The following is a 230,686-nucleotide window of genomic DNA, read 5'->3' on the forward strand; positions in this document are numbered from 1 at the left end:
CATCTCTTCCGGCGAACGCCCATGAACCGCGAGTCTCGGTGGCTCACCTCGCAGGCGGCTGAGCCGTACCTCGGAGTTTGCTCAGAGTCGAGTTGAAGGGTTCTTCGAGCTTCGCCTGACGCGACGTGGAGGTAGCGGCGGTTCCATAAGCCGGCGTGGGCCGGGGGGCCCCCCCCCCCCCTACCCCGACCGCCCGGGGGGGGCCGCCCCCCCCCCCCCCCCCCCCCCCCCACCGGGCGTTGCGGTGTTTAGGGCCTGTTTCGAAATCCTTGCCGGGCTGCGCCGGGCCCAGACGACGACCGGCGGCGCCGGATCGCCGCCTGGACTCCGGCTCGCCTCGACAATCCTTTTGAAACAGGCCCTAGTTGACGGAGATGACCTCGTGGAAGAACTGCTGCGCCGGGCCGATGTCTACGGGCCCGAACGGGTCGAAGTTCGAGTTCAGGGCCGAGTTGCCGTTGTTTGGCGCCTGCACCAGATAACCGGTGGTGGTGGACTGGAACAGCAGGCTGCCGTCGCCGTAGTGGTACAGCCAGAGCTGCTGTGACGGGCCGGCCGTGGTGGCGTTGGCGATGAGCGGCGAGGTGGGGGTCGTCGGGACGGTGACGTAGCGCCTGTTGGAGTGAGACCGCAGCGCGACGGCGTCGTCGCCGAGGTCGAGCATGTCGAACTTCTCCAGGTGCGTGACCGCGGTGGCGCTGGCGATCAGTGGGTTGGCACCGTTGTTCGGCGCGGTGACGATCTTGCTGTTGACGACCGCGCGCAGCGCGACGACCGCCGCCGGTGAGGCCCAGATGAACTTCTCTGCCTGGCCGATCGTGCTGGCGCTGGCGACCAGCGGCGAGGCGCCGCCGTTCGGCGCGGTGACGTACTTGCCGTTTACCTTGGCGATCAGGCTGACCGTGCCGTCACCGTTCATGACCGGCAGGAACCGCTCGGCGTCGGTGATGGTGGTGGCGCTGGCGACCAGCGAGCCGGTGCCGCCCGAGGTGGCGCTGACGTGCTTGCCGTTCACCCAGGACGCGAACGCGTAGTAGCCGCCTCCGGCGGGCACCGACGTGAACTTCTCCGAGTCGCCGATCTCCGTCAAGGGCTTGTTGGCGGTCAGCGGCTGGGTGCCGTTGGACCCCACCGAGACGTTCTTGCCGTTGGTCAGTGAACGCAGGCCGGTGACGAACGGCACGACCACGGTGCCGATGCGCAGCATCACGTCAGACGTGCCGGTCACGGCCGTGTTGCGGACGACCCGCCGGGTGCCGCCGAACACGATGACGTTTCGCACCTGCGTGGGCGACCAGGTCGGGTTGGCCGAGAGGAGGAGCGCGGCGGCGCCGGCAACGTGCGGGCTGGCCATCGACGTACCGCTGTACCTGTCGATCGCCGTGTCGCTGGAGGCCACGGAGGACGGGATGTTGTTGCCCGGTGCGTGGATGTCGACGCAGGATCCGTAGTTGGAGAAGGACGCGCGGAAGTCGACCTCGTCCGTGGCGCCCACGGTGATCGCGTTCGGCGTACGGGCCGGCGACCCCCCGCAGGCGTCCATGTCTTCGTTTCCGGCGGCGACGGCGTAGGAGACACCGGAGTTGATGGAGGCCTCCACCGCGGCGTCGAGTGCGCTGCTGGGGCTACCGCCCAGGCTCATGTTGGCGACCGCCGGCTTCACCGCGTTCGCGGTGACCCAGTCGACGCCGCCGAGGACGCCTGCCAGTGTGCCGCTGCCGACGCAGTCGAGGACCCGCACGGCCACCAGCTGGACGCCCTTGGCCACGCCGTAGTTGGTGCCGCCGATGGTGCCGGCGACGTGCGTGCCGTGGCCGTCACAGTCGCTCGCGACGGCGTCGCCGTCGACGAAGTCGTAGCCGTAGCTGGCCCGCCCGCCGAACTCCTGGTGCGTGATCCTGATGCCGCTGTCGATGACGTACGCGTGCACGTTGCTCGCCGTGTTCGGGTACACGAAGCGCTTGTTGAGCGGCGCGAAGATCTGGTCCAGCCGGTCCAGGCCCCACGACGGCGGGTTTACCTGGGTGTCGCTCTTGGACACCTTGCGGTTTTGCTCGACGTAAGCCACATCGGCGCTGGTGGCAAGCTTCTTGGCCTGCGCCTCGCTCATCCGCGCCGCGAAGCCGCGGATGGAGCGGCTGTAGGTGTGCGAAACGGCACCGCCGAACTGCCTCGTGAGCGCCTTGGCACTGGCGTCGACCTTGGCGGCGCCGGCCTTGCTGTCCTTCAGCACGACGATGTAGCTGTCCTTGATGGCGCTCTTGTCGGTGGCGCCGAGGATGCTCGGCACCTTCTCCCCGTCGGGCGGGCCCGCGAATGCGGCTCCTGGGCTGGAGATGGTCGCGGCCGTCGCCATGGCGGCGAGCGCGATTCCGGCCATGGCCGAGCGACCAACTCGGCGAAGTTGGGACACTTCAGACTCCCCGTTTCGAAAACCATCGTCCACGGTGGACAAGGGTGCGTCGCCTGCCCCGGCGGGCAAAGACGCAAACCATCTTCGTGGATTTAATTCCTTCGAGGGTCACCCGTTCGGACCATTTGCTTCGAGTGAGTCACCGCCGGCTCAATCGCCGGTTTTTCAGACGTGAGACTTCGCAGGCGACTCGCGACTACCGCGGTCTGCGCCGTGTTGCTCCTTACCGGCGAACCATCCTTGTCAGCCGCAAGCGGTACCTATCACCACCTCGGCGCAGGAACTGTCGGTGATTGGACAGGAGTGCTGGGACGGCTCACCGTACGCGATACCGGTGTCCGCGCCGGTACGTACGACTTCGTCGCCGCCCGCTTCATGGCCAAGCGCGAATCGGACGGACGTACGTCGTGGTTGGAAGCCGGTTGGGCGGAAACGGGATGGTCCGGCGACGGGCGCCAGCGGGTGTACACGTATGACACCAACCGCAAGGCGTGGAGCTTTTACAACCAGTACGAGCTCGCGGATGGCGACCAGATATGGATTTCCATACACACCACGCGAGACGGCGTATGGGAGGCGTGGCTCTGGTGGCGGGACGGCTGGCACCTGCTGACCAGCCAGCGTCTGGGGGCGCCCCGGGCACATCTGGAGCAGTACGTCGAGGTGCACATCGACGGCGAGGGGACGATCCAGGTGCCGCGGATCGCGGTCGACAACGTGCAGGTGCGCGACGGCGACGCGACGCGGTACTGGCGGGAGAGCGACGTACGCACCGCTTCGGGCGGCAGCACGGACGGTTACTGCCTCGACTGGGCGATCCGCTTCGACACCTGGACCGCGGGCACCTGCTGAGCGGCGGCTACAGGCCGCCGTACGAGTGGAGGCCGGTGAAGAAGATGTTGACGCCGAAGAGGTTCATCAGCATGGTGAGCCAGCCGATCACCGCGATCCAGGTCGCGGTCGTGCGCTTGACGCTCGGCGTCGCGCGCGCGTGCAGGTAGCCGGCGTAGACGATCCAGGAGATGAACGCCCACACCTCTTTGGGGTCCCAGCCCCAGTAACGGCCCCACGCGGCCTCGGCCCAGATCGGGCCGGCGATCAGCGCGCCGAAGGTCCAGATCGGAAACGCGAACGCGTGCAGCCGGAACGTCAGCCGGTCGAGGCTGGCCGCTTCGGGCACGCGCGGGCCGAGCGAGTACGGGAAGCTGCGCTTGCCCCGGTCGTAGCCGCTGCGGATGAGAAACATGGCGGCCGGCACGAAGCCGAGCAGGAAGATGCCGGAGGAGAGCACGGCCGCCGACACGTGCACGACGAACCAGGCCGACTTGAGCGCGGGCACCAGCGGCGCGACGTCGGTGTAGAGCACCATGCCGGCGAGGCCGAGCAGCAGCACCATGGCGGTCGCGACGAACAGCCCCAGGTGGCGGATCGCCGGCCGGCGGGAGAGGACGACGAGCCAGGCCGCGCTGCCCACGAACGTCACCGAGAGCACGAACTCGTACATGTTGCCCCACGGCATGCGCTCCGCCGCGATACCGCGGGTGACGAGCGTACCGAGGTGCAGGAGCGCGGCCAGGGCGGTCACCGCGACGGCCGCCTTGCCGGCCAGGGCCGCACGGCCGCGCCCGGACGGAGCCGCCTCCTCGACCACCGGCGGCGGCGCGTCCGCCGCGGCGGTGGATCCGGCACCGACGGCGACGAGCTCGCGGGCCGGCCGCGTGGCGGCGCGGCCGATGTGGCTGCGGTTGCCGAACGCGTACTCGGCGGCGTGGCAGACCATCGCCGCGACGTACGACAGGATCGCGACGACCAGGAGCTGATCGGACAGTGCGGACATCAGCGCTTCTTCTCCACAGACTCGATGATCTGCTTGAACTCCTCCGCGAAGCCGGAGTAGTCGGTGCGCGGCAGCCCACCGGCCTCCACCAAACTACTACCTGACGTAGTGACGCGGAAGAAGACCCTCCGGCGCCTGCCGGTCAGCGACAGCAGCAGCCCGAGCAGGCCGACCGCCGCACCGCCAAGCGCGATCTTCTCGCCCGGGTCGTAGCGGACGGAGAGGGTCGCGTACTGCCGCGTCCCGAGGAACTCCACCGAGCTGCCGTCGTCGAGCGTCATCTTCTCGCCGACCCGCAGCAGCGTCGCCTCGCCCACCCGCTTGAGCCGGCCGCTGTCCACCTGCCGCTGGTCGAGGCGGTAGACCGAGCCCGGGATGCCGGCGTCGAGCCCGAGGTTGCCCCGGTACGCGAAGAGCATCAGGGCCGGCGAGCGCTCCGCGGGAAAGACCGAGCGGGTGTACGGCGGCTGGTCCGGCGCCGTCGGCAGGTAGAGCCCTTCGAACGCGACCTGCGCATTCGGGTCGCGGGCGCCGCCGGCCTTGGGGTCGACGTTGGCGTCCGGGAACGCGGCCACACCCTCGCTGGTCAGCATGCCGTCGACGGTCAGGAACGGAGCGACCGTGGTCTGCGCCTGCCCGTACCGGTCCGTGTAGCGGATCACCGGCGCGTACCCGTGGCCGAGCAGGTACACGTTGGCGCCGTCGAGCCGGAGCGGGGAGTTGACCGAGAAGTCGCGCGCCGGCCCGTCGTCCACGCGGACGGTCGCCTTGAAGGACGACGGCTGCCCGCTCGCCAGGAAGTCGGCCTTGAAGTCGGTCAGCTCCAGGCAGAAGCGGGGCAGGTCGGCCGCGTCGACCCGGGGGCCGAGCCCGGACTCGTCGAACTGCTGGAGCGTGTTGCAGAACGCCGTGTCGGGGCCGGCGACGAGCAGCCGGTTGCCGTGCCAGCCGTACCAGGATCCGAAGCCCACCCCGGCCAGCACCGCGAGCAGCGCGAAGTGGAAGAGCAGGTTGCCGGTCTCCTTCAGGTACCCCTTTTCGGCCGAGACCGTGTCACCGCGGACCGCGACCCGCCAGCGGCGCTTGCGCAGCGCGGCGCCGATCTCCTCGACCCCACCGACGGGGTCCTCGACGGTCGCGTGCTGCGGCAGGCGGTCGAGGCGGGCCGGCGCGTTCGGCGGTGCGCTGCGCATCGCCCGCCAGTGGTCGGCCAGGCGCGGCACCACGCAGCCGACCAGCGAGGTGAACAGCAGCAGGTAGATCGCGGAGAACCAGACCGAGGCGAACACCTCGAACATGCCCAGCCGGTCGAGGATCGGGGCGAGGTCGGGGTGCTCGACGAAGTACCGGTCGACGTCGTCGGCGTTGACGCCGCGCTGCGGCAGCACCGAGCCGGGGATCGCCGCGACCGCGAGCAGGAAGAGCAGCATCAGCGCGGTACGCATGCTGGTCAGCTGCCGCCAGGAGTTGCGCAGCAGGGCGAGCACCGGGTTGGTCCGCCGCGGGCTCGGTGCCGCGGTCGAGGTGCGGTCCTCGGTCACGACCACGCGGGGCCCCCGGGGAGACGTGGAGCGAAGCGGAGCGTCTGCTTGGGGTGCATTAGATGCTCACCTCCCCGACGCCGACCGTCGTCTGGAGCCAGATGAGAAAGCTCTGCCAGCCGCCGGTGACCAGCGCGAGCCCGACCACGATCAGCAGCGCCCCGCCGGCCCGGGTGACCCACCGGCTGTTGCGCCGGATCGCCTTGAAGACGCCGAGCAGCCGGCGGAAACCCAGCCCGAACGCGACGAACGGCAGGCCGAGCCCGAGGCAGTACGCGACCGCGAGCACCACGGCCCGGTCGGTCTTGCCGCTGACCGACGCCATGGTCAGCACCGCGCCGAGCGTCGGGCCGACGCATGGCACCCAGGAGAGCGCGAAGACCGCGCCGAAGACCGGCGCGCCGAGCAGCCCCGCGTTGGGCAGCCGGTGGATCCGGAACTCGCGCTGCATCCCGGGTACGAGACCGAGGAACGCCAGCCCGAGCAGGATGATCAGCGCACCGCCGATGATCTCCAGGGTGCGCCGGTTGCCGAGCAGCGCACCGGTGGCGCTGGTGAACAGGACGGCGGTCAGCGTGAAGACGACCGTGAAGCCGGCGATGAACAACGAGGTGCCGGCGAGCACCCGGCGCATCCGTTCGGTGCCCGCGTCGAGCTCGGCTCCGGAGAGCCCGGTGACGTACGACAGGTAGCCCGGCACCAGCGGGAGCACGCAGGGCGAGAGGAAGCTGACCAGTCCGGCGAGCGCGGCGGCACCGATCGCCAGCGCGAGCGGTCCCCCGTCGGCCAGCTGGCGAAACGTCTCGCCCATGTCAGCTCGCCTCGGCCGCCAGGCGGGCCACGACCGGCTCGAACTCGGCCGCCGTGATGGACGTCCGGATCACCACCGCGATCCGCCCCTCCCGGTCGAGCACGATCGTCGCTGGGATGCTGTTGGGCGGGATCTCGAAGTCGAGGGCGAGCTTGCTGGACGGGTCGAGCACGCTCGGGTACGACACCTTGCCGCTGTGGAACGCCTTGGCCTTGTCGCGGTCGTCCCGTACGTTGATGCCGAGGAAGCGCACGCCCTGGTCCTTCGTGGCCTGGTACACCTGCTCAAGGTCGTCGATCTCGGCCCGGCAGGGCGCGCACCACGAACCCCAGAAGTTGACCACCACGACCTGCCCGCGGTCCTGGCTCAGCTCGTACCGGCCGCCCTCGAGCAGCTCGCCGGAGAGCGGTGGGGCGGCCGGACGCTTTTCGGGCGCGCACTCGATCACCTTCGACGACGTGGGCTGGCAGTCGTCGCTCGCGCCGCCGCACGCGGTGAGCGCGGCGGCGAGGATGGCGGCGGCGAGGAGCGCGGCGCGGAAACGCATCAGGCGCCTTTGGCCGTCCGGGCGCCCGGGGACATCGCGACCAGGTGTGCGGCCGGCTCGGAGTAGCCGATGCCGACGATCTTCGTGTCTTCGAAGTGGAACGAGGTGAGGCTGGCCAGGCTGCACTGGCGGCGCCGCGGGTCGTGCCAGAGCCGCTTGCGCTCGACGTACCGCCGGAGGATCCACACCGGCAGCTGGTGCGAGACGCAGACCGCCTCGTGCCCCTCGGCCGCCACCCGCGCGGCGTGCAGCGCGGCAAACATCCGCTCGGCGATCTGCTTGTACGGCTCGCCCCAGGACGGGGTCACCGGGTCGCGCAGCACCCACCAGTTGCGCGGGTCACGAAAGGAGCCGTCGCCCGGCCCGACCTTCCTGCCCTCGAACCAGTTGGCGCTCTCGATCAGCCGCGCGTCGGTCGCCACCGGCAGCTTGAACTGCGCCGCGATCGGCTCGGCCGTCTCCTGGGCACGCTCCAGCGGGCTGGCCACCACGTGCGTGATGTCGCGCTCGGCGAGGGCCTGCGCCGCCGCCTTGGCCATCTGCCCGCCCAGCTCGGAGAGGCGGAAGCCGGGCAGCCGCCCGTACAAGATCTTCTCTGGGTTGTGCACTTCCCCGTGCCGCAGCACGTGCACCACCGTGGTGCTGCCTGTCATGCCCCGCTCCCCGTCGCCGCCGCGGCCGCCGCTGCCACGGGCAGGGCCGTCGATATCACTTCCAGCGCGTCGTCGCCGATCGCGGTGGATACGAACCATGCTTCGAACGCGCTGGGCGGCAGGTAGACACCGCCGTCCAGCATCGCGTGGAAGAACGCCTTGAACGCGGCCACGTCCTGGGTCCGAGCGCTGTCGTAGTCGAACACGGAGTCGCCGGTGAAGAAGATCGAAAACATGTTGCCCGCGTACGCGAGCTGGTGCGGGACCCCGGCCTTGCCGAGCGCCTCGCTGGCGAGCCCGCCCACGACGGCGGCCGTCTCGTCCAGTCGGCGGTAGGTCTCCGCGCCGGCGAGGCGCAGGCTGGCCAGCCCGGCGGCGCAGGCGAGCGGGTTTCCGGAGAGCGTGCCGGCCTGGTAGACCGGGCCGGCGGGGGCGAGGCGAGACATGATCTCCGTGCGCCCGCCGAAGGCCGCGGCGGGCAGGCCACCCCCCATGACCTTCCCGAACGTGTACAGGTCGGCGTCGATCGGCTCAAGCTCGGCCCAGCCGCCGCGGGCCACCCGGAAGCCGGTCATGACCTCGTCTACGATGAGCAGCGCGCCGTACCGGTGGGCGATCTCGGCGAGCGCCTTGTTGAACCCGTCGCGGGGCGGCACCACGCCCATGTTGCCCGCCGCCGCCTCGGTGATCACGGCCGCGATCTGCTCGCCCCCGGCGAAGGCGGCCTCCACCGCGGCCACGTCGTTGTACGGCAGCACGATCGTCTCGCTCGCGGCCGCGCCGGTGACGCCTGGCGAGTCGGGCAGCCCGAGCGTGGCCACGCCCGAGCCGGCGGCGGCGAGCAGCGCGTCGACGTGCCCGTGGTAGCAGCCGGCGAACTTGACGACCTTGGCCCGGCCGGTGAAGCCGCGGGCCAGCCGGATCGCCGACATGGTCGCCTCGGTGCCGGAGTTGACCAGGCGCACCTGCTCGATCTGGGTGCGCCGGACGATCTCCTCGGCAAGCTCGACCTCGCCCGGCGTGGGCGTGCCGAAGCTGGTGCCCCGCGCGGCGGCGGCCTGCACGGCGGCGACCACCTCGGGGTGGGCATGGCCGTGGATCAGCGGGCCCCACGAGCAGACAAGGTCGACGTAGCGGCGGTCGTCGGCGTCGAACAACCACGGACCGTCACCACGGACCATGAAACGGGGCGTGCCGCCGACCGCACGGAACGCACGTACGGGCGAGTTGACCCCGCCCGGCACGATGGCGCGGGCCCGGTCGAAGAGGGCGTCGGATCTCGGCGTGTCACTCACGGTCCAGCCATTCTGACAGCGTTACCTGACACGGGGGCAAAGCACCCCAGGCAGCGACCTTCCACCGGGCGCCTCGCTCTAGATCACGATAGGCTGATGGGGTGGAACGTCCGGAGTTGTCCATCGCGGTGCTACGTGAACCCGACGAGACTGTGCTCAAGCTCGCGGGCGAAATCGACATGCTCACCGCGGCCCGGCTCTCCCGCGTCGTCAACGAGGTCCTGACCGACGCGCCGGTCCGCATCGTCCTAGACATGGCCGGCATCACGTTCTGTGACTCCCAGGGCCTCGGCACGATCGTGGTCCTGACCAAGAAGGCGAGTCACTCACAGAGCGTGTTGTTGCTCACCAACGTGGGTGACTTCCTGCAACGCGTACTCGACATCACCGGCCTCCGCTCAGCCCTCACCGTCCGCTGACCGCCAGCCAGCCCAGCGGGCCAGCGGGCCGCTCTAGGGCCTGTTTCAAAAGGATTGTCGAGGCGAGCCGGAGTCCAGGCGGCGATCCGGCAAGTCGGGCGCAAGGTCGCATACCGGTGTTGTATGCGGCCTTACGCCCGGCGCCGCCGGTCGTCGTCTGGACCCGGCGCAGCCCGGCGAGGATTTTCGAAACAGGCCCTAGGCACGGGCGAGGCGGTCGAGGATCCAGGCGGCGACGAACGCCTCTTCCTTCCAGGCGTCGTACCGGCCGCTCGGGCCGCCGTGGCCCGCGCCCATCTCGGTCTTGAGCAGATACTGGCCGGACGGTGCCGTCGCCCGCAGCCGCGCGATCCACTTCGCCGGCTCGTGGTAGAGCACGCGCGTGTCGTTGAGGCTGGTCACGGCGAGGATCGCCGGGTAGTCCACAGCCGACACGTTCTCGTACGGGGTGTACGACTTCATGTACGCGTACACCTCGGGGTCGTCGAGCGGGTTGCCCCACTCCTCCCACTCGGTCACGGTCAGCGGCAGCGACGGGTCGAGGATCGAGTTGAGCGCGTCGACGAAGGGGACCTGTGCCACCACGCCGGCGAACGCGTCCGGTGCCAGGTTGGCCACCGCGCCCATCAGCAGGCCACCGGCCGAGCCGCCCCGGGCCACGAGCCGGTCGGTGGCGGTCCAGCCCGCCTTGACCAGGTGCCGCGCGCAGGCCACGAAGTCGGTGAACGTGTTCTTCTTGGCCAGCATCTTGCCCTCTTCGTACCACCGCCGGCCGAGCTCGCCACCGCCCCGGATGTGCGCGACCGCGAAGATCACGCCACGGTCCAGCAGGGACAGCCGGGGGATTGAGAACCAGGGGTCCATGCTCGCCTCGTACGAGCCGTAGCCGTAGATGACCGCCGGCGCGGTGCCGTCCTTAGGCGTGCCGGCGCGGCAGACCAGCGAGATCGGCACCCGGGTGCCGTCGTCGGCGAGCGCCCAGTCGCGGTGCTGCTCGTACGCCGCCGGGTCGAAGTCGCCGAGCACCGGCTTCTGCTTGCGCAGCTGCATCGTGCGGGTGACCAGGTCGTAGTCGTAGACCGAGTCGGGCGTGACGAACGACGCGTAGTGCAGCCGCACGGTCGACGTGGCGTACTCCGGGTTGGACTCCAGGCCGACGCTGTAGATCGGCTCGGGAAAGTCGATGTCGTACGTGTTCGTGGAACCCACCGGCAGCACGCGCAGCCCGGTCAGCCCGTCCTTGCGCAGCGAGACCACCAGGTGGTTGGCGAACGCGTCGACCCCCTCCAGCCGGGTCCCCGGCGTGTGCGGGATCAGCGTGGCCCAGTCGCCCGGCGCGTCGGCCGAGGTGTACGCCAGCTCGAAGTCCTCGGCGCCGTCGTTGTGCAGGATCAGGAAGCGGTGGCCGTGGTGCTCCACCGTGTACTCGACGCCCTGCCGGCGCGGCGCGATGATCGCCGGCTCGCCGGTCGGGTTGGCGGCCGGGATCACCCGCACCTCGCTGGTGACCTTGCTGTGCGCCTCGATCACGACGAACTTCTCCGAGCGGGTCAGCTCGACCCCGACCCAGAAGCGCTCGTCGGTCTCCTCGTAGACGATCGCGTCGTCGGCGGCCGCGCTGCCCACGGCGTGCCGCCACACCCGGTACGGCCGCCACGCCTCGTCGACGGTCAGGTAGAAGAGCGTCGAGCCGTCGGCGGACCAGGCGCTGCCGTAGAACGTGTCGGGCACCTCGTCGGCCAGCACCTCGCCGCTGCCGAGGTCCTTGACCCGCAGCGTGAAGCGCTCGTCGCCGGCGAAGTCGGTGGAGTAGGCCAGCCACCGCCCGTCGGGGCTCACGTCGAACGTGCCGAGCGCGAAGAAGTCGTGCCCCTCGGCGAGCGCGTTGCCGTCGAGCAGCACCTCCTCGCCGTCCAGTGGCGTACCGTCCGCAGTGGAGGGTGGCTCGGTCTCGCCGTCGCGCACGGCCCGGCGGCACTGGATGCCGTACTGCTGGCCCTCGACCGTCCGGGTGTAGTACCAGTGGTCGCCCTTGCGCGTCGGGACCGAGAGGTCGGTCTCCTTGGTGCGCCGCTTGGTCTCCTCGAAGAGGGTGTCGCGCAGGCCGGCGAGGTGCGACGTGGCCGCCTCGGTGAAGGCGTTCTCCGCCTTGAGGTACGCGATCGTGTCCGGGTCGTCCTTGTCGGCGAGCCACGCGTACTCGTCCACGACGGTGTCGCCGTGGTGGGTGCGTTCGGCGGGGACGCGCTTGGCGACCGGCGGGGTCGCGGCGGTTTCGGTCGTCACGTACGACCACGTTACCGGGAGTCATGGGGGCTGGCGCCGGCACGGCAGGTCTTCGTACACTTGTTCGATGACGACGCGCGGGGCCCTCTTCCGGAGCCTCGTCGACATCTGCGGCATGCGCTTCGCGCGCCTGGCCGGTCCGGCCGACACGGTCGGCGGCACGCCGGCCAGCTGGGTCGCCGCACCGCCCACGATCGACGGCGTCGCGGCCATCGTGCGCCTCGCCGGCGAGCACGACCTGGCGGTGGTGGCCCGCGGCGCCGCCACCAAGCTCGACTGGGGTGCCCCGCCGGCCCGCGCCGACCTGCTGCTCGACACCGGTCGCCTCGCCGGCGTGTGGCACCACGCGCCCACCGAGGGCGTCGCCGAGATCGGGGCGGGCACACCCCTGCGGGCTGCGCGGTCGGCGCTCGCCCGCAGCGGTTGGCGACTGGCGCTCGACACCCCTTCGATCGGCGCGACGGTCGGCGGGGTCATCGCCGCCGACGAGGCCGGCCCGCTGGCCCACCGCTACGGCTCGGTCGCCGACCAGCTCGCCGGCGTCAGCTATGTGAGCGCCACCGGCATCCTCACCCACTCCGGCGGCCGGGCCGCTGAGGGCACACCCGACCGGGGCGTGGGGCGGCTGCTCTGCGGGTCGTCCGGGGCGCTGGGCGTGATCGTCTCGGCCACCGTCAAGGTGCTCTCCGAGCCGGCCTCCCGGGCCTGGGTGCGGCGCTCGGTCTGGACCCCCTTGGAGCTGTATGACCTGGTCCGCGCCGTGCTCCGCAGCCGCGTCCAGGCGACCGCCGTCGAGCTCGACCTCCCGGCCAGCCGGCCCGTGCTCGTGCCCCGGCAGCGGGCGCCGCGCGGCCCCGGCACGCTCGCGGTGCTGGTCGAAGGGGAGCCCGGCGAGGTGCTGGAGCGCTCCACCAAGGTCGCCGACCTGCTCGGCGGCGACGCCTCGATCCGTTCCGAGCCGCCGGCCTGGTGGGGGCGATACCCGTTCGGTCCCGACGACGTCGCGTTGCGGGTCGTCGTCCCCTCGGCCGACCTGCACGCCGCCATCTACGCGATCCGCGACGCGGCGGGCGCGGCCGTGCCGGTGCGCGGTTCGGCCGGCACCGGCGTGATCCACGCGTCGCTCCCCGGCAGCGCGCACCCCGACCGGGTCGCCGCCGTGCTGGAGGCGGTGCGCAGCGTGCTGCTCGCCCGCGCCGGCTCCTGCGTGGTCGTCTCCGCCCCGCCCGCGATCCGCGACGCGGTCGACCTGTGGGGCCCGGTGGCCAGCCCGGATCTCGTGCGCCGGGTCAAGGAGCGCTTCGATCCGGCGGGCCGGCTCGCCCCCGGCAGATTTTTCGGAGCCTGAGCGTCGATTCGCGTGCGCCCCGTTCGACGCGTTGGTAAGCCAATGGTGGCTACGAACGAGACAGAGGAGTCCAGACCATGCGATTCATGCTGCTTCTCAAGGGCGACCCGCCGACGCCGGAGGGTGGCGACAGCGCCGCCATCACCCAGCCGCCCGGGGAGCTCATCAGCGCGATGATGAAGTTCAACGAGGACCTGGCCAAGGCCGGCGTCCTGCTCGCCGCCGAGGGGCTCTACCCGAGCGCGGCCGGCGCCCGCGTGATCTACAAGGATGGCAAGCGGAGCGTGGTCGACGGGCCGTTCGCCGAGGCCAAGGAGCTGATCGCCGGCTTCTACCTGATCCAGGTGCGGTCGAAGGAGGAGGCCATCGAGTGGGCCTCCCGCTGCCCGGTCGAGGTCGCCGTCCCGCCGGGTGTCGAGGCGGTGATCGAGGTGCGCCAGGTCGGCGAGACCGACGAGCTGGTCAACGTCACCGACGAGCAGCGCGAGCAGTATCGCCAGCTCAGGGAGCAGATCTCCGGCCTCTGAGGATCAGTTCTCGGGATCGTTTCGCAGTACGAGGATGGCGATGTCGTCGCGGGGTTCCTCGGGTGAAAACCCCATCGTGGCCGTCCGGATCCGGGCGGCCACGACGTCGGCGGAGTAGCCGGCGAGCGGCGCGGCCGTGTCGCGCAGCCGCTCCGGGCCAAAGAGCTCGCGGCCGCGGCGCCGCTCGGTCACGCCGTCGGTGTAGAAGACGAGCGCGTCGCCGGGGCTGAGCGGCACGGTGGCGACCGGCGTGGCGATCGAGTCGAGCAGGCCGAGGGCGGTGCCACCGGTACCCACGAACGACGCCCGCCCGTCCGCGCGGACCAGGACCGGCCGGTCGTGGCCGGCCAGGTGGAGTGAGACGTCGAGCTGGTCGCCGTCGCCGCGGGCGACCGCGGCGAGCGCCAGCGTGCAGTACCGCCCGCCGCCCCGCTCGACGAGCGTGTCGTTGAGCCGGACGAGCGCCTCGGGCAGCGGCTTGCCGTCGCGGACGAGCACCCGGATCACGTCGCGAACCAGGCCGGTGACCGCCGCCGCCTGCACGCCCTTGCCGGATACGTCGCCGACCACCACGAGCCACCGCTCGTCGGGGAGCGGCACGACGTCGTAGAAGTCGCCGCCCACCTCCGCGGCGTCGCCGGTCGGCACGTACTCGGCGGCGAAGCCGATGCCCTTGACCACCGGCAGTACCGGCGGCAGCAGCGACTGCTGGAGCGTGTGCGCGACCCGGCGGCGCTCCTCGTGGATGCGGGCGTTGTCGACCGCGAGCGCGGCGCGGCGGGCGACGTCTTCGAGGATGGCGATCTCCTCGGCGTCGTGCCGGTGCCGCTGGTGCCGCCCGACCGACAGCGTGCCGAGGCGCTGCCCGCGCGCGACGAGCGGTACGGCGAAGCCCTCCAGCGGCGCACCGAGCGGCACCTGTGAGCCGGTGCGTGAGGCCTCCCGGAGCCGGGTGATCGGCGCGTCCGGCCCGCTCTCCTGAAACAGCGCGTGCACCTGAGGCAGCGACGACTCGTCGGCGTGGGTGGCGGCGGCCAGCTGGAGCCGGCCCCACTCGTCGGTGGTGTGCACCGCGCACCACAGCCCGAGCCGGGGCACCACGAGCTGGGGGATGAGGGCGAGCGTCAGGTTGACGTCGAGCGACTGGGCGAGCAGCTCGCTCGCCTCGGCGAGGAACGTCAGCCAGGTCTGGCGGCGCAGGTCGGCGCGGCGCAGCCGGTCGTTTTCCAGGTGCAGCGCGAGGCGCTCGGCGGCCAGCCCGGCCAGCGGCCCCGCGTACCCGGAGGGCGCGACGTCGAGCTCCAGCTCTCCCGAGTACGGCCGGTTGACGTTGAGCGGCACCCGCAGCAGCTCGGCGCCGGCCCGGGGCTGCCGGCCGTACCGGGCCAGGAGCTGCGACCCGCTCCCCTCGCCCCGGTCGAGGCGTACGGCACCGCCGGCAGCACCCACCAGCTCGGACACGCGGGCCAGCAGGTGGCCGGCGAAGTCGGCGAGCGCGTCTTCGGCGTGCGGCTCGGGTGCGATCTGCAGCAGCGCGGTGATCGCGCCAGCGGTCGGCGCGGGTGCCTCGGGGAGCGAGCCGGCGGGGGGCACGGTCTTACGGTCGAGCCGGAACCACACGCCCTTGCCCGTCGGCAGGTGGGTGGTGCCCCACCGGCTGGCGAAGTGGTCGACGAGCAGCAGGCCGCGCCCGCGTTCCGATACGTCCGAGATGTCTATTTCCGTGTTACGTGGACCAGCCGTCAGGCTCTCCGCCGTGCTGGCCTCGTAGTCCGTCACCGTCACCATCAGCCCGGTCGGGCCCGCGATGACCTCGATGTCCAGCTCCGTGCCGGCGTGCACCACGGCGTTGGTGGAGAGCTCGGTGGTCAGCAGTAGGGCCTCGTTGAGCAGTTCGTCCAGGTGGGCCTCGGCCAGCACGGACCGCACCACCGCCCGGGCCGCCGCCGGCGTACGCCGGTCAGCGGGCAGCCGGACGCGGCGGACGTGCTCCGCCGCCGGGGGCGCTCCGCTGACCTCCGCTGACACGCTTGCATCCTCTACCGCGCGACCGGATTCATCCAAGCCGTGTCTTCCGGCGCTCCGTCGCTCGGCGCTCATCCGCCGTCGTGGTTAAGGCCCGTAGCCTCGCAACTCCCGCTTATGTCTTCCGGCGCTCCGTCGCTCGGCGCTCATCCGCCGTCGTGGTTAAGGCCCGTAGCCTCGCAACTCCCGCTTATGTCTTCCGGCGCTCCGTCGCTCGGCGCTCATCCGCCGTCGTGTGGTTAAGGCACGTGGCCTCGCTCGGGCGCTCGTCCGCGGTCGTGGCTAAGGGCCGTAGCCTGGGCGACTCCCGGTCGGGCACTCGCATCTGCCGGACACCACGCGCCATGATGTGGGGAACCACCCAAGGTGAGCGAGGATTGCATGACCACGGCAAAGCAGGTGAGTACCCGGCCCGCGTCGGACGAGGCCGCCGTTCTCAATGAGCTGGCCGACGCGCTGCGGCGGGTGCGCCGCGGTGATCTGAAGGTGCGCCTACCGCGCCGGGCCGGAGTGGCCGGCGAGGTGGCTGACGCGTTCAACGACGTGGTGGCTCTCCAAGAGCGACAAAACCTGGAGGTACGGAAAATCAGCCGGATCGTCGGGCGGGACGGCCGGCTCACCGAGCGCTTGGACGAGGAGGGCGTCGACGGCGCCTGGGCCGATCACGCCCGGGCCATCAACTCGCTCATCGACGACCTGGGGCGCCCGACCACCGAGATCTCCCGGGTCATCGTGGCGGTCGCTGACGGCGACCTCTCCCAGCACATGGCGCTGGAGATCGACGGCCGGCCGCTGCGCGGCGAGTTCCTCCGCATTGGACGCACGGTCAACACGATGGTGGACCAGCTCTCGTCGTTCGCCGACGAGGTGACCCGGGTGGCGCGCGAGGTCGGCACGGACGGCGCGTTGGGCGGCCAGGCCGACGTGCGCGGCGTCGCCGGCACCTGGCGCGACCTGACCGACTCGGTCAACACCATGGCCTCCAACCTCACCAGCCAGGTGCGGTCGATCTCGCAGGTGACCACCGCGATCGCCCGCGGCGACCTCTCCCAGAAGATCACGGTGTCGGCCAAGGGCGAGGTCGCCGAGCTGGCCCACACGATCAACTCGCTCACCGACACGCTGCGGACCTTCGCCGAGCAGGTGACCCGGGTGGCCCGCGAAGTGGGCACCGAGGGCAAGCTCGGTGGTCAGGCCAAGGTGCCCAACGTGGCGGGCATCTGGAAGGACCTCACCGACAACGTCAACTCGATGGCCTCCAACCTGACCGCCCAGGTGCGAAACATCGCGCAGGTCTCCACGGCGGTGGCCAAGGGCGACCTGTCGCAGACCATCACGGTGGCCGCCCAGGGCGAGATCCTGGAGCTGAAGAACACCATGAACACGATGGTCGACCAGCTCTCCTCGTTCGCCGAGGAAGTGACCCGTGTGGCCCGCGAGGTGGGCACCGAGGGCAAGCTCGGCGGTCAGGCCCAGGTGCGCGGCGTCGCGGGCACCTGGCGTGACCTGACCGAGAGCGTCAACCAGCTCGCCGGAAACCTCACCGCCCAGGTGCGAAACATCGCGCAGGTCTCGACCGCGGTGGCCAAGGGCGACCTGTCGCAGAAGATCACAGTGGACGCTCGCGGCGAGATTCTCGAACTCAAGAGCACCGTGAACACGATGGTCGACCAGCTCTCCTCGTTCGCCGACGAGGTCACCCGGGTCGCCCGCGAGGTGGGCACCGAGGGCAAGCTCGGCGGTCAGGCCCAGGTGAAGGGCGTGCTGGGCACCTGGCGCGACCTCACCGACAACGTCAACTCGATGGCCTCCAACCTCACGTCCCAGGTGCGAAACATCGCGAGCGTCACCACCGCGGTCGCCAAGGGCGACCTGTCGCAGAAGATCACAGTGGACGCTCGCGGCGAGATCCTCGAACTCAAGAGCACCGTGAACACGATGGTCGACCAGCTCTCCTCGTTCGCCGACGAGGTCACCCGGGTGGCCCGCGAGGTGGGCACCGAGGGCAAGCTCGGCGGTCAGGCCCAGGTGCGGGGCGTGGCCGGTACGTGGCGTGACCTGACGGACAACGTCAACTTCATGGCCTCCAACCTCACATCTCAGGTGCGAAACATCGCCCAGGTCTCCACCGCCGTGGCCCGCGGCGACCTCTCCCAGAAGATCACCGTGGACGCGCAGGGTGAGATCTGGGAGCTGAAGAACACCATGAACACGATGGTCGACCAGCTCTCCTCGTTCGCGGAGGAGGTCACCCGGGTGGCCCGCGAGGTGGGCACCGAGGGCAAGCTCGGCGGTCAGGCCCAGGTACGGGGCGTGGCCGGTACATGGCGTGACCTGACGGACAACGTCAACTTCATGGCCTCCAACCTCACCGCCCAGGTGCGAAACATCGCGAGCGTCACCACCGCGGTCGCCAAGGGCGACCTCTCGCAAAAGATCACGGTGGACGCCGAGGGCGAGATCCTGGAGCTGAAGCAGACCGTCAACACGATGGTCGACCAGCTCTCCTCGTTCGCCGAGGAGGTCACCCGGGTCGGCCGCGAGGTGGGTATCGAGGGCAAGCTGGGCGGCCTGGCCCGGGTGAAGGGCGTCTCGGGTACCTGGCGCGACCTCACCGAAAACGTCAACCAGCTCGCCGCGACGCTCACCACCCAGCTCCGGGCGATCGCGCAGGTCTCCACATCGGTGACCAAGGGCGACCTGACCCAGCGGATCACGGTCGAGGCGCAGGGCGAGGTCGCCGAGCTCAAGGACAACATCAACCAGATGATCGTGGCGCTGCGGGAGACCACCCGCAAGAACGCCGAGCAGAGCTGGCTCGACTCCAACCTGGCCCGGATCGGCGGTCTGCTCCAGGGCCAGCGCGACCTCGGCGAGGTCTGCCGGATGCTGATGGGCGAGGTCACCCCGCTGGTCGAGGCTCAGCTCGGCGCGTTCTTCCTGGTCGACAACGACGAGGCCACGACGCGGCTGCGCCTCGCGGCCTCGTACGGCTACGTCACGCGTACCAATGAAGTGGTCTTTGGCCCCGGTGAAGGGCTGATCGGCCAGGCGGCGGTCTCCCGCCGCATGATCCGGGTGAGCACGGACGCCAGCGGCGCGCTGACCCTGCGATCGGGGCTGCTGACCACGAAGCCCCGCGACGTGGTGGTGCTGCCGATCCTCTTCGAGGGCGAGATGCTCGGCGTGATCGAGTTCGCCTCGGTCAACGCCTTCAACGACCTGCACATCTCGTTCCTGGAGCGGCTCGTCTCCACGATCGGCATCGCGCTCAACACCATCCAGGCCAACCGGCGTACCGAGGAGCTGCTCTCCCAGTCGCAGCGGCTGGCGCACGAGCTGCAGGCGCAGTCGGAGGAGCTGCAGCGCACCAACGCCGAGCTGGAAGACAAGGCACAGCTGCTCTCCGAGCAGAAGGCCAACATCGAGACGAAGAACCGGGAGATCGAGCTGGCCCGGATCGGCCTGGAGGAGAAGGCGCAGCAGCTCACGCGCGCCTCGGCGTACAAGTCGGAGTTCCTCGCCAACATGAGCCACGAGCTGCGTACCCCGCTCAACTCGCTGCTGCTGCTGGCCCGGCTGCTCGCCGACAACCCGGAGCACAACCTGACCGACAAGCAGATCGAGTTCGCCCGCACCATCCACAGTGCTGGGTCCGACCTGCTCTCGCTGATCGACGACATCCTCGACGTCGCCAAGATCGAGGCCGGCCGGATGGACGTCGAGCCCACCGAGGTCAACGTCCAGGACATCCGGGCGTACGTCGAGCAGGCGTTCACGCCGCAGGCCGAGGAGAAGGGCCTCGACTTCACGGTGAGCGTCGACACCGGCATACCGGCCGCCGTGATCACGGACGCCCAGCGGCTCCAGCAGATCCTGCGCAACCTGCTGTCGAACGCGGTGAAGTTCACCGACAGCGGCTCGGTCACGCTGACCATCGAGCCGGCGGGACCGGAGGAGCAGGCGGCGTCGGCGCGGCCGCTGGTCGCGTTCACGGTCGCCGACAGCGGCATCGGGATCTCGGAAGACAAGTTCGACCTCATCTTCGAGGCGTTCCAGCAGGCCGACGGCACGACCAGCCGGCGGTACGGCGGCACCGGCCTCGGCCTGTCGATCAGCCGCGACCTGGCCCGGCTGCTCGGCGGCACGATCACGGTCTCGTCGACGCCGGGCAGCGGCTCGACGTTCACGCTGCTCCTGCCGGACGTGCTGATGCCGGACTCGGTGCAGACGCCGCTGCCGCTCTCGCTGCCAGTGACCAAGTCCAACCTGCCCGCCCTGCCGGCGCTGGCCGACCTGCCGATGCTGCGGCAGCCGCCGGAGGGCGAGCGGCCGGCCTCGCCCGCCGCGCGCCAGCTCGACGGCGCCACAGTGCTGATCATCGATGACGATGTGCGCAACGTCTTCGCCCTGACCAGTGCACTGGAGCTGCACGGCATGACCGTTCTCTACTCGGACAACGGGGTCGATGGCGTACGGTTGCTGGCGGAGCACCCGGAGGTGGACATCGTGCTGATGGACGCGATGATGCCCGACCAGGACGGCTACGAGACGACGCGCGCCATCCGCCGCAACCACCGCTTCGCCGAACTGCCCGTCGTCTTCCTCACCGCCAAGGCGATGCCCGGCGACCAGGAGTCGGCGATCGGCGCGGGTGCGAGCGACTACATCACCAAGCCCGTCGACCTCGACGAGCTGATCGAGATGATGGCCGCCTGGGTCAACGGCGGCGGCCGGGAAGTAAGCGCATGAGTGAGCGGGGCACCCGGCACCCGCGCACGACGACGGTGAGCGAGCGAGCAAAGGAAGGCTCTGCCTGATGGGTGTCGCCAAGGCACTGCTGGTCGACGACCGGCGCGACAACCTGGTCGCGCTCGAAGCCATCCTCCAGGGCCTGCCGGTGCATACGGTCGCGGTGGAAAGCGGCGAGGCCGCGCTCAAGCAGCTGCTCGTCGACGACTTCGCGGTGATCCTGCTCGACGCGCAGATGCCCGATATGGACGGCTTCGAGACCGCCAGCCACATCAAGCGGCGCGAGCGCACCCGCCACGTCCCGATCATCTTCCTGACCGCCGCCGACCGCGACGCCCAACTGGCCCTGCGCGGGTACTCGGTCGGCGCGGTCGACTACCTGACCAAGCCGTTCGACCCGTGGGTGCTGCGCGCCAAGGTGTCCGTCTTCGTCGACCTCTGGATCAAGACGCAGCAGCTACAGGCCCAGTCCGAAGTGGTCCGCGAGCGGGAAGCGCAGTGGCGGGTCCTGACCGAGGCCGTCGACGAGGCCACCGCGCTACTGCGCTCGACCGACCCGGACGCCCGCGACCGCGCGGTAACACTTTTGGAACAGGCCCGCTGGGGCTGAGCCCTTGATCAAAGCTCCCCCCAAGTCGTTAGAGCAGCTTGGGGGGAGCTTCGATCATCGAGAACGCGAGTCATGATCGAAGCTCCGTTCACGTCGCCCCTGTCAACACGTGACTTTGTAAGACGGCTCGCTCCACTCTCTGGTCCGCAGATTCGCTGGTCAGGGCCGTTGGGGTCGCAGGCCCCTCACCGTAGGACTTGACCACGGTGAGGGGGTCTCAGACGAGCCGATGCGCTGACCAACTGCACGTCGCGGTACCCCGCGCGGGTTCGTGCCGATTGGGCCGCCGTCCCCGTTGCCCTTGATCCTCGTTGGGCGTGTGTGATCACAAGCGCGATAGGCACGGCCGGATTTTCGACCCTTGGGCCTCTAGGCACGTCGGCCTATCGGGGGGACAATGACCAGTCTTACCTCTAGAAGATCCGGAGTTACGATGGTCTCGTACGACAGGTTCAAGTACGCCTTGTCGAACCTAGACGGTCGCCAGTGGCGACTCTTCGAGATCCTCGCAAATACATTCCTGTCCGAAGAATTCCCGAACCTGCGGCCTTTGGCCGGCGCCGCAGGTGACGATGGCATGGATGCCAGCCTGTTTCAGGCAACTGACGATCCCGCAACGGTCCTTCAGTATTCTGTCCGGAGGGACTGGTCGAATAAGATCATCGAGACATGCGACAGGCTCCAAGAGACTCAGCCTGATACGAACGTCTTGGTTTATGCGACGAATCAGGAGATTGGCGCTGGCGGCAACACTCTGAAGAAGTCGATTCGATCAAAGTATCGAATCTTTCTGGATATTCGCGACCGAGAGTGGTTTCTAACTCAAAGAAATGCCTCAGCGAAGGTCACTGAGGAGGCAGAGGAATTCTGCGAAAAAGTCGCCGATCCGCAACTCTTCGGCAAGTCGAGCATTGATCGACAAGCCAAGGCGCTGAGCGACCTCGAAGCCAAAGCAGCGTTCGTCTACCTTGGCCTTCAATGGGCCGATGATATGCGCGAAAAGGGGCTGACCAAGCTCTGCTTTGAAGCCCTCGTCCGTTCTGTTCTTCGCGAGACCACTTCCGAGGAGAGACTTGGCCGGTCGCAGATCCGCGAACAGATTGCGAAGCTACTACCTGCCCACCACCGTGGGACTCTGGATGTTCAGGTGGACGGTGCTCTCGCTCGGCTCTCCAAAGTTTACATCCGTCACTGGAAGAAGCCTGACGAATTCTGCCTCACATGGCAGGAGCGGGTGAGATTGGCGGAACGGTTAGCGCAAGTGGCATCGCTTGACGATGCATTAACTGCGGAGTTGAAGCGTACGATAAATGTCACGGCCAGCGAGATGGGGATTGACGAGTCGACCCTTCCCAGGCAGACCGTCGACATAACCCGAAAAGTGGTCGAGAAAGTCCTTCTCGACCGTGGAGAGTTCTTCGCCAGCGCGGTAACTCGCGAAAATGCAGGGAGCTTCGTCAGTTTCGAAGACATTGAAGCAGTCGTCTTCCAAGAGATAGCACAGAATCGCGTGGCTCGGGGACTCGATCCTCGTCTGCTTGTCGCTTCCGTTCAGTCGATTTTCCTTAACTCCACGGAAGAGGTGCGAAAGTGCCTGCGAAGCCTTGCTGACACCTATACGCTCTTCGCCTTCATGCGGGAAACGCCAGACGTCCAGTCGGCAGTAGTCAAGATCTTCTCTGACGGAGATATCTGGCTCGACACCAACGTCGTACTTCCGTTGTTGGCCGAGACGTTAATAGATGAGCCCGCACGTTCGCACACGTTTCTCATTCGGGCAGCAGTAGAGTGCGGCCTGCGCCTCTTTGTCACCGATGGGGTTCTAGAGGAAGTCGCAACACATATCAACCGGTGCCGAAGCTATGCATGGTCCTTGGGCCAGGAAGGCGCCAAGGGAAGTCCTCCGTTTCTCTTGAACGCCTATTCGCTGTCAGGCCGTGACATGGGCGGCTTTCTCCAGTGGCTCGAAAACTTTGCGGGGACGAGACGTCTAGAAGACGATGTTGCGGACTATCTACTTGACGAACATCATATCGATGTGCAAGACCTTTCCGCAGAAGCCGATCGAGCCGAGCAGGAACTGCGTGCGGCAGTCGGAGAACTCTGGCATCAGGTTCGAGAGGCACGAGACAAGCGGAACGAAAAGCTCGGTGTTCCGCCGATGGATCCTGTGACTCGGTCGAAGCTCGTAGCCCATGACGTAACAAACTATGTTGGCGTCATTGTTCGTCGCCAGGATCGCAACGAGCGTCGAGGGGCGTTCGGCTATCGTAGCTGGTGGCTAACCCTGGACCGCTCTGCCTTGCGAATGCATAACGATCTAAAGGCATATCTGCGGGATCGCCCACCCGCCTCACCAGCGATCAGTCCGGACTTTATGTTGCACTATCTAGCGGTAGGGCCGGTACGAGCCCGCATCTCGCGGCGGACAGAGGAGACGCTCCCCCTCATGATGAATATGTCCGTGTTGGACGCTGTGCCGCGCGATCTTCTCGATTTGGCCGACTCTTTGCGTATAGAACTAGCCGGTCTGCCACCGAACGTCATTTCCAGAAAGATCCGAGACACCCTAGATGAGGCTCGCTTTATCCTGGGCCCGAATGCTATTGGCGGTGACGCGAAGTTGACGGACGAGGTCAAAGCCCGACTTATTTCGCAGGCCAAGGGCCGGTAGGGGCCTGGGAGGATGTTGACGCCACATAGACCCTGTTATGCGCGGCCATTCGGCGGCGGCTGAGGCCACGTTGCTGGCGCTTGAATCGGGCAAATGAAGGCTCGCCAGGCGTCCAGCGCAGGTAAAAGGGACCAGGAAACCCCTCCACCGCTCAACCCCGGCTGTCAACCAGCTTCTACAGCTCGCGAGAGGTCGGTGCATGGGTTTATCGACGCGCTCACCATGGCTTGGCCCATCGGGATGATCCCGCATTCGTGGCGATGAAGCCGGCGTTCGGCTCCGTTCAGTGGTGGGTGGGGCCGCCGGGGAGGGCGGCCAGTTCGGACCAGACCTTGTCGTCCACAGGTATGCCGTCGCGGACGCGGGCGGCGCGGGTGGCCGCCTCCGCCTCGCCGGGTACGGCCGTTGGGGCGGCGGCCGCCGCGAGCAGGGCGCAGAGGCGCTCGGCGTGCCGGCGAAACTCGTCCACCGGTCGAAACGCGGCCACGTCGATCGCGACGATGACGGTGCCGCCGGCCGGCTCAGCGCCGCCGAGCAGGCCGCCGACGAGCTGGATCACGAAGGCCAACCCGGCTTCGGCCGGGATCTCGGCGACCAGGGGCGGGCGGCCGGCGGCGCGGGGGGCTGCCCAGGCCAGCGGGCGCGGGTGGCACATCGCCACGCCGACCGCGCCCTCCGCCGCGAGGGTCCGCACGTACCCGGTGAGCCGGCCCACGTCGCCGCAGTTGCCGACCGTGGCGCTGGCCACGCCGTACTGCCGGGCCAGCCGCCGCACGTGCTCGACCGCGACCCGGGCGGCCAGCTCGCCGAACCCGCTGCGCCCGTCCACCACGGCCGCCGCGGCGCGTACGCCGCCGAGTCGGGGGATCGCCTTGGGGTCCATCGTGCCCGTACTGATCATTTGGAGGTACGTCACGAGGCGGCGGACACCGTACTCTTCATGGCCGGCGAGCTCGGCCTCGACCAGCGAAGCGGCCACGACGTCCGCGGCAGTTCGCGGAGCGCCGGCCGCGAGCAGCACTTTCGTGGCGATCGCGACGAGGTCGTGGGCGTGGACCACCGTCATGCATCCCTCCGGGCAGCCGCGTTCCACCGGACGGAACACACATCCATAGAGCTGTGTCACATTATGGACGTCGGCGCGGAAGCCCGTAAACCCGGACAGGTCACGATATGGCGGCTATCAACAGTTGTGGATCGACGTTGCCGCCGGAGACCACGGCGACCGTACGCCCGGCCGGCAGCTCCCCGGCGTGGAAGAGGCGCGCGGCCGTGGTCACGGCGCCCGTCGGCTCGACCACCAGCCGCCCTTCGCGCACGATCCGGGTCATCGCCGCGCGGATCTCGTCCTCCGTCACGGTGACGATGCGGTCGAGCCGCTCGCGCAGGTGGGCGAAGGTCAGCTCGGAGAGGTTGACCCGTACGCCGTCGGCCACCGTGCGATAGGTCAGCTCGGTCGGCCAGGCCACCAGCTCGCCCTTGGCAAGCGACTCCTGGGCGTCGGCGGCCAGCTCCGGCTCGACGCCGACCACCTTCGCGTGCGGCAGCAGCGCGGTGATCGCGGTCGCCACACCGGAGGCGAGACCACCCCCGCCGACCGGTACCAGCACCACGTCGACGTCCGCCAGGTCCTCGGCGATCTCCAGCCCGACCGTGCCCTGGCCGGCGATGACGTCCCGGTGGTCGTACGGGGGGATCAGCGCCAGCCCGTCCTTCTCGGCCCGCTCCCGCGCCACGTCCAGCCGCTCCGGCGGGGGCACCAGCACCACCTCGGCGCCGAGGGCGCGTACCTGCTCGACCTTGACCGCCGGCGCGACGTCCGGGATCACGACCACGCAGGGCGCGCCGGCGCGACGGGCGGCGTACGCGAGGGCCTGTCCATGGTTCCCGGATGAGTGCGTGATCACCCCGCGGACCCGCTGCGCGTCACTGAGCCGGGCCACGGCGTTGGTCGCGCCGCGGAGCTTGAACGATCCGACCGGCTGCAGGCTCTCGGGCTTGAGCCAGAGCCCGTCGTCCCAGCGGGCGGGCAGGAGCGGCGTGCGGAGGACCACGCCGGCGACGTTGCGGGCGGCGGCGCGGACGTCGTCGAGGGAGATCAGCTGCATGGGCTCAAGGGTGCCTTATCACGAAGCTGACCTCGGCAGACCGGACAAAAGCCTAGAATCACCCAATGGAAGAACCATCGGACGGCGAGTCGGGTCGCGGCGCGCGGGTGGCCGTGTTCATCGGCGCCGCGATCGTGCTCGTCTCGCTGTGCTGCTGCGCGGGGGCGGTGGCGGCGGTGGTGACCTGGGGCGACGACGCGTACCGCCGGCTCACCCACGACCGGGGTGACACGGTGGACGTCGGCCAGGCCGGGCGGGACGGGGCGTTCGAGTTCACGGTGAGCCGGATCGACTGCGGGGTCGACCAGATCGGCGACTCGTTCGTCAACCAGACCGCGGTCGGGCAGTTCTGCCTCGCCGAGCTGACCATCCGCAACGTGGGCAAGCGCCCGGCGACGTTCGCCGACGCGCTCCAGCAGGCGTACGGGCCGGAAGGCGACCGCTACGCGCCGGACAGCGCGGCCGGGATCCTGGCCAACTCCGAGCAGCAGCTCTTCCAGAACCAGATCAACCCAGGCAACCTGATCACGGGCGTCGTCGTGTACGACATACCACGCGACAGCCACATCGCCGAGATGGAGTTGCACGAGTCGGAACACACGGCCGGCCTCCGGGTGACGACCTGACCGGTGGTTCCGCGCCCCTCTCCTGCGCGCACACCGCTGGTGGAGTACCTTCGTCCCCGTACGGGAGGTAGCGAATGAAGCACCCCAAGAAAACGCTCCGCTCCGCTCCACGTTTCCCCGGGGGCCCCGCATGTCCTTGACGGTGAGCACGGTCCAGCACGGCGACACGGTCGTCGTGGCGGTTGCGGGTGAGCTCGACATGGGCACGGCGCCGCAGCTGCAGGACCAGATCACAGACCTGATCGACAAGGGGCGCAGCCGGCTGGTCTTCGACCTGGCCGACCTCTCCTTCTGCGACTCCACCGGCCTGTCCGTCTTCGTCCGCGCGAAGAACAGCTGCGACGAGGCGGGCGGCATCTTCCGGCTCGCCGCGCCACAGCGGGGTGTGCTGCGGATCCTCGAGGTCAGCGGCCTGGTCGAGGTGCTGGAGACCTACCCCACGGTCGAGGAGGCGCGGACGGCGGGCGCCGCCACACCCGCCGCCGACTGACCTCTCAGCTGACCTTGAGACGCTCGGCGTCCGCCGCCACGTCGTCCTCCTGCTCCTGCGAGGCCCGCTCCGCGCGCACCCGCGCGTGGTAGCGCTCGACCTCCTGGTCGATCCGCTCCGGAGACCATCCCAGCACGCCGGCCATCAGCTCCGCGGCGGGGCGCGCGGCCGCGACGCCACGGTCGAAAACCTCGATCGAGATCCGGGTACGGCGGGTGAGCACGTCCTCCAGGCGGAGCGCTCCCTCGTGACTCGCCGCGTACACGACCTCGGCGCGCAGGTAGTCGTCCGCCCCCTCCAGCGGCTCACCGAGCTTGTGGTCCGCGTCGACCAGGTCGAGGACCTCGTCGACCAGCGTGCCGTACCGGCTTAGCAGGTGCTCGACCCGCGCCACGTGCAGGCCGTGCCGGGCGGCGAGCGTGCGGCGCTGGTTCCAGCGGGCGGCGAAGCCGTCGGCGCCGGCGAGCGGGATCCGGTCGGTGACCGAGGGCGCACCGCTGGAGCCGATACCCATGCCGTCGACCGCGGCGTCCACCGCATCCGCCGCCATCACCCGGTACGTGGTGAACTTGCCCCCGGCCACCACCACGAGCCCCGGCGACGGGCTGCCCACCACGTGCTCGCGAGACAGCTTGGAGGTCGACTCCGACTCGCCGGCCAGCAGCGGGCGGAGCCCCGCGTACACGCCCTGCACGTCCTCCCGGGTGACCGGGGTGACCAGCACGCGGTTGACGTGTTCCAGCAGGTAGTCGATGTCTTTGCGGGTCGCCGCCGGATGCGCCTTGTCGAGGCGCCAGTCGGTGTCGGTGGTCCCGATGATCCAGTGCCGTCCCCACGGGATCACGAAGAGCACGCTCGTCTCCGTGCGGAGGATCAGCCCGGTCGAGGAGCGGATCCGGTCCCGCGGCACCACCAGGTGGATGCCCTTGGACGCCCGTACGTGGAACTGCCCCCGCTCGCCCACCAGCGCCTGCGTGTCGTCGGTCCACACGCCGGTCGCGTTGATCACCTGGCGGGCGCGCACCTCGATCTCGCGCCCGCTCTCCTCGTCGTGCACCCGCACGCCGGCGATCCGGTCCCCCTCGCGGAGGAAGCCGGCGACGCGGGCCCGGGACGCGGCGTACGCGCCGTAGCCGGCCGCGGTCCGCACGAGAAACTCGGTGAACCGCGCGTCGTCCACCTGCGCGTCGTAGTACCGCAACGCCCCGACGAGCGCGTCCTTGCGCAGGCCGGGCGCCACCCGCAGCGCGCCCCGGCGGGTCAGGTGGCGGTGCCGGGGCAGGCCGCGCGAGCTGCCGCTGGAGAAGCCCAGCGTGTCGTAGAGCAGCACACCGGTGCCCGCGTACACACGCTCCCAGGCGTGGTGCTGCAACGGATAGAGGAACGGGACCGGCCGCACCAGGTGCGGGGCGAGGCGTTGCAGGAGCAGGCCCCGCTCCCGCAACGCCTCCCGCACCAGCCCGAAGTCGAGCATCTCCAGGTAGCGCAGGCCACCGTGGATCAGCTTGCTGGATCGGCTGGACGTGCCGCTGGCCCAGTCGCGCGCTTCGAGGAGCCCGACGGAGAGGCCGCGGGTGACGGCGTCGAGCGCGGCGCCCGCGCCGACCACACCGCCACCCACCACCACGATGTCCAGCTCGCGCCCGTCGCCCATCGCGTCGAGCGCCCGCGTACGGGCCGGTGGCGAGAGAGCCAGACTCATACGTCCACCCAGTCGAGCGTCCGCTGCACCGCTTTCTTCCACCTGGCGTACCCCTCCTCGCGCCGCTCCTCCGACCAGGTCGGCGACCAGCGCTCACTCTCGTTCCAGTTCTGGCGCAGCTCGTCGGTCGACTTCCAGAAGCCGGTCGCGAGCCCCGCCGCGTACGCGGCGCCGAGGGCGGTCGTCTCGGCCACCACCGGGCGGCTCACCGGTACGCCGAGGATGTCGGCCTGCAGCTGCATGCAGAGCCGGTTGGCGGTGACACCACCGTCCACTTTGAGCACGTCGAGGTGTACGCCGGAGTCCTGCTCCATGGCGACCGCGACGTCGCGGCTCTGGTAGCAGATCGCTTCCAGGGTCGCGCGGGCCAGGTGCGCGTTCGTGTTGTACCGGGACAGGCCGACGATCGCGCCGCGCGCGTCGGAACGCCAGTACGGTGCGAACAGCCCGGAGAAGGCGGGTACGAAGTAGACGCCCCCGCTGTCCTCGACCTGCGCGGCGAGCGCCTCGCTCTGCGCCGCCCCGCTGATGATGCCGAGCTGGTCGCGCAGCCACTGCACGGCCGAGCCGGTCACCGCGATCGAGCCCTCCAGCGCGTACACGGCGGGTGCGTCGCCGAGCTTGTAGCAGACGGTGGTGAGCAGGCCGGACTTCGAACGCACGATCGAGGTACCGGTGTTGAGGAGCATGAAGTTGCCGGTGCCGTACGTGTTCTTCGCCTCGCCCTCGGCGAAGCAGACCTGGCCCACCGTCGCCGCCTGCTGGTCGCCGAGGTCCGCGGTGAGCGGCACCTCGCCGCCGAGCGGGCCGCCCGGGAGCGTGACCCCGTACCGGCTGGGGTCGGAGGACGGGCGGATCTGCGGGAGCATCGCCCGCGGGATGTCGAAGAACGAGAGCAGCTCGTCGTCCCAGTCGAGCGTCTCCAGGTTCATCAGCATGGTGCGGCTGGCGTTGGTGACGTCGGTGATGTGCACGCCGCCGTTTACCCCGCCGGTCAGGTTCCACAGCAGCCAGGTGTCGGTGTTGCCGAAGATCGCCTCGCCGCTCTCCGCCGCGGCGCGTACCCCGTCGACGTTCTCCAGAATCCATTGGATCTTGCCGCCGGAGAAGTAGGTGGCCGGCGGCAGGCCGGCCTTCTGCCGGATCACGTCGCCCCGCCCGTCGCGGTCGAGCGCCGCGGCGATCTGGTCGGTACGCGTGTCCTGCCACACGATCGCGTTGTAGTAGGGGCGGCCGGTGCGCCGGTTCCAGACGACGGCCGTCTCGCGCTGGTTGGTGATGCCGAGGGCGGCCAGGTCGGCGGCTTGCAGCCCGCGCTCGTTCATGGCGGTGCGGATGACGGCGTTCGTGCGTTCCCAGATCTCCACCGGGTTGTGCTCGACCCATCCGGCCTTCGGGAGGATCTGCTCGTGCTCCAGTTGGTGGCGGCCCACCTCGTTGCCGCCATGGTCAAAGATCATGAATCTCGTGCTCGTGGTGCCCTGGTCCACCGCGCCGACGAAGTCAGCCATCACTCTCTCTCCTTAATGTCCGGCCTTGACGGTCTCCGCCTGGGTTGGTATCGGCACCCGGCCCGGCTCCGCCGGCCCCTCCTTGGGCAGGAAGCGGCCGATGAGCAGCTGGTACAGGCCCGCACCGCCGAGTCCGCCGAGGAGCGGCCCGACGATCGGTACCCAGAAGTAGAGGTCGTTGTTCTGGTCACGGAAGGCTGTGCCGTACCCCGTGAGGAAGGATGCCAGCCGCGGCCCGAAGTCACGGGCGGGGTTGATCGCGTAGCCGGCGTTGGTCCCCCAGGCCATGCCGATGCCGACCACCAGCAGGCCGATGACGACCGGGGCGAGGTTGGCGGCGGGCGTGTTCTGCCGCAGGTCGGTGAGGGCGAGGATCACGAAGAGCAGGATCGCGGTACCGATGATCTGGTCGCGGAAGCCGCCCCACATGTCGACCGGGAGGGCGCCGTTGCCGGGGAGGGTGGAGAAGACGCCCTGCGACTTGATGGTGTGGCCGGGGTCGAACGCGCCCAGCACCTCCGTGTAGTTCCAGCGCACGACCATCGCGGCGACGAACGCGCCGAGCGTCTGGGCCAGCATGTACGGCAGGACCTTGCGCCACTCGAAGCCCTTGAAGACCGCGAGGGCGAGGGTCACGGCCGGGTTGAGGTGGGCGCCGCTGATCCGGGCTGCGACGTAGACGCCGAGCGTGACGCCGAGGCCCCACGCCCACGCGATGCTGTCGTGGTCACCGATGCCGCCCGCGACGACCTGGGCCACCACCCCCACCCCGAAGAGGATGAGGATCATGGTGCCCGCGAACTCCGCCGCCAGCTCGCCGAGGAGTCCCGGGAGTCTCATGCGCTGTGACATGTTTCCTCCTCGTACCCGGGATATTACGAAGCGCAACGGTAGGAGGGCCTTAACGTCGGGTCAACGAACCCTGGTCGGCATTGTCGAACACTGTTGCTCCAGGCAGAACGGAGTTAGCATGCGGCGGTGCCCGGACAGGTACAGTCCATCGCTCGTGCCGCCGCCATCCTCCGGCTGCTCGCCGGGGGCTCGGGCCGGCTCGGGTTGCTCGAGATCGCCCGCGCGCTGGACCTGCCGAAGGGCACCGCGCACGGCATCGTCCGCACCCTCCATGACGTGGGTTTCGTCGAGCAGGACAAGACCTCCGGGAAGTACCAGCTCGGAGCGGCGCTGCTGCACCTCGGCACCAGCTACCTCGACGTCAACGAGCTGCGCTCCCGCTCGATCAACTGGGCCGACCCGCTGGCCGCCCGCAGCGGCGAAGCGGTGCGGATCGGCACGCTGCTGGACAGCAAGGTGCTGGTGGTGCACCACGTCTTCCGCCCCGACGACACCCTCCAGACGCTCGACGTGGGCGCGCTGCTGCCGCCGCACGCCACGGCGCTGGGCAAGGTACTGCTCGCGTACAACGCCCGGGGTGGGCTCGGGGACCTCGTCCCGTACACCCGGCGCACGCTTGCCTCCCCGCGCGTCCTCACGCGGGCGCTGGCCGCGATCCGGGAGGCGGGCTGGGGGTCCGACATCGAGGAGATGACCGTCGGCGTGGCCGGCATCGCCGCGCCCATCAGGGGGTACGGCGGGCTGGTGGTCGGCGCCATCGGCATCTCCGGACCGGTCGAGCGGGTCTGCGACGCGCACGGCCAGCCCCGGATCACCCTCGTGACACACGTACGCGAGGCGGCCCGTGCCGTGTCCCGTGACCTTGGCGGTCGGGGCCAATGAGCGAGCGAGCTGGCGCGGCAGCGTCTCCCCTCCCGGCCCCGAAACCCCGGCTTCGTCGGCAGGGCCGCTCGGTCCAGACGTCGCCTTCAGCGCCGCACGAGCGAGCGAAGCAGGAGACGCTGTGAACGGTCGCTACGTCATCTCCATCGACCAGGGCACCACGTCCACGCGGTGCATCGTCTTCGACCACCGGGGCCAGCTCGTCTCGGTCGACCAGCGGGAACACGCCCAGCACTTCCCGCGCCCCGGCTGGGTCGAGCACGACGCCATGGAGATCTGGCGCAACGTGGAGAAGGTGGTGCCGCGCGCGCTCACCCGTGCCGGCATCGACGCCAGCCAGATCGCCGCGATCGGCATCGCCAACCAGCGCGAGACCACCGTGGTGTGGGACCGCCGCACCGGGGTACCGGTGGCGCCCGCGATCGTCTGGCAGGACACCCGCACCGACGCGCTGGTCGAGGAGCTGGCCCGCGCCCCCGGTGCCGAGGAGGTGCAGCGGCGGTGCGGGCTGCCGCTGACCACGTACTTCACCGGGCCCAAGCTGCGCTGGCTGCTCGACAACACCCCCGGCCTGCGCAAACGTGCCGAGCGCGGCGACGTCCTCTTCGGCACGATGGAGAGCTGGCTGATCTGGAAGCTCACCGGCGAGCACCTGACCGACGTCACGAACGCCAGTCGCACGATGCTGATGGACCTCTCGTCGCTCTCGTGGCACCCGGACTCGCTGGACTTCTTCGGCATCCCGCCCGCGGTCCTCCCCGAGATCCGCTCGTCCGCGGGCGTCTTCGGCACGCTGCGCACGGTCCTGCCCGGCGTACGGCTCGCGGCCGCGCTCGGCGACCAGCAGGCCGCGCTATTCGGGCAGACCTGCTTCACCGCGGGCGAGGCCAAGTGCACGTACGGCACGGGCAGCTTCCTGCTGCTCAACACCGGCACCGGCCCGGTCCGCTCGCAGCACGGCCTGCTCACCACGGTCGGCTATCGGATCGAGGGAGAGCCCGCCGTGTACGCGCTCGAGGGGTCGATCGCCATCACCGGCTCGCTCGTGCAGTGGTTTCGGGACGGGCTCGGCATCATCAGCACCGCGCCGGAGATCGAGACGCTCGCCCGTACGGTCGACGACAACGGTGGCTGCTACATCGTGCCCGCCTTCTCCGGCCTCTTCGCGCCGCACTGGCGGAGCGAGGCGCGCGGCGTGATCGTGGGGCTGACGTCGTACATCACCAAGGGCCACCTGGCGCGCGCGGTGCTGGAGGCGACCGGCTGGCAGACCCGCGAGGTGGTCGACGCCATGAACGCCGACTCCGGCCTGATGCTGCGCACGCTGAAGGTCGACGGCGGCATGACCTCCGACAACCTGCTGATGCAGTTTCTCGCCGACGTGCTCGACGTACCGGTCGTCCGCCCGATGGTGGCCGAAACGGTGTCACTGGGCGCGGCGTACGCCGCCGGGCTCGCGGTCGGCTACTGGCCCGACCTGGAGGGGCTACGGCGCAACTGGCACCGTGCGGCCCAGTGGCTGCCCAATGTGGACCCGCAGTGGCGCAAGACCGAGTACGACAACTGGCAGCGCGCCGTAGAACGCACCTTTGACTGGATCCAGCCTCACTGAGATTGCCGCGCCGCGGCGGCGATCCCTTCCACGCTGGCGACCGGAAGCATCGCGGCGAAGTCCCACGTCTCGTCGTCATGCCCGACCATGACGGTGGCGATCTCACCATCGGCGGCCCAGTGCACGCGCACGCCCGCCGCCTCCCCGACATGCAGGCTGCGGCGGCTCGCCCAGTCCGCCTCACGAATGCCTTCGAGCGTCACAAGGTCGGCGGCCGTCGCACGGAGGTTGAGCTCCCACTCCGGCGCCTGCAACTTCACCGCTACGAACCCATCCGCCCTGCGCTCGATCGTCACATCCACCACGCGGATCATGCTGCCAGGCCCCGTCACGCCCACCACCCCCGGTGCCGCAGCGCCTCCTCACTCGGTCTTCGTGACCGACTCGGCGGTCACCGAGCCCTCGGCGTCCGTGCCGCCTTCCACGCTGACCTTGTCGCCGGCCTTGAGGTCCTTGAGCTTGCCCGGCACGCTCACCGACGTGTCGCCGTCGGTCCGGATGGTGACCACCTCACCCGACTCCGTCTCGACGTAGACGGTGGTGCCGTCGACGAGCTTGACCGTGCCGGTGGTGGCGTCGGTGCCGGCACCGCCCTGGAAGCCTTGCCCGCCCTGGGGCCCGCCCTGGGTGCCCTGCCCGCCCTGGGTGCCCTGCCCGCCCTGCGCGTAGCCGCCGGGGAAGCCGCCCTGGCCACGGAAGCCGCCGCTCGCCGGGCCGGCCGCCGCCGGCGTCTCGCCGTAGGCCTTCTGCACCTCGATGCCCGCCACGAAGCCGCCGACCAGCAGCAGCGCCAGGCCGAGGGCGACGGTCCACCTATTCCACCAGCGCCGGCCCGCCGCCGCGGCCAGCTCGATGTCCAGTGTCGTGGCGGCGTCGGGTGTGCCGGCGTCCGTGCTGGCCGCGTCTACTGTGGACCGTGTCAACGAAGGCTCCCGGGTCACTCGTAGCGGAGGGCGTCGATGGGGCGCAGGCCGGCCGCTCGGTTGGCGGGCACGCTGCCGAAGAAGAGGCCGATCGCGACGGAGACGCACAGTGCGAGCGCGATCGAGCTGGGCACGATCACCGGCTTTACGCCCACGATCGTGAAGTTGCTGCCGATGAGCGCCGCGGCCACGCCCAAGCCGCCGCCGAGCAGGCTCAGCATCGTCGCCTCGGCGAGGAACTGGGTCAGGATCACCCGCCGGGGCGCGCCCAGCGCCTTGCGGATGCCGATCTCGCGGGTCCGCTCGGTCACCGTGACCAGCATGATGTTGGTGATGCCGATGCCGCCGACCAGCAGGCTGATGCCGGCCACCGCGCCGAGCAGCGTGGTGAACGTGTCGGCGGTCTCGGTCTGCGTCTCCAGCAGCTGCGACGCGTTTTGTATCCGGTAGGGCTGGCTCGTCGAACTGCCGGTCGTCTCGATCCGCTGGGACAGGATGAGGGAGACCTCCGACTGGGCGTCGGCGACCTTCTCCGGCGAGCGGGCCTCGACGATGATCGAGCTGAACGGGCCGTATCCGGTGAGCGCCTGCCGCACGGCGGTGAGCGGCGCGATCGCCACGTCGTTGGCGTCCATGAAGCCGGAGGCGCTGCTCTTCTCGTCGAGCACGCCCACCACCGTGAAGAGCGCGCCGCTCACGGTGATCTCCTTGCCGATCGGGTCGACGCCGGGAAACAGCTCCTCGGCGACCGTCTGCCCGATCACGACCACGCGGCGGCCCTGCGTCAGGTCGTCTTCGGTGAACGCCGAACCGGTACCCACCGGAGAGTTGGACGCGCCGAAGTAGCTCGGGGTGCTGCCGACGAACTGCTGCACCGAGTGGTCGGTGCCCTGGTAGGTGAGCGTCGCCTGGGTGCTGGCGACCGGTGACACCGAGGTCACGTCGGGCGCGAGCACGGGGTCGTCGAGCGCCTCGGCCACCTCGGCGGTCAGCACGCTGCTGCCGCCGACGCCCTGCACGGTCAGGGTCTTGGTGCCCAGCGCCTCGATCCGCTCGGCCACCTCGCGCGCCGAACCGTTGCCGACCGCGACGAGCAGGATCACGGCGGCCACACCGATCAGGATGCCGAGCATGGTGAGGCCGGAGCGGAGCTTGTTTGCGCCGATGCCACGCACGGCGAACCGCAGCACCTCGAAGACGCTCATGCCCGTCCTCGCTTCGCCGCGGTCCGGCGCGGGGCCCCAGGTGCGCTGTGCCGGTCGCTCCATGTCACAGCGGGCCCGCCCGCGTGCTCGCTCATGTCAGCACCCGCTCCTGCTGGACGTCGGAGGCGATCTGGCCGTCGAAGAGCCGGATCAGGCGGCTGGCCCGCGCGGCCACGTCTACCTCGTGTGTGATGAGCAGGATCGTGCGGCCGGCGGCGTGCAGGTCGTCGAGGATGCCGAGAATGTCCTCCGTGGACCGGCTGTCGAGGTTGCCCGTGGGCTCGTCGGCGAGGAGCAGCGCGGGCTCGGTCACCAGGGCCCGGGCCACCGCGACCCGCTGCTGCTGGCCGCCGGAGAGCTGGTTGGGATCGTGGTCGGCCCGCTCGGCGAGCCCGACCATGTCGAGCGCGACCCGGGCCCGGCGCCGGCGCTCGGCCGACTTCACCCCCGCATACGCCAGGGGAAGCTCCACGTTGGCCAGTGCGCTCGTGCGCGGGATCAGGTTGAACGACTGGAAGACGAAGCCGATCCGCCGGTTGCGCACCAGGGCGAGCTGGCGATCGTTGAGCCGGCTGACGTCGACACCGTCGAGCAGATACCGCCCGGCGGAGGGGATGTCGAGGCACCCGAGGATGTTCATCAACGTGGACTTGCCGGAGCCGGACGAACCCATGATCGCGACATACTCACCGCGCTGGACGGTCAGCGAGACTCCGCGCAGGGCGTGCACGATGGCGGCGCCTTCGCCGTAGACCTTTGTGACACCGCGGACGTCGAGGACGGTCACCGGCCACCCCCGGGCCGTGCGCCGCCACCCTGTAGTCCACCACCGCCAGGGAACCCACCACCACCAGGGAAGCCGCCACCACCTGGGAGCGTGCCCTGGTTGGAAGACGTGGAGGGCATATTGATCACCACCTGCTCGCCGACCGTGAGACCCGACTTGATCTCGGTGGTGCTGTCACCCTCGAGCCCGATCTCCACCGCGCGGGCCACCTGCTGGCCGCCCTCCAGGACGGTCACGGTGTGGCGGGTGCCGACGCTGGTGAGGGCCGCCGAGTTGACGTAGACCACGTCGTCGGCCTGCCCGACGGTCACCGACACCTCGACGCTCTGCCCGGCGCGCACCCCGTCAGGGACCTGGTCGAGCGTGAACGTCACCCCATATGTCACGACGTTGTTTTCCGAGGTCGCGTTGGGATCGACGGCAGCGAGCCTGGCCGTGGCCTCGGTGCCGGGCAGCGCATTCCACGTGACGGTGCCGGCCTGCCCGCTCTTGAGCTTGGTGGCGTCGGCCTCGGCGACCGACGCCGAGACCTCCAGCCTGGTGAGATCCTCGATCTGGATGAAGCCCGAGGAGTCGGAGCCCGAGCTGCCACCGCTGCTCCCGCCACCACTCGACCCGTTGCTGCCACTCGACCCGTTGCTGCCCGAGGCCGAGCTGCCGACCGTGCCGTTGACCGCGGTCACCGTGCCGGCCATCGGCGCCTTGAGCGTCGTGCCCGCGACGGCGTCTTCGGCCTCCGAGACGTCGATCTCGGCCTGGTCGACCTCGGCCTGCGCGTCTGACGTATCGCTGTCGGCCTCTTCCGCGCGGTCGAGCGCGGCCTGCGCGGCGTCGAGAGTGGCCTCGGCGGCGTCGAGCTGCCGCTGCGCCGCTCGGTCGTCCACTATGGCCAGCACCTGGCCCTTGGTCACCTTGTCACCAACCTGCACGCGGATCTCGGTGACCGTGCCGGAGGTCTCGAACGAGGCGCTCGCCGTCGATGCGCTCCGCACGGTGCCGGACGCGGAGACCGTGGCGGTGACCGTGCCCTGGGCGACCGGGACGGTGCGGCTGCCGCCGGTGCCCGACTCGGCGGCCTCGGCCGTGGCAAACGACGCATACGCCCACGTGGCGGCGCCGGCGACGGCCAGCGCGAGCACAACGTTGACGAGCAGGGCCGGGGACAGGCCCAACCTCGGGAGTGAGCGGCGCATGCGCGAAAGCTTGGAGGAGGCGGCTCGGAGCCAGCCCCGTGCTACCTCAAAGCTGACTGGGAACCCGTCGGCAGCAGCACCCGGAACGCGGATCCCTGCCCCGGCTCCGTCTCCAGCTCCACCCGGCCGCCGTGGCTGCTCACGATCGCCGCCACGATCGACAGGCCCAGCCCGGAACCGCCGTTGCGCCGGGCGCGGCTCGGATCGGCCCGGTAGAGCCGCTCGAAGATGCGCCCCGCGTGCTCGGCCGGCACACCCGGCCCGTTGTCGGCCACCTCCAGCACCGCGATCGGCACCCGCCGGGGCAGGTCGTCACCGACGGCGGCGGACGTCGAGCGATGCGGCCGGTATCCGCCCAGCCGCCCCACCCGCACGGTGATGTCGGCCTGCGGCGGCGTGTGCTGGAGCGCGTTGGCGACGAGGTTCGTGGCGACCTGGCGGAGGCGGTGCTCGTCGCCGAGCACGGTCACCGGCTCGAACCCGCACTGATCACCGCCGAAGCTGGCGAGCCGCACCGGCCGGTCGGGCCGCCGGGCGTACGCGTCGCGGATCGTGTCGGCGGCGATCGCGAGCAGGTCGACCGGCCGCCGCTGCGGCTCGCGCTGGCGATCCAGCCGGGCAAGCAGGAGCAGGTCTTCGACCAGCAAGCCCATCCGGGCGGCCTCCGCCTCGATGCGGGACATCGTCTCGTCCAGCAGCGGGCCAGACGGGGCGCCGCCGCGACGGTACAGCTCGGCGAAGCCGCGGATCGACGTGAGCGGGGTGCGCAGCTCGTGCGACGCGTCCGCCACGAACTGCCGGATCCGCTGCTCGGAAGCCGTCCGGGCGGCGACCTCCGACTCGATCCGGTCGAGCATCGAGTTGAGCGCGATGCCCAGCCGGCCCGACTCGGTGTGCGGGTCGGCGTCGTCGACCCGGCGGGTCAGGTCGCCTGCGGTGATCTCGGTCGAGGTGGTCTCCATGCGGGTGAGCGGGCGCAGGCCGATCCGCACCACCGACGCCGCGACCAGCCCGAGCAGGAGCAGCACGACGAACATCACGACCAAGTCGATCGCCAGCAGCAGATCGGCGGTGGCCTCGACCTGCCGCAGCGAGATGGCCGCGACCGCCACACCCCCGTCCGGGCGCTCGACCACCACCACCCTCCAGTAGTCTTCGCCGTCGACGGAATCCACCGTGTACGGCTCGCCACCGGACCGATCGAGCAGATCTTCGAACGAACCCACCTCGGGCGGCGACACCTCGACCGCGTCGTTCGGCGTGGGCTGCCACTGGTTGCCCTGCGCGTCGAAGACCAGCATCGTCCGGTACAGGTCGAACCTGCCGCGCGGGAACCCGTCGTTGGTGCGCCCCCAGGCCGGCGGCCGGGGATCAGCCGCGACGTGGCTCATCCCGGTGAGCTGGTTGTCGATCTGGTCGGTCAGGTATTGCTTCAGGAGCAGGATGCCGGCCGCGTTGGACACGACGAGGGCGACCGCGGTCAGCGCGGCCACCACCACGACGAGGCGGGACCGGAGCGTCCAGTGCCGCCACTTGGGCAGCCTCATTCGTCCGGGGCCCGGGGCAGGCGCAGCGCGTAACCCACGCCGCGCACGGTGTGGATCAGTGGCGGCTCCCAGCAGTCGATCTTTTTGCGCAGGTAGTACACGTACGACTCGACGATCCGGCCGTCGCCGCCGAAGTCGTAGCTCCACACCCGGTCGAGGATCTGTGCCTTGCTCACCACGCGCCCGGCGTTGACCAGCAGGTAGCGAAGCAGGTTGAACTCGGTCGGCGACAGGTCGACCAGCCGCCCGCCGCGGCGCACCTCGTGCGCGTCCTCGTCGAGCTCCAGGTCGGCGTAGCGCAGGACGCCGGCGTCACCTTCGCCATCCGGCTCGATGCGGCTGCGGCGCAGGATCGCCCGGATGCGGAGCACGACCTCTTCCAGGCTGAACGGCTTGGTCACGTAGTCGTCGGCGCCGACGGTCAGCCCGGAGATGCGGTCTTCGACCGCGTCGCGCGCGGTCAGGAACAGCACCGGAACGCCCGGACCCGAGCCAGCCCGCAGCCGCTGCGCCACCTGGAACCCGTCGAGGTCAGGCAGCATCACGTCGAGCACCACGAGGTCGGGCTCGAACTCCACGGCCGTCGCCAACGCCTCGTGCCCGCCGCTCGCCACGCGCACCTCGAAGTCGATGAGCCGCAGCGTCGCTGAGAGCAGGGCACAGATATTAGGCTCGTCGTCCACGACGAGCACCCGGGTCAGACGGCCAGCCACGTCACCCTTCTACGGGAACTGCCTCAGAGTTCGCTGGGAACTTCCTAGGCACCAGCTATGACGATCTCATCGCCCTCGATGAGTCCACTCTTGATCTCGGTGAACTGGTCGCCGCGCAGGCCGACCTCCACCGTGCGGGTCTCGTCGCCGGCCGCTGTCCGGACCACGACCGTCCCCTCGGCCCGCACCGCTGTCGAAGGCACCCGCAGCACGCCGGTGACCTCGCTCGTCTTGACCCGGACGCCCGCGCTCTGGCCGACGAGAAGCTCCGCCGGCACCTCCTCGAACGCGAGCACCGCGCCGTATCGCACCATGTTGCCATCGGCGGTGCCCACCGGGCTGACCCGCACGACCCGGGCGGCGAACTCCTCGCCCGGCCGGTTGGCCAGCGTCACGGTCGCGCTCAGGCCCACCTCGAGGTGACCGGCGTCGGCCTCGGGGAAGTCGGCCGCCACCTGCATGCCGGCCACGTCGGCCAGCGAGACGAACGTGCTCCCCGCGCTCACGTCGGCACCCACGGCGCCGGCCACCGAGAGCACCTTGCCGGCGATGGGCGCCGTGATCTTTGTCCCGGCCAGCTGGTCCTGCGCCTCCGCGAGAGCGAGCTCGGCGCTCGTCACCCGCTGCTGGGCGGTGAAGACCGGGTCGCCGCCCCGGGCCGCGCCGGGGCACGCGGAACTCGTCCCACCACCCGGCGCCTGGCCGCCGCCCGGCGCCGACCCGCCGCTCGGGCTCGACGGTGCCCCGGAGCGCGACGGCTGGGTGGACGGTGGCTGGGCGGTGCGGGACGGCGACGGGGACGCGGAGGGCTGGGCGCTCGGCGAAGGGGACGGCGTCGGGGTGGGCGCGGGTGTCGTGCCTCCGCTCGCCAGTAGCGCGACCGGCGCGGCCTGGACGGTGACGGTGCCGGAGACGGCGCAGGTGCTCGCCCCACCGTCGGCCGCCGCCTCCGCCTCGTCGAGCGCCTGCTCGGCCTCGTCGAGCGCGTCCTGGGCGTCGTCGACCCGCTCCTGCGCGTCGGTGGCGTCGATCTCGGCGAGCACCTGACCGGTCCGCACCTGGTCGCCGGCGCGCACGCTGACCGACGTCACGGTGCCGGCGGCGGCGAAGCCGAGCGTCCGCGTCTGCGCGGGCTCCAGCGAGCCGGTCGTCGCGACCGCCGTGGAGACGTCACCCCGGTCGACCCGTGCCGTGCTGGTCTGCGCGGAGGGCGCCGGCTCGCCGGCGGTCAACGCATACGCACCCGCGGAGGTGAGCACGACGACCAGCACGACGAGGCCGCCCACGACAAGCCGGGTGCGGCCACGCCATCTCTTCCGGCGAACGCCCATGAACCGCGAGTCTCGGTGGCTCACCTCGCAGGCGGCTGAGCCGTACCTCGGAGTTTGCTCAGAGTCGATTTGAAGGGTTCTTCGAGCTTCGCCTGACGCGACGTGGAGGTAGCGGCGGTTCCATAAGCCGGCGTGCCGCGGAGTCCCCCAAGCCCCGCGGCACGACCAAGGATGGAGGACCTGTGTCTCTGCGCACGCGTTGGACCCTCGCGCTGGCGGCCGGATCGGCGGCGCTGCTCCTCGCCGCCGCGTGCGGTTCGGACAGCGGTTCCGGTGACTCCGGCGAGGGCGCGGACGGCGCACCGGGCGCCTCGGCATACCTGGAGTGCCTTCGCGACCAGGGCATCGACATCGCCGACACGATGCCGTCCGGACGCCCGAGCGGCTTCCCGTCGGGGCGCCCGACCGCGTTTCCGTCCGGCCGCCCCACCGCTTTCCCGTCCGGCCGCCCATCGGGTGAGCCGGGCGGACGGATGGGCGGCTTCCGGCCGGAGGGCGTCGACGACGCGACCTGGCAGAAGGCGCAGGAGGCGTGCGCGTCGCTGCGGCCGAGCGGCGGACCGGGCGCCGGACCGGGTGGCGGGGGCAACCGCGAGGCCGGCGCCGCCTATCGCAATTGCCTGGCCGACCGCGGCGTCGACCTGGGCACCAACCCGAGCACCACCGACCCCAAGGTCAAGGAGGCCATAGAGGCGTGCGCCGTCCTCCGCCCGAGCGCCTCACCCACGCCCTGAGCTGACGCCACGGAGGCGCCCGTGCGACCCAGGACATCCTGCGCCAAGCGTCATAGCGGCGCCCGAGCGCCTCAGCCACGCCTTGAGACGAGAGCCACCCCTTGAGACGAGAGCCACGTCTTGAGACGAGAGCCACGTCTTGAGACGAGCGGGACCTTGGGAGGGCGGGCGCGCCCAGGCCCGGCCGCCTTAGCTCCCCGAGCCGGGGGCGGTCCAGAGCGAAAGGCGGCGGGGCGGGGCCAGAGCGACAAGCGGCCGGGGGCGGGCCAGAGCGACAAGCAGCCCGGGGCGGGCCGAAGCGGCAAGCAGCCGAAGGCGGGCCGGAGCGACGAGCGTCAGTCCTCGACGAAGCGGGGGCGGGCGACCGCCAGGCCGGCCACGGTCTGGACCAGCGCCGCGGCGATGAGGAAGCCGATCGGCAGGTCCCAGCCGCCGGTGACCTCATAGAGCGTGCCGACCACGAGCGGGCCGAGCGCGGCGATCAGGTAGCCGAGGCTCTGGGTGAAGGCGGACAGCGCCACCGTCCCCTCCGCTGTCCTCGCCCGCAGCCCGATCGCCACCAGCGCGAGCGGAAACGCGCCCTGGCCTATCGCGAGCAGCACCACCCAGGCGGCGGCACCGCCGTGCGGGGCGAGAGCGAGGCCGACGTACGAGGCGATCATCATGGCGGACAGCGCCAGCACCAGCGGCCGGAGGTTGCGCAGCCGCACCGCGAGCGCGGGCATCACGAGCGCCACCGGGATGCCGACCGCGGTCACGCCGGCGAGCAGCAGGCCGGCCGCCTGGGGGCGGTAGCCGGAGTCGCGAAAGAGCTGGGCCAGCCAGCCCATCGTGGCGTACCCGCTGAGCGCCTGCGTCCCGAAGTAGATGCCCATCGCCCAGCCCACCCGGGTACGGGCGGGGCGCACCCGGCCAGCCAGCGGCGGGACGGCCGGGTGGGCGGAGGTCCGGCGGAGGACGGCGGGCAGCCAGGGAAGTACGGCGATCACGGCCAGCACGGACCAGGCGCCGAGCCCGGCCCGCCAGGAGCCGAAGGCGTCGGCGATCGGCACGGCGGAGGCGGCGGCCACCGACGCACCGGCGGTCAGCGAGACCGTGTACGCCCCGGTGATCAGCCCGGTGCGCTGCGGGAAGTGCTGCCGGACCAGCAGCGGGAGCAGGATGTTGGCGACCGCGATGCCGGCCAGGGCCACCGCGCTCGTGGCGATGAAGACGGCCGTGGAGCCGGTGGCGACCCGCACCACCTCGCCCGCGAGCAGCGCGACCATCGCGGCGACCACGACGCGGCCGGGCGAAAAGCGGCGGACCAGCCACGGCGCCACCGCTCCGAAGGCGGCGAACGCGATCGTCGGCATCGTCGTCACCACGCCGGCCATCGCGCCGGACAGGTGCAGGCCGGTGCGCACCTCCTCCAGGAGGGCGCCGAGGCTCGTGATGGCGATGCGCAGGTTGAGTGCGACGAGCAGGATGCCGGCGAGGACGAGGGCGGTGCCCCGGGTGCGGGCGGACGAAGCGGTGTCGGCGGCGGAAACAGGAGCGGTCAGTGTCGATGCTGGCGGAGCCACGCCCACCATCCTAAAATCATGGGATGATTTATGGTCGGGTGTTGTAACCGATGCCACTCGCCACAGCTCAAGAGGTGGGAGCGGCCCGCCGGCCCACGCTGGTGCGCCAGGTGATCGACTCGCTCCGCGAGCAGGTCGCCAGCGGCGAGTGGCCGGTGGGCAGCCGCATCCCGACCGAGCCGCAGTTGGTCGAGGCGCTCGGCGTCGGGCGCAATACGGTCCGCGAGGCGGTGCGCGCGCTGGTGCACGCGGGAGTGCTGGAGTGCCGGCAGGGCTCAGGCACCTACGTGGTCTCGGCCGACGAGATGACCGGTGCGGTGAGCCGCCGGCTGGCCGGTGCGCAGGCCGCCGAGGCGGTCGAGGTGCGCCGTGCGTTCGAGGTCGAGGCGGCCCGGCTAGCGGCGATGCGGCGTACCAGGGAAGACATGGCGGCGCTCGACGGCGCGCTCGCCGACCGCGAGGCCGCGTGGCGATCAGGCCGCGTCGATGATTTTGTCGAGGCCGACGCCGTGCTGCACACGGTGATCGTCGCGGCCGCACACAATGCGATGCTGGCCGAGCTCTACGCCTCCTTCGGGGCGGCGATGCTGCGCGCCTCGATCGCCACGGGCGTCGGTGACGAGTTGCGCCCCGAGGATCACGTCGACCACCACCGCCTGATCGACGCGATCCGGGCTGGAGATCCCGCGCGGGCGGCCGCCGAGGCCGGGGCATTTCTGGAGGTATGACGCCAAGACCACTACGGTGCTGGGCATGCTCAAGGGTTTCAAAGACTTCATCATGCGCGGCAACGTGGTCGACCTGGCGGTCGGCATCGTGATCGGCGCCGCGTTCACGGCGGTCGTGAATCAGCTGACCAAGTCGTTCCTCGAACCGTTCATCCAGCTACTCGGCGGCGGCCGGGAGCTTTCCGGCAAATGGACCATCCGCGACACCATCTTCGACTGGTCCGCATTCATCAACGCGGTCATCACCTTCCTGCTCACCGCCGCGGCGCTCTACTTCTTCATCGTCCTGCCGATGAACAGGCTCGCCGAGCGCCGCCGCCGCGGCGAGGAGCCCCCGCCGGCCGCCCCCAGCGAGGAGGTCAAGCTCCTCACCGAGATCCGCGACGCGCTCCTCGCCGGGCGCGTTCCCGAGCAGCAGCGCGGCGCCCTCGACAACCTCGTCAACAGAGATCGACCCGGCCAGCGATAGTCGAACATCTGTTCTATACAGTGCCCGGATGGAACAACGAAAGCACTGGTGGAACGGCAAATGGGGGCGGCTCGCGCGCCGGGATGTGTACCTGCGCGCCGACGCCGACCAGTGGTTCGTGGAGCAGCGCGCGGGCGGGGCCGAGGGAGTGTCCCGCTACTACGAGTACGACAGCGAGGACGAGGCGTACGAAGCCGTCCGCGCGCTCCTCAGTGGTCCGGACGAGTGGCGTTCACTAGATGGCAGCACTATCTAGATAGCTGTGCTACCTTCTCCGGCGTGGACGGCCCGGACGGAGTGGATCAGGACCGGCGGGGGCAGTGGCTGCGCGGCGTGCTCGACGTCTGCGTGCTCGCCCTGCTGGCCCGCCACGAGTCGTACGGGTACGAGCTCACCCAGGCACTCGACCGGGCGGGCCTCGGCCAGATCCAGGGCGGCACCCTCTACCCCGTCCTCCTGCGGCTACAGCGCACCGGCCTCGTCGCGGCGCACTGGCGCGACGGCGAGGGCGGCCCCGCGCGCAAGTACTACCGGCTCACCCCGTCCGGCGAGGAGGCGGTGCGGCGGCTGTCGAGGCAGTGGCGCGCGTTCGCCGGCCGGGTGGACGACCTGCTCTTGGAAGAGGTGACCAGTCCATGACGGACGAGAGGTGGCTGCACGCGCTCGGCCAGGAGCTCGCCCGGCACCGGCTCACGCCGGACCTGACCCACCACGTGGTCGCCGAGGCCGCCGCGCACCTGCGCGACAGCGGGCAGCCGGCCCTGCGGGCGTTCGGGACGCCGCAGGGATACGCGGCCGCCGTCGTGGAGAGCCTGGCCAGCCAGCACCGCCCACCCCGGCGCCCGCCGGGCCGCGTGCGGCTGCGGGCCAGCCAGATCACCAAGAGGTACGGGCGCCGCACCGTCCTGGGGCCCACCGACCTGACCGTCCGCGCGGGCGAGGTGGCCGCGATCGTGGGGGCGAATGGTTGCGGGAAAAGCACGTTCCTGCGCATCTGCGCCGGATTGCTGTCGCCCGACTCCGGCGAGGTGGTGGTCGACGGGGTGCTGGGCTACTGCCCACAGAACGGTGGCACCTACGACTTCCTGCTGCCCGAGGAGCACTTCGTACTCGTCGGTGCCGGCCGTGGCCTCGACCGCGCCCGCTCCCGGCGGCTGGGGCGCTCGGGCGCGGCCACCCTCCAGTGGGAGCCGGCCCGCGACACCCAGGCCCGCCACCTGTCCGGCGGCACCCGGCAAAAACTCAACCTCGTGATGGCCGCGCTCGGCGACCCGGACGTGCTGCTGCTCGACGAGCCCTACCAGGGCTTCGACCGCGGTGCCTACCTCGACTTCTGGCAGCACGTGTGGCGCTGGCGCGACGAAGGGCGGGCGATCGTCGTGGTCACCCACCTGCTCAACCAACTCGACCAGGTCGACCAGGTGCTCGACCTGACGCCCGGTACGCGGGAGGCCGCCGCATGAAGCTCCTGACCGTCGCCGAGATGGCGCTGCGCGAGCTGTCCCGCCGCCGCGGCGTACTCGTGCTGCTCCTGGCCCTGCCCCTGGTCTGCTATCTGGTCCGGCACGACCAGGTCGGCCAGTCGATCCGCTTCCTGCTGCTCGGGCTCGCCTGGGCGGTGAGCACCACGGCCCTCTTCGCCAGCGGCACGAGCCGCCACATCGAGCCGCGGCTGCGCCTGTCCGGATACCGCAGCCACCATCTCTACCTCGGCCGGCTGGTCGCGATGTGGCTGCTGGGGCTGGCCGTCTCCACGCCGTTCTTCGCGCTGATCGCCGTCGACCACGCCGGCGAGGTACGGCTCGGCGCGCTGGCCGCCGCGATGGTGCTGGCGGTGACGGTCGCCGCCCCGTTCGGCCTGCTGATCGGCGCGGTCGTCCCCCGCGAGCTGGAGGGCGCGCTGATCCTGCTGGTGACGATCAGCCTGCAGATGATGATCGATCCGGCCGACTCCCTCACCCGCCTGACGCCGTTCTGGTCCAGCCGCGAGATCGGCACGTACGCGATCGACTACACCGGCCCGGAGTACCTGGTCCGCGGCCTGACCCACGGCATCGTGGTAACCCTGCTGGCGACCGCGCTGGTGGCCGTCCTGTCCACGATCCGTTTGCGGACCAGACCCCATCTGCGGTACGCACCCCGTTAGGGAGCCCGCCTCCCGCCGCCGGTGATCGAAGCTCCCTTGAAGTCGCTAGAACGACTGGCGGGAGCTTTGATCACAGGCAGTCGCCCCGACCAGAGGAGGTGCCGCGGTGGCCGAGCACGATCGCCGCACTGATCGGCTGCGCCGGCGATGGGATCGGATGTCCGGGTCGTACGACGGCGGCATGACCCGCGCGGACCGGCGCTTGTTCGGCGACACCCGGCAGTGGGTGTGCGGCCAGGCCACCGGCGACGTGCTGGAGGTCGCGATCGGCACCGGCCTCAACCTGCCGCACTACCCGGCGGACGCGCGGCTGACCGGCGTCGAGTTCAGCCCCGGCATGCTCGCGCTCGCCCAGCGCCGCGCCGCCGCCCTCGGCCGCGCGGTCGACCTGCGGGAGGGCGACGCGCAGGCACTCGACCTGCCGGACGCCGCGTACGACACGGTGGTCTGCACGTTCTCCCTCTGCGCCATCCCCGACGACCGCAAGGCGCTGGCCGAGATGGACCGCGTCCTGCGCCCGGGCGGCCTGCTCCTGCTGGCCGACCACGTCGCGGCCGGCCCGTGGCCGCTGCGCGCGGCGCAGTGGCTGGCCGAGCTGGTGAGCGTGCCGCTGGCCGGCGAGTACTGGCGCCGCCGCCCGATCCGCCACGTCGAGGCGATGGGCTTCACCGTGGAACGCCACGACCGCTTCCGTATGGGCATCATCGAGCGCCTGGCGGCCAGGAAACCCAACATCACGGATTAACACTCACCGGCTGACTACCTGAAGCGTCGATGGCTGGGCGGCTTGGATACTCGGCGAGCTGATTCGCTACCTCGAACATCCTCGTTCCGGCGCCTTGGGGTTCAGTGACATGGGTCCGGCCTGGGTCAGCGTCCGCGACGGCGTGATGGCGGGTACGGTCCGCGGGAGACACGACTGTCGCGGAGGTGGCCGGCCGCTTCGACGCCCTGATGCGGTACGCCTGCCTGCGCCTCGGACGGCGGCTCGGTGCGGAGGTCACGCCCGCTCTCAGCCGGCGCGATGTGGCGGAGCCAACCCTGCGGACGCAAGCATTGGTCAGCCAATTGAGCACGACCGGCACGTTGACCGGGGGAATCAAGATCCCTGGCGCCGTTGGCGCCATGCAGGTAACCGCAGATCTTCGTGCGGCACGGGTCATTTGTCATGTGGATGTGGATGCGCCAAAGAGTGGAAAGCCGACCACGCGGGTCAACTGGCTGGTACGCCAACTGAAGGACGCACCGGAGACAACGCGCCTCGAGGCGTTCGTCATACACGGACGCGGCGACGGCACGGCCGGGCTCCTGCGCCAGGTTCGGGTGGACCCGAGCACTCTGATCAACGATCCGACCAAGGAGCCACTCCCGAAGACATCCAGCCCGTAGAGCCGGTGTCGCCCAGTCTCGTCTCCACGGCGATTTCGTCTCAGGACGGCGTGACCACCGATTCCCCGGCTGTTGAGCAGAGAAAGGCAGACGAAGAGCAACCGCCCGCCGAGCCGGTGCGTGTCGGAGCCGCCGCACAAAGCGAAGACAGCAGCCAATAGAGGGGTCGACGCGTTGCTCCGGACGTTGGCCGGGCGGTCCCGCACCACCCTGACCATGCCCCGTCTGTGCGTGCAGCTCCAGAGCCCCGCGCACACACGTCCCGGGTCCGGCGGCGACACGTAAAACCCGCGCGGACCCGGCAGCGAAGGCCGGGGAACTCGGCGAGCGCAAGCGAGCCGCCGGCCGTAGCGGTGCCCGCGGGAGCAAACGGTCCGCAGCCGCCGTGGACCGGGGCAAATCTGTCTGAAGAAGCGTTGTGACCCGACGCCAAAGCGCTAGGCGCGCAAGGCGGGGAGGGTGATGGTGAACGTCGTGCCCACGCCCAACTGGCTCGCGACCGTGATCGTGCCGCCGTGGTCGGTGACGATCTGGCGGGCGATCGACAGGCCGAGCCCGCTCCCGCCCGTACGCCGTCCGCGTGCCGAATCGGCCCGCCAGAAGCGGTCGAACACGTAAGGCAGTGACGCCGGCGCGATGCCGGTACCCGTGTCGGCCACGCGCACGACGACGGCCGGGCCGTCCACCGCGCTCGACAGTGTCACGCTCCCGCCCGCCGTCGTCGCGCGGAGGGCGTTGGTGACGAGGTTGCCCAGCACCTGCCGGAGGCGATCCGGGTCGGCGTACACCTGGGCCGGACCAGGCGTCGCGACCACCAGGCGCACGCCGGCGGACTCGGCGACCGCGTGGTGGGCGGCGCGGGTGGTTTCCAGCACCTCGGCCAGGTCGATGACCGTGCGGTGGTAGGCCAGCGTGCCCGCCTCGGCCAGCGCCAGGTCCTGCAGGTCGTTGACGATGCGCTGCTGGAGCACCGCCTCCTCGTGCAGCGACGCGAAGAGCTCGGAGCCCGGCTCGATCACGCCGTCCTTGAGCGCCTCCAGGTAGCCGCGGAGGTTGGCCAGCGGCGTACGCAGCTCGTGCGCCACGTCCGCGACCAGCCGGCGCTGCCGCTCCTCGCCGCGCTGGAGGGAGTCGGCCATGCGGTTGAACGAGCGGCCCAGTTCGGCCACCTCGTCGCTGCCCACCACCGCGACCCGGCTGGTGAGGTCGCCGCGCCCGAGCCGCCCGGCGGCCTCGGTGAGGCTGCCGATCGGGCGGAGCACGCGGCGGCTGAGCACGGCGGTGCCGGCCAGCGCCAGGAGCGCCACACCGGCCGCCGCGGCGAGGATCGGGCCAGGTGAGATGGGGGTCTGCGGCTCGCCGGCGAAGCCGAGCGTCACCCGCAGCGGCTCCGGGGCAACGTCGCTGATCAGGTCGGTGAACGCCTGCGAGAGGCAGAGCGTAAGCGGCCCGCCGGTGACCCCCGCCGCCTTGCAGGCGGAGATCCGCTGCTGCGTGAACTCCACCTCCTGCCGCGACTCCACCGCCAGTTCCTGGCACATGGCCACCTGGGCGGGGTCGCCGCCCCGGTCCTGAAACGTGGGCACGCCGAACGCGCCGTCGACCTTGAGGACCACGTGCCCGCGGCGGCTGAGGCAGGCCGCGAACCGCACACCCGTGCGGTAGTTGCTCACCGACCTGGTCGTGGCGGCGAACGGCTCCTGCACCTCGGAAAGAGCGATCTTGGGACGCGGGTCGACGAGGCTGACGGAGGTGCCGAGCTGCCGGGCCGTGACCCCCTGCAGCGTGTCGGTGTCGGAGATCACGATGCCCGACTCGGTCGCCACGTGGATCCGTTCCCCGGTGCTGAGGCCGAGGTCGTTGACGACGCCGGCGACGCCCTCCCAGGTGCCGTGCGTCTCCCCGTACTCGAGGATCTCGGTCGTGACCTGGTCGACCACCGCGCGGTCGGCGGTCTCCGAGTCGGTGATCTGCTGCGACGCCTGCCGGAGCACGATCCAGGCGGTAGCGCCCACGGCGGTGACGGCCACGAGCGTGACCAGCACCAGCACGCGGACGCGGAAGCTCACGACTCAGCCAGGCGGTAGCCGCGGCCGTAGACGGTCTGCACGTAGCGCGGTTCGGCGGCGTCTTCTTCGATCTTGCGGCGGAGGTTCATGACGTGCGCGTCGACCGTGCGCTCCAGGACATAGTGGTCGAAGCCGAACGCCCGGTCGATGATCTGCGCCCGGGTGAACGCCCGCCCCGGCTCGGCCGCCAGCACCTCCAGGATCCCGAACTCCTTCGCGGTCAGCACGATCGGCCGGCCGCCCACCCGTACCTCGAATCGTCCTGGATCGATCTCCAGATCGCCCACCTTGAGGATGGCCTGGTTACCCGCGGTGACCGCGCCCGCACGGCGCAGCAGCGCGCGGACGCGCGCGGCGAGCTCGCGCGGGCTGTACGGCTTGGTGATGTAGTCGTCCGCCCCCACGTCGAGGCCGAGGAGCATGTCGTCCTCGGTGGTACGGGCGGTGAGCAGGAGGATCGGCACCTCTGACTCGCTGCGCAGGATGCGGCACACGTCGAGGCCGTCCACCTGCGGCATCATGACGTCGAGCACGACGAGGTCGGGGCGGCGCGTGCGGGCCTGCTCCAGCGCGGTGCGCCCGTCGCCGACGACCAGCACGCTGTGGCCCTCCCGCTCCAGGTAGACCCGGATGAGGTTGGCCTGCTTGGGGTCGTCCTCCGCGACCAGTATTCGCGCGCTCATGGCACTCCATACTGCCTGGTACCACGATGAAGATGCTGTGAAGAACGGCAGGCAGACAGCTTCTTCAATGGTTCTTCACGGCCGCCTCCTTACGGTGCCCGCATGGGACGCGATCAGGAGGAACGCTGGCGACGCGCAGCCCGCCGCCGGATCCGCGAAACACTCGCGCTACGCCGGGCCGTCGCGGCGGTCGCGGTGCGCCGGGCCGTCCCGGCGGTCGCGGAGGAGGACCAGCGGCGTGCGGCGTAAGAACCGCGCGCTGGCCTACGTCGCAGTCAGCGCGGTCGCCGTCGTGGCCGGGCTGGCATTCGCCGCCGGCGGCTTCGCGATTCACCAAAAATCATCATCTGGTACGCCTTCCACCTGGTCCGGAGCCCCGACACTCCCACCCGCCACCACCGTCGAGCCGGCACCGGCGCCAAAGCCCACGACGGCTCCGCCGACGTTCCCCCAGCACGGCGAGGGTACGTTCCGCCGGGCGACCGGCTCGGCCAAGCGCGTCGGCAGCGGCACGGTGCTGCGCTACCGCGTCGAGGTCGAGCGGGGGCTGGAGCAGCAGCCGGGCGAGTTCGCGAAGTGGGTGGACCGCGTCCTCGCCGACCCGCGCGGGTGGACGGCCGGTGGGCAGTGGGCGTTCCAGCGGCCGGCGGGCGGCTCGGTGGACTTCGTCGTCAAGCTGGCCAGCCCCGACACCGTCGACCAGATCTGCGGCCAGTACGGCCTGGACACCGGCGGCGAGGTCTCCTGCCGCGGCCAGGAGAACGTCGTCATCAACGTGAAACGGTGGGTCCTGGCCATCCCGGCGTACCAGGGTGACGTCGACATGTACCGCCATCTTGTGGTCAACCACGAGGTGGGACACTTCCTCGGCCACAGCCATGTGACCTGCCCCGGCAAGGGACGGCCGGCTCCTGTCATGCAGCAGCAGATCTACGGCATGGGCGGCTGCGTACCCAACGGGTGGCCGTATCCCCGCGGGCGCAAGACATAGACGGCGAGACCCGGTGCGGAGGGGCGCAGGCGTCCGCGGGACGGGGCCTAGCCGGGCCGGCTGGTTGCGCCTATGCTGCGGAACCGTGTCTAGCGTCGGCGGGGGGCCGGGCGCGGGCCCGCGAGGGCTCGGCGCCCGTATTGTCGCTATCCCACTTAGATGGCTCGGCCTGAGCGCCGGCGCCACCGCACTCGCGGCGTCGGGCCTCTTCGGGGGCTTGGAGCACGCCGAAAAGCCCGCGCTGCCACCGGTCAAGGTCGACGAGGTCAGCAAAGGCGAGCCCTGGAACGTCACGGTCACCGGCGGCCGCCTGGTGGGTGACGGCCTCCCCGGCGTCCACCTGGACAACCCGGCCAACCGCTGGGTGGTGGTGCTCGCCACGATCGAGGTCACCGCGCCGGAGAGCCGCGATGACATGGACGAGATCATCGATGTCACCGGGGTAGAGGGCCTGGTCGACGACCCCAACCTGAAGGGCCTCGACCCCCAGTACGTGCTCAGCATGCGCGACGGTACGCCGGTCCGCTACCTGCAGCCGTCGATGCCGGAAAAGCTCGCCTTCTTCTGGGAGCAGGAGAGCACGGCCGCGGTACCCACCGAGATGACCGTGACCATCAACAAGAAGACCTACCGCGTGAGCACCCTCGACGGGCACAAGGCCTGGTTCGACCCGGAGCCCCGCGCCGAGCTCACCGTGCCCATCGAAGACAGGCGCGGCAAGTGACCACCCCACCAGAGCAACCCACCCACGACCAGCCGGCCAACGGCTGGCCCACCGCGCCAGCCCCACCCTCCCCGAGCGCGCCCGGCCCACCGGGTGGCGCCTGGTCTCCCGGTCCGGCCTCGCCGTCATCTGGCCCGGTCCCGCCGTTCTCTGGTGCGGTCCCGCCGGTCCCGTCTTCCGGTGCGGCCCCGTCATCTGGCCCGGTCCCGTCATCTTTTGGTGGGGTCCCGCCGGCCGGCGGGACCCCACCCGGCGCGCCGTCTCCAGCAGTCGGCTGGCCCAGCCCCGCGCCGCCACCCCCGCACGCCGCCTGGCCGCGCCCGGCGCAGCCTCCCGCCGCCGGCCGCCCCGGCGCCGCGCCACCACCTCCCGGGTGGCCGGGCTCCGCCCCACCTGCGCCCGCCGGCTGGTCCGGCTCTGCCCCACATTCGCCAGCCGCCCAGCCCGGACCTGCGGTGCCATCGCCACCCCCCGGTGGGTGGCCTGCCTCTGCGGCGCCCCCGCCACCCACTGGATGGCCCACTCCGGCCGCACCACCGCCGGCCGGACAGCCCACCTCCGCGGTGCCGCCGCCCACTGGGTGGCCCGCCCCGGCCGCGCCACCGCCGGCTGGATGGGCTGCCTCTGCGGCGCCGCCGCACGGCGGGCGGCCAGGTCCTGTCCACCCGCCTCCGTCCGCTGGTCCATCGGGACCGGTTGCGCCACCCGCGCCCGGATCGGCCGTGTCCCCGCCCGGCGGGTGGCCAAGCCCCGCCCCGCCGCATCCACCCACGGGACCGCCTGGTCACGCTCCACCCCCACCGCCCGCCGGATGGCCCGCCTCCCCGGCGCCGGTCCCGCCCGGTGGTTGGCCCGCTCCGGCCCCGCCCGGTGGTTGGCCCGCCTCGGCAGCGCCACCCTCGCCCGCTGGATGGCCCGCTCCGCCCTCGCCCGCACAGTCGGGCGGATGGCCCGCTACCGGTGGTCCGCCCTACGCTGGTCCACCTGCTCCTGATGGCCAGCCTGTCCCCAGCGGCCAGCCTTCCGACGGTGGCCAGCCTGTCCCCGGTGGTTCACCCGCATCCGCTGCCCGTCCTACACCCGGTGGCCTTCCCGCACCCGGTGGCCTTCCTGCCGGTGGCCTGCCGGCGTCGGCTGCTCCGGCCGCCGCCGGTGGTCCGATGGCGGCCGGTTGGCCCGGGCCGATCCCGCCGGGCAACCCGGTTCCACCGGCCGGCGCCTTCCCGCCCGGCACCTCCGCGCCCGGCACATTCCCGCCCGGTGCGGTGCCTCCGGGAGGCGCGTTTCCGCCAGGTGGGCTGCCGCCCACACCCGCCGGATCGGTTCCGCCCTCCGGCCAGTTCCCAGCGAGCAGCCCGGTTTCCCCCATGGGCTCGACCTCGCCTGCGAGCGCCGTCCCGCCTGGCACGGCCTCTCCGGGCGGTGCCCTCCCACCCGGCGGCCAGGTCCCACCCGTCCAGGCTCCGGCCGGCAGCCAGGCGTCGCCAGGCGGTTCGATTACGCCGCCCGCCGCCGCTGTGCCGGTAGGTGCTGGGGCGGCGCAGGGTGGGACAGCGGCGCGGGAGGATGCGGGCGTGCCGGGCGGTGCCGCAGCGGTTGCCCTGGAGGAGATCCGGAGTCATCGGGCGCCACCGGGGCGGGTCGAGCGGGTCGGGAGCCGGGCGCGGGTTGGGATGTTGCTCATCGCCGCCCTCGCGGTGGGCGGTGTGGTCGCCAACTGGCGGCCGATCGGCGGCGACCGCGCGGATATCCGCGAGCGGCCCTACATCGCGGTCGGCGAGGTGGGTGAGAGCGTCTCGGCGCGCTCCTTCGAGGCGCAGCTCGTCAGCGTGCGGGGTGCGCGCCTGCTCGGGGTAAGCAGCAAGGGCTACGAGACCGGGGGCGTGTGGATCCTGGTCCGCGTACGGGTCACCGCCTTCACCGAGAAGACCACCGTGGGGTACGCGGCGCTCATCGACGATCGGGATCGCGAGTTTCTGGTCAGCAACCGGTTCACGCAGCTGTTCGCGGACGGGGCGCGGAGCTTCCAGCCGGGGATTCCGGTCGAGGGGGAAATCGCGTTCGAGGTGCCGCGCGATGTGGCCACCTCGATGCGACTGCGGTTGGCGGCTCCGGTGATCGACCAGCGGATGGACGGCATGGCCGAGATCGAGCTGCCCAAGGTGGATACGACCACAGTGGACAGATGGGCCACGCAGCAGGAAGCGGTCATCATGGAGAAGCCGAAGGTGGTGTCATGACGCAGCCACCGCCGTCTCCGTGGGCGCCACCAGACTCCGCCTGGCCCGGTCAGGACGAAGCCCGGCCACGGCATCAAGAGGCTCAGGCACGGCACGACGAAGCTCAGCCACGGCATGACGAGGCTCGGCCGCGGCAGAACGAAGCTCCGCCGCCGCAGCCGGAGGGGTTGGCGGCGCGGGCGCGCGACACTGATACGGCCGTCATCCCGGCCGTCGAGCCCGATACGGCGGCGATCCAGGTCGACCCCAGCCAGGCGGAGACCGCGGCGCATCCGCACGTGACCGATCGCGCCGGCCACTCGACGGGGTCGCAGTGGGACGAGCCGAGCTCGGATGAGCGGCCGGCACCGCCGCTGGGTCCGAAGCCGCCGGTCATGCTCAAGCCGATGCCGCGCCCACCCCGCACGCAAGCGGACGGCTACGGGCAAGCCGCGGGCGGCTACGGGCAAGCGGGTGGCTATCTGAACACCGGGCCGCACCAGCCGCCTTCACCGCCGCCGGTGGCACCACGGTCGCCCGTCACCAACGCCACGGCGCACACCACGCAGCAGTCGCACCTCCCGCCGCCACCGAAGCCGGTCGTGCCGCCACCGCCACCACGGCTCGTCGTGCCGCCACTGCCGTCGTCCCCACAACCCGCCATGCCGCCACCGCCACCGCCACCGTCGGCGTCGGCGTCGGCGCAGGTCGCTATGCCACCCCGGGTCGCTGAGCAGCCACACGCCGGGTCAATGCCGTCCTGGGACAGGACAGACAGCACGGACCGGACGCAGGAGACGCCCTCGCCGTGGAGCGGACCCCACGCGCCCAACCCCACGCACCCGGCACAGGCACACGCACCGGCACCGCAAACGCCGGTGAGCCACCCGACGCCGGCGCACCCGCCCGCGCCCCAGACGCCGGCGGTCTACGCAGCCTCACCCCAACCGGCGGCGCCCCAGGACCCCACGCCCCAAGCCCGAGCGGCGCTCGCACCCACAGCCCTACAAGCACCCCCGCCCCAAACGCAGGCTCCGCGTCAAGCGCCAACCCCGCAACCAATCGCGCCCCAGGCCCCGTCGCCGCAAGCATTTGCGGGTCAAGGGCCAGCCCCGCAAGCGCCCGCGCCCCAAGGACCAGCCCGACAAGCGCTCGCGCCCCAGACGCCGGCTCCGCAGGCGCTCGCGCCCCAATGGCCAGCCCCGCAAGCACCCGCGCCCCAGACGCCGGCGCTCGCGCCCCAAGCGCCGACCCCGCAATCACCCGCAGCCCACGGACGGGCAACCCTCCCACCCACGGCCCCCACACCCGGGAACCAGACGACGACCCCCACACCCGGGAACCAGACAACGGTCTCCGCACCTGGAGCCCAGACACCCGGCCACACCGCATCGGGAGCGGCTGGGGCGGCCCACGCAGCGGTGGCTCAATTCCAGATGGCTCCGGCCGCGACGCTGAGCCCGCCGGCCGTAGCGGCACCGCCGCCGGTGAGCCAGCCGTCGCAGATTCCGCCGCCGCACGGGGCGGCCGGGGTCCCGATGGTCGGACCGTTCCCGGGCCAGCCCGTGCCCGCGCAGGGCTTCCCGATGCCCGGGCAGCCGGCGCCGCCGCCACCCGCCGGACCCAAGACCAGGGGGTGGTGGCGGCGCAACATCTGGGGGCTGGTCGCGCTCCTGCCGGTCCTCGCGCTCGCCCTCGCGCCCAGCGTCAAGGATGGGCTCGACCTCTACAACCGGCACCCGCACGAGGCGGTCCTGCCCAGCGCGGACGGCTGGACCTCGTACTCCGACGCGCGCATGCGGCTCGTCAGCTTCGGGCCGGCGACCGACCTCAAGACGTACGGCGGGGAGCCCTTCCAGCCGCCGGGCAAGACCAAGGCGTGGAAGGCGACCATCGAGGTCGAGGCGGCCGACAAGGAGTCGGTCATCGGGTGCAACCTCGCGCTCGAAGACGCCGAGGGACGGCTCTTCGGCGCCAAGCCCGACGAGCTGTCGGGCGCCCGCACGCCCTTCCCCTCGTGCACCCCGGAGGATGACGAGGCGCCGTCACCGTGGCAGGTGGAGATGTACTTCGTGACGCCGGACTCGGCCCGACCCGCTGCCGTACGCGTCACCAGCGGCCTGCACCTCCCGCACTACGCCCGGCTGGCCACGTCCTGAGCGCCCTCTTCCGGAGCGTCCTCGGAAGCGGAGTCGGAAGTGGGCGCGGGCTGTAGCCGAAGCACCCGGTCGACCGCTGCGGCGAGCAGGCAGGCGAGCAGCACCACGCCCAGGGCGTCGTTGAAGACGGAGAGCGGCCCGGACAGCGGCATCCACACTTCCTGCAGGTCACGCGGACCGATCAGGAACCGCTCGACCTCCCACAGCCAGTCGTTCGCGGTCTGCGCGATCAGGAACGAGATGCAGAAGAACAGCATCGGCGCCAAGCCGGCCCGCGCGAGCGTGCGCACCCCGTGCACCAGCGGCATGAACCGGTCGCGCACGTCGGAGCTCATGTTGGCACCCACCACGCGTACGGGCTTGGGCAGCGCGTTCCACCGTTTGCTGGCCCGTTGCAGCAGCTCGGAGCCGGAGGGGGCGGGCGGCGCGAGCTTGTGCCCGTACACGACGGCGCCGACGGCGAGCCACGCCAGCGGTACCACGATCACGGTGTCAGCCGACGCGATCGCGGTGACCAGCCACTCGCCGGCACCGCGCATGGCGTTCGTCAGCGGGCCGAGCGCTTCGACGAACCCGTTCCACACGTCGAGCAGCCACTGCACCACCTTGCGGCCGAGCACCCAGTCGGTCACCGGACCACGGGCCTGGTTGAGGGCGACCATCGAGACGATGATCCAGATGACCTCGACGTAGGCACCGAGGATGCCCAGCACCGGCCACCGGCGGCCAGGACGGAGGGTGTTGAGCAGCCAGCGCAGCACCAGCGCCACCACGACCACCGTGATCAGCGTCAGCGACGTGTCGAACGGCAGCCGCTGGTCGAGCTCCCGGCCCATCAGGCCCGGCTCGTCAAAGACCCGCGCGTCGTTGAAGGCGGCGTCCGCCCAGACCTCGTAGACGTAGTCGGACACATCCTGCTGGAGGTAGCCCCACGAGGCGTACACCGCGAGGAACGGGATGAGCGCGCTGGCCAGGTGGTCCATCAGTGTGGGCGGCCGGCTGGGCGCATCGCCGGCCCCGTCCGGCCGCGGATCGGCGGTCGCCGCCGCCAGCCAGGGCAGCGACGGCCGCACCACGCGCAGCATCAGGACCAGCGAGACGAGCGTGGAGACCGGGCCGAGGATGATGACCATCGCGCCGAGCACGCCGTTGAGCTTGCTCGCCTGCACGGCGCCGATCATGATGAACGCCTTCGCGGCCGCCCCGGCGAAGTAGAGCGCGAAGAGCACCGGCCAGTGGCGCCACAGCAGCCGAACCGCCGACCACAGCACGGCGGCCGTCTCGACGACGGCGCTCGTGAGCGTGCGGTAGCGACGCGGCCGCGGCGGCAACAGCGGCGGCGCCGCCACTCCCCCCGTGGCGGTCACGGGGCACAGGCTAGCCCAGCCGCCCCAAACCGGATACCCCCTGCTCAACCACTGGTCGGGTGTGTACGCCGCCAGTACTGCCGCTTTGACTCCTCGCGCACGACGACGCCCAGCTTGCCAAGCTCGGCCCGCAGCTCGGCGACGTCGGTCTTGTCCCCCTTCTCCAGCGCCTTCGCCCGCGCCTTGAGCAGCGCGTCGGCGCTCCCCGGCAGCTCCGGGTCGTCCGGCACCCACCGGCGGAACTCGTCGCGGTACGGGTCGCCGGCCGCGGCCCAGGGGTACCCGTGCGCGAGGAACCCGTCCCGGAGCCGCTCGGCGCCGAGGTCGAAACCCTCCCGGGCCAGCTCCTCGGTATCCCGCCCGAGCAGTACCAGCTGCTTGCCGTCGACGAAGACCGCCCGTACCACGGATCGGTTGATCTCCTGGGTGTTGTCGCCACGACGGAGGGTGACGTCGCCGTCGGTGATCCGCACGACGAGCGTCTCCATCGCCCCGATGAACGCGAGCACAAGCCCCACGACAGCGCCCGCCGCGAGGCTGACGATCGTGGCCAGCGGCTCGTTGTCGGCGACCGAGGCGAGCAGCTCGACCGCCCCCTTGAACGGTATCCAGGGCAGCTCGGCCAGCCATCCGGCGAGCGCCTGCAGCAGCCACCCCACCCCGGCGCCGGCGAGCGGCAGGCCCAGCCACATCAGGCCCACCGCCCACGCCGGTTCGGAGACCACCGTCTCGTGCCGCCGGTAAACCGCGTCCATCATGCGCCCAGCCTGCCCAGTTGCCGGGCGCACGCGCGTCAATCCGCGGTCGCGAGGACGTTCGACTTTGGTCTACCGGGGGAGCCGGCCAGCGCCGGCTACCCTGCGGAGCCAGCCAGCGCCGGCTACCCCCGGGGCCGGCCGGGCGCGCCGGCCCCGGGGTTGACAAACCAGCTCCGCGGCAAGCTCAGCTCACCGAGCAGGCCGAGCCATTCAGGGTGAACGCCGTCGGGCGGGCGTTGGTCCCCGTCCAGCTGGCGATGAAGCCGAACGTCACGGCCGCGTTGGGCGCGATCGTGACGTTCCATGCCTCGTTCCGGGCGGTGACCGTGGCACCGGTCTGGGTCCGCGTCGCGCCCCAGATCTGGGAGATCTGCTGGCCGTTCGCGAACGACCACACCAGGCTCCAGCCGTTGACCGCCTGGCTGCCGGTGTTGGTGATCTTCACGTCACCCTGGAAGCCGCCGCCCCATTGCCCGGTGATCGCGTACGTCACCGCGCAGGAACCAACCGGCGCCGACGAGGTCGGGGGTGCCGACGTCGGGGGTACCGAGGTCGGAGGTGCGGAGGTAGGGGGCGTAGACGTGGGCGGCGCGGACGTGGGCGGGGTCGTCGGGGTGCCGCCGGTGCGGTCGGCGTAGAGGATGCCCCGCCCGTTGGTACCCAGGTAGACCCGCCCGTAGATGCGCGGGTCGCCGGCGAGCGCCTCGCCCATGTTGCCGTACTGGTGGGCGTTGTCGTTGATCCGCAGCCAGGTGCCGGCGGTGTCGTCGGACCGGTACACGCCCTTGACCCCGTCCACGGTGCCGACCAGGAAGAGCGCCTGGTACGACTGGCCCGGCGCGGCCTTCCCGAACGCGACGTTGACCGCCTCGGTGACGTTCGAGATCTTGGCGAAGCTGGTGCCCGAGTTGGTCGACCGGAAGAGGCCGGTGCTGCCGGCCAGCCAGATGTCGCCCTCGCGCCCCGGCACGGCCTTGAACTTCACGCCGCTCGCCGGCAGCCCGGTGGCGGCCGCGGTAAACGACTGCCCGCCGTTCGTGCTCACGTAGAAGGTGCCGTTGCTGACGCCGTAGAACTTGTTCGGGTTGACCCGGTCGGACTCGACGACCGCGTTCGCCGGGATGCCGGACGACGCCGACCAGCTGTTGCCGTACCCGACCGAGTAGTGCACCTGGATGCCGGAGTCGCCCGGCGCCCACACGAAGCGGCTCCCGTTGGCCGCCGCCGCCACCGTGCCGCCGGAGTTGATCCCGCCCGGCTCGGTGCCCTGGAACCAGTTGGCCCCGCCGTCGGTCGAGAACGCGACGTGGCTGTCGTTGGGGCGGTCGGAGTCGGTGAAGTTGCCGGACCGCACCATGATGCTCGGGTTGGTCTCGGCGTAGTCGAGGCTCGTCGTGCTCGTGAAGTACGGCTGCTGGAACATCATCGGCGGTACGGCGTCGAGGTTCATGTGCCGGAAGCCGCCGATGTCACCGAGGCCACTCACCAGCGGGGCGCCGGAAGGCGGGCTGATCAGGTCGAGCACCGCCGTCTCTTCCAGCCCGCGAACCATCGGGCGGATGGTCACCGTGCCGCCGGTGTCCCAGTTCTTGAGGTTGGTCGCGCCGTAGATCGTGGCGCCGGTGCCGTACATGAAGCGGTTGCCGTCGAACGGGTCGATCTCGACCGACTCGTTCATCCAGCCCAGCTTCGGGGTCTCCTCCGGCGGCTGCGGGTTGGCGCCGAGCGACAGCCACGGCACCGAGGTGATGTCCATCGTGTACCGCTTGGAGCGGTTGGGGTATGACGTCCAGTCCCAGATCCGGGTCCAGGTCGCGCCCCCGTCGGTGCTGCGGAAGAAGATCGCGTCCGGCCACCAGGAGATCTGGGTCGCCACCATGATGGTGTTCGGGTTGGTGCGGTCGATGGTGAGCCCGCTGTACCCGAAGTAGTCGTCCGCGCTGCTCGACGGGATCGGGCTGATCTGCGTCCACGCGCCGGTGGCGGTGTTGTACTTCCACACGTCACCCTTGGCGCCGTCGTACGGGCCGCCCGTGTCGCTGGTGGCGATGTAGAGGAAGCCGCCGGTCGTGTCGAGGACACCCTTGTGCGCGATGTACCCGGTGGGCTGGCCGGCCACGCGCTCCCACGAAGTGCCGCCGTTGGTCGTGCGGTAGACGGTGTTCTCCTTGTCCGCGACGCCGACGTAGATGGTCTGCGTCGCGTTGCCGGAGGTGCCCGACCGCTTGTCGAACGTCACCCAGACGATGCCCTGGTTGTCGCCGAGGTACGCGTCACCGGGGGACTGCACGTAGTTGCCGGGGTTCGGGAAGTTGGTGACCTTCGACCAGGTCGCGCCGTAGTCGGTGCTGCGCCACAGGCCGTTGCCGCTGGGCGCGCCGAGGTACAGGACGCTGTTGCGGTTGGGGTCGACGGCCAGCCGCTCGCCCATGCCGCGGCCGGGCATGTTGCCGCCGAGCTTGAACGGCAGCGCCGTGGTCTGCCAGGTGTTGCCCTTGTCGGTGGAGCGCAGGATCGCGCCGTTGTTGGGGTCCCAGTCGTTCGTGTACATGCCGGCCGCCACGTACACCCGGTTGGTCTGCACCGGGTCGGTGGCGAGGCTGACCACGCCGTTGTATCCCCAGCGGTCCCAGCCCACCCAGTCGAGCATCGGGACCCACGACTGCCCGGCCTGGTCCCACCGGTACGCGCCGCCGATGTCGGTGCGCGCGTAGATGAGGTTGCGCTCGGTCGGGTTGAAGACGATACCCGGAACGAAACCGCCGCCGTCGATCCGCACGTTCTTCCAGTTGTACGGGTCGGACGCGGCGGCCGACGCGGGCGTCGACGTACTCACGGCCACCTGGGTCACCACGGCCACCACGCCGGCGGCGAGCACCGAGGCGAGAGCGCCGGCAATGCTTCTGCGCATGTAGAGCTCCTAGAGATGAAGCGAGCGCTGTCCTGAGGCAAGCGACATCCGCACGCGTGGCGTGCGACCGTCAGAAAGGGAAGCTGCCCAGGCTTCCGCCGGCTCCGTCGCAGAGATTCACACAGCGGACAGATGGCTGTCAATAGTTGGGCGTGTAAACTAACAGGCTCCGGGAGTTCACGGCACGCGCAGGATCTGGCGGGCCGCCTGCACCAGCGCCATCACCTCCGCCGACGCCCGCTCCGGCGCCCAGACCAGGCCGTACGTCATCCGCAGGTCGCTGGCGTCGATCGGGACGAAGCGCACATCCGGCCGGCGTACCGTCTCGGCGAGCAGGTGCGGCGCGGCCAGCAGGCCGCGTCCGGCCGCGACCAGGTCGAGGGCCGCCGGCAGGTCGTCCAGGTCGCCCACGACGGCGGGCGAGCGCAGGCGGGGCGCGAGCGCGTGCCACACACTGCCCGGCGGCCGCGAGCGCGGCAGCAGCACCGCGGGCAACTGCTCGATCACCAGGCGGTTCGCGGTCGCCAGCCGGCTCCGCGCCGGCACGGCCAGGTGCGTCACGGGTACGTGGAACCGCGCGGTCATCGCCACCCCGGCCGGAAACGGCGTGCTCATGAACGCGGCCGCGGCACCGCCCTGCGCGAGGTCGGCGGTCGCCGCACCCCAGCCGGCGCGGCGCAGCTCGACGTCGATCGCCGGCGACCGGTCCGCCAGCCGGCGTACCACCCGGGCGGCGAGCGCGCCGACGAGCGGGCAATAAGCGAGCCTGATGGGCCGCCCAGCGGGCTCGGCGAGCCGGGCCGCCTCAGCGGCGAACGCGGCGGCGTGCTCCAGCATCGCCTCGGCGTACGGCAGGAGCACCTTGCCCGCGTCGGAGAGCGCCACCTCACGGCTGGTCCGGTCGAACAGGCGCAGCCCCAGCGTGCGTTCGAGGCGCGCGACGGCCTGGCTGACCGCCGGCTGGGTCATGCCCAGCGCGGCCGCGGCCCGGGAGAAGCTCAGGTGCTCGGCCACCCGCACGAAGCAGGCGATCTCGCGTTGCGGCGGTCCCGGTTCCACACCCCAGTATGGCCAGACGCTCGATAAGCAGCAGTTATGGACCACCCGCCGGGCCCGCGCCGCGGGCAGGATCGCCCCGTGCTGACGCATTCGACAATCCTCGGGTACCCACGGATCGGACCGCGCCGCGAGCTGAAGCGGGCCTTGGAGGCGTACTGGGACGGGCGGCTCGACCGCGACGGGCTCGACCGGGTCGGCGCCGACCTGCGGGCCGGCACCTGGCGCCGGCTGGCCGCGCTCGGGCTGCGCGCGCTGCCCTCCAACACCTTCTCCGAGTACGACCACGTGCTGGACACCGCGGTCCTGCTGGACGCCGTGCCGGAGCGCTACCGGGCGGCCGCCGACCCGTACTTCGCGATGGCCCGGGGCGCCGACGGCCTGCCGCCGCTGCGGATGACGAAGTGGTTCGACACCAACTACCACTACCTGGTACCGGAGATCGGCGCCCGCACACCGCTGCGGCTCGCCGGCGACAAGCCCATCCGGGAGGTACGCGAGGCGCGGGCGCTCGGCCACGAGACCCGGCCGGTGCTGGTGGGCCCGGTCACGTTCCTGCTGCTGTCCGAGCCCGCTGCCGGGGACCCGCCGCCGCTGACCCGGCTCGACGACGCGCTGACCGCGTACGCGGACCTGCTCGCCGCCCTGGCCGCCGAGGGGGTCGAGTGGGTGCAGCTCGACGAGCCGGCACTGGTCACCGGCGCCGGCGTGGCGCAGGCGCGGCGGGCGTACGAGTGGCTGGGCGCGCTCTCCGACCGGCCTAAGCTGCTGGTCGCCTCGTACTTCGGCGAGCCGGGCGAGGCGCTGCCGGCGCTCGCCGCCACCGGCATCGAGGCGATCGGCGTGGACCTCGTCCGCGGCGGCCCGGTCGACCCGGCCGCGCTGGGCGGCAAGACGCTCGTGGCCGGCGTGGTCTCCGGGCGGGACGTGTGGCGCACCGACCTCGGCGCCGCCCTGTACGAGCTCTCCCGCTACCCCGGCGTGGTGGTGAGCACCTCCTGCTCGCTGCTGCACGTGCCGTACGACCTGGACGCCGAGACCGGCCTCGACCCGGCGCTGCGCGAGCGGCTCGCCTTCGCCGACCAGAAAGTGGCCGAGGTGGTGGCGCTCGCCGATCGGCTGGCGCGGGGCGCTCGCGGACGCGCGCCGTCTCCCCGCCCCGCCGGGCGGCCGGCTGAGTCCACTCTGGAGGGTCGGGCGCCGTACCCGGAGCGCTCCGTCCAGGTTGGACTGCCGCCGCTGCCGGTCACGACGATCGGGTCGTTTCCGCAGACCGGTGAGCTGCGCGCCGCCCGGGCCGCGCTGGCCGCCGGGACGCTGGACCAGCGGGGGTACGAGCGGCTGATCGAGGCGGAGATCGAGCGGGTGATCCGGCTGCAGGAGCGGCTCGGCGTCGACGTGCTCGTACACGGCGAGCCGGAGCGCAACGACATGGTGCAGTACTTCGCGGAGCACCTCGACGGCTTCGCCACCACCCGGCACGGCTGGGTGCAGTCGTACGGCTCCCGCTGCACCCGACCGCCGATCATCCACGGCGACGTACGCCGTACCGCGCCGATCACCGTGCGCTGGACCCGCTTCGCCCAGTCGCTCACCGAGCGGCCGGTCAAGGGCATGCTCACCGGGCCGGTGACGATCGTGGCCTGGTCGTTCGTGCGGCGGGACATCCCGCTGCGCGAGGTGGTGGTGCAGGTCGCCGAGGCGGTCCGCGCGGAGGTGCGCGACCTGGCCGCCGCCGGTACGTCGATCATCCAGGTGGACGAGCCGGCGCTGCGCGAGCTGCTCCCGCTGCGCCGCGAGCGGCAGGACGAGTATCTACAGTGGGCGGTCGCGGCGTACCGGCACGCCACCTCCAGCGCCGGCGACCACACGCAGATCCACACCCACCTGTGCTACTCGAACGCCAGCGAGGTGATCGCCGCCATCGACGGGCTGGACGCCGACGTCACCACGATCGAGTCGGCCCGCTCCGGTGGGCGCATCCTCGGCGAGCTGGACGGCTTCGGCCGCGGCCTCGGCCCCGGCGTGTACGACATCCACTCGCCCCGGGTGCCCAGCGCCGAGGAGGTGGGTGACCTGCTCGACGCCGTACTCAAGGTGGTGCCGGTGGAACGGGTCTGGGTCAACCCGGACTGCGGCCTCAAGACGCGGACGTACCCGCAGGTGGAGGCGGCCCTCGCCAACCTGGTGACGGCCGCCCGCGAGCGCCGCCCCTCCCCGTGATCGAAGCTCCCTTCAAGCCGCTCTTACGACTTGAAGGGAGCTTCGATCACGGGAAACTAGCCGAGCGTGGCCACGCCGTCGATGAGGCGGTCGACGTCGGAGCGGTCGTTGTAGTGGACCAGGCCGGCCCGGACCGCGCTGCCCGCCTCCCGGATGCCGAGCGCCGCGGTCACCTCCCACGCGTAGTTGTGCCCGTCCCACACGTTCACCCGCCGCTCGGCGAGGTGGGTGGCGACCTCGCGCGGAGTACGCCCCGCGACGGTGAAGTACGCCGTCGCGGTGCGCCGGGCCGCCTTGCCGTACACGGTCACGTGCGGCATCGCCTCCAGCCCGGTCAGGAGCGCGGCGAAGAGCTCCAGCTCGTACGCCTCGGCGGCGGCCAGCGAGGTGAGCAGCCGTTTCCGCCGGGTGCCGGTGGCGGTCGGGTCGAGCCCGGCCAGGTGGTCGACCGCCGCCACCACGCCGGCGAGGTCGGCGAAGGGCGAGGTGCCGGTCTCGAACCGCCCCGGCACCTCGTCGGACGAGGAGGCCAGCTTGTCCGGGATCAGCGCGTCGAGCCGGTCCGGGTCGGCGACCACCGCGCCGATGTGCGGACCCGACCACTTGTACGCGCTGGTGGCGTAGAAGTCGGCGCCGAGCGCGGCCGCGTCGGTGGGGCCGTGCGCGCTCGCGTGCACCCCGTCGACGTACGTGACCGCCCCGGCCGCCCGCGCCTTCGCCGTGATCGCCGCCACGTCCGGCCGGGTGCCGAGCACGTTGCTCGCCGCGGTTACCGCCACCAGCCGGGTGCGCTCGCCGATCAGCGTGTCGTACTGCTCCACGCCGAGCTCGCCGGTCGCCACGTCCACCTCGGCCCAGCGCACGGTCGCGCCGGCCCGGGCCGCCACCTGCACCCACGGCCGCACGTTGGCGTCGTGGTCGAGCCGGGAGAGCACCACCTCGTCGCCCTCACGCCACTGCTTGGCCAGCGCATACGCCAGCCGGTACGTGAGCGTGGTCATGTTGGGCCCGAGGATCACGCCCTCCGGCCGGCCGCCGACCAGGTCGGCGACCGCGGCCCGGGCCCCGGCGACGATCGCGTCGGAGCGGTGGCTGGCCGGGAAGGCCCCGCCCACGTTGCCGATCCCCCGCCGGTACGCGCTGGCGATCGCCGCGATCACCGCCTCGGGCACCTGGGTGCCGGCGGCACCGTCGAGGTAGGCGTATCCGTCGGAGAGGGCGGGATAGGTCGCGCGGACGGCGCTCACGTCGTAGGCCATGACCCCAGTCTCTCCCAGGCAAGATCTACTTACGCACGACCCGGTAGCCCAGGTGCGTGACGCCCGACCCCTGGGTAAGCGAGATCGGCCCCTCCAGCGTCACCGGCGCGTCCTTGATCTGGCCGAGCAGCGGGATGCCGGAGCCGAGGAAGACCGGTACGAGGTCGACGTGCACCTCGTCGAGCAGGCCGGCGTCGAAGCACTGGCGGGCGATCTCGCCGCCGTTGACGCCGACGTCCTTGTCGCCGGCGATCTCCTTGGCCCGGGCGATCGCGTCCTCGATGCCGGTGGTGACGAAGACGAAATTCTCGTCGTCCTCCGGCCGGTCGTCCGGGCGCTGGTGGGTGAGTACCACGGTGGTCTTGTCCATCGGGTGCCGGCCGTCCCACGCGTTGGTCATGTCGTAGAGGCGGCGGCCGCAGACGAGCACGCCGACCCGGTCCTGCAGCGCGTGGAGGTGCTCGGCGCTGGCGGCGGAGACCTTGAACGTCATGCCCGGGTCGCCGGTGGGGAACTCGGTGTCGCCCGCACCGTACCAGGCGAAAAGGTGCTCGAAGCCACCATGGTTGGCGTCGGCGATGAAGCCGTCGAGGGACATCGTCGCGCCGGTCGTGACCTTGCTCATCGTTCCACTCCTTGGTTGTCTGAGGTCCTTCTACCAACGCGTCGAACACCTCGCGGCGGGATCGACACAGGCTCTCAAGATTTATTGGATGGCGGGTTCCGGGGCTGCGGCCGGTTGCGCCGACGGGTTTAAATCGACCGATGTGGACTAGAAGGCTCACGGCAGTTCTCGGCGCGGCCGTCCTGGCCCTCGTCGCGCACGCCGCCCCAGCCAACGCCATCGCCAACGGTGAGGAAGTGCCGATCGGCAAATACCGCTTCTCGGTCAAGCTGACCATGACCGGCATCCCGACCCCCGACGGCGGGCGCCGCAATAGCGCCTGTTCCGGCTCGCTGATCGCGCCCCAGTGGGTGCTCACCGCCGGGCACTGCTTCCGCGACGCCAACGGGGTCCGGGTGGAGCGGCCGGTGGCCGACCTCACCACCGCGACGATCGGCCGCACCGACCTCGAGGGGACCGGCGGGCACGTCGCCACGGTGACCGACGTACGGCAGTCCCCGACGAACGACGTGGCGCTGGCAAAGATCGACAAGCGGATCACGGACATCCGGCCACTCCTGCTGAACCGCGCCACGCCGCAGGTCGGCGACGTGCTGCGACTCACCGGCTACGGCTCGATCACCAGCCAAAACCCGACCCCGTCGACCCGGTTGCACACCGGCCAGCTCCAGATCACCACCGTCGACGCGACCACGCTCGGCATGACCGGCTACGCGCCGCAGCGGGACACCACCCCGTGCCCGTACGACTCGGGTGGCCCGTTCTTCTACCAGCCCTTCCGCGGCTGGCCGACCCTGGTGGCGGTCGTCAGCAACGGGCCGAGCTGCCCGCACGTCCTGGACGAGACCACCGCACGGATCGACGTCATCGTCCCCTGGATCCAGAGCGCCATCGGGTACCACTACTAGGCAAGCCCACGGATCATCCGTTTAGTGGATCACTCGACCGCCGGCCGGAGCTTAGGCTAACCTAAGTTCTGGCCGGCGAAGGGTGGGGGTCCGTGGGGTTCGCGTCGAGGGTGCGTGAGGTCACCCGTTCAGACCACGCCGCCGCCCAGGGCATGGCCTACTTCGACGCCCTGCTCGGCGGCCGCCTCGACCGCGCCGGATACACGGCGCTGGCCGCCCAGCTCTTCTTCGTGTACGAGACGCTGGAGGAAGCCTCCGGCCAGATGCGGTCCGACCCGGTCGCGGGGCCGTTCGTCGCCGACGAGCTAGCCCGGCTCCCCGCGCTCGTCGCCGACCTCACCCACCTGATCGGCCCCGACTGGCCCGCGCACGTGTCGGCCAGCACACCCACCTCCGAGTACCGGGCCCGCCTCCGCGAGGTGGCGTTCACCTGGCCGGCCGGGTTCGTCGCGCACCACTACACGCGCTACATGGGCGACCTGTCCGGCGGGCAGGTCATGCGCCGCGCCCTCAAGCGCGAGTACGGCCTGGACGGCCCCGGCACCCGCTTCTACGAGTTCCCCGGCGTGGAGCCGCGCGTGTTCAAGCAGCACTACCGGCACCTGCTCGACACCGCACCGTGGGACGCGGTCGAGCAGGACCGCTTCCTCGACGAGGTGGCGACCGCGTACCGGCTCAACACCGCGATGCTCGACGACCTCGGTAAGGTGGTCGCGTGACTGCCCCGTTCACCCCGGACGTGGTCGAGGCGATCCAGCGCCACATGAATGGCGACCACGCCGACGACTGCCGCGTGATCGTGCAGGGCCTCGGCGGCCAGCCGGGCGCCACGGCCGCCGCCATGTCCGGCATGGACGCCGAGGGCATGGACTTTCTCGCCACTGTGGACGGTGCGCCGGTCCCGGTGCGGGTCCCGTTCACCGAGCGGCTCACCGAGCGCCGGCAGGTGCGCGCCGAGGCGGCCCGGATGTACCGCGAGGCCTGCGCCAGCCTCGGCGTCGAGCCGCGCCCCGACGCCCGCTGACCCCGTCACTCGCCGTTAGCGCCGATCCGGCCGTTCGGGTGGTGGCTCAGCCGGCCCGCTCGACGGCGGCCAGGTGAGCCCGGATGGCCGCGGTGGTGGTTTCCTCGTCGTCGGTGCGGTCGAGGTCGATGTCGGTGAGGATGTCCAGGGCGTTCTGCCAGTGTTCGTGGGCTTGTTCGTGTCGGCCCCGGGTGTGGTGGGCGTGGGCGAGCCCGTCGTGGGCGCGGGCCTGATCGACGGGTTGTCCCAGCTCGTTCGCGAGGACGAGAGCCTGCTGGTGATGGGCGATGGCCGCCTCCGGGTCGCCGGTGGTGTGCGACAGCCGGCCCAGGCCCTGCCGGGCCTCGAACTCGTAGTTGCGGTCGCCGGCCTTGCGGGCCAGATCGAGGAGCTGCAGGTAGCTCTGGGTGGCCTGCTCGTGCCGGCGCTGCCGGCGCTGGACCTGGCTGAGGCCGGTCAGCGCGGACAGCTCACCAACGCGTTGGCCGGTGGTCCAGGCGACCCGCAGCGCCTCCTGGAAGTGGTCGGCGGCCTGTGAGTACCGGCCCTGCCGCTGGTGGACGTGGCCGAGGCCGGTCAGTGCGTTCAGCTCACCAAGCCGGTGACCGGTGGCCCGGGCGATGCGCAACGCCTGCCCGAAGTGGTCGGCGGCCTGGGCCGGCTGGCCCTGCATCCAGTGCAGCCGGCCGAGGCCGGTCAGCGCCTCCAGTTCGCCAGAGCGGTGGTCGGTGTCCCGGGCGATCCGCAGCGCCTGTTGGTAGTAGTCGGCGGCCTGTGAGTACCGGCCCTGCCGCCAGTGGATGTGGCCGAGACCGGTCAGCGCCTCCAGCACCCCGGCGTGGCGGTCGGTGACCCGGGCGATCCGCAGCGCTTGTTCGAGGTGGTCGGTGGCCTGCGTGAACCGGCCCAGCAGCCGGTGGATCTGGCCGAGGTAGGCACGGGCGTCCAGTTCACCGGCGTGGTCGCCGGTGGCGCGGGCGGTGGTCAGGGCTTGGTGGTGGAGGGTCTCGGCGTCGTGATAGAGGCCGCGGGAGCGCAGGTGCCAGTGCAGGATGGTCGACAGGTGCAGGACGTGCTCCGACTGGCGGTACTCGGCGGTGTACGCGGCGACGGCCAGCAGGTTGGTCAGCTCGTTGTCCAGCCAGACGAGTGCGGCTGGCGGGTCGTGGACGTCGGGGCCGGGCGTGCTGGCTGGTGGTACCTCCGGCCGGTGTTCGCGCTCGTAGGGGTAAGCGGCGTCCACCGCGAGCGCGGCGGTGTGCCGGTAGTAGTCGAGCAGGCGGTTCGACGCGGCGTGCCTGGCGGGCCGGGTCTGGTCGCGGGCGGCGGTCCGCGCGGCGTGGGCGCGGATCAGGTCGTGAAACCGGTAGCGACCGGGCCGGAGCTCTTGCAGCAGGTGCACTTCGAGGAGCTGGTCGAGCATCCGCCCCGCGTGCGGCAGGGTGGAGTCGAGGAGGGCGGCGGTGGCATACACGTCGATGTCGGGGCCGGGGTGCATGCCCAACCGCCGGTACGCGTGCTGCTGGTGCGGGGTCAGATGCTGGTAGGACAGGTCCAGGGTGGCGGTGACGCTGCGCTGGCCGGCCTCCAGCTCGCCGAGCCGGCTCCGCTGGTCCCGTAGTCGCCGCACCAGATGGACCAGGGGCCAGGCGGGGTGGGATCGCAGCCGGGCGGCCGCGATGCGGATCGCCAGCGGCAGCCGGCCGCAGAGCTCGACAAGCTCGGCCACCAGGTCGGGTGGCTCGTGGCCGAGCCGGCCGTCGCCGGCGGTCTGGACGAACAGGTCGGCCGCATCCGGAGCGGGCAGGGTGTCGAGCGTCAGCGTCTGGGTGCGGTCGAGCCCGGCCAGCCGGCGCCGGCTGGTGATCAGCACCAGGCAACCCGCGCTGCCGGGCAACAGTGGCGCTACCTGGGCTTCGGTCGCGGCGTCGTCGAGCAGGACCAGCATCCTGCGGTCGGCGAGCCGGGTGCGGTACAGCGCGGCCCGATCTTCCAGGTTGGCCGGGATCTGCGGCCCGGGAACGCCGAGGGCGCGCAGCAGATGGTCGAGCGCCTGCGCCGGCTCGCGGGGCGCCATGCCCGGCGTGTGGCCGTGCAGATCGACAAACAGCTGCCCGTCCGGGTAGCGGTCGGCGATCCGGTGCGCCAGGTGGACGGCGAGGGCGGTCTTGCCGATCCCGGCCATCCCGTCGATCGCGCTGATCACCACCGTGGACGCGTCATGCGACCGGTCCAGCGTGGCCACCTCACGGATGCGGCCGGTGAACATCGGTGGTGGCGCCGGCAGTTGCCGTACCCGCCGGGGAGTGTGCGTGGCGGCAGCGGCCGGCGGGGCCAGGGTGGGGTCGGCGGTCAGGATCCGCTGGTGCAGCCGCTGCAGGGCCTGGCCGGGGCGGACCGCGAGCTCCTGGTCGAGCAGCCGGTAGACGCGTTGGTAGGCGTCGAGCGCGTCACCCTGCCGCCCGGCCTGGTAGAGCGCGAGCATGAGGTGTGCCCAGAGCCGCTCCCGCAGCGGGTGCCGCGCGGTGAGCTCGGCCAGCTCGGCGGCGAGCAACGCTGGCTGATCCAGGTCGAGCCGGGCCTGGACGCTGTCTTCCAGCACCATCATGCGCAGCTCTTCGAGCCGTTCGATCTCCGGCTGGAGCGCGGCCGGCACCGGCAGGTCTTCCAGCACCGGGCCGCGCCACTGGGCGAGGGCCTGGGCCAAGCGCTCGGCGGCGAGTGGGTGGTGCCCCTCGGCGAGCGCCTGACGGCCCTGGCCGGCCAGCTCGTCGAAGACCGCGGCGTCCAGCTCCTGCGGCCCGGCCCGGAGCTGGTACCCGTCGGGCTCCCGCTGTAAGCGGGGCGGGTCGGCTGGCTCGTTCGCCTGCAGCAGGCGCCGCAGGTCGCTGATGTACGAGTGCAGGTTGGCCCGGGCCGACGACGGCGCCGCCTCGGGCCACAGCAGGTCGAGCAGCGACTCGGTGGACACGGCAGTATTGGCCCGCAGCAGCAGCACGGCCAGCAGCAACCGCTGCTTGCGCCGCAGCGGCACCAGCAGCCGCCCCGCGCGGTCCCTGATCTCCAGGGTGCCCAGCACCCGAAACTCCATGACGCCCCGCCCTGTCATGTAGTTACGCGGCCCATGCTAGCGCTCCGGCCGGGCTCGCGCCGCCCGCGCGATCTACACAGCGGTGTATGGCGGGCCGTGTAACAGACGGCGGCAGTGTCGTTCTCGTGCCGTACCGGCCGTTCCCCGTGCGGGATCCACATTGGAGGCCAGCGTGAAAACGAAACCACGCCGCGTGGTCGGGACCGTGCTGTCGGAACACCGCACCTCGATGGGCATCGTCCGGTACCGCTGGTGGGAGGGCTCGATCACCGTGGAGCTGCTCCTCACGGACGAGCCGACCGCGATCCTGGCGGTGGTACCCGGCAATGACCGGGCCCGCCGCCCAGCAGTTGACTGACGGGGGTTTTCGTGACCGAGTTCGACTACGTCGTCGTAGGTGCGGGATCGGCGGGATGTGTGCTGGCCAATCGCCTCTCCGCGGATCCCGGGACCAGTGTGCTGCTGGTGGAGGCGGGCGACTGGGACACCAACCCGCTCATCGCCATGCCCAAGGGATACGGTGAGTTGCTGGGCGATCCGGCCACCGTGTGGCTCTACCCCACCCGCCCGTTCGGGCCGTCACAGCGGGCCGAGTACTGGGTGCGGGGCAAGACGCTCGGCGGCTCGAGCGCGATCAACGGCATGGTGTACAACCGCGGCAACCGCGCCGACTACGACACCCTCGAACGGCTCGGCAACCCGGGGTGGGGCTGGGACGACATGCTCCCGGTCTTCAAGACGATCGAGGACAACGAGCTCGGCGCCAGCGACGTACGCGGTGCGGGCGGCCCGCTGCACGTCTCGATCGTCGACCGGGCCGACCCGTTGATGGAGGATGTGATCACCGCCGGTGGCACGCTCGGCTGGCGGCGGGCGCGCGACGTCAACGCCACCGATGCCGAGCGCATCGGCTACACGCTGGCGACCATCCGCGACGGCCAGCGGTGCAGCGCGGCCAACGCGTTCCTGCACCCGGCCATGCACCGCCCCAACCTCACCGTCGCGCTGCTGACGACCGTCGACAAGGTGGTACTCGACGGCGACCGGGCGGTCGGCGTACGCGGGCGACGCAACGGGCAGGCCGTCGAGATCCGGGCCAGCCGGGAGGTGATCCTCGCCGCCGGTGCCCTCGCCAGCCCCAAGATCCTCCAGCTCTCCGGCATCGGCCCCGCGGAGACCCTGCGGTCCGCGGGCATCGACGTCGTGGTGGACAGCCCGAACGTCGGCGCCCGCCTGCGCGAACACCGCGTCTTCCTGATGCGGTTTCGGCTCACCGAAGACCTCGGGGAGAACCGGCTGCTCAGCACCGAGAGCGGCCGGGAGCAGGCGGCGGCGCAGTACCAGGCGACCCGCTCCGGGCCACTGGCGGCGCCCCCATCCGACGTGATCGGCTTCTTCAAGACCCGTCCAGACCTCGACCGCCCCGACGCCCAGTTCCAGATCGCACCGTTCTCCGTCGAGCCGCCCGAACCCGGCACGCCACTGCGGATGGAACGCGAGCCGGGCATGATGTGCGTCGCCTTCATCCTGCGGCCGGACAGCGAGGGCAGCCTCCGGGTCACCTCGAACGACCCGGACGCACCGGTGGACATCGAAGCCAACTACTTCGCCACCGAACACGACCGCACCACGGCGGTCGGCGTCTTCCGCGGCATGCGCCGCCTGTTCGCCACGCCGCCGCTCGCCGAACGGATCAAGCACGAAACGGCACCGGGCCAGGACGTGCGTACCGACCAGGAGATCATCGACGCCGGCCTGTCCATGGGCGGCTGCGGCTACCACACCATCGGCACCTGCGCGATGGGCCCGAACGACGATGACGTCGTCGACCCGCGACTGCGGGTGCGCGGAGTGACAAACCTGCGCGTCGTGGACGCCTCGGTGCTGCCGATCATGATCTCCGGCAACCTCAACGGCCCCGTATCCGCACTGGCCTGGCGGGCAGCCGACCTCATCGCCCAGGACGCGTGAGCGACCAACCAGGACCGAGTGGGCTTGCCCCACCGCTTGGTGGGGGTGTAGGGCGATGCGGCCGGCGCGCCGACCACGATGGCGCACCGAAATGCACCGCGAAACGTAACCAGCACATTGAGATGTAACCGCGCCAGGGCCATCTGCCAGCACGTCCGCTCCACCGGCACCGGCGGCCGGGTCATCGAGGCCCTCACCAGCGGCATCCCCACCATCGCCCACGAACTAACAACCCATGCCCTACCTCGAAACCGCACTCGGCCTCACCAGACCCAACATCCGCAAGGCCCTCCGCAGCCTGCGCGATTTGGGTCTCGTGCACAAAGACGGCGGCAAAGGGCGCCCAACCACCTACCGGCACACCGCCACCAGCCGGTAGAGCACCCGCGAACCGCGTCTGCCCCGCGTCTCCGGTTGACCGTCGCGGGGCCTTCGCGGTCAGAAGAGGGTGAGCTGACCCGGCATCGGGCCGGGCCGGCGCGGACGCGGTGGGCGGACAGCCGCGCGCACCCATGCCGGTGCGTCCGTGACCTCGTCCGGGGAAACGCCTCCGGTCAGTGCCCACAACGACGGGCCGAGCAGGATGCCCCGCCCGGCAAGCGCGCGTCGCATCCTGGAAATGTCGAGCGGAAGCCTGATCCCTTCGAGATCGGGCACCGGAAGGTCGGTACGCATCCGCATCAAGCGGCGGTTGCGCACCACGACCTCGCGCGCGGCGGGTTCGGCCAACCGCTCCGCCGCCCGTGCGCCCACGGCCGCGCTCACCTCGGCCTCCCGCCCACCGTCCAGGGCGGCCCACGCCGCATCGACCGTCCCGAACGCGGCGAGCAGGTCGGCCGCGGTCGCCGGTCCGTAGCCGGGCACCCCGGGAAGGTTGTCGGACGGATCGCCGCGCAGCGCGGCGAAGTCCCGGTACTGCCACGCCTCGACCCCGCACACGACCGGCAGGGAGGCGGCCCGCACCAGCACCGCGGCGTCGCGCCCACCGTTGCGGACCCGCAACACCGAGGTGCTCGCGTCAAGCAGCGCGAAGGCATCGCGGTCGCTGGTGACCAGGACCGTACGCCAGCCGGCGTCTCGAGCCTTCGCCGCGCCGCTGGCGAGAACGTCGTCGGCCTCGTAGCCAGCCGGGACGAACACCGGCAGCCCAGCCGCGCGCAGCAGGTCCGGCGCGGCGGCCAACTGCTCCTGCAGATCCGCTGGCTTGGCCGGCCGATGCGCTTTGTACCCGGCGTAGTCGTCCGCCCTCGTTGACGACACTGGACAGTCGAAGCCGACGAGCACGGCGTCCGGACGCAGCCGGGCCGCCGCATGGGCGACATGCGTGACCAGACCCTTGAGCGCCCACACCGCCCGACCCTCACCGTCGCGCAACTCCCCTGTGGCCGCGGCATGGTACGCGCGGTGTAGCAGGCTGTTGCCGTCGATGACCAGCAGCAGCGGCTCCGGGGGCCTCACGCCACCAGCGTAAAGCGGCGGGTCGACGCGGGGTACCTGCGTGCGCGGCCGGTCCAGGCGTCGCTCCGCGCCGCCGCGATCCTGGTCGATGTCCACCTGACCCGCGAACGGCCAGCGATTCCGGCACCGCGCGGATCGCCGCCGACGGCTGCGCGCACTGCCCGAAGCGCAGACCGTCGCCCGAGCGCTGAGCGGCGTCGAGCCTCAGTCCGATCCGGAAACCGCGACCCGCCGCCCCAGCTTCGCAATCTTGCTCTGGAGTTGGTCGGCGCCCGAGGGGTCCACCTCGCCCAGTACGTCCAGCGCGCGCTGCCAGGCCTGGCGGGCCGCGTCGGTTTCGCCGGTCGCGTGCAGGGCGTCGCCGAGGTCGTTCAGCACGCTCACCTCGCCGTCCCAGTCGCTGATCTCCCGGGCCAGGCGCGCGGCGCGCTCGTAGCAGGCGATGGCCTCGCGGCCGAGACCGAGCTGGTGGTGTGCGTAGCCCAGGCTGTGCCAGGTGGCCAACTCTCCCAGGCGGTTGCCGAGCCGCTGGTGCAGGGCGAGTGCTCGTTCACAGCAGGTGATGCAGCGACGATGGTCGCCGGCTCGGGTGTGTCCCCACCCGATCGCGTTGAGGGCCAGGGCCTGGCCGGCCAGGTGATCCGCCGCCAGGTACAGGTCGAGCGCGCGCTCGGCGTGGGTGATCGCCTCCTGATGCCGCTCCTGGGCGACGAGCAGGTCGCTCAGGACCCGATGACCCACGGCCTGGCTGACCGGGTCGTTCCACCGGGCGGAGACGTCGATGCCCCGCCGCACGTAGCTTTCCGCCTCGTCGTACCGGCGCAACCTGGTCAGCCCGATGCCGAGAAGGCGCAGCGCGTGGAACTGGCCGGTCGAGTCCGCCAACCGGTCGGCGGCCCCCAGCGCGACCCGCCCGATCGCGGCGAGCTCCGACCACTGCCTGCGCCGCTGCAGAAACGTCGCCAGGACCCAGGCCAGCTGCCAGGCGTGCCGGTCGAACCCCGCGTCGGCCGCGAGGTCGGCGGCGGCGACCAACACCGGGTACTCGATCTCGAACCAGCTCATCGCCTGGCTTTCGCCGGCGAACTCCTCGACCACGACCGTCTCGATGCGGGGGACGAGGGTGATCGGGTCGCGGTTCGGGTACAGCAGCCGGTCGGCCGCGTAGGCACTGTGCAGGTAGTAGTCGAACATCCGGCGCAGAGCCGCTCGCCGGTCTGTTTCGGCCTCCTGACCGCCGGCGAGCTCTCCGGCGTAGGCGTGCAGCAGGTCATGCAGCGCGAACCGCCCCGGCGTGTGTTCGGTGAGCAGACTGGACAGGTCGAGCTCGATCAGCGTCTCGCGGACCCGGGCCGCCGAGTCACCGGCGAGGCTCGCCGCCACCGCCGCCGAGAACTCCGGCCGAGGGTGCAGGCCGACCAGCCGGAACAGGCGGGCCGAGGGCGTGGTGAGCGCGGCGTACGACAGCGCGAACACCGAACGCAACCGGCCGGTCGGGTCGCCGGCGTCGAGCACCGTCAGCCGCTGCCCGGCCTGGCGAAGCTCGCCGGCGATCTCCGCCAGGCGGAAGCCGGTCTGCTGGGCCCGGGCCGCGGCGATGTTCAGCGCCAGTGGCAGCCGGGCGGAGGCCGTGACGATCTGCTCCACCGCCCCGGGCTCGGCCGAGACGCGGTTCTTCCCGAGCCTTTTGCCGAGCAGGTCACGGGCGTCCGCGGGCGACATCACGTCGAGGCTCAGCGGGTGGGCGCCGTCGGCCGCGACGAGGGATGTCAGCCGGTTGCGGCTGGTCACCACGGCGGGGGCCGAAGGAGTACCCGGCAGCAGCGGACGGACCTGGTCGGCGTCGCGGGCGTTGTCCAGGAGCACGAGAATCCGCTTGCCGGCCAGCATGCTGCGGTACAGGGCGGTGCGGGCGTCGAGGCTCGGTGGGATCCGGTCCGGCGGCATACCGAGTGCGACCAGCAACGCGTACACCGCCGCGGTCGGGGCTATCGCCCGCCGGCCCGGGTCAAAGCCGCGGAGGTTGATGTAGAGCTGCCCGTCGGGGAACCGGTCGGCGACCCGATGGGCCCAGTACACGGCCAACGCCGTCTTGCCCACGCCGGCGGTCCCTCCGATCGCCCAGATGATCACGGCGTTCGCGGTTGCGGCGTCGTCGAGAAGTCCGTCCAGCTCGGCGAGCTCGGCGATCCGACCGGCGAAGTGCCGCGTCGCGGCGGGCAGCTGCCGCGGTACCGCCGCCTGCGGCGCATCGCGGCCGACGGTGCGGACCGGATCGGCCGGCGCCGGCCGCTGCCGCGGTGCCTGTTGCAGCGCGTACTCCACCATGGTGTAGCGGGGTCGCCAGAACTGCTCGATTCCGGTGGCCAGCGAAAGTTGGTCCAGCCGGTCCTGGTCCTGCGCGTACTGCCGGCAGGCATCGACGATCCCGCGGACCACGTCCCAGTCGGGCAGCTGTCCGATCTTGCCGTTGAGGATCGAACCGATCTGGCTCTTGCCCAACCGCAACCGCGCCGCCAGGCTGCGCAGGCTCGGACCTCCTGCCCGCAATCGCAGCAGCCGTAGGTCCTCGCACAGCTGCCGCAGCAGTTGCCGGCCATCGTCAGCAGACACGCACAGTCCCTTCGTTGTCCGGCGCTGTCCAGCGCACCGGACAGCGATCATGTCGCCACCTGCCGCCTTGGTCACGGCTGTCCATACCTGTCCGCGCCAAGCGCCGCCAAAATTATCGACCGACAACGATGCCCGCAAGAAGCCTGCGGCACCCTGACGCGTCACGGTCGGCACCACGGCGTCGTGGTGCACGGCCACCCGCTACCCCGACACCGTCGACCCCTCGAGGAGCCACGTGAACAGGATCGCGCGAAGATGCATTGCGGCGGTTGCATGCGCCGTGCTCGCCGGTACACCAGCGCCGGCCACGGCCGGGCCGCCCGTGGGGCCGTCGGCGGCTCCAGCGGTCGGCGTCCCCTCGGCCGACATGATGTCCGCGATGCAACGCGACCTGAACCTCACCGCCGACGAGGTTCAGGTCCGGCTGGCCAAGGAGGACGACGCCGCCCGCGTCGAGCAGAAGGTGCGCGTCGAACTCGGCGCCGGCTTCGGCGGCGCCTGGCTGACCGCCCACGACCAGCAGTTGGTCGTGGGCATCACCGACGCCGGCGCCGCCGACCGGGTCCGCGCACTGGGCGCCCAGCCCCGGGTGGTGGCGCGCAGTGAGCGGCAGCTGGACACCGCCAAGGCCCGGCTGGACCTGAGCAAGGCGCCGGCCGGCGTCGCCGGCTGGTACGTCGATGTCACCACCAACACCGTTGTCGTGCTGGCGGCTGCCTCGGCCATGGCCGACGCCGCCGGCTTCGTGGCCGGCAGCGGCGCCGACCCCGGGGCGGTCCGCATCCAGGCCTCCACCGAACAGCCGCGACCGCTCTACGACCTGCGCGGCGGCGACGCCTATTACCCCGGCAGCACCCGATGCTCGATCGGGTTCTCCGTCACCGGCGGGTTCGTCACCGCCGGACACTGCGGCGGCGTGGGCACCAGCACCGCCGGCGTCAACGGGGTTGCGCAGGGCACAGTGGCCGGTTCCACCTTCCCCGGCGTCGACTACGGCTGGGTGGCGGTCAACGCCAACTGGACCCCCACCCCGCAGGTCAACGCCTCGGGTGGCACGCCCGTCGAGGGTTCGCAGGAGGCGGCCGTCGGCGCCTCGGTGTGCCGGTCCGGGTCCACCACCGGCACGCGCTGCGGCACCATCCAGGCCAAGAACGCCACCGTCAACTACATCCAAGGAACGGTGCAGGGTCTGACCCGCACGAACGCCTGCGCCGAAGGTGGTGACTCCGGCGGATCCTGGCTGTCCGGGCTGCAGGCCCAGGGCGTCACCTCCGGCGGTTCCGGCAACTGCACCAACGGCGGAACCACCTACTTCCAGCCGCTGCTGCCCATCCTGGCCGCCTACGGCCTGACGCTGACCGTCGCCAACGCGGCTCCGTACACCGTGATCCGGTCCGTGACGTCCCAGGGCCAGGGCAACACTCGCGAGGCCGCGGTCAGCAACGGCATCGCGGCCAACAGGGTCGCGCTCCGTACCGCCGGCATCAACTGCAACCCCTACGACTCATCGACGTCCTCGCATGTATGGACCGCTCCGGACGGCTCTTGGCACGTCTACAACGTGACCACCAAGGGGTACTGCACGAACTGACCCATAGGAGGATCGTGTGCTAGCACGAAGGAAGGTACTACCCACCCTGTTCGTCGCGGTGGCCGCGCTACTGTCGGCGCCCGGCACCGCCGAGGCGGCCGCGGCCCCGGCGGCATCGACGGATCAGATCGCGGCGGCGGTCACCCGGATCGTCGGCAACAAGTACAGCGCCGCCGATCTCGCGCTGGTGAAGACCCGGCCCGAGATCGCGCGTCACGTACCGGCGCCGGACGGGCTCACGATCTCCGTCAAAGCCGACGGTTACACGTTGGCGCAGGACAAGGGGGCACCGGCCGCCGCGGGTGGCGCGGCGCTTCTGGCCGAGAACTGCGCCGGCGCCATCGACGTCGGCCTCCGGCAAAAATCGCTGCTCGGAAACGTCATCTGGGCTTACATACACCACGTCGAGGCGTGCACCGACAATGTCAACGTCACCCGGTTTGTCGTGCGCCGCGACATGACGAGGACGGACGGCACCATCGAGATCCTCGAACAGACACAGGACGTGGCGGGTGCCACGCCGCGCGCGTGGACCACATCGATGTTTCAGCGGCACCTGAAGCAGTGCCTGTCGCCCCTCATCCCATGCACCAACTGGTACCCGTGGATCCGGATCACACTGTACGCCGACCACACCTACACCCCCGAGGGAAGCATTACCACGTAACCACACCCGGCACGGCCGTACACCGTCCTGCCCCGCTCCGATTGGGGGCGGGGCAGGACGGGATGTGCTCATATCGAGCGCCCCGGTCGCGGCGCGCAACTTGGATATTGCGATACGTCGATTCTTGTCACCCAGACCACGGCCAGCCGCGCCGCGGCGCCGTGCAACAACCGGGAGGTAGCGATGCGTCTGTTCCCACTCCGCTCTAACGCCGCTGTCATCGCGGCGGCCACGGCCGTCGTGGTGGCCGCGACCGGCGCGCCGGCGCCGGCGGCGCCACCTCAAGGGACCGTGCGTCACGTTGCCGGTGAGGCGATCAAGGACAGCTACATCGTGGTCCTCAAAGAGGGCACGGTGACCCGATCGGCAACCGGGTCGACGGCGCTGCGGCTGGCCGGGACGCACCGCGGCCGCGTCGGTCACGTGTATTCGGCCGCGTTCCAGGGCTTCGAGGTCTCGTTGAGCGAAGCCGACGCGCGACGGCTCGCCGCTGACCCTGCCGTCGACTTCGTCGAACAGAACGCCATCGTGTCGTTGCAGGACACCCAGTCCGTTCCGCCGAACGGCGGCCTGGACCGCATCGACCAGCCCAACTGGCCGCTTGACGGCGCATATACCTTCCCGACGAGGGCGTCCGGCATCCGGGTGTACGTCATCGACAGCGGAATCCGGGCCAGCCACACCGAGTTCGCGGGCCGGGTCGCCGCCGGCGCCGACTTCAGCGGCAGCGGGTCGACGGACGACTGCCTCGGACACGGCACACACGTGGCCGGCATCGCCGGCGGCACCACCTTCGGCGTGGCCAAGGGTGTCACACTCGTGCCCGTACGGGTCTTCGGCTGCGCCAACAGCGCCAGCAACGCCACCATCGCCGCAGGCGTCGACTGGGTCACGGCCGACCACGACCCGGGCGAGTACGCCATCGCGAACATGAGCCTCGGCGGGCCAGCCAACTCGGTGGTCAGCCTGGCGGTGGAGCGCTCGATCAACGACGGCGTCGTCTACAGCGTCGCCGCGGGGAACGCCAGCGCCGACGCCTGCGGGTTCTCACCGGCCAACATGCGTAACGCCATCGTGGTCGGCGCGACGGCGTTCAACGGCTCCGACAACCGCGCGACGTTCTCCAACTTCGGCGGTTGTGTCGACGTGTTCGCGCCCGGCCAGAACATCCTCTCCGCCTGGAACACCTCGGACACAGCGAGCATGCCGCTGGACGGCACGTCGATGGCGACCCCGTTCGCGACCGGAATCGCCGCGTTGATCTGGTCGATGCACCCGTCGCACACCGCCGCGCAAATCACCGCCGACGTGTCCCATGTCGCGACGCACGGGGTGATCCCGGGATACACCGCCGGACCGAACCGTCACGTGTTCGTCCCGACAATCATCATCAGCGGGCTGCGCGAGATCAACGGCCTCGGCGGAATGAGCGTCACGAACTCCCTGGCCGCCGCCGGTGGAACCGCGCCCTACACCTGGTCGGCGACCGGTCTTCCGCCGGCCATCACGATCAACCCGAGCACCGGAACGCTGAGCGGAAGGCTGAGCGTCGGCACCTATACGGTAACCGTTACCGCGACCGACGCCGCTGGCCGAACCGGCCGCGCGACCGCCACCTGGTACGCCGACCGGCTGTGACCCGCATCCGCCGACGTGGGCGCGCGCTGCTGAATCCACGAAGCGTAGCGCCAGTGCTCAGGCACTGGCGCTACGCCGGACGGCTCAGGCCACCTGTGGAAGTAGTCGCCCTCATCGATCGTCATCGGTGACTACGCGGAGATCCTGGCGTTGCGGCACCAGATCGCGCTGCTGCAACGCCAGCTCGTAGCCGCCAACCGCACGCCCGATGAGGAAAGTCCGCAACCAAGCACGGTCGAGGAGCCGGACGCCATCCGGCGCCGACGGGTAAAACCGCAGGTCAGAGCAGTAGGAAGCGACGCAGGAAAACCCGCAAGTGACGAGCGTATCCAACGAGTAACCGCACTCCGCGCCGGACAGGGCCACGTGAGAAGGCGCAGGTCAGAAGGGTGGGCCGCCGGGGACTCGAACCCCGAACCTAAGGATTAAAAGTCCTCAGCTCTGCCAATTGAGCTAGCGGCCCGTCGGGATCAAGGTTACCGGAGGCCTCGCCGCCGCGGCCTGCGGCTTACGGCTGCCTGGAGGCTCACCGTTGCGGACCAGCGTGTACCGCTCCCAGTCACGACCCGAACGGCCGATCCAGGCCGGGCCACCAGGTCCATAGGGGCGTTGGACGCGGTGCGCCTCAGACGCTGCCAGCAATGATGCCGATCACGTCGTCGATCTCCACTGTGCTCAGGCCGGTGCCGGCCGTCGAGGGTGAGTGGAGGGTGTTGTTCCAACTGGTGGCGATGCCGGTCCACGGGTCGCGGTCCGGCGCGAAGATCAGCAGGCGTTTCGCGCCGGTGTCCATGACCGCGGACGGGCTCCGGCCCTGTCCCCATCGCGCGGCGAGCGCGTCCAGGTCTTCGGGCATGCCGGCCGGGTAGGCGGTGGCCTCCCGGCCCACGCCCAAGGGGTGAGCGGACGCGTCCGTGAACAGGACGATCACGTGCCGGCGCCGCTCCGGCTCGCGGTCCCAGTCCGAGTCGATGGCGAGGGCGAGCGCCTCCAGGCCGGACTCCGGCTCGTCACCGCCACCCGACGCGCGCAGCCCCGAGACGAACCGCCGGAACGCGTCCACTTCGGCCGGGAGCCGCCAGAATCCACCGACCTGCACCGGGTCGACCCGGTCGGCCTTGAAGTCGCGAAACGCCACGACCCTGATGCGCAGGCTGCCCACTGGCTTTTCCTTCAGCGCCATCGCCTTCGCCAGGCGGACGTGGAAGGTAAGCGCGCCGCGCTTCACCGTCTCGATGATCGACGTCATGCTGGACGTCACGTCGATGCAGAGCACCAGGTCAACGGCGTATCCGCCGTCCTGAAACTCCACCTCCTCCAGCGTCCCGTCATCGAACGGCTCGTCGTGCTTCTTGGTGCGACGGGACCTGAACACGCGACCTCCAGGGTTGATCGACGCCTCCCGACATTGTTCAACCCGCCCGCCACAGCGGACCGGCCCGCCAGGTGAGGATCGAGATCGTGGTCCTTAGGTGTCCCGCAGGGGGCACTGGAATACCACGATCACCGGCGCTCGGGTCTTCGGGAGTCCCTAGAGCTTCTGTGCTGCCAGGCGTTCGCGGCGGTTGGCGGCCACGCTCGTCACCGTCACCGTGCCGAGGGTGGCGAGGATGACGCCGAGCGACAGCAGCGTCGGCACCTCCGGGACCTGGTCCCAGACGCCATGCGCCCAGTGCAGGACGAGCTTGACCCCGATGAACGCGAGGATCAGCCCGAGGCCGTAGTTGAGGTGGCGCAGGCGGGCGAGGACGTTGCGCAGCACGAAGTACAGCGCGCGCAGGCCCAGCAGCGCGAACGCGTTGGTGACGAAGACGAGGTACGGATCCTCGGTCACGCCGTAGACGGCGGGGACCGAGTCGACCGCGAAGACCACGTCGGTCATGAACACCGCCGCGACGACGAGTGCCATCGGCGTCAGCGCGCGGCGGCCGCCGATCCGGGTGGTCAGCCGGGAGCCCTGGTAGTCGGGGGTGACCGGCATCAGCCGGCGCAGCAGCCGCACCGCGCGCATGCGGTCGATGTCGATCTGGTGCTCCTCGCCGCGGAGCGCGTCCCGGACCACCTTGACGGCGGTCACCAGCAGTACGGCGCCGAAGAGCAGGAAGGCCCAGGCACCGCTGGCGATCACCGCGGCGCCGGCGGCGATGAAGATGCCGCGCAGCACGAGGGCGCCGGCGATGCCGTACAGCAGGACCCGCTGGGCGAGCGCCGGCGGCACCGCGAACGACGCCAGCAGCAGCATGAACACGAACAGGTTGTCGACCGACAGGGACTTTTCCACCACGTATCCGGTGAAGAACTCCACGGCCGGCGTGCCGCCGTAGGCCCACCAGACGATAGCGCCGAAGATCACCGGCAGGGCCAGGTAGAAGACCGTCCAGCCGACTGCCTCGCGCATCGGCACCTCGTGCGGGCGGCGCGTCACCGCGAAGTCGAGCGCCAGCAACACGAGCAGGACCGCGATGGTCACCGACCACAGCAACGGCGACCCGATCGACTCCAACACCTCGCCAGATCCTTCCTCGGACACACGACAACGTCCGAGGTCTCCCTCACCCGCTGAGGTGCCGGCGGGTGCTCGTCCCGGGGGCGTGTGACATGGCCCGTACTGACCGGAACGATCTTGGCGAGGTACTCCCCTCGTGGACAGGATATGGGCGGAACCTGAGCGTTCGCTGGGAATCAACGAGATTTGCTAATACGCGGGCCCGCCCCTCTGAGGAGAGGCGGGCCCGCATCGGCTTTGGATGGTCAAATGATGGACATGTGCACGTGGTCCTTGTGGTCCTGCGGCCCGCTGTAGCTCTTCCACCCGGTGGCGGGGAACCAGATCTGCCGGAACCAGATGACGTAGAGGATGCCCAGCCGGTCGGCGTTGCGCACCAGGAACGCGGTCAGGTTGTTGCCGTACAGGCGCATGTCGTCGTTGTGCGCGTTGGAGAAGCCGCTGCTCTGCAGTGACCAGTCACACGCCCGGCCCTTCGGATGCTCGAACGGGCCGCCGGAGCGGAAACACCCGACGAACCGCTTGAAGCCGGCCTTGCGGACCTCCGTGTACGCGTTGAACGTCCGGGGTGTGATGCACCCGGAGGTGGTCGGGTCGTCGACGCTGCACGACTCGTCCGGCCACGAGCCGTCCGAGTTGCGCGGCGCGGCCTTGGCCACGGGCGAGGAGGCGGAGACGAAGCCGCCGGTCAGCTTGGTGCCGCCGACCAGGGCGAGCGCCTTTTCCGCCTCGGTCTTCTGCCGGGCGATGATCGCCAACTGCTTCTGCTCCTCGGCGACCTCGGAGTCCAGCGCCTTCTTGGCCTGCGCGGCTCTCTCGCGGGCGGCGTTGAGCTCGGCGAGCTTGCGGTCGTTGACCATGTTGAGCTCGGTCAGCATGGACGCCTTCTCCACGAACTGGTCCCGCGAGGCGGTGTCGAGCAGCGCCGACACGGCCGTGAGCTTGCCCGTCCGGTACGAGGTCGCGGCCATCTCGCCGATCTGCGGCGCGAGCTCGGCCAGCTTCTCGTTCGCCTTGCGGACCTCCAGGTTGAGCTGGAGCTGCTTGGCGCGCGACTTGTTGAGCGCGGCCTTCGCCTGGGCGTGGCGCTTGCCGGTGGCGGTGAGCACGTCACCGAGCAGTGCGGGGCCGCTCTCGTCCGGTGTGGACGGGGCGCCCGGCTTGGCCATCGCGCCCGTCGGCGCGGCGAGGAAGAGGGTCGCGGCAGCGACCGCCGCGAGGGCGAGGATGCACCACCGTCGGACTGGTGCCGTCATTCCGTCCCTTCCATCCGTGCAATGGGGTGGCCGGCGGCCAGCTTACCGAACCGGCCGGGCAGCCAGACGCACAAAGAATCCGTTACAGCACAACGACTTTCAGTAACCGCCCCCATGCAGTGAGATATCGAAGAGAGATCACGGAGACGGCTATTGGTCAGATCGGGGCTGTGACCAGCGTCACAAGCACCTGAACCGGTTCGTCGGCGATTGCCGCGAGACCGCCCCCCGATATTCTTGACTGAGTCCAGAAAAGTGATCCACAATCTGACGGTGCAGGCGCTGACCACCGCGCGCCACGTGAGGCGTTTCGAGACATCAGGACTGTCTACCACGACCGTCGGCGACCGATTTATGACCCAGCGACTGATCTGATCCGGTCCCGGAGACGTCCGGGACCGGCACCGTTTCCGAGCGCAAGGAGAGCAACGTGGGAACCGAGAACAACGGCGGGCGCCCGACCCGGGCCACGTCCAACCGGGACTGGTGGCCAAACCAGCTCGACGTGAGCGTGCTGCACCAGAACTCCTCCAAGGGCGACCCGATGGGCACGGCGTTCGACTACGCCGAGGAGTTCAAGAGCCTCGACCTCGCGGCCGTCAAGGCGGACATCAACGAGGTGATGACCACCTCGCAAGCCTGGTGGCCGGCCGACTACGGGCACTACGGTCCGCTCTTCATCCGGATGGCCTGGCACAGCGCCGGCACGTACCGCATCACCGACGGGCGCGGTGGTGGCGGCGCCGGCGAGCAGCGCTTCGCCCCGCTGAACAGCTGGCCGGACAACGGCAACCTGGACAAGGCGCGGCGCCTGCTGTGGCCGGTCAAGAAGAAGTACGGCAAGAAGCTCTCCTGGGCCGACCTGATGATCCTCGCCGGCAACTGCGCCCTGGAGTCGATGGGCTTCAAGACGTTCGGCTTCGCCGGCGGCCGCGAGGACGTCTGGGAGCCGGAGCAGATCAACTGGGGCAACGAGGAGACCTGGCTGGGTGACGAGCGTTACAGCGGCGACCGCCAGCTCGCCAACCCGCTCGCGGCCGTCCAGATGGGCCTGATCTACGTCAACCCCGAGGGCCCGAACGGCAACCCCGACGCGCTCGCCGCGGCTCGGGACATCCGGGAGACGTTCCGGCGGATGGCCATGAACGACGAGGAGACGGTCGCGCTCATCGCCGGCGGTCACACGTTCGGCAAGGCCCACGGTGCCGGCCCGGCCGACAAGGTCGGCGCCGAGCCGGAGGCCGCCCCGATCGACGAGATGGGCCTGGGCTGGAAGAACGCGCACGGCACCGGCAAGGGCGGCGACACCATCACCAGCGGCCTCGAGGGCGCGTGGACGCCGACGCCAGTGACCTGGGACAACAGCTTCTTCGAGACGCTGTTCAGCTTCGAGTGGCAGCAGACCACCAGCCCGGCCGGCGCAAAGCAGTGGACGCCGACCGACCCGGCCGCCGGGGAGCTGGTGCCGGACGCGCACGACCCGGCGAAGCGGCACGCGCCGATGATGCTCACCACGGACCTCGCGCTCCGCGTCGACCCGATCTACGAGCAGATCTCGCGCCGGTTCTACGAAAACCCGCAGGAGTTCGCCGACGCCTTCGCCAAGGCCTGGTTCAAGCTCACCCACCGCGACATGGGACCGATCGCGCGGTACCTCGGCCCGGAGGTCCCGGCCGAGCCGCAGATCTGGCAGGACCCGGTCCCGCCGGTGAGCCACGAGCTGATCGGGGTGGAGGACATCGCCGCGCTCAAGGCGTCGATCCTCACCTCCGGGCTCACCGTCGCCGAACTGGTCTCGACCGCCTGGGCGTCGGCCTCGACGTTCCGCGGCACCGACAAGCGCGGTGGCGCCAACGGCGCCCGCATCCGCCTCGCCCCGCAGAACGCGTGGGAGGTCAACGACCCGGCCCAGCTACGCCGGGTGCTGGGCACCCTGGAGGGCATCCAGCAGCAGTTCAACGCCGCGGGCGGGAGCAAGCAGGTGTCGCTCGCCGACCTGATCGTGCTCGCCGGTGGCGCGGCCGTCGAGCGCGCGGCGAAGAACGCCGGGTACGACGTGGAGGTCCCCTTCACGCCGGGCCGCACCGACGCCACGCAGGAGCAGACCGACGTGGAGTCGTTCGCGGTGCTGGAGCCGACTCACGACGGCTTCCGCAACTACCAGGGCAAGGGGCACGTCTGGCCGACCGAGAAGCTGCTCGTCGACCGGGCACAGCTGCTCACGCTGACCGCCCCGGAGTTGACCGTACTGCTGGGCGGCCTGCGGGTGCTGAACGCGAACACCCAGCAGTCGCAGCACGGCGTGTTCACGAAGCGGCCGGAGGTCCTGACCAACGACTTCTTCGTCAACCTGCTCGACTTCGACACCAAGTGGAGCGCCACCTCGGAGGCGGAGGAGACCTTCGAGGGGCGCGACGTCACCACGGGCGAGCTGAAGTGGACCGGCACCCGCGCGGACCTCGTCTTCGGCTCGAACTCCATCCTCCGCGCGCTGGCCGAGGTGTACGCCAGCGACGACGCGCGGGAGAAGTTCGTAGCTGACTTCGTCGCCGCGTGGGTCAAGGTCATGGAGCTCGACCGGTTCGACCTCCACAACTGATCCGACCTCTCCAAGTGGGCACCGTGCGAGCCCGCGGGCGGGGAGCTGAGCAACGCGGGCGCGGTCCCTGGGTGGACCGCGCCCGCGAGACCGCGGGTCAGAAGCCGAGTGCCGACCGGCCGCCGACCACCGGGATGTGCACCTCGCTGTCGCCGGTCGCGACGCGCAGGCGGGTGCCGCCGAGCGGGAGGAGCGTGTACTCCTGGTCGGTGGAGAAGACCACCACGCCGATCCGGTGGCCGGCCGGGAAGACGTAGTCCTTGGGCTGCATCGTCCAGCGGTAGTCGTACAGCCGGCCGGTGCGTACCGGTTCGCTCCGGCCGGCGCCCTTGCGGTTTTGCGGATCCATCCAGCCGCGGGTGACCACGAACGGCGCGGCGGTCGAGCCGGCCGGGCCGTAGTCGACGAGGTAGGCGGTCAGGTTGGCGTCCGGCTTGTTGTCGATCGCCATCCGCAGCCGCATCTCCGGCCGCCCGGAGAGCCGTACGTCGCGGGTGAGCGGCGGTGACGTGTACGCGAGGCGGTTGGGGCTGGCCACGTCCGGGTTGGCGACCAGGTCGTCCGGGTGGATCGTCCGGCCCTCGTCCACAAAGGACTGCTGCGCGTGGCCCCAGGTCCGGCCGGTGGTCAGCGCGCCGGGCGCGGCCAGCCGTACGGCGACGTCGCGGGCGCCGGGGTCGGGCCAGTTCCGGTACGTCGTGTAGGCGCCGTTCTCCCGCTGGACGACGGCGGTCGGCTCGCTCATGACGCCGTTGCGCACGCCCCACAGCCAGTAGTCGAACCAGCGGTTTTCGGTCTGCTTGTACGTCCAGGTCTGGCCGTTGGGCAGCGTGACCGGCGTGCTGCTCGGGCTGCTGTGGCCGCCCTGGTGCAGCCAGATCCTGCGCGGCACGTGCGACTTGGCGAGCTGGTCCCACCAGCCGGCGAAGTGCTCGGTCTTGACGTTCCAGTCGTTGAGCCCGTGCACGACCAGGACGCTGGCCTTGACCCGGCGCGCGTCCAGGTAGTCGCGCTCCGCCCAGAACCGCGAGTAGTCGCCCGTCACCCGGTCCTGCTTGGCGGTGATGGCGGCCATCTCGTCGGCGCAGTCGCCCTCGGAGCGGGCCTGCCCCGCCGTGAACTTGGCGAGCACGTCGAGGTCTTCACCCTGGTACGTGCCGGGCGCGACGACCAGCCCGTTGGCCCGGTAGTAGTCGTACCAGCTGCTGATCGCGGCGACCGGGACGATCGTCTTGAGGCCCTCGACGCCGGTCGTGGCGACCTGGTTGGGGAGCGTGCCGTTGTACGAGGCGCCGGTCATGCCGACCGCACCGGTGGTCCAGCCGGCCGTGACCCGGGCGCCGCTGGCGTCGTACCCCTTGGCGCGCCCGTTGAGCCAGTCGACGACCGCCTTGGTGCCGAGCGTCTCGGCGGCGTCGCCGCTGGTGGAGCAGCCGTCGGAGTCGGCGGTCCCGACGCTCTGGCCGAGCACGACCGCGTACCCGCGGGGGACGTAGTAGTCGTCGAGCGAGCCGGGCAGGTTGGCCTTGGCCGCCGCGCGCCGTACGGCGGCGCCGGCCGAACGCGCGGCGCTGTGGCGGTCGAGCCCGTTCTGCGGCAGGTCGTCCACCTCCACGCTGTAGTAAGGCACTTCGCCCCAGACGTCCTTGCGGTACGGGCTGTGCTCGAAGATGACCGGCACCTTGAAGCCGGCGGTGGCGGTCTCCCGGGGCCGGGAGATGTCGATCGCCACCCGGTCGGTCCGCCCGTCGTGGTTGGTGTCGAGCGGGGTCTCCACATAGACCCGTTCCTCGATCGCGTCGGCGAGGGAGAAGACCGGCTGGGTCATCCCGTTTTCGACCACGATGGTCGGCGGCGGGTCGGCCGGCGCGGCCGCGACGGTGGCGGGTGCGGCCAGCACGAGCCCGCCCGTGACGGCGGCGCTGGCGAGAAGCAGGTGTCGAGCTTGAGGCATAGGAGTCCCCCAGGGAAACGTCCACTCGTGATGGAGCCTCAAGAACATATCGACAGATGTACGCGGTGGTCCACCTCTCGCCCACGGACGCCGGGACCCGCGGCCGGCGTGGTGGCCGCGGGTCAGTCCGGCATCGACACGCCGCCTACGGTGGGTCCATGACGAGCTCGGCCGTCATCGGCAGCTCGCGTATCCGGCGGCCGGTCGCGTGAAACACCGCGTTCGCGATCGCCGCGGCGACGCCGACCTGGCCGATCTCACCGACCCCCTTGGCACCGAGCGGGCCGACCACCTCGTCGTCCACCTCGATCAGGTCGATGGTCACGTCCGGCGCGTCGGCGTTCACGGGCACCAGGTAGTCGCCCAGGCTGGTGGCGCTCCACCGGCCCTGCCGCGGGTCCATCCGGTTTCCCTCCAGCAGGGCCTGGCCCATCCCCCACAGCATCCCGCCGATGAGCTGGCTGCGGGCGGTCTTGGGGTTGAGCACCCGGCCAGGCGCGAACGCGCCGCCCAGCCGCCGCACCCGGACCAGCCCGAACTCGGGGTCGACGGCCACCTCGGCGAACTGGGCGCCGAAGGTCAGCAGGCCGTGCGGAGTATCCGGCGGCGGTGGGGTCCAACTGCCCAGCGCCTCCGCGTCTTCGAGGTGGTGGCGCCCCATCACCTCGCCGTACGTCTCGCCCACCTCCGGCCGCGAGCGCAGCCGCATCCGTCCATCGTGGACCTCCACATCGGACGGCTCGGCGCCGTGCAGCGGGGAGCCGCTGTCCGCGACCGCCATCGCGACGAGCTGGTCGCGCAGGGCGGTGGCGGCGTTGTGCACGGCGGCACTGACCATCATCGCGCCGGACGAGCCGACCGCGGCGGAGGTGTTGGGCAGGTCGGTGTCGCCGGCCTCGAAGCGGACCGCCTCCATCGGCAGTCCCAGCCCGTCGGCGGCGACCTGCGTCATCACGGTGGTGACGCCGGTGCCGAACTCCTGCGTACCGGTCTGCACGACCGCGTCGCCGCCGGCGTAGATCCGGGCCCGGGCGCGCTGGGTGGGCATGATGAACGCGACCGGGTACGCGGCCGCCGCCATCCCGGTGCCGATCAGCCAGTCGCCTTCGCGCCGCATCCGGGGGCGCGGGTCGCGCCGGGCCCAGCCGAACGACGACGCCGCGACCCGCAGGCACTCGGCGAGCCCGTCGCTGGACCACGGGTTGCCCCGCGGGTCGGTCTCGGCGTGGCAGCGCAGCCGGAGCTCGACCGGGTCCACGCCGAGCTCGTACGCGAGCTGGTCCATCGCGGTCTCCAGTACGAACACGCCGACCGACTCGCCCGGCCCGCGGGTGAACGTCGGCGTCATCGTGTTTCCGGTGACCAGCCGGTGTACGCCCTCGGTGTTCGGGCACGCGTACACCTGCGTGGTCGTGGCGGTCGCCGGCTCGGCCCAGTCGTCGAAGGGCGAGGCGAGCGACAGCTTGTGGTGGCGCAGCGCGATCAGCGTGCCGTCCCGCTTGGCGCCGAGCGACATCGCCTGCTCCTGCTCCTCGCGGTGGCCGGTCGACGTAAACGCCTGCGGCCGGGTCAGGGCCAGCCGTACCGGGCGGCCGACCTGCCGGGCCGCCATCGCCGCCAGCGTCACGTGCGGCCAGGTCATCGCCTTGCTCCCGAACCCGCCGCCGACGAAGTGGGTGACCACCCGTACGTCCGAGACGTGCAGGCCCAGCAGGTGGGCGACGGTGAGCTGGGTCGCCCGGATGCCCATCGTGGAGTCGTAGAGCGTGAGCCGGTCACCGTCCCAGTCGGCGGTGGTCGCGGAGGTCTCGATCGCGTTGTGGTGGTTGGCCGCGAAGTGGTACGACACGTCGACCCGCACGTCGGCGTCCGCGAGGCCGGCGTCGACGTCACCGCGCGACATGCGGGCCGGCATGAGGCCACCGAAGAGCGTCGGCGGCTCGTACGCCGAGTCGCGCCCCTCGTCGAGCGTGGTGACCGCGGGCGTCCGCGCGTAGTCCACGCGGACCAGGGACGCGGCGTGCTGGGCGCGCTCGAGGCTGTCCGCCACGACGACCGCGACCGGCTGGCCGGCGTAGTGCACCGCGTCGTCCTGCATGGGAAAGAAGCTCTCGCCGGGCGCGGCGGCGCCGACCAGCGACGGCAGCAGGTGCGGTGGCTCGGCGACGCGCGGCAGGTCTTCGTGGGTGAGCACGGCCAGGACGCCGCCGGCGGCGAGCGCCCGGCCGGTGTCGATCCGGCGGATGCGTCCACTGGGGATGGTCGCGCCGACGATCGTCGCGTACGCGAGGTCCGGCAGCACGATCTCCGCCGTGTACCGGGCGGCGCCGGTCACCTTGGCGGGCCCGTCGACCCGGTCCACCGGCATGCCGACAACTGAAAACGCTTGCTGGGCCCCATTCCGACGAGCTGCATGTGACGTGCTCATGAGGCGCGCTCCAGTACGCGGGCGATCGTCCGCTCGGCCAGCGGCACCTTGAACGCGTTGTACCGGCGCACGTCGGCGCCGCTCAGCTCGGCGGCGGCCGCCCGCTCGTACGACTCCCGGGTCGCCGGCGCGTCCATCAGCTCCGCCTCGGCGATCCGGGCCCGCCACGGCTTGGTGCCGACACCGCCGAGCGCGAGCCGTACGTCCCGCACGACCCCTTCCGAGACCGTCAGCGCCGCCGCGACCGAGACCAGCGCGAACTCGTACGACTGGCGGTCGCGGACCTTGACGTAGGTGGAGCGGGCCGCGATCACCTCTCCCGGCAGGTCGACCGCCACGATCAGCTCGCCCTGGGCCAGCGGGTGCTCCCGCTGCGGCGCGTCGCCGGGCAGCACGAAGAAGTCGTCGATCGCGATCGCCCGCGAGCCGCCCGGCCCGATCACGTGCACCAGCGCGTCGAGCGCGACGAGCGCCACGGCCAGGTCGGACGGGTGGGTCGCGATGCAGTGCGGGCTGGTACCGAGCACGGCGTGGCCGCGGTTGATGCCGTCGATCGCGGCGCAACCCGTACCCGGGTGGCGCTTGTTGCACGGCGAGATCCCGTCGCGGAAGTAGCCGCACCGCACCCGCTGGCACAGGTTGCCGCCGATCGTCGCCATGTTGCGCAGCTGCTCCGACGCGCCGAGCAGCAGCGCCTGCGACACGGCCGGGTAGCGGGCCATCACGCGGTCGTCGCGGGCCACGTCGCTCATCCGGGACAGCGCGCCCAGCCGCAGGCCGCCGCCGGGCAGCTCCTCCACCTCGCGGTACGGCAGTTCGTTGATGTCGACCAGCAGGTCGTGCCGGTGTACGCCGATCCGTAGCAGGTCCACCTCGGTGGTGCCGCCGGCCAGGAACGCGGCGGCCGGGTCGCGTTCCACCATCGCTACCGCCGTCGCCGCGTCGTGCGGCCGGGCGTAGCTAAGCGGTCGCATCCCGGACCTCCCGGATCGCCGCGCGGATGTTCGGGTACGCGGCGCAGCGGCAGATGTTGCCGCTCATGTACTCGGCGATGTCGGCGTCGGTGCCGGCGTTTCCTTCCGCGATCAGCGCGACCGCCGACATGATCTGTCCGGGTGTGCAGTATCCGCACTGGAACGCGTCGTGCTTGATGAACGCCTTCTGCATCGGGTGGAGCCCGGCGCCGTCCGAGAGTCCCTCGATGGTGGTGACGTCGTGCCCCTCGCAGGAGAGCGCGAGGGTGAGGCAGGACAGCACCCGCCGGCCATCCACCCACACCGTGCAGGCGCCGCAGGTGCCCTGGTCACAGCCTTTCTTGGTACCGGTGAGATCGAGGTGTTCGCGAAGCGTGTCGAGCAGGCTCACCCGCGGCTCGACCGCGACGAGGTACGTCGCGCCGTTGACGGTGAGCGCGGCCGGCGCACTCCCCGGCCCGCGGGACGCCGCGCGGCTGTCGGCCGAGACGGCCACGGAGATCTCCAGATCCATCGCCAGAGTGTCGAATGCGGGCGCTTCCGTGGACTTCGGTCAGATGACCTTCGCGGTGACTTAAATTGGCATGCGGTGGTGGTACGGGGGACCCAGGCGGGTGCCGCGTTGCTGGGGCGCGACGACGAGATCGAAGCCATCGCGACCGTGCTCGGCGGCGGCGCCCTCCTACTGACCGGCGCGGCCGGCAGCGGACGATCGGCACTGCTCGAGGCGGCGGCCGAGCGGGCGACCGCGTCCGGGGTCCGGGTGCTGCGCGGTGCCGGCAGCGACTTCGAGGCCGACCTGCCGTACGCCGGGCTCAACCAACTGCTGTGGCCGCTGCGGGCCGGCGTCGACGGGCTCGGCTCGGCACACCGCGACGCGCTGCGGTCGGCGATGGGGCTGGACACCGGACCCGCGGACGACCGGCTCGTCGTCGCCACCGCGACGCTGACGCTGCTGACCCGCGCCGCGCCGGTGCTGCTGCTCGTCGACGACCTGCACCGGGTCGATCCGGCCAGCGCGACCGTCGTGGGCTTCCTGGCCCGCCGGCTCGACGGCAGCGGCGCCGCCCTGCTCGCCGCGACCGACGCCGCCGGTGACCTGCCCGGGATCGGCGCGCTGGCCATCGGCCCGCTGGCTGAGAGCGCGGCGTCGGCGCTGCTCACGGCCCGGTTTCCCGACCTGGCCGGGCCGGTACTCCGGCGCCTGCTCGCCGCCGCGCAGGGCAGCCCGCTGGCGCTGCACGAGCTGCCGGCCGCGCTGACCGCCGCACAGCGCACCGGCTCCCGCGACCTGCCCGACCCGCTGCCGCTCGGCCCGCGCCTCACCGCGCTGTACGGCACCCGCCTCGACCCGCTGCCCGCGCCGACCCGCCGTCTGCTGCTGCTCGTCGCGCTCGACGGTCCGGCCGGGCCCGCCGTCGCCGCCGACCTGGCCGACCTGGAGCGGACCGACCTGGTCGCGATCGACGCCGGCCGGGTCCGGTTTCGCGATCCGCTGGCCCGTTCCGCCGTCGTCGCGCTCGCCCGGCCCGGCGAGCGGCGGGCCGCGCACCGGGTGCTGGCCGAGAGCGCCGACCATCCCGAACGCCGCGCGTGGCACCTGGCCAGGGCGACGCTCGGCCCGGACGAGCGGGTGGCCGGGCTGCTCATGCGGGCCGCGCACACCCACCGGCGGCGCGGCGACGCGGCCGGCGCGTTCGCGGCGATGGTCCGGGCGGCCGACCTCAGCCCGCGCGGCGCCGACCGGAGCCGGCGGCTGGCCGAGGCCGCGTCGGTACGGGCCGACGTCGACCTACGCGGCGTGTCCCGGCTGCTCGGCGACGCCCGGCACGCCGACCCGGGCCGGCGCGGCTCGGTGCCGGCGGCGGTGGCCTCCGCGCACCTCGTACTCAACGACGAGGGCGACGTGGACACCGCCCATCGACTCCTGGTCGGCGCGCTCGACGACCGCGACCCGGCACACATCGACGCGCTGCAGGCGCTGCTGACCGTCTGCGCGCTCGGTGGCCGGGACGAGCTGTGGGCACCGTTTCGCGCCGCGGTCGGCCGGCTCCGCCCGGGACCGCCGACGCTGCTGGCCCTGGGCGCCTCGCTCGTCGCCGACCCGGCCCGCGCGACCCCTGGCGACCTGGCGCTCCTCGACGACCTGATCGGACGGCTGCACGACGAGATCGACCCGGCGCGGGTCGTGGCGGTGGGCTGGGCGGCCCTCTTCACCGACCGGATGCCCGCCTGCCGCGAGGCCCACCGCCGGGTCGTACGCGACGGGCGGCGCGGCGGCGCGGTCATCGCCGTGGTCCGCGCACTGGTCAACCTCTGCCTGGACAGCGTACGCACCGGCCGCTGGGACGAGGCGACCCGGCTGGCCGCGGAAGGGCAGGCGCTCTGCGCGGCCCACGGTTACCAGACGCTGCGGTGGCCGCTGCGGTTCGGCGCGGCGCTGGTCGCGGCCGGGCAGGGCGACCAGGCCACGACGCAGGACCTCGCCGGCCGGATGCTCCGCTGGGCGGCGGCGCACGGCGCGCACTCGATGAGCCGGGCGGCACACCACGCGCTGGCCGTCGCGGCGCTGGGGCGCGGTGACGCCGAGGAGGCGTACCGGCACGCGATCGAGGTGAGCCCGCCGGGCACGCTCGCCGCCAACGCACCGCTGGCGCTCTGGTCGGCCGCTGACCTGGTCGAGGCCGCTACGCGTACCGGCCGGGAGGCCGAGGCCGCCGCGCACGCCGCCGCGCTGGAACGGGTGGCGGCGCTCTCGCCACGGCTCGGCCTCGTGGCGGCAGCGGCCACGGCGACCGTCGACCCGTCCGGCGAGCGCTTCGTGGCGGCCGTCCGGGTGCCGGGCGCGGAGCGGTGGCCGTTCGACCTGGCCCGGGTGCGCCTGTCGTACGGCGAGTGGCTGCGCCGCCACCACGCCACGTCGGCCGCCCGGGAACAGCTGGCCGCGGCGCGGCAGGTGTTCGAGCAGCTGGGCGCCGCGCCCTGGACCGCGCGGGCCGAGGCCGAGCTGCGCGCGGCCGGTGCCACGCCCGCGGCCGGGACGGCCGTGCTGACCCCGCAGGAACGGGAGATCGCGCTGCTCGCCGCGACCGGCCTGACCAACAAGGAGATCGGGCAGCGGCTGCACCTCTCGCACCGCACGGTCGGCGCCCACCTGTACCGGGTCTTTCCCAAGCTGGGCATCGGATCCCGGGCGGCGCTTCGGGACGCGTTATCCCTCGAAGGGATGACAACCGGGGCAGACGGCCCGGCACCATTCGCGCATCAGTAAATTTCGGACCTACCGGTTCAATACACCTTCCGCCATCGGTGTTCGCTGTGCCGACCCAGAACGGTGGAAGGAGCCTGCGTGTACGTCCCAAAACAAGCACTGGCCTGGCTTTTCGTGGTCGGTGCCGGGCTGTTCGGGTGGTGGTTGTGGTGGTCCGACCACCAGGGCCGCGAGCCGGTCTCGGCCGCCGCCGAGCAGCCCGCCGCACCCGAGCCGGTCACGCTCCGGCTCACGATCGTGACGCCCGACGGTGAGACGACCAAGGAAGTCACGGCGGCTCCGGCCCAGCACGACGGCGAGCCGGGCGGCGGGGCGGCCGACACCGTTCACCAGGATCTGAAGGTGCTCGCCCACGACGGCGCGATCGTCTACGTCGGCGACGACGGCAAGCTCACCGCGAACACCGGCGACGCGCAGTCGAGCGGCGCGGTCACGATCGACTCGGAGGGCTCGACGCTCCAGACCGGGCAGAGCGCCGTGACGGGCACCGTCCGCGACGAGGACAGCGAGGTGACCAACGAGTTCACGCCGCACCTCGGCGACCGGGCGGTGGCGATCGCCGGGTACGAGAACCACTCGGTCAACGTCGCCGGCAACGACCAGATCGTCACGTACGACGACTCGAACGTGTACCTCAACCGCAACGGCCAGGTCATGGGAAACACCGGCGACACCGACTCGAGCGGGTTGAACGCCCTCTTCGTGGTCCGCTCGTTCGTGCGCTCCGGCGACTCGGCGGACGCCCCGCCCGGCCAGGAGGAGCCCGAGGAACCCGACGAACCGGACGAGGAGCAGGCCGCCAGCACGCTCGCCTCGACCGGCTCCGCCGCGGTGACCGACGACGACGGCGGTACGACGGCCAGCGGCCGCGACCCGCTCGTGATCGGCGGCGACGGCTACGACGACCTCGGCATCCGGTCGAGCGGCAACCGCAACATCGTCACCTACGACGACTCCAACGTCGTCGTGGGCGGTACCGGTCCGGCGATGACCCAGATCGGTGACTCCGACACCGGAGGCGCCGTGGTGATGGCCGCCATCGACTCCCACGTCGAGGCCGGCAACGCCTTCTGAACGCGCTACGCCCTGGCCGGACGACCTCCGGCCAGGGCGGTCGGAGTAACACCGGCGGGCGCTCCCGCGCTTGTCCGGATGGCATCAATGTCACACGGGGAGGCTTCGAAATGGCGGTAGGCGGCGGCATCGGCGAAGGACCGGAGCCCCCGAACGTCGTCACCCGGCTCGATGTCGGGGCGGACGGCGACGCCGGAGCCCTGACCGTGGAGCTGGTCGAGGTTGGCCCGGCGAACCCGCGTACGCCCGGGCGGCACCGGATGCCGGCCACGCTGCCCGCCTGGCTGCCGGACCCGGCGATCGTTCAGGCGTGGCTACGGCGATGGTGGATCAGCGTGGTGTCGGCCGTCCTGATCCTGGTCACGGCGGTGACCGTCGCGGTGGTGTTCCTCACCCGGGACGCGGATCGGCCGGCGGCACCGGATCCGGCCGGGGCCGTACCGGCGGCGACCGATCCCGGCCCTGAGTCCACCGAGCCGGCGCCCGCCCCGACGAGCGCCGCACCGGCCAGCCCGAGCGGGCCCGCCGCCTCCCGTACGCCGGCGGCGGGCCCCATCGAGCGGATCGCCGCCGTCGCGGTGACCGCTCAGCAGCTGATCGAGAGCGGCGACCTGGACGAGCGGGCCGGCCGGGAAATCCTGCGTACGCTCGCCACGATCACCACCTCGGTACGCAACGGGCGGATCGAGCGGGCCGTCGACCGGCTCCGCGACCTGGACGAGCGCCTCGGCGAGCTGCGCGAGGACGGCAAGCTCAGCCGCTCCGGCTTCGCCGCGCTCGACGTGATCCAGCCGATCATCGCCTCGCTCGCCTGACACCGCTTGCCGGGCGACGGGCGCCTCGCTCGGCTGTCGCCCCGAGTTCGTGAGGCGTTTGCGCAGGTCTGGCAGCGTGGGGCGGGTGCTGATCAAGCTACCCGCGCCCGACGTCCTGGCGAGCCGGTGGGGCGCCCTCGCCGCGGCGATGACCGCCGCCGGATACGACGACGTGTACTGGTTCGACGCGGACGGCGCGCACTACGACGACCACGGCGGCAACTGGGCCCGGCTGATCCTGGTCGAGGGCGGCCGGGCGGTGCTGTTCGGGTTCGACCACGAGTACAGCGACACGACCACCGCCGACCCACCCATCGACCTGCTGGCCGGCGCGCCGGCGTGGCTGCCCTGGCCGCGGCTGCTCCCGCACGCCGACGAGGACATGCTCGGCGCGGTGTACTGGTACGAAGGCGGGAGCTGGCACCGGGTCGGCTACCCGGACGGCCTCCACGACGGCCTGCGTTCCACGATCGGCTGGCTCTTCGAGGACGGCGCCGCGATCGTGGCCGAGCTCCGCAGCGTGGTGAGCGAGTGGGGCGGCCACGACATCGACGGCGAGCGGGAGGCGGCGGAGGTCACCGCCGCGGCCGACCGCCTGGTCGCCGCCGCGACGGCCCGAACCGTGGACGCCGCCGCGCTGGAGGGCCTGCTCGGCCGCCTCCGCGAGCGCCCGGTGGACCTCGCGGCGGGTGTCGCGATGGCCGCCCGCGCCGGCCTGACCGCCGGTTCGACCGCTCCGGTCACGCCCGCCGCGACGGAGGCCCCGCAACGGCGGGTACGGCTGCTGAGCGACCGCGAGCACAACCGTCTGGTGTGGACGGCGATGCGCGAGTCCGGCGAGTTCGACCGCCCGACCCCGGGCGAGAGCGCCGAGCTGGCCGCGCTCGTCGCCTGGACCCGTGGCCGCGCGCCGGGGCACGACGGCCGGTGCACGCTCCTCTTCGAGGTGCTGGACACCTCGGCCCGCCAGGTGCCCGGCGAGGTCCCACCCGGCGAGCGGCCGGGCGACGACAACTGGACCGCGTTTCACGAGGCCACCGAGCTGGTCCGGCGGCTGCGCGAGGCGGAGGCGCACCCCGAGCGCGGGCACTGGATCTACCTGCGCCTGGCGACCACCGCCACCGGGTACGAGGTCGAACGCCGCTACGACTCGTGGCCGCCCTGGATCCCGGACGACGGGATCAGCGGCCCGTGGCTGGACCACCTGCGCCAGGAGCTGGGCCGGCGGGCGCCCGGGTACCGTCCACACTGGACCACGCTGCTCGCGCCGGAGGTCGTCTACACCGGGTCGCCCGCCTCACGGTAGGGCGAGCACGGCGGCCCGGCCCCCGGTGACCCAGCGCGGCCCCAGCACGGCGAGCCCGTCCGCGATCGCGGCGGCCCGCAGGCTGCCCGACCGGGCGCCGGGCACGATCCGCGCCGGGCCGGCGCCGAGCTCGACCGGTGCCAGCCGCACCCCGTCCGGGTACGGGCGCGCGGCACCCACGACCGGGAGCGTGGCCGGTGCCGGCAGCGGGCTGGCGGCCAGGGCGGCCACCAGCGGTTCGAGCAGGGTCAACCCGGCGACCAGGCCGGCGAACGGGTTGCCGGGCAGCCCCACCACCCAGCGGCCGGCGGCGGTCACCGCTAGCACCTGCGGGTGGCCGGGGCGGCAGCGGACCCCGTTCACGAGCCAGCGCGCGCCGAGCTCGGCCAGCACCGAGGTCAGGTGATCGGCGGCGCCGGCGGAGGACGAGCCGGTCACCACGACCACGTCGGCGTCCGCGCTGTCGATCGCGCTTCGCAGCAGCCGGGCGTCGTCGCGCAGGTACTCGTGCGCCAGCGGCCCGCCGCCGGCCCGCTCGACGAGGGCGGCCACGATCGGGCTCAGCGCGTCGCGCACCTGCCCCGGGCCGGGTACCCCGCGGGTCACCACCTCGTCGCCGGTGACCAGTACCGCGACCGCCGGCCGGCGGTGCACGGTCAGCTCGTCGATGCCGGCCTGCGCCGCCGCGCCGAGCACCGCGGCCGTGGCGGTCCGCCCGGCGGGTACCAGCTCGTCGCCGGGGCGGGCGTCCTCACCGGCCCGGCGGATGTGGTCCTTGACCTCGCGCGCGCCGCTCACCGTGTCGCCGTCGACCCGGCAGACCTCGTACGGCAGTACCGCCTCGGCCGTGTCCGGCACGATCGCACCGGTGCCGATCTCGACCGCCACACCCGGGGCCAGCGTGCCCGCCCAGCCGGGCCGGCCGGCCAGCACCCGACCGGCGATCCGCCACGGGCCGCACCCGGCGACCGCGTAGCCGTCCATCGCCGCGGTGTCGAAGGCGGGCGACGCGGCGAGCGCCCGTACCGGCGCGGCGAGGATCCGCCCAGCGGCCGACGAGAGTGGGACCCGCTCGGTGCCCAGCGCCGCCGCGGTCGCGGCCACCGCCCGCGCCCGGGCCCATGGCATCCCGCGCACGCTCTGGATCGTAGGCTCCGCCCGGGTCCGATGCGCACGGACCCGGGCAGCCCTACGGTCAGTAGCGGTAGTGGTCGGCCTTGTACGGCCCCTCGACGTCGACGCCGAGGTACTCCGCCTGCTTCTTCGTGAGCGTCGTCAGCCGCACGCCGAGCGCGTCGAGGTGCAGCCGGGCCACCTTCTCGTCCAGGTGCTTCGGCAGCGTGTAGACCTTCGTCTCGTACTCGCCGGGCTTGGTGAACAGCTCGATCTGGGCCATGGTCTGGTTGGTGAACGAGTTGGACATCACGAAGCTCGGGTGACCTGTCGCGTTGCCCAGGTTCATCAGGCGGCCCTCGGAGAGCACGAGGATCGCGTGCCCGTCCGGGAAGAGCCACTCGTGCACCTGCGGCTTGACCTCGGTCTTCACGACGCCCGGCACCCGCGCCAGCCCGGCCATGTCGATCTCGGTGTCGAAGTGGCCGACGTTGGCGACGATCGCGTTGTGCTTCATCCGGGCCATCTGCTCGGCCATGATGATGTCGGTGCCGCCGGTCGTGGTGATGAAGATGTCGCCCTGCTCGATCACGTCCTCGAGCAGCACGACCTGCAGCCCCTCCATCGCGGCCTGCAGCGCGCAGATCGGGTCGATCTCGGTGACCACGACCCGTGCGCCCTGGCCGCGCAGCGACTCCACCGCGCCCTTGCCGACGTCGCCGAAGCCGCAGACCACCGCGAGCTTGCCGCCGAGCATCACGTCGGTGGCGCGGTTGAGGCCGTCGACCAGCGAGTGGCGGATGCCGTACTTGTTGTCGAACTTCGACTTCGTCACCGAGTCGTTGACGTTGATGGCGGGGAAGAGCAGCCGGCCGTCGCGGGCCAGCCGGTAGAGCCGGGCAACGCCGTTCGTGGTCTCCTCGGAGACGCCCCGGATGCCCGCCGCGAGCCGGGTGAACCGCTTGGCGTCGGCCGCGAAGCTGCCCCGCAGCGACTCCAGGATCAGCCGGTACTCCTCGTGGTCGTCCGCCTGGGCCTCCGGCACCGCGCCGGCCGTCTCGAACTCCACGCCCTTGTGCACCAGCAGCGTGACGTCACCGCCATCGTCGACGATCATGTTTGGCCCCTGGCCGTCGCCGAAGTCGAACAGCTGCATCGTGCACCACCAGTACTCCTCCAGCGTCTCGCCCTTCCAGGCGAACACCGGGGTGCCCGACGGCGCGTCGACCGTCCCCTCCGGGCCGACGACGACCGCGGCGGCCGCCTCGTCCTGGGTGGAGAAGATGTTGCAGGAGACCCAGCGCACCTGGGCACCGAGCGCCACCAGCGTCTCGATCAGCACCGCAGTCTGGATGGTCATGTGCAGCGAGCCGGCGACCCGCGCGCCGCGCAGCGGCTGCTGGTCGGCGAACTCCCGCCGGATCGCCATCAGGCCCGGCATCTCCTGCTCGGCGAGGCGCATCTGGTGCCGGCCGAAGTCGGCCAGCGAGAGGTCGCGAACAGCGAACTCGACACCGTTGAGCTTTTGGGTGGACAACGACATAGGAAGAGGACACCTCCTCTGTAGGAGGCGCCCTTCAAACCTGGCAACCATGTCGAGCGTGGCGGGCCCCGAAGGCCCGTTGCAGCGCCTCTCGACCGGTGCTACGCCGTGTCGGCGTCCCACCCACCATAACCCGGAAACCCTCGACGCCTCTACCGCACGGGTGCCGCCTCCTGCGCGGCGGGCAGCGGCTCGCCGGCCTCGACGAGGCGGTGACGGAGCTTCTCGCCCTCGACGTCCACATTGGGCAGGATCCGGTCGAGCCAGCGGGGCAGCCACCACGCGGAGCGGCCGAGCAGCGTCATCACCGCGGGGACGATCGTCATCCGGACGACGAACGCGTCGAAGAGGATCGCCACCGCGAGCGCGAAGCCGATCGACTTGATCAGTGACTCGTGGGACAGGATGAAGCCGGCGAAAACACTGATCATGATGATGGCGGCCGCGGTCACCACTCGCGCGCCGTGGCCGAAGCCGGCGACCACCGCGTCGGTCGGCCGGGCGCCGTGCACGTACTCCTCGCGCATGCGGGTGACCAGGAAGACCTGGTAGTCCATGGCGAGCCCGAAGACGATACCCACCAGCAGCACGGGCAGCAGCGACATGATCGGCGCGGTCTCCTCGACGCCGAACAGGCCGGCCAGCCAGCCCCACTGGAACACCGCCACGACCGCGCCGAACGTGGCCACCACCGAGAGCAGGAAGCCGAGCGTGGCCTTGAGCGGTACGACGATCGACCGGAACACGAGCGCCAGCAGCACGAACGCGAGGCCGACCACCACCGCGAGGTACGGCACGAGCGCGCTGCCCATCCGGTCGGAGACATCGATGTTCATGGCGGTCTGGCCGGTGACGGAGAGGTCACCGCTCAGCCTGCCGTCCGTCTCGCGGATCGCGGTGACGAGGTCCTCGGTGGCGGCGCTGCTCGGCGCGCTGCCCGGGATCACGGTGAGCAGCGCGGTGTCGCCGGCCTGGTTGAGCACCGGCGGTACGACGGCGGCCACGTCCGGCAGGGCCTGGATGGCACCGGCGGCCTCCTCGGCCGCGCCCTTCGCGTCCGGCGCGTCGACGACGACCGTGAGCGGACCGTTGAAACCCGGGCCGAAGCCCTGGCTGAGCAGGTCGTACGCCTTGCGCTGGGTGGTGTCGGGCGCGGCGGTGCCGTCGTCCGGCAGGCCGAGGCGCAGGCTCAGCGCGGGGATCGCGATCACACCCAGGGCGAGCACCGCGGCCGCCAGCACCGCCGCCGGGCGCCGGGTGACGAAGCGGGCCCATCGGGTACCGGCGGTGGGTTTGCCGTTTCCGGCGGTCTCCGGGTCGCGTCCGCGCCGTCCGATGATCCGCCGCCCGGCGAAGCCGAGCAGCGCGGGCAGCAGGGTCAGCGCGATCAGCACGGCGACGACCACCGTGGACGCGGCGGCGAGGCCCATCTCGGTGAGCAACGGGATGTTCACCACGGCGAGCGCGGCCAGCGCGATCACCACGGTCAGGCCGGCGAAGACCACGGCGGAGCCGGCCGTCCCCACCGCGCGGCCCGCGGCCTCCTCACCCTCGCGACCGATGGCCAGCTCGTGCCGGTACCGGGAGACGATGAACAGCGCGTAGTCGATGGCGACCGCCAGGCCGAGCATCAGCGCGAGGATCGACGTCGTCGACGCCATCTCCGTGAAGCCGCTGACGATCATGATGCCGGAGATGCCGATACCGATCCCGATGATCGCGGTCAGCAGTGGCAGCCCCGCCGCGACCAGCGACCCGAACGTGATCACCAGTACCAGCGCGGCGATCACGATGCCGAGTACCTCGGTCGCCGAGGTCTCGACCGGTGGCTGGAGCGCGTCGCCGCCCATCTCGACGGTCAGCCCGGCCGACCGGGCCGGCTCGGCGGCGGCGCTCAGCGCGTCGCGCGAGGCGTCGGTGATGTCCATGCCCTGCACGGTGTACGTCACCTGGCTGTACGCCACCGTCCCGGCCGGGTTGACGCCACCAGCCTGGTACGGGTCGGTGGCCGCGCCCACCTGCGGCGCCACCTTCAGCGCCGCGACCGCCTGCTCGATCGCGGCGCGGTTGGCCGGGTCGGCGAGCGTCTCACCGGCCGGCGCGGCGAACACCACCCGCGCGGTCGCGCCACCCGCTCCCGCCTGCGGAAACCTCTCACCGAGCAGGTCGATCGCCTGCTGCGACTCGGTACCTGGGACGGTGAACGAGGTGGAGGTCTGCCCGGAGAGCGTGAGCGCGCCAGTGCCGAACGCGGCCAGCACCGCCAGCCACAGCACCAGGACGAGCCGCCGGCGCCGATACGAGAACCGGGCCAACCGGTACAGATAGGTAGCCATGGGATACTTCTCCCTGTATCGAGGGCGTGCTGTGTCGACCCAGCCACCGGTCGGCGGCGGGGCTCGTGGGCTCTGTATGGGTGCTAGCGGAGCGGCTCGCGCAGCCCCGCGGCGAGCTGGTCGAAGGCCTCGGTCAGCAGGTCGGCGAGGCTGCGGCCGGTCTTGTCGCCGCGCGAGACCTCGATCGTGGCGATCAGTGCCGCGTGCAGGCTCGCGGTGAGCAGGCGCGGGTACAGGTCGCGGTCGGGGTCGGTGCCGGAGCGCTCGGCGAGCGCCTCGATGACACTGCGCCCCACCTCTTCCTTGAGCGCGTCGTTGCGCCTGGACAGCGTCGGGCTGTTGTCCATCAGCCGCATCCGGGTGGCGAGATCGTCGATGCTGTCGACGCTGGTGGCGATCATCTCGTCGGCGACGTGCCGCATCGCCTCCATCGCCGACTCCCGCGCCGGCCGGGCCCGGATCGCGGCCACGACCTCCCGCACGAAGTCCCACATCGCCGCCAGGATGGCCTCTTCCTTGTTGGCGAAGTAGTTGTGGAACGTCCGCGGCGACACCCCGGCCGCGTCGGCGATCGCCTCGGCGGTCACGTGCTCCACGCCGCGCTCCTGCGCCAGCCGGATCGCGGCGTCGGTCAGCGCCGCGCGGGTCGCCGCCTTCTTCCGCTCGCGCAGCCCGGGATCGTTCACTCCTCAGAAGCTAGCAAACTTGCCGAGAGCCAGCAAAGTTGCTGACGCTCGGCAAGTTTGTGTGGTCGCCCACAGCGAGTCAGGCGGGGTACGAGCCGTTCATCAGGCCGTTGAGGTACTTCTCCACGTTCGTGTAGCCGGTGCGGTCGAAGTCGCCCGTGGCGTCGGCGGCCGAACCCGGGTCGAGGCCGTACCGGGCCTCCCAGGCGTCGGGCATGCCGTCCCGATCACGGTCGGCTGGGGCGGTGCCGCCGGCGATCGTGCCGTACCCGCTGTTGCCCAGGCCCGTGGCGGTCTGCGACGCCCACAGGTTGCCCGCGGTGCCGAGCGAGCGGACGTCGGCGAGCACGAGGTTGTCGACCTGGTCGCGGGGCTGGGCGCCGGCGCGGGCGAGCACCTCGGCGTACGCGGCGGAGGCGCTCAGCGTCGGGATGCCCGCGGTGGTGCTCGACCACGGGCTGGCCAGCGCGGTCGCGCCGGCGCCGAGGTTGAGCGTGCCGCCGTTGAGCTGGCCGTCGCGGTTGCTGTCGATCACGTTGCCGCTGTTGAAGACCTGCTGGTTGCGCATCTGGTAGTACGCGTTCGAGGAGTTGGTGGTGCGCGGGCCGGTGATGAAGTAGTTGCCTACGACGTCGTGCAGGAAGTGGCCGCTGGAGTTTCCGGCCGTGTACGCCGCCTGGTAGTTGTAGACGACGTTGTTGATGTACTGGGTGTTGCCCTTGGCCAGCGGGCACCGGTTGTGCGAGTTGGCCCAGAGGTTGCGGTACCAGGTGAACGGGCCGGTCTCGGTGTGCGCGGCGAACTGCTGGCCGATCGGGTTCGCGTTGATCGAGTACTGCATGGTGATGTCGCGGGCCCGCACCGCGCCGATGTTGTTCCACTGGGCGAACTCGACCGACACGTGATCGAAGATCATGTTGCTCGCGTCGAGCCAGTTGAGCCCGTTGTTCTCGTCGTTCGGGTCGAGGTCGCCCTGCCGGAAGCGGAAGTCGCGGACGATCACGTTGGTCGCGCTGTTGAACGAGACCTCGCCGCCCATCACCCCGATGCCGCCGCCCGGGGCGGTCTGGCCGGCGATCGTGATATTGCTCTTGACCAGCACGGTCGAGGTGAGCCGGATGTAGCCGCCGACGTCGAAGACGACGATGCGGTTGGCGGTGCCCACCGCGTCGCGGAACGAGCCCGCGCCGGAGTCGTTCAGGTTGGTCACGTGGTAGATCGCGCCGCCGCGCCCACCAGTCGCGCCCGCGCCCACACCGACGGCGCCGGGGAACGCGGTGACCGGATCCGCAGCCGCGGCACTTTGCGCGGGCGTGACTGCGAGCAGTACGGCGCCGATCAGTACGAGCTGTCGTTTCATCGGACCCTCCACACGGGAATCGATCCTCCACAAGGGAAGATGCCGGCCTTCCCCCCGTGGGAAAGGGGAAGGCCGGCAGGCTGGGTCAGTTACCGATGCTCGCCTGCGGTCCGGCGTACTGGCGCAGCAGCGCGGGCACGTCGGCGGCGGCGTGGAGCGTGTACGAGTAGAAGCTGGACGGGTTGAACGCGGAGCCCTTCGAGGTCACCTTGCCGGAGTCCCACGGGCTGTTGACGGTGATGTTGCCGCGGGCCACGAGCTCGCCGGCCTCCACGTAGTACGGGTTGCGGCTGTTTTCGAAGTAGCTGTTTTCGATGACACCCTTGGTAAGGCCGCGGATGTAGTTGCCGTACGACGAGGTGTTCTGGACGTAGTTGTTGTAGAGGTGGCAGTAGGCGATGTTGTCCGCGCTGGGGTTGCGGGTGCGGGTGTTTTGCAGCCAGTTGTGGTGGATGGTGATTCGCGCGGTGACGTTGTCGGTCCAGCCGATGCCGAAGGTCTTGTTGTTGTCGACCAGGTGGTTCCAGGACACGGTGAGGTTGGTGGTGTCCTTGCGGCTGTCGATGAGGCCGTCGTTCATCCGGGAGAGCCGGTTGTGGTCGATCCAGATCCGGTTCGCGGTGTCCAGCTGGATCGCGTCGTAGTCGTACGCGTCGTCGCCCGGGTCGTCGTCGGGCATGAGCGTGTCGCGGATGGTCAGGTTTCGGATGATGACGTTGCTGACGCCGGTGCCGAGGAAGAAGCCGCCGCCGACGATCTGCCCGCTGGTGCCGACGCCGATGATCGTCTTGTTGGAGGCGACCCGCAGCTCCGTCCCCTTAGGACTGATGTTGATGGTGCCGGAGACTCGGATCACGTACGAGCCGCTCGCGGTAACGTACTGGTTGAGCTGCGACTGGTTGGTGACGGTCACGGTCTGCCCACCGGCGCCACCCGTGACGCCCTGGGCAAAGCCGTCCGGCACGTTCGAGTACGGCACGCCGCCCGGCGGTGGTGTGGTCGGGTTGCCGCCGACCTGGTTGAAGAGCCACTGCATCCGGGCCACGTCCGAACAGGTCTCCTGCACGATCGGGTTGCCACCCGCCGTCGAACCGTCCCGGTCGCTCACGCAGAGCCCGCTCGCGGCGCTGGCGATGGTGTATTTGCCGGAGGCGGCACCGGACGCCGCGAAGGACCACCGCTGGTTGACCTTCGTCCCGTCACCACAGCCCCACTGCTGCAGCTGCACACCCGAGCTGGTCGAGCCGGACGGAAGGTCCGCACAGCGGGTGCTGTTCACGTTCACCAACGTGAACCCACCAGCCGACGACGAAACCACCCGCCACTGCTGCCGGGTCGAACCAGCACTACACGACGCCTGCTGGAGCAGGGCACCGTTGTCCGCCGAGCCACCCGCCACCTCCAGGCATTTACCCGAAGCCCCCACGGCCAGCGTGTAGACGCCACCGTTGGCCGGGCTCGCGGCGTTCGCGGGGAGCACCGACACCGCCACGATCGCGGCCGGCACGGTCAGGGCGACCGCGGCGAGGGTCACCAGTTTCCGTTTCATCTTCGTCCTTCCTCGGGAGGGAGCGTTCACATCGGGTTCCAGCCGTCGGAGCCGGCGAGGTACCGCTGCGGCGTGTAGTTGGCGGCCTGGGAGTCGGAGAGCTGCGGGCGGTTGGCGTTGGTGCCGGCACCCGAGCCGGTGTTCCGGTACTCGAGGAAGCGCGCGTTCTGCCAGACGTTGCCGGACATGTCCGTCCAGGGCTGCGCGGTGCGGATGGTCGCGCTGAGCGTGGACTCCCGGTACAGCACCTGCGCGTCCGGGCGCCACGGGCGGCCGAGCTGGGTGACGTTGTTGGCTGCCCCGCTGATGCTCGAACGGTAGAAGAGGAAGCCGTACGTCTTGGTGGCGGCGGTGCTGGCCGCGGTGATCGGGCCACCGGTGGAGCGCTTCTCGTAGATGGAGCAGTTGTCGAAGACGATCGTGCCGCCGCCGAAGATGAAGTCGACGGTGCCCTCCACATAGGAGTCGGCGACGTAGGCGCGGGTGGCGTCGTTTACCAGGAACGTGTCCTGGTCGCCCAGGAGCCGTACGTTGTCGAGGACCGCGCGGTCCGCGTTGAGGTTCAGCGCGACGGCCTGGTGGCCGCTGCTGGCCGAGTTCTCGTCGAAGTCGTTCGAGATGGTCAGGTTGGTCGCGACGAAGTCACGGCCGTCCACAAAGGCCGTTGCGCTGCCGGACGTGCCGTGCGTACCGGCTGAGTTGTTGTAGACGATGACCACGTTGGACGGTCCGGAGCCGAGCCCTTGCAGGGTGACGAGCGGCTTGTTGGACGGCACCCGGATCACCTCGCGGTAGGTGCCGGCCTTGATGGTGATGACCCGGCGGGTCGAGTTGTTCGCCGGTACGGCGTCGATGGCCGCCTGCACCGTGCGGTACGTGCCGGTGCCGTCGGACGCCACGGTCGGGGTGCCCGATGGCGGCGGCGTGGTCGGGTTGGGGTTGCCGCCGACCTGGTTGAAGAGCCACTGCATCCGGGCCACGTCCGAACAGGTCTCCTGCACGATCGGGTTGCCACCCGCGGTCGAGCCGTCCCGGTCGCTGACGCAGAGGCCGCTCGCGGCGCTCGTGATCCGGTACTTGCCGGAGGCGGCACTCGACGCCGCGAAGGACCACCGCTGGTTGACCTTCGTCCCGTCACCACAGCCCCACTGCTGGAGCTGCACACCCGAGCTGGTCGAGCCGGACGGAAGGTCCGCACAGCGGGTACTGTTCACGTTCACCAGGTTGAAGCCACCAGCCGACGACGAAACCACCCGCCACTGCTGCCGGGTCGAACCAGCACTACACGACGCCTGCTGGAGCAGCGCGCCGTTGTCCGCCGAGCCACCCGCCACCTCCAGGCACTTACCCGAAGCCCCCACGGCCAGCGTGTAGACGCCACCGTTCGCGGGAGTCGCGGCGCTGGCCGGCAGCACCGATACCGCGACGATCACGGTCGGCACCGCCAAGCCGATCACGGCGGCGCCGAGCGTAAGTCGGTTGGACATTCGCATCCTTTCTTCGCACGGGAACGGCCTCACGCGCGCGAAGGGGTGCGGTGGCGTCGGCCGTCCTCGAAATGGCTGCGTGTTTGACCGTCGCTAGCCCGGACAGGCGACGAGACTGCGGACCGGCGGTTGCCCAGCCACCGATCACAGTCGATGCGTAGATGAGACTATGCCACGCCCGATCGTTAAGTCAATCGATGAAACAAACCCCCTGTGCTGCGCTTCTGTACCACTTCCGGGGACGCCGCACGGCGGCGTCTGGGCCTGGCGCGGCCCGGCAAGGAAACCGATACAGACCCTGGACGATCTATTCCAACGGGTCCGGCAGCGGCCACTCGTGGGCCGAACCCCGCGGCAGCGGGCGGTAGACCGCCCCTTTCAAGGACGCCGGGCCTCGGGGCCACAAGGCCCCCGTGGTGACGGTCGCGCCGCCGGCCCTGGGGCCGGCGTGGGTTGTGAAGCGCGGAGGGTGCGGCCGCGGGAACGCACCCCGCGCAACGGTCTGGACCACGACGGAGATCGCGGTAGCTCCATAAATGGGTCTTTAGCGCCTGGAGGGCTGGTGGAGCAGCCAGGTCGCGGGGTGCTGGCGGATCTGGTCGATCGAGGTGAGGGCGGCGCCGATGACCGCCGCGTCGGGGCCGAGGAGCGCCGGGCGGACGGTGATCGGGGCCCAGCCGGTGGTGAGGACCCGCTGGTTGATCTCGGCCTGCGCGTTGGCGGTGAGCCACGACGTCAGCAGGGCGTAGCTGCCGCCGAGCAGCACCGTGTCGATGTCGAGGATGTTGAGCACGCCGGACAGCGCGATGCCGAGGGTGGTGCTGGCGGTGTCGAGCGCGGCGAGGGTGGCCGGCTCCCCCGCGTCGGCGCGGGTGAGGATGGCGGCGTCGGGCGTGACGTCGACCGGGGCCGGCTGGTCGCCGAGGATGGCCTCCAGGCTCGCGTAGGTGTGCAGGCAGCCGCGCGCGCCACACGGGCACGGCTTGCCGTCGGGGTAGACGGTGACGTGTCCCAACTCGCCGCTCCAGCCGCGCATGCCGCGCAGCAACTCTCCATCTAGGACGATGCCGGCGCCGATGCCGAGACCGCCGGAGACGTAGACGAAGCCGCCCCGGGCGTCGCCGCCCGCGTACAGCTCGCCGAGCGCGGCCAGGTTGGCCTCGTTTTCCACCGTCACCGGCAGGTCGAGGTGGCGGGTGGCGTCGCGGAGCAGGGCGCCGGCGTCCACGTCGCGCCAGCCGAGCGCGGGCGCGGTGCGCACCACGCCGGCGTCCACCGGCCCGGGTACCGCGAGCGTCGCCGTCACGACGGTGAGGCGCTCCGCGGCGATGGCCTCGATCGCGGCATCGGCCATCCGCGCGAGGTCGGCCAGCACGGCGCCGGCGGTGCGGCCGGCGTACGGCGACGGCGCGAAGGCCAGGTGGCGCACGTTTCCGGTCAGGTCGACGGCGCAGGCGGCCAGGCCGTCGGCGCGGATGTCGAGGCCGAGCCCCGCGGGCCCCCGGTCGGAGAGCGTGAGCCCCACCCGGGGCCGGCCGGCGCGCCCGTCGTGGGCGATGCCGGTCTCGGTGATGAGCTGGCCGGCGAGGAGGTCTTCGACGATCCGGGTGATGGTGGGCCGGGTCAGGCCGGTGGCCGCCGCCAGCTCGGTGCGGGAGATGGGGTGGGTCGCCGCGAGGATGTGCCGGAAGACGAGTTCGAGGTTGATGGTGCGCAGGCTCTCCTGCCGCACCGGCGCCTCGCGCTGCCGCGGGCTGCTCGGCCGGATCGACGTACGGTCGGTCATGGCGCCTGCCGGACCGCGCCGGCGAGAGCGGCGGCCGCGGCCGCGGTGAGCGGGCCGTCCACGACGGCGGTGACGAGGCTCCGCTCGATCGTCTCGTCCGGGCCGAGCACGAGCGGTTCGTCCCAGGCGAGCGAGGAGCCGACCCCGACGTAGTCGCGGGCCCGCACGAACCACCGGTCGCGGGCGGTGGCCTCGTCCCCGGGTACGAACAGGACGGTCCACCGGTCGCCGCCGGTGACCGCGAGCCAGGCCGCTGTGCCGCCGTGCACCGATCGCACGCCGGTGCCGGCCGGGCTGAGGATCTGGGCGCTCTCCACCGGGGCGGCGCGCCAGAAGAAGCCGCCGTACCCCGCGCCGGGACGCCCCAGTGCGGCCGGGCTGCGAAACGGCAGCGGCGCGCCGGTCGCGTTGGTGAGCCGGGTGTGGATGGCCAGCGCCCAAGCGGTGTCGGTGACCGGGCGGCAGGTGATCGTGCGCTGCTCGTGCAGCACCGGGTTGCCGTGCGCGTCCGCCCACCGCAGCGCGTGCGCGAGCTCGTCGCCGGTGTGCCGCAGCCACCGCTGGTGCCGCTGCACGCCGTGATTGTCGAGCCAGGCCGGGCCGTGACCGGCGACGAACGTGCGCCCGCCCCAGAAGTTGTGCCCACCCACGTCGGGCACGGCGATGCTGATGCCGAACTGGTGGCGGTGCGAGTCGGGGCCGGCGTCGGTGACGGTGGTGCCGGCGAGCGTACGCACGGGGTGCAGGTAGGGGCGCGGGGACATGGCGAGCGGCAGGTCGGGGCGCCACACGTACTCGGCGACGTCGCGCCCCCGCACGCGCAGGGTGGCGGTGCCGTGCGGCTGGTCGGCCAGCGCCGGCGGCCGTACGCCGGGACCCGCCATCGTCACCTCGCCGTCTCTCGTCGCCAGGCCCGCGCCCTGTCCCGGCCGCCGTGGCGCCCGGACGGCGGGGACGGACCGGCGGCTGGCGGTCACGGCGGCCACCCGTCGTGGAGCGCCGCGACCTCACCGGCGATGCCGGCGACCTCGCGCGAGCGGAGCCGGCCGTCGGCCACGACCGTGATGATACGGCGACGCAGCGCGCTGCCCGAGCCGACGACCAGCGGCTGGTCCCAGGCGAGCGCGGAACCCACGCCGGCGTAGTCGCGGCTGCGGACGAACCAGAGGTCGGCCTGGCCCGGCACGAAGATCAACGTCCACGGATCGGTGTCCGCGCCGCTGAGCGCCAGCCAGGCGGTCCGCTGCCCGTGCAGCCGCCGCTCGCCGGTGCGGTCCGGGCCGAGCACGTGTATCCGCCGGTCGCCGCGGCGCGCCCGCCAGAAGAAGCCGCCGTACCCGGCGCCGGGGCGGCCGTTGGTGGCCGGGCTGGCGAAGGCGAGCGGCTCGCCGGTCACGTTGGTGAGCTCGAAGCCGAAGTCGAGCGCCCACGCGCGGTCGTTCACCGGAAGGGCGGCGATGCGGCGCCGCTCGCGCACCAGGTCGGTGCCGGCCGGACCGATCCAGCGAAGCTCGTGGTGGACGCTGCTGGCGTCGCGGGTCGTCCAGCGGTGGTGTCGCTGGGTGCCGTGGTTGGGCAGGTGCACCGGCCCGCGCCCGGGTACGAACGTGCGCCCGCCCCAGAAGTTGGCCCCGCCGACGTCCGCGACCGCGACGCTCACGCCGAGGTGGTGCAGGTGGTCGGCGGGCATCGACTCGGTGACCTCGGTGCCGCCGAGCGTGCGGACCGGGTGGAGGAAGGGGCGAGGCGAGACGGTCTCCGGGAGGCGGGGCTGCCAGGCGTACTCGGCGACCGGGCGCTCGCCCAGTCGCAGGCTGACCGTCTGCGCCGTCATGCCGCCGGTCCCGTTACGCCCAGCCGGCTCACCTCGACCGCACCCCCCGTACCGCTGGCGAAGAGCCCTAGTGTGGCGCCGACCCAGTGCCCGGCCGTGGCCGGAAACGGCGGTCCGATCGGGCGCGGCGGCTCGCCGGCGAGGAACTGGCACCGGCCGTCGGGGGTCACCTCGACGCCGACGGATTCCTCTGTGGACATCGGGGGCGCGGCGTCCCGCTCCGGCTCGCCTTCGCCGGCCACCCGATGGACGAGCCGCACGCCGGCGGCGCTGTGTTCGAGCCCGATCCAGGCGTAGCTGCGGCCGAGGATCGTGAGGCCGGCCCGCGCTCCCGGGGTCGTGCCAATCAGGCGGAGCGTGGTCGTGGCGCGGAAGTGCTCGGCGGGGAGCCGCTGGCCGAGCAGGTTGGGCAGGCGCCGCAGGTCGCCGTCCGGATCGGTGGGGAGGCAGGCGAGCCGGAGCCCGCCGCCCGGCTGGAAGCTCCACCACTCCGGCCGCGGGTTGGCCGCCCACGCCCACTGCGGTCCGAGGTCAGGCCCGGTGAAGTCGTCAGCCGCGGCGGGTGCCGCCGGCCTTCCGGGTCCTGCCGCCGGCTTCCGGTGCGACGGGACCGGCTGGCCGGGCGGTGAGCCGATCGACGGCCAGCCGTCCGCCCACCGCATGGGTTGCAGGTGCACGACCCGGCCGAACGCTCCCTTGTCCTGGAAGTGCAGGAACCAGTCCGCCCCGTCCACAGTGGTCACCCAGGCGCCCTGGTGCGGGCCGTTGACCGGGGTGTCGCCCTGGGCCAGCACGATCCGGTCCTCGTACGGGCCGAAGACGTGCCGGGACCGGAAGGCCGACTGCCAGCCGTCGGTGACGCCACCGGCGGGCGCGAAGATCCAGTACCAGCCGTCGTGGGTGTAGAACTTGGGCCCCTCCAGCGTGCGGTAGCCGGGGAGCGCGTCGCCGTCGACGATGTGCCGGCCGCCGTCCAGCAGCGCGCTGCCGTCCGGGCTCATCCGGTGGCAGGTGAGCTTGTTGTTGAACCCGGCGCGGCTCTTGGCCCAGGCGTGCACCAGGTACGCCGACCCGTCGACGTCCCACAGTGGACACGGGTCGATCAGCCCCCGGCCGCCCTTGAGCAGGTGTGGCCGGCTCCACGGTCCGGCGGGGTCGGTGGCGGTGATGACGAAGATGCCCCGATCCGGGTCGGGATACACGATCCAGAACCGGCCGTCGTGGTGACGGAGCGCCGGCGCCCACACGCCGCACCCGTGCCGCGGGGTGTCGAACTCCTCCTCCGGCTCCAGCCGCGGCAGCCCGTGGCCGACGATCGACCAGTTGACCAGGTCGCGGCTGTGCAGGATGGGCAGTCCGGGTACCCGGTGAAAGCTGGACGCGACGAGGTAGAAGTCGGCGCCGACCCGGATCACGTCCGGGTCGGACCAGTCCGCGTGCAGCACCGGGTTGCGGTAGGTGCCGTCGCCGTTGTCGGCGCTCCTCATTTGAGTCCCGTGGTGGCGATGCCCTTGACCAGGTACTTCTGGCCGGCGATAAAGAACCCGACGACCGGCGCCAGCGACAGGAACGACATCGCGAACATCTGCCCCCACTGCGACTGCCCCTCCGAGTCCATAAACTGCCGCAGCGCCAGCGGCACGGTGTAGAGCTCCGAGTCGGTCAGGTAGATCAGCGGCGCGAAGAACTCGTTCCAGACCGAGATGAACGTGAAGATGGCCGTGGTCGCGAACGCCGGCAGGCAGAGCGGCATGATCACGCTCCAGAACGTGCGGAACGGCCCGCAGCCGTCGATCCGGGCGGCGTCGTCCAGCTCGTGCGGCAGCGAGCGCATGAACTGGACCATCAGGAAGATGTAGAACGCGTTGGTGGCGAGGAAGTTCGGCACCAGCAGCGGGTAGTACGTGTTGATCCAGTCGAGCTTGGCAAACACGATGTACTGCGGCACCAGCAGCACGTGTCCGGGGAGCATCATCGTGCCGAGCATCAGCGCGAAGAAGAGCTTGCGGCCGGTGAAGTTGAGCCGGGCGAAGCCGTACGCCGCGAGGGAGCAGGAGACCAGGTTGCCGATGATGCTCAGCACCACGATGACGAACGAGTTGACGAAGTACAGGCTGAACGGGTGCTCCAGCGCGGTCCAGCCATCGGGGTAGTTGCTCAGGTCCCACGCCGCCGGCCAGAGCGCGAGGTCGGTGAAGATCGTCTTGCTGGGCTTGAGTGAGCTGGAGACCATCCACAGCAACGGATACATCATGACCGCTCCGATGAGGCAGAGCATGATGTGGCGGGCAAACCGGGATCTGAGCAGCGACATGGCGAGACCTCAGTTGTCGTAGAAGACCCAGTACTTGGCGGCCAGGAAGTTGAGCGCGGTGAACGCGGCGATGATGACCAGCAGCATCCACGCCATGGCCGACGCGTAGCCCATGTTGAACTGCGAAAACCCCTGCTGGTACAGGTAGAGGTTGTAGAACATCGTGGAGTCGGCCGGGCCACCCGTGCCGCTGCTCAGCACGAAGCCCTGGGTGAACGTCTGGAACGACGAGATCAGCGACTGGATCAGGTTGAAGAAGATGATCGGGCTGAGCAGCGGCAGGGTGATCGACCGAAACTGGTGCCACTTCGAGGCGCCGTCGACGGCCGCCGCCTCGTAGTACATCGCCGGGATCTGCCGCAGCCCGGCCAGGAAAATCACCATCGGCGAGCCGAACGTCCAGATGTGCAGCACGATCAGCGTCGTGAGCGCGTAGTCGGGATCGGACGTCCACGCTGGACCGTCGATGCCAAACCAGCCGAGAAACGCGTTGACGACGCCGTCGAGGCCGAAGATGTAGCGCCACAGCAGCACTACCGCGACGCTCCCGCCGAGCAGCGAGGGCAGGTAGAAGACCGCCCGGTAGATCGGCAGGCCGCGTACGCCCCGGTTGAGCAGCATCGCCACGCCCAGCGCCACGACGAGCGACAGCGGCACCGACACGAACGTGTAGATGAACGTGACCTTCAGCGACTGCCGCAGCAGCGGGTCGTCGAGCATCTCCCGGAAGTTGCCCAGGCCGATCCACTGTGGAGCGTTCAGCAGGTTGTAGTCGGTGAAGGCGAGGTAGAGCGAGGCGAAGAACGGGATGACCGTGAAGAGCATCCCGATGAACCAGGGCAGCAGGAAGAGGTATCCGGCCCGGTCCTTGCGCGGCTTGACCCGCCGCGGTGGTGGCGCGGGCGGCGCGGACGCTCCGGCGGGGAGCGTGACCCGGGTCGTGGTGGTCACTTGCCCAGGGCTTTCCGCCCCGTGTCGAGAAACGTCTTCGCGGCCTGCTGGGGCGTCTGCCGCTTGAACTCGACCTCGGCGGCGATCGACTCCAGGCTGGAGGCGATCTTGCTGGATCCGGGCGGGTACGTGTACGAGCGCGGCAGCTTCTCCTTCTGGAGCCCGGCCAGGTATTCGGTGGCGACCTGGTCGTCCTTCTCCAGGCTCGGCTTGATCTCCTGCGCCACCGACGTGTTGGCCGGCACGCCCCGGGTGGTGCCGGTGGCCTTCGACGCCTCGACGTCGTTGGCGAGGAAGTCGAGCAGCGCCAGCGCCTCGTCGCGGTGCTTCGTGGCGGCCGCGACCGACCAGAGGTGCGGGCAGTCAACCGACTGTCCCCGCCGCACGGCCTGCGTCTCCCCCGGGATGCGCAGCAGGGCCAGGTTGCCACCGGCCGCCGCGTTGTACGCCAGGAAGTTGTTGGTCGGGATGATCTGCGACGCGATCGAGCCCTTGGCCAGGTAGGACTGCTCGGCCGAGGCGCCCACCTTTTCGATGAAGCCGGCCGGCGGGAAGCCGCCCTCGGCCCGCATCGCCTCGACCATCTCAAACCACTCGACCACAGTGGACTCACTCACGCCGAGCGCGCCGTCGGCGGTGTAGAAGTCCTCCCCGTGCTGCCGGGTGAAGACGATGAAGTTGGCCAGCGTGAACGCCTCGAAGTTGGTCCCGTACACCTTCCGCCCGCTGGCCTGGGTGACCTGCCGCGCGAAAGACGCCAGGTCGGCCCAGCTCCACGTGTCACCGTCCGGGATGGACACCCCATACTTCTCGGTCAGGGTCCGGTTGACGACGAAGCCGATCGCGTTGAGCCCGGCCGGCACGCCGTACGTCTTGTCGCCGACCGCCGCTAGCGTCCGGGCGCTCTCGCTCAGGCCGGAGAGGTCTACGGCGCCGGAGTGCTGGCCGAGGTCGAGCAGCGTGCCGCGGTCGGCATACTCGCGGAGGCTGTCCATCCGCATCGCCATCACGTCCGGCGGGTCGCCGGCCGCGAAGCGGGTGGCCAGCTTGTCCTTGTACGGCCCGCTGTCCTGATATTCGATCTTGACGGTGATGCCCTCGTGCTTGCGCTGGAAGATGTCGAGCGCGGCCTGCGTCTTCTCGGCGCGCTTGGCGTCGCCCCACCAGACCATGTTGAGCTGGACCGCACCGCCGGCAGGCTCGTCGTCACCGCCGCCGAACCCCCGGCCGCACGCGGCGAGGCCCAGCCCGAGGCCGGCGAGGCCGGTCATCCTCAGCACATCTCGCCGGTTGGGGGTGTTTCTTACCGGCTCTCCGGTCATGGGCATATCCCTTCACGAGGCATGGCGAACCAGGCGCCGCGGCGCGGGCGGTATGGACGTGGGGCTCGGGCCGCGCGTCAGCGGCCCCGCACCGGGCCGGGCAGACGCCCCGGTTGGGGATGGAGAAAGAGTTAAACCGCTCGATGTACGGTACGGTCGGACATCGGTTTACGTCAACCCATGAAACAAACCACTTTCCCGGCCCACCTCAGCCGTGGACCGCATGCGCGGGTCCCCGGGGAAACGTGGAGCGTTCTGTTGGGGCGCATTCCCGCGGGCACCGCTACGGCCGGCGGCTCGCAGGGCTCGGCGAGTGCCCCGGCCTCCGCTTCCGGCTCCGCGACACAAGCCCACCCCGCCCGCTGGCTGCCGGGCGCACGCACAGTCTCCGGCTCCCCGCAGGGGCCGGGGTGAGAGTGCGGACCGCGGCGGGTGAGGCCGCGGGAGCAACGGTCCGGACCACCGCGGACATCGCGGTAGCCCGAATGCTCTCCTAGGGCGCCGCAGTGATCGTGGTATTCCAGTCGAGATCGCCCCGATCCACACGGCCCCCACCCCCGACGGCGATCAAGGGGCGGGCGGACCTCGCCCCCGAGTTCACGGATCCGTCCCAGCAGATCGTGGTACGGATCCGCCCACCCGAGGGCACCTGCGTACCACGATCTCGACCACCCGCGCGCCCGCCTGGGCCGGGCGACGGCCTGACGCTCGCCGAGCGTGCCCGGCTCACAGCGTTGATCGAATTGGCGTTAGTGCGCCGCTGTGATCGCGGCCGTTAGGTCGGTGGGGGCCTCGACCGGCAGGAAGTGGCCGACGCCGTCGAGGTGGCGCAGGCGCAGGTCGGCGAAGAAGGTGTCGAGCCGGTCGGACCACTCGCGCGGGAAGAGCGGGTCGTGCTCCGGCCACAGCACGCTCGTCGGCGTGGCGAGCCGGTCGGCCGGATCCGGCGCCCGCTCGCTCAGCGACCGGGCCACCGCGCCGGCGCCGGCCCGGTACCACCCGATGGAGGCGACGAACGCGCCCGGCGGCGAGTACGCGGCCACGAGGTGGTCCAGGTGCTCCTCGGCGGGCACGAAGTCCGGGCCGGACCAGTGGGTCCAGAAGTGCCGCAGGTAGGCCCGCACCGCCTCCGGGCGCCCGTCGACGAGCTGCTCGGCCAGCGGTAGCTGGTGAAACGGCTGGTACCAGAACTCGCGCTGGGCGCCGGCGCTGAGGATCCGCTCGCCGATCCCTGGCAGCGGCGGCGAGACGACCAGGGCCCGTACCAGCTCCGGGCGGGTGGCCGCCACCCGCTGGGCGATGCGGCTGCCGATGTCGTAGCCGGCGAGCACCGGCCGCTCCAGCCGCAGCTCCTCGATCAGCCCCACGACGCTGCGCGCCTGGGCGTCCACACTGTACGCCTCGGCCGGGTCGGCCACGTGCTTGTCGGACTCGCCGAAGCCGCGCAGGTCGGGCACCACCACGTCGGCCGAGGCCGCGAGCGCGGGCGTGACGAGCCGGTAGTCGGTGCGGTCGCCGGGCCACCCGTGCAGCAGCACGACCGCCGGCCCGCTGCCGGAGCGCTCGTACGCCAACCGAAACCCGTCCACCGGAGCACTGCGATCGACCACGAGACGAGAGTATGTCGGGGGTCGCCGCTAGGTTCGCCGGAATGATCGGGCGGCGGTACTGGGTCTGGCTCGCGGGCGTCACGCTCTCCCTGCTCGGTACCCAGCTGCTCGGGTTCGCGATGACCTGGACGGCGGCGGCCCAGGGCGGTGTCCGTCATGCTGTCGCGTCCTGCTGGCCCAGAGCCTGCCGCTGCTGGCGACCAACAACCTCCTCGGTGCGGCCGTCGACGCCACCGGGGCGCCACCGGTACTGGCCGGCTGCGCCGCGGTGGCGGCGGTGACCGGGATCGCCGGCCTCTGCTCGCCCGCGCTCAGGGCTGCGGGCCGCGCACGAAGCGCCAGGTCTTGCTGTCGAAGAGCACGCAGATACTCGGCGACATGACGATCACCCGGAGCGTGCCGTCCCGGCGGTCGTAGTCGATGCCCTGCACCTCGAACGTGCCGCCGCAGCCGCTCTGCAGCGGAAGCTGGCGCAGCGCGGTGACCGTGCCGGCCACGTCCACACCGGACAGTGCGGCCGCGAGGTCGATCTGCAGCAGCGGCTTGGTGATGCCGAGGAGCGTGCCGGCCGGGTCGTCCGACGAGCAGAGCAGGCGGGTGGCGCTGGCGAAGTCGCACCCCTGGACGTCGCGCACCGGGCGGTCGAGGCGGATCGCGGAGGCGTACGGCAGGTTGGTCGAAGGGGACGTGGCCGGGTTGAGGCCCGGTGCGGGGAAGACCAGCAGGCGGCTCATCGTGCCCCACTCGCCGGTGACCATCCACCGGCCGTCCGGCGAGATGGCCGCGAACGAGTTGTTGAGCGCCTCGCCCGGCTCCAGCGCGTGCACGTACTCGGACCAGGCCCCGCCCGGCGCCTGCACGCGATACATCTTGGCGCTGCCGGAGTCCCGCTGGTACGGCTCGATGTAGTAGCCGCTGAGCGCGTCGGGGTCGCCGACGTGGTTCCAGCCGCGGCTGGAGACGCCGACCGGGATCGTACCGATTCCGGTGTACCGGTTGGGCTGGCCGGCCGGCACCTCGACCGACGCGAGCCCCTGGCTCTCGGTCAGCGGGTCGGCGCGGTCGGACCCGACGGTCACCCAGTTGTCCACGGCGGCCGAGGCGGGCGCGCCCGCCAGCAGTACGCCCAGCAGCGGGCCGAGCACGAGCGGTGCCTTCCAGCGGTTTCGCATCGCCACTCCACACCTGAGACGGAATATGCGAGACATATTCACGTAGCCGTATGGCGGAAGGATAGACGAGAGTCGAACCGGACCGAAAGGTGCGCTGGCCGGCCCGCGCGGGTGGGAGACTGTGGCGTGCCCAGCTCGATCATCCTGACCGGCGCGACGACCGGCATCGGCCGGGCCACCGCGCTCGCGCTCGCCGGCCGCGCCGGCCATCTCATCCTGCACGGCCTGGAGCCGGAGTCGCAGGTCACCGACCTGCTGGGGGCGGTGCGGGCGGCGCTGCCACCGGGCGGCTCACTGTCGTACTTCGCCGCCGACTTCAGCGCCCTCGTCGAGGCGGAGCGGCTGGTCTCGGACGTCCGTGGCGTGACCGACCGGGTCGACCTGCTCGTCAACAACGCCGCCCGCCCGGGGCCGCCGACCCGTACGGTCGCCGACACCGGGGTCGAGGTCACGTTCCAGACCAACTACCTGGCGCCGGTCGTCCTCACCAGCGGGCTGCTCGACCTGATGACGGCCGGCCGGATCGTCAACGTCGCCTCGGCCACGCACCTGTCCTCGTCGCTGCACCTCGACGACCTCACGCTGGCCCGGCACGGATACACGCCGTCGAGCGCGTACGCGCACTCGAAGCTCGCCCTCGTCACGTACACCTGCTGGCTGGCCGCGCACCGGCCGAGCCCGACCGTCGACGTCGTCAGCGTGCATCCAGGAATCATCGCCACCCGCCTGCTGCACGCGATGTTCGCGGTCGGCGGCGAACCGCCCGAGCACGCCGCGGCCACCATCGAGTACGTCGCCTCGCTCCACGGCGACAACGGCACCTACTACGACGAGCGCCAGCCCGCGCCGCCCAACCCCGAGGCCACCGACCCGGCGACGCAGGACCGCCTGCACGCGGTCACCGTCGACCTGCTCGCGTACTGAACGATCAGGACCGGAAACCTCACCAGCGGGAGGGCGGCGGGGGTGGTACGACCGGTGGGCGGTCGTCGCAGGTGATGGTGTTGGGCAGCATCCACGGGGCGAACCACGGCCCGGTGACGCCGCCGCCGTCGTTGCCGCCCAGGTCGGTCACGCCGAACTCGGAGCCGGCCGGGGTGAAGTGGAACGAGCCGCAGTTGTTGATGCCGACCGCGCCGACGTTGCGGGCGTCCACGTTTTCGAACGAGGCGCCGCCGGCGACCCGGGCGCTCACCACCGACGTACCCGTGCCGTCGACCCTGATGTCCGCGAACTTCACGCCGCTGATCGAGTACAGGTCCTTCACACCCCACTCGCTGACCAGCATGATCGCGTTGTACGTGCTGTCAAGGTAGTGGTCGCCGGTCACCTGGATGTCCGCTTCGATCGACTTGTCGAGCGCGTACAGCCAGATGGCGCCGAGGCCGATGTTCCAGTTCAGCTCGTACGTGCCGGCGCGTACCACGGTGTTGTCGGTGATGGCCAGCTTTCCGGCGAACGCCTCGGCGCCGAAGCGCGAGCCGGCGTGGATGCCGCTCCCCTCCCGGATCGGGTCGGCGACCAGGTTGTTCGACACGGTGTTGTCGGTGCCGCCGTAGATGGCGATGCCGTTCGCCAGCGTGGGCGTCTGCACGGTGTTGTGGTCGAAGGTGTTGCCCGCGTTCGCCGTGGCCTCGGACCACATCGCCAAGCCGTCGTCGCCGGTGTTGCGGATGAAGTTGTCGGAGACCACGGAGTCGGTGACGCCGGTGTGGAAGTTGAGCGCGTCGGCGATCTGGTCGACGATCACGTTGTTGGTGATCCGGGTGTTGGTCATCGGCCCGTCAAACCACATGCCGACCTTGGTGTGGCGGATGTAGAGACCGTCTACAGTGGAGTCGCTCAGCGCGCCGCCGACGCCGTTGACCTGGTCGGTGTCGATCCGCTCGCGCACGTCGCCCTCGATCGCGAAGCCGGACAGGTGCACGTTGCCGCTGCCGCCGTCCTGGACGTACCTGCCGTAGAAACCCACGCCGGTGTGCACCGAGAGGTCCGGTGCCGGCTCGGGGAGCGCGACCTCCTTGCCCTTGATGATCGTGTACCAGCTGCCCGCTCCCTCGATCGTCACGTTGTCGACGATGATGTGGCGGTTGACCTGGTACGTGCCCGGCGGGATGTAGACCTTGAGCCGGGCCCGCTTGGCGAACGCGATCGCCCGGTCGAAGGCGTCGGACGACTCGCGGCGGCCGGTCGGGTCGGCGCCGAAGGCCAGCACGTTCGCCGCGATCAGCCGTACGTGCGGCGGCGCGACGAGCTGCGAGTCGAGCAGGTCGATGACGGTCCAGGCGGCGTCGCCGCGGGCCGGCGCGGTGAGCCGCACCCGGTCGCCGGCCTTGTACGTCCGGCCGAGCAGAAACCGCTGCTCGTCGTAGAAATGCATCGGGCGGAACGGCTTGGTGATCGTCGGCGTGGGCGTGGTGGCCGCCGGCACGCACGAGCACTCGGTGATCCACCAGTCGGGGTGCAGCAGGTCGGCGTTGGGGTCGTTCGTGAACGGGTACTGGTTGTAGAGCCACGCGTACTGCGACGTGAGCGTCATCGTCTTACTGCTCTTCCCGTTGACCGTGACGTCGAGCGGCGCGGTGATGCCACCCCCGCCGGGCGCGTCCGGGATGCTGTAGCGCACGTTGATGGCGTTGGCCGCGGCCGGCAGCGTGAACTCGACGTACTGGCCGGGGGTCAGCTTCACCGCACGGCGGCCGGATGCCTCGGCCGGCAGCGTGTACGGCGTGCGGTCGGGGCCGATGACCACGCCGTTGGTCCGGGCGTTTTCGGCCTCCTGCTCCAGGAAGTCGACGCGGGCGCCACGGCCGGCGACGAGCGAGGGGGCGAGGGCGGCCCGGGTCACCACGGGGGCCGCGACGGTCCGGGCGCTTGCGCTGGCCGGTATGGCCCACGCGGTCGCAGCCAAGGTCAAGACAACGGGGAGTGCCAGCATGCGTCTGTGGGTCATCAGCACGGGCTCGATTCTGCGAGTTCGGAGAGTTTCGATCACGTTAAATCCCGGCGCAGAATCCCGCAAGAAGTCGTCTGGACAATGCAAGAACCGTACGGGCGGCCGGAGTGAGGCACGCCGGCCGCCCGGGACGGCACTACGGGATCGGGTACTCCGCGATGTACACGGGGACGCCGATCTTGGTGGTGTCGGCCGCCTCGCCCACGCCGTTGACGACGTGGTCGATCGTGCCGGCGCTGAGGTTGACGGTCATGATGTGGTGCAGCTTGACGCCCGGCCGCTCCGGCACCTCGAAGCCGTTCTCGGTGTGGATGGACGGGTTGTTCTGGTTGAAGACGTAGACGCCCGCGCCGTACAGCGTGTGGCTGCGCACCTTGGCGCCGACCTTGTAGCCGGCGTACCCCTCGACACCGCCGTTCATCCAGTCGGCCTGCGTCGGCGGGTCGTACGGCAGCTCGTTCTGGTAGAGGACCACCGTGCCGCGCTCGCCGTTCCACACCGTGTTGTACCGCTGGAAGTGCTCGACGAAGAGCCCGGTGGCGGTCACGTCGTCACCGTTGATCACGGCGCCGTACCGGCCGGTGTTGGTGTTCCACCGCTCGGTGTCGGTAAAGCCCTCGACGCCGTGGTCGCCGCGCCACACCCAGGTGTGGTCGATGAGCACGTTGTCGCTGTTGACCTCCAGCGCGATGTTGGTCTTGCCGACGTGCGGCCCGCCGACCCGGAAGTACACGTCGTTGAGCGTGGTCGGGTTGCTCGGCGAGCTGAAGCCGAGGCCGTGCTTCTGGCCGACCCGCAGCAGCACCGGCGACTCCTTGAGCCCGGCGTCGATGGTGACCCCGGCGACGATCACGCCGGGCACGTCCGCGATGTCGAGCGGGGTGGAGCCGTTGACCGCGGTGAGCGTGGCGTGGCCGAGGCCGAGGACGACCGTGTTGGGGCGCCAGACCTCGATGCTGCGGGCGATGTCGTACACGCCCGGGGTGAGCAGCAGGTGCTTGCCGAGCGCGAGCGCCAGGTTGATCTTCAGGACCGAGTCGCCCGGCTTCGCGACGTAGAAGTCGGAGAGCGGGATCGTGCGGCCCGGCGTCAAGCCGTTCGCCCAGGTGACGCCGCTGGTGTTGCGGTGCGCCGAGGGCACGCGGACCTGGTACCTGCCCTTCGCGTCGACGAAGAGGAACGGCTTCTCCCGGCTCAGCGGGGTGGTCTCGAGCGTCGTGTACGGCGGGCTCGGGAACGCCGAGTCGTCCGGCGCGCCGGTGACGCCCGCGAAGACCTGGTTCCACACGCCGTTCGACCAGCCGGCGACTTCACTGTTGCGGGTCAGCCACTGCTGCTGCGAGCCGTTGGTGGTGGCGGGCAGTCGGGAGTCGGCGATGAAGCCGCCGCTGGCGTACTGCGGGCCGGCCGTGCAGTAGTCCATCAGCGACAGCGTGCCGCCGGTGATGTTCATGCGGCGCAGCGAGACCGCCTGGGAGACGGCCCAGAAGTTCGCCGACGCCCGGCAGCCGTCCTGGCCCAGGGCGTTGATGTTGATCGAGAGGTTGGAGAGGGTACGCCAGAAGTTGACCAGCGCGAGGCAGTTGCTCGTGCCGCCCTCCTCCAGGCAGCGGTTGTAGACCTCGACCTTGCCGTTGATCACGACGTCGGTGGGCGAGGCGCCGAGGCCGGCGATCTCGGTGTAGTAACCGACCTTGATTTGCAGTGGCTGCTCGGCCGTGCCGTACGTGCCGGGCTTGAACAGGAACGTGTACCGGTTGGTGCCCATCTCGCTGCCGACCTGGGCGGCGTGCGTGGCGTCGAGCGCCGCCTGGATCTGGCCGACGGGCATGCTCGGGTCGAAGACCGTGACGTTCGGCCCGAAGATCGACGCCGGGGTGGCGTGCGGCGGTGCGGCGACGGCGGCGGTCCCGGTCGCGGCGGTGACCGTCGCCAGTACGAGAGCGAGCGTGAGTGCCCGTCTCAGGTGCCTCTTCATGCGGTTTCGTCCTCTCCGCCGTGGCCCTAGTGAGAGCGCTCTCCCGCTGGGCCACTTCGTTCACGTCGTGGAATAAGGGGACGAGGATGTTTCTACCGCGTGAATCGACGAAGCGCCATGCCCGTACGGACGCTGATTTCCGTACGGGCAGGCGGCTTTCCATACGGCGCAAACCGTAAGGCGGGCTCAGACCGTGATGACCACCTTCGCCCGCGCGTGCTCGACCTCCAGGTAGCGGATCGCCTCGGGCACCTGGGCGAGCGGGAACGTCCGGTCGAGGGCCGGCAGGACCTTGCCCGCCTCGATCAGCTCGCGCAGCGTCGCGAGCTGCTCCGCTTTCGGCGACATGCCCATCAGGGACGTCAGCCGGTGGCGGACGAACCGCGACGCGACCTGCGCCTTGATCTGCAGGCCCATCGGGCCGGTGACGTGCGGGCGACCGTTGCGCGACACGCCACCACCGGAGAGCAGGAGCAGGCCGGTGGGGGTCAGCGCCCGCCGGAGGTCGGCCAGCGAGCGGTTGGCGACCAGGTCGAAGACCATGTCGTACCGCTGCCCGTCGCGGCTGAAGTCCTCGCGGGTGTAGTCGAGCACGTGGTCCGCGCCAAGCGACCGCACCAGCTCGACGTTGCGGGTGCTGCACACGCCGGTCACCTCCGCGCCGAACGCCTTGGCGATCTGCACGGCGAACGTCCCCACGCCACCCGACGCGCCGTTGACGAGCAGCCGCTGGCCGGTGGTGACCCGCCCGACGTCGCGCAGCCCGACGAGCGCGGTGCAGCCGGCCAGTGGTACGGCGGCCGCCTGCTCGAACGTCAGGTTGACCGGCTTGTGTTCGAGCTGGCCGTCCGGCACGCAGACGTACTCCGCGAACGCACCGTCCAGGTCGCCCGCGTCGCCGTACACCTCGTCGCCCGGGCGGAACCTGGTCACGCCACCGCCAACCGCCTCCACCCGGCCCGCCACGTCGCTGCCCCGGATCTGCCGCTTGGGTCCGCTCAACCCGAAGACCGAGGGCATCGCCAGGCGGGCGAGGTAGGGGTCGCCGCGCATGACGTGCCAGTCCCGCGCGTTGACCGCCGCAGCGTGTACGCGTACGAGCACCTCGCCGGCGGCGGGTGCGGGTTTGTCCACCTCGCGGAGCACGAGGCCGTCGGATGAGCCGTACCTGTCCTGGACGATCGCCTTCATGACATCGATGGTGGCGAGCTGGGGCGCCGCTTTCATCGGCACATGGGCCGCGACTCGGGCGGCCCAAGGTGCGGTCTGCCGACCGTACTTTAGGACGACTCGCCGCGACCCCTTCACTATTTCGATTATCGTCTATTTACGAGTTTGGTACGCCGGTGCCAACAACCCGCTGACGGTGTGACCCCGTCCTGAGTGGACGTGCCGCTTTTCCATATGACGAAAGAAGAATCTGTTGACGTCAATTGCTCACTACAACCCGCGTCTCTTCCTGGGTTATCGTCCACTTTCGTACTGCGTGGGACTGTAGTCGGCGGCGGAGAGAACCGGGTGCGGCCCTGCGGGACAAAGGAGGGTCCTGCCCATGACCCTGAAACGTGCGGCGGCCGTGGCGGCGACCGTCGCGGTCACCCAGTGCCTGACTGTCAACATCCTCGTCGGAGCGCTAACCGGCGGCGAGGTCCCGACCATCGTCAACCTGTTTACCGTCGCGGCGGCATCCGTCTCCGTCGTCGTCGCGGTACAGGCCGAATTCCACTACCGGACTCAGGACCGACTGCGGGCGATGAACGACCTCCTCGTCGCCCGCCTCTCCGAAATCGAGGAACGCACCACCGACCACCACGCCGGGTTCGTGGAAGGCCTTCTGCTCACCCACGGACATGACAGCACTGTCCGGCCACTAACGTCACCGGGCAACGGACGCCGCCCCCATTGAGGGTGTCAGGGCCGCCGGGCCGCGGCCCTGACACCGCGCACGGACCGGGATACCGCCGGCGGATGCCCTCCCCGCCTGGGTGATCAGGCCGCGTCGGCGACCAGCTCCTTGACCGGGCCGACCTCGACGCCCTCTTCCTCGGCCGGCGGCGTGACGTCGAGCGGGTGGGCCAGCTCGTCCTTGGGCATCCTGGCCAGCACGATGCCGAGCACGGCGACAACGGTGGGCACCAGGCCGGCGAGCGCGAACGTGAGGCCCAGCCCGATGCCGCCGCTGACCGGGCCGGCGAGCGCCATCGACACCGGCATGAAGACCAGCGAGACGAAGAAGTCGAGGCTGGAGACGCGGCCCAGCATGTGCGGCGGCACCCGGCGCTGCAGCAGCGTGCCCCAGATGACCATCGGCGCGGAGAAGCAGACACCGACCACGAACACGGCCGCGGCGATCACCCACACGTCGGCGAACAGGCCGATCAGCACGAGCGGGAGGCAGCCGAGACCCCAGAAGAGGTTCATGACCGTGAGGTAGCGGCGGGGCATCTTGAACGTCGCCATGCCGAGCGACCCGATCGCACCGCCGATGCCGAACGCCGCCATCACGATCGCGTGGTCGCCGGGGCCACCGCCGGCCCGGTCCTTGATGACGAACGGGATCAGCACCTCGACCGGACCCATGATGAGGAGGATCAGCACCGAGGCGAAGAGCAGCGTGGCCAGCAGCCACGGGGTGCGCGCCATGTAGACGAAGCCGTCCTTGAGGTCGACCACCGCCGCGCGGACCGGGTGAGCCGGCTCGGCCGACTTGTCGCGGCGCAGCGGCACCGGGCGCACGAACAGCAGGAACGCGACACCGAGCGCCTCCAGCACGGCCACCACGGCGATCGCCGCGCCGGGCGAGGAGGCCGCGATCAACGCGCTGGCCAGCGCCGGGCCGGCCGCCTGCATGATGGTCGGCCGTAGCATGCCCTCGACGCCGTTGGCGGCCATCAGGTCTTCCGCCGGCAGGATCGACGGGAGCAGCGCGGAGTACGCCGGGTAGGTGAAGCCGTTGCCGAGGCCGATCACGCCGGCGACCACGACCAGGTGCCACAGGTGCAGCAGGTCGCCCACCGCCAGCGCGGCGACGACGGCGATCGCGCCCGTGCGCGCCACGGAGACCGCGAGCAGGATCCGGCGCTGCGGCACCCGGTCGGCCAGCACGCCGCCGAGCAGCGTGGTGGCCACCATGCCACCGGCCGCCGCGGCCGACACGAGCGACAGCTCGGTGGGGCCACCGCCAAGCGCGATGACCTGCCAGACCAGCGCGATCAGCCAGACCCCGGCGGCGAAGAGGGACATCGTGACCGAACCGGCGAGCAACCGGTACTGCCCGCGGCGGAACGGGCGCAGCGGCCCCCGCAGCCAACGCGATCCGCTTGTGGCGGCGACCTCGCTCATCGTCCTAACCCCCGTGTGGTGTGTGCACCTCTAGGGACTATGACGGGTGGCACCGACAAAAGTCATCGAAACTACGGACGGGTGGCCGGCGACGGGCACGGTGAGCGCCCGCCGCCGGTCACCCTGGTCGCCGTTCCCGGGAGGAGGAGCCAGCGGCAGAGGAGGGGGCCTCCGGCGCGGGCGTACCACGAGAAGAGCGACCTCGCCCGCCAGCCCGACGCCGGTCATACCGGAGACCGGCGCGCCGGGCTGGACGGGAGGTCGAACGCCGTGGTGGGCACGCTGCCAGGGTTGGTGCCGGCCGTCGTGCCGGCCGAGCGGGCGCCACCGCCCCGACCACGGCCGATAGCCGCCCCGGCCAATGTGCCCCCATTGTGGATTCCTCCCACGTGCCCACCAGGCGCTTCCGAGAGACGATGCCAACAGACCCGGTACAGCCGGCGCGACCGGTCGATCGGGCGGAGGCGGCGAGCGAACGGTGTAACGGGCGCCGACGTCTGGACACATTTCTCGTTCACTGCCCGATATCGGTAACACGGTGGCGGACACCTTGCGCGTACCCCACTCAAGCAAGCGCCCGCGACCCTGGTCAGCATCCCGCGAGACGGGTGTAACCTGCTGGCTCTGCGGGGTTCGACGACGGATGTGAGAGACCACACGGACCGGCGCGACAGGAATCGAGGCTTTGGACGACGAGGAACTCGCGGATGCCCTCGCCGACGCGGTGCGGGGAGACTCCGCGGCCTTCGCCAGCCTGTGGCGGGCGCAGCAGCCGGCGCTGCTGCGCTACCTGCGGGTGATCGTAGGCGACGGGGCCGAGGACGTGGCGTCCGAGACGTGGCTCCAGACGGCGCGGGCCCTGCGCGGCTTCACCGGTACCCCGGCGGGGTTTCGGGTGTGGCTCTTCACGATCGCCCGCAACCGGGCGATCGACGAGCGGCGGCGCGCCCGGCGCCGGCCGGAGGAGCCTCGTGACCTGACCGGACGCGAGCTGCCCGGCACCCATCCCGACGTGGCCAACGAGGTGATCCAGCGATCCGAGACCGACTGGGCGCTGGGCGTGATCGCCTCGCTACCGAAGGAGCAGGCCGAGGTCGTGACGCTCCGGGTCGTGGCCGGGCTCGACGTCGCGCAGACCGCCCAGGTGCTGGGCAAACGCCCCGGCGCGGTACGGATCGCGGCGATGCGCGGCCTGCGCCGGCTCGCCGAGCACGGCGAGGTGCGGGCACGCCGCGCCGGGTCGCCGGCACCGCTGGACCTCCAGTCGCCGCGTACGGAGGGGGTGTAACGCCATGCCGCTGTGGGACGCACTCTCAAATGTCATGCGCGGGTCACGAAGGAACCGGGTCCGGCCGGACGAGGCGGAGCGACTGCTCGCCACCGGCCGCGATCCCACGCCCCCGGAGCTCGACCGCCTGCTCGCCGCGGCCACCGCGCCACCGCGGCCGCAGGAGCTGACCGGGCTGGAGGCGGCCCTCACCGCGTTCGAGGAGGCCGGCCGGGACGAACGACCGGCCCAGGCGCCAGCGCCGCCCCGGCTGCGGATGCTCCGGCCGCTGGCCGCCGCGGCGGCCGTCTCGGTGCTGCTCGTGGGTGGCGTCGCGGTGGCTGCCGAGACCGGCTACCTGCCCGGTACCGACCCGCCGCCGGCCCGCGAGAGCCTCGCGCCCCGCGACGCACCACCGTCCTCCGCGCCGGCGCCCGCGAGCCCGAGCGCCGCGAGCCGGCCGGCGACCCGCCCGCCGAGCCCCAGCGCGAGCCCGTCGGCGGCCGCACCGGCGGTGGTCAAGCTCTGCCGCACCTGGGAGGACCGGCACCGGAAGGGTAAGCCGATGAAGCTCGAGGAACTGCGCGAGCTCGCCCGCGAAGCCGGCGGCGAAGACCGGATACCCGCGTTCTGCGCGCCGCTGCTCCGGCCGCACGGCAAGCCGCCGGTGACGCCCGGTCCGCCGACCGCGACGGACCATCCGGGCAAGGGAAAGGGCCCCAAGAACGACGGTGGCCCGGCTGGGTAGGCCGGGCCACCACCGCCGTGCGCGGGCTAGCCGCCGGTGATCTGGAACTGTGAACCCGGTTCCACCACGATGTTTCCGGCCGCCGAGTTGGTGATGGTGACGTTGGTCAGCGTCGCGCTGCCCCGGGCGCTGCCCTGCGCCAGGATGCCGGCACCGTTGTTGGACTTGTCGATCCGCACATTCGTGATCGCCACGCCCGGCATGTTGCCGCCGCCGCCCTTGAACTGGATGCCGTCGTACGTGGAATCCACGATGTCGCTGTCGCGGATGACGACGCCGGTGATGTCCCGTCCCGGGGCGAAGAGCGTGATCGCGCCAAACTTCTGCTGCTCGCCCCAGAAGACGCCGCCGCATCGGAAGAGCCCGTTGTTGGCGAGCAACGTCGTTCCGGAGAACGGCTGCGGGCTGTGATCGGTCGCCAGCATGATGCCCGGGTAGTTCATCGTGTCGTAGATCAGGTTGTTTTCCGCGGTGTTTCCATAGCCGCCGTAGATGGCGATACCGTTCGCCCGCCACGGAAGCTGGATGGTGTTGTTGGTGAAGTGGTTGTCGTGCCCGATGTCCGTCGCGACGTCACGGACGTAGGTGCTCGCCCATACCGCCAGGGAATCGTCGCCGGTGGTACGGAACGACGAGTTGAAGACCCGCGAGTTCCGGGTGCTGTTGGCGAAGTTGATGCCGTCGGCGTACGTGTTGCGGATCCGCATTCCGGTGAACTCGACGCCGTCGCCCGGATTCCAGTACGCGGGGGTGTCCGAGTAGTCACGGCCGACCCAGGCGCCGACGTTGACGTGCTCGATCCAGACGTTGCTGATCCGCGTGTTCTTGCCCAACCGGCCGTTGATCCCATGGCCCCGGTTGGCCCGGTTGGTGGTCATGCCAAAGATGGCCAGGTCGGATATCTGGGTGTTGTCGTCGATGTCGAAGCCGACGTTCCCCTCGTGCGGGTGGTTGATGTTGCCGACGACGTTCTGTGGCTCGGTGTTGGTGTAGAGCTTGGTGTGCCACATGCCCGCGCCGCGGATCACGGCGTTGCGGATGCCCTTCTGGTTGTACCCTCCCCGGGTCGGGTCCGGCGAGAGGATCTTCTGCTCCTGCCGCCACTCACCGGCCGGGATCCAGACGCAGCTGATGACGCCGTTCTCGTCGTCGGTCACGGCCCGCTGGATCGCCGCGCTGTCGTCGATGCCGTCGTTGGCGACCGCACCGTACTGGGTGATCGACGTGCAGCCGCTGGGCTGGGACAGCGCCGGCGCCACCTGCTCCAGGTCGATCAGGTCGATGATGTAGAACTGCGCGCCGTCGTTCGCGTCCCGCTGGAGCTTGAACCGCGTACCCGGCGGATAGCTCTGGCCGAGCAGCGCGTTCGACTCGTCGAAGAGGCGGCGGGCGTTGGCCTGCGGCGAGTTCGAGAGCCCCTCGGTGTCGTCGGTCGTGCCGTACAGCCAACTGTTGCGGGACGACAGCGTGATCTTCCGGGAGAAGGTGCCGTTGATGTACAGGCTGATCGTGGCCTCGATGCCACCGCCACCCGCGGAGTCCGGGATGGAGTTGCGCACCACGATCGAGTTGGCCTGGTTGGTCGAGGTGAACTCGACGTACTGTCCCGTGCTGTTCAGCCGCACCGACTGGCGTCCCGAAGACTCGGTGGCGAAGTTGGTGTGCCCGAACGTGCGCAGCGGGTCGGCCACCAGCAGCGTGCCCTGGTAGTCGGCGGCCTCCGCCTCGTACTCGGTGTACGGCACGGCGGCGCCCCGCCCGACCACGATCGAGCGGGCGAGCGAGTTGTTGTTCTCGTTCGTCTCGGTGACCGCACCGGTCGCGTCGGCGGTGGCCGTGATGGTGGCGCCACCGCTGGTCGCGGTCCAGCTGCCGCTGATCGCCACGTTGACGGTCGCGCCGGCGGCGATCGAGGCGGTGTTGGTGTTGAGCGTCGTGCCGCCCACCACCACCCGGGTCACCGTGGTCGCGCCGGTCGCGCTGGTGCCGCGGTTGTTGACCGCCACCGTGAACGTGACGGCGGCACCGACCGCCGGGTTCGCCGGATTGGGGGTGATGCTGGTGACCTGCAGGTCCGGGCCGGGCGCCGGCGCCACCACCAGCGGTGACGAGGCGGTGAAGCTGTTGTTGGCGTCGCTCTGCTCGACGACCTGGTCTGCCGGGTCGGCCGTCGCGGTGAGGCTGTAGCTGCCCATCGGCCGCGGGCCGGCGTTGAACGTGACGGTCGCCGCCGCGCCGGCGGCGAGACCCGCGACCGGCACCGTGCCGGCCACCGCGCCGCCGAGGCTGAAGTTGAGCGTGGTCGCCGCCGCGGCCGCCGTACCCGAGTTGCGGACCGTGGCCGAGAGGGTGATCGCGGTCGCCTCGTTCGGCGCGGCCGGGCTCCAGCTCGCCGCGGTCACGACCAGGTCAGGATTGGGCGCCGGGGTGCCGATGACCTGTATCTCGGCGACCTGCCCGCCGGGTGCGCCGCTGTTGGCGGTGAAGCGCAGCCGCACGTCCGCGGTGCGGCCGGTGACCGGGATCGTCACCGAGTTCTGGTTGACGGACGGGCTGAAGCTGTACGTCCCGCTCGCCTTCAGCGACGTGTACGCGCTCGCGCCCTGGTCCCGCCCGAGGATCTCGAAGGTCTGGGTGCGCGCGCCCCACACCGAGTCCGGGTTGAGCTTGACCGTGACCGAGGAGATGTCGGCGTTGGCGCCGAGCTTGACGGTCAGCGTCGCCGGGAAGCCGGCGGACTCCCAGTAGGTGGCGAGGTTGCCGTCGTTTGCGTTGGGCGCCACGAACGTGTGCACGTGTGACGACTCCTCGACCGGCTTGCCCGCGGCGAGGTCGGTGCCGCCCGGCGGGGTGTCGCCGCCGGCCGTGCCGTACACCTCGAACTCGCTGACCTGCCCGGCCGGCCACCCGGTGTTCGCCGTGATGTCGACCCGCACGTACCGGACGCTCGCCGCGGTGAAGTCGATGGTGACCGCGTTGCCGCTCGCCGGGTTGAACACCCGGCCGGCCGACGCGGAGAGGGTGCTGAAGCCGGTGCCGTTGGTGCTCCCCTGCACGCTCAGCGTCTGGGTGCGGGTCTCCCAGCCGCTCGGCAGCTTGAGCACGACCTGGTCGATGCTGGTGCTGCTGCCGAGGTCGACCTGCACCCACTGGGGCAGCGCGTTGTTGGGGCTCTCCCAGTAGCTGCCCTGGTTGCCGTCGGTGGCGTTGCCCGCCGTGTAGGGCGAGTTGGACCCGCTGGCCGACGCGGTGCGCCCCGCGGCCAGGTTGGGCCCGCCGGCCGCCGAGGCGGGGCTGGGCGCGAGCCCGCCGACGACGAGGCCCACGGCGAGAAGCCCGCCGATCAGCTGCATCCGTCTCATGGCGTCCCCTTGGGCTGTCTCATGGTGTCCTCCTGTGCTGGTGAACAGAGGTGGAGCGCCGCTGGTCCGGGACAGCCGTGCGGCATGACGGTGTGATTTAGCGCGAGCTTCTGACAGCTTCTTGCACGCATGAATCTACTTCTTGCGAGCTAGGTGTCTAAGGTTTCAGATATGTCACTGGTTCGTCAACAGTCCGCCGCCACATCGATCCGCACGCCGGTCGATGCCTCGGAGAGCCCCCAGCGGCACCGCTGGGCCGCCACCTCGCGGCCCGGATCCGGTCGGCGGCGCCCGCCGCGCGCTCGGCGGAGCGGCACGCCAGGACCGCGGTCGCGCCCCGCGCGGCCAGCACCCGGGCGGTCGCGAACCCCAGCCCGGTGTTGCCGCCGGTCACCACCGCGACCCGACCGCCTTTGATCCGACACTTCTGCCTCGGTCCAGCGCCGTGCCATCAGGCACCTCCTGATATAAAATCCGGGATGAACGTCCCGCTTTTCCAGGACTATTCGGGACGGCTATCCCGCTTGGCGATGGAGGAGTGCGTGGCCAGAGAGCTCCGTGCCGATGCCCGGCGCAACCGGGCCCGGGTGCTGGCGGTCGCCGCCGAGGTCTTCGCCGCTGAGGGGCTCGGGGTGCCGATCCACGAGATCGCGCGCCGCGCGGGCGTGGGCACGGGCACGGTCAGCCGGCACTTCCCGACCAAGGAGGCGCTGTACGAGGCGATCCTGCTGGAGCGGATGGAGCGGCTCACCGCCGAGGCCGACGCGATGGCCGCGAGCGAGGAGCCGGGCGAGGCGTTCTTCCGGTTCTTCGCCACGCTGGTGCACGAGGGCGCGACCAACCGCGGCCTCGCCGAGGCGCTGGCCGGCGCCGGCTACGACCTGGACACGGCCGGCGTCGAGGCCGGCCACGACATCTCGGGCCGGCTCCGCACGCTGCTCGCCATGGCCCAGCAGGCCGGCTCGGTCCGCTCCGATGTGGAGTACGCCGACGTGAAGGCGCTGATGGTCGGCTGCCAGGCACACCCCGGCGGCGGCACCGACAAGGCCGCGTTGGACCGCATCATCTCGATCGTCTGCTCCGGCCTCCGCACCCCCTGAGCTGAAGGATCAATCCCAATTGAGCTACCGCGACGTCCGTCGTGGCCCGGACCGTTGCGCGTGGTCCCCGGGGAAACGTGGAGCGCAGCGGAGCGTCTTCTTGGGGTGCGTTCCCGCAGCCTCGCCCTCCGCGCGTCACGGCCCAGCGCCTCCGCCCTTGGCAGGCCTGAGCCACGGTCAACGTGGCAAAGGTGTCTTCCGGATGAAGCGCTTCTGCCAGGGGGTCTCCACCGCGTGCTTGTCGTAGTGGGAGCGGGTCCAGGCGACCGCCGCCTCCGGTGGGACGCCGTCCAGCACGGCCAGGTAGGCGAGCGCGGTGCCGGTGCGGCCGCGGCCGCCGCTGCAGGCGATCTCGACCCGCTCGCCGGCCGCCCGCTCCCATGCCTCGCGGAGTGTGGCGCGGGCCTGGTCGGGGTCGCGGGGCAGCCACAGGTCGGGCCAGCGGACCCACCGGCTCTCCCACGGCACGGGTGGCGGCGGGCGGCCCTGGAGGTACAGGCCGAGGGTCGGCTCCGGGCCGGGCGGCAGCGGACGGCGCAGCGCCCGCCCGCGGACGAGCCGGCCGGAAGGCAGTCGCACCACACCCGGCGCGCCTGCCTCCCACGTCATCGCTCCACCCTACGTACGGTCAGGTGTTCCAGACCTGGAATGAGGAGATCTGGCCGGCCGGCCAGCTGACCGGCTGCGGCCACTGTCCACACTGGCCGTACCTGGGACCGTTGATCCACGAGCCGTTGCCGCCGCCGAGGCAGTTGTAGATGGGCGCTCATGTGACGGAAGAGAAGAGCGGCACCTACTCGTTCCGGGCGGTCTCCGGGCCGGTGATGCGGCGCAGCAGCGGCAGGGTCGAGGCGATGATCGCGAGCGAGGCGACCAGGCCACCGACGACCGCCGCGTAGTACGCCGGGCCGGGCGGGCGCAGCGTGTAGTCCAGCTGTGAGGTGAGGAAGAGCTGCGCGGCGACGAAGCCCATGCCGATCGCGAGCACCGCCACGAGGAGCAGCGGCACCGCACTCTCCACCGCGACCACGCGGCGCAGCGTGGCGAGCGGTACGCCGGCGAGGCGCAGCATGCTGAACGGCCGCTTGCGCTCGGTGAGCCCGCCGGCCACGCTGACCGCCAGGCTGCACCCGGCGATCGCCAGGCTGGCGACGATCACCACGTTGGCAAGCTGCTGCCACTGCACGAGCGAGCGCCGGAAGTCGCTCTCGAAGTCGGCGACCGTGGCGGGGTATCGGCCGCTGTCGGGGAAGGCCGCCTCGAGCACGGTACGCGACCGCTCGACCGCCGACACCGAGCCGTCCGTCGTGACGACGACCGACACCAGTGGCAGCGCTTGGACGCCGGCGGTGTCGATGGGCGCGGCCGGCCATACCGGTGGGTCGTCGGTGGCGCGGCGCGGGCCGATGAGGTCGTGCCACACGTAGGCCACCTCCGCGCCGGGGGAGCAGCTGCCGAACTCCGGCGACCGGGCCAGGTCGGCGCAGGAGATCATCCCGGGGTACCAGTCCGGACTGCCCGGACCGCCGCCGTCACGCGGGCTGGCGTAGACCGGATGCACGGCCTCGACGCCGGATATCGACGCCAGGCCGGCCGGCACCCGCGACCGGCTCGGGCCCTCGCTGCCCTTGGTGTCGAAGGACTGGCTGAGCGTGCTGCTCATCACCGACCCGGTGCGCGGGGCACCCCGCTCCGCGACGATCGTAGACATGACGCCGGTGGCGACGCTGGTGACGAAGAGGGCCAGCGTCAGGCCGCTGACCGCGCGAAAGCCGGCCTGCGGGCTGTCTGCCAGCCGGCGCCCGGCGATCAGCGCGGCGGCGTGGCGGGACCGGCCGGCCAGCAGCCGCGAGCCGACCAGCGTCAGCCACGGCCCGGCCACGACGAGCCCAACCATGATCATTACAAACCCCGACATGTACGCGATGAGCTGCCCGTTGGTCGTGCTCGGGCGCCGGCCGACGAAGTAGCAGAGCTCGGCGACGCCGGCCGCGAGCAGGATCAGCCGCCAGGCCCGCGGCGGGCGCGGCGTGACCCGCCGGGTCACGCCCAGCGGCGAGATCCGCACCCGGCGCAGCGCGAGCCGCGCCGCCACCGCCGCGCCCAGCGGAACGCCGAGGACCACGAGCAGGACGTCGAGGAGGCCGAGCGAGAGGTCGCCGGCGAAGAAACGCTCACCGGTGAACGGGATCGTCGCGAGCGCCGGCCGTAGCGCGAAGAACAGGCCGATGCCGGCGACCGTGCCGGCCACCGCCGCGACGGTCGACTCCACCGCGGAGATCACCGAGATCTGCCGGGGTGTCGCGCCGACCAGCCGCATCGCGGCGAAGCGCTGCTCGCGGCGGGCGGCGGCGAGCCGGGTCGCCGTGCCGATCAGGATCAGCAGCGGCACGATGAGGGCGCCGGCCACCACCGACAGCACCAGCGTGATCCCCTCGGTGCCGATGCCGATCACGCAGCGGTCGCACTCGCTCGGATCGGTCGTCATGATGCTCGCCACCCGGTCGGCGCCGGGCATCCTGGACAGCTCCTGCGGGGTACGGCCCACGACGATCAGCAGCGAGTCGGGCGAGGGCAGGGCGCTGTCGCCGATCGTGCCGATCTCGTGGCCGGGAAACCGGTCGGCCAGCTCCGCCTCCGGGCTGGTCCGCAGCAGCTCGCCGAGCGCCGGCGAGACGTAGAACTCACCCGGGCCGGGCAGCCGCGGGATGCCGGGCGGCACCGGCGAGTCCGGACCGGTGGCCGCGATGTCGAGGCGGCCGATCCGCCGCGCCTGGTGGTAGTCGTCGCGCAGCACCCACCAGCTCGGGTCGGCCGCCTCGGGCCCGGGGGTCTCACCCACGAGCCCGCTGTTGAGCCAGGCGTACCGCTGGTTTTGCGCGCCGACCGCGTTGATCCCGGCGAGCGCGGTCAGGAGCAGCCCCACCCCGAGCGCCACGGCGGCCGCGATGATGACCAGCCGGACGACCGCCTCCTGGCCGCTGGCCAGGGCCAGGCGCAGCCCGAACCGGATCACGAGTGCACCCGCTCCGGCGCGAGCGCGGCCACCTTGCCGTCGCGGACCATGACGTGCCGGTCCGCGTACGCCGCGACGCGTGCCTCGTGCGTGACCAGCACGACCGTGGTGCCGTGCTCGCGCGCGGCACCGACCATCTGGTCCATCACCTGCTCGCCGGTGAGCGAGTCGAGCGAACCGGTCGGCTCGTCGGCGAAGAGCACCTTTGGGCTCGTGACCAGCCCGCGGGCCAGCGCCACCCGCTGTGCCTGGCCGCCCGAGAGCTCGCCGGAACGGCGGCGCTCCAGCCCGTCGAGCCCGAGCCGGCCGAACCACGGACGGGCCTGGCGCAGCGCCGCGTCACGCCGGACCCCGCCGAGCAGCAGCGGCAGCGCGACGTTTTCCTCGGCGGTCAGCTCGGGCACGAGCTGGCCGAACTGGAAGACGAAACCGAAGCTGTCGCGGCGCAGGGCGCTGCGCCTGGCCTCGTCCATCGTGTCGACCCGGCGGCCGGCGAAGTGGATCTCGCCCTCGTCGGGGACCAGGATGCCGGCCAGGCAGTGCAGGAGCGTCGACTTGCCCGAGCCGCTCGGACCCATGATGGCCAGGATCTCGCCGGGCGCGACCGCCACGGTGGCACCGCGCAGCGCGGGCGTCTGCCCGAACGAGCGCACGACGCCACGGGCCTCGATCATCAGGTCACTCATCACTTCACCACCTCCGCGCGGAGCGCGTCGAGCCGGGCCACGGTGGTGTCGATCCAGCGCAGGTCGGCCTCCAGGTGGAAGAGGCCGTGGTCGGCGAGCAGCCCGTCGACCAGGCTGCCGCCCCGCCGGATCTCGGTCAGCTGGCGCATCCGCTCCAGGTGGGCGCCACGCTGGATGTCCAGGTACTCATGGGCGGGGCGGTCGAGCATCAGCGCGAGGACGACCTTGCTGAAGAGCACCGACTGGAGGTGCGGCTCGGCCTCGAGCGGCTGGACCAGCCACGCGTCGAACTCGGTCGCCCCCGCCTCGGTGATCACGTAGCGCTTGCGCTCCGGCCCGACCCCCGGCTGCACCTCGCTGATCACCACTTTGCCGTCCCGGGCCAGCCGCCCGAGCGTGGCATACACCTGACCGAACGGAAGCGGGCGGCCGCGGCCGAAGTAGGTGTCGTAGTCGCGCTTGAGGTCGTAGCCGTGGCTGGGCTCGCGCTCCAGCAGGCCGAGGAGGGTCAACGGGACGCTCATGCCGAGGAGCATACCCCGAGCGTATACATCGCGTATATACCCTCGGAGTATATGGCCTGGTGGGTGTTTACTCCCCGTGTGACGGGTTCTACGGGGGTAGTGCGTTCACCGGTCGCCATCGTTGGTCTGGCCTGCCGTTTTCCGGGTGCGGACGGGCCGGAGGCGTACTGGGAGATGATCCGGGAAGGACGGGTCGCGACCGGTCCGGTGTCGCCGCGCCGGTGGCGGCACCACCACCTGCACCGGCCGGACGACCCGCGGGCGGCCGACTATGCGTACACGGATGTGGTGGCCCACCTCGACGACGTGGAGAGCTTCACAGACGCCGGGTACGGGCTGGCGCCGCGCCGCCTGGAGGTCACCGATCCACAGCACCGGCTGCTGCTCACGCTCACCGGCACGGCACTCGGCGGGCGGGCGATCGGCGATCCCGAGCGCACCGGCGTGTACGTCGGCGCCTCGGTCAGCGAGTACAAGGACCTGCTCACCAGCCGGGTCCGAGCCGGACAGATGGCGGCCGGCGACCTCGGCGAGCCACTCGACCCCGAAGCGGCCCGGGCCGCCGTGAGCGGCGTGGTCCCAATGCGCGCGTTCACGATGGCCGGCGCGTTGCTCAACCTGACCGCGGCCACGATCAGCTCCGCATTCGACCTGCGCGGCCCGAGCCTGGTCGTGGACGCCGCCTGCGCCTCCTCACTGCTGGCCGTGCACGAGGCGGTGGGACACCTGCGCACCGGCCAGGTCGACCTGGCGGTCGCCGGCGGCGTCTACCTCAACCTGGTGCCGGACAACCTCGTCGCGTTCTCCCGGATCGGCGCTCTGTCCCGGGCCGGCGCGTGCCGGCCGTTCGACCGGCGGGCGGACGGCTTCGTGCTCGGCGAGGGCGCGGCGGTCGTGCTGCTCAAGCGCCTCGACGATGCGCTTCGCGACGGCGACCCGGTGTACGGGGTGATCCGCGGCACCGGCTGCGCCAACGACGGCCGCGCCGACGGCCCGATGACCCCGCGCCTCGAAGGCCAGGTCGCCGCGCTCCGCCGGGCGTACGACGACGCCGGCGTGGAGCCGTACACGGTGGGGTTCGTGGAGTGCCACGGCACCGCCACCCCGGCCGGTGACCGGGTCGAGCTCGCCGCGCTCCGCGAGGTGTTCGGCGGCGGTGTGCACGTCTCCAGCGTCAAGGCGAACATCGGGCACGCGCTGCCCGCCTCGGGGATCGCCGGCCTTGTCAAGACGCTGCTGGTGCTGCGCCACGGCGTGATCCCGCCGCAGCCCGGATGCGCGGAGCCGATCCCCAGGCTGGCCGACTTTCGCCTGGCCCAGCGCCCCGAGCCGTGGGCCGGACCGCGCCGCGCCGCCGTCAACTCGTTCGGCTTCGGCGGTACCAATGTGCACCTCGTCCTTGACGAAGGCTCGCCGGACGCCGCCCTCCCCGGGCCGGCGCCGGCGGGTGGCCGCCGGTACTGGGCGGTCACTCCCGGGCTGGACCCGGACCCGCCGGGTCCGTCGCGCGGGCTGCTGGAGGCGATCGCGGCGGCGAGCGACCACCCGGTCGAGGCGCTCCGGCCGGACCAGGCCCTCGTCGCCGACCTCGGCTTCGACTCGCTCATGCTGCTGGACCTGGAGGAGAAGCTGGGCCTGGAACGGCTGCCACCCGAGCTGGTGCAGCGGACCACGACGATAGGCGACCTGCAGGCGTGGGTGGCCGCGCGTGCGGAGGCACCGGCCGACCCGTGGCCCGAGGTGGCCGCGTTCGCCGAGCGCCGGGGACTGCCACAGCGCCTGGGACTGCCCAACCCGTACTTCGTGGCGCACGACGCGGCGCTCGGCGCGACGACCACAGTGGACGGTGTCGAGCTGGTCGACTTCTCCGGGTACGACTACCTCGGCCTCGCCACCGACCCGCGTGTCGTCGCCGCGGCGCGGGAGGCGGTCGAGCGGTACGGCACCTCGGTCTCCGCCAGCCGCCTGACCTCCGGCGAACGGCCACCACACCGCGAGCTGGAGAGGGCGATCGCCGGTCTGCTCGGCGCCGAGGACGCGCTCGCGATGGTCAGCGGCTACGCCACGAACGTCTCGGTGCTCGGCCACCTGCTCGCCCCCGGCGACCTGGTGCTGCACGACGCGTACGCGCACGACAGCATCGTGCAGGGCATCCGGCTCTCCGGCGCGACCCGCCGGGCGTTCCCGCACAACGACCTGGCCGCGCTCGAAGAGGCCCTTTCCGAACAGGCCGGGCGGCACCGCCGCGTGCTGGTGGCGGTCGAGGGTGTGTACAGCATGGACGGTGACCTGGCCGACCTGCCGGCGCTCGCCGACCTGCGCCGCCGGTACGGCTTCCTGCTCTACGTCGACGAGGCGCACAGCATCGGCGTGCTAGGCCGCACCGGCCGCGGCGCGGGCGAGCACTGGTCGATCTCGCCGTCCGATGTGGACATCTGGATGGGCACGCTCTCCAAGGCCCTCGCCAGCTGCGGCGGGTACGTGGCCGCCGGCGCCGCGCTCGTCGACTACCTGCGCTACACCACGCCCGGCTTCCTCTTCAGCGTCGGCCTGCCACCGGCGGCGACGGCGGCCGCGCTCGCCGCCGTGCGTACCCTCGCCGCCGAGCCCGAGCGGGTCGAGCGGCTCCGGGCCAACACCGCCCGCTTCCGGACCGCCGCCGCGGCCCACGGCATCGACACCGGCGGCGGCACCGCACCCGTCATCCCGGTACGCGCCGGCGGGTCCGCGGAGGCACTGCGGCTGAGCGAGCGGATGCGCCAGCGCGGCGTCAACGTCCAGCCGATCGTGGCCCCGGCCGTGGCGGAGGAGGCGGCACGGCTGCGCTTCTTCGTCAATGCCACGCACACGGCCGAGCAGATCGACCAGACCGTCGAGGCGCTGCGGCTCAGCCGATGATGCCCCCTTCCTAGGCAGCGCCGGCAAGATCGCCGTAAGTTCAGGGGTGGTGATCCGGCAAGGGAGGGACGGCAATGGGCCTCACGATCGGCTACAAGGCGTCGGCGGAGCAGTTCGGGCCACGGCAGCTCGTCGAGTACGCCGTGCGGGCGGAAGAGGTCGGCTTGGACAGTGTCTTCGCGTCGGACCACTTCCTGCCCTGGCGGCACGAGGGCGGGCACGCGCCGTTCGCGCTGTCCTGGATGGCGGCGGTGGGTGAGCGGACCCGGCGGGTGAAGATCGGCACGAGCGTGCTGACCCCCACGTTCCGGTACAACCCGGCGGTGATCGCCCAGGCGTTCGCGACGATGGCGCTGCTCTCCGACCATCGGGTGCTGCTCGGTGTGGGCACCGGCGAGGCGCTCAACGAGATCGCGGTCTCCGGCCTCACCTGGCCGGAGTTCAAGGAGCGCTTCGCCCGGCTGCGGGAGGCCGTGCGGCTCATCCGCGACCTGTGGACCAAGGACGAGGTCAGCTTCGACGGCGAGTTCTACAAGCTGGTCAACGCCAGCATCTACGACCGCCCCGAGCGGCCGGTGCCGATATACGTCGCGGCGGGTGGTCCGCTGGTCGCGAAGTACGCCGGCCGGTCCGGCGACGGGTTCATCTGCACCTCCGGCAAGGGCATGGACCTGTACACGGAGAAGCTGATGCCCGCGGTGGCCGAGGGTGCCGCGGCGGCCGGCCGCGACGCGGGCCAGATCGACAAGATGATCGAGATCAAGCTGTCGTACGACCGGGACCACGAGGCCGCCCTGGAAAACACCCGCTTCTGGGCGCCGCTCTCGCTGACCGCCGAGCAGAAGCACACCGTCGACAGCGCCCTGGAGATGGAACGCCTCGCCGACGAGCTTCCGATCGAGCAGGTCGCGAAGCGGTGGATCGTGGCCTCCGACCCGGACGAGGCGCTCGCCCAGATCAAGCCGTACGTCGACGCCGGCCTCAACCACCTGGTCTTCCACGGTCCCGGGCACGACCAGGAGCGGTTCCTGACCCAGTTTGCCGAGGACCTGCTGCCAAGGCTGCGCGCCCTAGGCTCCTCTGGCACCACGGCACGCCCAACGTCGGCGCAGATCAGGTCAGCAGCTTCGTGAGGGACGCGCGCAGCGCGGGCAGGTCGAGCGGCTCGTCCCGCACCAGCGCGTGCACCAGTACGCCGTCGAGGAGGGCCGCCGCGGCCCGCGCCCCTGCCGGCTCGGCGTGCGCGGCGAGGATCCGCACCAGCCCGTCACCCCACGTCCTGGCCAGCGGGCGCAACTCCGGCCGGCGCGCGGCGGCCACGTACAGCTCGGTCTCCAGCAGCGCCTGGCCCCGGTCGGCCAGGTAGTCGGCCATCAGCCCGGCCAGCGTCGCCGGTACGTCCGCGCTGCCCTCCAGCGCCGCCTCCCAGGCGTCCAGCCCGGCGACCATCTCCTCGGTCAGGTGTCGCAGCGCCGCGGCGGACAGGTCGTCGAGGCTGGTGAAGTAGTACGTGGTCGCACCCAACGGGACCCCGGCCCGCGCGGCCACGAGCCGGTGGGTCAGCCCGGCCACGCCCACCTCGCCGACGAGCTGCCCGGCCGCCTCGACGATCTTTCGCCGACGCCCTTCGGGGTCGCGCTTGCTCCGCCCGTCCGGGGCCGGCGAGTTCAATGGGCACCGCCCAGGTTGAGGACGACGACACCCGCCACGACCAGCGCGATTCCGATGACCTTGGTCGCGGTGATCTGCTCGCTGAGGAAGAGGGCGCCGATGATGACGATCAGCGTGGTGCCGAGGCCGGACCAGATCGCGTAACCGATCCCGACCTGCAGGCCTTTCTGGATCGCGGTGGCGAGCGCGAGGAACGAGACCGCGTAGGCGCTCAGGCTGGCCAGGGTCGGCCACAGCCTGGTAAACCCCTCGGTGCTCCTGAGCAGGCTCGTCCCCAACACCTCGGCCCCGATGGCCAACCCGAGCAGCACATACGCCATGACCGCCTCCATCTGGTACGCAAGTACATGTACAAGCGTACACCAAGGCGGGTTGGGACTCAGGAGGTCTCGGGGTCGGTGACGTCGGCGTACGTGGTGTCCAGCGTGGCCAGGGCCGCCTCGGCGTCGAGGGCGACCGCCACGCCGTGCTCGCCCGCACCCAGGGTGATCTCGCGGCCCCGTACGCGTTCGTCGGCGATGACCGGCCAGCTCGTCGTCGAGCCGAAGGGGGTGATGGTGCCGCGCTCGTAGCCGGTGGCCTCCTTGGCCGTCGCCGCGTCCGGCATGGAGAGTCGGCTCACGCCGAGCAGCGTGCGCAGCTTGGGCCAGGAGATGACGCGGCCACCGGGCACGAGCACGAAGAGGAAGTCGTCGCTGCCCCGGCGTACCACTATGGTCTTCACCACATCGGGCACCTCGACGCCCCGCGCCTCGGCGGCTTCACGCAGGCTGCGCACCGGGCCGTGCCGGATGATCCGATACGCGACACCGGATCTGTCGAGCGCGTGCAGCGCGGCACTTGCCATGCACAGCAGACTATCCGCATGGCTGTCCGAAGCTCCGGCGAAGCGCGCCAGGCCCTCCAGCGGCTCATCGGCTCGGCGCGGGTGCCGTACGCGACGCTGCTGCGCGAGGGTGACCTGCCCGGTGGCCTCACCGTCCCCGACCCCGCCGGCGGCCAGCGGTGGCTCTGGTCCGAGCCGCCGCCTGGCACGGTCGGTGGATACGGCGACCCCGAGACGTACGCGCTTTCCGGCGCACCACCGCAAGTATGGGAACCACCACACACAGTGGACGGCGCCGACGACGAGACCTGCCGGTCGTACATGCGGCACAGTGTCGACCTCACCATGCGCGGCGGCACCACCTCCGGTGTCGTCTACCCGCTCGCGGTCTGCGAAGTGGCCAGCCGCTTCCGGGTGCGCAACGTCGGTGGTGCCTCGGCGGGCGCGATCGCGGCCGCGGTCACCGCAGCGGCGGAGGTGGGGCGCAGCAGCCAGCTCCCGGCCGAGCGGTACGCGCCACTGTCCGAAGAGGAGCGTCAGGCCGGGCATGTGCGGCCGGGCTTCGTCGGCATGTCCGACACGATCGCGTGGCTGGCCGAGGTGTCGGCGGAGGACCTCGGCGGCGAGCGCGACGCGTACCGGCTGGCCCAGCTCTTCCGCCCCGGCCCGCGCGACCGGCGGCTCTACGCGCTCGTCACCGCGTTCATGCGCAAGCAGGTGTGGGCCGGCGCGCTGGCGCTGGTGCTGGCGTTCGGCAACTGGTCCAAGCTGTTGATCGCCACGCTGATCGCCGCCGGCCTCTGGCTCGCGGCGTGGGTCGGCGCGCGGCTGCCCTCATGGCCGGCGGTCGACCGGCCCGGTGGCGGCCACGACTGGTGGCGGTACGCCTGGGCCGCGCTCGACCTCTACCTCTTCTTCAACACCGTAGGGGCGCTGCTGGTGCTCGCGCCGATGGTGCTGAGCCGGTCGTCGAAACCTCTGCCACCCCGCTGGCTCACGCTGCTCACCAGCGTCTCCAGCCAGCACCACACCGAGCGGCGGCTGCTGTCACTCTCGTTCTGGCGCCCGCTGACGGCCGTGGCCGTCCTGGCGGTCACGGCGGTCTTCACCTGGCTGCGCTGGTGGGACTGGGTCGCCGGCGCGCTGGCCGGCGCGATACTCAGCCTGGCGATGGGCGCGGTCGTCGCGACCAGCGCCTGGCGCTACTTCGCGACCGTGGGTCGCCGGGGCTTCGGGCTGCTCGCCGGCTCCGCGCCGCGGACCGCGCGGCGCCCGTCGGAGTTTCTCGCCGGTGCGGCACGGCCCACCGTTCCCCGGTCGGTGATCCCGTGGCTGAGCGACTGCCTCAACGAGGTCGCCGCGCTCGACGAGGGCGAGGTGCTGCGCTTCGGGCACCTGTGGCAGGGGCGGTCGTTCAAGCCCCTGGCCGAGGCGACGCCGGACGTCCTCGAGCTGGCCCAGGATCCGCAGCGGCGGCTGGTCAACCTCGAGCTGATCACCACCGACCTGTCCCGCCAGCGCCCGTACCGCTTTCCGCTCACCGCCGCCGACCCGGGCGACCCGGACGCGGACGCCCTCTACTTCCGGATGGAGGATCTCGCGGACGGCGACGACGCGGTCTTCCCGCCGGACGTCATCGAGGCGATGCGCGACCCGAACCCGCGGACGGTGCCGCAGACCGAGCACGACGCCGAACCCGTCACGCTGCACCGGCTGCCCGACCCGTGGAACCTCCCGGTCATCTTCGCGGTGCGGCTGAGCCTCGCGCTGCCCGGGCTCTTCAAAGCCATCCGCCTGTACCGGCTGGCGCCGGCCACCGAGATCGGCGACGAGTTCGGCCGGGGCATCCGCGACCACGCGCGAAACCGTCTCATGTGGCCGGAGGACGGCAAGCGGCGCGCGCAGGAGCTGTGGTTCTCCGACGGCGGCATCACCTCCAACTTCCCGGTGCACCTCTTCGACTCGCCGCTGCCGCGCTGGCCCACGTTCGGGCTCAACCTCGGCCAGCACCCGTACCAGTTTCCGCATCAGGACGTGTGGCTGCCGCAGGACTGGGAGCAGGCCGTGGCGCCGGCGACCGACCTCGGTGGGGGCGGCGCGCGGTTTCTCGGGTCTATCTTGGACACCGCGCGGTCGTGGCGTGACTCGATGCAGACCGCGATGCCCGGGTACCGCGGCCGGGTGGCCTGGGTGCGGCAGCGTACCGACGAGGGCGGCACCAACCTGTACATGCCGCGCGAGATCATCGCCTCGATGGCGCTGCGCGGCGCGCTGGCCGGCGCCCGGCTGACCCGCCGCTTCGGGCACGAGGCCCAGTGGGACCGGCACCGGTGGCTGCGGCTCCGCTCCACAGTAGACAACCTGGACGAGCTGCGCGGGTCGGTGCGGGGGAGCATGCCGTACTACGCCGACATCCTCGCCGGGCGCGAGGAGTTTCTGCGGCGGGCCGCGGTCGACTACCCGTACGACCCGCCGGGCGGGGTGGCGGCCACCTGGTTCGAGCCGGGCGATCCGGCGTTCTGGCCGGCCGCCGGCGCGCTGCTGGACAACCTGACCAAGGGCGACGCCGGCGAGATGCTCACGCGGGGATCGCCTCGCCCGCAGCCGGATCTGCGGCAGGTGCCACCGGAGTAGCCGGCTCCACCACGACCTTGAGGCCGCGGCGGGCGACCGCGGCCTCGAAGGCGTCCGCCGCGGCGGCCAGCGGGTAACGGTCACTGACCACAGTGGATACATCGACATGGCCGCGGCGCACGAGGTCGATCGCCCGCGGGTACGTGTCCTTCATCCGCCGCACCATCGCGATGGTGAGTCCCTTGCGGCGCGCCACCGAGGCGGGAAACGTCGTGCTGTCGCCGTCCGGGATGCCCACCAGTACCACGCGGGCGCCCGGGCCGGCGGCCACCATCGCCGCCTCGACGGCCGGATCGGTGCCGGCCACCTCGAACGCGACGTCGACGTCGAGCCCGGCCGGGTTGTCCACAATCGACGCTCCGTACGCCTCGGCCGCCCGCTGTCGGTGCGGCAGCGGCTCGGCGGCGTAGACGGCGCGGGCACCCATGAGCCGGGCGAGCTGCACGAGCAGCAGGCCGATCGGGCCGCAGCCGAAGACACCCACGCTCATGCCGAGCCGCAGGTGGGCGAGGTCAAGTGAGTGCAAGGCGACGCCGAGCGGCTCCAGCATCGCGCCGTCGGCGTCGGAGAGCGCGTCCGGGAGCGGGTGCAGGCGATCGGTGGGCCAGGCCATGTACTCGCGCAGGCCGCCGTCGAGCGCACCGTGGCCGGCGAAGCGGATCGACCGGCAGAGGTTGGGATGGCCGCGCAGGCACAGGTCGCACCGCTCGCACGGGATGGCCGGATCGATCGCCACCCGCTCGCCGTGCCGCGGCCCACCCTCGATCACGCCGGCCATCTCGTGCCCGACCGCCAGCGGCTTGTCGAGTCGGGCGTCGCCGATGCCGGCCTCGCTGTACCAGTGCAGGTCGGAGCCGCAGAGCCCGACCGCCGTCACCTTGACGAGGCTCTCGTCCGGCCCGGGAGCCGGCGCGGGCTCGTCGGCGACGCGGACGTCCCTGACCCCGTGCAGCCGTGCGGCCCGCATCAGAGGCCGAGCTTCTGCCGGATGTCGCGCTGCACCGTGTCCGGGTCGGGGCGGGCGTCGACCGACACCACGTACTCCTTGCGGCGGAAGATGTCGAGCACGGGCTTGGTCTTGCCGTGGTACTCGCGCAGCCGCGCGGCCAGCGCCTCGGGCGTGTCGTCGGCCCGGGTGACGAGCTCGCCACCGCAGACGTCGCACTTGCCTTCCACCTCGGGGCGATCGGCGATGAGGTTGTAGTCCATGCCGCAGCGGGAGCAGAGCCGCCGGTTGAGCACGCGGCGGTGCACCTCCTCGTCGGGCAGATCGAGGTGGATGACGCCGTCGATGTCGTAGCTCTCCAGGAAGAACTCCGCCTGCCGTCCGTTGCGCGGAAAGCCGTCGATGACGAAGCCGTAGTTCCAGTCGTGCTGCTGCAGGCGCTCCCTGACCACCGCCTCGACCTGGTCGTCGCCGACCAGCTCGCCGGCCGCCATCGTGCGACGGACCTGGGCACCGAGCTTGGTGTGGTGCTGCACGTGCCAGCGGAAGATGTCACCGACGCTGATGTGCACCAGGTCGAACTCCCGGCAGAGCAGCGTGGCCTGGGTGCCTTTGCCGCTGCCCTGCACGCCCATCACGACGTACTTGCGCATGAGGTGCACGATCGCACACCCTTGGTCGATGCGACTGCGGCACCCCAGTCTGCTCCTCACCACCCTCCTCGCGACCGCGGCGTGCACGGGCTCCACGGACGAGCCTCGTACCACGGAATCTGCCCCTGGATCCCCGGCGCCGAGCGTGACCACGGCCCTGAGCTGGCAGCGCCTGGCCGCCGCCCCCTCGGCCCGCACCGAGGTCGCGGCCGCGACCACCGGCTCCCGGGTGTACGTGGTGGGTGGCTACCGGGCGGACGGCGGCACGGTCGCGACCGTGGAGGTCTTCGACACCGCGACCGGCCGGTGGGAGTCCGGGCCGGACCTGCCGGTCGCGGTCAACCACGCGATGGCGGCGACCATCGACAACCAGGTGTACGTCTTCGGCGGCTTCCTGGCCAACGGCGACCCGGGGCGGGACGCGTTCAAGCTGGAGGGCGGCGCGTGGCGGGCGATCGCCCCGCTGCCGCAGGAGCGGGCGGCGGGCACGGCCGTGGCGCAGAGCGGCAAGGTGTACGTGGCCGGTGGCCTCAACGCCGGTGGGCTGGCCCGGCAGATGCTCGTGTACGACCCGGCCGCAAACATCTGGACCAGCGCGCCGGGCCCGCCCACGCCCCGCGAGCACCTGGGCGGCGCCGGGTTCGCCGGCAAGGTCTACACGGTCGGTGGGCGCGCGGGTGGGCAGGGCAACTTCACCGCGTTCGAGTCCTTCGACCCGACCACCAACCAGTGGACGGTCCTGCCCGACCTGCCCACCCGCCGGGGTGGGCTGGCCGCGGCGGCGACCTGCTCGGGGCAGGTGGTGGCGGTCGGCGGCGAGGCGGACGCGACGTTCGAGGAGGCGGAGGCCTTCGACGTCAAGACCGGCACCTGGGCCTCGCTACCGCCGATGCCCACGCCCCGGCACGGCCTGGGCGTGATCGCGATGGGCACCACGCTGTACACGTTCGCCGGGGGCCCGAAGCCCGGCCTGCACGTCGCCGACACAGCCGAATCGATCGACTTGGCCCCACTTGGACCCTGTTAGGGCGTGACATAAATCACTTGATAGATCATCCTTGATTGGAAAGGGGGGTCTACTCAAGGAGGCGCCTCATGGCTGAGGTGACAGACGATGTACGCACCTACCAACTCGGGGTCAGCCGCCCACCACTGACCGTTACCGACCTGCCGGAGCCGGAGGAGGTCTTCGGCGTCCGGCGTCTCGGACCGCGCGAGCTGATCAAGTACGCCATCGGCCCCAGCCTCATCGCGCTGGGCATCTCCATCGGCAGCGGCGAGTGGCTGCTGGGCCCGCAGGCCGTCGGGCAGTACGGCTTCGTCGGCGTCGGCTGGGTGATCCTGGTGTCGGCGCTGCTACAGACCTTCTACAACGTCGAGAGCTCACGCTACGTACTGGCCACCGGCGAAGTGCCCGTCGTCGGCTGGGGCCGCGTGCCGCCGGGGTGGTTCCTGTGGGTGCCGATCTCGGTCGGGGTCGTCATCTTCGCGTTCATCGCCGGTGGCTGGGCGGCCAGCGCCGGCCAGGGCCTGTACGCGCTGGTGCACGGCGAGGTGCCCCCGTCCGGCGCCGAGGAGCCGCGGATCTGGGCGATCGCGCTGCTCGTACTCGTCTTCGTGATCACGGCCTCGGCCCGCCGGATCAGCCGTGCGCTCGAGCTGGCCAACTGGGTGATGGTCGTCTCCGTCCTCGTCGGACTGCTGCTCATCGACCTCTTCGTCGTGCCGTGGGAGCTGTGGTGGGACGGCATCAAGGGCTTCGTCACGCCCGCCGCGCCACCCGAGGGGATCACCGCCACGCAGCTCGGCGCGCTCGCCGGCTTCACCGCGCTCGCGTCCGGCCTCAACTGGTACGTGATGGGCCACTACCGCGACAAGGGCTACGGCATGGGCTTCCGCACCGGGTTCATCGCCGGGCTCCGCGGCGAGGGGAGCAAGCTCGAGCCGAGCGGCATGACCTTCCCCGACGACGCGGCCAACACCGCGCGCTGGCGCCGCTGGTACCGGCTGCTGCTCACCGACATGTGGGGCGTCTTCTTCGTCGGGGCGATGCTCGGCATGCTGCTGCCGACGATCCTGATGGCCCACGCGGTGGAGTCCACAGGGGAGCGACCCACGACGGCAAACGTGCCGACGTTCGTGGCGAGCGCCCTCGACGACCAGTACGGCACGACCCTCTTCTACCTCGCGCTCGTGCTCGGCGTGCTCATCCTCTTCAGCACCCAGCTCGGCATCTTCGAGGCGATGGTGCGGGTCACCACCGACGCCGCGCACGCCACCAGCCCCACCCTGCGCCGCCTGATCGAGGGTGATCCGCGGCGGTTCTACTACCCGTTCATGTTCCTGCTGATGGTGGTCATCGCGGTGATCCTGCACCTGGCGCTGCCGGTCAACCTGGTGCAGTGGTCGGCCAACATGTCCAACCTGGGCGCGCTGATCTTCCCGTTCATGCTGATGTACCTGAACAGCAAGCTCCCCCGGCCGGCTCGCCCCCGCCCGTACCACTACGTGATCCTGGGGCTCAACGTCCTGTTCTTCGGCTTCTTCTTCATCAACTTCATCGCCGACTTCCTCGGCAGCCCTCTGATCACCTTCTGACCCGCCGCCGTCAGGGCCCGCTGGAGAGCGGGCCCTGACCCAAAGATCCAGCCTAAGAGAAGATTCCGAGCTGCCGCGATGCCTGCTGTTGACCGGCCTGGGCGCGCCAGGTCGCGATCGATCAAGGACAGCACCGAGCGGCCGACGAGATCGTGGTACGCAGTTGCCCTCAGGCGGGCGGATCCGTACCACGATCTGCTGGGACGGTCCCGATCTCAAGCCGTGAACTCGGGTCGAGGTCCGTGCGTCCTCCTTGATCGGCGTCGGGGGTCGGTCTGCGCCTTGGGCTAATCGTCCCCGGCGTTCGGGGTGCAGGGCATTGGGTCCGGACCGTTGCCCCGCGGCCTCAACCTCCGCGGTTCACCACCCAAGCCGACGCGCAGATCGTGGTACGCAACTGCCCCTCCAGGGGCACCTGAGTACCACGATCTATTCAGAGCCGGCCGGCGTCGATGTCGATCAAGGAGTGGCTCCTCCTCCAGGCCCCGGGTTGGGCGCATGGACGGGGCAGCTCGGTAGCTTCGCGCGCGCATCGACTGCACGCGCCGCGGGCCGCGCACGCGGCCGGAGCGGCAGGACGCAACGGTCTGGACCACCGCGGGCGTCCCGGCAGCTCGAATCTTTGGAAGCCACCAGCGGCGCGGGCCGTCCGGTCACTATGCGGTGGCCACCAACCTTTGCCGGCTTCGCCGGGCCGTGTGACCAGCGGCCGAAGGCCGCGGTCACCCGGTGAACGTTAGTGGTCACCGCACTGACTAGCCGGTCACGCCGCGTTTTTCGAGGGCGCTGCGCAGGGCGCGCAGGGCGTAGTAGACGCGGGACTTCGCGGTGCCGAGCGGCAGGCCGAGTGCCTCCGCCGCCTCCGCCACCGTGCGTCCCTTGAAGTACGTCTCCAGCAGCATCTCCTGGTGTGGCTGGCTGAGTGTGCGCAGCGCGTCGGTCACAGTCATGCGGCGCAGTACGTGGTCGCTCTCATCCGGCTCGGAGACGTTCTCCAGGTCCACGCCGTACGCCTCGGCGGGGCGTGCGCTCTGGCTGCGGTGCTCGTCGATCGCGATGCGGCGGGCCACGGTGACCAGCCACGGGCGCAGGGAGACCTGGCCCTGCGCACCGAGCCGGTGCGCGTTGCGCCAGCCGCGCAGGAGGGTCTCCTGCACGATGTCTTCCGCGCGCTGCCGGTCGCCCGCGACCAACTGGAGGACGAACCTCAGCAGCGGTGCCGCGTGCTCCTCGTACAGCTGGCGAACCAGAGCGTCCTCGTTGCCCTCGCCCCGCTGGTGGCGTCCCGCGGTCAGCCCCGACGTCATGCGCGGCAGCCCGACGCGAACACGGTCACTGACACCCTCACCTCACGGTCTTCGGCATGACCGGGCCGGGCGCGCCCGACCCCCTGCGTATAGGAGATGCGGTACGCGCTGTGCGATAACAGAAACTATCTCGTGTCTACCGGGCGGTTTAGCGGGGGCCGCCGAGTCCCTTGTCGAGCCCGGCGCGGCGCAGCGCGTCGGCCATCGCACCCTGCGGCTGGCGGGCCGGCTGAGCTGGGCGTTTGCCACCCTGCCGGGCCGGCCGCTCGCGGCGTCCCTGGCCGGCGGCGGCACCGTTGCCCCCGGCTCTCGCCTTGTCGGCGCCACCCTCGTCGTCCAGGCGGAGCGTCAGCGAGATCCGCTTGCGCGGCACATCGACGTCGAGCACCTTCACCCGGACGATGTCGCCCGGCTTGACCACGTCACGCGGGTCCTTGACGAACGTCTTCGACATCGCCGACACGTGTACCAGTCCGTCCTGGTGCACGCCCACGTCGACGAACGCGCCGAACGCCGCCACGTTGGTGACCACACCCTCCAGCACCATCCCGGGCTGGAGGTCGGCCAGCTTCTCCACGCCCTCGGCGAAGGAGGCCGTCTTGAAGGCCGGCCGCGGGTCGCGACCCGGCTTTTCCAGCTCCTTGAGGATGTCGGTCACCGTGGGCAGGCCGAACGTGTCGTCGACGAAGTCGACGGGCTTGAGCGACTTCAGGATCGAGGAGTTGCCGATCAGCGCGGGAAGGTCGCTCTTCGTGGCGGTCAAAATGCGACGGACCACCGGGTACGCCTCCGGGTGCACGCTGGACGCGTCGAGCGGGTCGGCACCGCCCGGGATACGCAGGAAGCCCGCGCACTGCTCGAAAGCCTTCGGCCCGAGCCGCGGCACCTCCTTGAGCGCCTGCCGGCTGTGGAATGGGCCGTTGCTGTCGCGGTGCGTCACGATGCTCGCGGCCAGCCCTTCGCCGATGCCGGAGACCCTGGTCAGCAGCGGTGCGGAGGCGGTGTTTACGTCCACACCGACCGCGTTGACGCAGTCTTCGACCACCGCGTCGAGCGAGCGGGAGAGCTTCACCTCCGACAGGTCGTGCTGGTACTGCCCCACGCCGATCGACTTGGGGTCGATCTTCACCAGCTCGGCCAGCGGGTCCTGCAGGCGGCGGGCGATCGAGACCGCGCCGCGCAACGAGACGTTGAGGTCGGGCAGCTCCTGCGAGGCGTACGCGGAGGCGGAGTAGACCGACGCCCCGGCCTCGGAGACCACGATCTTCGTCAGCTTGAGCTCGGGGTGCCGCGAGATCAGGTCGCCGGCCAGCTTGTCGGTCTCCCGCGACGCCGTACCGTTGCCGATCGCGACGAGCTCGACCTTGTGCGCGGCGGCCAGCTTGGCCAGCGTGGCGATCGACTCGTCCCACCGGTGGGCCGGCACGTGCGGGTGGATCGTTTCGGTGGCGACCACCTTGCCGGTCGCGTCGACCACCGCTACCTTCACGCCGGTGCGGAAGCCGGGGTCGAGCCCCATCGTCGGGCGGGTGCCGGCGGGCGCGGCCAGCAGCAGGTCACGCAGGTTGGCGGCGAAGACCCGGACCGCCTCCTCCTCCGCCGCCTGCCACAGCCGGCTGCGGATATTGGCATCCAGGTGGATCAGGATCCGGGTACGCCAAGCGGAGCGCACAGTGTCGAGCAGCCACCGGTCGGCCGGCCGCCCCTTGTCGGCGATGCCGAAGTGCCCGGCGATCCGCGGCTCGTACGAGTTGGGGCCGTCGGCGTCCTCCGGCTCCGGCGTCAGGTCGAGGACCTCTTCCTTCTCACCCCGAAACATCGCCAGGATCCGGTGCGACGGCAGCTTGGTGAACGGCTCGGCGAAGTCGAAGTAGTCGGCGAACTTGGCGCCGTCGTCCTGCTTTCCGTCCCGTACCTTGGCGACCAGCCGCCCGCGCGCCCACATCTGCTCGCGGAGCGCCCCGATGAGGTCGGCGTCCTCGGCGAACTTCTCTACCAGGATGTGGCGCGCCCCTTCGAGCGCCGCCGTTTTGTCCAGGCCTTCCTTCGCGTACGCCTCCGCGGCCGCCAGCGGATCCTGCGCGGGGTCGCTGAGCAGCGACTCGGCCAGCGGCTCCAGCCCGGCCTCGCGCGCGATCATCGCCTTGGTCCGCCGCTTCGGCTTGTACGGCAGGTAGATGTCTTCGAGCCGCGCCTTCGAGTCGGCCGCCATGATCTGCGCTTCGAGCGCCTCGTCGAGCTTGCCCTGGCTGCGGATCGACTCCAGGATCGCGGCCCGCCGCTCGTCCATCTCGCGCAGGTAGCGCAGCCGCTCCTCCAGCGTACGAAGCTGCGCGTCGTCGAGGGCGCCGGTGGCCTCCTTGCGGTAGCGGGCGATGAACGGCACGGTCGCCCCGCCGTCGAGCAGGTCGACCGCGGCGGACACCTGCCGCTCCCGCACACCAAGCTCGTCGGCGATCCGCTGGGTGGTCGAGATCCGCTGAGCCGCCGGGGACAGATCTGAAGTCACGCAGCGATCCTAGGTGCTCCGCCCGCGCGCCACGACCGACACGGTGTCCGGCGATTCACCGTTCCGTCCCCTCACAGAGCCCAACGCGGCGACCCCGCTGCTGGTCACTGCCCATCCACGCCTTTTCCGGACCGCAAATCGCCGCCGTGGACAATCATGCCGGACGATGAACGATCGTTACGCGCTACGTTGGGCGTCCGCGTTGGAGGCGGCGCCGATCCGCGGAAACGGGTCGATCGAAAAGAGCACCTCGACCGGTACCTCGAAGTAGCGGGACAGTCGCAGCGCCAGGTGCAGGCTGGGGCTGAACTCGCCACGTTCGAGGTAGCCGACCGTCTGGTAGTGGACGCCCAGCGCCTCCGCCAGCTCGCGGCGGGAGATGCCCCGTTCGGCGCGCAGCATGGCGATGCGGTTGTAGATGACCTCACTCATCCGCGCCGCCCCTCATGTGATTCGCTGCATGGCCTTTTCCCGGCGCTCCGCCACCCGGGAGCCGGACTCGCGGCGGGCCATGCGGCGCAACACTATCGGCGCGACGACCAGGCCGAGGATGGCCCACGCGCCCAACACGCCGACGGTCTCCAGGTGGCGCCACGACTCGCCGATCTCGACGGCCGCCATGTCGCCGGGCAGGAACGCCGAGCGCATGCCCAGCCCCAGCCAGTAGATGGGGAAGACCTGGGCGAGCCACTGGAGCCACACCGGAAAGTTGGTGATCGGGTAGAAGATGCCCGACGTGGCGATCAGGCCCATCAGCGGCAGCATGATCATGCCCATGTTGCGCGGGTTGGTGACGAGCGAGCCGAAGATCGCGCCGATCGGCATCGTGGCGACCATGCCGAGCAGCACCACCCAGATCAGGGTGAGCCAGCTCGACGCGCCGCGCACGGAGAGGCCGTCCAGCAGGAGCAGGCCGGGTACGAGCTGGATGGTGAGGCTGATCAGGCCCATGCCCGCCACCAGCGTGATCTTGCCGATCAGGTAGCCGACCATCCCGTTCGGGATCGCCTTGGCGCGCAACAGCGTGCCGTCCTCCCGGTCGACGGTCAGCGCCATGGCCATCGTGACCAGCCCGCCGAACGCGACGTTCATGCCCAGGGCGCTGGGCATGGTGCGCGAGCCGAGCGAGAAGCTCGTGCCCGGCACCGTCGCATTGCGCATGAAGAAGATGACCACCAGCAGGAGCACCGCGGGAAAGATGTAGTTCCACAGGTCCTGGCCATTGGTGAGCGTGTGCCGCAGCTCGATGCGACCGCGGGTCAGCCCGGCGCGGGCCGCGCGCATCGCCGGCCGTCCGGCCGAGAGGGCCGCTGGGATCGCGCTCATTTCGGGCCCCGGCCAAAACGTGGAGCGAAGCGGAGCGTTTTCGTTGGGTGATTCAACGAGTGACCTCCTCGAACGCGCGCAGGGCCGACGCGCTGCGCCCCGACTCGTACTCCCGGACGAAGGCCATGTAGGTGTCCTCCAGGCTGGCGCGGCGGACCTCGAGGTCGGCGATGGCCTCGCCGTACTGCTGGAAGAGCTCCCGCACGAACGCGGTGGCGTCGCCGGTGGAGTGCACGAACCGGTCGCCGTCGCGGCTCCACCGCACCTCGGCGTCGGCGGCGACGCGGCGGGAGAGCTGGTCGGGCGAGCCGTCCGCGATGATCGCGCCGCCGGCCAGGATGAGGATGCGGTCGGCGAGCTTTTCCGCCTCGTCCAGGTCGTGCGTGGTCAGCAGGATCGTGGTGTCGTCGATGTCGGCGAGCCGGTGCACGAGGTCGTGAAACTCGCGGCGCGCCTCCGGGTCGAAGCCGGCCGTCGGCTCGTCGAGGAAGAGCAGCTCGGGCCGGCCGACGATGCCGATCGCGACGTCGAGGCGGCGGCGCTGGCCGCCGGAGAGCTGGCTGACCCGCTTGCCCGCGTGCGGCGTGAGGCCGACCGCGTCGATCAGGTCGTCGACGTCCCACGGGCGGCGGATCCGCGGCGTCGAATACGGTGTGTAGTAGAGCCCGAGGTGGGCGAGGAGCTCGCGCACCTGCCACTTGCCATGGTCGCGCCAGGACTGGAGCACCACGCCGAGCCGGGAGCGCCACCGCTCGTCGCCGTGGCCCGGGTCGACGCCGAGCACCCGCACATCGCCGGCGGAGCGGATCCGAAAGCCTTCCAGGATCTCGATCGTGGTGGTCTTGCCCGCCCCGTTTGGCCCCAGCAGCGCCACCACCTCACCGCGCTGGGCGGTGAAGGAGACGCCGGTGAGCACGTCGGTCGTCCCGTATCGCATGCGAAGGTCGTGGACCTCGATCGCGGCGAGGTCGTCGTCGGGCGGATCGCTGACCGCCGCCGGTGCTCGCAACTGCCTTACGACGGTCATACGTGTCCCCCGTCTCGTCTAACCAGTCCTCCAAACTGTAGTACATGTACTACGGGCGGGTCCAGGCGATAAACCGCTGGTACAGCTCCGTCGTCGATGCGCCGGTCAGCTCGCCGGCGGCGTGGCCGAGCTGCGTCGCCATGTAGACAGCGAGGTTGACACGCTGCTCGCCGTACTCCTGGCCGAGCTGCTCACGGGCCTCGTCGCAGGGCCAGTGGGCGCCGCAGATCGAGCACGTCCAGGACGGCCGGTTCGGCGCATGGTCGCCGTCGGCCATGCTCTTTCACCCCCATCGTCACCCGACGTGAGGCAACGTACGGCGGCGGCCGGCCGGCCCGGTGTGGCGCGCTGGGCGACCCCGTCGCCACCGGCGTGCCGGCCCGGGGACACCACGTCCTACCCGGTGGCGGCGATGCCGATCCGCTCGGCGAGACCGACGAGGCCGGGCAGGCGCTGCTTACGCCGGCGGGGCAGCAGCTCGGCGATGATCGTGTGGACGATCGTCTGGTGCGGCAGCATCTCCGCCGCCAGCGCCTCGACGGTACGCAGCGTGTCGACCGCGTCCTGGGAACGCCAGTCGGTCATCTGCGCCCACGCCACGTTGAGCAGGTAGCGGGCGTGCATCGCGGTGGGCGCCGCCTCCGGGTGCTCGACCCGCTCGGCCAGCTTGATCGCCTGGCGCGGGCGGTCGGCGGCGATCGCCACGTCCACCGCCTTCATCGCCGCGACCGTCGGGCCGAAGGCCATCCCGACGTACCGGCTGCGCTGGTCTCCGGCCATCCTCGCGGCGGCCGCCCGGACCAGCCCGAGCATCTCCTGCGCCTCGGACTGGCGTCCGGACCGGGCGATGGCCGTCGTGCCGTACCGGAGGAGCTCTCCCCAGACCGCGAGCTGGTCGACGGAGGCCCGGGACAGCGCCGGCTCCACCTGCTCGGCCGCGGTCACCGCGACGTGCTCGGCCTCCGACCACAGGCCCTGCCGGGACAGCACCCACGACCGGGTGGCCTGCTGGCCGGCGAAGAGCAGCTCGTCACCGGAGGCCTCGGCGGCCCGCGCGGCCTCGGCGAGCGCGAGGTGGGCCAGGTCTTCGTGCGCGAGGTGGGCCAGGAGCGAGGCGGTTAGCTGGAGCAGCTCGGCCAGCGTCGCGGACGCGGCGGCCCGGTCGCCGGGCGAGGCCGTCGAGACCGCCGCGCGCGCCCCGGCGATCCGGTCGGGCAGGTCACGGGCGAGCTCGGCGTAGCGGCCGGCCCAGTACAGGCGCCACGCCTCCCGGGCCTCCCGGCGCAGGTCGTCAAGCACCGGTGGCTCCGGGTCAGGACGGCGCACGCCCAGCACCGCCCGCCGGATCGCGCCCACCTCGCCGCTGACCCGACCGGCCGGCAGCCCGCGCGGCTTGCCCAGCAGGTCGGCCGGCGAGACGTCGAGCGCGTTGGCGAGGGCGGTGAGGCTGGCGATCCGGGTGGCGTGGCGTTGTCCCTGCTCAAGCTTGCGCACCAGGTCGACGGAGACGCCGGCCCGCTCGGCCAGATCGCGCTGTGACATGGCCCGCCGTCGGCGCAGGGCGGACAGTTGAGCGCCGAGCGTCGATCGCATCGCAGCTCCCCAGGACCGTCTTGGATCGACGGTATGTGCTGCGCACGGTGCCGTGAAGACCCCGAAGGGTGACGGAACAGCTCGGTTTACTCACTCATCCGGGCGGATCTGTGATCGAAGCTCCCCTCAAGTCGTTCTAGCGACTTGAAAGGAGCTTCGATCACAGGCCATCACCTCTAAAGGACGAAGGCGTCCGTCCACAGTTGGCGGGAGCGGCCGGAGAGGGCGTCGAGCAGGGCGACCGCCTGGCTGTCGGTCAGTGCCGCGACGAAGTCGATCACCGCTCTGCCGCGGGCCTGGATCGACCGCTCCGGGCCGGGGGCACTCCCGTCCAGGGCCTGCAGCTCGGCGTCGGCCAGCTCGACCAGGTCGTGCAGCCGCCGCGGCAGGCGGGCCTGCTCCTCGGGGTCGAGCAGCCATTCGTACAGCGCCTCGACCAGGGTGGTGAGCAGGCTGGCCTGGCCGCGCTGGTGCAGCGCCAGGTCGGGACGGGCCAGCACGAAGCCCTGGTGGACGAACTTCAGCACCTGCACCTCGTGCCACTGTGCCGGCGCGAGCAGTACGTGCCCGGAGCGCACCGGCGGGTCCGGCACCACCGTGATCGCGCCGATCAGGCGGCGGGTCCAGCGGGCGGAGAAGCGGGCCACGTACTGCTCGGCCTCCACCGAGCCGTCGAACGAGGCGGCCAGCAGCCCGTCGACCAGCTCGTGCCGTACCTGCTCGACCGCCGCCGCGAACGCCTCGTCGTCGCTGATCCACCCGTCCTTGCGGTGCAGCTGACGGCGCAGCCGCTCCACCGAACGCCCGGGCCGCCGCACCCCGGCGTCCAGCTCGGCGTCGGGCAGTTTGCGCAGCTCAGCGTGCTCGTTTTGCCAGGCGATCAGCTCGGTCGCCACCGAACCCTGCTGGAGCACCCCGACCCGGTGAAAGTCCTCCACGTCGTGGATGGCGTACGCGATGTCGTCCGCCGTGTCCATCACGGACGCCTCGACGGTCTGCTGCCAGTCGGCGATCCGCCCGGCGAACGGCTCGCGCGCCTGACGCAGGTCGGCCACCTCGGTCGTGTACGCCCCGAACTTCGCCGACCCGCTCTCCGGGTCGCCCGGCGGTGGACTCGCCCCGCGCGGCGGCGGGTCGAGGTGGCGGGGGTGCGGCTCCGGGTACGAGTGGCGGGTCCACGGGTACTTGAGCATCGCCGCCCGCACCGCCGCCGTGAGGTCGAGCCCGATGGTGGTAGCGCGGCGGATCTCGGTGCTGGTGACGATCCGGTACGACTGCGCGTTGCCCTCGAACCCGTCGGGCAGGCCGAGCCGCTGCCGGGCGAGCCGGTCGAGCACCTGCTCACCGAGGTGCCCGAACGGCGGGTGCCCGAGATCATGGGCGAGTGCGGCCGCCTCCACGACGTCGGGGTCGCACCCGCCCAATTCGTCGAGAAGCCCGCCGTAGCGCCCGTCGGCGATCAGCCGCTCGGCGATCGCGCGCGCGACCTGGGCGACCTTGAGGCTGTGGGTGAGCCGGTTGTGCACCAGCAGCCCCGAGCCGCCCGGGCTGATCACCTGCGTGACGCCGCCCAGCCGGCTGAAGAACGGTGAGCTGACGATGCGGTCACGATCGACCCGGAACGGACTCGCCGCAAGGTCGCCGGGCGCGATCGCGGTGCCGCCAAACAGACGCCGGGCCCGCTGATTCATGCCTACCCCGCTCCGTCGCTCGGCGCTCGGCCACCGTCGTGCTCAAGGCCCGTAGCCTCACGACTCCCGCTCACAATCCGACGTTAACCCACTCCACCCTCAGGAGATCTCGGCTGTGCCGAACTCCGGGCGCCCGGTCGGCCGGTACACCTGGATGGTCACGCCCGCCGGGGTCGAGCGGGACTCCACGAGGGAGACCCCGGTGGCCACGCCCCGCTCCGGGAAGAGCCGCTGACCCTCGCCGAGGATCACCGGAAAGATCATGAGGCGGTACTCGTCCACCAGATCGTTCTCGTGCAGGGTGCGGACCAGCGCACCGCTGCCGTGCACCTGGAGCTCCCGCCCCGGCTGCTCCTTGAGCTTGGCCACCGCCGTGGGCACGTCCCCGCCGAGCACGGTGACCGGACCCCACCGCGGATCCGTCAGCGTGTTCGAGGCGACGTACTTGGGCAGCGTGTTGAGCTTGCTCGCGACCGGGTCGTTCGGGTCGGTGGCCTTGGGCCACGCGCTCGCGAAGATGTCGTAGGTGTGGCGGCCCAGCAGGAACGCGTCCACCTCGGCGAAGACGCTGTCCACGTAGCTGCCCAGCTCGGCGTCGAAGTGCGGCATCACCCAGCCGCCCCGGGTGAAGTCGCCGCGCCGGTCCTCCTCCGGACCGCCAGGCCCCTGCATCACGCCGTCGATCGAGAGGAATGTCGTCACCGTCAGTTTCATCACGCTCTCCTCATGTATCGGTCATTTGGACGTTAGACGGCCCGACCAGCGCGCACTCATCGCTTGACGACCTTGATCTATTCGCAACATGACTCCGCTTGGATGCTCAGCTGAAGCCTCAACGAGAGGGAAACAGATGGTGAGTAGAAGGCTCATGGCCGGCGCGGTCGCCACCGCGACCTCGCTGGCCCTCGTGGCGGTCATCCCGGCAGGGTCGTCCACCGCGGCACCGGCGGCCACCACGGAGTACACAGTGGTCGCCGAGGACGGCGTGGCGGCCGACGCGGCGGTCGCCGCGATCACCGCCGCCGGCGGCACGGTCGTGGCGCGCAACGACGGGGTCGGCGTGTTTCAGGTGACCTCCACCCGCACCGACTTCGCCAACCGCGCCGCCGCCGACGCCGCGCTGGTCGGTGCGGCGCAGCGCCGCGCGATCGGGTACGCCCCGAAGATCGACGCGGTCGAGCAGGAAAATCGCCTGGTCGACACAGCCGGCAAGGGTAGGGGCAAGGGGCACTCGTCGGCCCGGCTGGACCCGCTCGACGACAAGCTCTGGGGCCTGGAAATGGTGCGCTCAGACCAGTCGCGCCGCAAGCAGCCCGGCGACAAGGGCGTCACGGTGGGCATCCTCGACACCGGCCTGGACGCCAGCAACCCGGATCTCGCGCCCAACTTCAGCACGCGCCTGTCCCGCAACTTCGCGCCCGACCTGACCGACATCGACGGTCCGTGCGAGGTCTCCGGCTGCCTGGACCCGGTCGGCACCGACGACGGCGGCCACGGCACCCACGTGGCGGGCACGATCGGCGCCGCGGCCAACGGGATCGGCGTCTCCGGCGTCGCGCCGAACGTGACGCTGGTCGAGCTCAAGGGTGGCCAGGACTCCGGCTACTTCTTCCTCGAACCGGTCGTCAACGCCCTCACGTACGCCGGCGACGCGGGCATCGACGTGGTCAACATGTCGTTCTACGTCGACCCGTGGCTGTACAACTGCCTCGACAACTCCGCGGACAACACGGCGGCGAAGGCGGAACAGCGGGCCATCCTGCGGGCCATGACGCGCGCCCTGACGTACGCCCACCTGCGCGGCGTCACGCTCGTCAGCGCCCTGGGCAACGAGCACACCGACCTGGGCAAGCCGCTGCCGGACGCGAGCAGTCCCGACTACGGTGCCCCGGCGTACACGCGGCAGATCGACAACAAGACCTGTTGGAGCATGCCGACCGAAGGTCCGTTCGTGATCGGCGTGTCGTCGCTGGGGCCGTCCGGCAAGAAGTCGGACTTCTCCAACTACGGCACCGAGCAGATCTCGGTCTCCGCGCCGGGCGGCTGGTTCCGTGACGGGTTCGGCACGCCGTCGTTCCAGACCGACGCCAACATGATCCTCTCCACGTACCCGCTGAAGGTGCTGCAGGAGGACGGGCTGGTCGACGCGGACGGCAACATCACCCCGGACGGCGAGGGATCCGTCTTCAAGGAGTGCAAGGCCGGCAAGTGCGGCTACTACACGTACCTCCAGGGCACGTCGATGGCCTCCCCGCACGCGGCCGGTGTCGCGTCGCTGATCGTCAGCGAGTTCGGCCAGCGCGACCGCCGCCGTGGCGGCCTCACGCTTGAGCCGTGGAAGGTGGAGAACCAGCTGCTGCGTACGGCCGCCGAGCACGCCTGCCCGGAGCCGCGCCTGCAGACGTACACCGACGAGGGCCGGCCGGCTGAGTTCAACGCCCTGTGCGAGGGCGGCACGAACTTCAACGGCTTCTACGGGTACGGCGTCGTCGACGCGTACGCCGCCGTCACCACCAAGCCGCGGTGGGGCGCCCGTCCGTAAGTGATCTCCGCTGAAGGGCGCCCCGGTCCGCCGGGGCGCCCTTTCCTATCCGAGCGCGGCTATCGCGGCCAGGACGCCGAGCAGGAGGAACGGGCCGTGGGCGATGTGGTCCTTGCGGCCGACCCGGCGCAGCAGTAGCAGTGCGGTGGCGTACAGCCCGGCCAGCAGGAAGCCGGCCAGCGCCGCGGCCACCGCCACTCCCCAGCCGAACCAGCCCGCCACCAGGCCCACGCACAGCGCCGCCTTCGCGTCGCCGAACCCCATCCCGTTCGGTGAGACGAGCACGAGTACGAGATAGAAGGCCGCGAGTGCCGCCGCGCAGGCGACCGCCGAGGCGAGGCGGCCCCACTCGCCGCCGACCACCGCAGACAGTCCAAACAGGACCAGAGCGCCACCGGCGGCCGGAAACGTAAGCCGGTCCGGCAGTCGATGCACGGCAACGTCCACATGCGCCAGTACCACGCCGAACAGCGCGACCCACCCGACGGCGAGCAGCGGCAGCGGCTCGTGGACCCGCCACGCGACCACCGCCAGGGCGACGGCGGCCACCACTTCGACCACCCCGGGCGGCGGCCCGATACGCCCGCGGCAGTGCGGGCAGCGGCCGGTGGGCGGGAGGAAAGCACCATTCAACCGCGCCGCGCAGTGCGGGCAGTCGCGACGCCACGACTCACCCGCGGGCACGGTGTGTACGAACACCTGCGCACGCAGTAACGGGCCGAGCAGCAGTCCCGCGACGGCAGCCACCACGATCCAGGTCATCGCCGGCCACGCAGGGTGAACGCGCGAATGCGGAAGATCGGATTGGCACGCCCGCCCCCAACCGACCCCGCGCGCCCGGGATGCGCGTGGACATAGGCCCCGATACCCGGATTTGGCCAATCGATCCCCATCGCACCCTTCCCAGCATCCGGCTGCTGACGATCATCACTCCGCGTGATCATTTGGATTGCCTCTGTTGCATCGGCGGCAGTCAGCCTATGCTGCCCATCTGGGTGAGAGCACCAGCCGTCCGCCGACCGCGCGGCGACGGTTCGCACCGCACATATCGCCTGGGGGGCAAGACAGCAAGGGAAACAACGGCACGCGAGCGGTTCGGAGGCGCCGATCGCGAGCCAGGGGGAGAGGAAACACCGTTGCCCGCAAAGCACCTGGGCCGAGCCTCTGCGGTCCTCGTGGCACTGCTCGTCGGCGCTTGTGCGTCGTCCGGCGAGGCCACGCCTCCGGTCGCCGCACCGAGCACGGCCGCCTCCGCCGGCCCGGACGCGAAAGCAGCGTCGACGGCCGCACTCGCCGCCTACAAGGGCTATCTCGCCGCATCCAGCGAGGCCTCGGCGGATCCGGATGTCACCCATCCCGCCCTGACGAAGTATCTGGCCGACCCGCTGCTCACCCGGGTCAGAGACACCGTGCGCGACCTTGAGACGCACGGCGCCGTGCGCACCGGAAAGATGGTCTCCGATCCGCGAGTGAGCGCCCTCGACCTGAGCGCCGACCCGCCGACGGTGTCCATTCAGGACTGCATCGACTCCTCGGGATACAAGATGGTCTACGCAGAGAGCAAAAAGCCCGTGCCCGGCACCACCGGCGGCCGGTACGTGGCGACCGCCACCGCGACCCTCTATCCCGATGGCCGCTGGCTGATCAGCGACGGCGCGATCCACCAGGACCAGCCATGCTGACCCGCCGCATACTCGCCGTGGCGGCCGCGTTCGTGGTGTTGGCCGTGCCGTCGGCGGCGGTCGCCGCCCCGCCGATCGGCGAGTGCCCGCCCGGCTCCGACAGCTGCCACATCATCGACGATGACGAACAGACCGGGGGCGGCGGCAACACCGGCGGGGGTAACAACGGCGGTGGCGACGGGGGCGGCGGCGAGCGCACCTGCACCCGTGGCGGTGAGCCGATCGCCTGCTACGACCCGGTCTTCGGCTGGTTCAACCAGGCCGACGAGTGCTACTACAAGCTCGCCGAGCCGCAGCTCCCGCCACCGCCCGGCGCCAGCCCGGACGGTGGCTGGTACACGCCCTCCTGCGCCGGCGGGATCGGCGAGCCGGACTGGTTCGACGCACCGCCGGCTGGCGCCGAGCCACCGCCCGACCCGGAGACGCTGGCCCGCCGCGCGCTCGCCAAGATCACGCTGCGCGAGCCCGACATGCAGATCAAGCCGGACCCCGACGGCGCTGGACTTGTCGGACTCCCGGTGTGGCTCTGGGTGGAAAGGGCTCCCGAGACTTGGGGGCCGATCTCCAGTGTCGAGGAGGACCGAGGGCTGAGCGTGGAAATCAGTGCGAGCGTCACCAACCTGACCTTCGACCTGGGCGACGGCAGCCCGCCGGTCAGCTGCCCGGGCGGCGGCACGCCTTACCCGAAGGGCGCCACCGGCCCCTCGCCGGACTGCGGGCACGTCTTCACCAGGTCCAGCAAGCAGCAGCCAGGGCAGAAGTTCACCGTCACCGCGACCACCACGTGGACGGTGACGTGGATCGGTGGCGGCGAGAGCGGCACGCTCGAGCCGCAGATCCGGGAAGCCACGGTCGGCGTACGCATCAACGAGCTCCAGGTGGTGACCGAGTGACCGTCGCGGCAAACCACCGCGTGGCGGGGCCGGTCGACGCGCCGGTCGAGCCGCCCCGCGTCGTCCGGCAGCGGCGCATGCGCCCCGGCCTGCTCGGCCTCGCCGTCCTGCTGATCGCGCTCGGTGGCCTGGGCGCGGCGTTCGCGGTCACCTCGGTGCGGGCGACCGGCACCTACCTGGCCGTGGCCCGATCGGTCTCGGTGGGCACCGCGCTGACCGCCGACGACCTGCGCTCGGTGCAGGTGGCCGGCGGTGTCGGGCTCTCACCGGTGCCGGCCGGCAAGATCAACGACGTGATCGGCAAGCGGGCGGCCGTGACGCTGGTACCCGGCACGCTGGTCACGATGGACCAGCTCACCGACAAGCCACTGCTCGGCCCGGGCCAGCAGCAGGTGGCGATCGGTCTCAAGCCCAACCAGGTGCCGGCCAAGGAGCTCCGCCCCGGCGACAAGGTGTTGCTGGTCAGCACGCCCCCGCAAAACAGCTCGACCACCGGCGAGGTGCGCGCGTCGCAGACCACGCGATACGAGGCGACGGTCGTCGACGCCGCCGAGCCGGACGAAAAGGGCCCCGACCGCACCACCGTCGTCGTCTACCTGGCGCTCGCCGGCCGGGACGCACCGGCCGTGGTCACGCTGGCCGCGCAAAACCGGCTGGCCGTCATCCTCACCGGAGCTGCCTGACCATGGCGATCGTCGCGCTGGTCTCGCCAAAGGGGTCGCCCGGGGTGACAACGACGGCACTGGCCTGTGCGCTCACCTGGCACCGGCGGCTCGTGCTCGCCGAGTGCGACCCTGCGGGCGGCTCGATCATGGCTGGCTACCTCGGCGGCGCCGTACCCGGCCCGCGCGGCATCGGCGAGCTGGCCGTGGCCGAGCTGCGCGACGGGCGGCTCGGCCACGACTTCTGGTCCCAGCTGATCGACCTCGACGCGCCCCGCCGCGAGCGGCTGCTGCTGCCCGGCATCGTCGACCCGGCGCAGTCCGGCAGCGTCAGTCCACTGTGGCAGCGCTTCGCCGACTTCTTCCTGGGGCTGGAAAAGGGCGAGCCGGCGTACGACGTCATCGTCGACTGTGGACGGCTGCACGCGCCTAGCCCGCCCTGGCCGATCCTGCGCGCCGCCGCCCTGGTGCTCGTGGTGACCGGTGCGCGGCTGCCCGACCTCTCCAGCGCGCGGGCCACGATCGCGGCGCTCCAGCGCGACTTCCGCGAGCACCGTGTCGCGGCCGGCTCGCTCCGCTTGCTGCTGGTCGGCGAGGGGCACGCGCAGGGCGAGATCAGCAAGGCGCTGGAGCTGCCGGTCATCGCCCGGCTGCCCGACGACCCGCGCACCGCCGAGGTGCTCACGCTGGGCGGGACGGTCAAGGCAAACCGCCCGCTCATGCGCGCCGCCAACGCCCTCGAGGTGCCGATCACCGCGATCCTCGACCGCCGGCGCGCCCGGCTCAACTGGCGGAGCCTGCCCGCGGAGGTACCGGATGCGGTTTGAGCCGGTCACCCACGACCCCCGCACGCGGCAGCCGGAGGCGACCTCGACCGCGCCGCCGGTCCGCCCGCCACAGGTGCACGTCGGCCGCCACCAGGCCAACGGCATGCCCGCCCTCCCGGCCGCACCGTCCACACCGGCGCCGCCGCCACCTCCGCCACCGCGGCGGCCGGCCGACTTCTCCGTGGTACGGGAGCTGCGGCGCCAGCTCACCGAGCGGTTGACCCAGTGGCAGCGGGGCCGCGACTTCACGCCCGAGGAGGAAGACGTCGAGCGGGTACGGCTGGCGGTGGCCGTCGTCTCCGAGTACGCCGACACGGTCCGCCGCGCCGGCACCCCGATGCAGGCGGTCGAAGAGCGGATGCTGCTCGACCAGGTCACCGCCGAGCTGGTGGGGCTTGGGCGGCTCCAGACGCTGCTGGTCGACGACACGATCGAAGAGGTGCACATCCTCGGCTGCGACCACGTGCGGATCACCCGGCACGGCGGCGGCGTGGAGTGGGCCGCGCCGATCGCCGACAGCGACGAGGAGCTGGTGGAGATCCTCCAGGCGGCCGCCCGCCGGGCCGGTGCCACCGAGCGCTCGCTCTCGACCTCCAAGCCCACGCTCGACCTGCAACTGCCCGACGGCAGCCGGCTCGCCGCGGTCTACCTGGTCAGCCACCGGCCGTACGCGGTGATCCGCAAGCACAACACGCTCGACATCACGCTCGACGACATCGCCGGTGGCCGGGGCGACCTCGACGAGATGATGGACGCGCTGATCCGCGACTTCCTGCGCGCCGCGCTCCGGGCCGGCCTCAACATCATGGTCGCCGGGCTGGCCGGTGCCGGTAAGACCACGGTGATCCGGGCGCTGATGTCGGAGATCCCGCCCGACGAGCCGTACGTGCTGCTGGAGGAGAGCCGCGAGCTGCTGCCGGCCCGGCGTGGGGAGCGGCACCGCGCGGTGATGAGCTTCGAGTCCCGCGAGGGGCACGGCGAGCGGGGTGCGGACGGCCGGCCGGCCGGCGAGGTCACGATCGCCGACCTGATCCCGGTGTCGCTGCGGATGGGCGCGCTACGGATCATCGTCGGCGAGGTGCGGTCGCGGGAGATCGTGCCGATGCTCCAGGCGATGACCACCAGCCGCGGGTCGATGTGCACGATCCACGCGCGTACGCCGGGCGGGGTCAGCGAGCGCATCATCGAGCTGGCGCTCTCGCACGGCCGGGAGATGACCGTCGAGCAGGCCCGCCGGATGGCCGGCAACGCGCTCGACCTGATCGTGTACGTGGCGGTGGAGGACGAGACCGCGATCGGCGGCCGCAAGCACCGCTTCGTCTCCCACGTCGAGGAGATCGTCGGGGTCGGTGACGGCGCGCGGATCGCCACGACCACCATCTTCGGCCCGGGCGCCGACGGCCGGGCGGTGCCGCTGCACCTGCCCGAGCGGGTGCGCGAGCAGCTCATGCGCGTGGGGTACGACGCCCGCGTGCTCAGCCGCTACATCGAGGCTCGCGCCGGCGCCTGGCGGCGACCCCGGCACAGCCAGCTGCGGAGGCGGGCATGAGTTCCGACATCGAGCTGATCGCGCTGCTCTCCGGCGCCGCCTGCGTGGGCGGGCTGGTGCTGGCCGTGATGTCCATTGTGGGCACCCGCTCGCCGGTCAAGCCCCCGTCCCGCACCAGCCGCCGCCTGCACCGCCTCTGGAACGGCACCGGCCTCAGCGCCGCCGAGCGCCGCCGCCACCGGATCGTGCTGGTATCCGCGATCGTGGCCGGCGCGCTCGCCTGGATGGTGACCGGCCTGCCGATGGTCGGGCTGCTGGTCGGAGTCGCCGTGCCGGGCGCGCCCTGGCTCTTCGGGGTTGGGCGGGCGGAAAAGCAGGCGATCACCCGGATCGAGGCCGTGGGCGAGTGGACCCGGCGGCTGCGCGACGTCTCCAGCACCGGGCAGGGGCTGCAGCAGGCGATCGTCGCGACCGTCTCCACCGCGCCCGAGGAGATCGGCGACGAGGTCGCGCTGCTCGCCGCCCGCCTGCAGGCCGGCTGGCACGCCCGCGACGCGCTGCTCGCGTTCGCCGGGCAGCTCGGCGACCCCATGTGCGACCAGGTCGTCGCCGCGCTGATCCTGCACCTGAGCGACCGTGGCGAGCGCCTCGGCGACGTACTCTCCTCGATCGCGACCGCCGCCGCGGCCGAGGTCGCCACCCGGCGCGAGGTCGAGGCCAAGCGCACGCAGCCACGGTTCGCGGTCCGCTTCCTCACCGGGATGACGCTGCTGACCTTGGCGTACGGGCTGCTCAACCCCGAATACATGGAGCCGTACGGCACACCCACCGGCCAGGTCGTGCTGGTGGTGCTCGGCGGCACGTTCGTCGCCCTGCTCGCCTGGACCCGGGCGATGAGCCTGCCACCGGCGCCGGTGCGCTTCCTCGCGATCCCGGACGAGCGGCGGGAGGCGTGATGGGCAACCCGTACCTGGTCATCGCGATCCTCGGCGGCGCCGCGGTGGGGCTCGGCATCTTCCTGGTCGTACGCGAGGCGCTGCCGGCCACACCCGCGCTCGGCCCGGCCCTGCACCGCCTGCACCCGCCGGCCACGCTCCGCACCACCCAGCCGAGCCGCCGCCTGGAGTGGCTGACCGGCCTGTCACGGTGGACCCGCCCGCCGGTAAAGGAGCTCGCGCTGCTCGGCAAGACGCCCGAGCAGTACACGCTCTCGCTCATCCTGTCGGCGCTGATCGGCCTGGCCATTCCCGCGTTCCTGTCGCTGGCCGCGCGGACGGCCGGCCTCTCCCTCCCCTTCGTCTTCCCGACGGCGGCCGGGCTCGGCCTGGCCGCGCTCTTCGCGCTGGTGGCGCATGGCGACGTGCTGTCGAAGGCGAAGGCCGCGCGGCGCGAGTTCACCCAGGCGGTCTGCACCTACCTCGACCTTGTCGCGCTCCAGCTCTCCGCCGCGCACGGGCCGGTGCAGTCGCTGGAGCGCGCGGCCGAGGTCTGCGACGGCTGGGTCTTCGAGCGGCTGCGCGAGTCGCTGCGGATGGCGCAGATGCAGATGCAGTCGCCCTGGGACGAGCTGCGCACGCTCGCCGAAAAGATCGGCGTGCCGGAGCTGGGCGACGTGGGCGCGATCGTCCAGGCGTCCGGCACCGAGGGCGCTCAGGTGCACGAGACCCTGCGGGTACGCGCGGACTCGCTGCGCGACCAGATCCGCACCGACAACCTGGCCCGCGCCGAGGCGATCACGAGCCGCCTCGACGTACCGGGCGCGTTGCTGGTCTTCGTGCTCGTCGGCTTCGTCATGTACCCGTTCCTGGCCCGAATCTGAGCCACCCGCCCTCGACCGGGAGGAAACCGATGATCAAGATGTTGTGGACGCGGATCGCGCTGCTGCGCGGTCCCGGCGAGCGCGACCGGGGTGACAGCCCGGTGCCGACCGCCATCATCATCGCCGGCCTGGCAGCGGCGGCCGGCGCGGTGGTGCTGGCCGCGAGCGGCCTGGTCGACTCGTTCATGGGCTCCATCGGCTCGGCGCCGTAGCCGGTATGCGTCGCCGCACGGTCATCCGCGTACGCCGAGCCGCCGACGCGGTCCGGCGCCGGTTGACCGCCGGTCGGGATCGGGGGGCGACGCCCGTCGAGCTGGCGATCGCGTTTCCGGCGATCCTGATCCTCACGTTCGCCTCGATCCAGGTGGGCGCGTGGTTCCTGGCCCGCGCGGTGGCGCTCAACGCGGCGCAGGTCGCGGTCAGCTCCACCCGAACGCTCAACGGCGTCTCGCCGGAGGCGGGCGAAGGCCAGGCGAGCGACTTCATCGCCGACACCGGCGGATGGCTGGTCGGCTGGGACGTACAGGTGGCCCGCGACGACGACCAGGTCACGGCGACGGTGACCGGGAGCGTGGTGTCGGTGATCCCCGGCATCGACTGGACGGTCAGCCAGACCGCCCGCGGCCCGGTGGAGCGCTTCGTCGAGGAGTCGCCATGACGCCGGCCGACCGCGGCTCTGCTGGCCGCGCATCCCAGGCGCCCGGTGCGATCCGGACCCGGGGCTCGGTGTCGGTCGAGATCGCCATCCTCGCGCCGGCGTTCCTCATGTTGATCGTGCTGGCGGCGGTGGCCGGCCGCACCGCGATCGCGCAGAACGCGGTCGACCTGGCCGCGCACGAGGCCGCCCGCACCGCGTCGCTGGCCCGTACCGCGCCGGCCGCGGAGACCGACGGCGAGGCCGCGGCCAACGCGACCCTCGCCGCGCAGGGGCTGGACTGCGGCGACAGCCTGGAGGTGGCGGTCGACACCAGCGGGTTCGGGGCAGAGCTGGGTGAGCCGGCCACGGTTACCGCCACGGTGAGCTGCACAGTCTCCTTCGCCGACCTGGTCATGCCGGGCGTACCGGGCGCCAAGACGGTCGTGGCCACCTACGTCTCGCCGCTCGACCGCTACCGGAGCCGCGGATGAGGGCGCGGCTTCGGGACGACGGGCGGGTCAGCATCTTCCTGGCGATCGCGCTCGCCGGCATGCTCATGGTCATCGGCCTGGCGTACGACGGCGCCGGCCAGCTCGGGGCCCTCCAGCGCGCACACAACCTCGCCGCCGAGGCGGCCCGCGCGGGTGGCCAGGCGATCGACCGGGCGCAGGCGATCGAGGGCGGCCCCACCCAGATCGACCAGGCCGGGGCGGTCGCCGCCGTCGACGCCTACCGGGCGGCCGCCGGGGTGGGTGGGCCGCCGCCGACGTTCTCCACCGGCCCGGACGGCGAGCCGCTGATCCAGGTCGAGGTCTCCGTCACGTACGACAACAAGTTTCTCGATGTCTTCGGTTTCTCCGACACCAGTACGGTGACCGGCACTGCCACGGCGGTGCTGCTCACCACGCCCGACGAGTAAGGAGGCGGTGCCGTGCGTCTGCGACAGGTTGTCAAGGGCCTGGGTGCGCTCGTCATCCTCATTGGACTGTTGGTGGGCGCGCCGGTCGCGCTGGCCGTGTTCGCCGGCAACCCGCTGCCCGACCACGTGCCCGCCCTCTCCGAGATCGGCGACGCGCTCACCACCCGCGACGACGGGCAGCTCTTCCTGCGCGCCCTGGCGGTGGTGGGTTGGCTGGGCTGGGCCACGTTCGCGCTGTCGGTGCTGGTGGAGATCCCGGCCCGGGCGCTGCGCATCCCGGTGCCCCGGCTGCCCGGCATGCGGCGCCAGCAGCGCATGGCGGCGGCCCTGATCGGTGGCGTCGCGCTGATCATCGGGGCGAGCCCGGCGATGGCCTCCGCCGCCGCGACCGCGCCCCCCACCTCGTACGCCGCGGCGCCCTACACACCGGCGACGGTCTCCGCCCCTGCCGCCGCGGCCTGGGAGCGCACCGCCGCGGCCGCCGCCGACGAGGATCCGGTGCCGGTCTACCGGGTCGAGCGCGGCGACTACCTGGGCCACATCGCCGACCGGTACCTCGGGGAGTTCGACCGCTATCCGGAGCTGGCCAAGCTCAACAAGCTCCGCGATCCCGACCTGATCCGGCCGGGACAGATGCTGCACATGCCGGAGGGCGCGGCCGACGGCGGGGTACGCCGGCACGCGACCGGCCTCGTCTCGGTGCCTCCCCCGCCAGCTGCGGAGAAGCCGGCTCCCCCACCGGCGGCCGGCGGTGCGGAAAAGCCGGACGGGACGGAAAAGCCGGACGGCGCGGATGCGGGCCAGACGCCGAGCCCGCTGCCCGGTGGAGGCGGCTCGGAGACGCGGCGCCCCGCCACCGAGGAGCCGGCAGTGCCGTACGTCCCGCCGCCGCCCACGGTGCAGGACGGCGACGACGCCCGCGAGCCGGTGCACGCGGGTGAGGCCCGGCCGGGCGAGAAGGAACGGCTCAACCTGCCGCTCGCGGTCACCGCCGTGCTGACGGCGGCGAGCCTGGTCGGCGCCCAGATCGGCGTGCTGCTCGGCCTGCGCGACAAACGCCGCCAACGCACGCGCCGCCCCTAGCCCCCGCTGCCGCCCCCGCGCTGCCGCGCCCCACGGAGTTGATCAGGGAGTTCGCGGGCGTGCCGGTCGGCGTGTCGCTCCATCAAGTCCCTGATCAACCGCAGGAGGGTGGGGAGGGCTCAGCGGCGCAGCGGGCGGCGGGTCTGGGCCTCCAGCACCGCGCGCACCGGGATGACGTGGCCCAGCAGGCCCACGCCCCAGCCGAGGATGGGCCAGACCGGCCAGAAGTACCAGGCGCCGCTGCTCATGCCGACGGCCGCCCAGATGCCGAGCATGAGGAGCGAGCCTGCGATGTATGCCGCGACGTGTGCCCGCATCCCGAGCCGGGCGCCGGCGGCTTGCCGCTCGCGGCGGCGGTCACGGGCCCGGCTCCGCACCCAGGCCGCGGGCAGGTCGGCGACGAGCGCCTCGAGCTCGCCCCGGGTGCGTGCGGCATATGCCGCCGTGGACCGCTCGCCGAACTCCCCGGTCTCCAGGTAACCCGCCGCGAGGGCGTCACCCAGCAGCGCGGCCACCGACTCCCGCTGCGCGGTGCCGACACGTTCAAGTTCGCTAGCCATGACGTCTACGGTGCCACCCAGTCTTGTCACTGTCAAGATGTGGGCCCGGCAAAGCACGGCCGCGCACGCCAAGGCCTCTCGGCAGGGCGCAGCGCACGCGGCCCCAGGAGGCGTCGCGGCAAGGCGCGGCCCACCGCGTGCCAGCGCGTCACGGCAAAGCGCGGCGGATGCGAGTGCGGGGCGGTGCGCGGCGGGGTGCGGGGTGCGCGGGGTGCGGGGTGCGCGGGGTGCGGGGTGCGCCAAGGCTTCGCAGCAAAGCGCGAAGGCTTAGAGCAGGACGCGGGAGAAGCTCGGCAGTGGCTGCCCCGGCAACCGGCCGGGGTATCTGGTGCGCAGGGCGAGCAGGCGGATCGCGCCCACCAGCAGGAGCCCGGCCACGATGCCGTCGAGCCAGTAGTGGTTGGCGGTGATCACCACCACGCTCACGGTCAGCGCCGGATGTGCCAGCGCCAGCCACCGCCACCGGCTGGTGCCCACCCGGATCACCGCGATCGCCACGAGCAATGCCCAGCCGACGTGCAGCGAGGGCATCGCGGCGAACTGGTTGGCCACCCCGTCGGTGCTGTTGTCCGGGTACGCCGAAGGGCCGGTGAGGATCATCGTGTCGACCATCCCGAAGCTGCTGACCAGCCGCGGGGGTGCGAGCGGGAAGATGACGTGCACGAAGAGCGCGGCCCCGGTGAGGAGCGCCATCTCGGTGCGCATGCGCAGGTAGTCGGGGCGGTGCCGGATCCAGAGCCACACCATCGCCGCGATCGTGCCGGGGAAATGGACGCCGACGTAATAGAGGTTGGCCAAGCGGGCCGTCCCTCCCCAGGAGAGCGCCCAGTGCTGGATCGCTGCCTCACTGGGCAGGCGAAGTGCCCGTTCGACCTCCCAAACCCAATCCGCATGGCGGAAAGCAACGCCCAATTGGCCGTCGGCAAGATGCCGGATGCCCTGGTAAATAACCATCATCGAGGCGATCAAGACCACCTCGATAACGAGTTCGCGTAGGCGTGCCGCTCGGGAGCGACCCGGCCCTGGCCTCACAGGTGGTGCTGTCTGTGGACCCGCGGCAGGCCGCGTGATCCCTTCCGTGACTGCCATCGCCGTCCCCCACCGAGATTTCATCCACGGTTTACGCAATTCAACGCTAAGTGAAATCTCTATACCAGAACAGCGGTTATCCGTGTGACCCCACGCACAACGACACACCTCGAAGTCATCCGGTCCCCGATCGTAGAAGGGCCGGACAACGATCAGGGCGCCTCGCCGAAGCGAGACGCCCTGAAAGAGAAGGAGCCGCAGGTCAGGCGCGGATGCGCAGCACCTCGCCACCGCCCGCGACGATCGACTTGTTGGTGACGTAGATCGCGCCGTCGCCGCCGACCACGACGCCACCGGGAGCGGTCAGCCGTCCGGCCGCGAGTTCGGTCCGCTCGCCACCGCGCTTGTCGACGCGGATCAGTGCGCCGTTCGGGTCACCGGCGAGGAGCCCCTCCTTGGAGATCTGCAACACCAGCAGCCGGCCCCGCCGGTCGAAGGCGAGGTCGACGATGTTGGTGAACCCCGTCGCGTACACCGTGGGCGCCTTGCCCGGCACGATCCGCCACACCCGCGCGGCGCCCTTCTGGAACGGGAAGCCGGTCAGCTCGCCCACGTAGAGCGCGCCATCCGGGCCCCACGTCACGCTCGTCGGCACCGCCTGCATCGGGATCTGCGGCGGCAGGTCGGGGATCGGCGGCGCGGTGACCAGCCGGGCCGGGAAGGTCGCCACTGTGGACACCTTGCCGCGCTTGCCGACCCTGAGCAGGTCGTTGCCGCCCGCGTCCGTGGCGAACGCGCCGAACGGTGTGGCCAGGATCCCGTACGGGTTGGAGTCGACCGCACTGCCCGGGTCGCCTTGGTCGGGGTTCTTCCTCGCCTCGTACGCGTTGAGGTCCGCGATCGGCTTGACCGCGCCGGCCCGCACCCCCGGACGCAGGGCCACGACGTGGCCCATGAGTCGCCCGCCGGCGCCGAGGAGTTCGCGCGTCTCCAGGTTGAAGGCGCCGCCGATCGTGGCGACCAGGCCGGTGCCGGCCGGCGAGATGTCGTGCAGGCCGATCGCCGAGCCGCCGTCCTCGTTGGCGAGCGACGGCAGACCGGTGATCACGCGGTGCGGCTTCGCGTAGCGGTCGAGCCGTGGCGGGACCGCGGTCAGCGCCGCGCTGTCGCCGAGGCACTGCCGGTCACCTTCCGGGCCGTCGATACAGGGGCCGTCCCCGCCCCGGCCGGCCTCCGCGACGTACAGCCAGCCGCCCTTGCCCACCGCGATCCCGCGTGGGTTGTCCAGGCCGCTGGCGATGACGGATACCGATGGCTTGCGCTCGGCGCCGATAGCGGCGGGCGCGCCGGTCAACACCAGCGCGGCGGCCACGGCGGCAGCCGCGAAAACGTGACCAAGCTTCATGAACACCCCGTTTCTCGTGTACCGAACCAAGGTGCATCATGCTGTCTTCCGGTGATCAAGATGACGAAGATACCCGAATGGGTGAAAGGGGTTTGTGAGTGGCCGCCACTGTCCCGGCGGTGGCGGACCACCCACAAACCGCTCGAAGGCCTAGCTGTCGAGACGTAGCCAGGCCGCGGTGTCGACGGGCAGCGCGGCACCGTCCAGGGGGCCGCTCGCGAGCAGCACCTCGCCGTGCGCGGGCAGCGGCACGGCCGCCGCCGACAGGTTGAGCACACACGCGAAGCCAGCCTCGCGCGCGGCCTCGGGCTCCCGGGCGAAGGCGAGGACGCCGTCCGGCGCCGGCAACCAAACCATGCGGCCATCGCCGAGGGCAGGCTCCGCGCGCCGGATCCGCAACGCCTTCCGATAAAGCTCCAACATGGAGTACGGGTCACCGGACTGCGCCTGCACCGTGCGATCCTTCCAGTCCGGCGGTTGGGGGAGCCACGGTGCCGCCGCAGCGCCAGCCGGACTAAACCCGAATGGCGGCTCCATCCCGGACCACGGCAGCGGCACGCGGCAGCCGTCGCGACCGGGGTCGGTGTGTCCGGAGCGGTGCCACATCGGGTCCTGGCGCAGCTCGTACGGGATGTCCTCGACCTCCCAGAGCCCCAGCTCCTCGCCCTGGTAGACGTACGCCGAGCCGGGCAGCGCGAGCGTGAGCAGCGCCGCCGCCCGGGCCCGTACGCCGCCGAGCTGCAGGTCGGCCGCGACACCCTCACGCTTGCCGGCAAAGCTGAACGAGCTGTCCACCCGCCCGTACCGGGTCACGTGGCGGGTGACGTCGTGGTTGGAGAGGACCCAGGTGGCCGCCGCCCCGACCGGCGCGTGCGCGCTCAGCGTCGCGTCCACGCACTCGCGCAGCGCCGCCGCGTCCCAGGGGCAGCAGAGAAAGTCGAAGTTGAAGGCGGTGTGCAGCTCGTCGGCCCGTAGGTAGTTGGTGAAGCGTTCCCGGTCGGGTAACCACACCTCGCCGATCAGGACCCGGTCGCCGGGGTAGCTGTCCGCGACCCGCCGCCACGAACGGTAGATGTCGTGCACCCCGTCCTGGTCGGTGTACGCCTCGATGCCGTCGAGCGCCGGATCCTTTACCGGCAAGGCGGCCGAGTCGATGCGGATGCCGTCGACGCCACGGTCGAGCCAGAAGCGCAGGATGTCTTCGAACTCCGCGCGCACCCGCGGGTGGGCCCAGTTGAAGTCGGGCTGCTCCGGCGCGAACAGGTGCAGGTACCACTCGCCGTCGGCGACGCGGGTCCAGGCCGAGCCGCCAAAGATGGAGCGCAGGTCGGTCGGGGGCTGGTCACCGTTGGGGCCGCGACCGGGGCGAAACCAGAAGAGCTCCCGCTCCGGGCCGCCGGCCAGCGCCGCCTCGAACCACGGATGCGCGCTGGAGCAGTGGTTGGGGACGATGTCGATGATGATCCGGATGCCCCGCTCGTGCGCTTCCGCGATCAGCGCCTCGGCCTCGTCGAGCGTGCCGAAGACCGGGTCGATGTCGCGGAAGTCGGCCACGTCGTAGCCGGCGTCGGCCATGGGTGACGGGTACCACGGGCTCAGCCACACCGCGTCCACACCGAGCTCGACCAGGTGGTCCAGGCGCGCCCGGATCCCCGCCAGGTCACCGATCCCGTCACCGTTTCCGTCGGCGAAGCTGCGCGGATAGACCTGGTAGATGACGGCGCCGCGCCACCAGTTGGCTGCTGTGGACATTCGTTACCTCGACTCTGTCGTGGTGATCTTCCAGACTCGCCGCCTGCGGGGTTCGCGACGGACTCGCGCCCGGGGGTTCGCGCCTGCGGGTTCGCGCCTGCCAGGTTTCGTGACGACGACGATACAAAGCCAAACTTGAGTACGCAATAACTCGACTGCTTTCTGAAAGAAGCGCGACGTTGGGTAGAAACAACCAGGGCGCCCCACTGGTTGGTGGGACGCCCTGGTCAGGCTCGGGTTTGGCCGGTCAGCCCCTGGGTGCCGGGGCGGTCGAACCCCGGACGACGAGCTCCGGCTCGAAGAACAGCTCCTCGGGCGGCACCCCGACCCCCTCCATCTGCTGCACGAGCAGGTCGACGACCGACTGGCCCATCGCCTCGATCGGCTGCCGGACGGTGGTCAGCGGCGGGTCGGTGCAGGTCATGATCGCGGAGTCGTCGTAGCCGACGATCGACATCTCCTGCGGCACCCGCTTGCCCAGGCGGCGAACCGCCCGCACGGCGCCGAGGGCGAGCACGTCGCTGGCGCAGAGGATGCCGGTCACGCCCCGCTCGGCCAGCCGGGTGGCCGCCGGCCGCGCGCCCTCCATCGAAAAGCTCGCGCGCTCGACCTCGCAGGTCACGTCCGGGGTGCCCTTGGCGGCGGCCACGAGCGCGTCGAGCTTGCGGCGGGAGGGCACGTGGTCCTCCGGGCCGAGCAGCGCGCCGACCTTCTGGTGGCCGAGCGACACCAGATGCGCGAACGCCTGCTCCACCGCCACCGCGTCGTCCGTCGAGACGCTCGGGAAGCCCAGCCCCTCGACACCCGCGTTGACAAGTACCGCCGGCAGCCCCCGCTCGCGGAGCGTGCGGTAGTGGTCGTGCGGCGCATCGGCCATCGCGTAATTGCCGCCGGCGAAGATCACGCCGGACACCTGGTGCTCCAGCAGCATCTCCAGGAAGTCGGTCTCGGAGACACCGCCGATCGTACGGGCGCAGAGGATCGGCGAGAGGCTGCGCTGCACCAGCGCCCCGGTCACCGCCTCGGCCAGCGCCGGAAAGATCGGGTTTTGCAGCTCGGGCAGGACCAGGCCGACCAGCCGGGCACGCTCGCCGCGCAGCTTGGACGGGCGCTCGTAGCCGAGCACGTCGAGCGCGGTCAGCACCGCGGCCCGGGTCGCCTCGGACACGCCCTCGCGGCCGTTGAGCACGCGGCTCACGGTGGCCTCGCTGACCCCCGCCTTCTTGGCGACCTCGGTAAGGCGTCGTGTCACGGTGTCTCCGCGCCAGCTCTGTCGCTCACGGCGAAATCGTACGGCAGCGCGCTGCAAGAACTGACACCGCTGACCAGCCCGCTGGCGATTTCTTAACGCAGATCACGCAAGGAATCCTCAATTGCGCGGTGAAAAGTGGGATATGCGTAAATCATCTGGCGCAACGTCTCCAGCGGCACCTCGGCCTTCACCGCAAGCGTGAGCGGGGCGAGCACCTCGCCGCCGACCGGGCCTGCGGAGGTCGCGCCGATGAGCACGTCCCGCTCGGCGTCGGCGACCAGCTTGACGAACCCGTCGTTGCCCGCCTTGTGGATCCAGCCCCGCGCCGAGCTGGGCACCTGGGACAGACCGACGCGCACCGGGATGCCGCGCTCCCGCGCCTGCGCCTCGGTCAGCCCCACCGCGCCGATCTCCGGGTCGGTGAACGTCACCCGCGGCACCGCCCGGTAGTCCGCCGCCGGTCCCTCCTGGCCCAGGATGTCGCGGACCGCGATGCCGGCCTGGTACATCGCCACGTGCGTGAACGCCCCGTGCCCGGTGACGTCGCCGACCGCCCAGATCCCGTCGGCGGCCCGCATCCGGCCGTCCACCTCGATCTGCTCGGCCGCCGAGTCGAGCCCCACCGACTCCAGTCCCAGCTCGCCGAGCTGCGCCCGCCGACCGATCGCCACCAGCAGCTTCTCCGCGACGACCGGGGCACCGCCGCTCAGGTGCACGGTGAACTCGCCGCCCTCGTACCCGATCCGCTCCGCCCGCGTGCCGGTGCGCAGCTCCACGCCGTCCCGGCCGAGCGCCGCCGCGGCCAGCTCGGACGACTCCGGCTCCTCCAGCGCGAGGAGGCGGTCGAGCGCCTCGATGACCGTGACCCGTACGCCGAAGCGGGCGAACACCTGCGCCAGCTCCAGCCCGACCGCGCCGCCGCCCAGCACCGCCAGCGAGGCGGGCAGCTCCTCCACCTCGATGGCCTCGCGGTTCGTCCAGTACGGCGTACCCGCCAAGCCCTCGATCGGCGGGATAACCGCGGAGGTGCCGGTGCCGAGCACGATGCCCCGCCGCGCCTCGTAGATGTCGCCGCCCACCTCGACCCGGCCGGGGCCGGCCAGCGTGCCGTACCCCCGCACGAAATGCCCGCCTTTGCCGGTGAACCGGTCGACGGCGACCGTGTCGTCCCAGGTATCGGTGGCCTCCTCGCGGATGCGCTTGGCGACCGGCGCCCAGTCGGGCTCCACCCGCGCCTGCCCGGCCAGCAGCTCGACCCGCCGCGCCTCGGCCAGCGCGTTGCCCGCCCGGATCATCATCTTGCTGGGCACGCACCCCCAGTACGGGCACTCGCCGCCGACCAGGTTGTGCTCGACGCCGACGACCGAGAGGCCCGCCTCGGCCAGCCTGCCGGCTACCTCCTCACCGCCGACGCCCAGCCCCACGACCACGATGTCCACCTGCCGCGCCATGTCGCCAGCATGCCACCAACGGGTGACGCGGATCGCCGGCCTTCCGGAGCCCTACGGCATTTCCGCAGGTGGTCGCTACGCTCGATCGCGTGCGTCGCGTGAGTGGACGGACCGATCGGGTAGTGGTCGTCGGTGCCGGCCTTGGTGGTCTCGCCTGCGCCCTGCACCTCGCGGGCGCCGGGCGGCAGGTCACCGTGCTCGAACGCGAGGCGGTGCCCGGTGGGCGCGCCGGGCGGCTGAGCGTGTCCGGCTACGAGTTCGACACCGGCCCGACCGTCCTCACCATGCCGGACCTGATCGCCGAGCCGCTCGAGGCGGTGGGCGAGCGGCTGACCGACTGGCTGGAGCTGCACCGCCTCGACCCGGCGTACCGCGCGCACTACCCGGACGGTTCCACATTGGACGTCGTCACCGAGCCCGAGCGGATGGCGGAGGAGGTGGCCCGGGTCTGCGGACCGTCCGAAGCGGACGGTTACCGGCGCTTCGTCGAGTACGCCCGGCGGCTGTGGCAGGTGGAGCGGGCAGACTTCGTCGAGCGCAACCTCGACTCCCCCACCGACCTGCTCACCGCCAACCTGCTGCGGCTGCTCTCGATGGGGGCGTTCGGGCGGCTGCAGGCGAAGGTCGACCAGTTCTTCGCCGACCCGCGCACCCGGCGCGCCTTCTCGTTCCAGGCGATGTACGCCGGCCTCGCCCCGCGCGACGCGCTCGCCATCTACGCCGTCATCGCGTACCTCGACTCGGTCGCCGGCGTGTACTTCCCGCGTGGCGGCGTCCACGCGGTGCCGAAGGCGCTGGCCGGCGCGGCGGAAAAGCACGGCGTCCAGATCCGGTACGGCACCACGGTCACCCGCGTGGAGACCTCCGCCGGCCGCGCGGTCGCCGTGCGCACCGGCGACGGCGAGCGGATACCGGCCGACGTCGTGGTGCTCAACCCCGACATGCCGGTCGCCCGCCGCGACCTGCTGCCGCCGGAACGCCAGCGCCCGCTGCGCTACTCGCCGTCGTGCGTGGTGCTCCACATTGGATCCACACAGGAGTACGGCCGGATCGCGCACCACAACCTCCACTTCGGACGTACGTGGGAAGCCGCGTTCGACGAGGTGATCCGGGACGGCCGCCTGATGTCCGACCCGTCGCTGCTGGTCACCAACCCCAGCCGCATGGACCCTTCGCTGGCGCCGGCGGGCCGCCAGACCTACTACGTGCTCGCCCCGGTGCCCAACCTGGCCGCCGGCCGCGACCTCGACTGGCGCGGCGGCCTCGGCGAGCGGTACGCCGCAGAGCTCGTCGAGGTGCTGGAGGCTCGCGGCTACAAGGGATTCGGCGCGGGCGTGGAAGTGTCCCATGTGGTCACGCCGGCCGACTGGGCGGATCAGGGGATGGCGGCGGGCACCCCGTTCGCCGCCGCGCACACGTTCTCGCAGACCGGCCCGTTCCGCCCGGGCAATCTGCATTCCACTTTGGACAACGTCGTCTTCGTCGGCTCGGGCACGCAGCCCGGCGTGGGGGTGCCCATGGTCCTCATCTCCGGCAAGCTCGCCGCCCAGCGGGTCACGGGGCGTGCCACGTGACCGCCGACCGTGAGGCCCACCTCGTCGAGCTGGTGGACGACGGCGGGTACCCCGTGGGCCAGGCCACCGTCGACGCGGCGCACCGCGCGCCGGGCATGCTGCACCGGGCGTTCTCGGTGCTGCTCGCCGACCCCGACGGGCGGGTGCTGCTGCAGCGCCGGGCCGCCGTCAAGACCCGCTTCCCGCTGCGCTGGGGCAACGCCTGCTGCGGCCACCCGGCGCCCGGCCAGCCGGTCACCGAGGCGGCCAACGCGCGGCTCGGCGAGGAGCTTGGGGTGGCGCCGCTGCCCCTGACCGAGCTGGGCGTGCACGTGTACCGTGCCGAGGACCCGGTCACCGGCCGCGTCGAGGTGGAGTACGACCACGTGCTGCTCGGCCACGTCGACGCCGACCACCCGATGAGCCCCGACCCGGCCGAGGTGGCCGAGCTGCGATGGGTACCGCTCGACGAGGCCCGGGCGGGGATCGGCGCGCGGCCCGACGACTACGCTCCGTGGCTGGTTGGGGTACTGGAAAAGCTGAATCTCGATTCTCAGCAGGCACTCTAGTAGGGTTTTGTCGCTCTGTTCCCGAACCGCCGGGAGTACGCGACGTGACCCACCGAGCCGCCATCGTCAGCGCGCTGGTCGTACTTGCGCTGCTGGTCGGTGGCCGCTGGGCGCTCGGCCGCGGCCCAGTCGAAACGCTCCTCGTGGAGACCGGCCCCGGCATGCCGGCCGCCCCCTCGACATCCGCCCCGCCCGGCACCCCGTCGCCGTCGCCGTCGACCTCGCCCGGGGGCGGTACCCCGTCGCCGAAGGCGCCCAAGCCCCCTGCCGCCGGCGGCTCGATCGAGACCCGGCGGCTCACCGGCAGCAAGAAGATCGCCCTGACCTTCGACGACGGCCCGCACCCCACGTGGACGCCGAAGGTGCTCGACATGCTGCGCAAGGTGGGCGTGAAGGCGACGTTCTGCCTGGTCGGCACGGAGGTGCATCAGTACCCGGCGCTGGTCCAGCGGATCGTCCGCGAGGGCCACACGCTGTGCAACCACACCTGGCACCACGAGCTCGACCTGGGCACCAAGCCCGAGGCCGAGATCCGCGCCAACCTCGACGCCACCAACCGCGAGATCCGGCGCGCCGTGCCTGGCGCCAAAATCACATTCTTCCGCCACCCCGGCGGCATGTGGACGGCGGCGGCCATCAAGGTCGCCCGCGAGCTGGGCATGACGCCGCTGGGCTGGGACGTCGACCCGCTGGACTGGAAGAAGCCGAGCGCCGAGGCCATCCGCACCCGGGTCATCAACCAGGCCCGCCCCGGCTCCATCGTGCTGCTGCACGACGGCGGCGGCGACCGCGCCGCCACGCTGGCCGCCTGCCCGTCCCTCGTGGGTGAGCTCAAACGCAAGTACGGGATCGTCCTGCTCCGCTGAGCGTGGCTGCGCCCCGGACCTGATCTCGCGCTGGGCGCCCCCGCCTGCGCCGCAGCCGCCGATCTTGTAGCGATCTGCGGGGGAATGTGACGCGCCCAGTATCGGTTTGGAGGGAGGGTCGCATGTCGCGTATGCTTTCGAAGCCTCCGGCGGGGCCGGATGGGAGCAAAGCTGCCAGACTTGCGATGTGCAATGATGGCGGGGCCCGCCCTCATCGTCTAGTGGCCCAGGACGCCGCCCTTTCAAGGCGGTAGCACGGGTTCGAATCCCGTTGGGGGCACGGTCCGGCCCAGCCGGAGAGCAAGGTCCTGTGGAGCAGTCGGAGTGCTCGCCGCCCTGTCAAGGCGGAGGTCGCGGGTTCAAGTCCCGTCAGGACCGCGGTTGCATGAGCCGAGACCCTGGCCAGGTAGCTCAGTTGGTACGAGCGTCCGACTGAAAATCGGAAGGTCGGCGGTTCGACCCCGCCCCTGGCCACATAGCCTTTCGCCGGGCTACAGCAACGTCCACCAGCGGTTACGCCGGTGGGCGTTTTGCTTTCCGCGACCTCGCCCGGCGCGGGTGACGCCAAGGACATGGGTTGCGGCGGGCCCAGACGACCAGCGGCCGAAGTAGCGGCGGTGAACGTAGCGTCCGAGCGCTAGGCAGCGCGGCGGCGGAGGGTGGCTACGGCGGAGCCGGCCAGGGTCAGGAGGCACTCGGGGAGCTGGCCGTCGGCGAGGGCGGCGCCGAAGAGGGCCTCGCCGGTCGAGGCGTCGGCGTTCGCGTACGCGCTGACGAATCTGGCGACCCAACGGGCGTCGTAGCGGGCCTCGTCGATGCCGGGGAAGTCTAGCGTCCAGCGGCCCTGCTGCACGTTGTCGCCGACCATGGTGGCCGCTAAGCACCAGGCCACGTCGTAGGCGCCGGCCACGCCGGACCGGTCGACCACCGCGTCGAAGGCTCCGACGACGGCGTCACTGTCGCCGGCCAGCGCGCTGCGGAGCACCTGGGCGGCATCGTCCAACGCCTCGGGCGGAACATCCGTCACGAGCCGAAGGGTATGCCGCCGGGTCAAGACGCGCTCGGTGAAAGCCACAACACCCCCGGACGCTGCGGGGATGGTCATCGAGATCGTGGTACTTGGGTGCCCCCAGAGGGGCACTGGAATACCACGATCACCCGGGGGCCGTGCGGCCAACGGCCGCTAAAGCGCGACAAGCGCGGAGGGTGAGGCCGCGGGAACGCACCCCAAGAAAACGCTCCGCTGCGCTCCACGTTTCCCCGGGGGCCCCGCGCAACGGTCTGGACCACAACGGACGTCGCGGTAGCCCAAAGCTACGCCCCGCGCAGCAGGCAGGTCAGCCGGGCCGTGCAGACGCGGTCGCCCTTTTCGTCGGTGATGACGATGTCGTACGTGGCGATGGTGCCGCCGAGGTGCACCGGGGTGGCCACGCCGGTCACGGTGCCGCCGCGCAGGCCTTTGTGGTGGGTCGCGTTGAGATCGACGCCAACCGCGAGGGGGCGGCCGATCGTACTTCCGTGCATGACCGCGCCGAACGAGCCGAGCGTCTCGGCCAGTACCGCCGATGCGCCGCCGTGCAGCAGTCCCATCGGCTGGGTGTTGCCCTCCACGGGCATCGTGCCGACCACCCGCTCGGGCGCCGCCTCCAGGATGACGATCCCCATCCGGTTGGCGAGCGCGCCCGGATCGAGCCGGTGCGGCCCAGGTGAGACGTCCGTCGCAGGTTCCACGCAGCGCAGGTTACCCCCGCGTACGAGAATGGCCAGCGACCACAGTCACACTGCGTACCGGCGGCACGCTAGTGTCCCCAGCGGACCCCCGCCGACCCCCGGGGAGGGAGGACAGGCCATGTACCGCTCGCGCAGCGCTGCCATCGCCGCCTGCACCGCGTTCATGCTCGCCATCGCGGGCTGCGGAAGGACGGACGACACGCCGGAGGAGACCCCAACCGGTCCCGTTCGCCTCTACGGAGCGGACGGCAACATGATCAACTCGTTCGGAGACGAGTTCAAGGACCTGGCCGGCACGCTCGCCGGCATGAAGGGCACCACGCCCCTGACGCCGCTCTCCGACGACTTCAAGAGCCGGCTCCGCTCGGTCGACGCCGACCTGGGCGACTACGTGTACGCGGGCGAGAGCTACGACGCCGTGGTGATCAGCGCGCTCGCCGCCCAGCTCGCCGGCAGCACCGATCCTGGTGAGATCGCAAAGTACGTCAACGGCGTGACCACGGAGGGTGAGCGCTGCGACACGGCGAAGGGCTGCCTCGCTCTCGCGCGCGCCGGCAAAGACATCGAGTACCGCGGGGTCTCGCTCAAGCGTGGCGGCTTCACCGACGCCGGCGAGCCGTCCACCGCGAGCTACGCGACGCTGCACTTCGACTCCAGCGACAAGCTCGACGACGGCAAGACGGAGTTCGTCGGCGCGGGCGACGAGTCGACCACCACCACCAAGCGCTCACCGGCCCCGCGCTCCACGGACGGGCGCGACGAGGCGGAGACCGGCGCGCCGCTGAAGATCGGTGGCCTGCTGCCGCAGACCGGTGACCTGGCGCTGGCAAACCCGCCGCTGGCGGCCGGCTCGGCCCTCGCGATCCGCGACGTCAACGCGGCCGGTGGCGTGCTCGGCCAGCCGGTCGAGTGGATCGACGGCGACGACGGCACCAACCCGGAGAAGGCGAAGCAGACGGTGGCGTCGCATGTCGCCGCCGGGGTACACGTGATCATCGGCGCGGGCGCCTCGGGCATCTCCCGGGCCGTGCTCCCGGATGTGGTCAAGGCCGGTCTGATCCTCTTCTCGCCCTGCAACACCGACGCCGGGCTGAGCGAGATCGACGACAAGGGCCTCTACTTCCGTACCGCCCCCTCCGACCTGCTGCAGGGCAAGGCGCTCGCCGACGTGATCATGCGGGACGGGCCGCAGCACATCGCGATCGTGGCCCGCAAGGACTCGTACGGCGAGGGCCTGCAGGGCAACGTCCGTGCCGAGCTGGAGAAGGCCGGCGTCAACGCGAGCAACGTGAAACTGCTGACCTACGACCCGCCCGCTGACTCGGCCGCCACGCTCGACTTCGGCGCGGGGGCCAAGGAGATCAAGGACTTCAAGGCGGACGCGGTACTGGTGATCGGCTTCGGCGAGTCGGCGAACGTCATCAAGGCCCTGGTCGCGGCTGGCGTCGAGCTGCGCCACTAGAGAGCACGTCTGTGATCGAAGCTCCCCTCAAGTCGTTAGAGCGACTTGAGGGGAGCTTCGATCACCGCCCATCACCCCGGACTGCTGCCACCCTGAGGTCCGCCACTAGTCGTCTCGGGTGGCACGTTTCCGGGATCCCCCGGGGGGTGCCGGCGCCGTACGGTTCCCTCATCAACGAAGCAAATACGGAAACGGAGCCCACGATGAGCGAGTTCGACGACCCGACCCTGGCCGACACCCCGGACACCGGGCACGAGGGCTTCGGTGGCGCCGGCGACGGCGGCCACGAGCCCGGCTACGACCAGCCGACCCACGACACGCCGCCCTACGGCCACGACACCCCGCAGTACGAGGAGCCGCACTACGGCGAGCCGGACTCGATCGTCCAGCACAACCCGGACGGTTCCACCGACGTGGTGGTCGACCTCGACGGCGACGGGTACGCGGACGTCGTGCAGCACGACTCGGACAGCGACGGGTACGCCGACACGGCCTATGTGGACAGCAACCACGACGGCCGCCTCGACACCATCCTGAAGGACTACGACGACGACGGCGACCTGGACGCCGCGTTCGCCGACACCAACGCCGACGGGCGGGTCGACTACGCCGCCGCCGACCTGAACGACGACAACAAGGTCGACCACGTCACGCTCGACACCGACTACGACGGCAAGGCCGACACCTGGATCGCCGACGTCGACTACGACGGCAAGCCGGACGTGGCCTTCGTCGACACCAACCACGACGGCACGCCCGACGTGGCCGTGACCGACGCCAACCAGGACGGCACGCCCGAGCAGCAGCCCGTCAACCCGTACGCCGCGAGCTGACGACCGGCTCGGCTGGCACGGATCGTCACCGACCCTTAGGGTGCCGTAGGACTGACGACACCCTAAGCGAGGACGATCATGAGCGAGCCGCAGGAGACGGTGGACACCCGGGGCGACGAGCGCGTCGACCTGCTGAAGATGGACACCAACAAGGACGGCCGGACCGACTTGTGGGCCGCCGACACCGACGGCGACGGCAAGACCGACCTGTACCAGTTCGACACCGACGGAGACGGCAAGGTCAACGTCACGATGACCGACCTGGACGAAGACGGTACGCCGGACCAGGTCGTGGATGGCGACGGCGGCGTCCCGCCGACCGCCTAGGCCGCAACACGAACAGAGTCAGGGGCGCCCCTCGCCAGGGCGCCCCTGATGTTGTGCCCGGGCTGGTGATCGAAGCTCCTCTCAAGCTGTTCTAGCGACTTGAGGGGAGCTTCGATCACCGGCTTTCAGAGCGAGAGCGCCGCGCAGGCCGCGCTCAGGACGAGCAGCGTGACCGCCAGGATGAGCATCCGGCGGCGCATCGAGCCGCGCCGCTGGTCGACCGCGACCGCCTCCGGGTGGCCGAGCGCCCGCAGCCGCGCCCGCTGCACCAGCACCTCGTCGTGCCAGTGGCTCACCGCGGCCGTGTCCTGCGTGGTCTGCGACCGGCTCAGCTCCAGCGCCAGGCTCGCCTGGGCCCGCTGCAGCCGCCGTACCGCCCGCCGGCCGAGCACACCCACCCGCGCGTACGCGTACCGCCGGGCGTTGGCGCGCAGGTGTCCCATGCTCAGCACGCGCAGCTCGGCGGGCGTGGCGATGTCCGGATCGTCGAGCGTGGCGAGCTGCTGGGTGTAGTAGTCGGCCTCGCGGTGCCGCGCGGTGCGTACCAGCAGCAGGATCGCCAGCAGCGGCGGGATGCCCTTGGCCAGCAGTATCGCGATCAGGGCGTAGCCGTTGTCGCCCGCCTCGACCGTGAGCAGCGGCGAGTTCCACACGAAGTGGCAGGCCCACGCGCCGAACAGGCAGATCGCCGCGACGCCCATCCGGAAGCGCATCGTGCGGTCGGTGCGTACGACGACCGACGCCACACCGGCCCCGGCGAGCGCGCTGAAGAGCGTGTGGCTCCAGAGGCCGGCGAGGAAGCCGCGCACGAAGAACGTAGCCACGACCGGCCCGACGTCGTCGCCCCGGCCGGCGGCGGCGACCGCGTTCACCGCGTACACGACGTCTTCGACCACCTGGAAGCCGAGCCCGACCAGCGAGCCGTAGATGACGCCGTCGAGCACGCTGTTTATCTGCGCGCGGGCGATCAGCACGATCGCGACGATGCCGAGCGTCTTCACGATCTCTTCCACGGTGGGTCCGGCGATGGCCGAGCCCCAGGCGGCGGCCAGCTCTGGCGAGTACGCCTTGGCGAGCATGTTCTGGATCGCGGTGCTGCCGGGCGCGGAGACGGTGGTGGCGACCAGCCCGCCCCAGCCGAACGCGGTCGCCAGCAGCAGCGGCGGCTCCCGTTCGAGGTAGTCGAGCGCGGAGACGAAGAGCCAGAACGGCACCGCGTACACGGCGAAGAGCGCGAGGGCGGTGATCGTCGCGACCGGGTACTCCGCGACGGCGTGCCGGATCAGCAGCGCCGTGCGCGCGGCGCCCACCGCCATCAGGAGCGCGACCAGCCAGAACGCCGGCAGCAGCAGCGACTTTCGGGCCTGTGCCCAGGCCGGCGTCGGGTGTACGGGCGCGGTTCGGGCGCTCCGCGGCGGCACACCGTGCCCGCCCGGGCAGCCGGCTGTGGCCGTCACATCCGCTCCTGGTACGTGACGGTCCCGATGCTCGCCCCGATCACCGCCTCGGTCTGCGCGAGCTCGGTCTCGGTGCCGCTGACCGTGACCTCGATGGAGACGTCGGGGGCGAGAAAGACGGCGTACCGCCCGGCCCGGTCCGGCGTCGTGTACGCCCCCTGGCGCCCGGCCAGCCCGGTGCCGGTGGTCGCCGGCAGGCCCGCGTCGAGCTGCCCGTCCGCGTTGGCCACCTTGCGGCGCAGCCGGTCGACGGCGCCGTCGAGGTCACCGCCGAACGGGGCGACCACGATCACGTACCGGACCCGGCCGAGGACGAAGAGGGCGGTGCCCTGCCGGGCGGTGGGCCGGGTACGGGTCACGTCGAGCACCGCGCCGGCCGGCGGGACCACGGTGACCCCGCCACCCACCTCGTACGGCAGGTGGGGCGGGACGGCGCGCTCGGCGGGGAGGGCCTGGTCGATCGCGGGCAGCCCCACCGCGATGGCGACGAGCGCGAGCAGGATGCAGACGCTGGCGGCGGCGTTTTGGAGCAGCCGACCCCGCGCGACCCTCATGTATCGACGCTAGCCGCCAAATGCGAATCAGACGGTAAGTTTCTCACTACTCTCGGCGCACATCACGTTCAGGTAACTGTGCCAACCTTCTCCACCCGCCGGATCATCCATCACTCGTAGGCGGCGGAGAGACGGAGACGCATGAGGCTGGTGTTTCGTCGGGCCCGTGGAGTGAAAAGTCTCCTCCTCGCGGCGACCGGTGCGACCTTGATCGCGACCGTCCTGCTCACCGGCCTGGCCGACTACAGCCGCGAGGTGGTCGACGCCGGCGCGCGCAGCGCGATCAGCTCGGCGACGCCGGAGGAGCGGTCGATCCTGGTACAAGGGCCGGCCGGGGGGCGCGAGTTCGCCGGCCGTGACGCCGCGATCCACGACCGCTACGCGGGCGGCTTCGCCGGGCTGGACGCCCAGGTCTCCACCGCTGGGTACGCGGTGGGTCGCCAGCTGACCGGCGACGTCGGTGACGCCCGCCCGGACAAGGAAGGGCTGGTCTTCGCGTCGGTCACGTTCCTCGACGGGCTGCCGGAGCACGCCGACCTGGTGGCCGGCGCGTGGCCGGAGCCGGGCGCGACGCCGGTCCGCACCGCCCTGGCCGAGGCGGCCGCGCGCACACTGCGCGTCAAGGTGGGCGACCGGGTCGCGGTCCACGACCGGCTGAGCGGCAAGCCAGCGGCGATGGAGGTCGCCGCCATCTGGCGCCCCCGCGACCCGAGCGCACCGTACTGGCGCCTCGCTCCCGGCGTCGCCGACGGCGCCACGCCGCAGTCCTCCACCTACGGGCCCTTCGTGGTGGACCGGGCCGACTTCCTCAGCGGCTTCGCGGCCAGCGCCTCCGCCGCCTGGCTGATCGAGCCGGGCCTCGCCGGCGCGGGGCCGGCCGAGCTCGACGGGCTCGGCCGGGCCACCACCGCCGCGGTCGACTCGCTGGCCGACGAGCTGGGGCTCGGCTCGTCCGGCCTGGTCACCTCGCGCCTGGACCAGCTCAGCGAGCGGCTGGAGCGGGCCGACCTGGTCGGCCGTTCGGCGCTCGTCACGCCGATGCTGCTGATGGTGGTGCTCGGCGGGTACGCGCTGGTGCTCGTCGCCGTGCTCATGACCGAGCAGCGCCGCGGTGAGACGGCGCTGCTGCGGGCGCGCGGCGCGGCCCGCGTCCAGCTCGCCGGCCTGGCCGCCCGCGAGGCCGCGCTGGTCGTCCTCCCCGCGGCGGTGCTCGCACCGCTACTGGCCAGCCAGATCCTCCGGTACGTGGATCGCGTGCCCATGCTCGCCGCCGGCGCCCTCCGGCTGGCCCCCCGCTTCGACGCGCTGACCTGGCTCGTGGCCGGCCTCGCGGCGGCCGGCTGCGCGCTGGCGATGCTCGGCCCGGCGCTGCGCCGTGGCGACACGTACGTGGCGGAGATGGCCAGCCGCTCCCGGCCGTCCCGCCGCGCCGCCGCCCAGCGGGCCAGCCTCGACATCGCGCTGGTGGGGCTGGCCGTGCTCGGCTGGTTCCAGCTGCGGCAGTACTCCTCCCCGCTCGCCGGCGGCGACCTCGGCATCGACCCGCTGCTCGCGGCGAGCCCGACGCTGGGCGTACTGGCCGGCGCGGCGATCGCGCTGCGCGCCCTGCCCCCGCTGACCCGGCTCGCCGAACGGGCGGTCGACCGCAAGCCGTGGACCGCCACGATGTTCGGCATGTGGCAGGCCGGCCGGCGGCCGCAGGCCGGTCCGGTGCTCCTGCTCGCGCTCGCCGTCGCGGTCAGCACGCTCGCCTGGTGTCTGGCCGGCACCTCCGAGCGTTCCCTCGTCGACCAGGCCGATCACCAGGTCGGCGCCGACCTGCGGCTGGTCGAGGCGACCCGGTTCGCGCCCGAGGGGCGGGCCGCCGAGGTCGCCGCGCTGCCCGGCGTGCGGACCGTCCTGCCGGCCTGGCGAGACAGCCTCCGGCTGGGCACCGAGGGCGAGAGCGCCTCGGTGATCTCGCTGGACGCGGCGCAGGCGGCCGGCGTGGTGCGGATCCGCGACGACGTCGCCGGCGGTTCGCCGCAGGCCCTCTTCGCAAGGCTCAGCGAGGGGCGGGCCGAGGCGCCGGTCGTCGACCTGCCGGCGCAGACCCGGCGGATCTCCGGCACGGTGGAGACCGAGGTGGCCAGCTGGGTCAACGAGTTCTTCCTGGCGCCCGAGCCGCCCGTGCACACCGACGCGGTCTTCGCGGTGGCGGGCGGCTACCGGCGGGTGCCACTCGGCTCCAGCCGCAACGGCCACCCCCTGCGCTTCGCGGTCGACCTGCCGGAAGACCTCCAGCCGGTACGGCTGGCCGGCTTTCTGGTCAGCAGCAGCGGGCCGGCGGGCTTCCGGGTGGGCTGGCGGGTGCGCTCGCTGGCGGCCGGGGACACGCCCGTCGACCTCGCCGGTGCCGGGCCGTGGCAGGCGCGCACCCGCGCCGGCGCCGAGGCCAGCGGCGGCGCCGAGCCGGCCGTCGACTACACCCAGCCGAACGCCGGCCTGTGGGGCTACCAGCAGCCCGTCTCGCTGGTCGTCACCCGCGCCCGCGAGGCCGCTCCGGTCCCGGTGGTGGCCACGCCGGCGGCGCTCTCCGCGCTGCGCATCGGCGACGGCGACGAGACCCGCATGTCGCTCGGGCAGGGCGAGGTCGGCGTCCGGATCGCCGGTACGGTCTCCGCCGTCCCCGGCACCGAAGACGCCGCCGCGCTCCTCGCCGACCTCCCGTCCCTGGCCGCGGAGGCCTTCTACACGTACGGGGAGGTGCACCAGCCGCAGGAGTGGTGGCTCGCGACCGGCCCCGATCCACATGGGACGGCCACGGCCGCTGCCGCGCTCAGCGGCATCCAGGTACTGGACCGGCGCGCCGCCGCGGAGGAGGCCGGCCGCGACCCGTACGGCGTGGGGGCCCGGGCCGCGCTCTTCGCCGCCGCACTCGGCGCGGTGCTCATCGCCGCGATGGGCATCGGCGTCGACATCCGGGCCACCGCCCGCCGCCGGGTCGGCGAGCTCGCCGTGCTCCACACGCTCGGGGCGAGCCCGCGCCTGCTCGGCCGTTCGCTGGTGGCCGAGCAGACGTTCCTCGCCGGCGTGGGGGTACTGGTCGGGCTCGTGGTGGGTGTCGGCGTGGCCGCCACCATGGCACCGCTGGTCATCCTCACGCCCGCCGCCGACCGGCCGGTGCCCGAGCCGCTGCTGACCGTCGTGTGGTCGCCGGTCGGTGCCACCGCCGCCGGCCTGCTCCTGCTCACGCTCGTGCTGAGCGCGTCGGTTGCCCTCGCCGCCCGGCAACGGCTGATCGCGGCCCAGCTGCGGATCGGGGCGGACGCATGAGAGGTGTGCTGTGGCGGGTCCGGGTCTTCGCCGGGCAGTTCGGGCTGCTCGCCGCCCTCGTCCTGGCCGCCGGTCTCCTGATCACGGCGGCGCCCCGGCTGGCCAACGACCTCACCGACCGCGCGCTGCGCGAAGACGTGGCCCGCCTGCCGTACTCCGCCCGCGACGTCACCCTCAACGGCCAGCCCGACCCGAGGGACGCGGCACCGGTCGGCCCCGCGCAGGCCGCGCTGCCGGTGCACCGCGACCGGATGCCGGCGCCGCTGCCGGGCCTGGTCAGTGAGTCCTGGTTCGCCGCCGGGGTGGAAGGGGCCGGCTTCGCGCCGGCCGGCCCGCGGACCCGGTTCAGCCTCCGCACCCAGGCCGGCATGGCCGATCGGGTACGGATGACCGCCGGTCGCTGGCCGGAAAACGGCCCGCAGGTCACCGCCGTCGAGGTGGCCGTCTCCACCGCCACGGCCGAGCAGCTCGGCGCGTCCGTGGGCACAATCCTCAAGATCGACCCGGCTACGGGGGTGGGCGCGGGCGCCGGCCTGCCACGGGTCGCGATCGTCGGCGTCTTCGAGCCGCTCGACAGGGCCGACCGCGCCTGGGACACCCTGCGGCTCGCGCTGGTGCCCTTTCCCGGCCTGCCCGGGATCCCGGAGGTACCGCCGGCCGTGATGCCGGTGACCGACGGCCCGGGCCTCGACGCGGCGGCGCGTTCGCTGGGGCCGGTCTCGCTCTCCTGGCGGTACCGGCTCGACGAGACCCGCCTCGACGGTGGCAGCCTCCAGTCGGTCATCAACGCGCTCAGCGAGGTCAAGCGCACGCCGCCCGCCCCGGGCCTCTCCACGTCGACGAGCCTCGACGGCACGCTGGTCCGGTTCGACGGGCAGCTGCGGGCGGTCTCGGCGCTCCTCGCGGTCGTACAGGCCGGGCTGGTCGCCACGCTCCTCGGGCTGATCGGGCTCGCCGCGGCGCTGGCGGTGGAGCGGCGGCGGGAGGAGTTCGCGCTGGTGCGGGCGAGGGGCGGCACGATCGCGGCGATCGGCGGGCGGGCGCTGGCCGAGTCGCTGGTCGTACTCCCGCTGGCCGCGGCCGCCGGCTGGTTCGCCGGCTCGTGGGTACCCGGCCGCCCGGCGGCGACCGGCGGGCTGGTCGTGGGCGCCGGGGTCGTGGCCACGCTGGCGATCCCGGTGCTCGCGGCGGCGAGCCAGCGGCGGCTGTCGTTCACCGCGCGCCGGCAGGACCTCGTGCGGCACCGACCCTCCGTACGCCGGCTCACCGCCGAGCTGTTCTTCCTGCTGATCGCCGGCCTCGGCGCGTACCTGCTGCGGCGGCGCGGGCTGAGCCCGGACGGGAGCGTCGACCCGTACCTCGCCTCGGTGCCCGTGCTCCTCGCCGTCGGTGCGGCGATCGTCGCCCTGCGGATCTTCCCGTGGCCGCTGGGCCAGCTCGGCAGGCTCGCCGCCCGGGCCCGTGGCGCGGTCGCCTTCCTCGGCCTGGCCCGCGCCGGCCGGGGTGCGCCGGTCACGATCGGCCCGCTGGCGGTGCTGGTGGTCGCGATCGCCACCGGGATCTTCAGCGGCGTGGTCATGTCCTCGATCGGTGAGGCCCGCGACCGCGCCGCCGACCTGGAGATCCCCGCCGACGCCCGGGTCTCCGGGTACGCCTTCGCGCCGGCGGTCACCGACCGGCTCGCCGCCGTGCCCGGCGTGACCGCGGTGGCGCCGCTGACCGTCGACCCCGCGACCAGCTACACGACCGCGGGCGGCATCACGAGCACGGTGCAGGTGGCCGTGGTGGACGCCGCCGCCCTCGCCCGGGTCGTCGCGGCGAGCGGCACCGGGGTACCGCTGCCGGCCGCACTTGTCGACGCGCGGGCGGGCCGCGGTCCGGTGCCGGCGCTGGTCTCCCCGGACGTAGCCGCCGAGGCGGGCGGCCGCGGTGTGGCGACCGTCCGCGGCTACGGGTACGACTTCACCGTCGCCGCCGTGGCCGACACCTTCCCGGGCGTCGACACGGCGTCCGGACGGTTCGTCGTGCTGCCGCGGCAGGCGCTGCCGGACCCCACGGTGATCGCCCCGGACGGCTTCTTCGTCGCCGGAGCGGCAAGCCCGGAGGCGCTGCGCGCGGTGGCCGCCGAGGGCGCGGCCGCCGACGTCACGGTCACCACCTGGGCCGCCCACCGCCGCGACCTCGACCAGACCGGCGCCAACGAGGTGCTGAGCTTCACGTTCACCACCGGTACGGTCGGCGCCACCGCGCTCGCGCTGCTGGCGGTCGGCTTCACCGTGCTGGCCGGCGCCCGGATACGCGGCCAGGTGCTCTCCCGCCTGCGCACGCTCGGCCTCTCCGGTCGCCAGGGGCGCGGCCTGCTCGTGTACGAGCTGGTGCCCCTCGTGACCATCGCGGTGCTGGCCGGCGGGCTGGTGGGTGTCCTCCTGCCCCGGGTCATCGGCCCGGCGCTGGGCCTGTCGAGCTTCACCAGCGGCGCGGCCGTGCGCACCGCCCTCGATCCGCTCCTGGTCGGCGCGGTGCTGGTGCTGGTGGCGGCCGCCCTGGCCGTCGCTGTCCTCGTTGAAAATGTCATCAACCGGCGGATGCGCCTCGGTGAGGTGCTGCGGGTGGGAGAGGAGGGTTCGTGACCGCGACCACGGATACGCCCAGCCTGGCGGAGTTGCAGCGGCGGGCGGCCGAGCGGGCCGCAGCGCGGGCCGGCGGCACCGACCGGCTGCGCGGGCATATCGTCTGCGACGGCCTGGTGCGCATCTTCAAGACCGACGGCATCGAGGTCGTCGCACTCCAGGGGCTCGACCTCGTGGTCGACCGCGGCGAGCTGCTGGCGATCGTGGGCGCCTCCGGGTCGGGCAAGTCGACCCTGCTCAACATCCTCTCCGGGCTCGACGTGCCGACCGCCGGGATCGCCCGGGTGGCCGGCGTCGACCTGCTCACGATGTCGGCGAAGCGGCGGCTGCGCTACCGGCGGCACATGGTCGGCTTCGTGTGGCAGCAGACCGCGCGCAACCTGCTGCCGTACCTCACCGCCAAGGAAAACGTCGAGCTGCCGATGCGGCTGGCCCGCCGGCGCGCCGGCACCCGGGCCCAGGAGCTGCTGGAGATGGTCGGCGTCGCGCACTGCGCCGACCGGCGGCCGGCCCAGATGAGCGGCGGCGAGCAGCAGCGGTGCGCGGTGGCCGTGGCGGTCGCCAACGACCCCGAGGTGCTCTTCGCCGACGAGCCGACCGGCGAGCTCGACGAGGCCACAGCCGGCGAGGTGTTCGGCGCGCTCCGCACGATCAACGCGGAGCTCGGCGTCACGATCGTCGTGGTCACCCACGATGCTCAGGTCGCGTCCCAGGTCCGCCGCACGGTCGCGATCCGCGACGGCCGGACCGCCTCGGAGGTACGCCGCTCGGCGCGGGTCGCCGACGACGGCTCGCACGAGCTGGTGACCGAGGAGTACGCACTGCTCGACCGCGCCGGCCGCATGCAGCTGCCGGCCGCCTTCGTCGACGCGCTGGCGCTGCGCGAGCGGGTCAAGCTCAACCTCGAACCCGACCATGTCGAGGTCCGCCGCGGGGACGGTGCCGCATGATCGTGCAGGTGGAGGGGCTGAGCCGCGACTACACCGCCGGCGGACAGGTCGTGCACGCCGTACGCGATGTGAACTTCACGGCCGCCGAGGGCGAGCTGGTGGCGATCCGGGGCCGCTCCGGCGCCGGCAAGACCACGCTGCTCAACCTCATCGGTGGGCTGGACCGCCCGACCGCCGGCACCGTGCACGTGGCGGGCCACGACGTCACCGCCGCCGGCGAGCCGGAGCTGCTGTCGCTGCGGCGCGGCACGATCGGGTTCGTCTTCCAGTCGTTCGGCCTGATCCCGATCCTGTCCGCCGCGGAAAACGTGGGCGTACCGCTGCGGCTGGCCAAGGTGCCCCCGGCCGAGCGCGAAGAGCGGGTGGCGATGCTGCTGGAGATGGTCGGGCTGGGCGCGCACGCGGCACAGCGGCCGTACGAGCTCTCCGGCGGGCAGCAGCAGCGGGTGGCGGTCGCCCGGGCGCTGGCCAACGACCCCCGGCTGCTCATCGCCGACGAGCCGACCGGCCAGCTCGACTCGGAGACCGGACGGTCCATCATGGACCTGCTCCGGGCGCTGGTCCGGGCGCGCGGCATGACCGCCCTCGTGGCCACCCACGACGCCAGCCTCATCGACATGGCCGACCGCGTGCTCATGCTCCGCGACGGCGCCCTGGCCACGCCCGATCCGGCACTTCAGTAGTTCCCACACAGTCGAAGGGCGGGACACCGAGGTGTCCCGCCCTTCGCACGAAGGCTCGACTGGAGTGGGTCAGTCCCCCTGACGCTGCTGGGGAATCTGCCCCTGCAGCAGGGCACGAACCTCAGACTCGCGGTAACGCCGGTGGCCACCCAGAGTCCGGATCGCACTGAGCTTGCCCGCCTTCGCCCACCGGGTCACGGTCTTCGGGTCAACACGGAACATCGACGCCACCTCGGCCGGCGTGAGTAGCGGCTCTGGTTCATGCGTACGCGATGCCATCGGTCACTCCTCCACATACCTATAGACATCGGCCGGGGTCCCGCCGGCCGACGCGTCTCCCATGGTCCGGCTAGTCCCCGATGTCCGACATGGGCCGAACGGCCTAACGTCCCTGGATGGACGGATGAGCAATGACCGATTTATGGTGATTTTATACGCCAGAAACCGTCTTTTTTGGACGCTCTGTCACGCTTCGTGATGAGGCAACTACGGATACTCGGCATGTTGGGAGCGCGCCCAGTGTAATGAAATCGGGCTTAATTGCACCGTTCCAGTAGCTGCACCGCGCGCCATCTTGACACCAGCTTCTCGTACGCCTCGGTCGCCGCGTCGGCATCTCCACGGGAGAGCCCAGCCAGCCCAGCGGCTACCAGTTTGGGCGAATCATCCTCTTCCAGCACCTCGTCTGACAGAAGATCGACAAGGCCACCGTAGTCGAGCTCCACCACCGACCTAGGGTGGAACTCTTCCAACCAACGCGCCCCCTCCTCCACCGCTTCGGTGATCGGCGCGTCCCCCACCGACTTGCGGAGCACCGAGACGCCGCGGTGTGCCCGCCGCCGCGCCTTGGAGATCTCGGTGCGGTAGCGAAGCGCCCGCCGCCCCCGCCGCGTGACAAGCTCGCGCTCCTCCGCGTCGACGAAGACGAACCACCGCAGCGGTACGCCCCACGTGGCGATCTGCTCGTGCACCCGCGGCACCCCGTGCTCCAGCACCCGGGCGCCGCTGCGCCAGTCTTCGACGATCGCCTTGGCCTGCCCGGCCAGGATCGGCGGCACGAACGCGTCGGCCAGCACCGAGGGCACCCCGTCGCGGGCGCTCAGCGCTGCCTCCGCGACCCGGACGCGCAGGTTCCAGGGGCAGACCAGCAACGTGTCGTCGGCCTCCAGCACGTACGCCTCGTCGGGCAGGTCGGGCAGCCGGGTCCAGCCGGCGCCGAGCGCCTCAAGGACGGCGGTGCGCTGGCGGCCAGGGCCTTCGAGCGGCGCCACCGCACGGCCCTCCCGCACGTACCGCCGCCAGAACATCTGACGGTCGCGGTCGAAGGCGGTCAAGGGCTCATATACCCGCAAATACGAAGCGAACAGCGACGGCACGGCGCGATCCTCCCACGAAAAAGTACGCCGGCAATGTCGGCGTCACCAACGAACCTTCTTCAACCGGACAGCGCGGCGATCGCACCCGATCTTCAGCCCAACCACGGCGAACGGCGAGTGGGGTTGAAGAAGGTTCGTTTCTGGCGATACCCGGATGCCTCACCTGCCGCATTAGGCTCGTGATCGGGCCGGCGACACCCTGCCGGTCACTTGAGTCGCCGCGCCCCAAAAGGGCGCACCACGACTGCCCGGAGGCAGCCCATGCATGTGTTCACCAGCACCGAAGGCCAGGACGCCGCCGCTCACGAACAGGTCGTCTTCTGCCAGGACCAGCAGACCGGCCTGAAGGCGATCATCGGCATCTACTCGACCGCGCTCGGCCCCGCGCTCGGCGGCACCCGCTTCTACCCGTACGCGAGCGAAGAGGACGCCCTCCGCGACGTGCTCGACCTCTCCCGCGGGATGGCGTACAAGAACGCGCTCGCCGGCCTCGACCACGGCGGCGGCAAGGCGGTCATCTGGGGCGACCCGCAGCGCGTCAAGACCGAGCCGCTCCTGCGGGCGTACGGCCGCTTCGTGCAGTCCCTCGGCGGCCGCTACTACACCGCCTGCGACGTCGGGACGTACGTGGCGGACATGGACGTGGTGGCCCGCGAGACCCGGTACGTGACCGGCCGCAGCCGCGAGCACGGCGGCGCCGGCGACTCCTCGATCCTCACCGCCTTCGGCGTCTTCCAGGGCATGCGCGCGGCCGCCGAGCACACCTGGGGCTCGCCCACGCTCGCCGGGCGCCGGGTCGGCGTGGCCGGTCTGGGCAAAGTGGGCAAGGTGCTGGTGCGCCACCTGCTCGACGACGGGGCGAAGGTGGTCGCCACCGACGTCAACGAGTCGGCTGTCGCGTTCGTCCGGCAGACCCACCCCCAAGTCGACATCGTCCCGGACACCACCACCCTGATCACCTCCGACATCGACGTGTACGCGCCGTGCGCCCTGGGCGGTGCGCTCGACGACGACACGGTGCCGATCCTGCGCGCGAAGGTGGTCGCCGGCGGGGCCAACAACCAGCTCGCCCACCCCGGCATCGAAAAGCTCCTCGCTGACCGCGGCGTGCTGTACGCCCCGGACTACGTCGTCAACGCGGGCGGTGTGATCCAGGTGGCGGACGAGATCGAGGGCTTCAACTTCGAGCGGGCCAAGCTCCGCGCCAGCCGCATCTACGAGACCACCAGAGACATCCTGCGGCTCGCCGACACCGACGGCGTACCGCCCGCCGTGGCCGCCGACCACCTCGCCGAGCGGCGGATGGCGGAGGTCGGGCGGCTCCGTTCCATCTATCTCGGTTGAGTCATGACCGCATCAGCGAAACGACCCTTACCCGCCCGAGAGACCGGATCCGGGAGATCTCGCGCGACGCGCGGGGGTGGCGCGGGTAACCCGAGGTGCCGAACCGTGGCATCCCCATGTACCGTAAGAGCCACGAGAGATGCCTGACGTCATCGGGGCCCGCCTTCGGGCTGCCCCGAATTCTGTGCGAGGGGGTCGAGCCATGGGGCGCGGCCGTGCTAAGGCCAAGCAGACAAAGGTGGCCCGGGAGTTGAAGTACCACTCCCCGAACACCGACCTCGCCGCCTTGCAGCGAGAACTCTCCGGCAGCGGCAAGTCGGACCACGACTTCGACGACGACTACAAGGAGTACGTCGACGATGACGAGGACGACGACGCAGACGACCCGGACGACTGGGCGCCTCGCGCCCGCTGACCGGTAAGTCATACTTGAGCACGCGGTGACAGCCGCGTGCTCATGCGTGCCCGCGCCACGTCACCCGCATGACGCGAACCAGGGCACCCCGCTTTCTCGTCGGGGTGCCCCGGAACGGCGTGCGGGTCAGCTTCTCAACGGGGACGGTTGTTCCAGTTGTAGAACGTGGGGATGTTCTCGAAGTGGTTCCAGGCGCAGACCGCGCCGGAGTCCGTGGGGGCGGCCTCGGCGCGCTGCCGGCGTGCTTCTTCGGCCTCGGTGAGCAAGGCGGTCAGCCCGGCGCGGGCGGCGTGCACCCGCCGAGCCACCAGATCGGGGAGGGCGGCCTGTTCGGGACCACCCTCAGGCTTGCGGTGGCTCGTGGTCTCGGGCATGGTCCAACACTCCCTCTAGTAGATGGATCTTGCTGTTGCGGCAGTGATCGGTCTCCGTACCGTCGAAACGCCCATGCTCGAAGTAACGGTTGGCCGCGTGCGCGCCGCCACAGAAGCCGAAGTAGGGACAGGTGGCGCGGCACGCCTCCACCCCGGTGAGAAACTCGGCCACCCACGGCGTGTCGCTCGCCGCCCCTGAGATGATCTCAGGGAGCGGGCTGGCGAGCACGTTTCCGCTGGTGAAGTCCGCGTACCGGGGGTCGGTAAAGCCGGCCAGCTCGGGAGAGAGCAGGACCACCGAGCCGTCGTACCCGATGGTGGGTATGGGGTCGAGCTGCCGGGGCAGCACCTGGTCGGCGGTGCCGTCGAGCACCGCGGCCGCGTACCGCAGCGACCACTCCACCTCGCGCACGTGGATGCGCGGGTCGCGGCGCCACGCACCGACGAGCTCGGACCAGAAGCCGGTGACCGCAGCCGGGTCGCGCGCGTTGGAGCGGGCGTTGACGCCCTCCAGCTCCTCGATGTTGACGCCGAGCACGTCGCAGCCGAGGTCGAGGAAGAACTCGTACAGCTCGGTGGCGAGCCCGGGCTCCGGCCGCGCGACGACGCAGAGGGCCGAGAAGCCGATGCCGTGGCGCCGCAGCGCCTCGATGCCAGTCATGATCCGGTCGTACGAGGGGCGCCCGCCGCGGGTGACCCGCTCGGCGTTGCGGTCGCGGGGGCCGTCGACGCTCACGCTCACCCGGATCTCGTGGGCCGCGAAGAACTCGCACCACCGGTCGTCGATCAGCGTCGCGTTGGTCTGCACGTGGTGCTCGACGCCCGGGTCGAACGGAGCGAGCAGCGTCGCGAAATGTTTTCGGCCGGTCGCGAGTGGCTCGCCGCCGTGCCACACCACGGAAAACCGGCCGGCGCCGGCCCACTCGTTGACCGCACCGGCGACCGCCGACGCGACCTCCGCCGGCATCTTGCGGTCGTCGGCACGAAAGGGCAGATAGCAGTACGCGCAGTCGAGGTTGCACAGCGTCGTCGGCTGCATGACGACATAAGTCGGTACCGGGGCGATGCCGCGCATCCCGCTGAACGCCTGACGCCCGCCCGCCACCGTGCAACTCCTCCGCCGCCGCCCCCGCTGATCTAGGATATATCCGCGCTGATGAATCCACCCGCGCGGATTTTCCCGGTCCCTGCGTTAAACGAGAGCGCAGCGGAGCGCCAGATCGTTACTACCCGCGGGTGTGCTGGCCGATCATCTGCACCATGCCGGTGCCCTCGATGACCTCGCCGGCCTGCCAGGCGGCGATGCCACGGCCGGCGAGGAATGCCAGCGCCCGGTCGGCGTCGCCGGCCGAGACGATCGCGAACATGCCGACGCCCATGTTGAACGTCGACTCCATCTCGGCGTCGTCGATCCGCCCCTTGGCCTGCACCAACTCGAAGATCGGCTGCGGCTTCCAGGTGGAGCGGTTGACCACCGCGTCGACGTGCTCGGGCAGGATGCGCACCAGGTTGCCCGGGATGCCGCCGCCGGTCACGTGGGCCAGGGCGCGCACCTCGCACTCCTCGATCAGCTTCAGGCAGTCGCGCGCGTAGATCTTGGTCGGCGTGAGCAGCTCCTCGCCGAGCGTGCGCTGGCGGCCGAAGTCTTCCACCACCGTGTCGAGGCGCATCCGGCCGGCGCCGAGCAGCACGTGCCGTACCAGCGAGAAGCCGTTGGAGTGCAGGCCGGAGGAGCCCATCGCGATCACCACGTCGCCGACCTCGACCCGGTCGCGGCTGAGGATCTCGCTCTCCTCGACCACGCCCACGCCGGTGGCCGACACGTCGTACTCGTCGGGGCGGAGCACACCGGGGTGCTCGGCCGTCTCGCCGCCGAGGAGCGCGCAGCCCGCGTACCGGCAGCCGTCGGCGATCCCCGCGCCGATCTCCGCCACCTTGTCCGGCACGACCTCGCCGCAGGCGATGTAGTCGAGCAGGAACAGCGGCTCGGCCCCGCACGCCACCAGGTCGTCGACGACCATCGCGACCAGGTCGATGCCGACCGTGTCGTGGATGTCGAGCTGCTGGGCGATCACCAGCTTGGTGCCCACGCCGTCGGTGGAGGAGGCGAGGATCGGGTTCTTGTACTTCTTGACGTCGAGGCGGAACAGCCCGGCGAAGCCCCCGAGATCGCCCATGACCTCCGGTCGCAGCGTCCGATGCACCTTGGACTTCAGCAGCTCGACCGCCCGCTCACCGGCGTGGATCGACACCCCGGCGTCCGCGTACGTCACGGTGCGCTTGCGGCCGGACCGGCTCGACCCCGCGCTCCACGGCTGGCGGCTCTTTCCGGCACCGTTGGTGCCCGCGCTGCTGCTGCGCTCGGTCACGTGCGTCACGGTTCTCCCCTTAGTGCATTCGCGGCGGGCCGCGTCGGGTAGCGATCGAGGATCTCTCGACGAACTTGGCTACGGGCGGTGCAGCGCGTCCCCGCCGCCCGGACTGGCGACGAGTGGATGTGCGCCATGCGCGGGGCGGTCGACCCCGGCCTCGTGGTCTTGCGGCGCCCCCGCGGTGCCGCCGTCGGCGCCGACACGCTTGTCGACGCCCTCTAGCACGTGTTTTCCGATCAGGTTGCCGGCGGGCAGCTCGATCGGGTACTCGCCGTCGAAGCAGGCGCGGCACAGCCGCGTCTTGGGCTGCTCGGTGGCGGCGATGAGACCGGCGAGCGACACGTAGCCGAGTGTGTCGGCGCCGATCGAGCGCCGGATGCCCTCGATGTCCAGGCCGTTGGCGAGCAGCTCGGCCCGGGTGGCGAAGTCGATGCCGTAGAAGCAGGGCCAGGTGACCGGCGGCGAGGAGATGCGGACGTGCACCTCCAGCGCGCCGGCCTCGCGGAGCATGCGCACGATCGCCCGCTGGGTGTTACCGCGGACGATCGAGTCGTCGACGACCACGAGCCGCTTGCCGCGGACGTTTTCCCGGAGCGGGTTGAGCTTGAGCCGGATGCCGAGCTGGCGGAGGGTCTGCGACGGCTGGATGAAGGTGCGACCCACGTACGGGTTCTTCATCAGGCCGGCGCCGTACGTGATGCCGGAGGCCTCCGCGTACCCGATGGCGGCGGGCGTGCCCGACTCCGGCACCGGGATCACCAGGTCGGCCTCGACCGGGTGCTCCTTGGCGAGCCGGCGGCCGATCTGCACCCGGGCGGCGTGGATGTTGCGACCGGCGATCGTGGTGTCCGGGCGGGCGATATAGACGTACTCGAAGAGGCAGCCCTTGGGCTCGGGCGCGGCGAAGCGGGCCGAGCGCAGGCCATGCTCGTCGACGGCGATCAGCTCGCCCGGCTCCACTTCGCGCACGAAGCTGGCCCCGACGATGTCCAACGCCGCGGTCTCGCTGGCGACCACCCAGCCACGCTCCAGGCGACCCAGCACGAGAGGACGCACGCCGTGTGCGTCACGTGCGGCGTAAAGCGTGGTCTCATCCATGAATACAAAGCTGAACGCGCCACGGAGGGTGGGCAGGACCTCCAGCGCGGCCGCCTCGACAGAGAGGTCGGGGCGGCTGGCGAGCAGCATGGTCACGAGCGCGGTGTCGGAGGTCGCACCGTCGGAGTTGAGCCCGCGCGCGGTCGCCTCGCGCGCGAGCTGAGCGGTGTTGACCAGGTTGCCGTTGTGCGCGAGCGCGATCGTGGTGCCGGCCGGCGTCGCCCGGATCGTGGGCTGTGCGTTTTCCCACGTCGAGCCGCCGGTCGTGGAGTAGCGCGCGTGCCCGATCGCGAGGTGGCCGCGGAGGCTGGCCAGCGTGGGCTCGTCGAAGACCTGGGCAACGAGGCCCAGATCCTTGTAGACCACCACGCCGGAGCCGTCGCTGACCGCGATGCCCGCGGCCTCCTGGCCGCGGTGCTGCAACGCGTACAGACCGAAATAGGTGAGCTTTGCCACCTCTTCCCCCGGCGCCCAGACACCGAACACGCCGCAAGCATCTTGCGGGCCGGGCCGTTGGGGGTCGAGGTCGTGGCTCAACCGGCCGTCGCCTCGGGGCACCTGCCGCTCCTCAGTGCTGATCCGGGACTTCCTGTCGCCACAGTGTACGCGAGGCGCGGCCGATAACAGAGAGCCACCTTTCGGCTTCCTCTCGTTACCGAGGTCGTCAAATTACTACGGTGTTACATAGGTATGTAGGCGGATATGTCGGCTCGGTTGCCGCTGGCACTGATGCGCCCCTGCGTAACCGCCTCGTCCCACCCCATCCGACCGGTGGCCAACCGGACCCACGTGATCGGATCCATCTCCACCACATTCGGCGGCGTACCACGGGTGTGTCGCGGGCCTTCACCCACCTGTACCGCACCGTATGGTGGGATCCGCACTTCCACCGACCGTCCTGGCGCCCGGCGCGCGAGGGCGGAGAGGAGCTCCCGAACGGCGTCACGCAGCATCGACCGCTCGGGCATTCGCCCAGCGTCCAGCTCCGCGAGGACCGCCTCCACGACGACGGACTTATTGTGCGCAGGGGACACGTCGGGACGATACGACCCTCAGTTTCGCCACAACGTCCCGCCCCTGGGTCGCGCGGGTACCCCCAAACAAGGCATAGTTGCCGACGGTGTACTCGTCACGGGCTGGTTGCTGCGCTGCGGCGGCCGCGAGCGGGATGACAGAAACGGAAGGGCGGTGGACGTGACTACGCACCGACGGGCCTGGATGCTTCGCGCCGGTGTGGTCGGGGCGCTGGTTGTCGGCGCTGCCGTCGCCTTCCCCACAGCCGCGTTGGCGGCGGACCCCGACGTCCAGATCACTAATCTGTCGGCCGGCACGATCCAGGCAGGACAGCAGGCCACGCTCCAGTTCACGGTCAAGAACAACAACGGCGAAGCCACGACGTTCGCTATCCGCGTCGACACCTTCGACGGGCTGTCGTGTCAGGGCGACTGCAACATTCCCGCCCGTCAGATCGGCGCTGGTGAGACCGTGCCGTTCAGTGCGCGCCTCGTCGGTGGCAACGTTGCGGCCGGTCAGCAGCGGCAGGGCAATGTCCGCGTGTCGGCCGAGTCGGCTACTGGTAACGACGACGACAGCGACGAACGCCAGGTCACAGTCCGTGGCCAGGAGCAACAGCAGCAGGAGCAGTCGGTCAAGCAGGTGTCTGGCAAGGTCAAGGACACCACGACCGGCGAGGGGATCGAGGGCGCGTCCGTCGCGATGCTCGACTCCAAGGGCCACAACTGCAGCACCACGACGACCAGCAGCGGCAACTACCGCTTCACGAGCTGCGAAGGCCAGCCGATCGCGGTCGGTGAGATCTTCGTCGGCGCCCAGCACGAAGACTACGGGCCGGTCGACGAGAAAAAGATCACCGGCGCTGCCGGGCAGTCGGTGACGGTCACGTTCGCCCTCAAGTCCACGAAGGCCGCCGCGACCCCGACCGCGCAGCCGTCCGCCCCGCCGACCGAAGAGGCCGAGGCGACCGAGGAGGCGGCGCCGGAGGCGAGCGGCATCGACGCGCAGAACGCGGCCAGCGAGTCCGGCGGCGGGATGGGCTCCTGGCTCCTCATCATCGTGGGCGGCCTGCTCGTCGCCCTCGGTGTCGGCGCGATCGTGCTCCTCGTCGTGCGGCGCAAGCAGGACGGCGGCGAGCCCGACCTGGACGACGGCGAGCCGGTGCGCCCGGGTGGCCGCACCCCGGTGCCGGGCGCCGCGGGTGTCTACCACCCCGCCAACGACGCGACCCGGGTCGCCGGCGCCGGTGCGGGCGCGGCCCCGACGATGGTGGGGCGCCCCTCGATGTCCGACGCGCCGACGATGCTGCAGCGCCCGGTGCCGGCGGCGGACGAGTTCCCCGACCCGTACGGCGCGCCCCTGCCGTCGCAGAGCCCCGGCTACAACGGCGGCCCGGGCGGCGGGTTCGCGCCGACCCAGGTGGGCGGCGGCGGATACGGCCCCGGCGGCGCGGGCGCCACGAGCGTGTACGGCGCGGCGTCCGGCCCGAGCAACGGCTACGACGGACCGGGCGGCGGCGGCCCCAACGGCGCCGGCACCTACGGTCGCGCCTCGGCCGGCGGTGGGGAGTACGGCCGTCCCACGAGCGGCGGCGCATATGGCGGCCCGAGCGGACCGACCAGCGGCAGCGGCTACGGCGGCCCCAACGGCCCGACGAGCGACGGCGGCTACGGCGGGCCCAACGGCGGTCCGGCCGGCGGTGAGTACGGCCGCCCGACCAGCGGCGGTGGCTACGGCCCCTCGGCCGGCCAGGGCGGCTACGACCGCGGTGGTGCCAACGGCTACGGCGGTCCGGCCGCTCCGGGTAGTTACGGCAGCCCGGCCGCGCCGTCCGGCCCGTACGCGGGTGGCGGACGCGGCGACGACGGCTACGACGGCGGGCGTGACTACCGCGAGCCCCAGGGCGGCAGCTACGGCACCCCGAGCGGCGGTGGCTACGGCGGCGGCAGCGACCGCTACGACGAGCCCACCGGCCGCTGGGACGGCAACAACGGCGGCGGCCCGGGCGCCAGCGGTGGCTACGGCCAGTCCCAGCCCCCGGCGTACGAGTCCGGCCCGTACGGCGGTGGTGGCGGCTACCGCAGCGAGCCCGAGCCCGACCGCGGTGGCGGCTACGGCCCCGGCGGTGGTGGCGGTGGTTACGACCAGGGCGGCTACGGCCCCGCGGACGGCGGCGGCTACGGCCGGTCATCCGGTGGCGGCGGTGGCGGCTACGACCGGTCCGGTGGCTACGGCGGCGGCCAGGGTGGCGGTGGCTACGGCGGCAACGGCTACGACCAGCAGCCCGGATACGACCAGCGCGGTGGCTACGACCAGGTGCCGCAGCAGCGGGGCGGTGGCTACGACGGCCCGCGCGGCGGTGGCTACGACGACCAGGGCGGCTACTACGACGACCAGGCTGGGCCGCGGGCCGGCCGGGGTGGTCCGCAGCAGCCGGCCGGCCGTTCCGAGCGCCGCTCGCTCGACTGGCTCGACGACTGACCGACCAGACAGCGTGAGAGTGGCCGCGCCGGATCGGCCCCGGCGGGGTCACCGCGCAACAGAACGTCGGATGGATCTTCGCCCTAAAGTGCCAGGATGCTACCGGCGTTCCTACACTTGAGACGCCCCGAAGTAGCCGGCCTGGAGGATCGGGACCACCGGGGAGGCACCCAGCTCGACGGCGATCTCGACGTCTTCGGCGAAGCCGGTCTCGGCCAGCTCGCGGCTGGATGCGCAGCCCCGGATCGCCGCCGGGACGTCCGGCACGCCGGTCAGCGCGGAAAGCGCCACCGCCGCCTCCACCGAGAGGCCGCCGCTCGCCTCGGCCAGGCCGTCGAGGACCGCGGCCGCGCCGAGCAGGTCTTCCACGCCGGGGCGGAGGGTGCCGTCCGGCCACCGTTCACCGGCCGCCACGACGCCGATCGGGGACTGGCGCGAGCCGTACCCGTGGGAAAGGAGCCAGCGCGCGACGGCGCGTGCGTTGCGGACGCAGCCGGCCACGACGGGCAGGCCGGTGGCGCTCGCGGCGGCGGAGATGGCCGAGCCGTTCGGCGAAGGCAGCACCAGGTCGGGGACGACCGGCGCGGACCGCAACGTGGCCGGCGACAGCGACCAGGGGCGTTCCCGGCTCACGGCGCGCCGGCCGACGGCCGCGACGGCGCCGACGCGGCGGGCGAAGTCGTCGGCCTGCGCGCCCCACGGAAACGGGTGCACCCGCATCCCCCGCCCGACCGCGACGTCGACGGACGTGGTGAACGACAGTACGTCGACCACGACCAGGACGGCACAGACGCGACCCAGCTCGGCCGCACCCGCGAGGCCCCAGTCGAAGCGGACCCCCGCGCCGGGCTGTGCGAAGACCGGTTCAGGCACCGAAGAGGCGCGGCAGGGTCGCGCTGTGCGCCTCCCGCAGCTCGTCGAGCCCGATCGTGAACTGGTCGCGGACCTCAAGCTGGCCGCCGCTCTCATCGGTCACGCCCAGCGCGGTCCACGGCACGCCGTGCTCGGTGCAGAGCGCGGTGAACGCCTTTTCCTGGCCGTGCGGCACGGAAACCATCGCGCGTCCGGCCGACTCGCTGAAGAGGAAGACGAACGGCATCGAGCCGGTCGCGAACTCCTCGGGCAGCTTGATCCGGGCCCCGACGCCCCGCCGCAGGCAGGCCTCCACCAGCACCTGGGCGAGTCCGCCGTCGGAGAGGTCGTGCGCCGCGGTGAGGTGGCCGACCCGGGCGGCCTCGGTGAGCAGGTCGGCGAGCGCCTTTTCACCGGCCAGGTCGACCTTCGGCGGTACGCCGCCGAGGTGCTCGTGGGTGACCCAGGCCCACTCGGAGCCGGAGAGCTCCAGCCGGGTCTCGCCGAGCAGGAAGATGATGTCGCCGTCGGGGTTGGCCGGCTTGGGGAAGCCCATCGGCACCCGCTGGGCGACGTCGTCGAGCACGCCGAGCACGCCCACGACCGGGGTCGGGTGGATCGCCGCCGCGCCGGTCTGGTTGTAGAAGCTCACGTTTCCGCCGGTCACCGGGATGCCCAGCGCGGCGCAGCCGTCGGCGAGCCCGCGCACCGCCTCGGCGAACTGCCACATGACCGCCGGGTCTTCGGGCGAGCCGAAGTTGAGGCAGTTGGTGACCGCGAGCGGCTTGGCGCCGGTGACGGCGACGTTGCGGTACGCCTCGGCGAGCGCCAGCTTGGCCCCGGTGTACGGGTCGAGGCGCGCGAACCGCCCGTTGCCGTCGACGGAGAGCGCCACGCCCAGCCCGGTGCGCTCGTCGACGCGGATCACACCGGCGTCTTCGGGCTGGGCGAGCACGGTGTTGCCGAGCACGTACCGGTCGTACTGCTCGGTGACCCAGGTCTTGTCGCAGAGGTTGGGCGAGCCGATCATGCGGAGCACGGTCTCCCGCAAGGCGTCCGGTGTGGACGGTCGCGGCAGCGTCTCGGCGCGGTCGGCCTGGAGCAGGATCAGGTCGGCGGGCTCGCGCATCGGCCGCGCGTAGACCGGGCCGTCGTCGGCGAGCGACCCCGGCGGCACGTCGACCACGGTGTGCCCCTGCCAGCTGATCGTGAGGCGGCCGGGCAGCCCGTCGGGGCCGGGCGGGGTGACCTCGCCGATCGCGGTGGCCAGCACCCCCCAGCGGGCGGCGGTCTTGAGCACCGCCTCGAGCTGGTCGGGCTCGACGATCAGGAGCATGCGCTCCTGCGACTCGCTGGCGAGGATCTCGTGCGCCGCCATCGACGGCTCGCGCAGCGGCACCCGGTCGAGCTCGACCGTCATGCCGGTGCCGGCCGCCGCCGCGGTCTCGGTCAGCGCGCAGGTCAGCCCGGCACCGCCGAGGTCCTGGATGCCGACGACGCGGCGCTCGTCGTAAAGCTCCAGGCACGCCTCGATCAGGAGCTTTTCCATGAACGGGTCGCCGACCTGCACGGACGGGCGGCGCTGGTCGCTCTCGCTGTCGAACGTCGCGCTGGCCAGCACCGACACGCCGCCGATGCCGTCGCGGCCGGTCTTGGCACCCATCAGCACGACGATGTTGCCCGGGCCGGCGGCGGCCTTGTTTTGCAGGCGGTCGACCGGCAGCACCCCGATGCAGAGCGCGTTGACCAGCGGGTTGCCCTGGTAGCAGGGGTCGAAGACGACCTCGCCGCCGATGTTGGGCAGGCCGAGGCTGTTGCCGTACCCACCGATGCCGCCGACGACACCGGGCAGCACCCGCGCGGTGTCTTCGTGGTCGGCGGCGCCGAAGCGCAGCGGGTCCATGACCGCGACCGGGCGGGCGCCCATCGCGAGGATGTCGCGGACGATGCCGCCGACGCCGGTGGCGGCACCCTGGTAGGGCTCGACGTAGCTCGGGTGGTTGTGCGACTCGACCTTGAACGTCACCGCGAGGTCGTCGGAGATCTGGATGACACCGGCGTTTTCCCCGATGCCGGCGAGCAGCCTGTCGCTGGGCGGCGCCTTTTCCCCGAACTGGCGCAGGTGCACCTTGCTCGACTTGTAGGAGCAGTGCTCGCTCCACATGATCGAGTACATGGCCAGCTCGGACTGGGTGGGCCGGCGGCCGAGCACCTCGCGGATCCGCTCGTACTCGTCGTCGCGCAGGCCCAGCTCGGCGTATGGCTGGAGCTCCTCGGGCGTGGCCGCCGCGCGCTGCACCGTGTCCGGGCCACCGTCGAACTCATCCACGACGACGTCGGCGACCTCGGGCTGGGTTGTCATGACGCTCCCTGGTCCGCCGGGGCTGTGCTGGCCGCGCCCGCTGGGCGCCCCGAGCCGCCAGCGCCACCGGATCCCGCCAGCCCTGGAGCGCCGGCGAGAAACTTCAGCATCGACGTGAAGAAGCCGAGGCCGTCGGTGGAGGGGCCGGTGAGGGCGTCCACCGCGTGCTCGGGGTGGGGCATGATGCCGACGACGTTGCCCGCCGCGTTGCTGATCGCGGCGATGTCACGCTGGGCGCCGTTCGGGTTGCCGCCGAGGTACCTCGCGATGACCTGCCCGTTTGCCTCGAGCTCGTCGAGCGTGCGCTCGTCGGCCACGTACCGACCTTCGCCGTGCTTGATCGGGATGACGACTTCCTGGCTGTCGTTGAACGCGTTGGTCCACACCGGCTGCACGGCCTCGATGCGCAGCCGCTGGTCGCGGGCGCGGAAGTGCATGTGCTGGTTGCGGATGAGCGCGCCGGGCAGGATGTGGGCCTCGCAGAGGATCTGGAAGCCGTTGCAGATGCCGAGCACCGGCAGGCCGCCGCGGGCCGCCGCGGCGATCGTCTCCATCACCGGGGCGAACCGGGCGATGGCGCCGCCGCGCAGGTAGTCGCCGTAGGAGAAGCCGCCGGGCAGGACCACCGCGTCGACCCCGTGCAGGTCGGCGTCGGCGTGCCACAGCCCCACCGCGTCGCCGCCGGCGATGCGCACGGCACGGGCCGCGTCACCGTCGTCGAGCGACCCCGGGAATGTGACGACACCGATCCTGGCACTCATGGCCGTCCTCGCTTTGCCGCGGGCGACCACTCGCTACGCTCGCTCATGCTGGTGCCTCCGCGGGCTGCGACTCCTGTGAGTCGCTGGCGGGCTTGACGGTGCCGGCCGCGTCGACGTGCACCGCGAAGTCTTCGATCACGGGGTTGGCCAGCAGCTTGTCGGCGATCTCGCGGGCCCGGTCGAGGTCGGGCTCACCGGCGAACTCGATCTCGATGCGCCGGCCGATCCGCACGGAGGTGACGTCGTTGACACCCAGCCGGGGCAGCGCGTTGGCGACCGCCTGGCCCTGCGGATCGAGGATCTCCGGCTTGAGCATGACGTCGACAACGACGCGAGCCACTGGACACTCCTGACTGTGTACACAGAATTTGCCGCTATCGGCCGCGGGGCCGGATGTGCGCACGCCTCGTGAAAGGAGACGAGCGTGCCCAGCGTACCTGGTAGAGAGCGGCAGGCACGCACCGGCCGCCCTGCTCAGCCAGTCAACGCGACGACGGCGGTGACCGCGCGAAGCACGGCGCGGATGCCCGGCGCAGTGTATCGCACGGGTGACAGCGGGCCGCCCCGAGCCTTCGCCAGCGGCGCGAGCATCAGCTCATCGTATGACCTCGATCTGATCTGTTAGACGATCGTCGATGGCCCTAGCGTTTGGTGACACCCCATACGAAGGAGTGCCCCCATGCGCATCCGCCTCACCGTGGCAGCCATCGCCGCCACCGTCACCGGCGCCCTCGTCGTACCCGGCACGGCCGTCGCCGACCCCACACCCCTGATCATCGGCGGCGGGACCGTCTCCTCCGCTCCGTGGGCCGCGGCCGTCTTCGCCAACGGCTCGTTCACCTGCTCCGGCACGATCATCGCGGCGAACTGGGTGCTCACCGCCCGGCACTGCCTCAACGGCACGATGTCGGTGCGGGTCGGCAGCGTCAACCGCACCTCCGGCGGCGTGACCAGCGGCGTCTCCGCCACGTACGCGCAGAACGACCTGGCCCTGATGCGGCTCAGCACCTCGGTGAGCACGTCGTACGTGTCGCTCGCCGGCAGCAACCCGCCGATCGGCTCGACCAACTCGATCTACGGCTGGGGCATGACCTGCTACAGCGGCTGCGGCGCGTCGACCCAGCTGAAGACCGCCAACGTGCGCGTCACCACCAACAACGCCACCGACGCGTACGGCGGCCAGGCGATCCGCACGACCCGGATCAACGGGAACGCGTGGCGCGGCGACTCCGGCGGCCCGCAGTTCTACAACGGCCAGCAGGTGGGCGTCGCCTCCACCGCCAACGGCGTAGACATCCAGAACTACGGCAGTGTCGCGTACAACCGGTCCTGGATACGCTCCGTGTCTGGTGTATGACGGTTACGGCCTTGATCCTGCGCGGCGCGGGCGCTTGTCCGCGCCGCGCGGTTTTGCGGTACGCGGGTGCTCCGGCCGATTGCCGGCATGTCGGCGTCCGGAAAGTCCTACTTTCTCGGTGTGCTCGTCGTCACGACCGACGAATTGCCCGGCTATCACGTGCATGCCGTGCTGGGTGAGGTCGTCATCTCTCTGGCCCGGACCCGCAACGCGTTCGCCGAGGGAGTGAAGTCCCTCCGCGGCGGTGCGTACGACCCGCGGGCCCCGCAACACCTGCTGCGCTGGCGCACCGAGGCCGTGGCCGAACTGGGCCGGGAGGCCCGCAAGCGCGGCGCGAACGCCGTACTCGGGATGCGTTTCGACCACCGCGACACCGGCACGCTCTGGGTGGAGCTCTGCGCGTACGGGACCGCGGTCGTCGTGACGAAGGCGGCCACCTGAACAGTGGACGATGTCACTGTCTTGAGCCACCTGCCGGCCCTCGGCCGTATGAGGTGCCGGTGGGCCGCACGGCCCGCGACCTGGTGGGCCGTGTTACGCCGCTGGGTCGGGGAGGTTCTCCCCGACCCAGCGCGTCTCGCCCGTCCGGCGACTACAGGATGGGTGCCGGCGCGTACGCGGCGGCCTGCGGATGGCGGGCCACCACCGCGGCGACCCGGTCGACCACCGCACGCACCTGTGCGGGCGCCGCGCCGACGAAGGCTTCCCGGTCGGCGACCAGCGCGTCGATCTCGGCGCGGGTGAGCCCCAGCCGGTGGTCGAGCGCGAGCCGGTCGAAGAGGTCGTTTTCGGCGACGCCCTTCTCCCGCATCGCCAGCGCCACCGCCACCGCGTGCTCCTTGATCGCCTCGTGCGCGGCCTCCCGCCCGACGCCCCGGCGCACCGCCGCGACCAGGATCTTCGTCGTGGCCAGGAACGGCAGGTAGCGGTCGAGCTCGCGGGCGATCACCGCCGGGTAGGCGCCGAACTCGTCGAGCACGGTCAGGAACGTCTGGAACAGCCCATCGGTCGCGAAGAACGAGTCGGGCAGCGCGACCCGCCGTACGACCGAGCAGGAGACGTCGCCCTCGTTCCACTGGTCGCCGGCGAGCTCGCCGACCATCGACAGGTAGCCGCGGACGATCACGGCCAGGCCGTTGACCCGCTCGCTGGAGCGGGTGTTCATCTTGTGCGGCATCGCCGACGAGCCCACCTGCCCGGGGCGGAACCCCTCGGTGGCCAGCTCCTGCCCCACCATCAGCCGGATCGTGGTGGCCAGCGAGGAGGGGGCGGCGACGAGCTGCGCCAGCGCGGCCACGGTGGCGAAGTCGATCGAGCGCGGGTAGACCTGCCCGACGCTGTCGAGCACCCGGCTGAACCCGAGGTGGGCGGCCACCCGCCGCTCCAGCTCGGCGAGCCGCTCCGCGTCGCCGAGCAAGAGGTCGAGCTGGTCGGCGGCGGTGCCGACCGGGCCCTTGATACCGCGCAGCGGGTACCAGTCGACGAGGTCTTCCAGCCGCTCGTACGCGATCAGCAGCTCCTCCGCCGCCGACGCGAACCGCTTACCCAGCGTGGTGGCCTGCGCCGCGACGTTGTGCGTGCGGCCGGTCATCACCACGTCGGAGTGCTCGACCGCGAGGCGGGCCAGCCGGGCGAGGGCGGCGACGGCCCGGTCCCGGACCAGCTCCAGCGACCTGCGAACCTGCAACTGCTCGACGTTTTCGGTGAGGTCGCGGGAGGTCATCCCCTTGTGGATCTGCTCGTACCCGGCGAGCGCGCTGAACTCCTCGATCCGCGCCTTCACGTCGTGCCGGGTCACCCGCTCGCGGGCGGCGATCGAGTCGAGGTCGACGTGGTCGAGCACCCGCTCGTACGCCTCGACGGCTCCGCCCGGCACCTCGATGCCCAGGTCACGCTGGGCCCGCAGGACGGCAACCCACAGCCGCCGCTCCAGCCGTACCTTTTCCTCCGGCGCCCAGATCGCGGTCAGCTCGGAGGACGCGTAGCGGGCGGCGAGCACATTGGGGATCACCCGCCCATTCTCCCGCGCGGTCTCCGAGCCTGTTGAGTGCGGGTACGAATGGCCTCGAAGACACGAGCTACCGCGACGCCCGCTCAGCGCTCCAGGATGGCGACCACGCCCTGGCCGCCCGCGGCGCAGATGGAGATGAGGCCGCGCCCGCTCCCCTTTTCGGCGAGGAGCTTGGCCAGCGTGGCGACGATCCGGCCGCCGGTCGCGGCGAACGGGTGCCCCGCGGCCAGCGACGAGCCGTTGACGTTGAGCTTTGACCGGTCGATCGAGCCGAGCGGCGCGTCGAGGCCGAGCTTGTCCTTGCAGAACTCCGGCGACTCCCAGGCGGCGAGGGTGGCCAGCACCTGCGACGCGAACGCCTCGTGGATCTCGTAGAAGTCGAAGTCCTGGAGCGTGAGCCCGCGGCGGGCGAGCAGCCGGGGCACCGCGTACGCCGGTGCCATGAGCAGCCCTTCGCCACCGTGCACGAAGTCGACCGCGGCCGTCTCCGCGTCGACGAACCAGGCCCGCACCGGCAGGTTGTGCGCGGCCGCCCACTCCTCCGAGGCGAGCAGCACGACGGCGGCACCGTCGGTCAGCGGCGAGGAGCTGCCCGCGGTCATGGTCGGCTCGCCCTCGACCGGCGCGCGGAACGCCGGCTTCAGCGACGCCAGCTTTTCCAGCGAGGTGTCGGGGCGCAGGTTTTGGTCGCGCCCCAGCCCCAGGTACGGCGTGAGCAGGTCGTCGAAGAAGCCCCTCTCGTACGCCGCGGCCAGCTTCTGGTGCGACTCCAGCGCCAGCTTGTCCTGCTCTTCCCGGCTGACGCCCCACTCCAGCGCGGTGATCGCGGCGTGCTCGCCCATCGAGAGCCCGGTGCGCGGCTCGGCGTTGCGCGGGACCTCCGGCCGGAACGGCTGCAGCGGGCGCAGCCGGGTGGCGGCGCGCAGCCGGCCACCGAGCGAACGGGCCGAGTTGATCTGCAGGAGGGCGCGGCGCATGTCCTCGTTGAGCTGGAGCGGGGCGTCCGACGTGGTGTCGACGCCGCCGGCGATGCCCACCTCGATCTGGCCGAGTGCGATCTTGTTGGCCACCAGGATGGCCGCCTCCAGCCCGGTGCCGCACGCCTGCTGCACGTCGTACGCCGGGGTGTGCGCGTCCAGCCGCGAACCGAGGACCACCTCGCGGGTCAGGTTGAAGTCGCGCGAGTGCTTGAGCACCGCGCCGGCCGCCACCTCACCGAGCCGCTGGCCGGCCAGCCCGTAGCGGGCGACCAGGCCGTCGAGCGCGGCGGTCAGCATGTCCTGGTTGGACGCCGTGGCATAGCGGCTGTTGGAGCGGGCGAACGGGATCCGGTTGCCACCGATGATCGCGACCCTCTGCACGGGACTTCCCCTCCCAGAGAACCTTACTCGTCAGTAGGATACTCGTATGAGTGACCGCTACGCGAGCTTCGCTAACTCTGGCCCAGGCAGGGCGGTCGTCAAGCGCCTCGGTCTGCCCTCCCCACCCCGACTGCGCCGGTTCAAGCCCGGCGAAGTGCTAGGTCCCGTGCTGCTCGATTCCGCACCCGGCGGACGCCTGGTCGAGCCGGTCCGCGACATCCTCAAGGCCGCCGGCATCGCGGAGGAGGGCGAGCGCTACAGCGCGCTGGTCTTCGACGCCTCCGGCATCACCGACTCCACCGGCCTCCGCACGCTCTACGACTTCTTCCACCCGAACGCCCGCTCGCTCACCCCGTCCGGCCGGGTGATCGTGCTCGGCACCCCGCCGGAGGCGTGCGAGTCCCCCCGCGAGGCCACCGCCCAGCGGGCGATCGAGGGGCTGACCCGCAGCATCGGCAAGGAGTTCGGGCGCGGCACCACCGCCCAGCTCGTCTACGTCACCCCGGGCGCCGAGGGAGCGGTCGAGTCGACGATCCGCTTCCTGCTCTCCGGCCGCTCGGCGTACGTCTCGGGGCAGGTCGTCCGGATCGGCCCGGCCACCGCGGTCAACCCGCCGGCCGACTGGGAGCACCCGCTCGACGGCAAGGTCGCCCTGGTCACGGGCGCGGCCCGGGGGATCGGCGCGGCGATCGCGCGGGTCCTGGCCCGCGACGGGGCGCAGGTTGTCGGCCTCGACATGCCCGCCGCCGGCGACGCACTCGCCGCGGTCGCCAATGACATCCGGGGTACGGCGTACCAGCTCGACCTCACCGGCGGCGACGCGCCCAGCCGGCTGGCCGACCACCTCGGCGGGCGGTACGGGCGGGTCGACATCGTGGTGCACAACGCCGGCATCACCCGCGACAAGACGATCGCCCGGATGGACGCCGACCGCTGGGACTCGGTGCTCGACGTCAACCTCTCCGGCCAGGAGCGGATCAACGAGGTACTCCTCGACCGCGGCCTGGTCGCCGACGGCGGCCGCCTGATCGGCGTGGCCTCGATCGCGGGCATCGCCGGCAACCGGGGCCAGACCAACTACGCCACCAGCAAGGCCGGCGTGATCGGCCTGGTCCAGTCGATGGCGCCGGTGCTCGCCGAGCGGGGCATCACGATCAACGCGGTGGCGCCCGGCTTCATCGAGACCCGCATGACCGCCAAGATGCCGGTGATGATCCGCGAGGCCGGCCGCCGGATGAACAGCATGTCCCAGGGCGGCCTCCCGGTCGACGTGGCCGAGACGATCGCCTGGTTCGCCTCGCCCGCCTCCGGCGGCATCACCGGAAACGTCGTCCGCGTCTGCGGGCAGAGCCTGCTGGGTGCGTGATGTACGCGCGCGCCGCGATCGGCCTCGTGCCCGGCTTCAACCGGCCCGGCTGGCTGCCCGACACCGTGCTCGAACGGCAGGGCGTGACCGTCGACCGGGCCCACCTCGCCGAGTACGACCGGGTCTGCGGCTTCCGCCTCTGCGACACGCTGCCCGTCACGTACCCGCACGTGCTCGCGTTTCCGCTGGCGTTCCGGCTGATGTCCCGGCGCGACTTCCCGTTTCCGGTCGTGGGGCTCGTGCACGTGGCCAACCGGATCGAGCTGCACCGCCCGATCGATGCGGGCGAGGCCCTCGACCTGTCGGTGCACGCCGCCGACCTGCGCGAGCACCCGCGCGGCCGCCAGCTCGACGTCGTGGCGACCGCCTCGGTGGACGGTGAGGTGGTGTGGCGGGACGTCTCGACGTACCTGCGCCGCGAGGGCAAGGGCTCCGGCCGCCGCCGGGAGAGTGAGCCGGCCGAGCCACCGCCCGCGTCGGCCCGGTGGCGGCTGGGCCCCCGGGTGGGTACCGACTACGCGCGCGTCTCCGGCGACCACAACCCGATCCACACGTCCCGGCTGGGCGCGCGCCTGTTCGGCTTCGCCCGGCCGATCGCGCACGGGATGTGGAGCAAGGCCCGCTGCCTGGCCGCGCTGGAGGGACGCCTGCCCGAGGCGTACACGGTCGAGGTCGCCTTCAAGCTCCCGGTCCTCCTACCGTCCACAGTGGCGTTCTCAGCGGCTCCAGAATGGACGTTCACGCTGCACGGCGCGAAGTCGGGCAAGCCACACCTGACCGGCTCGGTGACGGCGGCCTAGGGCGTCCAGGTCTCGCCTTGCAGGAGCTGGCCGGCGCCGAGCCAAGCCACGTTCATCATCTGGGTGGCGGTCTTCTCCGGGTCGGCCTCGGGGTGGTCGGCGAGCCAGTCGGCCAGCGACTCCGAGGCGCCGACCAGCGCGTACGCCATCACCTGAAGCTCGGTGTCGCGGACCTCGCGCCCTTGGGCGGCGAGCGCCCGCCCGAGCATCATCGCGACCACCTCGACCATCCGCTCGCGCATCTCCGCCGACGCGCCGGCGAACGGCTGCTGCCCGCGCGCCTGCCGGTAGAGCACGGCCCAGCCGTCGCGGTGCGCGCCGACGACCGTGAAGAACGCCCGGAGGCCGCGCCAGAGCTGCTGGTCCGGGGTGTCCGCGCCGACCACCTCGGCCGCGATCGCCTCCAGCAGCCGGGTGCCCTCGCGCTGCAGGCAGGCGACGAAGAGCTCCTCCTTGGTGCCGAGGTACGCGTACACCATCGGCTTGGAGATGCCGGCGTCCTCGGCGATCTCGTCCATGCTCGCGGCGTGGAAGCCGCGCCGGGAGAACACGCGCACGGCCGAATCGAGCATCTGCTGCTCACGCACCGCCCGCGGCAGTCGTTTGAAGGTCGGGGTGCCGGAAACCGCTGTCACCCTTGCGAGCATACCTACTCGTGCGTAAGGTTACGCCCGAGTAACCAATGAGCCGGAGGCTACGAACGATGACCGACTTCGACCTGTCTGATTTCTCCAGCGTCGACCCGAAGCAGTTCGCCCAGATCGTCAAGTCCTCCCCGGACGCGAAGATCCAAGAGGTGATGTCGAGCGACCTGCGCGGAAAGATCCTCGACGAGGTGTTCGGCCGCATGCCCACGCTCTTCCGCGCCGACCGGGCCGGCTCGACCAACGCGGTCATCCACTGGAACGTCACCGGGCGCCCCGACGGCGGCACGGACACGTACGAGGTCGTGATCGAAAACGGCGCCTGCACGCTCTCGCCGTCGGCCGACCGTGACCCCAAGCTGAGCCTCACGATGGGCCCGGTCGAGTTCCTCAAGGTCGTTTCCGGCGCGGGTAACCCGGTGATGATGTTCATGACCGGCAAGCTGAAGGCAAAGGGTGACCTGGGCCTGGCCGCCAACATCGCCAACCTGTTCGACATCCCCAAGGCGTGAGATGACCGAGTTCTCGCTCGACCTGAACGAGGAACAGCGGGACCTGCGGGACTGGGTGCACGGCTTCGCCGAGGATGTCGTGCGCCCGGCCGCCGCCGAGTGGGACGCCCGCGAGGAGACGCCCTGGCCGGTGATCCAGGAGGCCGCGAAGATCGGGCTGTACGGCTTCGAGTTCCTCGCCAACTGCTGGTCCGACCCCACCGGTCTCTCGCTGCCGATCGCCAACGAAGAGCTCTTCTGGGGCGACGCCGGCATCGGGCTGGCCCTGCTCGGCACCTCGCTCGCGGTCGCCTCGATCTACGGCACGGGTACCCCGGAGCAGATGCTCGAGTGGGTGCCGCCCTGCTTCGGCACGGTCGACGAGCCGGCGGTGGGCGCGTTCTGCAACACCGAGCCGGAGGCCGGTTCGGACGTGGGCGCGATCCGCACCCGCGCGGCGTACGACGAGGCCACCGACGAGTGGGTCCTCAACGGCCAGAAGTCGTACGCGACGAACGGCGGGATCGCCGCCATCCACGTGGTGACCGCCGTGGTCGACCCGGAGCTCGGGTCGCGCGGGCACGCCGCGTTCGTGGTGCCGCCCGGTACGGCGGGGCTCTCCTCGCCCGGCAAGCTCAAGAAGCTCGGTCTGCGCGCCTCGCACACCGCCGACGTTTTCCTCGACGACGTACGGGTGCCGGGGCGCTGCCTGCTCGGTGGGCGGGAGGCGCTGCTGGAGCGGCTCGCCCGGGTGCGGTCCGGGCAGCGGTCGGCCGGCCAGGCAGCGATGCGTACGTTCGAGCTGTCCCGCCCCACCGTCGGCGCGCAGGCGATCGGCGTGGCCCGCGCGGCGTACGAGTACGCGCTGGAGTACGCCCGTGGCCGCGTGCAGTTCGGCCGCCCGATCGTGGAAAACCAGGCCGTCGCGTTCGCGCTGGCCGACATGAAGATGGAGATCGACGCGGCCCGGCTGCTGGTCTGGCGGGCCGCCTGGATGGGACGCAACAACCGCGTGTTCGAGGCGGGCGAGGGCTCGATGTCCAAGCTCAAGGCCGGCGAGGTGGCGGTGGCCGTCACGGAAAAGGCGGTGCAGCTGCTCGGCGGCGCCGGCTACCTGCGCGAGCACCCGGTCGAGCGGTGGTACCGGGACGCCAAGATCTACACGATCTTCGAGGGCACGTCCGAGATCCAGCGCCTCGTCATCGCCCGAGCCATCTCCGGGATCCAGATTCGATGATTACCCCGTTCGTCGTGGCCACCCTGACCCGACGAGGGTTGCTCACGCCCGGGTCACCGGTGCGGGTGGCCGCCCAGCTCAACGCGTTGCGCCGGTGGGGTTTCAGCCTCTCCGGCGAGCTGCGCCAGGCGGCCGCCCGCGACCCGGAGCGGATCGCGCTCATCGACGAGCGGCGCGGCGAGATGACGTACGGCCAGCTGCTGGAGAACGCCGAGCGGCTGGCCCGGGCGCTGCACGGCACCACCGGCGTACGGGCCGGCGACCGCATCGGCCTCCTCTGCCGCAACCACGCCGGCATGGTCGAGGCGATGGTGGCGGGCACGCTGCTCGGCGCCGACCCGGTACTGATCAACACTGGGCTCTCCCCGGCCCAGCTCGCCACGGTCGCCGAGGAGCAGCGGCTGCGCGTCCTGGTGCACGACTCGGAGTTCGCGGAGAAGGCGCTCGCGCTGCCCCAACGGGTCGAGCGGATCACCGAAGAGCGGGCGGCCGAGCTGGTGGCCGAGGCGCCCCCGGGCGAGGTGCGGCCCCCGGAGCGGGACGGCCGCACGATCGTGCTCACCTCCGGTACGACCGGCATGCCCAAGGGGGCCTGCCGCCGCACGCCGAGCGGCTTCGGCCCGCTGGTGTCGATCATCCACCGCATCCCGCTGCACGCCCGCGACCGCATCATGATCGCGGCGCCGCTCTTCCACACCTGGGGGTACGCGGCGCTCCAGGTCTCGTTCGCGCTGCGGGCCACCGTCGTGCTCCAGCGCCGCTTCGAGCCGGCCGGCTGCGTCGCACTCGCGGCCCAGCATCGGGTACGTGGACTCTTCGCCGTACCGGTGATGGTGCAGCGGCTGCTGGAGGTGGCGCCGCCCCAGCCCAACCCGCTGCGCGTCGTGGCGGTGAGCGGCTCGGCGCTGCCGGGCGGGCTGGCCACCCGGTTCATGGACGCCTACGGCGACGTCCTCTACAACCTGTACGGCTCGACCGAGGTCTCCTGGGCCTCGATCGCCACCCCGCGTGACCTGCGCGACGCGCCGCAGACCGCCGGCCGGCCGCCGCACGGCACCCGCCTGGCGATCCTCGGGCCGAGCGGCGAGCAGCTGCCACCCGGCCACGTCGGGCGGATCTTCGTGGGCAACGAGATGCTCTTCGAGGGGTACACGTCGGGGGTTGGCAAGGAATCGCACGACGGCCTGATCGCCACCGGCGACCTCGGCCAGATCGACCACGACGGGCTGGTCTTCGTGGTGGGCCGGGAAGACGACATGATCATCTCGGGCGGTGAAAACGTCTTTCCGTCCGAAGTGGAAAACCTGCTCGCCGAGCTGCCACAGGTGCGCGAGGTCGCGGTGATCGGCGTGCCGGATCCCGAGTACGGCCAGCGCCTCGCCGCCTACCTCGCCCTGCACCGGGGCGAGACGCTCGACGCCGACGCGGTACGCGAGTACGTGCGCCGTTACCGGGCCCGCTACTGCATACCGCGCGACGTCTACTTCCTGCCGTACCTGCCGCGCAACGCCACCGGCAAGGTGGTCGCCCGCGACCTGCCTAGACTTCGGTGATCTCGTGGGCGGTCGCGGTGGCGGTGAGCTGCTTCGACTTGGTCGACCCGCCGCCCACGGTCTTGAGCAGGTAGGTGTGCTTCACCGTCTCGCCGTCCGCGGCGCCGCCGCAGGAGAAGGTGAAGGTCTCCGAGCCCTCGGTCGGGTAGGTGCCGTAGATGCCGGGACCGTCGACGGAGATCGTGACCTTGTCAGCACCGGTCACCTTCCACTCCACGACGACCGGCACACCCTCGACCGGGTACTCGGTGGTCCCTTGTGGACACTGTGGCTCCTGGGTGATGCGAAACCACACGATCCGCGCCCCGGTGTCCTGCGGCGGGCGCGTCGTGGTGGTCGTCGTGGTTCTCGTGGTTTCCGTGTTTCTCGGCGTCTCGTACGTCGTGGCCGGGCTGGGGCTGACCGTCGCCTCCAGGGTGCCGAGGCCGGCGTCGGCGCTCGGTGACGGCGTGCTGCCGGCACCGATGCCACCACCACCGAGTCCCCCGTCGTCACCCAGGGAGAGGCAGCCAGCGACCGCGCCGATCGAGCTGGCGAACACCACAGCGCCCGCGAGCACGAGCATTGCCGTCCGGTTTCTCATGACACAGACGGTAAGAGTGTGGTGGCGCTCCGGTAATCCCGTCTTCGTGCCGTTAGCTCTTCGGGTCGCTCAGTTCTCGCGCCGCTCGGTTCTCCTGCCGCTTGTTTCCTCGGGCCGCTCAGGGCACGCGGACCCGCCCCTCCACCGCGGCCAGCGCGATGTCCGACCGCCGGTGCGCGCCCTCCAGCGTCACCCCGTCGACCAGCGCGTAGGCGGCGGCACGGGCGGAGGCCAGGTCGGGGCCGGTCGCCGTACCGCAGAGGACACGGCCGCCGGCGGAGACGAGCGCACCGTCGGAGGCCCGGCGCGCCGTGCCGGCGTGGATGATCCCGGCGCGCTCCGCGCCGGTGATGACATCCCCGGAACGGGCCGAGGTCGGATACCCCTGCGACGCCAGCACCACCGTGACGGCGGCGCCCGGACGCCAGCGCAGCGGCGGGTGCTTGGCGAGCGTGCCGGTGGCGGCCGCGTGCAGCAGCCCGGCCAGCGGCGTCTCCAGCAACGCGAGCACCACCTGGGTCTCGGGGTCGCCGAAGCGCGCGTTGAACTCGATGACCCGCGGCCCCGCCTTGGTCAGCGCCAACCCGATGTAGAGCAGTCCCGCGAACGGCGTCCCGCGCCGGCGCATCTCCGCGAGCGTGGGGTGGGCGACGTCCCGCATGACCTCGTCGACCAGGCCGGCCGGCGCCCAGTCGAGCGGCGCGTACGCACCCATGCCGCCGGTGTTGGGGCCGGTGTCGCCGTCGCCGACCCGTTTGAAGTCCTGCGCCGGCATCAACGGCACGGCCGCCTCGCCGTCGGTCACCACGAAGAGGGAGACCTCGGGCCCGTCCAGGTACTCCTCGATCACCACCCGCCCGCACGCCTCCGCGTGGGCCAGCGCGGCGTCCCGGTCACCGGTGACCACGACCCCCTTGCCGGCGGCGAGCCCGTCGTTCTTCACCACGTAGGGCGCGCCGAACTCGTCGAGCGCCCGCTCGGCCTCCGCCTGCGTGGCGCAGACCCGCGACCCCGCGGTCGGCACGCCGGCGGCGGCCATCACATCCTTGGCGAACGCCTTGGAGCCCTCGAGCTGGGCGGCCGCCCCGGACGGCCCGAAGCAGGCAATCCCCTTGGCCCGCACCGCGTCGGCGACCCCGGCCACGAGCGGCGCCTCGGGCCCGACCACGACGAGGTCGGCCGCACACTCGACCGCGAGCGCCGCGACCGCCTCCGGACTGGCAACCTCGGCCGCCCGAAGCTCCGCGACGGCCGCGATGCCCGGATTTCCAGGTGCGGCGACGAGCCGCTCGGTCAGGGGATCAGCGGCCAGGCCGAGGGCCAGGGCATGCTCCCGCCCCCCACCACCAACAAGCAGTACGCGCACCCGGGGAATCGTACGTGGTTCGTCCTTGGCCTGGCCGTAGGCAGTGCGCTCGGCTACGCCGTGCCGCCTCCGGATGGCTGACGTGCTCAGGTGAGCGCGGCTCGGTCCAAGCGATCGATCAGGCTCGGCTTGCGTACGTGCTGCTGGCGCAGTTGCCAGACTTGCCGGTCGAACGTGGCGATGTCGCCGTCCCGCTCGGCCAACGCCCGCAGGTCCGTCAAGAGCACGATCGCGGCGTCGTACTCCTTCGGCTTCTTCGTCTCGATCATCGTGGCCACCCGTTGCCACGCCTGCGCCTGCCGGCCGGCGAGCTCATCGAGGCGCTTCTCGCGCGCGGCCGCAGCCGCCCGTTCCTGTCGTTTCCGCTCGGCGGCCTGCTCTTCACGGGCGACGCGTTGCCGTTCCGCCCAACGCGCCTCGGCCGCCGTGAGCAGGTCACCCGCCGTCCGCCCACCGCTGGTGGGTTGCGGCGCAGGGCCCTGGAACCGCCGGAGCAGCTCCGCGCGAGCCTGGACCGCTTCGCCACGCAGCAGTCGCACGAGGGCCGCATCCTTATCAGCCTCGGGTAACTGCTTTACCCATCTGCTCAGGACGGAGGCCGAGGGGGCTTTCGCGTTCAACGGTGGGCTGGTCTCGGCCGCAGCGGCGAGCAGGTCAGGATCGAGGCGCAGGAAGTCGCCCAACGCCCGCAACGGGCCAGACAGGTCTCCCAACCCAGCCGGGACCGGTGGTTCCGGCTCCTCGTCGTCCAGCTCCCGCCCTTGAACGCACAGCAGCCACGCCAGGTACAGCAGCCGGTTGTCACCTGCGGCAAGCTCGGCCCGGACCGGGACGATCGACGCCAGCCGGTCCTGTTCGTCCCACCATTCGTCGCCGTCCTCGTCCTCTGCGCGCAGGTCAAGGATCACGTGGGTACTGGTGACCCATGAGCAGGCCGACTCGCCGACGCAGTAATCCGCGGCAGTCTCCGCATCGAGCACACCGAGCGGCAGCCGCAGGGCGATCCGGTGGGTACCCCAGTTCGCCAGGTACAGGAACGCGTCGAAGTAGCGCTCCATCCACGCCCGTGGGTCGCCCTTCAGGTCACCCCACTGGTACTCGTTGACGAAGCTCGACGGAGTGATCCGGGCCCGCGTCGACAGTGCTCTCAGCTCGCGTTGCTGCGTATCCGTCAGCGGCCGGTCGACGGCGATGAACTCGTAGTACTGGTACTCACTCACCCGGAGTGCCGCCCATCGCCCAATGCCGGTACGCCGCGATCCACTCGGCACCCTCTGGCGGAGGATCCGGGAGCGGCAGCTCCACGATGCTGATCGCCTGGCGCTCACGTCCGCGGTGGCAGATCGCCACGATGTCGTCGCGTAGATCGACCTTCCGCACAGTTACCTCAACGCCGAGGACCTGCGTCTTGAACGGCACCGCCAGGTGACCCTCGATCATCGTGTACAAGCCGCCTAGCTGCTCGTCATCGCCGTAGGCATCCACAGTCGCCTCGGCCACCATCGCATCCAACTCGGCACGGGTCAGCGAACCCACTGCGGCACAGTAGCCCACGCCGCGCGCCCCACAGGGAGCGGGTGCTCCGACACCCGCGCCCGGCCGCTGAACCAGCCGGACAGGCCGACGCCAGCTCGACCGGCAGATCCTGGCGGCCCTTTCGGACTACTGGACCGCTACCCGGACCGACGCCTCGCCCGCCTACCGCGCTAACTGGCGGCGGTTTGCCGGACGTCTCCGTGTTCTGTCCCCTTCGCCGAGGCGGTGCCTGCGCTGGACCCGCGGGCGCTCGGGTTCGGGCTGCTGCGCGAGGCGATGGCCGTGCGCGGTGAGATGGGCTTGGACAACTGACTGCGCCGCCGGCGACGCTGCGATGAACGGCCTCCCACCTGCGGCGGGAGGCCGTTTGCGTATTTGCGCGCCCGAAGGGACTCGAACCCCTAACCTTCTGATCCGTAGCCCGCTTGAGAGCGTGGAAGACGGTAGCAAGTAGATGCTGCCATCGGAAGTTTGCGCAGGTCAACCACCATATCGAGTGGCATCCGGCGGCAACCGCCGGAAGGGTGACGCAGGGCTCGCGGTCCCCGCTGGGTCCCCGCAAGCGCCCACAGTGGACGGTCTAGGTCGACTCAGGCCCGAAGTCCCTCGGCGGCTTCACAACGCCCAGGCCCGCGCGTCGCGCCCGGGTGCACATCCCGGTGTCGTACGTGAGGACCGTGACTTGCCGGGCCGCGAGCGGCTTGACGCCGACCAGCCGGTCGATGATCTCGTCATCGCTCTCGGGGAGCCGCACGTGGCCCACCGGGTCGGCCAACAACTCCATCGTCACGGTGGCGTTTCGCCACGGCTCCTTCTTGACCTGGTACAGCAAGGGCTGGGCGCTTGGGTCCGCGAACAGCTCGTCGACTACGCCCAGCGTGTGGCCGGCCCGCCAGCGGGCGTGACGGTCCTTGGACTCCTTCAGCCGGTCGAGTTCGTCGATGACGGCGTCTGGGATCAGGATGTGTATCTCGCCGTCCGATCCGCGCAGCGTCGTGTACAGACCGGCGTCGTGGAGGACCTGCTGAAAGTTGATCTCTCGCAGCTTCGCCGGGTGGTGGATGTAGAAACTTGTGTCAGGCGCGACGAAGATCGCGCGGCTCGTCCACCGCGCGATCTGATCCTCCAACGCGGCTATCGCAACTTCGAAGTTCCGGTCCTGCTCGCCCATCTCCAGTTGCAGCAGACCTGCGATTGGGGCGTTCAGGGTCTCGTTCGTGAAGGCCGACAGGAGCAGTTCGTATCGACGTGTGTGTACGAGGCGGTTCACGTCCGCAGTACTGATCATGGTGCCGAGGCGCTGGGCGGCAGTGTTCGTCCAGGACAGGTAGTCCCACAGGGGGTTCATGCTGCCGCCGCGGACGTTGATCAGAGCAATGTGGACGTCGCGCATCGCCTTGCAGAGGACGCCTCGATCGGTGCCGGGCCGCGGGTGGACAAGCATCTCGGCATCTTCGCACGTACTCAGGCCAGGGCCATGCCGGCGCTCGACGGTGGTATCTGGCTACGCCTGCGGCTCGATGCCGTCTACCGCGCAGGGCTACTCCGGCGAGCCACCCTGGCGTCGGTGATGCTCGGCGGCGACCTCCTCCGGCGTGGGGTCCGGCTGATCAGGGCCCAGCACGCACCACACGTCCACCTCGGTGGCTGCGCTCGTCACCATCGCACCCCAGCCGGGAGCGTGAATGGCGGCGACAATGCGGCGTTCGCGGTCGGCTGCTGGCTTGTCGGGCGGATGTTCCTCGCCGTCGTCCTCGACCACGTACGACTCTTGGATGAGCCAGCCGACGATGGAGTCGCTCTTGAGCCTTCCGTCGTTGTCGATCCACAGGGCTCGCCAGCCGGGAACGGCTGCCGGCCGGAAGTCGATGTCGCGGTAAAGAAACTCTGGCATTGGAACGCTCCTCGGATCACCGGTACGGCAGGCGCTCCCGCCATCGTGGTGGTCCACGTGCGGACCGCGGTTCTGGTGTCGGATGCGCGACGCAAGGCGCTACTCCTGCGGCTCGACGCTGGCCGCCCGGCATATCTGCCTGATGCGCTCGGGCGAGTATCCGGTGATCCCGCTGATCTCGGTCTGCGTACGACGGCCGGACTGGATTTCGTCAACGATCGCGGCAGCGAGGTCGGTGCGGAGCTTCTTGACGCGACCCTGGGCCACCGGCAGCCGCTTCTTCAGATCCGCCACCTCGTCGTTGGCGTCCTGGAACTGCTTGGCGAGCCTGGTCAGCCGGTCCGTCATGCGGCTGATCATCCCACGGCACGCCCCAAGAACACATCAAGCGTTTTGGGGATAACCACTACCGCTACCCCAAATGTTGGGCTAGACTTTGGGGTAGCAAGGCGGCCCCCGGCGGAGCGCCAACTCCGACCGAGGGCCTTGATCGACAACCTGCCTACACAGGGAGATCGACCCGTTATGCACGCTATCAAGCGCACCCTCGATTTCATCGGGGACACCATCTCCTTCACCACCCCAAGCGGCGTGACCGTCGAGCTGCGGTGGATCCGCGAGGGCGTCTACCGGGTGGAGGTCCTGGCCGCCGGCCCGGTCGCCACCCTGGTCGAGGACCTGTGCGGCTCCTACTCCGACGAGGCCACCGCCCGGCTGGTCGCCCGCGGCTACGCCCTCATGTACGCCGCCGAGGCGAACGCGGCCGACGCCGCCGAGGTACTGCGGGTGGACATCACGGACGCGATTGCGGAGGCGATGCGCCGCCGCAACTCCCGCCGGGTCGCGCAGCTGAACAGGCTCGCGGACCGGCTCGAGACCCCCGCCGAGCGGGCCCTGGTCGACGACGTGCGCGCCCACCTGACCGCTGTACACGGCGGCGGTGCGG

Annotated in this window: 198 protein-coding genes, 4 tRNA genes, 1 pseudogene and 1 riboswitch (1 of these 204 cut by a window edge); of the genes and pseudogenes, 88 read left to right on the forward strand and 115 right to left on the reverse strand. The window is 71.4% G+C overall.

Annotation, left to right across the window (positions count from 1 at the left end; genetic code table 11):
• Window positions 1-361 precede the first annotated feature (361 nt).
• The gene (locus RB614_RS12315; protein WP_308712582.1) at window positions 362-2,380 is read right to left on the reverse strand and encodes a S8 family serine peptidase; all 2,019 of its coding nucleotides are present in this window, start codon (window positions 2,378-2,380) and stop codon (window positions 362-364) included.
• A gap of 336 nt (window positions 2,381-2,716) precedes the next feature.
• Here RB614_RS12315 and RB614_RS12320 point away from each other — a divergent pair, with 336 nt between their 5' ends.
• Window positions 2,717-3,265 carry a hypothetical protein gene (locus RB614_RS12320; RefSeq protein ID WP_308712583.1) on the forward strand — a complete coding sequence of 183 codons (549 nt, stop codon included), beginning with the start codon at window positions 2,717-2,719 and terminating at the stop codon, window positions 3,263-3,265.
• Between the two features lie 7 nt (window positions 3,266-3,272).
• Here RB614_RS12320 and ccsB read toward each other — a convergent pair whose 3' ends face one another.
• From ccsB to hemL, 6 genes are read right to left on the reverse strand one after another with little or no spacing between them, the layout of a single operon-like run.
• Complete coding sequence (gene ccsB, locus RB614_RS12325; protein WP_308712584.1) at window positions 3,273-4,250, reverse strand: c-type cytochrome biogenesis protein CcsB; 978 nt, start codon at window positions 4,248-4,250, stop codon at window positions 3,273-3,275.
• Window positions 4,250-5,797, reverse strand: a complete 1,548-nt coding sequence (resB, locus tag RB614_RS12330) for a cytochrome c biogenesis protein ResB (protein WP_308712585.1) — start codon at window positions 5,795-5,797, stop codon at window positions 4,250-4,252. The genes ccsB and resB overlap by 1 nt, the downstream gene beginning before the upstream one ends.
• 52 nt (window positions 5,798-5,849) lie before the next feature.
• Window positions 5,850-6,602, reverse strand: coding sequence for a cytochrome c biogenesis CcdA family protein (locus tag RB614_RS12335; protein ID WP_308712586.1), 753 nt, complete (start codon window positions 6,600-6,602; stop codon window positions 5,850-5,852).
• A 1-nt stretch (window position 6,603) separates the two neighbouring features.
• Window positions 6,604-7,149: a TlpA family protein disulfide reductase gene (locus RB614_RS12340; RefSeq protein ID WP_308712587.1), complete on the reverse strand. Its 546-nt coding sequence runs from the start codon at window positions 7,147-7,149 to the stop codon at window positions 6,604-6,606.
• A complete protein-coding gene (locus RB614_RS12345) occupies window positions 7,149-7,802 on the reverse strand; it encodes a histidine phosphatase family protein (RefSeq protein WP_308712588.1) in 654 nt (217 codons plus the stop codon). The genes RB614_RS12340 and RB614_RS12345 overlap by 1 nt, the downstream gene beginning before the upstream one ends.
• Window positions 7,799-9,097, reverse strand: coding sequence for a glutamate-1-semialdehyde 2,1-aminomutase (gene hemL, locus RB614_RS12350; RefSeq protein ID WP_308712589.1), 1,299 nt, complete (start codon window positions 9,095-9,097; stop codon window positions 7,799-7,801). Before hemL ends, RB614_RS12345 begins: the two co-directional genes overlap by 4 nt.
• A 101-nt stretch (window positions 9,098-9,198) precedes the next feature.
• On the opposite strand from hemL, the gene RB614_RS12355 reads away from it, so the two are divergent.
• Entirely contained in the window at window positions 9,199-9,516 is a 318-nt protein-coding gene (locus RB614_RS12355; RefSeq protein WP_308712590.1) for an STAS domain-containing protein, read from the forward strand.
• Between the two features lie 198 nt (window positions 9,517-9,714).
• Here the strand turns inward: RB614_RS12355 and RB614_RS12360 are convergent, their stop codons facing one another.
• Complete coding sequence (locus RB614_RS12360; protein ID WP_308712591.1) at window positions 9,715-11,802, reverse strand: S9 family peptidase; 2,088 nt, start codon at window positions 11,800-11,802, stop codon at window positions 9,715-9,717.
• A 67-nt stretch (window positions 11,803-11,869) separates the two neighbouring features.
• On the opposite strand from RB614_RS12360, the gene RB614_RS12365 reads away from it, so the two are divergent.
• Window positions 11,870-13,150: an FAD-binding oxidoreductase gene (locus RB614_RS12365; protein ID WP_308712592.1), complete on the forward strand. Its 1,281-nt coding sequence runs from the start codon at window positions 11,870-11,872 to the stop codon at window positions 13,148-13,150.
• 86 nt (window positions 13,151-13,236) lie between these two features.
• Window positions 13,237-13,677 carry a YciI family protein gene (locus RB614_RS12370; RefSeq protein ID WP_308712593.1) on the forward strand — a complete coding sequence of 147 codons (441 nt, stop codon included), beginning with the start codon at window positions 13,237-13,239 and terminating at the stop codon, window positions 13,675-13,677.
• A gap of 3 nt (window positions 13,678-13,680) precedes the next feature.
• Here the strand turns inward: RB614_RS12370 and RB614_RS12375 are convergent, their stop codons facing one another.
• The gene (locus tag RB614_RS12375) at window positions 13,681-15,705 is read right to left on the reverse strand and encodes a SpoIIE family protein phosphatase (RefSeq protein ID WP_428982984.1); all 2,025 of its coding nucleotides are present in this window, start codon (window positions 15,703-15,705) and stop codon (window positions 13,681-13,683) included.
• Window positions 15,706-16,083: 378 nt separating this feature from the next.
• On the opposite strand from RB614_RS12375, the gene RB614_RS12380 reads away from it, so the two are divergent.
• The 3 genes from RB614_RS12380 (at window position 16,084) to RB614_RS12390 (ending at window position 23,738) form a co-directional block, all read left to right on the forward strand.
• Window positions 16,084-20,454: a HAMP domain-containing protein gene (locus tag RB614_RS12380; protein WP_308712595.1), complete on the forward strand. Its 4,371-nt coding sequence runs from the start codon at window positions 16,084-16,086 to the stop codon at window positions 20,452-20,454.
• A gap of 64 nt (window positions 20,455-20,518) precedes the next feature.
• Window positions 20,519-21,064: a response regulator gene (locus RB614_RS12385; protein ID WP_308712780.1), complete on the forward strand. Its 546-nt coding sequence runs from the start codon at window positions 20,519-20,521 to the stop codon at window positions 21,062-21,064.
• Window positions 21,065-21,497: 433 nt separating this feature from the next.
• A complete protein-coding gene (locus tag RB614_RS12390; protein WP_308712596.1) occupies window positions 21,498-23,738 on the forward strand; it encodes a hypothetical protein in 2,241 nt (746 codons plus the stop codon).
• Between the two features lie 283 nt (window positions 23,739-24,021).
• Here the strand turns inward: RB614_RS12390 and RB614_RS12395 are convergent, their stop codons facing one another.
• Both RB614_RS12395 and RB614_RS12400 read right to left on the reverse strand, forming a co-directional pair.
• A complete protein-coding gene (locus tag RB614_RS12395; RefSeq protein ID WP_308712597.1) occupies window positions 24,022-24,804 on the reverse strand; it encodes an Ldh family oxidoreductase in 783 nt (260 codons plus the stop codon).
• 100 nt (window positions 24,805-24,904) lie between these two features.
• Window positions 24,905-25,846 (reverse strand): threonine ammonia-lyase, encoded by a 942-nt coding sequence (locus RB614_RS12400; RefSeq protein WP_308712598.1) that lies wholly within the window; start codon window positions 25,844-25,846, stop codon window positions 24,905-24,907.
• 65 nt (window positions 25,847-25,911) lie between these two features.
• Here RB614_RS12400 and RB614_RS12405 point away from each other — a divergent pair, with 65 nt between their 5' ends.
• Window positions 25,912-26,472, forward strand: a complete 561-nt coding sequence (locus tag RB614_RS12405) for a DUF4352 domain-containing protein (RefSeq protein ID WP_308712599.1) — start codon at window positions 25,912-25,914, stop codon at window positions 26,470-26,472.
• Window positions 26,473-26,602: 130 nt separating this feature from the next.
• Entirely contained in the window at window positions 26,603-26,962 is a 360-nt protein-coding gene (locus RB614_RS12410) for an STAS domain-containing protein (protein WP_308712600.1), read from the forward strand.
• Between the two features lie 4 nt (window positions 26,963-26,966).
• Here the strand turns inward: RB614_RS12410 and RB614_RS12415 are convergent, their stop codons facing one another.
• Genes RB614_RS12415 through RB614_RS12425 form a run of 3 tightly spaced genes read right to left on the reverse strand, consistent with a single transcriptional unit; the run spans window position 26,967 to window position 31,027 of the window.
• On the reverse strand, window positions 26,967-28,664 hold the full coding sequence (locus tag RB614_RS12415; RefSeq protein ID WP_308712601.1) for a glycerol-3-phosphate dehydrogenase/oxidase: 1,698 nt from the start codon (window positions 28,662-28,664) through the stop codon (window positions 26,967-26,969).
• A complete protein-coding gene (gene glpK, locus RB614_RS12420) occupies window positions 28,661-30,175 on the reverse strand; it encodes a glycerol kinase GlpK (RefSeq protein WP_308712602.1) in 1,515 nt (504 codons plus the stop codon). Before glpK (RB614_RS12420) ends, RB614_RS12415 begins: the two co-directional genes overlap by 4 nt.
• A 12-nt stretch (window positions 30,176-30,187) precedes the next feature.
• Window positions 30,188-31,027 carry an MIP/aquaporin family protein gene (locus RB614_RS12425; protein ID WP_308712603.1) on the reverse strand — a complete coding sequence of 280 codons (840 nt, stop codon included), beginning with the start codon at window positions 31,025-31,027 and terminating at the stop codon, window positions 30,188-30,190.
• Between the two features lie 126 nt (window positions 31,028-31,153).
• Here RB614_RS12425 and RB614_RS12430 point away from each other — a divergent pair, with 126 nt between their 5' ends.
• Both RB614_RS12430 and glpK (RB614_RS12435) read left to right on the forward strand, forming a co-directional pair.
• Window positions 31,154-31,909, forward strand: coding sequence for an IclR family transcriptional regulator (locus RB614_RS12430; protein WP_308712604.1), 756 nt, complete (start codon window positions 31,154-31,156; stop codon window positions 31,907-31,909).
• 121 nt (window positions 31,910-32,030) lie between these two features.
• Window positions 32,031-33,521 (forward strand): glycerol kinase GlpK, encoded by a 1,491-nt coding sequence (gene glpK / locus RB614_RS12435; protein ID WP_308712605.1) that lies wholly within the window; start codon window positions 32,031-32,033, stop codon window positions 33,519-33,521.
• Here glpK (RB614_RS12435) and RB614_RS12440 read toward each other — a convergent pair.
• The 8 genes from RB614_RS12440 to RB614_RS12475 all read right to left on the reverse strand — a co-directional run bounded on the left by RB614_RS12440 (window position 33,515) and on the right by RB614_RS12475 (window position 41,220).
• Window positions 33,515-33,835 (reverse strand): hypothetical protein, encoded by a 321-nt coding sequence (locus RB614_RS12440; RefSeq protein WP_308712606.1) that lies wholly within the window; start codon window positions 33,833-33,835, stop codon window positions 33,515-33,517. The two genes, glpK (RB614_RS12435) and RB614_RS12440, sit on opposite strands and share 7 nt — an antisense overlap.
• A 48-nt stretch (window positions 33,836-33,883) precedes the next feature.
• Window positions 33,884-34,444 (reverse strand): hypothetical protein, encoded by a 561-nt coding sequence (locus tag RB614_RS12445; protein WP_308712607.1) that lies wholly within the window; start codon window positions 34,442-34,444, stop codon window positions 33,884-33,886.
• 14 nt (window positions 34,445-34,458) lie between these two features.
• The gene (locus RB614_RS12450; RefSeq protein ID WP_308712608.1) at window positions 34,459-35,649 is read right to left on the reverse strand and encodes an ABC transporter permease; all 1,191 of its coding nucleotides are present in this window, start codon (window positions 35,647-35,649) and stop codon (window positions 34,459-34,461) included.
• Window positions 35,650-35,740: 91 nt separating this feature from the next.
• A complete protein-coding gene (locus RB614_RS12455) occupies window positions 35,741-36,436 on the reverse strand; it encodes an ABC transporter ATP-binding protein (RefSeq protein WP_308712609.1) in 696 nt (231 codons plus the stop codon).
• Window positions 36,433-37,629, reverse strand: a complete 1,197-nt coding sequence (locus RB614_RS12460) for an efflux RND transporter periplasmic adaptor subunit (RefSeq protein ID WP_308712610.1) — start codon at window positions 37,627-37,629, stop codon at window positions 36,433-36,435. The genes RB614_RS12455 and RB614_RS12460 overlap by 4 nt, the downstream gene beginning before the upstream one ends.
• Window positions 37,630-37,670: 41 nt before the next feature.
• Complete coding sequence (locus RB614_RS12465) at window positions 37,671-39,176, reverse strand: sensor histidine kinase (RefSeq protein WP_308712611.1); 1,506 nt, start codon at window positions 39,174-39,176, stop codon at window positions 37,671-37,673.
• Window positions 39,173-39,889 carry a response regulator transcription factor gene (locus tag RB614_RS12470; protein WP_308712612.1) on the reverse strand — a complete coding sequence of 239 codons (717 nt, stop codon included), beginning with the start codon at window positions 39,887-39,889 and terminating at the stop codon, window positions 39,173-39,175. Before RB614_RS12470 ends, RB614_RS12465 begins: the two co-directional genes overlap by 4 nt.
• Before the next feature lie 44 nt (window positions 39,890-39,933).
• A complete protein-coding gene (locus tag RB614_RS12475) occupies window positions 39,934-41,220 on the reverse strand; it encodes an efflux RND transporter periplasmic adaptor subunit (RefSeq protein WP_308712613.1) in 1,287 nt (428 codons plus the stop codon).
• 182 nt (window positions 41,221-41,402) lie between these two features.
• Between RB614_RS12475 and RB614_RS12480 the strand changes: the two genes are divergently transcribed.
• Complete coding sequence (locus tag RB614_RS12480; protein ID WP_308712614.1) at window positions 41,403-41,954, forward strand: hypothetical protein; 552 nt, start codon at window positions 41,403-41,405, stop codon at window positions 41,952-41,954.
• Between the two features lie 335 nt (window positions 41,955-42,289).
• Here RB614_RS12480 and RB614_RS12485 read toward each other — a convergent pair whose 3' ends face one another.
• Window positions 42,290-43,528 carry a CynX/NimT family MFS transporter gene (locus RB614_RS12485; RefSeq protein WP_428982988.1) on the reverse strand — a complete coding sequence of 413 codons (1,239 nt, stop codon included), beginning with the start codon at window positions 43,526-43,528 and terminating at the stop codon, window positions 42,290-42,292.
• Between the two features lie 41 nt (window positions 43,529-43,569).
• Here RB614_RS12485 and RB614_RS12490 point away from each other — a divergent pair, with 41 nt between their 5' ends.
• The 8 genes from RB614_RS12490 (at window position 43,570) to RB614_RS12525 (ending at window position 48,251) form a co-directional block, all read left to right on the forward strand.
• The gene (locus RB614_RS12490) at window positions 43,570-44,247 is read left to right on the forward strand and encodes a FadR/GntR family transcriptional regulator (RefSeq protein WP_308712615.1); all 678 of its coding nucleotides are present in this window, start codon (window positions 43,570-43,572) and stop codon (window positions 44,245-44,247) included.
• 25 nt (window positions 44,248-44,272) lie between these two features.
• A complete protein-coding gene (gene mscL, locus RB614_RS12495; RefSeq protein WP_308712616.1) occupies window positions 44,273-44,716 on the forward strand; it encodes a large conductance mechanosensitive channel protein MscL in 444 nt (147 codons plus the stop codon).
• Between the two features lie 28 nt (window positions 44,717-44,744).
• A complete protein-coding gene (locus RB614_RS12500; RefSeq protein WP_308712617.1) occupies window positions 44,745-44,972 on the forward strand; it encodes a hypothetical protein in 228 nt (75 codons plus the stop codon).
• Between the two features lie 23 nt (window positions 44,973-44,995).
• The gene (locus RB614_RS12505; protein ID WP_308712618.1) at window positions 44,996-45,355 is read left to right on the forward strand and encodes a PadR family transcriptional regulator; all 360 of its coding nucleotides are present in this window, start codon (window positions 44,996-44,998) and stop codon (window positions 45,353-45,355) included.
• The gene (locus tag RB614_RS12510) at window positions 45,352-46,179 is read left to right on the forward strand and encodes an ATP-binding cassette domain-containing protein (RefSeq protein WP_308712619.1); all 828 of its coding nucleotides are present in this window, start codon (window positions 45,352-45,354) and stop codon (window positions 46,177-46,179) included. Before RB614_RS12505 ends, RB614_RS12510 begins: the two co-directional genes overlap by 4 nt.
• Window positions 46,176-46,862, forward strand: coding sequence for a hypothetical protein (locus RB614_RS12515; RefSeq protein WP_308712620.1), 687 nt, complete (start codon window positions 46,176-46,178; stop codon window positions 46,860-46,862). Before RB614_RS12510 ends, RB614_RS12515 begins: the two co-directional genes overlap by 4 nt.
• 106 nt (window positions 46,863-46,968) lie before the next feature.
• Window positions 46,969-47,607 carry a class I SAM-dependent methyltransferase gene (locus RB614_RS12520; protein ID WP_308712621.1) on the forward strand — a complete coding sequence of 213 codons (639 nt, stop codon included), beginning with the start codon at window positions 46,969-46,971 and terminating at the stop codon, window positions 47,605-47,607.
• A 185-nt stretch (window positions 47,608-47,792) separates the two neighbouring features.
• Window positions 47,793-48,251 (forward strand): hypothetical protein, encoded by a 459-nt coding sequence (locus RB614_RS12525; protein ID WP_308712622.1) that lies wholly within the window; start codon window positions 47,793-47,795, stop codon window positions 48,249-48,251.
• Window positions 48,252-48,688: 437 nt separating this feature from the next.
• Here RB614_RS12525 and RB614_RS12530 read toward each other — a convergent pair whose 3' ends face one another.
• Both RB614_RS12530 and RB614_RS12535 read right to left on the reverse strand, forming a co-directional pair.
• Window positions 48,689-50,320, reverse strand: coding sequence for a sensor histidine kinase (locus RB614_RS12530; RefSeq protein ID WP_308712623.1), 1,632 nt, complete (start codon window positions 50,318-50,320; stop codon window positions 48,689-48,691).
• Window positions 50,317-51,003 carry a response regulator transcription factor gene (locus RB614_RS12535; protein WP_308712624.1) on the reverse strand — a complete coding sequence of 229 codons (687 nt, stop codon included), beginning with the start codon at window positions 51,001-51,003 and terminating at the stop codon, window positions 50,317-50,319. Before RB614_RS12535 ends, RB614_RS12530 begins: the two co-directional genes overlap by 4 nt.
• A 102-nt stretch (window positions 51,004-51,105) precedes the next feature.
• Here RB614_RS12535 and RB614_RS12540 point away from each other — a divergent pair, with 102 nt between their 5' ends.
• The 6 genes from RB614_RS12540 (at window position 51,106) to RB614_RS12565 (ending at window position 57,096) form a co-directional block, all read left to right on the forward strand.
• On the forward strand, window positions 51,106-51,252 hold the full coding sequence (locus RB614_RS12540; protein WP_308712625.1) for a hypothetical protein: 147 nt from the start codon (window positions 51,106-51,108) through the stop codon (window positions 51,250-51,252).
• Window positions 51,242-51,994 carry a DUF3152 domain-containing protein gene (locus RB614_RS12545; RefSeq protein WP_308712626.1) on the forward strand — a complete coding sequence of 251 codons (753 nt, stop codon included), beginning with the start codon at window positions 51,242-51,244 and terminating at the stop codon, window positions 51,992-51,994. The genes RB614_RS12540 and RB614_RS12545 overlap by 11 nt, the downstream gene beginning before the upstream one ends.
• Before the next feature lie 217 nt (window positions 51,995-52,211).
• Window positions 52,212-52,718: a hypothetical protein gene (locus RB614_RS12550; RefSeq protein ID WP_308712627.1), complete on the forward strand. Its 507-nt coding sequence runs from the start codon at window positions 52,212-52,214 to the stop codon at window positions 52,716-52,718.
• Between the two features lie 373 nt (window positions 52,719-53,091).
• Window positions 53,092-53,712 (forward strand): hypothetical protein, encoded by a 621-nt coding sequence (locus tag RB614_RS12555; RefSeq protein ID WP_308712628.1) that lies wholly within the window; start codon window positions 53,092-53,094, stop codon window positions 53,710-53,712.
• Between the two features lie 679 nt (window positions 53,713-54,391).
• On the forward strand, window positions 54,392-54,958 hold the full coding sequence (locus tag RB614_RS12560; RefSeq protein WP_308712629.1) for a hypothetical protein: 567 nt from the start codon (window positions 54,392-54,394) through the stop codon (window positions 54,956-54,958).
• A 1,415-nt stretch (window positions 54,959-56,373) separates the two neighbouring features.
• Window positions 56,374-57,096 (forward strand): hypothetical protein, encoded by a 723-nt coding sequence (locus RB614_RS12565; protein WP_308712630.1) that lies wholly within the window; start codon window positions 56,374-56,376, stop codon window positions 57,094-57,096.
• Here RB614_RS12565 and RB614_RS12570 read toward each other — a convergent pair.
• The 4 genes from RB614_RS12570 to RB614_RS12585 form a co-directional block, all read right to left on the reverse strand.
• Window positions 57,072-58,463, reverse strand: a complete 1,392-nt coding sequence (locus tag RB614_RS12570) for a hypothetical protein (protein WP_308712631.1) — start codon at window positions 58,461-58,463, stop codon at window positions 57,072-57,074. The two genes, RB614_RS12565 and RB614_RS12570, sit on opposite strands and share 25 nt — an antisense overlap.
• A gap of 44 nt (window positions 58,464-58,507) precedes the next feature.
• On the reverse strand, window positions 58,508-59,221 hold the full coding sequence (locus RB614_RS12575; protein ID WP_308712632.1) for a YqeB family protein: 714 nt from the start codon (window positions 59,219-59,221) through the stop codon (window positions 58,508-58,510).
• A 184-nt stretch (window positions 59,222-59,405) separates the two neighbouring features.
• Complete coding sequence (locus RB614_RS12580) at window positions 59,406-62,132, reverse strand: cellulose binding domain-containing protein (RefSeq protein WP_308712633.1); 2,727 nt, start codon at window positions 62,130-62,132, stop codon at window positions 59,406-59,408.
• A 177-nt stretch (window positions 62,133-62,309) separates the two neighbouring features.
• Entirely contained in the window at window positions 62,310-63,281 is a 972-nt protein-coding gene (locus tag RB614_RS12585) for a LysR family transcriptional regulator (protein WP_308712634.1), read from the reverse strand.
• Here RB614_RS12585 and metE point away from each other — a divergent pair.
• Window positions 63,270-65,411, forward strand: a complete 2,142-nt coding sequence (metE, locus tag RB614_RS12590) for a 5-methyltetrahydropteroyltriglutamate--homocysteine S-methyltransferase (RefSeq protein ID WP_308712635.1) — start codon at window positions 63,270-63,272, stop codon at window positions 65,409-65,411. The two genes, RB614_RS12585 and metE, sit on opposite strands and share 12 nt — an antisense overlap.
• A gap of 56 nt (window positions 65,412-65,467) precedes the next feature.
• Here metE and RB614_RS12595 read toward each other — a convergent pair whose 3' ends face one another.
• A complete protein-coding gene (locus tag RB614_RS12595; RefSeq protein ID WP_308712636.1) occupies window positions 65,468-66,670 on the reverse strand; it encodes a cysteine desulfurase-like protein in 1,203 nt (400 codons plus the stop codon).
• Window positions 66,671-66,695: 25 nt separating this feature from the next.
• Window positions 66,696-67,295, reverse strand: coding sequence for a dihydrofolate reductase family protein (locus RB614_RS12600; RefSeq protein WP_308712637.1), 600 nt, complete (start codon window positions 67,293-67,295; stop codon window positions 66,696-66,698).
• Window positions 67,296-67,435: 140 nt separating this feature from the next.
• On the opposite strand from RB614_RS12600, the gene RB614_RS12605 reads away from it, so the two are divergent.
• From RB614_RS12605 to RB614_RS12615, 3 genes are all read left to right on the forward strand, one after another.
• On the forward strand, window positions 67,436-68,203 hold the full coding sequence (locus RB614_RS12605; RefSeq protein WP_308712638.1) for a S1 family peptidase: 768 nt from the start codon (window positions 67,436-67,438) through the stop codon (window positions 68,201-68,203).
• A 92-nt stretch (window positions 68,204-68,295) separates the two neighbouring features.
• Entirely contained in the window at window positions 68,296-68,922 is a 627-nt protein-coding gene (locus RB614_RS12610) for a biliverdin-producing heme oxygenase (protein WP_308712639.1), read from the forward strand.
• Window positions 68,919-69,227 (forward strand): DUF2470 domain-containing protein, encoded by a 309-nt coding sequence (locus RB614_RS12615; RefSeq protein WP_308712640.1) that lies wholly within the window; start codon window positions 68,919-68,921, stop codon window positions 69,225-69,227. The genes RB614_RS12610 and RB614_RS12615 overlap by 4 nt, the downstream gene beginning before the upstream one ends.
• A 46-nt stretch (window positions 69,228-69,273) precedes the next feature.
• Here the strand turns inward: RB614_RS12615 and RB614_RS12620 are convergent, their stop codons facing one another.
• Window positions 69,274-72,336 (reverse strand): AfsR/SARP family transcriptional regulator, encoded by a 3,063-nt coding sequence (locus RB614_RS12620; protein WP_308712641.1) that lies wholly within the window; start codon window positions 72,334-72,336, stop codon window positions 69,274-69,276.
• Between the two features lie 154 nt (window positions 72,337-72,490).
• Between RB614_RS12620 and RB614_RS12625 the strand changes: the two genes are divergently transcribed.
• The 3 genes from RB614_RS12625 (at window position 72,491) to RB614_RS12635 (ending at window position 74,668) form a co-directional block, all read left to right on the forward strand.
• On the forward strand, window positions 72,491-72,676 hold the full coding sequence (locus RB614_RS12625) for a hypothetical protein (protein WP_308712642.1): 186 nt from the start codon (window positions 72,491-72,493) through the stop codon (window positions 72,674-72,676).
• Window positions 72,677-72,687: 11 nt separating this feature from the next.
• Entirely contained in the window at window positions 72,688-74,289 is a 1,602-nt protein-coding gene (locus RB614_RS12630; RefSeq protein WP_308712643.1) for a GMC family oxidoreductase, read from the forward strand.
• 235 nt (window positions 74,290-74,524) lie between these two features.
• Window positions 74,525-74,668, forward strand: coding sequence for a hypothetical protein (locus tag RB614_RS12635; protein ID WP_308712644.1), 144 nt, complete (start codon window positions 74,525-74,527; stop codon window positions 74,666-74,668).
• A gap of 59 nt (window positions 74,669-74,727) precedes the next feature.
• On the opposite strand, the gene RB614_RS12640 is transcribed toward RB614_RS12635, so the two are convergent.
• Together RB614_RS12640 and RB614_RS12645 are read right to left on the reverse strand one after the other, a co-directional pair.
• Window positions 74,728-75,747 carry a 5'-3' exonuclease gene (locus tag RB614_RS12640; RefSeq protein WP_308712645.1) on the reverse strand — a complete coding sequence of 340 codons (1,020 nt, stop codon included), beginning with the start codon at window positions 75,745-75,747 and terminating at the stop codon, window positions 74,728-74,730.
• A 204-nt stretch (window positions 75,748-75,951) separates the two neighbouring features.
• Complete coding sequence (locus RB614_RS12645) at window positions 75,952-78,360, reverse strand: ATP-binding protein (protein WP_308712646.1); 2,409 nt, start codon at window positions 78,358-78,360, stop codon at window positions 75,952-75,954.
• A gap of 379 nt (window positions 78,361-78,739) precedes the next feature.
• On the opposite strand from RB614_RS12645, the gene RB614_RS12650 reads away from it, so the two are divergent.
• The 3 genes from RB614_RS12650 to RB614_RS12660 all read left to right on the forward strand — a co-directional run bounded on the left by RB614_RS12650 (window position 78,740) and on the right by RB614_RS12660 (window position 82,256).
• Window positions 78,740-79,951 (forward strand): S1 family peptidase, encoded by a 1,212-nt coding sequence (locus RB614_RS12650; RefSeq protein ID WP_308712647.1) that lies wholly within the window; start codon window positions 78,740-78,742, stop codon window positions 79,949-79,951.
• A gap of 58 nt (window positions 79,952-80,009) precedes the next feature.
• The gene (locus RB614_RS12655; protein WP_308712648.1) at window positions 80,010-80,618 is read left to right on the forward strand and encodes a hypothetical protein; all 609 of its coding nucleotides are present in this window, start codon (window positions 80,010-80,012) and stop codon (window positions 80,616-80,618) included.
• Window positions 80,619-80,801: 183 nt separating this feature from the next.
• Window positions 80,802-82,256, forward strand: a complete 1,455-nt coding sequence (locus tag RB614_RS12660; protein WP_308712649.1) for a S8 family peptidase — start codon at window positions 80,802-80,804, stop codon at window positions 82,254-82,256.
• Window positions 82,257-82,367: 111 nt separating this feature from the next.
• On the opposite strand, the gene RB614_RS12665 is transcribed toward RB614_RS12660, so the two are convergent.
• The 5 genes from RB614_RS12665 to RB614_RS12685 form a co-directional block, all read right to left on the reverse strand.
• On the reverse strand, window positions 82,368-82,589 hold the full coding sequence (locus RB614_RS12665) for a hypothetical protein (protein WP_308712650.1): 222 nt from the start codon (window positions 82,587-82,589) through the stop codon (window positions 82,368-82,370).
• Window positions 82,590-82,646: 57 nt separating this feature from the next.
• A tRNA-Lys gene (locus tag RB614_RS12670) sits at window positions 82,647-82,719 on the reverse strand.
• A 162-nt stretch (window positions 82,720-82,881) separates the two neighbouring features.
• Window positions 82,882-83,631 (reverse strand): vWA domain-containing protein, encoded by a 750-nt coding sequence (locus tag RB614_RS12675; protein ID WP_308712651.1) that lies wholly within the window; start codon window positions 83,629-83,631, stop codon window positions 82,882-82,884.
• A 156-nt stretch (window positions 83,632-83,787) separates the two neighbouring features.
• Window positions 83,788-84,762 (reverse strand): TerC/Alx family metal homeostasis membrane protein, encoded by a 975-nt coding sequence (locus tag RB614_RS12680; protein ID WP_308712652.1) that lies wholly within the window; start codon window positions 84,760-84,762, stop codon window positions 83,788-83,790.
• A 245-nt stretch (window positions 84,763-85,007) separates the two neighbouring features.
• Window positions 85,008-86,018, reverse strand: coding sequence for a coiled-coil domain-containing protein (locus tag RB614_RS12685; protein ID WP_308712653.1), 1,011 nt, complete (start codon window positions 86,016-86,018; stop codon window positions 85,008-85,010).
• Between the two features lie 430 nt (window positions 86,019-86,448).
• Between RB614_RS12685 and katG the strand changes: the two genes are divergently transcribed.
• Window positions 86,449-88,617, forward strand: a complete 2,169-nt coding sequence (katG, locus tag RB614_RS12690) for a catalase/peroxidase HPI (RefSeq protein WP_308712654.1) — start codon at window positions 86,449-86,451, stop codon at window positions 88,615-88,617.
• 97 nt (window positions 88,618-88,714) lie between these two features.
• Here the strand turns inward: katG and RB614_RS12695 are convergent, their stop codons facing one another.
• The 4 genes from RB614_RS12695 to RB614_RS12710 form a co-directional block, all read right to left on the reverse strand.
• Window positions 88,715-90,571 carry a Xaa-Pro dipeptidyl-peptidase gene (locus RB614_RS12695; protein ID WP_308712655.1) on the reverse strand — a complete coding sequence of 619 codons (1,857 nt, stop codon included), beginning with the start codon at window positions 90,569-90,571 and terminating at the stop codon, window positions 88,715-88,717.
• A 145-nt stretch (window positions 90,572-90,716) separates the two neighbouring features.
• Window positions 90,717-92,939 carry a xanthine dehydrogenase family protein molybdopterin-binding subunit gene (locus RB614_RS12700; protein WP_308712656.1) on the reverse strand — a complete coding sequence of 741 codons (2,223 nt, stop codon included), beginning with the start codon at window positions 92,937-92,939 and terminating at the stop codon, window positions 90,717-90,719.
• A 56-nt stretch (window positions 92,940-92,995) separates the two neighbouring features.
• Window positions 92,996-93,973 carry an FAD binding domain-containing protein gene (locus tag RB614_RS12705; RefSeq protein WP_308712657.1) on the reverse strand — a complete coding sequence of 326 codons (978 nt, stop codon included), beginning with the start codon at window positions 93,971-93,973 and terminating at the stop codon, window positions 92,996-92,998.
• Window positions 93,960-94,487, reverse strand: a complete 528-nt coding sequence (locus tag RB614_RS12710) for a (2Fe-2S)-binding protein (protein ID WP_308712658.1) — start codon at window positions 94,485-94,487, stop codon at window positions 93,960-93,962. The genes RB614_RS12705 and RB614_RS12710 overlap by 14 nt, the downstream gene beginning before the upstream one ends.
• Window positions 94,488-94,562: 75 nt before the next feature.
• On the opposite strand from RB614_RS12710, the gene RB614_RS12715 reads away from it, so the two are divergent.
• The 4 genes from RB614_RS12715 to RB614_RS12730 all read left to right on the forward strand — a co-directional run bounded on the left by RB614_RS12715 (window position 94,563) and on the right by RB614_RS12730 (window position 100,439).
• Window positions 94,563-97,244 carry an AAA family ATPase gene (locus tag RB614_RS12715; protein ID WP_308712659.1) on the forward strand — a complete coding sequence of 894 codons (2,682 nt, stop codon included), beginning with the start codon at window positions 94,563-94,565 and terminating at the stop codon, window positions 97,242-97,244.
• 78 nt (window positions 97,245-97,322) lie between these two features.
• A complete protein-coding gene (locus tag RB614_RS12720) occupies window positions 97,323-98,318 on the forward strand; it encodes a hypothetical protein (protein ID WP_308712660.1) in 996 nt (331 codons plus the stop codon).
• 110 nt (window positions 98,319-98,428) lie between these two features.
• Window positions 98,429-99,133: an FIMAH domain-containing protein gene (locus RB614_RS12725; RefSeq protein ID WP_308712661.1), complete on the forward strand. Its 705-nt coding sequence runs from the start codon at window positions 98,429-98,431 to the stop codon at window positions 99,131-99,133.
• A gap of 85 nt (window positions 99,134-99,218) precedes the next feature.
• The gene (locus tag RB614_RS12730; RefSeq protein WP_308712662.1) at window positions 99,219-100,439 is read left to right on the forward strand and encodes a hypothetical protein; all 1,221 of its coding nucleotides are present in this window, start codon (window positions 99,219-99,221) and stop codon (window positions 100,437-100,439) included.
• Here the strand turns inward: RB614_RS12730 and RB614_RS12735 are convergent.
• From RB614_RS12735 to RB614_RS12810, 16 genes are all read right to left on the reverse strand, one after another.
• Window positions 100,431-101,567 (reverse strand): molybdopterin molybdotransferase MoeA, encoded by a 1,137-nt coding sequence (locus tag RB614_RS12735; RefSeq protein ID WP_308712782.1) that lies wholly within the window; start codon window positions 101,565-101,567, stop codon window positions 100,431-100,433. The two genes, RB614_RS12730 and RB614_RS12735, sit on opposite strands and share 9 nt — an antisense overlap.
• A gap of 67 nt (window positions 101,568-101,634) precedes the next feature.
• Window positions 101,635-103,095 carry an adenosylhomocysteinase gene (ahcY, locus tag RB614_RS12740; RefSeq protein ID WP_308712663.1) on the reverse strand — a complete coding sequence of 487 codons (1,461 nt, stop codon included), beginning with the start codon at window positions 103,093-103,095 and terminating at the stop codon, window positions 101,635-101,637.
• 18 nt (window positions 103,096-103,113) lie between these two features.
• A riboswitch (S-adenosyl-L-homocysteine riboswitch) is annotated at window positions 103,114-103,194 on the reverse strand.
• A gap of 53 nt (window positions 103,195-103,247) precedes the next feature.
• Window positions 103,248-105,431 (reverse strand): MMPL family transporter, encoded by a 2,184-nt coding sequence (locus tag RB614_RS12745; protein WP_308712664.1) that lies wholly within the window; start codon window positions 105,429-105,431, stop codon window positions 103,248-103,250.
• A gap of 83 nt (window positions 105,432-105,514) precedes the next feature.
• On the reverse strand, window positions 105,515-106,117 hold the full coding sequence (locus tag RB614_RS12750; protein ID WP_308712665.1) for a TetR/AcrR family transcriptional regulator: 603 nt from the start codon (window positions 106,115-106,117) through the stop codon (window positions 105,515-105,517).
• A 79-nt stretch (window positions 106,118-106,196) separates the two neighbouring features.
• Window positions 106,197-107,477: a hypothetical protein gene (locus RB614_RS12755; RefSeq protein ID WP_308712666.1), complete on the reverse strand. Its 1,281-nt coding sequence runs from the start codon at window positions 107,475-107,477 to the stop codon at window positions 106,197-106,199.
• Window positions 107,478-107,562: 85 nt separating this feature from the next.
• Window positions 107,563-109,026: an RICIN domain-containing protein gene (locus RB614_RS12760; protein WP_308712667.1), complete on the reverse strand. Its 1,464-nt coding sequence runs from the start codon at window positions 109,024-109,026 to the stop codon at window positions 107,563-107,565.
• 26 nt (window positions 109,027-109,052) lie between these two features.
• Window positions 109,053-110,513 (reverse strand): pectinesterase family protein, encoded by a 1,461-nt coding sequence (locus RB614_RS12765; RefSeq protein WP_308712668.1) that lies wholly within the window; start codon window positions 110,511-110,513, stop codon window positions 109,053-109,055.
• 544 nt (window positions 110,514-111,057) lie between these two features.
• On the reverse strand, window positions 111,058-112,299 hold the full coding sequence (locus tag RB614_RS12770; protein WP_308712669.1) for an ROK family transcriptional regulator: 1,242 nt from the start codon (window positions 112,297-112,299) through the stop codon (window positions 111,058-111,060).
• On the reverse strand, window positions 112,296-113,276 hold the full coding sequence (locus RB614_RS12775; RefSeq protein ID WP_308712670.1) for a DUF6807 domain-containing protein: 981 nt from the start codon (window positions 113,274-113,276) through the stop codon (window positions 112,296-112,298). The genes RB614_RS12770 and RB614_RS12775 overlap by 4 nt, the downstream gene beginning before the upstream one ends.
• Window positions 113,273-114,133 carry a DUF6807 domain-containing protein gene (locus RB614_RS12780; RefSeq protein ID WP_308712671.1) on the reverse strand — a complete coding sequence of 287 codons (861 nt, stop codon included), beginning with the start codon at window positions 114,131-114,133 and terminating at the stop codon, window positions 113,273-113,275. Before RB614_RS12780 ends, RB614_RS12775 begins: the two co-directional genes overlap by 4 nt.
• Entirely contained in the window at window positions 114,130-115,620 is a 1,491-nt protein-coding gene (locus RB614_RS12785; protein WP_308712672.1) for a glycoside hydrolase family 43 protein, read from the reverse strand. Before RB614_RS12785 ends, RB614_RS12780 begins: the two co-directional genes overlap by 4 nt.
• Window positions 115,617-116,447: a carbohydrate ABC transporter permease gene (locus RB614_RS12790; RefSeq protein ID WP_308712673.1), complete on the reverse strand. Its 831-nt coding sequence runs from the start codon at window positions 116,445-116,447 to the stop codon at window positions 115,617-115,619. The genes RB614_RS12785 and RB614_RS12790 overlap by 4 nt, the downstream gene beginning before the upstream one ends.
• Window positions 116,448-116,456: 9 nt before the next feature.
• On the reverse strand, window positions 116,457-117,398 hold the full coding sequence (locus RB614_RS12795; RefSeq protein ID WP_308712674.1) for a carbohydrate ABC transporter permease: 942 nt from the start codon (window positions 117,396-117,398) through the stop codon (window positions 116,457-116,459).
• Complete coding sequence (locus RB614_RS12800; RefSeq protein ID WP_308712675.1) at window positions 117,395-118,669, reverse strand: ABC transporter substrate-binding protein; 1,275 nt, start codon at window positions 118,667-118,669, stop codon at window positions 117,395-117,397. Before RB614_RS12800 ends, RB614_RS12795 begins: the two co-directional genes overlap by 4 nt.
• Window positions 118,670-119,469: 800 nt before the next feature.
• Window positions 119,470-120,330: an alpha/beta fold hydrolase gene (locus RB614_RS12805; protein WP_308712676.1), complete on the reverse strand. Its 861-nt coding sequence runs from the start codon at window positions 120,328-120,330 to the stop codon at window positions 119,470-119,472.
• A gap of 311 nt (window positions 120,331-120,641) precedes the next feature.
• Window positions 120,642-121,502, reverse strand: a complete 861-nt coding sequence (locus RB614_RS12810) for a hypothetical protein (RefSeq protein ID WP_308712677.1) — start codon at window positions 121,500-121,502, stop codon at window positions 120,642-120,644.
• Between the two features lie 126 nt (window positions 121,503-121,628).
• Between RB614_RS12810 and RB614_RS12815 the strand changes: the two genes are divergently transcribed.
• The gene (locus RB614_RS12815; RefSeq protein WP_308712678.1) at window positions 121,629-122,426 is read left to right on the forward strand and encodes an SDR family NAD(P)-dependent oxidoreductase; all 798 of its coding nucleotides are present in this window, start codon (window positions 121,629-121,631) and stop codon (window positions 122,424-122,426) included.
• Window positions 122,427-122,445: 19 nt separating this feature from the next.
• Here RB614_RS12815 and RB614_RS12820 read toward each other — a convergent pair whose 3' ends face one another.
• The 3 genes from RB614_RS12820 to RB614_RS12830 all read right to left on the reverse strand — a co-directional run bounded on the left by RB614_RS12820 (window position 122,446) and on the right by RB614_RS12830 (window position 127,627).
• Window positions 122,446-124,455: a glycosyl hydrolase family 28-related protein gene (locus RB614_RS12820; RefSeq protein ID WP_428982994.1), complete on the reverse strand. Its 2,010-nt coding sequence runs from the start codon at window positions 124,453-124,455 to the stop codon at window positions 122,446-122,448.
• Between the two features lie 139 nt (window positions 124,456-124,594).
• Complete coding sequence (locus RB614_RS12825) at window positions 124,595-126,436, reverse strand: adenylyl cyclase (protein WP_308712679.1); 1,842 nt, start codon at window positions 126,434-126,436, stop codon at window positions 124,595-124,597.
• A 186-nt stretch (window positions 126,437-126,622) separates the two neighbouring features.
• Window positions 126,623-127,627, reverse strand: a complete 1,005-nt coding sequence (locus RB614_RS12830; RefSeq protein ID WP_308712680.1) for an NAD(P)-dependent alcohol dehydrogenase — start codon at window positions 127,625-127,627, stop codon at window positions 126,623-126,625.
• A gap of 361 nt (window positions 127,628-127,988) precedes the next feature.
• Here RB614_RS12830 and RB614_RS12835 point away from each other — a divergent pair, with 361 nt between their 5' ends.
• Window positions 127,989-128,342, forward strand: a complete 354-nt coding sequence (locus RB614_RS12835) for a hypothetical protein (RefSeq protein ID WP_308712681.1) — start codon at window positions 127,989-127,991, stop codon at window positions 128,340-128,342.
• Between the two features lie 83 nt (window positions 128,343-128,425).
• Here the strand turns inward: RB614_RS12835 and RB614_RS12840 are convergent, their stop codons facing one another.
• Window positions 128,426-129,778, reverse strand: a complete 1,353-nt coding sequence (locus tag RB614_RS12840) for an MFS transporter (protein ID WP_308712682.1) — start codon at window positions 129,776-129,778, stop codon at window positions 128,426-128,428.
• A 685-nt stretch (window positions 129,779-130,463) separates the two neighbouring features.
• Between RB614_RS12840 and RB614_RS12845 the strand changes: the two genes are divergently transcribed.
• Complete coding sequence (locus RB614_RS12845; RefSeq protein WP_308712683.1) at window positions 130,464-131,066, forward strand: RNA polymerase sigma factor; 603 nt, start codon at window positions 130,464-130,466, stop codon at window positions 131,064-131,066.
• 34 nt (window positions 131,067-131,100) lie between these two features.
• Complete coding sequence (locus tag RB614_RS12850) at window positions 131,101-131,793, forward strand: hypothetical protein (protein WP_308712684.1); 693 nt, start codon at window positions 131,101-131,103, stop codon at window positions 131,791-131,793.
• 26 nt (window positions 131,794-131,819) lie between these two features.
• Here the strand turns inward: RB614_RS12850 and RB614_RS12855 are convergent, their stop codons facing one another.
• Window positions 131,820-135,155 (reverse strand): CARDB domain-containing protein, encoded by a 3,336-nt coding sequence (locus RB614_RS12855; RefSeq protein WP_308712685.1) that lies wholly within the window; start codon window positions 135,153-135,155, stop codon window positions 131,820-131,822.
• 157 nt (window positions 135,156-135,312) lie between these two features.
• The gene (locus tag RB614_RS12860; RefSeq protein WP_308712686.1) at window positions 135,313-135,552 is read right to left on the reverse strand and encodes an SDR family NAD(P)-dependent oxidoreductase; all 240 of its coding nucleotides are present in this window, start codon (window positions 135,550-135,552) and stop codon (window positions 135,313-135,315) included.
• Window positions 135,553-135,697: 145 nt separating this feature from the next.
• Between RB614_RS12860 and RB614_RS12865 the strand changes: the two genes are divergently transcribed.
• The gene (locus tag RB614_RS12865) at window positions 135,698-136,255 is read left to right on the forward strand and encodes a TetR/AcrR family transcriptional regulator (protein ID WP_308712687.1); all 558 of its coding nucleotides are present in this window, start codon (window positions 135,698-135,700) and stop codon (window positions 136,253-136,255) included.
• A gap of 177 nt (window positions 136,256-136,432) precedes the next feature.
• Here RB614_RS12865 and RB614_RS12870 read toward each other — a convergent pair whose 3' ends face one another.
• The 4 genes from RB614_RS12870 to RB614_RS12885 all read right to left on the reverse strand — a co-directional run bounded on the left by RB614_RS12870 (window position 136,433) and on the right by RB614_RS12885 (window position 140,481).
• Window positions 136,433-136,864, reverse strand: a complete 432-nt coding sequence (locus RB614_RS12870; RefSeq protein ID WP_308712688.1) for a protein-tyrosine phosphatase family protein — start codon at window positions 136,862-136,864, stop codon at window positions 136,433-136,435.
• Window positions 136,865-137,048: 184 nt separating this feature from the next.
• Window positions 137,049-139,271, reverse strand: coding sequence for an FtsX-like permease family protein (locus tag RB614_RS12875; protein ID WP_308712689.1), 2,223 nt, complete (start codon window positions 139,269-139,271; stop codon window positions 137,049-137,051).
• Window positions 139,268-139,957, reverse strand: coding sequence for an ABC transporter ATP-binding protein (locus tag RB614_RS12880; protein ID WP_308712690.1), 690 nt, complete (start codon window positions 139,955-139,957; stop codon window positions 139,268-139,270). The genes RB614_RS12875 and RB614_RS12880 overlap by 4 nt, the downstream gene beginning before the upstream one ends.
• Window positions 139,957-140,481, reverse strand: coding sequence for a PadR family transcriptional regulator (locus RB614_RS12885; protein ID WP_308712691.1), 525 nt, complete (start codon window positions 140,479-140,481; stop codon window positions 139,957-139,959). Before RB614_RS12885 ends, RB614_RS12880 begins: the two co-directional genes overlap by 1 nt.
• Before the next feature lie 99 nt (window positions 140,482-140,580).
• On the opposite strand from RB614_RS12885, the gene RB614_RS12890 reads away from it, so the two are divergent.
• Window positions 140,581-143,379 (forward strand): aminotransferase class I/II-fold pyridoxal phosphate-dependent enzyme, encoded by a 2,799-nt coding sequence (locus RB614_RS12890; RefSeq protein ID WP_308712692.1) that lies wholly within the window; start codon window positions 140,581-140,583, stop codon window positions 143,377-143,379.
• A gap of 74 nt (window positions 143,380-143,453) precedes the next feature.
• Window positions 143,454-144,512: a glucose-6-phosphate dehydrogenase (coenzyme-F420) gene (gene fgd / locus RB614_RS12895; protein ID WP_308712693.1), complete on the forward strand. Its 1,059-nt coding sequence runs from the start codon at window positions 143,454-143,456 to the stop codon at window positions 144,510-144,512.
• Here fgd and RB614_RS12900 read toward each other — a convergent pair.
• Genes RB614_RS12900 through RB614_RS12910 form a run of 3 tightly spaced genes read right to left on the reverse strand, consistent with a single transcriptional unit; the run spans window position 144,493 to window position 145,897 of the window.
• The gene (locus RB614_RS12900) at window positions 144,493-145,050 is read right to left on the reverse strand and encodes a TetR/AcrR family transcriptional regulator (RefSeq protein ID WP_308712694.1); all 558 of its coding nucleotides are present in this window, start codon (window positions 145,048-145,050) and stop codon (window positions 144,493-144,495) included. The genes fgd and RB614_RS12900 overlap by 20 nt on opposite strands.
• The gene (locus RB614_RS12905; protein ID WP_308712695.1) at window positions 145,047-145,370 is read right to left on the reverse strand and encodes a DMT family transporter; all 324 of its coding nucleotides are present in this window, start codon (window positions 145,368-145,370) and stop codon (window positions 145,047-145,049) included. The genes RB614_RS12900 and RB614_RS12905 overlap by 4 nt, the downstream gene beginning before the upstream one ends.
• 59 nt (window positions 145,371-145,429) lie before the next feature.
• Window positions 145,430-145,897, reverse strand: a complete 468-nt coding sequence (locus RB614_RS12910; protein ID WP_308712696.1) for an aminoacyl-tRNA deacylase — start codon at window positions 145,895-145,897, stop codon at window positions 145,430-145,432.
• Between the two features lie 18 nt (window positions 145,898-145,915).
• Between RB614_RS12910 and RB614_RS12915 the strand changes: the two genes are divergently transcribed.
• Complete coding sequence (locus RB614_RS12915; RefSeq protein WP_308712697.1) at window positions 145,916-148,510, forward strand: patatin-like phospholipase family protein; 2,595 nt, start codon at window positions 145,916-145,918, stop codon at window positions 148,508-148,510.
• Here the strand turns inward: RB614_RS12915 and RB614_RS12920 are convergent.
• Both RB614_RS12920 and RB614_RS12925 read right to left on the reverse strand, forming a co-directional pair.
• Window positions 148,455-149,477 (reverse strand): zinc-dependent alcohol dehydrogenase, encoded by a 1,023-nt coding sequence (locus tag RB614_RS12920; protein ID WP_308712698.1) that lies wholly within the window; start codon window positions 149,475-149,477, stop codon window positions 148,455-148,457. The two genes, RB614_RS12915 and RB614_RS12920, sit on opposite strands and share 56 nt — an antisense overlap.
• Window positions 149,477-150,109, reverse strand: coding sequence for an adenylate kinase family protein (locus RB614_RS12925; RefSeq protein WP_308712699.1), 633 nt, complete (start codon window positions 150,107-150,109; stop codon window positions 149,477-149,479). The genes RB614_RS12920 and RB614_RS12925 overlap by 1 nt, the downstream gene beginning before the upstream one ends.
• A 145-nt stretch (window positions 150,110-150,254) precedes the next feature.
• On the opposite strand from RB614_RS12925, the gene RB614_RS12930 reads away from it, so the two are divergent.
• A complete protein-coding gene (locus RB614_RS12930; protein ID WP_308712700.1) occupies window positions 150,255-151,136 on the forward strand; it encodes a Kelch repeat-containing protein in 882 nt (293 codons plus the stop codon).
• A gap of 68 nt (window positions 151,137-151,204) precedes the next feature.
• A complete protein-coding gene (locus RB614_RS12935; RefSeq protein ID WP_308712701.1) occupies window positions 151,205-152,707 on the forward strand; it encodes an Nramp family divalent metal transporter in 1,503 nt (500 codons plus the stop codon).
• A 755-nt stretch (window positions 152,708-153,462) separates the two neighbouring features.
• Here the strand turns inward: RB614_RS12935 and RB614_RS12940 are convergent.
• The 9 genes from RB614_RS12940 to RB614_RS12980 form a co-directional block, all read right to left on the reverse strand.
• Window positions 153,463-154,014 (reverse strand): sigma-70 family RNA polymerase sigma factor, encoded by a 552-nt coding sequence (locus tag RB614_RS12940; RefSeq protein ID WP_308712702.1) that lies wholly within the window; start codon window positions 154,012-154,014, stop codon window positions 153,463-153,465.
• Between the two features lie 148 nt (window positions 154,015-154,162).
• Complete coding sequence (locus tag RB614_RS12945; protein WP_308712703.1) at window positions 154,163-156,523, reverse strand: Tex family protein; 2,361 nt, start codon at window positions 156,521-156,523, stop codon at window positions 154,163-154,165.
• 177 nt (window positions 156,524-156,700) lie between these two features.
• Complete coding sequence (locus RB614_RS12950) at window positions 156,701-156,955, reverse strand: helix-turn-helix transcriptional regulator (protein ID WP_308712704.1); 255 nt, start codon at window positions 156,953-156,955, stop codon at window positions 156,701-156,703.
• 12 nt (window positions 156,956-156,967) lie between these two features.
• Entirely contained in the window at window positions 156,968-157,849 is an 882-nt protein-coding gene (locus tag RB614_RS12955) for an ABC transporter permease (RefSeq protein WP_428982996.1), read from the reverse strand.
• 52 nt (window positions 157,850-157,901) lie between these two features.
• The gene (locus RB614_RS12960) at window positions 157,902-158,876 is read right to left on the reverse strand and encodes an ABC transporter ATP-binding protein (protein WP_308712705.1); all 975 of its coding nucleotides are present in this window, start codon (window positions 158,874-158,876) and stop codon (window positions 157,902-157,904) included.
• 49 nt (window positions 158,877-158,925) lie between these two features.
• A complete protein-coding gene (locus RB614_RS12965) occupies window positions 158,926-159,153 on the reverse strand; it encodes a flavin reductase (protein WP_308712706.1) in 228 nt (75 codons plus the stop codon).
• Between the two features lie 119 nt (window positions 159,154-159,272).
• On the reverse strand, window positions 159,273-160,469 hold the full coding sequence (locus RB614_RS12970) for a helix-turn-helix domain-containing protein (protein ID WP_308712707.1): 1,197 nt from the start codon (window positions 160,467-160,469) through the stop codon (window positions 159,273-159,275).
• Window positions 160,470-160,645: 176 nt separating this feature from the next.
• The gene (locus RB614_RS12975) at window positions 160,646-162,160 is read right to left on the reverse strand and encodes a deoxyguanosinetriphosphate triphosphohydrolase family protein (protein WP_308712708.1); all 1,515 of its coding nucleotides are present in this window, start codon (window positions 162,158-162,160) and stop codon (window positions 160,646-160,648) included.
• Window positions 162,161-162,259: 99 nt separating this feature from the next.
• Window positions 162,260-162,874, reverse strand: coding sequence for a dihydrofolate reductase family protein (locus tag RB614_RS12980; protein ID WP_308712709.1), 615 nt, complete (start codon window positions 162,872-162,874; stop codon window positions 162,260-162,262).
• 139 nt (window positions 162,875-163,013) lie between these two features.
• On the opposite strand from RB614_RS12980, the gene RB614_RS12985 reads away from it, so the two are divergent.
• Window positions 163,014-164,702, forward strand: coding sequence for a S8 family serine peptidase (locus tag RB614_RS12985; protein ID WP_308712710.1), 1,689 nt, complete (start codon window positions 163,014-163,016; stop codon window positions 164,700-164,702).
• A 45-nt stretch (window positions 164,703-164,747) separates the two neighbouring features.
• Here the strand turns inward: RB614_RS12985 and RB614_RS12990 are convergent, their stop codons facing one another.
• Window positions 164,748-165,464 (reverse strand): prepilin peptidase, encoded by a 717-nt coding sequence (locus tag RB614_RS12990; RefSeq protein WP_308712711.1) that lies wholly within the window; start codon window positions 165,462-165,464, stop codon window positions 164,748-164,750.
• A gap of 413 nt (window positions 165,465-165,877) precedes the next feature.
• On the opposite strand from RB614_RS12990, the gene RB614_RS12995 reads away from it, so the two are divergent.
• The 12 genes from RB614_RS12995 (at window position 165,878) to RB614_RS13050 (ending at window position 174,713) form a co-directional block, all read left to right on the forward strand.
• Entirely contained in the window at window positions 165,878-166,384 is a 507-nt protein-coding gene (locus RB614_RS12995) for a hypothetical protein (protein ID WP_308712713.1), read from the forward strand.
• Window positions 166,378-167,277 (forward strand): hypothetical protein, encoded by a 900-nt coding sequence (locus RB614_RS13000; RefSeq protein WP_308712714.1) that lies wholly within the window; start codon window positions 166,378-166,380, stop codon window positions 167,275-167,277. Before RB614_RS12995 ends, RB614_RS13000 begins: the two co-directional genes overlap by 7 nt.
• 77 nt (window positions 167,278-167,354) lie before the next feature.
• Window positions 167,355-167,960 carry an SAF domain-containing protein gene (locus RB614_RS13005; RefSeq protein ID WP_428982998.1) on the forward strand — a complete coding sequence of 202 codons (606 nt, stop codon included), beginning with the start codon at window positions 167,355-167,357 and terminating at the stop codon, window positions 167,958-167,960.
• 2 nt (window positions 167,961-167,962) lie between these two features.
• Window positions 167,963-168,766 (forward strand): CpaE/TadZ family protein, encoded by an 804-nt coding sequence (locus tag RB614_RS13010; protein ID WP_308712716.1) that lies wholly within the window; start codon window positions 167,963-167,965, stop codon window positions 168,764-168,766.
• Window positions 168,756-170,315, forward strand: a complete 1,560-nt coding sequence (locus tag RB614_RS13015) for a TadA family conjugal transfer-associated ATPase (protein ID WP_308712717.1) — start codon at window positions 168,756-168,758, stop codon at window positions 170,313-170,315. The genes RB614_RS13010 and RB614_RS13015 overlap by 11 nt, the downstream gene beginning before the upstream one ends.
• Entirely contained in the window at window positions 170,273-171,211 is a 939-nt protein-coding gene (locus RB614_RS13020; protein ID WP_428982999.1) for a type II secretion system F family protein, read from the forward strand. The genes RB614_RS13015 and RB614_RS13020 overlap by 43 nt, the downstream gene beginning before the upstream one ends.
• The gene (locus RB614_RS13025; protein ID WP_308712719.1) at window positions 171,211-172,074 is read left to right on the forward strand and encodes a type II secretion system F family protein; all 864 of its coding nucleotides are present in this window, start codon (window positions 171,211-171,213) and stop codon (window positions 172,072-172,074) included. Before RB614_RS13020 ends, RB614_RS13025 begins: the two co-directional genes overlap by 1 nt.
• A gap of 29 nt (window positions 172,075-172,103) precedes the next feature.
• On the forward strand, window positions 172,104-172,286 hold the full coding sequence (locus tag RB614_RS13030; protein WP_308712721.1) for a hypothetical protein: 183 nt from the start codon (window positions 172,104-172,106) through the stop codon (window positions 172,284-172,286).
• Between the two features lie 5 nt (window positions 172,287-172,291).
• A complete protein-coding gene (locus tag RB614_RS13035) occupies window positions 172,292-172,732 on the forward strand; it encodes a TadE/TadG family type IV pilus assembly protein (protein ID WP_308712722.1) in 441 nt (146 codons plus the stop codon).
• Complete coding sequence (locus RB614_RS13040) at window positions 172,729-173,202, forward strand: TadE/TadG family type IV pilus assembly protein (protein ID WP_308712723.1); 474 nt, start codon at window positions 172,729-172,731, stop codon at window positions 173,200-173,202. Before RB614_RS13035 ends, RB614_RS13040 begins: the two co-directional genes overlap by 4 nt.
• Entirely contained in the window at window positions 173,199-173,630 is a 432-nt protein-coding gene (locus tag RB614_RS13045) for a pilus assembly protein TadG-related protein (protein ID WP_308712724.1), read from the forward strand. The genes RB614_RS13040 and RB614_RS13045 overlap by 4 nt, the downstream gene beginning before the upstream one ends.
• Window positions 173,631-173,642: 12 nt before the next feature.
• Window positions 173,643-174,713, forward strand: coding sequence for a LysM peptidoglycan-binding domain-containing protein (locus tag RB614_RS13050; RefSeq protein WP_308712725.1), 1,071 nt, complete (start codon window positions 173,643-173,645; stop codon window positions 174,711-174,713).
• Window positions 174,714-174,832: 119 nt separating this feature from the next.
• Here RB614_RS13050 and RB614_RS13055 read toward each other — a convergent pair whose 3' ends face one another.
• The 6 genes from RB614_RS13055 to RB614_RS13080 all read right to left on the reverse strand — a co-directional run bounded on the left by RB614_RS13055 (window position 174,833) and on the right by RB614_RS13080 (window position 182,162).
• On the reverse strand, window positions 174,833-175,273 hold the full coding sequence (locus RB614_RS13055; protein ID WP_308712726.1) for a DUF1707 domain-containing protein: 441 nt from the start codon (window positions 175,271-175,273) through the stop codon (window positions 174,833-174,835).
• Window positions 175,274-175,540: 267 nt separating this feature from the next.
• On the reverse strand, window positions 175,541-176,386 hold the full coding sequence (locus RB614_RS13060) for a phosphatase PAP2 family protein (RefSeq protein ID WP_308712785.1): 846 nt from the start codon (window positions 176,384-176,386) through the stop codon (window positions 175,541-175,543).
• 178 nt (window positions 176,387-176,564) lie between these two features.
• A complete protein-coding gene (locus RB614_RS13065) occupies window positions 176,565-177,707 on the reverse strand; it encodes a ScyD/ScyE family protein (RefSeq protein WP_308712727.1) in 1,143 nt (380 codons plus the stop codon).
• Window positions 177,708-177,857: 150 nt separating this feature from the next.
• The gene (locus RB614_RS13070) at window positions 177,858-179,459 is read right to left on the reverse strand and encodes a glycoside hydrolase family 13 protein (protein WP_308712728.1); all 1,602 of its coding nucleotides are present in this window, start codon (window positions 179,457-179,459) and stop codon (window positions 177,858-177,860) included.
• Window positions 179,460-179,706: 247 nt separating this feature from the next.
• The gene (locus tag RB614_RS13075) at window positions 179,707-180,711 is read right to left on the reverse strand and encodes a LacI family DNA-binding transcriptional regulator (RefSeq protein WP_308712729.1); all 1,005 of its coding nucleotides are present in this window, start codon (window positions 180,709-180,711) and stop codon (window positions 179,707-179,709) included.
• Window positions 180,712-180,803: 92 nt separating this feature from the next.
• Window positions 180,804-182,162 carry a dihydrolipoyl dehydrogenase family protein gene (locus tag RB614_RS13080; protein ID WP_308712730.1) on the reverse strand — a complete coding sequence of 453 codons (1,359 nt, stop codon included), beginning with the start codon at window positions 182,160-182,162 and terminating at the stop codon, window positions 180,804-180,806.
• A gap of 89 nt (window positions 182,163-182,251) precedes the next feature.
• On the opposite strand from RB614_RS13080, the gene crtI reads away from it, so the two are divergent.
• The 6 genes from crtI (at window position 182,252) to RB614_RS13110 (ending at window position 185,624) form a co-directional block, all read left to right on the forward strand.
• The gene (gene crtI, locus RB614_RS13085; protein WP_308712731.1) at window positions 182,252-183,736 is read left to right on the forward strand and encodes a phytoene desaturase family protein; all 1,485 of its coding nucleotides are present in this window, start codon (window positions 182,252-182,254) and stop codon (window positions 183,734-183,736) included.
• Entirely contained in the window at window positions 183,733-184,284 is a 552-nt protein-coding gene (gene idi / locus RB614_RS13090) for an isopentenyl-diphosphate Delta-isomerase (protein ID WP_308712732.1), read from the forward strand. The genes crtI and idi overlap by 4 nt, the downstream gene beginning before the upstream one ends.
• A 44-nt stretch (window positions 184,285-184,328) precedes the next feature.
• Window positions 184,329-185,150, forward strand: a complete 822-nt coding sequence (locus tag RB614_RS13095; RefSeq protein ID WP_308712733.1) for a polysaccharide deacetylase family protein — start codon at window positions 184,329-184,331, stop codon at window positions 185,148-185,150.
• A 207-nt stretch (window positions 185,151-185,357) separates the two neighbouring features.
• Window positions 185,358-185,430 (forward strand) — tRNA-Glu (locus RB614_RS13100).
• Between the two features lie 24 nt (window positions 185,431-185,454).
• A tRNA-Asp gene (locus tag RB614_RS13105) sits at window positions 185,455-185,528 on the forward strand.
• Window positions 185,529-185,550: 22 nt separating this feature from the next.
• Window positions 185,551-185,624: transfer RNA gene (locus tag RB614_RS13110), tRNA-Phe, on the forward strand.
• 163 nt (window positions 185,625-185,787) lie between these two features.
• Here the strand turns inward: RB614_RS13110 and RB614_RS13115 are convergent.
• The gene (locus RB614_RS13115; RefSeq protein ID WP_308712734.1) at window positions 185,788-186,177 is read right to left on the reverse strand and encodes a hypothetical protein; all 390 of its coding nucleotides are present in this window, start codon (window positions 186,175-186,177) and stop codon (window positions 185,788-185,790) included.
• 287 nt (window positions 186,178-186,464) lie between these two features.
• Window positions 186,465-186,815: a hotdog fold thioesterase gene (locus RB614_RS13120; RefSeq protein ID WP_308712786.1), complete on the reverse strand. Its 351-nt coding sequence runs from the start codon at window positions 186,813-186,815 to the stop codon at window positions 186,465-186,467.
• A 184-nt stretch (window positions 186,816-186,999) separates the two neighbouring features.
• On the opposite strand from RB614_RS13120, the gene RB614_RS13125 reads away from it, so the two are divergent.
• The 3 genes from RB614_RS13125 to RB614_RS13135 all read left to right on the forward strand — a co-directional run bounded on the left by RB614_RS13125 (window position 187,000) and on the right by RB614_RS13135 (window position 189,503).
• Window positions 187,000-188,343: an ABC transporter substrate-binding protein gene (locus RB614_RS13125; protein WP_308712735.1), complete on the forward strand. Its 1,344-nt coding sequence runs from the start codon at window positions 187,000-187,002 to the stop codon at window positions 188,341-188,343.
• Window positions 188,344-188,546: 203 nt separating this feature from the next.
• Window positions 188,547-189,176 (forward strand): hypothetical protein, encoded by a 630-nt coding sequence (locus RB614_RS13130; protein ID WP_308712736.1) that lies wholly within the window; start codon window positions 188,547-188,549, stop codon window positions 189,174-189,176.
• A gap of 78 nt (window positions 189,177-189,254) precedes the next feature.
• On the forward strand, window positions 189,255-189,503 hold the full coding sequence (locus RB614_RS13135) for a hypothetical protein (RefSeq protein ID WP_308712737.1): 249 nt from the start codon (window positions 189,255-189,257) through the stop codon (window positions 189,501-189,503).
• A 125-nt stretch (window positions 189,504-189,628) separates the two neighbouring features.
• On the opposite strand, the gene RB614_RS13140 is transcribed toward RB614_RS13135, so the two are convergent.
• Together RB614_RS13140 and RB614_RS13145 are read right to left on the reverse strand one after the other, a co-directional pair.
• Window positions 189,629-190,960, reverse strand: coding sequence for a PrsW family intramembrane metalloprotease (locus RB614_RS13140; protein ID WP_308712738.1), 1,332 nt, complete (start codon window positions 190,958-190,960; stop codon window positions 189,629-189,631).
• Window positions 190,957-191,514, reverse strand: coding sequence for a hypothetical protein (locus tag RB614_RS13145; RefSeq protein WP_308712739.1), 558 nt, complete (start codon window positions 191,512-191,514; stop codon window positions 190,957-190,959). Before RB614_RS13145 ends, RB614_RS13140 begins: the two co-directional genes overlap by 4 nt.
• 207 nt (window positions 191,515-191,721) lie before the next feature.
• On the opposite strand from RB614_RS13145, the gene RB614_RS13150 reads away from it, so the two are divergent.
• From RB614_RS13150 to RB614_RS13165, 4 genes are read left to right on the forward strand one after another with little or no spacing between them, the layout of a single operon-like run.
• Window positions 191,722-194,829 (forward strand): FtsX-like permease family protein, encoded by a 3,108-nt coding sequence (locus tag RB614_RS13150; protein WP_308712740.1) that lies wholly within the window; start codon window positions 191,722-191,724, stop codon window positions 194,827-194,829.
• A complete protein-coding gene (locus tag RB614_RS13155; RefSeq protein ID WP_308712741.1) occupies window positions 194,826-197,459 on the forward strand; it encodes an ABC transporter permease family protein in 2,634 nt (877 codons plus the stop codon). Before RB614_RS13150 ends, RB614_RS13155 begins: the two co-directional genes overlap by 4 nt.
• Window positions 197,456-198,409, forward strand: a complete 954-nt coding sequence (locus RB614_RS13160) for an ABC transporter ATP-binding protein (RefSeq protein WP_308712742.1) — start codon at window positions 197,456-197,458, stop codon at window positions 198,407-198,409. Before RB614_RS13155 ends, RB614_RS13160 begins: the two co-directional genes overlap by 4 nt.
• On the forward strand, window positions 198,406-199,092 hold the full coding sequence (locus tag RB614_RS13165) for an ABC transporter ATP-binding protein (protein WP_308712743.1): 687 nt from the start codon (window positions 198,406-198,408) through the stop codon (window positions 199,090-199,092). Before RB614_RS13160 ends, RB614_RS13165 begins: the two co-directional genes overlap by 4 nt.
• Before the next feature lie 69 nt (window positions 199,093-199,161).
• On the opposite strand, the gene RB614_RS13170 is transcribed toward RB614_RS13165, so the two are convergent.
• Together RB614_RS13170 and RB614_RS13175 are read right to left on the reverse strand one after the other, a co-directional pair.
• Window positions 199,162-199,371 carry a BldC family transcriptional regulator gene (locus RB614_RS13170; protein WP_007073996.1) on the reverse strand — a complete coding sequence of 70 codons (210 nt, stop codon included), beginning with the start codon at window positions 199,369-199,371 and terminating at the stop codon, window positions 199,162-199,164.
• 257 nt (window positions 199,372-199,628) lie between these two features.
• Window positions 199,629-200,468: a DUF8083 family protein gene (locus RB614_RS13175; RefSeq protein WP_308712744.1), complete on the reverse strand. Its 840-nt coding sequence runs from the start codon at window positions 200,466-200,468 to the stop codon at window positions 199,629-199,631.
• Window positions 200,469-200,729: 261 nt separating this feature from the next.
• On the opposite strand from RB614_RS13175, the gene RB614_RS13180 reads away from it, so the two are divergent.
• Together RB614_RS13180 and RB614_RS13185 are read left to right on the forward strand one after the other, a co-directional pair.
• Window positions 200,730-201,812 (forward strand): Leu/Phe/Val dehydrogenase, encoded by a 1,083-nt coding sequence (locus RB614_RS13180; RefSeq protein WP_308712745.1) that lies wholly within the window; start codon window positions 200,730-200,732, stop codon window positions 201,810-201,812.
• Between the two features lie 202 nt (window positions 201,813-202,014).
• Entirely contained in the window at window positions 202,015-202,227 is a 213-nt protein-coding gene (locus RB614_RS13185) for a DUF3073 domain-containing protein (RefSeq protein ID WP_308712746.1), read from the forward strand.
• A 134-nt stretch (window positions 202,228-202,361) separates the two neighbouring features.
• On the opposite strand, the gene amcA is transcribed toward RB614_RS13185, so the two are convergent.
• From amcA to RB614_RS13210, 5 genes are all read right to left on the reverse strand, one after another.
• Window positions 202,362-202,601 (reverse strand): multiple cyclophane-containing RiPP AmcA, encoded by a 240-nt coding sequence (amcA, locus tag RB614_RS13190; protein WP_308712747.1) that lies wholly within the window; start codon window positions 202,599-202,601, stop codon window positions 202,362-202,364.
• Window positions 202,570-203,676, reverse strand: a complete 1,107-nt coding sequence (amcB, locus tag RB614_RS13195; RefSeq protein ID WP_308712787.1) for a cyclophane-forming radical SAM peptide maturase AmcB — start codon at window positions 203,674-203,676, stop codon at window positions 202,570-202,572. Before amcB ends, amcA begins: the two co-directional genes overlap by 32 nt.
• A 151-nt stretch (window positions 203,677-203,827) precedes the next feature.
• The gene (gene purM / locus RB614_RS13200) at window positions 203,828-204,979 is read right to left on the reverse strand and encodes a phosphoribosylformylglycinamidine cyclo-ligase (protein WP_308712748.1); all 1,152 of its coding nucleotides are present in this window, start codon (window positions 204,977-204,979) and stop codon (window positions 203,828-203,830) included.
• 69 nt (window positions 204,980-205,048) lie between these two features.
• Window positions 205,049-206,629: an amidophosphoribosyltransferase gene (gene purF, locus RB614_RS13205; protein WP_308712749.1), complete on the reverse strand. Its 1,581-nt coding sequence runs from the start codon at window positions 206,627-206,629 to the stop codon at window positions 205,049-205,051.
• Between the two features lie 122 nt (window positions 206,630-206,751).
• Window positions 206,752-207,039 carry a sterol carrier family protein gene (locus RB614_RS13210; protein ID WP_308712750.1) on the reverse strand — a complete coding sequence of 96 codons (288 nt, stop codon included), beginning with the start codon at window positions 207,037-207,039 and terminating at the stop codon, window positions 206,752-206,754.
• A 226-nt stretch (window positions 207,040-207,265) separates the two neighbouring features.
• Between RB614_RS13210 and RB614_RS13215 the strand changes: the two genes are divergently transcribed.
• Window positions 207,266-209,566, forward strand: coding sequence for a carboxypeptidase regulatory-like domain-containing protein (locus RB614_RS13215; protein ID WP_308712751.1), 2,301 nt, complete (start codon window positions 207,266-207,268; stop codon window positions 209,564-209,566).
• A gap of 111 nt (window positions 209,567-209,677) precedes the next feature.
• Here the strand turns inward: RB614_RS13215 and RB614_RS13220 are convergent, their stop codons facing one another.
• The 4 genes from RB614_RS13220 to purS are packed head-to-tail and all read right to left on the reverse strand — an operon-like array spanning window position 209,678 to window position 213,881.
• Window positions 209,678-210,439 carry a 2-phosphosulfolactate phosphatase gene (locus tag RB614_RS13220; protein ID WP_308712752.1) on the reverse strand — a complete coding sequence of 254 codons (762 nt, stop codon included), beginning with the start codon at window positions 210,437-210,439 and terminating at the stop codon, window positions 209,678-209,680.
• Entirely contained in the window at window positions 210,432-212,780 is a 2,349-nt protein-coding gene (purL, locus tag RB614_RS13225; RefSeq protein ID WP_308712753.1) for a phosphoribosylformylglycinamidine synthase subunit PurL, read from the reverse strand. Before purL ends, RB614_RS13220 begins: the two co-directional genes overlap by 8 nt.
• The gene (gene purQ / locus RB614_RS13230; protein ID WP_308712754.1) at window positions 212,777-213,541 is read right to left on the reverse strand and encodes a phosphoribosylformylglycinamidine synthase subunit PurQ; all 765 of its coding nucleotides are present in this window, start codon (window positions 213,539-213,541) and stop codon (window positions 212,777-212,779) included. The genes purL and purQ overlap by 4 nt, the downstream gene beginning before the upstream one ends.
• 43 nt (window positions 213,542-213,584) lie before the next feature.
• The gene (purS, locus tag RB614_RS13235; RefSeq protein WP_308712755.1) at window positions 213,585-213,881 is read right to left on the reverse strand and encodes a phosphoribosylformylglycinamidine synthase subunit PurS; all 297 of its coding nucleotides are present in this window, start codon (window positions 213,879-213,881) and stop codon (window positions 213,585-213,587) included.
• 339 nt (window positions 213,882-214,220) lie between these two features.
• On the opposite strand from purS, the gene RB614_RS13240 reads away from it, so the two are divergent.
• Complete coding sequence (locus RB614_RS13240) at window positions 214,221-214,898, forward strand: S1 family peptidase (protein WP_308712756.1); 678 nt, start codon at window positions 214,221-214,223, stop codon at window positions 214,896-214,898.
• Between the two features lie 87 nt (window positions 214,899-214,985).
• Window positions 214,986-215,321 (forward strand): annotated as a pseudogene (locus RB614_RS13245) (heavy metal-binding domain-containing protein); the annotation flags it as partial.
• 169 nt (window positions 215,322-215,490) lie between these two features.
• Here RB614_RS13245 and purB read toward each other — a convergent pair.
• Together purB and RB614_RS13255 are read right to left on the reverse strand one after the other, a co-directional pair.
• The gene (gene purB, locus RB614_RS13250; protein WP_308712757.1) at window positions 215,491-216,909 is read right to left on the reverse strand and encodes an adenylosuccinate lyase; all 1,419 of its coding nucleotides are present in this window, start codon (window positions 216,907-216,909) and stop codon (window positions 215,491-215,493) included.
• A gap of 83 nt (window positions 216,910-216,992) precedes the next feature.
• Complete coding sequence (locus tag RB614_RS13255) at window positions 216,993-218,270, reverse strand: acetyl-CoA C-acetyltransferase (protein ID WP_308712758.1); 1,278 nt, start codon at window positions 218,268-218,270, stop codon at window positions 216,993-216,995.
• A gap of 46 nt (window positions 218,271-218,316) precedes the next feature.
• On the opposite strand from RB614_RS13255, the gene RB614_RS13260 reads away from it, so the two are divergent.
• Window positions 218,317-219,636, forward strand: a complete 1,320-nt coding sequence (locus RB614_RS13260; RefSeq protein ID WP_308712759.1) for a 3-oxoacyl-ACP reductase — start codon at window positions 218,317-218,319, stop codon at window positions 219,634-219,636.
• Window positions 219,636-220,436: a MaoC/PaaZ C-terminal domain-containing protein gene (locus RB614_RS13265; protein WP_308712788.1), complete on the forward strand. Its 801-nt coding sequence runs from the start codon at window positions 219,636-219,638 to the stop codon at window positions 220,434-220,436. Before RB614_RS13260 ends, RB614_RS13265 begins: the two co-directional genes overlap by 1 nt.
• Here RB614_RS13265 and RB614_RS13270 read toward each other — a convergent pair.
• Window positions 220,433-221,083, reverse strand: coding sequence for a TetR/AcrR family transcriptional regulator (locus tag RB614_RS13270; RefSeq protein WP_308712760.1), 651 nt, complete (start codon window positions 221,081-221,083; stop codon window positions 220,433-220,435). The genes RB614_RS13265 and RB614_RS13270 overlap by 4 nt on opposite strands.
• 56 nt (window positions 221,084-221,139) lie before the next feature.
• Here RB614_RS13270 and RB614_RS13275 point away from each other — a divergent pair, with 56 nt between their 5' ends.
• Genes RB614_RS13275 through RB614_RS13285 form a run of 3 tightly spaced genes read left to right on the forward strand, consistent with a single transcriptional unit; the run spans window position 221,140 to window position 224,361 of the window.
• Window positions 221,140-221,592 carry an SCP2 sterol-binding domain-containing protein gene (locus RB614_RS13275; RefSeq protein WP_308712761.1) on the forward strand — a complete coding sequence of 151 codons (453 nt, stop codon included), beginning with the start codon at window positions 221,140-221,142 and terminating at the stop codon, window positions 221,590-221,592.
• Between the two features lies 1 nt (window position 221,593).
• The gene (locus RB614_RS13280) at window positions 221,594-222,808 is read left to right on the forward strand and encodes an acyl-CoA dehydrogenase family protein (protein WP_308712762.1); all 1,215 of its coding nucleotides are present in this window, start codon (window positions 221,594-221,596) and stop codon (window positions 222,806-222,808) included.
• The gene (locus RB614_RS13285; RefSeq protein ID WP_308712763.1) at window positions 222,805-224,361 is read left to right on the forward strand and encodes an AMP-binding protein; all 1,557 of its coding nucleotides are present in this window, start codon (window positions 222,805-222,807) and stop codon (window positions 224,359-224,361) included. The genes RB614_RS13280 and RB614_RS13285 overlap by 4 nt, the downstream gene beginning before the upstream one ends.
• On the opposite strand, the gene RB614_RS13290 is transcribed toward RB614_RS13285, so the two are convergent.
• The 7 genes from RB614_RS13290 to RB614_RS13320 all read right to left on the reverse strand — a co-directional run bounded on the left by RB614_RS13290 (window position 224,348) and on the right by RB614_RS13320 (window position 230,088).
• Complete coding sequence (locus RB614_RS13290; RefSeq protein WP_308712764.1) at window positions 224,348-224,944, reverse strand: hypothetical protein; 597 nt, start codon at window positions 224,942-224,944, stop codon at window positions 224,348-224,350. The genes RB614_RS13285 and RB614_RS13290 overlap by 14 nt on opposite strands.
• A gap of 118 nt (window positions 224,945-225,062) precedes the next feature.
• Window positions 225,063-226,310 carry a phosphoribosylamine--glycine ligase gene (purD, locus tag RB614_RS13295; RefSeq protein ID WP_308712765.1) on the reverse strand — a complete coding sequence of 416 codons (1,248 nt, stop codon included), beginning with the start codon at window positions 226,308-226,310 and terminating at the stop codon, window positions 225,063-225,065.
• An 86-nt stretch (window positions 226,311-226,396) separates the two neighbouring features.
• A complete protein-coding gene (locus tag RB614_RS13300; RefSeq protein WP_308712766.1) occupies window positions 226,397-227,530 on the reverse strand; it encodes a hypothetical protein in 1,134 nt (377 codons plus the stop codon).
• On the reverse strand, window positions 227,523-227,846 hold the full coding sequence (locus tag RB614_RS13305) for a hypothetical protein (RefSeq protein ID WP_308712767.1): 324 nt from the start codon (window positions 227,844-227,846) through the stop codon (window positions 227,523-227,525). Before RB614_RS13305 ends, RB614_RS13300 begins: the two co-directional genes overlap by 8 nt.
• A gap of 580 nt (window positions 227,847-228,426) precedes the next feature.
• Complete coding sequence (locus RB614_RS13310) at window positions 228,427-229,239, reverse strand: PIN domain-containing protein (protein ID WP_308712768.1); 813 nt, start codon at window positions 229,237-229,239, stop codon at window positions 228,427-228,429.
• A 147-nt stretch (window positions 229,240-229,386) separates the two neighbouring features.
• Complete coding sequence (locus RB614_RS13315) at window positions 229,387-229,740, reverse strand: hypothetical protein (protein WP_308712769.1); 354 nt, start codon at window positions 229,738-229,740, stop codon at window positions 229,387-229,389.
• 99 nt (window positions 229,741-229,839) lie between these two features.
• Window positions 229,840-230,088 carry a hypothetical protein gene (locus RB614_RS13320; RefSeq protein WP_308712770.1) on the reverse strand — a complete coding sequence of 83 codons (249 nt, stop codon included), beginning with the start codon at window positions 230,086-230,088 and terminating at the stop codon, window positions 229,840-229,842.
• Between the two features lie 177 nt (window positions 230,089-230,265).
• On the opposite strand from RB614_RS13320, the gene RB614_RS13325 reads away from it, so the two are divergent.
• Window positions 230,266-230,686: the 5' portion of a hypothetical protein gene (locus RB614_RS13325; RefSeq protein WP_308712771.1), read on the forward strand. The gene runs 80 nt beyond the window's last position; only the first 421 of its 501 coding nucleotides appear in the window; the start codon lies at window positions 230,266-230,268; its stop codon lies off the right edge, out of view.

Origin of the sequence: Phytohabitans maris, assembly GCF_031085175.1 — a bacterium.
Classification (GTDB): Bacteria; Actinomycetota; Actinomycetes; order Mycobacteriales; family Micromonosporaceae; genus Phytohabitans; species Phytohabitans maris.

What these genes read in the sequence shown, in the direction of transcription:
- RB614_RS12370 (WP_308712593.1), top strand. Translation starts at nt 13,237, where the DNA reads ATGCTGCTTCTCAAGGGCGACCCGCCGACGCCGGAGGGTGGCGACAGC.
- RB614_RS12970 (WP_308712707.1), bottom strand. Translation starts at nt 160,469, where the DNA reads ATGCGATCGACGCTCGGCGCTCAACTGTCCGCCCTGCGCCGACGGCGG.
- RB614_RS13135 (WP_308712737.1), top strand. Translation starts at nt 189,255, where the DNA reads ATGAGCGAGCCGCAGGAGACGGTGGACACCCGGGGCGACGAGCGCGTC.
- RB614_RS13240 (WP_308712756.1), top strand. Translation starts at nt 214,221, where the DNA reads ATGCGCATCCGCCTCACCGTGGCAGCCATCGCCGCCACCGTCACCGGC.
- RB614_RS12855 (WP_308712685.1), bottom strand. Translation starts at nt 135,155, where the DNA reads ATGAGACGGATGCAGCTGATCGGCGGGCTTCTCGCCGTGGGCCTCGTC.
- RB614_RS12620 (WP_308712641.1), bottom strand. Translation starts at nt 72,336, where the DNA reads ATGACAGGGCGGGGCGTCATGGAGTTTCGGGTGCTGGGCACCCTGGAG.
- RB614_RS13080 (WP_308712730.1), bottom strand. Translation starts at nt 182,162, where the DNA reads ATGGCGCGGCAGGTGGACATCGTGGTCGTGGGGCTGGGCGTCGGCGGT.
- RB614_RS12780 (WP_308712671.1), bottom strand. Translation starts at nt 114,133, where the DNA reads ATGACGGCGCAGACGGTCAGCCTGCGACTGGGCGAGCGCCCGGTCGCC.
- RB614_RS13165 (WP_308712743.1), top strand. Translation starts at nt 198,406, where the DNA reads ATGATCGTGCAGGTGGAGGGGCTGAGCCGCGACTACACCGCCGGCGGA.
- RB614_RS12915 (WP_308712697.1), top strand. Translation starts at nt 145,916, where the DNA reads ATGGCTGTCCGAAGCTCCGGCGAAGCGCGCCAGGCCCTCCAGCGGCTC.
- RB614_RS12380 (WP_308712595.1), top strand. Translation starts at nt 16,084, where the DNA reads ATGACCACGGCAAAGCAGGTGAGTACCCGGCCCGCGTCGGACGAGGCC.
- RB614_RS12685 (WP_308712653.1), bottom strand. Translation starts at nt 86,018, where the DNA reads ATGACGGCACCAGTCCGACGGTGGTGCATCCTCGCCCTCGCGGCGGTC.
- RB614_RS12725 (WP_308712661.1), top strand. Translation starts at nt 98,429, where the DNA reads ATGGCGGTAGGCGGCGGCATCGGCGAAGGACCGGAGCCCCCGAACGTC.
- RB614_RS12700 (WP_308712656.1), bottom strand. Translation starts at nt 92,939, where the DNA reads ATGCCGGTGGACCGGGTCGACGGGCCCGCCAAGGTGACCGGCGCCGCC.
- RB614_RS12635 (WP_308712644.1), top strand. Translation starts at nt 74,525, where the DNA reads ATGCCCTACCTCGAAACCGCACTCGGCCTCACCAGACCCAACATCCGC.
- RB614_RS12365 (WP_308712592.1), top strand. Translation starts at nt 11,870, where the DNA reads ATGACGACGCGCGGGGCCCTCTTCCGGAGCCTCGTCGACATCTGCGGC.
- RB614_RS12765 (WP_308712668.1), bottom strand. Translation starts at nt 110,513, where the DNA reads ATGTCCAACCGACTTACGCTCGGCGCCGCCGTGATCGGCTTGGCGGTG.
- RB614_RS13130 (WP_308712736.1), top strand. Translation starts at nt 188,547, where the DNA reads ATGAGCGAGTTCGACGACCCGACCCTGGCCGACACCCCGGACACCGGG.
- RB614_RS13125 (WP_308712735.1), top strand. Translation starts at nt 187,000, where the DNA reads ATGTACCGCTCGCGCAGCGCTGCCATCGCCGCCTGCACCGCGTTCATG.
- RB614_RS12940 (WP_308712702.1), bottom strand. Translation starts at nt 154,014, where the DNA reads ATGACGTCGGGGCTGACCGCGGGACGCCACCAGCGGGGCGAGGGCAAC.
- RB614_RS12595 (WP_308712636.1), bottom strand. Translation starts at nt 66,670, where the DNA reads ATGGCCTACGACGTGAGCGCCGTCCGCGCGACCTATCCCGCCCTCTCC.
- RB614_RS12460 (WP_308712610.1), bottom strand. Translation starts at nt 37,629, where the DNA reads ATGCGCCGCTCACTCCCGAGGTTGGGCCTGTCCCCGGCCCTGCTCGTC.
- RB614_RS12755 (WP_308712666.1), bottom strand. Translation starts at nt 107,477, where the DNA reads ATGAAACGACAGCTCGTACTGATCGGCGCCGTACTGCTCGCAGTCACG.
- RB614_RS12410 (WP_308712600.1), top strand. Translation starts at nt 26,603, where the DNA reads ATGTCCTTGACGGTGAGCACGGTCCAGCACGGCGACACGGTCGTCGTG.
- RB614_RS12910 (WP_308712696.1), bottom strand. Translation starts at nt 145,897, where the DNA reads ATGGCAAGTGCCGCGCTGCACGCGCTCGACAGATCCGGTGTCGCGTAT.
- RB614_RS12390 (WP_308712596.1), top strand. Translation starts at nt 21,498, where the DNA reads ATGGTCTCGTACGACAGGTTCAAGTACGCCTTGTCGAACCTAGACGGT.
- RB614_RS12840 (WP_308712682.1), bottom strand. Translation starts at nt 129,778, where the DNA reads ATGAGCGAGGTCGCCGCCACAAGCGGATCGCGTTGGCTGCGGGGGCCG.
- RB614_RS12510 (WP_308712619.1), top strand. Translation starts at nt 45,352, where the DNA reads ATGACGGACGAGAGGTGGCTGCACGCGCTCGGCCAGGAGCTCGCCCGG.
- RB614_RS12790 (WP_308712673.1), bottom strand. Translation starts at nt 116,447, where the DNA reads ATGTCGCTGCTCAGATCCCGGTTTGCCCGCCACATCATGCTCTGCCTC.
- RB614_RS12490 (WP_308712615.1), top strand. Translation starts at nt 43,570, where the DNA reads ATGCCACTCGCCACAGCTCAAGAGGTGGGAGCGGCCCGCCGGCCCACG.
- RB614_RS12660 (WP_308712649.1), top strand. Translation starts at nt 80,802, where the DNA reads ATGCGTCTGTTCCCACTCCGCTCTAACGCCGCTGTCATCGCGGCGGCC.
- RB614_RS13065 (WP_308712727.1), bottom strand. Translation starts at nt 177,707, where the DNA reads ATGAAGCTTGGTCACGTTTTCGCGGCTGCCGCCGTGGCCGCCGCGCTG.
- fgd (WP_308712693.1), top strand. Translation starts at nt 143,454, where the DNA reads ATGGGCCTCACGATCGGCTACAAGGCGTCGGCGGAGCAGTTCGGGCCA.
- RB614_RS12975 (WP_308712708.1), bottom strand. Translation starts at nt 162,160, where the DNA reads ATGAATCAGCGGGCCCGGCGTCTGTTTGGCGGCACCGCGATCGCGCCC.
- ccsB (WP_308712584.1), bottom strand. Translation starts at nt 4,250, where the DNA reads ATGTCCGCACTGTCCGATCAGCTCCTGGTCGTCGCGATCCTGTCGTAC.
- amcB (WP_308712787.1), bottom strand. Translation starts at nt 203,676, where the DNA reads ATGCGCGGCATCGCCCCGGTACCGACTTATGTCGTCATGCAGCCGACG.
- glpK (WP_308712602.1), bottom strand. Translation starts at nt 30,175, where the DNA reads ATGGCTGACTTCGTCGGCGCGGTGGACCAGGGCACCACGAGCACGAGA.
- RB614_RS12565 (WP_308712630.1), top strand. Translation starts at nt 56,374, where the DNA reads ATGGCTCCGGCCGCGACGCTGAGCCCGCCGGCCGTAGCGGCACCGCCG.
- RB614_RS12400 (WP_308712598.1), bottom strand. Translation starts at nt 25,846, where the DNA reads ATGCAGCTGATCTCCCTCGACGACGTCCGCGCCGCCGCCCGCAACGTC.
- RB614_RS13185 (WP_308712746.1), top strand. Translation starts at nt 202,015, where the DNA reads ATGGGGCGCGGCCGTGCTAAGGCCAAGCAGACAAAGGTGGCCCGGGAG.
- RB614_RS12575 (WP_308712632.1), bottom strand. Translation starts at nt 59,221, where the DNA reads ATGATGGACGCGGTTTACCGGCGGCACGAGACGGTGGTCTCCGAACCG.
- RB614_RS12450 (WP_308712608.1), bottom strand. Translation starts at nt 35,649, where the DNA reads ATGAGCGTCTTCGAGGTGCTGCGGTTCGCCGTGCGTGGCATCGGCGCA.
- RB614_RS12760 (WP_308712667.1), bottom strand. Translation starts at nt 109,026, where the DNA reads ATGAAACGGAAACTGGTGACCCTCGCCGCGGTCGCCCTGACCGTGCCG.
- RB614_RS12925 (WP_308712699.1), bottom strand. Translation starts at nt 150,109, where the DNA reads ATGCGCAAGTACGTCGTGATGGGCGTGCAGGGCAGCGGCAAAGGCACC.
- RB614_RS13290 (WP_308712764.1), bottom strand. Translation starts at nt 224,944, where the DNA reads ATGAGAAACCGGACGGCAATGCTCGTGCTCGCGGGCGCTGTGGTGTTC.
- RB614_RS13280 (WP_308712762.1), top strand. Translation starts at nt 221,594, where the DNA reads ATGACCGAGTTCTCGCTCGACCTGAACGAGGAACAGCGGGACCTGCGG.
- RB614_RS12405 (WP_308712599.1), top strand. Translation starts at nt 25,912, where the DNA reads ATGGAAGAACCATCGGACGGCGAGTCGGGTCGCGGCGCGCGGGTGGCC.
- RB614_RS12770 (WP_308712669.1), bottom strand. Translation starts at nt 112,299, where the DNA reads ATGACCGACCGTACGTCGATCCGGCCGAGCAGCCCGCGGCAGCGCGAG.
- RB614_RS12465 (WP_308712611.1), bottom strand. Translation starts at nt 39,176, where the DNA reads ATGAGGCTGCCCAAGTGGCGGCACTGGACGCTCCGGTCCCGCCTCGTC.
- RB614_RS12705 (WP_308712657.1), bottom strand. Translation starts at nt 93,973, where the DNA reads ATGCGACCGCTTAGCTACGCCCGGCCGCACGACGCGGCGACGGCGGTA.
- RB614_RS12830 (WP_308712680.1), bottom strand. Translation starts at nt 127,627, where the DNA reads ATGAAGGCGATCGTCCAGGACAGGTACGGCTCATCCGACGGCCTCGTG.
- RB614_RS13005 (WP_428982998.1), top strand. Translation starts at nt 167,355, where the DNA reads ATGCGCCCCGGCCTGCTCGGCCTCGCCGTCCTGCTGATCGCGCTCGGT.
- RB614_RS12535 (WP_308712624.1), bottom strand. Translation starts at nt 51,003, where the DNA reads ATGAGCGCGCGAATACTGGTCGCGGAGGACGACCCCAAGCAGGCCAAC.
- RB614_RS12880 (WP_308712690.1), bottom strand. Translation starts at nt 139,957, where the DNA reads ATGAGTGACCTGATGATCGAGGCCCGTGGCGTCGTGCGCTCGTTCGGG.
- RB614_RS13055 (WP_308712726.1), bottom strand. Translation starts at nt 175,273, where the DNA reads ATGGCTAGCGAACTTGAACGTGTCGGCACCGCGCAGCGGGAGTCGGTG.
- RB614_RS12540 (WP_308712625.1), top strand. Translation starts at nt 51,106, where the DNA reads ATGGGACGCGATCAGGAGGAACGCTGGCGACGCGCAGCCCGCCGCCGG.
- RB614_RS12810 (WP_308712677.1), bottom strand. Translation starts at nt 121,502, where the DNA reads ATGCGAAACCGCTGGAAGGCACCGCTCGTGCTCGGCCCGCTGCTGGGC.
- RB614_RS13310 (WP_308712768.1), bottom strand. Translation starts at nt 229,239, where the DNA reads ATGCGCGACGTCCACATTGCTCTGATCAACGTCCGCGGCGGCAGCATG.
- RB614_RS12735 (WP_308712782.1), bottom strand. Translation starts at nt 101,567, where the DNA reads ATGCCATGGGCCCGGGCGCGGGCGGTGGCCGCGACCGCGGCGGCGCTG.
- RB614_RS13035 (WP_308712722.1), top strand. Translation starts at nt 172,292, where the DNA reads ATGCGTCGCCGCACGGTCATCCGCGTACGCCGAGCCGCCGACGCGGTC.
- RB614_RS12870 (WP_308712688.1), bottom strand. Translation starts at nt 136,864, where the DNA reads ATGACGTGGGAGGCAGGCGCGCCGGGTGTGGTGCGACTGCCTTCCGGC.
- RB614_RS13010 (WP_308712716.1), top strand. Translation starts at nt 167,963, where the DNA reads ATGGCGATCGTCGCGCTGGTCTCGCCAAAGGGGTCGCCCGGGGTGACA.
- purQ (WP_308712754.1), bottom strand. Translation starts at nt 213,541, where the DNA reads ATGAGTGCCAGGATCGGTGTCGTCACATTCCCGGGGTCGCTCGACGAC.
- RB614_RS12485 (WP_428982988.1), bottom strand. Translation starts at nt 43,528, where the DNA reads ATGGTGGGCGTGGCTCCGCCAGCATCGACACTGACCGCTCCTGTTTCC.
- RB614_RS13025 (WP_308712719.1), top strand. Translation starts at nt 171,211, where the DNA reads ATGGGCAACCCGTACCTGGTCATCGCGATCCTCGGCGGCGCCGCGGTG.
- RB614_RS12425 (WP_308712603.1), bottom strand. Translation starts at nt 31,027, where the DNA reads ATGTCACAGCGCATGAGACTCCCGGGACTCCTCGGCGAGCTGGCGGCG.
- RB614_RS12335 (WP_308712586.1), bottom strand. Translation starts at nt 6,602, where the DNA reads ATGGGCGAGACGTTTCGCCAGCTGGCCGACGGGGGACCGCTCGCGCTG.
- RB614_RS13015 (WP_308712717.1), top strand. Translation starts at nt 168,756, where the DNA reads ATGCGGTTTGAGCCGGTCACCCACGACCCCCGCACGCGGCAGCCGGAG.
- RB614_RS13060 (WP_308712785.1), bottom strand. Translation starts at nt 176,386, where the DNA reads ATGAAATCTCGGTGGGGGACGGCGATGGCAGTCACGGAAGGGATCACG.
- RB614_RS12345 (WP_308712588.1), bottom strand. Translation starts at nt 7,802, where the DNA reads ATGACAGGCAGCACCACGGTGGTGCACGTGCTGCGGCACGGGGAAGTG.
- RB614_RS13045 (WP_308712724.1), top strand. Translation starts at nt 173,199, where the DNA reads ATGAGGGCGCGGCTTCGGGACGACGGGCGGGTCAGCATCTTCCTGGCG.
- RB614_RS13285 (WP_308712763.1), top strand. Translation starts at nt 222,805, where the DNA reads ATGATTACCCCGTTCGTCGTGGCCACCCTGACCCGACGAGGGTTGCTC.
- RB614_RS12440 (WP_308712606.1), bottom strand. Translation starts at nt 33,835, where the DNA reads ATGATCCGCGTGGTGGATGTGACGATCGAGCGCAGGGCGGATGGGTTC.
- RB614_RS12905 (WP_308712695.1), bottom strand. Translation starts at nt 145,370, where the DNA reads ATGGCGTATGTGCTGCTCGGGTTGGCCATCGGGGCCGAGGTGTTGGGG.
- RB614_RS12825 (WP_308712679.1), bottom strand. Translation starts at nt 126,436, where the DNA reads ATGAAGAGGCACCTGAGACGGGCACTCACGCTCGCTCTCGTACTGGCG.
- RB614_RS13275 (WP_308712761.1), top strand. Translation starts at nt 221,140, where the DNA reads ATGACCGACTTCGACCTGTCTGATTTCTCCAGCGTCGACCCGAAGCAG.
- purL (WP_308712753.1), bottom strand. Translation starts at nt 212,780, where the DNA reads ATGACAACCCAGCCCGAGGTCGCCGACGTCGTCGTGGATGAGTTCGAC.
- ahcY (WP_308712663.1), bottom strand. Translation starts at nt 103,095, where the DNA reads ATGTCGTTGTCCACCCAAAAGCTCAACGGTGTCGAGTTCGCTGTTCGC.
- RB614_RS12710 (WP_308712658.1), bottom strand. Translation starts at nt 94,487, where the DNA reads ATGGATCTGGAGATCTCCGTGGCCGTCTCGGCCGACAGCCGCGCGGCG.
- RB614_RS13180 (WP_308712745.1), top strand. Translation starts at nt 200,730, where the DNA reads ATGCATGTGTTCACCAGCACCGAAGGCCAGGACGCCGCCGCTCACGAA.
- RB614_RS12850 (WP_308712684.1), top strand. Translation starts at nt 131,101, where the DNA reads ATGCGCGGGTCACGAAGGAACCGGGTCCGGCCGGACGAGGCGGAGCGA.
- RB614_RS12340 (WP_308712587.1), bottom strand. Translation starts at nt 7,149, where the DNA reads ATGCGTTTCCGCGCCGCGCTCCTCGCCGCCGCCATCCTCGCCGCCGCG.
- RB614_RS13315 (WP_308712769.1), bottom strand. Translation starts at nt 229,740, where the DNA reads ATGCCAGAGTTTCTTTACCGCGACATCGACTTCCGGCCGGCAGCCGTT.
- RB614_RS12395 (WP_308712597.1), bottom strand. Translation starts at nt 24,804, where the DNA reads ATGACGGTGGTCCACGCCCACGACCTCGTCGCGATCGCCACGAAAGTG.
- RB614_RS12560 (WP_308712629.1), top strand. Translation starts at nt 54,392, where the DNA reads ATGTTGCTCATCGCCGCCCTCGCGGTGGGCGGTGTGGTCGCCAACTGG.
- RB614_RS13265 (WP_308712788.1), top strand. Translation starts at nt 219,636, where the DNA reads ATGTACGCGCGCGCCGCGATCGGCCTCGTGCCCGGCTTCAACCGGCCC.
- RB614_RS12415 (WP_308712601.1), bottom strand. Translation starts at nt 28,664, where the DNA reads ATGAGTCTGGCTCTCTCGCCACCGGCCCGTACGCGGGCGCTCGACGCG.
- RB614_RS12835 (WP_308712681.1), top strand. Translation starts at nt 127,989, where the DNA reads ATGACCCTGAAACGTGCGGCGGCCGTGGCGGCGACCGTCGCGGTCACC.
- RB614_RS12800 (WP_308712675.1), bottom strand. Translation starts at nt 118,669, where the DNA reads ATGACCGGCCTCGCCGGCCTCGGGCTGGGCCTCGCCGCGTGCGGCCGG.
- RB614_RS12820 (WP_428982994.1), bottom strand. Translation starts at nt 124,455, where the DNA reads ATGACCCACAGACGCATGCTGGCACTCCCCGTTGTCTTGACCTTGGCT.
- RB614_RS12990 (WP_308712711.1), bottom strand. Translation starts at nt 165,464, where the DNA reads ATGACCTGGATCGTGGTGGCTGCCGTCGCGGGACTGCTGCTCGGCCCG.
- RB614_RS13070 (WP_308712728.1), bottom strand. Translation starts at nt 179,459, where the DNA reads ATGTCCACAGCAGCCAACTGGTGGCGCGGCGCCGTCATCTACCAGGTC.
- RB614_RS12950 (WP_308712704.1), bottom strand. Translation starts at nt 156,955, where the DNA reads ATGAGTGAGGTCATCTACAACCGCATCGCCATGCTGCGCGCCGAACGG.
- amcA (WP_308712747.1), bottom strand. Translation starts at nt 202,601, where the DNA reads ATGCCCGAGACCACGAGCCACCGCAAGCCTGAGGGTGGTCCCGAACAG.
- RB614_RS13030 (WP_308712721.1), top strand. Translation starts at nt 172,104, where the DNA reads ATGATCAAGATGTTGTGGACGCGGATCGCGCTGCTGCGCGGTCCCGGC.
- RB614_RS13260 (WP_308712759.1), top strand. Translation starts at nt 218,317, where the DNA reads ATGAGTGACCGCTACGCGAGCTTCGCTAACTCTGGCCCAGGCAGGGCG.
- RB614_RS13270 (WP_308712760.1), bottom strand. Translation starts at nt 221,083, where the DNA reads ATGCTCGCAAGGGTGACAGCGGTTTCCGGCACCCCGACCTTCAAACGA.
- RB614_RS12960 (WP_308712705.1), bottom strand. Translation starts at nt 158,876, where the DNA reads ATGACCGTCGTAAGGCAGTTGCGAGCACCGGCGGCGGTCAGCGATCCG.
- RB614_RS12965 (WP_308712706.1), bottom strand. Translation starts at nt 159,153, where the DNA reads ATGGCCGACGGCGACCATGCGCCGAACCGGCCGTCCTGGACGTGCTCG.
- mscL (WP_308712616.1), top strand. Translation starts at nt 44,273, where the DNA reads ATGCTCAAGGGTTTCAAAGACTTCATCATGCGCGGCAACGTGGTCGAC.
- RB614_RS13145 (WP_308712739.1), bottom strand. Translation starts at nt 191,514, where the DNA reads ATGAGGGTCGCGCGGGGTCGGCTGCTCCAAAACGCCGCCGCCAGCGTC.
- RB614_RS12315 (WP_308712582.1), bottom strand. Translation starts at nt 2,380, where the DNA reads ATGGCCGGAATCGCGCTCGCCGCCATGGCGACGGCCGCGACCATCTCC.
- RB614_RS13210 (WP_308712750.1), bottom strand. Translation starts at nt 207,039, where the DNA reads ATGCCCGAGCGGTCGATGCTGCGTGACGCCGTTCGGGAGCTCCTCTCC.
- RB614_RS13170 (WP_007073996.1), bottom strand. Translation starts at nt 199,371, where the DNA reads ATGGCATCGCGTACGCATGAACCAGAGCCGCTACTCACGCCGGCCGAG.
- RB614_RS13320 (WP_308712770.1), bottom strand. Translation starts at nt 230,088, where the DNA reads ATGACGGACCGGCTGACCAGGCTCGCCAAGCAGTTCCAGGACGCCAAC.
- RB614_RS12935 (WP_308712701.1), top strand. Translation starts at nt 151,205, where the DNA reads ATGGCTGAGGTGACAGACGATGTACGCACCTACCAACTCGGGGTCAGC.
- RB614_RS12600 (WP_308712637.1), bottom strand. Translation starts at nt 67,295, where the DNA reads ATGAGCAAGGTCACGACCGGCGCGACGATGTCCCTCGACGGCTTCATC.
- RB614_RS12745 (WP_308712664.1), bottom strand. Translation starts at nt 105,431, where the DNA reads ATGGCTACCTATCTGTACCGGTTGGCCCGGTTCTCGTATCGGCGCCGG.
- RB614_RS12785 (WP_308712672.1), bottom strand. Translation starts at nt 115,620, where the DNA reads ATGAGGAGCGCCGACAACGGCGACGGCACCTACCGCAACCCGGTGCTG.
- RB614_RS12605 (WP_308712638.1), top strand. Translation starts at nt 67,436, where the DNA reads ATGTGGACTAGAAGGCTCACGGCAGTTCTCGGCGCGGCCGTCCTGGCC.
- RB614_RS12920 (WP_308712698.1), bottom strand. Translation starts at nt 149,477, where the DNA reads ATGCGGGCCGCACGGCTGCACGGGGTCAGGGACGTCCGCGTCGCCGAC.
- RB614_RS12695 (WP_308712655.1), bottom strand. Translation starts at nt 90,571, where the DNA reads ATGCCTCAAGCTCGACACCTGCTTCTCGCCAGCGCCGCCGTCACGGGC.
- RB614_RS12580 (WP_308712633.1), bottom strand. Translation starts at nt 62,132, where the DNA reads ATGCGCAGAAGCATTGCCGGCGCTCTCGCCTCGGTGCTCGCCGCCGGC.
- RB614_RS13000 (WP_308712714.1), top strand. Translation starts at nt 166,378, where the DNA reads ATGCTGACCCGCCGCATACTCGCCGTGGCGGCCGCGTTCGTGGTGTTG.
- RB614_RS12650 (WP_308712647.1), top strand. Translation starts at nt 78,740, where the DNA reads ATGCAACGCGACCTGAACCTCACCGCCGACGAGGTTCAGGTCCGGCTG.
- RB614_RS12515 (WP_308712620.1), top strand. Translation starts at nt 46,176, where the DNA reads ATGAAGCTCCTGACCGTCGCCGAGATGGCGCTGCGCGAGCTGTCCCGC.
- RB614_RS12980 (WP_308712709.1), bottom strand. Translation starts at nt 162,874, where the DNA reads ATGAAACTGACGGTGACGACATTCCTCTCGATCGACGGCGTGATGCAG.
- RB614_RS13040 (WP_308712723.1), top strand. Translation starts at nt 172,729, where the DNA reads ATGACGCCGGCCGACCGCGGCTCTGCTGGCCGCGCATCCCAGGCGCCC.
- RB614_RS13155 (WP_308712741.1), top strand. Translation starts at nt 194,826, where the DNA reads ATGAGAGGTGTGCTGTGGCGGGTCCGGGTCTTCGCCGGGCAGTTCGGG.
- RB614_RS12955 (WP_428982996.1), bottom strand. Translation starts at nt 157,849, where the DNA reads ATGAGCGCGATCCCAGCGGCCCTCTCGGCCGGACGGCCGGCGATGCGC.
- RB614_RS12500 (WP_308712617.1), top strand. Translation starts at nt 44,745, where the DNA reads ATGGAACAACGAAAGCACTGGTGGAACGGCAAATGGGGGCGGCTCGCG.
- RB614_RS12475 (WP_308712613.1), bottom strand. Translation starts at nt 41,220, where the DNA reads ATGGGCGTTCGCCGGAAGAGATGGCGTGGCCGCACCCGGCTTGTCGTG.
- RB614_RS12885 (WP_308712691.1), bottom strand. Translation starts at nt 140,481, where the DNA reads ATGAGCGTCCCGTTGACCCTCCTCGGCCTGCTGGAGCGCGAGCCCAGC.
- RB614_RS12585 (WP_308712634.1), bottom strand. Translation starts at nt 63,281, where the DNA reads ATGCGTCAGCACGGGGCGATCCTGCCCGCGGCGCGGGCCCGGCGGGTG.
- RB614_RS13120 (WP_308712786.1), bottom strand. Translation starts at nt 186,815, where the DNA reads ATGGGGATCGTCATCCTGGAGGCGGCGCCCGAGCGGGTGGTCGGCACG.